Below are 205,021 nucleotides of genomic sequence, written 5' to 3'. Positions count from 1 at the left end.
TGGGTCCCGATGGCCAACCGATCACCGATGCTGTGCGCCTGCAGCAGGCCCAGGCGCTGCGGCAGCTCTGCAGTCGCCATGGGGCCCTGTTCCTGGTGAACGACCGCATCGACATCGCCCTGGCGGTGGATGCCGATGGAGTGCATCTGGGCCAGGGGGATCTGCCGCCGGCCCTGGCGCGGCAGCTGCTGGGGCCGGAGAAGTTGATTGGCCGCAGCACCCATGCCCTGGCGCAGCTGCAGCAGGCCATGCGCGATGGCTGTGATTACGTCGGCGTTGGACCAGTGAACGCCACGCCGACCAAGCCTGGCCGTCAACCGGTGGGATTGGATTACGTCCGCCAGGCCGCTGCGGAGAGCGCCATTCCCTTCTTTGCGATCGGCGGCATTGAGAAGGAGAACCTCCCCTCGGTGCTGGCCACCGGTGCCACCCAGGTGGCCGTCGTGCGGGCGATCACCGAGGCGGCCGATCCTGCCCAGGCCGCCCGCGAGCTGTTGGAGGTCCTGGGGGAATGATTGAGATTCGGGTCAACGGCGAAACCACCAGCTGCCCGGAGGGCTTGAACCTGGTGCAGATGCTGGAACACCTCGGCTACCGCCCCCAACTGGTGGTGGTGGAGTTCAACGGCGAGATCCTGCCTCGCGCCCGCTGGGCTGAGCAGCCGGTTCGGGAAGCCGATGGTCTGGAGGTGGTCACCATCGTCGGCGGGGGTTCTTAGATTCCATCGAGCTAGAGCTCTGCCGTGGCCGCTTCACGTCCCTCCTCGCTCGTGAGACGGCTGCTCAGCGGCTTGATGGTTCCAGCCCTGGTGCTCACACTCCTGCTGGGGATGCCTCAGGCCAGCCAGGCAGCCAGTGGCGGTCGCATCGGCGGCGGCAGCTTCCGTTCCGCCCCCATGCCACGGAGTTATAGCGGAGGCGGTTATCGCGGCGGCGGCTACCAGCGCGGCTATGGCGGCGGCTTCGGCTTCCCCTTCGTGGTGCCCTTCTTCTTTGGTGGCGGCGGCCTGTTTGGCTTCCTGATCCTGATGGCCGTGGTGGGTCTTCTGGTGAACGCAGTGCGCGGCGGCGGTGGCGGCGGCTCCCTGCCGGCGGGCATGCAGGGCGGTGCCATCGACCGCGCGCCAAGCGATGGCCCGGTTTCGATCGCCCAACTGCAGGTGGGTCTGTTGGCTTCGGCGCGGGAGCTGCAGCAGGACCTGAGACAGCTCGCCGGCAGTGCCGACACCAGCACCAGCAGCGGCCTTCAGCGGGTCCTGCAGGACAGCACCTTGGCCTTGCTGCGCCAGCCGGATCTCTGGGTCTATGCCAACGCTGAGGTGGGGCAGGTTCCCTTCCAGGCTGCGGAATCCACCTTCAATCGCCTGTCGATGACCGAGCGCAGCAAGCTGCGCAGCGAGGTCACCAGCAACGTCTCGGGAACGGTGAGCGCCAATAGCGGTGGCCCGGCCGGCGATGCCGATGCCGTCAGCGATTACATCGCCGTCACCCTGCTGGTGGCCAGCCGCAGCCGCCTGACCCTCAAGCCGGTGAATGGCTCCGAGGACTTGCGCGAGACCCTGCGCATCCTGGGTTCGGTTCCGTCCAGTCAACTGCTGGCTTTGGAAGTGATTTGGCAGCCGGAAGGGGCGGGTGATGTGCTGAGTGCTGATGAGTTGATTACGGCCTATCCGCAGCTGAAGCACCTCTGATTGGGCTCTTTGGATTTCCTCAAGAATTGAGGAACTAAAGAATCTCTTCGGCTCTTGATCGCCAAAACCCGTTGTTAAGCAATGGGTTCAATTTGTAGGGTCTGAAGACTTCAGTTTCAGACCGTGTCCACCCCGCGCCACACCGCCGAGACCTCCGCCATGAAGTGGCAGGCCAACGGTGAATTGGCCGGCGTGGATCTGCAGGCCCTGCTCAGCCGCCTGAACAAGGTGGAGAGCGAAGAGCGGGCCCGCGAGCTGGAGTGGCTGAGCCGCCACGAGGCGGTCTGAGGGTTAGCGCGGCGTTGCGCCGGGGCCAATCCTGAAGGCCAGCCGCAGATTCGGCCTGGGCTAGTTGCACCCCCTCGGGGTGCTCAGCACACTGCGGTGCACCGGCGTTGCGTGAATGGCTCGGCGATCGATGCAGTGGGTGAACACCCCCGTGTTGATGGAGGCCTTGGATCGCTACGAACAGGGGCGACTGCCCCGCTCGATGCGTCTCTGGGTGGAGGCGGTGCTGGAGATCGAGCGCCCGCTCAGTGCTCCGCTGCGGCCCCACTGCTGAGCAGGATCCGCAGGGCGGCCATGGCCGCGCCATAGCCGTTGTCGATGTTCACCACGCTCAGGCCCGGAGCGCAGCTGGCCAGCATTCCGTGCAGGGCCGCCTGGCCGCCGGCACTGACGCCGTAGCCAACGCTGACCGGCACTCCGATCACCGGTTGGGGCAGTAGGCCCGCCAAGACTGTGGGTAGGGCGCCTTCCATGCCGGCGCAGGCGATCAACACCCGCGCTTGGCGCAGCCGCTCGAGTTGATCCAGCAGCCGGTGCAGGCCCGCCACGCCCACATCCAGCACCATTGCGCAGCTGATGCCATGCCATCGCAGGGCGAGCTGCGCCTCGGCGGCGACGGGGAGATCGCTGGTGCCGCCGCTGAGGACCAGGACCTCGCCGAGCGCCGGCCGGGCCGCCGCCGCAGCGCCAAGGCTGAGGCAGCGGGCATCGCTGTGGAACTGCAGCTGCGGGTCATGGGCGAGCAGTGCGGCGACGGCCTGGGCTTTGGCGGGATCGACCCGGGTGGCTAGGGCCAGCTCGCCGCTGTCCTGTTGCCGCTGCAGGATCGCGGCAATCTGTTCGGCTGTTTTGTGCTCTCCCCAGATCGCCTCGGCCATGCCCAGGCGTTGGCGGCGTTGCAGATCCAGGCGGGCCTGCTCGCTCATGCCGCGGGGATCAGTTCCCCTTCAAAGACCAAGGGAAAGGGATTGCCCTGGCCTTGGCCCGTGGCTTCGCGAGCGAGTTGCTCAAAGCGCTCCTGCACCGCCTCCACCTCCGTCTCGGGGATGGCCTTCCACTGCTCCCGGCTGGCCCAACGGATCAGCAGGGTGCCTTCTTCCCGCTCGCTGTCCCAGAGCAGGTCACGGCCGAGGTACCCGTCCTGCTGCTTGAGCCAGGGCTCCCAGCTGCCCTGCTCGGCCTGCAGCCAGGCGGCGCGGCCGTCGGCCGGCACCTTGATGCGCAGGTGCTCCACGACGACGACCTCCAGCTGACCGCCCGGCTTCGCGTTGGTGGCGATCGCCACGTCGGGATGGCCGGCCAGCAGCATCGCCAGGCAGAGCACAAGTGCCGCGACCCTAGCGAGCAGCCTCATGACTGTTGCAGCAGCGCCACGGCCTGGCAGGAGATCCCCTCCTCGCGGCCCTCGGCACCGAGCTTTTCATTGGTGGTGGCTTTGACGCCCACCTGATCCGGCTCCAGTCCCATGCGGCTGGCGATGGCGCTGCGCATGGCCTCGATGTGGGGCTTGAGCTTGGGGCGCTCGGCGATCACGACCGAATCCACGTTGACCACTCGCCAACCCCGCTCGGTCACCAGGGCCACGACCTGCTCCAGCAGCACCAGGCTGTCGGCTCCTTTCCACTTGGGGTCGTCGGGGGGGAAGTACTTGCCGATGTCCCCCAGGGAGAGGGCGCCCAGCAGGGCGTCCATGATCGCGTGCACCAGCACGTCGGCGTCGCTGTGGCCATCGAGCCCCAATCCGCCTGGATGTTCCAGCTGCTGCCCGCCCAGGATCAGCGGCCGACCGGGCACCAGGCGGTGGATGTCGTAGCCGTTGCCGATCCGCAGTCGCATGGGTGACGGTTGCTCCTGGGTTTGGAACCTAGGTGCCCGTCGCATCCTCCGGCAGCACCTGCAGGTTGGTGCCGTCGCGCCCCATCACCAGGACCTGGCTGCCTGGCTGGAGTGCTTGACGGGGTACGAGGTTCTCCGCTGCCCAGCTCTGGCCGTGCCAGAGGACCCGTCCCTGGTCACTGCCGGCCTCGAAGCCGCTGATGACCTCCGCGTACTGGGAGGCCTCGCTCTGGCGAATGGCCCGTTCCCGCTTGCGCGCTGACCAGCGCTGCAGCACGAGCAGGAGTGCCACCGAGCCCCCCGCAAACAGCAGCAGCTGCAGTCCCAGGTTCAGGGGCAGCCAGGCGCTGAGCAGGGAGACCAGCAGGGCCGCCAGGGCCGCGGCGAGCAGGCCATCGAACTCCACCCCAAGCCACTCCAGGGCCAGGAGGACCAGGCCCAGCAGAAACCAGAGCAGCGCGGTCACGGGGTTGCGATCAGGCAGCTGCTGCCTAGCTTGAAGCCAACGGATCAAATGGGCCAATGGAAGCGCTGTTTGGCTTGCCGGCCCTGGTGGTGATGGCCTTCCTGGGGCTGAACAGCATCAAGGTCACCAGCGGCGGCCAGTCCCGCCTGGTCGAGCGACTGGGCAAGTACGACCGGCAGCTGCAGCCGGGGCTCTCCCTGGTGCTTCCGGTGGTGGAACGGGTGGTCAGCCATGAGTCGCTGAAGGAGCGGGTGCTGGATATCCCGCCGCAGCAGTGCATCACCCGCGACAACGTCGCCATCGAGGTGGATGCGGTGGTCTATTGGCAACTGCTGGAGCACGAGCGTGCCTACTACTCGGTCGACAACCTGCAGGCGGCGATGGTGAATCTGGTGCTGACCCAGATCCGCGCCGAGATGGGCAAGCTCGATCTCGATCAGACCTTCACCACCCGCCAGGAGGTGAATGAGGCGCTGCTGCAGGAGTTGGATTCCGCCACCGACCCCTGGGGCGTGAAAGTCACGCGGGTGGAGCTTCGGGACATTCAGCCCTCCCGCGGGGTGCAGCAGGCGATGGAGCAGCAGATGACGGCCGAGCGGGAGAAGCGCGCCGCGATCCTGCGCTCAGAAGGCGAGAAGGAGTCCCAGCTCAATGCAGCCCGGGGCCGGGCCGAAGCCCTGGTGCTCGATGCCAGGGCCAAGCAGGAAGCCCTGCTGCTGGAGGCGGAGGCCCAGGCCAAACAGCAGGGACTCTTGGCCCAGGCCCGCGCCGATGCCGCCACCCGCCTAGCCAAGGCGATGCAGGCCGATCCCGAGGCGGCCGAGGCGATGCGCCTGCTGCTCGCGGGTGACTGGATGACCATGGGCGAATCGATGGCCCAGGCCCCCGGGGGCAGCGTGCTGATGGTCGACCCGCAAAGCCCGGCGGCTCTGCTCGGTGCCCTCAAGGGGCTGCAGAAGACCGAGGCCTAACGGCTCACTGCTGTTGCTGCTGCTCTTGCCAGCGGGCGTAGAGATCGGGCCGGCGCTCTTCGGTTCGCTGCTGTTGTTGATCGGCGCGCCAGCGGGCGATGGCGCCGTGGTCGCCGCTGCGCAGCACGTCCGGGACGGTCATGCCGCGGAAGTCGGCCGGGCGGGTGTAGTGGGGGTGCTCCAGCAGCAGGGCGCTGTGGCTTTCCTCCTCCAGGCAGGCCTCGGTGCCGACGGTGCCCGGCAGCAGACGCACGACGCCATTGATGATCGTCATCGCCGGCAGTTCACCTCCGGTCAGCACGAAGTCGCCGATCGAGACCTCCTCATCGGCCAGGGAGCGAATGCGTTCGTCGAATCCTTCGTAGTGGCCGCAGAGGAAGACCAGCTGGTCGTAGTCCGTAGCCCAACGGCGCAGATCCTGCTGGCGTAGGGGCTGCCCCTGGGGTGACATCAACAGGGTGCGCCGGCGTGGCTGGGTTGGGATCGATTCGTAGGCGGCAAAGACCGGCTCGGGTTTGAGCACCATGCCGGCACCGCCGCCATAGGGCTCGTCGTCCACCTTGCGGTAGCGGTCGGTGGCGAAATCCCGGGGGTTGTGAACGTGCAGCTCAGCACGGCCGGCGGCGAAGGCGCGGCCGATGACCCCAAGACCCTGCAGCGGCGCGAAGGCCTCCGGGGTCAGGCTGACCACATCGAGACGCATCGCTCAGGCGGCGGGCCGGCTCACCCGGCGAATCTCAGAGCTGAAGCTGGCGCGGCCGGGGGTGCCATCGGCCGGTTGCTCGATGGTGGAGCGCAGTCGAAGGTTGGGCTTGTTGAACCAGATCCGCTCGCGGATCTCGTTGCCATCGCGCTCGATCACCAGCTCCAGGCTGCTGTCGGGCCAGAGGGTCCAGCGGCCCTGCTGATCTCCGGCGTGGAACTGCCCATCGGCCTGAAACTGCAGCTGCTTGGGCGCCTGCTCCTTGGGCCCGACGCTCAGCCCGCCGGGGTTCCCCTCGAGGTAGCGGACCACCAGTTCGCCGCGTTCGCTGCTGTGCCACTCGTCGCCCTCACCGGCGTCGCTGTCATCGCCCAGCACGAAACGGGACCGAAGGCTCATCCACTCGCCGTCGCAGAAGCGCAGGAAGGCTTCGATCGAGTCGGGGGGGAAGGAGGCGTTGTCGCTCATGGCGGCGATTCTCTCAGCTGTCGCCGCGGTAGCCCAATTCCGCCAGCCGTGAGGAGTTGCGGCGCCAGTTTGGAACGACCTTGACGAAGAGCTCCAGGTAGACCGGACCGGCGATCAGTTTCTGCATCTGCTGCCGGGCGCCCGTGCCGATTTGGCGCAGCATGCTGCCGCCTTTGCCGATCAGGATGCCCTTCTGGCTGTTGCGCTCGACCAAGACGGTGGCCAGCACAGCGGTGCGTTCCTTGTCATCCACGACCCGCTCGATCTGAACGGCGACGGAGTGGGGGATCTCCTCGCGGGTGTGCTGCAGAACCTGCTCACGGATCAACTCCGCCAGCAGCAGCTGCTCCGGCTGGTCGCTGACCGCATCCGGTGGATAAAGGTGAGGTCCTTCAGGAAGCTCCGCGGCGAGGGCACTAACCAGGGCCTCGGTCCCCTCGCCGTTGAGGGCGCTGACGGGGTGCAGGGGCCAACCGGGCACCAGCTCGCGGTAGCTGGCCTCCAGCTCGGCGGCCTGGGCCGGGTCCACCAGGTCGGATTTATTCAGCGCCACCTGGACCGGCACCTTGATGCGCTCCAGTAGTTCCACGATGAAGCCGTCGCCTCGGCCGGCGGCCTGGCTGCCATCCACCAGCAGCAGGACCTGATCGACTTCACCGATGGCACCGCGGGCGGTCTGTACCAGCCGCTCCCCCAGCAGGTGGTGTGGCTTGTGGATTCCAGGGGTGTCCACCAGGACCAGCTGGGCTGTGGGGGTGGTGAGGATCGCCCGCAGCCTGTTGCGTGTGGTCTGGGCGACGGGGGAGGTGATCGCCACCTTCTCCCCCACCAGCTGATTCATCAGGGTGGATTTGCCCACGTTGGGCCGTCCCACCAGGGCGACAAAGCCCGAGCGAAATCCTTCGGGGCTCTGCCCCAGGCTGAAGCCCCCCGCCATGGCCTCGGCCGGCAGATCGCTCAGATCTGGCAATGGCGGCAGCTGGTCGTGTGACTCCATAGCCTCACCTTGGCAGTTCAACCTCCCCCATGACCGAAGCCGCCCCGCTGGAGCCCACGTTTCAACAGGCGATGGAGATCACAGCCCAATGGCTGGGGCTCTGGGAAAACGGTGAACTCAGCGATGAGGTGATCGGCGATCGGGTCTCTGAGCTGGTGGCCAGCCGGGATGGCGCCCGGGGGTTCTTTGTGGTCTCCCTGGCGGGGGATTGCCCGCTGATGGATCGTCTGCCGGATCCGGTGGTCTTGGCCCTGCGCCAGGCCGGCGATGGCGTGGTGGATCTCAGCGCCCGCAACCTGGCGATGAGCACGGCCATGGCGCTGCATCACGGGCGCAATGCCGATGAGGCGCAGCAGGCGGGATCGGAGCGGGTGCAGGCGCGCTGCACCGAACTGCTGCGCTTGCTGGAGCCTGAGGCCGTGAAGGCCCGCCTGGAAGTTCTGCTGGAGGCGACCGAGGGCCGCGGTGAGGACGTGGCCTTCCTCAAACGCTGGGGGTATGACGCGGCTCAGACCGCGGCGATTGCTGAGGCGGTGCTGGCCGTGGCGGAGGGCTGAGGCGCCCCCTCGGCGCATCAAAAAAGCGCCCCGTTTGGGGCGCTTGGATGAACCAGGGAACGGGATCAGTCGCGGCGACCGCCACCGTTGAGGGCGATCACCAGACGCAGGATGAAGATGAAGAGGTTGATGTAGGTCAGGTACATGCTCAGCGCACCGGCCAGGTACTGGTCGTCGCTGTAGGTGCGGGGCATCGTGTAGAAGTCCACGAAGGCGGCGCCCACGAAGATCACGGTGCCGAAACCGGCGATCAGCAGCTCCATCCCGCCCATGCCAAAGCCGGGCACAAAGATGCCGCCAACGATCTGGACGACCATGGCGATCACCAGGCCGAGGATGCCCAGGCCGACGACGCCGCTGAGGGCCTGACCGACGCTGTCGCTCATGCGGCGGCCCATGACCGAGGCGGCCACGAAGGTGACGCCGGTGGCCAGAGCCGCGGTGCCGATGGCTCCGATGCCGGCGGTGCCGATGGCCAGGGCGACGATGCCGCTCAGGGTGAAGCCGGTGATCAGGCTGTAGGCCGCCATCAGCGGCAGCGCGGTGCTGTTGTTCGCCTTCAGGGCCACGTTCTGGGCCACGAAGAAGAGGATGAAGTTGCCAATCAGGGCCACCCAGAACAGGGGCATGAAGCTGGCGGGGTTGCTGGCCAACAGAGCCAGGCCGCCCATCACGCCACCGGCGGTGAGCACCATGCCGCCACCCACGTAGGGCAGCGCCTTATTGACCACGTTGGGCCCCACGAGGGCGCTCGATTGCGCCTCGCGGATGGCCTCCTGGAAATTGCTGCTGGCCGGCATGGCACAGAGGATGACTGGCTTCATCCTGCCAGCGATCTCCAGCTTGTGTGCCCTTTGGGGGTGTGGATCCCCCGACTAACGCCGGGCCTTGGCCGCATCCCGGGCGGCGTAGGCGGTGACCAGGCGCTGCACCAGCGGATGGCGGACCACATCGGCGGCGCTGAGCCGGCAGACAGCAATGCCCTCGACCCCCTCCAGGACTTGAGCGGCTTCGATCAGGCCGCTCAACTGCCCCTGGGGCAGGTCGATCTGGGTGGGGTCTCCGGTGACGACCATCTTTGAGCCCTCCCCCAGGCGGGTCAGCACCATGCGCATCTGGGCGGGGGTGGTGTTCTGCGCCTCGTCGAGGATCACGAAGGCTTCCGCCAGGGTGCGGCCCCGCATGTAGGCCAGCGGCGCCACCTCAATGACGTTCTTCTCGATCAGCGCCGCGGTGCGCTCCTGTCCCAGCAGGCTGTGCAGGGCGTCATAGAGGGGCCGCAGATAGGGGTCCACCTTCTGCTGCAGATCCCCAGGCAGAAAGCCCAGTCGCTCGCCGGCCTCTACGGCCGGGCGGGTCAAGATCAGCCGCTCCACCTTGCGCTCCTGGAGGGCTCGGACCGCCTGAACGGCCGCCAGGAAGGTCTTGCCGGTGCCGGCGGGACCGAGGGCGAAGGTGAGGTCGTGGCGTTCGATCGCCTCGACGTAGGTCTTTTGTTTGAGGGTCCGGGGACGCAGCAGCTTCCCGCTCTGGCTGCGGGCCAGCACCTGTTTCCCCAGCTGCTGGTGCTCCTCTCCGCGGCCCGTATCCAGGGCGGAGAGGGCGGTTTGCACATCCACCTGGGTGATGCCTTGGCCTTCCTGCCAAAGGGGCCGCAGCAGTTCGACCAGGCCGGCGGCCCGCTCCAGCTGGGTCGGCCTGCCGCGCAGTTGCAGCGAAAGACCCCGCAGCACCAACGAAGCACCAGTCAGGGCTTCGAGGCGATGCAGGGTCGATTCAGCTTCACCGGCCAGGGCCATGGCGGCGTCCTGGTCGGGAAGGTCGATGGTGAAGGCCGTGAGGCTTTCAGCCCCGGGCATGGGGGAGGGCCTCAGGCTTCAGTTGCTTCTTCAGCGGGAGCCTCTTCGGCGGCAGCGGCGGCTTCTGCAGCAGCAGCGGCCTCAGCAGCCTTGGCTTCGGCAGCTTCCTTAGCGGCCTGCTTGGCAGCAGCCTCGCGGATGGCGGCTTGCTTCTTCTGGCCGACGACCACGGAGGGACGCACTTTCTTCTCGATCAGACCGCCGCGCTCGAGCAGGGTCTGCACGACCTCGGTGGGCTGGGCGCCTTGGGCGAGACGGGCGCGGATGGCCTCGGTGTCGAGACGGGTCTCCTTGGTGCGGGGGTTGTAGAAGCCCAGCTCCTCAAGGGGACGACCGTCGCGGCGTGAGGTGCTGTTGCAGGCCACCAGGCGGAAGCTCGCTTCCCGCTTCTTACCGAACCGCTTCAGGCGGAGCTTGATCATTGTGGCCTTGCCTTGCTGACTGGATAAACGCGCGTTGATTCCCCAGGGAATCGGGCGCAAACGACAACAATACTCTCTGGGGTGACCACCTAGAGCTCGCCGAAGCCTTTGCGCTTCTTGGCGGGTTTGGGGGCCTTGGGCATCCCGCCGCCACCGCGGCCACCCATTCCCCCCATGCCGGGCATTCCGCCCATTCCAGGCATCCCGGGCATTCCGCCCATGCCGGGCATTCCAGGCATCCCCGGCATGCCGGGCATTCCGCCACCGCGGGTCATCTGCTGCATGAAGCCCCGCATCTGCTGGAAGTTCTGCAGCACCTTGTCCACATCCGCGGGGGTGTGGCCACTGCCGCTGGCGATCCGGCGCCGGCGGGAGGGATTGGCGGCCAGCAGGTCGGGGTCGCAGCGCTCGGCCTCGGTCATGGAGCCAACCATCGCTTCGATCTTCTTGAGCTGCTCTTCGCCCTGCTTGAGCATCCCGTCGTCGATCTTGTTCATCCCCGGAATCATTTTCATGAGACCGCCCAGGGAGCCCATGCGCTTGATCAAGCGCATCTGCTTGATGAAGTCCGAGAAATCGAAGGTGGCTTCCTGGAGCTTCTGCTGCATCTTGGCCACGTCGGCCAGCTCGACCTCCTTCTGGGCCTTCTCCACCAGGGTGAGGACATCGCCCATGCCGAGGATGCGGCTGGCCATCCGCTCGGGGTGGAAGGGCTGAAGCGCCTCCACCTTTTCGCCGGTACCGATGAATTTGATCGGTGCGCCGCTGACCTTGCGGATCGAGAGGGCCGCCCCGCCGCGGGAATCGCCGTCGAGCTTGGTCAGCACCGCACCGGTGATGCCCACCTGATCGTGGAAGGCCCGGGTGAGTTCGGCGGCCTCCTGGCCGATCATCGAATCCACCACCAGCAGCACCTCATCGGGCTGGACGGCTTCGCGGATCCGGACCATCTCCTCCATCATCGAGGTGTCGATCTGGAGGCGGCCGGCGGTGTCCACCAGGACGGTGTCAAAGCCTTCGGCCTTGGCCTTCTCGATGCCGGCGGCGGCGATGGCTTCCGGTTTGGCGTCGGTGCCGAGGCTGAAGACCTCAACGCCGATCTGGCCGCCCAGGGTTTTGAGCTGCTCGATGGCCGCGGGCCGGTAGACGTCGGCCCCCACCAGCAGCGCCCTGCGTCCTTTCTCTTTGAGGTGCAGGCCGAGCTTGGCGGTGGCGGTGGTTTTACCGGCGCCCTGCAGGCCCGCCATCAGCACCACCGCCGGGGCGCCCTCTTTGCCGGCAGGGGCCAGGGGTGCGTTCTCGCCTCCCATGGTCTCCACGAGTTGCTCGTGAACGACCTGAATGAATTTCTGGTCGGGGCTAATGCCCCGCACCACCTCTTCCCCTAGGGCCTTCTTGCGGACCTCTTCGACGAAGTCCTTGACCACCGGAAGGCTGACGTCGGCCTCCAGCAGGGCCCTGCGCACGTCCTTGAGAGCACCGTCGATGTTGCCCTCGTTGATGGCCCCCTGACCGCGCAGGTTCTTGACGGCATCTTCAAACCGTTGGGAGAGCTCGTCGAACATGGGGGCGCCTGTGATCGAGTGATCGTAAAAAGCGACCGTCTCGGCAGCGGGTCGGGCGCGTCAGTTCTTGGCGGTGGGCTTGTAGGCCACGAGCTGCCAGCTGCCGTTCCTGCGGCCAAAGATGTAGGTGTTGCGCAGGGTCATCTCAGGAGTCCTGCTGAGGACCTGACCGGTGCTGCTCTTGCGTTCATCGCTGTAGGTCAGGACCACCTGGGCAGCGATGCGGACGGGGGAGCGGTCGCTGACCTTGAAGCCGGTGATGGTGGTCTTGACGGTTTCAGTGGCCCCGCGCTGGCGGTTGGCCTGGCTTTGGCGCTGCAGACGCTGGATTTGATCGCTGCTGGCTAGATCAGCCAGGGATTCGCTGGGGGCTCCACCGGCGAGCACTGCGGCTTTTTCCGTCAACCAGGCCTCCAGTAGGCCCTGTAGTTGACCGGCACTGGGGTCGGGCGCCTTGAGCGGGAAGGGGGCTTCGAGCGGGGCTGGTGCTGGGGTTTCGGGTTGAACCAGGGGGCTGCTGGCGGCCGTTTCCACCTCGCTGACCCGCGGTTTCAGGGCCATCCAGCCGCCGAAGCCAAGGACGAGGGCAGCGACGGCCGCACCAACCGGCAACCCCCAGCTAGGGAGTGCCTGCAGCCGTTCGTTCAGGCCGCCGAGTTGGGGCCATTGGAGATCGGGGAACCTCCAGTGGGGGCCATCCCAGAGCTCGTCATCGTCGTCCTCGCTCTCCTGCTCCAGTGACTCAAAGCTGCTGGGGCTATCGGAGCTGCCTGAAAGGTCGAGGCTCGGCCAATCGCCAAAGGGGCTGCTGGTCTCGGCGGCGGTTGGTGCCTCGAGGCCGGTCTTGGCACTGAACTGGCGGCCGCGGATGCGGTCCTGTTGATCGATGTAGGCCTGGACATCCCGGTCAGCGAACCAGGCATCGAGGTTGGCGTCGACGTCGATGTCCCGGAATCCCTCGAGCACCTCGCGGGTGAGCCAGTCACGGCAGTAGGCGCAGAGGCGGGCCAGGGGGTCGTCCCCCTGTTCCAGGGCCCACTGCTTCAGGGCGGCATCCGCCCCGAGATCAAAGAGGCGCTCCGCTTCGTCTACCTGACCGAGCAGCAGTTGCTGGCAGGAGAGGAAGACCTCAATGCCCGGCTGGCCGCTGTTCTTCAGGCGCTCGTAGGCCTCGAGAATCCGCTCGGGCTTGCGCTGGGAGAAGCCCGAGGCCGTGAGGGCAAAACTGGCGAGAAAGTCAGCGGTGGCTGAGCCGGCATCGCCCCAGCGGCTGAACAGTTCCACCTGCTCCTGAGCTGTCAGGAACTGACGGATCTGCTTGAAGAACGGCTGGAACTCGCTTTGGGGGAAGGTCAGATCGGCGTGGCCCTCGAGACCGCCCCGTTGCTGCACCAGCTGCTCCAGCAGGGCAATCCCCTGTTGGCGCGAGCCGCTGGCGGAGAGATCGCGGCTGATCAGATCCAGCACCCGGTAGGGGAGGAGTTCCTTGAGGTCCTGCTCGAGCTTTCGGCGCTGTTCGGCCTGTTGGCCCATGCGTTGCAGCAGCTGCAGACCCTGCTGCAGGGTCAGGGCGGCCGCCTCATAGCGGCGTTGGTCGCGGTAATCCCGAGCAGTGCCCTGGCAGGCCAAGCCAGCCAACAGGGTCAGGTCGGCTTCGCGGCTGCTGCCCAGGGCGGGTGCTTGGGGTGGCTGAAGGCCGCGGGCGGCGCTGTCGAAGGCCTCCTGGGCTTGGCCGGCCTCCATTAAGAGGAGAAGACCGCCGACCTCACGGGAGGGCGGAATCTCCAGGGCGGCGATGGAGCCGTTGGCGTTGTCCGCAATGGCCGTCAGTTCCCGCTCATAGGCCTGGCGGCGGGTTTCGTCGCTCAGCAGGTCGGCGCTGGCTTCCAGCAGCTCGGCCCGAGCCTGGAGAGTGTCTTGGGTGAAGCCTTGGTCTGGCGCGCGATCAAGACGCTGCTGCAGGGTTCGCAGCACGCTCTGCCGGTCGGAGCTGGCATTCACGCCGAGTAGGCGGAAGTGGTCGATCGGCAGTTCCAAATTGAGCTCGGATTGGCGGGCGCTAATCGGACGTGACTGTAGGCAGAGTCTTCGGTTTTGGCCGTCCTTCGTGCACCTTTTGGAGATGGACCCCGTACAGTCAGGCCAGCATCAGAGTCCCCGGAGAGCAGGACCTCAGCCATGACACAGGCCGATCTTGGACAGGGCGTCGCCACCAGTGGTGCTCCCTCCTGCTCCGCCGATGTCAATCAGGTCGGCCTGCATGCCGAGCGGCTGATGAATCTCTATCCCTCGACGCCGGCGACGGTGACCCGGGATGAGGGGTTGATGCTCTACCGCGACATGACTCTCGGTCGGCGCTTCGAAGACAAGTGCGCCGAGATGTACTACCGCGGCAAGATGTTCGGCTTCGTTCACCTCTACAACGGCCAGGAAGCCGTGAGCACGGGGGTGATCAAGGCGATGAAGATGCAGCATGACTGGTTCTGCAGCACCTATCGCGATCACGTGCATGCCCTGAGCTGCGGCGTGCCGGCCCGCGAGGTGATGAGCGAGTTGTTCGGCAAGGAGACCGGCTGCAGCAAGGGCCGCGGCGGCTCGATGCACCTGTTCTCCAAGGAGCACCACCTGCTGGGTGGCTATGCCTTCATTGGTGAGGGCATTCCTGTGGCCCTCGGGGCCGCCTTCACCAGCCGCTACAAGCGCGATGCCCTGGGCGATTCCAGCAGCGATGCGGTGACCGCGGCCTTCTTTGGCGATGGCACCTGCAACATCGGCCAGTTCTACGAGTGCTTGAACATGGCGGCGCTCTGGAAGCTGCCGATCCTGTTTGTCGTCGAGAACAACAAGTGGGCCATTGGTATGGACCACAACCGCGCCACCAGTGATCCCGAAATCTGGCGCAAGGCCGCAGCCTTCGGCATGGCCGGTGAAGAGGTGGACGGCATGGATGTCCTGGCCGTTCGCGGTGCTGCCCAGCGTGCGATTGAACGGGCCCGGGCTGGCGAGGGCCCCACGGTGCTGGAGTGCCTGACCTACCGCTTCCGCGGCCACTCTCTGGCGGACCCCGACGAGCTGCGGGCCGAGGCCGAGAAGGAGTTCTGGGCCCAGCGTGACCCGATCAAGCGCTTGGCGGCACACCTGATCGAGCACAACCTGGCGACTGCCGAGGAGCTCAAGGGGATCGAGAAGGAGATCGACGCCGAGGTGGCCGATTGCGTGGAGTTCGCCCTGTCTGCCCCTGAACCCAAGCCCGAGGAACTGACCCGCTACATCTGGGCGGAAGACTGAGGGGCAGCCCTAGAGCCCGTGCAAGCGGGCTTGCTCGCTGGCGGCGCGAAAGACCAGGCCGTGGCGTAGCACCAGCGGTGTGAGCGCGTCGTAGCCGCCGCCGATCACCGTCGCGACTGGGATGTTGCGGCGCAGGCAGCTGTCCAGCACGAGGCGGTCGCGGTTGAGTAGGCCCTGATCCGTGAGGTTCAGCCGACCGAGTCGGTCCTCCCGGTGGGGATCGACGCCGGCGTTGTAGAGCACCAGATCCGGTTGCTCTTGATCCAGGAGGGTTGGGATGAGATCGCCGATTGACTCCAGATAGGCGTCATCCCCCAGACCATCGTCGAGGGCGAGGTCGACGTCGCTCTGTTGTTTGCGCAGGGGGAAGTTGCTGCCGCAGTGGACCGAGAGGGTGAAGACCCGCGGTTCATCGCGGAAGATCGACGCGGTGGCATCCCCTTGATGCACATCCAGATCGATGATCATCAGGCGCTGGAGCTGGCCTTCTGCCAGCAGGACCTGGGCGGCGACGGCGAAGTCGTTAAAGATGCAAAAGCCGCTGCCGTGGTCGGGGTAGGCGTGGTGGGTTCCCCCGGCGAGGTGGCAGGCGACGCCGTGTTGGAGGGCCAGGCGGGCGGTCAGGAGCGACCCTCCCACCGCCAGCCAGGTGCGCTGCACCAAGGGGGTTGTGGCTGGCAGGCCGATCCGGCGCTGCTCCGCGGGCAGTAGTTCCCCGCGGGCGAAGGCCTGGTGGTAGCGGCGGCTGTGGATCAGCTCCAGTGAGCGCCGTGGCACCGGAAGGGGGGTATGGATTTGCTCCTCCCTCGCCAGGCCCTGCTCCTCGAGCAGGGCACGCAGGAGCTTGAACTTCGCCATCGGGAAGCGATGGCTACTGGGCAGAGGGGCCGAGTAGGCCGGGTGGTAGACGAGCGGCAGGCGCACCGGGGGTGATCAGTCCTCGTCGCCGTCGAACTCTTCGTCGAAGAGGGACTCCCGCAGCAGGCGATCCACCAGCAGCCCCATGTCATCGAGCTGCAGTTGCTGCATCAAGAGCTCGAGCTCCTTGATCACCGGCTCCGAGAGCCGCAGGGTGATCGGAAGGCTGTCCTCTCCGCCGAGCATTGCGGGTAAGCGTTGGTGCGCGAAGTCTGGCGGAAACCGGGCTACAAAGGAGTGCAATCAAGGGATCTCGATGGCTCCGGTTTGGCTGGTGATCTTGTTTTGGTCCGGATCCGTCCACGGCGGCACGGCGATGCAATCCCTGCCGATGAAGACCTTCGCGGATTGTCAGAAGTCCCGCGACATGCTGATGGCCCAGCTCAAGACCAGCCCCGTGAGCAAGAGCAAGGCCCTCAATAGCTTCTGTATTTCCGGCTCGGAGCTGCCGGCAGCGCCAGCCCCGGCAGCGACGGAGTCCTAGATGGCGGTGGGCAGTCGCCGGGTGAGGTGACGCAGCTTGCGTAGGGCCTTGAGCTCGACCTGACGCACCCGCTCGCGGGAGACCTCGAGCATGCGGCCGATTTCAGCGAGGGTGTGGCGCTCCTCTCCTTCCAGGCCAAAGCGCAGCTCAAGCACCTGACGCTCCTGGTCGGTGAGGTGGCTGAGCCAGCGTCCCAGTTGCTCTTGATGGATGCCGCGCTCGACCTGGTCGAGGGGCTCGCTATTGCTCTGATCGGCAATGAGATCGCCGAGGAAGCTGCGCCCTTCTTCTCCGTTCACCGGGGCATCCAGGCTGGAGGTGGTGAGGGCCTGTCGCAGCAGGGAATCCAGCTCATCGAGGGGCATGTCCATCTCTTCCGCAATTTCCTTGCGGCTGGGCATGGCACCGAGCTTGTGGGCCAGCTCAAGGCTGACCTTGCGGATGGCGGTGAGGCGCTCGGAGAGGTGCACCGGCAGGCGGATGGTGCGCGACTGACAGGCGATCGCCCGGGTCATGCTCTGGCGAATCCACCAGAAGGCGTAGGTCGAGAACTTGTAGCCGCGGGTGGGGTCGAATTTCTCCACGGCGCGCTCGAGGCCCAGGGAGCCCTCCTGGATCAGATCGAGCAGTTCCAGGCCCTTGCCTTGGTATTTCTTGGCGACGCTGACCACCAGGCGCAGGTTGGCTTTCATCATGCGCTCTTTGGAGCGCTTGCCCACACGCATGATCTTCTTTTCATGCGTTGTATAGGCCTCGCCTTTGTCTTCTTCGGCAAGCCGCATCATTGCTTGCACTTGATTGCCGAGTTCGATTTCTTCCGCGGGCGTCAGCAGGGGCACCCGACCAATGGTTGAGAGGTACCAACTAATCGGATCGCTGCTGCGGCGCCGACTGCTGCTGGTGTTGGAGCTGGTGGCGGCTGCCATGGAGGCTCCTGTTGAAAGGTGGGAAGAATCTCCTATGGCTTTTTTTGAAAGTGCTGGGATTTCAGTAACGCTTCAGCTTTGAGATACGAAAGATCACAACACTTTTGAGACTCAGGTGCACAACTGGCCGCTGCAGATTCTGTTAACAATCCCTGACGTCGTTTTTCTCTCCATCGCGGCCAACATTTCGGCAATCTGATGCGGTGTAGCAGCGCCGATGCCGTGCAGCGTGCTGACTTGCAGCCCGGCGCTGGCGTGGGCCAGGGCTGCCAGGGCGAGCAAGGAACCACTGCAGCCTGCGCCGCTGGCCTGCGCGAGGGCACCCAGTCCTCCGGCGTAGCCCGCCAGTACATCGCCCAGGCCTGCGCGGGCGGCATGGCTGCTGGCGCTCCTGAGCTGCCAGCGCTCTCCGCTGGGATCCGCAATGACGCTGCGGGCCCTCTTGAGCAGCACGGAGCAGCCGCTCTGCTGGGCCGCCGCCGCGCAGGCCTCCAGTGGCGGTAGGCCGGCGAGATCGGGGAAGAGGCGATGAAATTCGCCGGGATGGGGGGTGAGCCAGCTGGGGCCCGAGCGGCCCCGCAGCCAGGGAAGGGCGGCGCGCTGGGCGAGGCGGTTGAGGCCATCGGCATCGAGGACCAGTAGGCCAGGGAAGGCCTGCAGCGTCTCCCAGATCGCTGCATCGTCTGCCGTGTTGCCGATGCCCGGACCGAGGACCAGGGCATCGAGCCGCTCCAGGGCTGAGGGGGCGAGCGCGCTGAGATCCAGGGACCCATCGCCGCGGCTGGGCAGCCGGGCGGAGAGCACCGCATGGGGGAGCTGGCTCCAGAGCTGATCGGCGACGGCCACGGGGACGGCGGCCCGCAGGCTGCCAAGGCCACTGGCGCTGGCCCCCAGCAGAGCGAGCAGGGCGGCACCGCGGTAGGCGTCGCTGCCGGCGACGACCAGGAGGCGCCCCCGCTGGTATTTCGAGGCCGCGGCAGCGGGCGTGGGCCAGGGGGCGCCATCGAGGTCGCTGGGGCTCAGGCCCCGGGGCTGCAGCGCGGGCAGTTGCTCCAGCAGGCCCGCGGGAAGCCCCAGGTCGATGCGCTCGAGTGCTCCGGTCCAGGCCAGGGCGCTGTCTTGGATTAGCCCCTGTTTGATCAGGCCGATGCTCAGGGTCAGCCCGGCGGTGGCGGCGGTCTGACCCAGGGGCAGGCCGCGATCGGCGCAGAGGCCTGTGGGGCCGTCGATGGCGATTAGCCGCTGGGGTTGGTGCCGTTGGCGCTGGGCCAGCAGGGACTCCAGGGCCTCTCCCGGGGGCCGGCTTTGGCCGATGCCAAAGAGCGCATCGATCCAGAGGGCCGGATCACTGGGGTCGGGCGGGCTGCCCAGCTGGGGAATCCCCAGCCAGAGGGCCTGGCGCAGGTGGTTCTCGGTGAGGGGCTTGCGCCGTTCAAAGGGAGACCAGAGCCGTACGGGGATGCCGGCGAGCTGCAGCTCCCGGGCGATGACCAGGCCATCGCCGCCGTTGTGGCCGGGGCCGACCAGCACCAGCGCCCCTCGCGCTTGAAGCTCTGGCCAGAGATCCGGGTCCTGCAGCCGCCGGCTGATGGCCAGGGCGGCCTTCTCCATCAGCGCCTCCACCGGCAGGCCGTTCTCGAAGAGCACCTGCTCGAGTCCGGCCATCTGCTGGCCGCTGACCAGCAGGTGCTCGGCGTCGCGTGGGGGCCAACAGGACGAGGCCAAAACAGCACTGACGGCGTCAGTTCCATGATGGAGAGAACAGCCACCGTTGGCATTGGCGCGCTTCTCCGCTGTTCCCGTTGCATCTGAGGCCTCCGTGGCGGCAACGGAGGCAGGGGCGCTGGCGATTGAGCGGCTGCGCCAGTGGCCGGGGGAGCACCGGGTGGCCGTGGGGCTGTCCGGCGGGGTGGACAGCTCTCTAACGGCGGCCTTGCTGGTGGAGGCCGGCTGGGAGGTGGAGGGGCTGACCCTCTGGTTGATGAGCGGGAAGGGCGCCTGCTGTGCCGAGGGTCTCGTGGATGCCGCTGGGGTCTGCGAGCAGCTGGAGGTGCCCCACCACGTGGTGGATTTCCGCGAGCACTTCAAGGAGCAGATCGTTGATTTCCTGGTGCAGGGCTATGAGGCGGGTGTGACCCCGCTGCCCTGCTCGCGCTGCAATCGGGAGGTGAAGTTCGGGCCGATGTTGCGCTGGGCCAAGGAGGAGCGGAACATCGATCGGATCGCCACGGGGCACTACGCCCGGGTGCGCCACGGCGATCAGAGCGAGAACGGTCGCCATCAGCTGCTGCGCGGCTTGGACGAGCGCAAAGACCAGAGTTATTTCCTCTATGACTTGCCCCAGGAGGCCCTGGGTCGGTTGGTGTTTCCCCTGGGCGAGCTGACCAAGCCCGACACCCGCCTGGAGGCGGATCGTCATGGGCTGCGCACGGCCCAGAAGCCCGAGAGCCAGGACCTCTGCCTGGCGGACCACCACGGTTCGATGAAGGCGTTCTTGGATGCCTACCTGCCGCCACGCCCGGGGCAGATCGTGCTGGCCGATGGCCAGGTGGTGGGCGAGCACGACGGCATCGAGCACTTCACGATTGGCCAGCGCAAGGGTCTGGGCGTGGCCTGGAGTGAGCCGCTGCATGTGGTCCGCCTGGATGGCGCGATGAACCAGGTGGTGGTGGCCCCCCGCCGGGATGCGGCCCGCGGCGAGGCTGTGGTGGGCGCGGTCAACTGGGTCTCCATCGCGCCACCCACTGAGCCGCTCGATGTGGAGGTGCAGGTGCGCTACCGCAGTGGACCCCAGCAGGCCCGATTGATTCCCCTGCCGGAGACCGATTCCGACCGCGCGGCCGACCGACCGCACCGCTGCCGCCTGGAGTTCGCCGAGGAGCAGTTCTCCATTACCCCCGGCCAGGCGGCGGTGTTCTACGCCGGCGAGATGGTGCTGGGGGGTGGCTTAATTCAGCGCGATCACCAGTAGGGATCACTCGCCAGCTCCACGCTCAGCTCACCGCTTTTACTGGCGGGAACGGTGGCGATGCAGGCCCGGATGGTCTTGCCGTTGACATCGATTTCGCAGGCGCCGCAACTGCCGCCGAGGCAGCCCGTGGGGATTGAGAAACCGGCCTCGCGCGCAGCCTGCAGCCAATCCTTCCCCGCATTGCAGCGGGTCTGCTGTCCATTGGGCCACTGGATCAGGACGTCCTTCATGGCTTAAGCAGGGGCTCCAGGTTGACGTGTTGCTCGAAGGCATCGGCGAGGCGATCGAGTAGTGCCTCCCGCTGACGGCTGTGGTGAGGTTGGCGTTCACTAAGCAATGGCAACCCCTTACGTGCCCTGAGCTGGTTGAGCCAGCGCCGGCGCCAGGGGCCGCTCTCGAAGACACCATGGAGATAGGTGCCCGCCGTACTGCCCGCGACCCAGCCGAGGGAGGGATCCTCCGCCAGGGCTTGGCAGGGCTCCAGGGCTGAGGTCGCCCCCCGGTGCAGTTCAAAGCCCTCCAGTAGCGCAGGCTCTGATCCTTGGGGCCATCGCGCCGGACTGCTGCATTGCCTCAGCGCCTTGACCTCTCCAAAGACCGTGCGCAGCGGCAGGAGCCCTAGGCCGCCGTGGCTCGAGCCGGCCCCCCCTTCGAGGCCCTGGGGATCGAGGAGTTCACGCCCCAGCAGTTGCATGCCGCCGCAGATGCCCAGCACGGCTCCCCCCTGGGAGGCATAGGTCGAGAGTTGCTCCCCCAGGCCACTGACCCGTAGTGCCGCCAGATCCCGCAGGGTTTGTTTGCTGCCGGGCACCACCACGGCATCAGGGCGCCCCAGCTCCTGGCCCGGAGCGATCCAGTTGAGCTGCACCGTGGGCTCGGCCTCGAGGGGATCGAGATCGGAGAAGTTGCTCAGGGAGGGCAGCTTGAGCACAGCGATTTCCAGCTCGGCCCCGCGTTTGCGCCCGCGGCGCTCCAGCAGATCGAGGGAGTCCTCCGGTGGGAAGAGTTCATCCAGCCAGGGCATGACGCCGAGTACGGGGATGCCGGTGTTGGCCTCGAGCCAGCGGCGGCCCTCATCAAAGAGTTCGCGGCGCCCGCGGAAGCGGTTGATCAGTAGACCCCGAATCAGCGGACGCTCGACCGGCCGCAGTAGCGCCAGGGTTCCGACCAACTGGGCAAAGACTCCGCCCCGTTCGATGTCGGCCACCAGCAGGCAGTTGGCCCGCAGGTACTGGGCCAGGCGCAGGTTGGTCAGGTCCCGTGGTTGCAGGTTGACCTCGACCGGACTGCCGGCCCCCTCCAGCACCAGTCGCCCGCCGGGGTGGCTCGCCTTGAGGTCGCTGAGACCCTGGCGAATGGCGGCCCAGCCGGGGCGAAACCAATCGCGGTAGTAGTGCTCGGCGCGGCAGCTGCCGACCGACTGACCCAGGTGGATGACCTCACTGGTGCTGTCCCCCTGGGGCTTGAGCAGCACGGGGTTCATGGCACAGGCGGGATCCAGTCCCGCCGCCCAGGACTGCAGGGCCTGGGAGTAGGCCATCTCGCCGCCGGCTTGGTCCACCCAGGCGTTGTTGCTCATGTTCTGCCCCTTGAAGGGCAGGGGCGTCTCCCCCCGGCGCCGCAGCACCCGGCAGAGGGCGGCCGTCATCAGGGACTTGCCGGCACCGCTGCTGGTGCCCAGCACCATCAAGGGGGTGGGGTTGTTCAAAGCCTCGGCCAGTGTTGCTTGATCCAGTGGCGCAGGCGGGAGGGGAGGCTGGCGCTGGGGATCTCCCCGGGCCAGTCCGAGAGCACGACCCGTCCGAGGGGCGTCAGGCGGACCCGTTCGGTTAGGCCCTGGCCATCGACCTCGCGGCGCAGCACCCCGAGTTGGATCAGCCAGATCAGTAGGTCTTCGCAGTGGTTGACTGAGAGACGTCGGCAGCTGAGAGCAGTCCAGTCGGAGCGAGCCGCGAGCTGCGTGCTGCTGAGTGCCTCCCGTTCGAGTTCCTCATAGAAGCGGCGCCGAAAGGGAAGGCAGCGCACGGCCCGCTTGGCCCGGATCAGCGCCCGTTGCTCCTGCTGGCTAAGGCGGGGCTGCATCAACGGGAGCGCTGGGGTCCATTCATTGTGGTCATCGGCTGGCTCCTACCGCCCGAGACCCTTGCCAGAGTGGGCCGAGCTCAAGGACCGGCCGTGCTGCTGTTGGCCTCTGCCTCCCCCGCCCGCCGGCGCTTGCTGGAGCAGGCGGCGATTCCCCATCGGGTGCAGGTCAGCGGGGTGGATGAGGAGGCCATCAGCCACCCCGATCCGGTGCAGTTGGTGCAGCTCCTGGCCCGGGCGAAGGCGGGGGCGGTGCTGCAGAGCGGGCTCGATCGGGAGGTCTCGGCGGTGCTGGGCTGTGATTCGGTCCTGGCGTTTGACGGGGAGGTCTTTGGCAAACCCGCGGATCCCCAGGAGGCCATCAGCCGCTGGCGGCGGATGCGCGGCGCCTGGGGGGAGCTGCACACCGGCCATGCCCTGCTGGATCCTGCGGGGGGCAAGCGGGTGGCCGCGGTGACCACTCGGGTGCTCTTTGCTGATCTGAGCGACGCCGAGATCGAGGCCTATGTGGCGACGGGTGAACCGCTGCAGTGCGCCGGTGGCTTTGCCCTGGAGGGCCGCGGCGGCTGCCTGGTGGAGCGCCTGGATGGCTGCTTCTCCAACGTCATTGGCCTGAGTCTTCCCTTGCTGCGGCAGTGGTTGAGCGCGGCCTGAAGCCTTGCCGAAATCCACTGTTGCCATTTTTCTTTGGCCGTAGCTATTGCGAAGACAAGGCCCTCCTCACACACCTGGCCATGAAGACCTTCGCGCTTGCAGCAGCCTGCAGCCTCCTGGTTGGTAGCGGATTGACGCTGAACGCCAACGCCATGGAGCCGATCCAGCTCTCAACAGCTCTGCCGACTGCCGACCACGGACTGATGGCCGAGCAGGCCTACATGGAGGATGCCTCGGCCCGCCACAGCGTCGAGGTGGCAGACGATGCGCTGTTGCCCCTGGAGTTCAGGAAGCCCTCAGGACCGCAGGGCTACAACGTGCTGAACCTGAGCTTCTGAGGCCGAACGTGATCCAAGCCTGTCGGAGTGCTCCACAGGCTTCCACCAATCTTTTGCTTTCGAGCAATGGCTTGTCGTTATGGCTTGAAGACGTCTTTGATGCTGCTCGCATGGGCATCGACTGCGTTCAGCGGCTTACCTGCCAGGGCTGCCCAATCGACTTGTGCAGAAGCCAAGACAACTGTCGAGATGTCTCTCTGCATTGCCAAGGTTCTGGAGCAGAAAGATCGTGAACTTGCGGTCGCGATCCAGCAGGTCGCGACCGATGCCTCCAATGCTGTTGGCGGTCAGTTCTCGCGAATCTGGAAAGACAGCCTGAACGATCTCTACAAAACCAGCGCTGATCCCGAAGATCAGCTGGCTGCTTTTCAACAGGCTCGCCGCAATGCCTGTGTTTATTTGAACTCCCTGTCGATTCAGGGAACGGGTTTTGGCATCTTCGTGAGCAACTGTGAGATTCGAATGACCGATGCGTTGATGCAGTCTCTTGGGCAGTGATGGGCTGTCAACACCCATAAAAAAAACCCTCGCCGAAGGGCGAGGGCTGAGGGACGATCGCTGAAAGGAATCAGTCGAGGTCAGGCATGGCCAGGGTGGGCTCGGCCTGACGGTCGATGCCCTTCTCGAAGCCAGCAGCAGCAGCGCGGGCGCGGCCGGCGTGCCAGAGGTGACCCACCAGGAAGAAGAAGGCGAGAACGAACTGAGTCGCAGCCAACCACTGACGGAGGTTCACGAAGTTCACCGAGTTGGGCTCGGTGATGATGCCGCCCACAGAGTTCAGAGACGCGTTGGGGGCGTGGGTCATGTACTCAGCCGCGCGGCGCACTTGCCAGGGCTGAATGTCGTTCTGGAGCTTGTCGAGGCTCAGGCCGTTGGGGCCACGCAGGGGCTCCAGCCAAGGACCACGGAAGTCCCAGAAGCGCATGGTCTCACCACCGAAGATGATCTCGCCGGTGGGGGAGCGCATCAGGTACTTACCCAGACCGGTGGGACCCATGGCGGAGCCGATGTTGGCGCCGAGGCGTTGGTCACGCACCAGGAAGGTGAAGCTCTGGGCCTGGGAGGCTTCGGCGTTGGTCGGGCCGTAGAACTCCGAGGGGTAGGCGGTGTTGTTGAACCAGATGTAGGCCGAGGCGATGAAGCTCATGAAGCTCAGGGCGCCAAGGCTGTAGCTCAGGTAGGCCTCACCGTTCCAGATGAAGGCGCGACGCACCCAGCCGAAGGGCTTGGTGACCACGTGCCAGATGCCACCGAAGATCAGGGTCAGACCCAGCCAGATGTGGCCACCGATGATGTCCTCCATGGAGTTCACACCGATGATCCAGCCCTCACCGCCAAAGGGAGCGCGGAAGAGGTAGCCGAAGATCACACCGGGATCCAGGGTGGGGTTGGTGATCAGGCGAACGTCGCCACCACCAGGGGCCCAGGTGTCGTAGACGCCGCCGAAGAACATGGCCTTGAAGACCAGCAGCAGAGCGCCGACGCCCAGAAGGATCAGGTGATAACCAATGATGTTGGTCATCTGGTTCTTATCCCGCCAGTCCTGGGAGAAGAACGCGGAGTAGTTCTCCAGGATTTCGGGACCACGCAGGGCGTGGTACAGGCCGCCGAGGCCGAGCACGGCGGAGCTGATCAGGTGCAGAACACCAACGACGAAGAAGGGATAGACATCCACAACTTCACCGCCAGGCCCAACGCCGTAGCCAAGGGTGGCGACGTGGGGGAACAGGATCAGGCCCTGCTCGTACATGGGCTTGTCGAAGGTGAAGTGGCTCACCTCGAACAGCATCATGGCGCCGGCCCAGAAGACCATCAGGCCTGCGTGGGCGACGTGGGCGCCGAGAAGGCGACCAGAGAGGTTGATCAGACGGGCATTACCCGACCACCAGGCATAGCCGGTGGAGTCGAGGTCCTTCCCGCCGATCCCGGAGAGAGAAGGATTAGAGAGCGTTACCACGGGGCAGAACCTCTTCAGGGAAGACGAAGTTTTCGTGCGGTTGGTCCGCGGGGGCCATCCAGGCGCGCAGGCCTTCGTTCAGAAGAATGTTCTTCGTGTAGAAGGTCTCGAACTCGGGGTCCTCAGCAGCGCGGATTTCCTGCGACACGAAGTCGTAGGCACGCAGGTTGAGGGCCAGGCCAATGATGCCGATGGAGCTGGTCCAGAGGCCCATGACGGGCACGAACAGCATGAAGAAGTGCAGCCAGCGCTTGTTGGAGAACGCGATCCCGAAGATCTGGCTCCAGAAGCGGTTGGCGGTGACCATCGAATAGGTCTCTTCTTCCTGGGTGGGCTCAAACGCCTTGAAGGTGTTGGCCTGCTCGCTGTCCTCAAACAGCGTGTTCTCCACCGTGGCGCCGTGGATGGCGCACAGCAGAGCGCCGCCGAGGATGCCGGCCACGCCCATCATGTGGAAGGGGTTCAGGGTCCAGTTGTGGAAGCCCTGGAGGAACAGCAGGAAGCGGAAGATCGCTGCCACGCCGAAGCTCGGAGCGAAGAACCAGCTGCTCTGGCCGAGGGGGTACATCAGGAAAACACTGACGAACACCGCAATCGGGCCGGAGAAGGCGATGGCGTTGTACGGACGGATGCCGACCAGACGGGCAATCTCGAACTGACGCAGCATGAAGCCGATCAGGGAGAAGGCGCCGTGCAGGGCCACGAAGGTCCACAGGCCGCCGAGCTGGCACCAGCGCACGAAATCGCCCTGGGCTTCTGGGCCCCAGAGCAGAAGGAGAGAGTGGCCCATGGCATCAGCCGGGCTGCTCACCGCAGCGGTGAGGAAGTTGCAGCCCTCCAGATAGGAGCTGGCAATGCCGTGGGTGTACCAGGAGGTGACAAAGGTGGTGCCGGTCAGCCAGCCACCCAGTGCCAGATAGGCAGTGGGGAACAGGAGCAGACCCGACCACCCGACAAAAACGAAGCGGTCGCGCTTGAGCCAGTCATCGAGGACGTCGAACCATCCCCGCTGCGGCGCGCGCCCTACAGCGATCGTCATGGGTGGGAAAACCGCGAGCTGTGGGTTACCGGGCGATGGTAACAACGTTCATTGGCGCTGCGAGACGGGTTTTGACGGCCTGACACGCCACGTCACCATTGCGTTTTTAAGTACTAATGCCTAGTCCTCCCCAGAGGGGCGCGCGGGGGAGCGAAGATGGCAGGCCCTCGGATCCTGCCCTGCATGGCATCGGCCTCCGCCGCCAAGGCTGCACCCTCCTCTGATCTGCTTGAGCAGGCGGTGGTGGGCTCCCGCCGTCTCTCCAATGTGTTGGTGGCCGCTGTGGTCAGCACGGGGGGACTGGGTTTTCTCCTGACCAGCGCCTCGAGCTACCTGGGCAAGGATCTGCTGCCGATCGGCCACCCGGCTGCCCTCTCCTGGGTTCCCCAGGGACTGGTCATGGGCCTCTACGGCATCGCCGCAGCCCTGCTCTCCACCTATCTCTGGGTCGTGATTGCCATCGATGTGGGCGCCGGCAGTAACAGCTTCAATAAGAAGAGTGGTCAGCTGACGGTCACCCGCCGCGGCTTCCGCGAGTTGATCAGTGTCAGCACTCCCCTCAAGGAGATCCAGGCGGTCAAGGTGGACGTGCGCGACGGCCTCAATCCCCGCCGTCGTCTGGCCCTGCGCGTTCAGGGTCGCCGCGATCTGCCCCTGACCACCGTCGGTGAGCCGATGCCGCTGGCGGAGTTGGAGCGCGGCGGGGCTGAGCTGGCCCGCTTCCTTGGGGTTCCCCTGGAGGGCGTCTGAGCGATGGTGCGCTCCCTTCTTCTGGCCCTCTTGCTGGTCCTTAGTCCCTTTGGACTGGTGGCCTGCGCCGCCCCCTCGCCGACGGCGAGCTACGGCTGCGGAACAGCGGGAGTCCCCTGCCTGCAGGGCAAGGCCCTGGTGGAGCTCAAAACCAGCAAGGGTGTTGTTCAGCTGAGCCTGGACGGGGCGGAGGCTCCCCTGACCGCTGGCAACTTTGTCGATCTGGTCCGCCGCGGCGCCTACAACGGCACCGTCTTCCACCGGGTGGTCAAAGAGCCGATTCCCTTTGTCGTCCAGGGCGGCGACCCCCAGAGCTCCAAGCCCGAAACCCCGGTCTCGGCCCTGGGAACCGGCAGCTTCATCGACCCCTCGAGCGGTCAGCCGCGCTTCATCCCGCTGGAACTGCTGTTTGAGGGTGAATCCGGCCCCCGCTACGGGGAGATTGTGACCAGTCCAACCCAGCAGCAGCGTCTGAAGCTGCCCCATGAGCGGGGCTCCCTGGCGATGGCGCGCTCCAGTGATCCCAACTCAGCCAGCGCGCAGTTCTACATCGCCCTGCGGGCCCTGCCTGAGCTTGATGGTCGCTATGCCGTCTTTGGCCGGGTGACCAAGGGGATGGATGTTGTCGATCAGATCAACCAGGGCGACAAGTTGATCAGCGCCAGCGTCCTAGAGGGCGGAACGCTGGTGCGCGACGCCAATTAGGCGGGAACCCGCTTGTCCAGGCTGGTGACCTTCAGGTAGGCCGTATTCACTCCGGAGGCGCGCTCCAGAGCGATGCGGCCCGTCCGGGCAATCTCCAGGATTCCGTAGCTCTCGAGCACGTTCTCGATGGCCACGAGCTTCCCGGGGTCCCCCACGACTTCGATGACCAGAGCGCTGTCGGCCACGTCGACAACCTTGGCGCGGAACACCTGCACCAGATCGAGGATGGCGGCGCGGTTTTCCGGCGGTGCCGAGACCTTGATCAGCATCAGTTCCCGCTCCACCGAAGGGATCGGGGTGAGGTCGGTGACCGCCAGCACGTTCACCAGCTTGTCCAGCTGTTTGGTGAGCTGCTCGAGGGTTTGGGCGTCACCGTCCACGACCATCGTCAGACGGGAGTGGCCGCGCTTCTCGGCCGGGCCGACGGCCAGGCTTTCGATGTTGAAGCCGCGACGGGCGAACAGACCAGCGATGCGGCTGAGGGCACCGGATTCGTCTTCCACCAGCACCGAGAGGGTGTGCTTCATGCCCAGGGCTGTTCGCGTGGCTGACCTCTCCCCAAGTTACGTGCCAGCCAGGTGGTCACCACCCTGTTGAACAGTTCGGGGTGTTCGTCGTGGGGACAGTGCCCCAGCTCCTGAAGCAGCTGGAGCTGGAGATCGCTCTTGTGGGGCTGCAGTTGCCGGCTGATCTGGGCTGGGACCAGGCGGTCCTGGCTGCCCCAGAGCACCAGCAGTGGTTGCTGCATCCGTTGCAGCAGTGGGGCGGCGGTGGCTTCGCGGGGGCGCAGGGCCATGCCGATGCTCATCGCCCGCAGGGCCTGGGCCGCCTGGGGACGCAGGGCCGGCCGGGCGATCAGCCGCCGCAGTTCGCCGTCCACGGCCCCCTGGTCCTGATAGGCGCTGCGCAGCCCGAGATCCAACAGCGGTGTTCGGGCGATCAGGGGGACCAGCAGCTCCAGCGGCAGGATCCGGCAGAGGACGATCACCAGCCGGCGCTTCCAGGCCCGGCGCCAGCGGGGCCGCCGCCGCCGCAGGGGCATCAGCAGCGTGGGATCGGGCAGCGGGGCCGCCACGACTCCCTGCACCCAGGTGGGAAAAAAGACGGCGCAGGTCACGGCCACCAGGCTCCCCAGGGAGTTGCCCACCAGGACCGCCGGTCCCTGGACGACCTGCTCCAGAAAGCCCTGGAGTTGTCGCGCCCAGAGCCTGTTGTCCAGGGGGCGATGGCGACGGTGCCGCGGCTGACTGGAGTCGCCAAAGCCCACGAGGTCGATGGCATAGACGCACCAGCCGGCCTGTGCGAAGGCGGCGGCGTTGTGGCGCCAGTGGCCACTGGCGGCACCAAAGCCATGGATCAAGACCAGCGCAGGTGCGCTCCGCTCGCCGACGACGCGCCAATGGCAGGCGTGGCCTTGCCAGTGCCAGGTCCCGTGCTCACCCCAGTGCACCCCCGCAGAGGCAGGCTGGAGATTCAATCGCGGTGGCGCAGTCACAGTGGCCGACACGGCTAGCCCAGCTCACTATTGCGAAGGGGCCGCGCAACTGTTGCTGGGGCCGGGCTTTTTTCGGCCGCAATCCCGTTCCTCCCGGGATGCGGGAGTCCTGCTGAGCCGGTGGCTGACCCGGGAGAGGCCCGGGCGGGTGCTCGATGCCATGGCCGGCTGCGGCATTCGCGCCCTGCGTTATGGCCTGGAGGGGCGGGCCCAGGAGGTCTGGGCGAACGATGCCGACGGGGATCGCCTGCCCCTGCTGCAGGAGAACCTCCAGCCCCTGGGGGACCGTCTGCTGGAGATCAGTGCCCGCACGGCCCAGCACCTGCTGGCCGATTGCCTGATGCAGCAGCGGCGTTTCGATCTGCTCGACCTGGACGCCTTTGGCTGTCCCACAGCCCTGGTTCCCTTGGCGCTAGAGGCCCTGGAGTTCGGCGGGGTCCTGTACCTGGCCAGCACCGACGGTCGTTCTCCGACAGGCCATGACCGCTCCGCGGCGATCCGCTCCCTGGGGGCTGCAGCGCGGGCCCATCCCTCCAGCTGGGAGCTGGCCCTCCGCCTTCAGTTGGCGGTGGTGGCCAAGGCCGCCTGGGCCCTCGGCCGGGGCATCCGGCCCCTGTTCTCCTTTAGTGAGGGCCGCACCTTCCGGACGGCCGTTCAGTTGTTGCGCCGCCCCCAGCCCCGGGAGGAGGAGCAGTTGGGGCTCTGGGCCTACTGCCATCGCTGCGCGGAGCAGTCCCAACAAAGCCTGCTGCGGCTGCGCCGATGGCCGCCCTGCGCCTGCGGTGATGACTCGGCCGCTCCCCTGGCAATTTCGGGGCCCCTCTGGCTGGGCCCCCTGCAGGACCCGCTGGTTCTGCAGGAGCTGCTTGAGGAGTCCCGGGCCCTGCCCCAGCAGAGCCTGGCTCCGGCAAGCCGTCGTCTGCTGGAGGGGCTGCGTGCCGACGACGGTTTGCCGGTGTCGTGTTGGCCGCTGGATGTGTTGGCAAAACGTCTGGGGGGCGGCCCGCCCCGCTTGGATGCCTTGATCGACGGCCTGCGCTCGGAGGGCTATGAGGCCAAGCGCTCCGGGGTGATGTCTGCTCAGTTCCGCTGCAATGCGCCCTTCAGACGCGTGGTGGAGTTGGCTTCTGCGCTAAATAGGTAGCCGTTACGGCTTGGGTTCATGGCCTCGGAAATCTTCGGCACCGCAGCGCTGTTCTGGGTTCTGATTCCCCTGGGTCTGGTGGGCGGCGCCCTGCTGCTGAAGCTCCAAGGCGACAACTGATCCCTGATCGCGGGCCGGTTCGGCTCGCCTTTAGGCTCGGGCGTCTTTCGAGTCAGCCCGATGCAGGTCCTGGTGATCGGTGGAACCGGAACCCTGGGTCGCCAGATCGCGCGTCAGGCCCTGGATGCCGGCCATCAGGTCCGCTGCATGGTGCGTTCGCCGCGCAAGGCGGCCTTCCTGCAGGAGTGGGGCTGTGAACTGACCCGCGGCGACCTGCTGGAGCCCGACAGCCTCGATTACGCCCTGGAGGGGCAAGAGGCTGTCATTGATGCCGCGACGGCGCGGGCCACGGATGCGGGCAGCGTCTACGACACCGATTGGACCGGGAAGCTCAATCTCCTGAACGCCTGTGAGCGCGCCGGGGTGAAGCGTTTTGTCTTCCTCTCCCTCCTGGGGGCCGAGAAGCATCGCGATGTCCCGTTGATGGACATCAAGCACTGCACCGAGCAGGCCCTGATCGATTCCGACTTCGACTACACGATCCTGCGCGCTGTGGCCTTCATGCAGGGCCTGATCAGTCAGATCGCGATTCCGGTTCTGGAAAGCCAGACCGTCTGGGTGAGCGGCACGCCGACCCCGATTGCCTACATGAACACCCAGGACCTGGCCCGCTTTGCGGTGGCCGCCCTGGCTCGCCCGGAGACCAGTCGCAAGGCCTTCCCGGTGGTGGGAAATCGGGCCTGGAGCACAGGTGAGATCACCCAGATGTGTGAGAAGTACACCGGCAAGAGTGCCCGCGTGATTCGCGTGCAGCCCTTCCTGCTGCGGTTGATGCAGGGCTTCAGCTCCTTCTTTGAGCCCGCCGTGAACGTGGCGGAACGCCTGGCCTTCGACAAGGTGATGGGCGGTGGCGAGCCCCTCTCGGCTCCGATGGAGGAGAGCTATGCCGCCTTCGGCCTGGACCCCGCGGAGACCACCGAGATGGAGGCCTACCTGAAGGAGTACTACGACACGATCCTCAAGCGCCTGCGCGACATGGAGGCCGATCTGGATAAGGACGCCAAGAAGAAGCTCCCCTTCTGACCCCTGGCGCAGCAAGTGGTGCGCTTGTACTATTGATTCAGTGTTGAGGCAGCTCGGTGGCCATTGCTCAGATCAAGAACCTGCAGCGTCGTCTCGGTTTGCTTGAGCAAGAGGCCGTCGAAGAGGTCAGCCGCGCCTGCGGCAGCGATCTCTGGCAGACCGTCGGTTTTGACGTAGTCGACAGCATGGAGGATGCCGATCGCCGTGCCCGCGCTAACTACTACTACGGGCAGCTCCAGGTGGTGCGTGAGCTGAAGGACGCCCTGGGCTAGGCGGTGAGGGAGCGGATCGGGATACCGCAGGAATAGAGGTGTCCCGGAACCAAGGCGACTAGAGCGAGTTCATGGTCTTGATGGCAGGCCTTGCTCTTGGTCACAAAGGCAGCCGCGTCATTCGCTCCCCAGACAAGCTCGCCTTTGGCCTCTTCCCGGTACTCCTCCCAAAGCTCAGCGAATTCCTCGCCATCGGCTCCGTTGAGCAGGGCCTCAATCGCTGGCTCGGGTCCGATCTCTTCATGCAGCACGAAGAGCTGTTGGATTAAGGGGTGATCCACGGTGCGGGAGATGCGCAGCACCGATCCGATCGTTCCAATCGCCGTCGCGTAGACCCGGGTGGGTGGTTTGCGGGCATCGATCACGGCCACAGGCAGCTCAAGGGACCAGCTCGCCTGCGCTTCTGCCTGGCGGGCGATGTCCGCTAGCTCCTCGCGCACGCTCTCCACCAGAGCCTGGATGCCGCTGTCCTTTGCCATGGCAGCAGTGTGTCGCATGGCCTTCGCTAGAAATGGACCACTTTCGCTGAGCTCCTTTGCGCCGCCTGATCGCTGTCGTCGCATCACCTCTGCTTTGGCTGACACCTGCCTTCGCACAGGAGCACCACCACCACCACCACCACGGCATGCCTGCTGCTGAGGGTGCAGCCATGCCCAGCTCAGCGCATGCCCATGCTCATGATTTAGGTCCAGCTGGCGAGACCTACGACCTGCGCTGGCTCGATGCCATGGTCCAGCACCACACCGGAGCTCTGCGCATGAGCGAGGAACTCTTTGATGTTGGGCAGCCCGGTTTGGGCGCCTTGGCGAATGACATCTGGTACGAGCAGGCGCGTGAGATCAAGGCCATGCGCCAATGGCGTAAGCGCTGGTATCGCGAGGCACCGACGTATCCGGTGGCTTGGCGCGAGGGGGCCAATCCCGACGATGTTGCTCAGTTGCCGCGAATGACAGCAGAGCAAATCCAAGGGATGCAGATGATGGGCAGCAAGCCCACAGAGCAGAACCGAGTTGTTTGGTTCCTCGAGGGAATGCTGATGCACCACGGCGGGGCTCTGCAGATGGCCCATGACGCCCTGAGGAAATCAAAAACAACGGCGATTCAGCGGTTGTCTCAGCGGATCATTTTGAGCCAGAGACACGAGATCAACCGATTGCGGCAGATGCTTCGACATCAAGGCTTGAACAAGCCTGAGTACCGTCAGTTCGACCGGTTGTTCACGCTCAAGCCCCAGGGCTGATGGTTCTCCATCGATGCTTGGCTATCGCCGTCTCCCTGCTGATCGCTCCAGCTGTGGTCTGGGCCCACAACAAAGGGCTGTACGCCACGAAGCAAGCCGCATTGGAGCAGGCGTCCAAGCTGGGTTGCCAAGGTGCGCATCAGAACAACGGGGCTTGGATGCCTTGCCTGGATGAGGCAGATCTGCACCGTGCCCAGAGAAGGCAATGAAGGCGCGAAAGATTCATCGGCTGCTGGTCCCCATTGCGGCCTTCCCTCTGTTACTTACGGCCTTGTCTGGTTCGGTCTATAGCGGATTGCTAGAGCAGGGAATCGATGCGTTCTGGCTGCTCAAGATCCATTCAGGGCGCTTTGGCCCGCTTAATCTCCAGCCCTGTTACTCCGTGGTCCTTGGGTTGCTCACGGTGGTCTTAATTCTGTCGGGTGTTTCTTTGCTGCTGCCCCAGCGGAAAGCCAACCGATGAACGCATGGGTTTCCCCTCCGCTTAGCGCCCCCAGTCATCGAGGATCTCCATCCTGGCGAAGCCCAGGGGTGCAGCAGCAGGGTTGGGGCCCGCTGGCAGGGCCTCGACTGCAAAGAGATAGAGGTCGTTGAGGGAGGGGTTGTTGGGTGGCCGCAGGACCACGGTCAGCGTCGAACCCGCGGGCGGTGGCTCGGGAAACTCCACTCGCATGATCCGTTTTTGTTCATGGAACTTGGCGCGGACCGGAATCGCTGTCCCCTCTTGGCGCGGGCGCCCGAAGAACGCCGTGGTTTGTGTGGGGTCAATCCAGAAGGTCTGATCGCTGCCTGAGGTTTGGGTGATCACCAGTCCACCGAGATCTGCCCCGGCGTTCTGCGCCAGTGAGACGGTGAAAAAATATTCAGGCCCCCCCTGGTCGACGAGCCAGTCGTAGTTGGTGAACTCCACCCTCCAGGGGGGCTGGGTGAAATAGCTCTGACCGTTGAGTTCAAGGGATCGGCCAGGCGTCGTAGCTCCCAGGCTCAATGCCCCGAGCAGGAACCAGCGCAGGACCCGTGCCATCCGTTGCTTAGGCCGCGAGATCCTTTTGCTGTTGCAGGCGCAGGCGGTGGGCCACCAGCTTTTCCTGTTGCCGCAGTGCTTCGAGTTGCTCGCTGGAGACCCGAGGGTTGTGCACCTGCCAGTCCCGGTCGGCGGCCGCCTGGTCTGCAGTTGAAGAACCGTGCTGTTCCATGTCTCACCGCTTGCGCCTGGTCCACTCCAGCACTAACAGGCCAGTCCTTGGGCGGGTCTTCATGTTTGCGTAAGGCCCGGTATTTCTGCTCTGGACACCACTCTTTCCCTCGTCGTAGGAAAAGAACCACAGCCAGAGGAGGGGACGATGGCTGATCAACGGCACCCAGAATCCGGAAGCTGCGAACGCCGGACCTGCCTGAAGTGGCAGCCCAGCGGCGAGCTCTCACAGCATGACTTCGCCAGCCTGATGGACCTGTTGCTCGTGGCCGATCAGGAACTCCACGCGGACGATCACTGCGACCTCAAGAGCGCCTGAGGGGGCTGTCAGCTCAGGACCGCAGCCCGTTCTTGCTCTTGAGCGCGGGCTAGGTCTTCGCTGAGGACCAGCAGGGCCATGCCCATGAGGGCGAGGGCAGTACCGCAATCCTGATGGCTGCTGCGCTCGATCAGCCGGGCCGTTTGCAGATGTTGGGCCCAGCTCAGCTGCATCGGATTGCATCTGCAAGACCATCACTCTCAACTGCGCGGACGAGGCGGTGTGGCTTTGCTTACAACCTGAAACACTGACAATCGCGCTGACTCGTAGCTGCTGTTACGTCTTGCTTGGTTCAGCCCGATACGTTTCCATCAGTCATCGACTGAAGGCGCAATGTCCAACGCGATCGAACTCACGGTTGGTCAGCAGTTTGAGATTGAGCGTTTCAATCGCGCTCTGGATGCCACAACGGATCCGGACCAATTGCGCGATCTAGCCAAGCAATTGATGCAGGCTTGGCAGACCCAAAAGGCAGCCACCAAGTGGGCAATCGAGCACCAGCAGGGCCTCTCCTGCTAGGAGAGCCAATCCAGGGGTAGGGAGAAGGTGAGGACCCCGTGGGTATTGCTGGTTGGTCCTGGAGTGATCGCAACGCAGGCCAGTTCGCGGTCTTTCCAGGCCTCCCGTGATTTGGCCACAAAAGCTGCAGAATCGCCGACGGACCAAACCGCATGGCCCTTTTCTTCGCGCTCTTCGCGATAACGCTCATAGACCTCGGTGAAGGCCTCCGCCTCGGAACTATCGAGGAATTCCGTTAGGGCTCGCTCTGGGTCACTCTCCCTGGCTCGCTTGAGAAAGGACTGCAATAAGGGGTGATCGAGGGCACTACTGGCCACCAGCACTGAATTGATCGTGCCGACGTGGGTGGTGACCACCTGCGGAGCGCTGTTTCGGGCATCGATCACAGCGCAGATTGTGGAGAGGGACCATTCCCGTTCCGCCTTGACCAAATTGGCTGGCGCGCGCAGCAGTTGGCGCACATCGCCCACGAGGTTTTTGACGAACTGCTCGGAATCCCCCATCGCCCGATCTCCCCCTTTGGCAGACCGTAGCGATTGCGGAGCCTGGATGAAGCGATTAGGACTACCGGGCGCGGCCTCGATTCAGGCGAATGCTGGTTTTAAAAATCACCAACGCCTCCAAGGTCGTTGCGGCCAAAACCAACCGCTTGTTTGAGGCGCTGACCCCCGACCGCCTGGACCAGAAATTGGTGGAGGAGCAGGTGATGAAGGGCCTGATCGAGCAGCTCAGGGCCGAGGGCATTGAGGCCGAGGTCGCCCTCGTGGATGGACTGGATTTCGGTACCAAAGGGGTCTTGGTGACTGAGCGCCTACGCACCAAGCACCGGGAACGCATCTAGCGCCGTTGGCGCCACTGCCAGAAGGTGCGGATCAGCTTGCGGTGGGGTGGGGTGACATCCACCATCGGCCGTGGGGCCGCTTGGCGGTACAGGTTCTCGAAAAACGGCTCCAGCGGAGTCCCCTGGAAGGGATTGCGTTGTTGCGCGGCGACCGTCTGCTCGGCCTCCTTGCGCAGGCGCCGGAGGGTCGGGATCAGCATCAGGCTGACCACCAGCGCCATCAGCAGCAGATAGGGCAACAGGCTGGCCAGCCAGATCGTGGCCACCACGGCGGCGCAACCCTGCAGCAGGACCGTGATCCAGCGGGGGCGTTGGCGGCCAGGTAGCTGTTTCACCAAATCAGTCCGTGAGCACTGCGTGGAAGTTGCAGACCTTGCTCAGGCTGTCCTGGGCGCAAAAATCAATGCTGTTTTTGGAGCGCTGCAGCCGCAGCTGAGAGGAGAGAACGGCAGTGCTGACCAGCAGGACCCAGAAGCTGAGCACCGTTGCTGTTCGAAGCAGATCCCCAGCGCTCCTCAATGCTTAGCTGCTCCCGGCATGGCCTTTGTGCGCCAGCACAACGGCAACTTCACGGATCAACTCTCGCACTCCATAGAGAGCCAGAGCGCTCACAATGCCTGCAACCAGTAGGGGCACGGCGTAGTCCATGGGGAAGCGCGCGCGTTTCCCCTGTCTTATCTCCGGAATTTGGCTTTGGCGACGCCACCCTTTCCCCAGCCTCCAGCGCGGCCCGACTTTCCGCCCCCCGCGCGGCCGCCCCGGCCTGATTGCAGCAGGGATTGAAGCCGTCGATCTTCGTCGTCATTGACCGATCGCCACTGGCCCGGCGCCAGTCCGTCCAGGCTGAGAGGTGGGCCTCCATCCATCAGGTCCATCGCCACCCGCAGCAGCCGCAGGGTGGGCAGTCCGACGGCCGCGGTCATCCGCCGCACCTGCCGGTTACGCCCCTCCCGCAGCTCCAGCTGCAGCCAGCTGGTGGGGATGCTCTGGCGCACGCGAATGGGTGGATCACGCTCGGGCCAACCCGGGTCCTGCAGGGCCTGCGCTTGGGCGGGCAGGGTGCGTTGGCCCTGAATCACCAGCCCTGAGCGCAGTGCGTTGAGGGCATCCTCGCTGGGAATGCCCTCGACTTGGCTCCAGTAGCGGCGCCAGTGGCCCCAGGAGGGATCGGTCAACCTCTGCTGCAGTCTTCCGTTGCTGGTCAGCAGCAACAGGCCTTCGCTATCGGCATCCAGCCGCCCCGCTGCATAGACACCGGGAACCTCGATGTAATCGGCCAGGCAACCCCAGCGACTGCCCTCTTCGGGGGTGAACTGACTGAGAACGCCGTAGGGCTTGTGGAACAGGAGGGTGGTCAGGGTTCAGGAGGCCTGGCGAGCCTTCCAGAGATTCACAACCCCGATCGAGATCATCAGCAGACCCAGATCCATCGAAACGGGGGGGAGAACCATGCCGGCTGCCAAAACAATCGTGAGACGCGACCCTAGCGACAACTAAGCTGTGGAGAGCACTTGGGTTGGCCACTAGCAGCAGCGCATGATTGAGACCTCCGGCGTCATCGAGAAGGAACAGGGCAACGGGTTCTACCTGGTCACCCTCGAGCAGCCCGCTGGCCACCAATGCCTCTGCCGCGCCGCCGGCAAGCTGACCAAGTTCCGCATCAAATTGCTGGCGGGCGACAAGGTGCTGGTGGAGATCAGCCCCTACGACCTGAGCCGCGGTCGCATCACCTACCGCGAGCGCAACGCCAACGCCGGCCCCCGTCCAGGTGGAAACCGTCCTGGCGGTCCCCGTCGCCGTTGATCACTCTTCAACCCCTGGCCAGAGCGGCCAGGGGTTTTTTGTGGCCCGTACCGCCTAGAGCAGGCTTTCGATCGCCGCCTTGAACTCGCTGCGCTGCTTGACCCCGCGGAACTGTTGCTTGAGTTCCTTGTTCAGGAAGACCTGAACGGTGGGTGTGCCGCTGACACCGGCCTGCTGCGCAATCTCCTGTTCGGCCTCGATGTCGATTTCGATGCCCTGGGCCTGTCCTCCCAGTTCGTCGAGCACGCGCTTGAGCTGCGGTTTGAGCACGTGGCAGGGGCCGCAGGTGGGTGAGGTGTAGACGACCACCAGCGGTTTGGTGCTGTCGTGATACAGCTTCCTCAAGGCAAAACTTCCCTTCTGCCACAGGGCATCGCTGCTGAAGTTGGCCTCATCGCTGACGGCCGTGCGCTTGGTTTCGCCCACCTCGGCTGGATCGACGGGCTCATGGCTGACGGTGACCGCCAGGTCCTTCTCCGTTAGCCAGCGTTCGGCGGCGAGGGCGGCCTGGCAGCCGCTACCGGCGGCCGTGATCCCCTGGCGCCACTCCGCATCGGCCACGTCTCCGGCGGCATAGACCCCCTCAAGGCTGGTCTCGGGGCGCCCCGGCTGGGTGATCAGGTAGCCCTTGCCATCGGTGCTGAGCTGCTCCCGCACCAGGCGGGTGTTGGGGGTGTGGCCGATGGCATAGAACATGCCCCGCACGGGGAGCTCTTCGCTCTGGCCGGTCGCGGGATCCTTGAGCTGGATCGCCTCGAGCCACTCGCCACCGCTGCAGTCCGCCACCTGACGGTTCCAGTGCACCTGCACCTTGGGGTTGGCCAGCACCCGGTCTGCCATGGCCTTGCTGGCGCGGAGCTTGTCGCTGCGCACGATCAGGTGGACACGGCTGGCGTATTTGGTCAGGTAGACCGCTTCTTCGCAGGCGGAGTCGCCTCCGCCGACGACCGCCAGCTCCACATCCCGGAACTGCGGGGTCGCACCATCACAGATGGCGCAGGCGCTGATGCCGGCGTTCCAAAAGCGCTGCTCGCTGGGGAGGCCCAGGCGATTGGCGCTGGCACCCGTGGCCAGGATCACAGCGTGGGCCTGGATGGTCTGCCCGTCCGCCTGGATCCGGAAGGGGCGCTGTGAGAGGTCGATGGCCTCGGCGTCGGCCTCGATTAAGCGGGTGCCCCAGCGGACGGCCTGGGCCTTGACCCTGTCCATCAGCTCGGGGCCGAGGATTCCATCGGGGAAGCCGGGGAAGTTCTCGACGTGGGTGGTGGTCATCAGCTGACCGCCAGGGATTCCGCCGTCCTGAAAACCCGTGATCACCACAGGGCTGAGGTTGGCCCGGGCGGCGTAGATCGCTGCGGTGTAGCCGGCGGGGCCGGAGCCCACGATGACGAGGTTTTCAACCGATCCGGGCGCGCCAGCGGCCATGGCCTAAAGCGGAATGACTTCGCTTTAGTTTAGGGATCTCCCTGGCGGCGATTGGGGAGGGGTGGGACGGTTGTCCGTATCCCCTTCGCCAGAGCAAATAAACGGGAAGGCCTAAAGATTCTCTTTAGATTTCAAGTAAGCCGTCGGATTCGTTGCTGGTTTCGTTCTCTGAGCCCTTCTCGAAGCTGGGCACCATCAAGACCTGGTCCAGGATCAGTTCGGGCTGGTCGTCGGCGCAGAGGATCCATTCCCGGAACTCCTCTGTCAGGGCGTAGCTGTCTTCATAAAGCTCGCGATCATCCAGGTAAGCGATGCGAGTGACGGCCCAGTTGCTTGCGACCGAGATGCGCCGTTGGGTTGAACCGTGCATGGTTCTCCGTGCGGTTGAGACCAGGTTGGCGGCTGGCGTGCCGCTTTCCGGGCTTGATTCGCACAAATTCGCATTCAGTGCTGAATATTCGATGTAGTCATTGCTGCATTAAAAAGTCAGGAAGGCGTGGTCCTCGCACCCGAATCACCCCTCCGGCACCATCCTCGACGGCCTGCAGCGGCAAACTGGCGCCTCGGTTTTGTCCACTTGCTTCTTCCGGAGCGTCGCTGCTTTTCGGCCTCAGGACGTAGGGCTCGCTCAGGGACCAGGTCCGGGCGTACTGCATCAGCAGCGGATCGGCTGGGGCAAAGACGTAGGAGGGGTGCCGCGGCACGCTCTCGGCGCTGGCCCGCTCTCCATTCATGCGAACGGCTCGGGTGATGGCCTGCACGAAGCGAGTGCGGGTGACGACGGTGGTGAGGTAGGCCACCACCCGCAGCCTCGGTGCATCGAAGCCCTCGGCGCACATGTCGATGCTCACCAGCCAGTCGGAATCGCCCGCCTTGAAGCGCTCCATGCGTTCTGCGGCTTCGGGGTCTTGGGAGTGCACCAGTTGAACCCGGTCCCCTTCCTCCTCCAGCAGTCCGCAAATCCGGCGGGCATGGGCAATGTCACGGGCCACCACCAGGCCGCCCGCCTCTGGGTGCTCGCGCCGAACGGATTCCAGCCGTTTGCGGGCATTGAGCAGCAGCCGCAGGGCGATGCTGCTGCTGTCCCCCAGGCGAATGGCGCGCCGCAGGTTCCGCGCCCGCCAGCTCTCGCGCTCTTCCTGGGAGAGGGGCGAGCGCTCGGTGTCTGACAGTTCCCCCTGCCGGCCGTGATCCACCCAGCCGTCCTGGAAGCGGAATTCCAGGGGGCGCACGTCACCGGCCTGGATCAATTCCCTGGGCTCGACACTGAGGTCAGGAGCGATCTGCTCGACCCACTCCTGGCCGTCATGGACCTGGATCCGCCGGGCGGCACAGAAGCCGAGGTTGTCGGCTCGAAACGGCGTGCCGGTGAGCCCCAGGCGCAACTGGGCGCTTTGGCTGAGCCGGCTAAAGGCATGGCCCCAGGCCGTGGCCTCCGGTTCCTCCGGGTCGACCCCGAGGTGGTGCACCTCATCGGCGATGGCCAGCCAGGGACCCCAGCCCCACTGCTTGAGCTGCTGCTCCAGGGACTCCAGGTTGCGGCCCGCCGCCTGATAGGTGAGCAATAGGCCCTGGCTGTCCGCCAGGTCGCTGCCGCAGAGCCCCGGTTGCCAGTCCTGGATCTTCAGATTGAGCCGCTCGGCAGAGGCAATCCACTGGGCGGCGATGGAGCTGCGGTGGCAGAAGACCAGAAAGCGCTCCAGCCGGCCTTCTCGAAGCAACCGTTCAAAGCTCAGCAGGGCCCCCAGGGTTTTGCCGGCCCCGGGCCCGGCGTTGATCAGAACATCGCTGCCCCGGTTGGTTTCCAGCCGGCGCCGCAGCAGTTGGATCAGCTGGGTCTGCCACTGCCGCGGTTGCAGGTTGCTGAGCGGCCGCTGCTCAACAGCCTTGGCGGCAGCCGGAGCGCGCCGGGGAACGCGCAGGTCGAAGGACAGCGATGGCATGCCGCCATTGTGTGGCGATTCGGCCAAAAAAGTTGGGCACTTCTACCTATTCGCATTGGCGCTGGAGGCACTAACTTCCGGCCATCACCCGCTCCCGGGCTTTGCCCCTGTTGCCCATGGATGAGCGTTTTCTGTTTGCACTCACCCCAGACGAGCTTCGGCAGCGCTTTGAGGAGGCGCTGTCTCTGGAATGCGATCTGGACCCAATGATCCTGCGGGCGCGCCAGTTGCGCCGACAGGGCTCCAGTCCCCAGGCCCGCTGCTTAGAACAGGAGCTTCTGCCCCTGTTCTGAGTCCATGCGAGTCGCGGTCACCGGCGCTTCCGGCAAAACCGGCTGGAGAGTGGTCGCCGAGGCCCTGGCCCGCGGTTTCGAGGTTCGGGCGATCGTCCGACCTGGCTCAGTCCTCCCACCTGGGTTGGAGGGAGCCGAGGTGCATCGCCTCCAGCTGAACGACAGCGCGGCCCTGCAACAGGCCCTGCTCGGCTGCGATGCCCTGGTCATCGCCACCGGGGCTCGACCCAGCATTGATTTGTTGGGCCCCCTGAAAGTCGATGCCCTTGGCGTGCGCCAGCAGCTGGAGGCTTGCCGCTCCGTTGGCCTCAAGCGCCTGGTGCTGGTGAGTTCCCTCTGTGCGGGCCGTTGGCTGCACCCGCTGAACCTCTTTGGGCTGATCCTGGTCTGGAAACGCCTCGGCGAGCAGTGGCTCGAACAAAGCGGGCTAGAGGTCACGATCGTTCGCCCCGGCGGCCTCAAGGAAGCCGAGGAGGACATCGCCGCACAGGAGCTGCGCTTCTCCGGTGCTGATCAACAGGAGGACGGCAGCCTTCCGCGCCGCCTGGTGGCACGGGTTTGCCTGGATGCCTTGGAGGTCCCAGCCAGCGCGGGACGCATCATTGAGATCACCAGTACTGTTCCGGACGTTCCGGCCCCTGAACCCCCTGCGCTTGCCAGCTGGTTGGCTTGAGAACGCTTACGGCCGTATGCGAATCTGCCTCCACCCAGGGTCGAGACATTGATTCGTGTTTTAGTGCCAAGGGAGTGCCGTCCTGGTGAAACCAGGGTCGCGGCCACTCCCGAAACCGTGCGCCGTTTGGCGGCACGCGGCTGCACCTTTGTCGTCGAGCGGGGCGCTGGTCAGGCCAGCGGTTACGACGACGCGGCCTATGAAGAGGCCGGTGCTGCGCTGACGGACCCCAGTGCTGAGCAGTGGTCCCAAGCGGACGTCGTTCTGACGGTCCAGGGTTCGGATCTGGCCCAGAAGCATTCCCCGAAAGCCGGAGCCCTGCTTCTGGGTTTGCTGGAGCCCCACGGCAACGACGCCCTCAAGCAGCGTTTCCAGTCCGCTCAGGTGAGCGCACTCGCCCTTGAGCTGCTGCCTCGGATCAGCCGGGCCCAGAGCATGGACGTGCTCTCCTCCCAGGCCAACATCGCTGGTTACAAGGCCGTTCTGCTTGCTTCGGCGGCCCTGGATCGCTACGTACCGATGCTGATGACGGCCGCGGGCACGATTCAGCCGGCCCGAGCCCTGATCTTGGGCGCCGGCGTGGCGGGCCTTCAGGCCCTGGCGACCGCCCGTCGCCTGGGCTCCGTGGCCTACGTCAGCGACGTTCGCCCCGCCGCCAAGGAGCAGGTGGAGTCCCTCGGTGGCCGCTTTATTGATCCCCCTGAGTTGGATCAGAAGCCTGGCGAAGCCGGTGGTTACGCCAAGCAGGCCACAGAAGCCTTCCTCGCTGAGCAGCGCCGTCAACTCACCGAACAGTTGGCCCTGGCCGACATGGTCATCTGCACGGCCCAGGTGCCGGGCAAGAAGGCGCCCCGTCTGATCGATGACGCGATGCTGCAGCACATGCGTCCCGGCAGCGTCGTGGTTGACCTGGCGGTCGCCCAAGGCGGCAACTGCGAAGGCACCGTGCCCGGCCAGACCGTCATCCGCCACGGCGTTCAGCTGATCGGCGGCGATGGCCTGCCCTGCAGCGTCGCCAACCACGCCAGTGCCCTCTATGCACGCAACATCGCTGCGCTGCTTGAGCTGTTGCTCAACACCACCGCCGAGGGTGCCTCCTCGGTGAATCTCGATCTGGACGACGAGATCGTCTCGGGCTGCCTGTTCAGCCACAACGCCCCTGAATCTGCCGGAGGTGCTGCATGAGCAGCCTGAATGAAGCCCTTTGGGTGCTGCTGCTCGGCAGCCTCCTGGGTCTGGAACTGATTGGCAAGGTGCCCCCCACCCTGCACACCCCCCTGATGAGCGGCGCGAACGCCATCAGTGGCATCACCGTGCTGGCCTCCCTGACCCTGATCGCTCAGGCCCAGGGCAACCCCGGGATGTTGATCCTCGGCGCGGTCTCCCTGGGCTTTGCCCTCTTCAACGTGATCGGGGGCTTCCTCGTGACCGACCGCATGCTCGCCATGTTCAGCCGCAAGAAGTCAGGAGCACGCCGATGAGTGGCCTCGCGCTGTTTGGTTATCTGATTGACCTGCTGGCGGTCCTGCTGCTGGCCCTGGGCCTCAAGGGCCTCTCCAAGGTTCGCTCCGCCCGCTCCGCCAACGGCCTGGCTGCCCTGGCCATGGGCCTTGCCGTGGTGGGTCTGTTGATTCAGTTGGCGCCCTCGCCGGTGGCTTGGGTCTGGATTGCAGTTGGTACCGCCGCTGGCGGCCTGCTGGGTCTGATCACGGCTCGCCGGGTGCCGATGACCTCCATGCCGGAGACCGTCGCCCTCTTCAACGGTTGCGGTGGCATGGCCTCCCTGCTGGTGGCCATTGCGGTGGCCCTCTACAACTCCGCTGAGTCGGACATGGTGGCCCTGGTGTCCATCGTGATCTCGGTCTTCGTCGGTGCGATCACCTTCAGCGGCTCCATCGTGGCGATGGGCAAGCTGCAGGGCTGGATCGACACCCCTGGTTGGACCCAGAGCCAGGTGCGCCATGGCGTGAACATCGCCATCGCCGTTGCCGCTCTGGTGGGTGCCTTTGCCCTCCCCGGCGATCCCGCTGGCTCGTCCCTGTGGCTGCTGGTGGTGGCCTCGAGCCTGCTCGGCATTGGCGTGACCCTGCCCATCGGCGGTGCCGACATGCCGGTGGTCATTTCGTTGCTGAACTCCTATTCCGGCGTGGCGGCTGCCGCCGCTGGCTTCGTGGTGGGCAGTCAGCTGCTGATCGTGGCGGGCGCCATGGTCGGTGCCGCTGGCCTGATCCTCACCCAGGTGATGTGCGACGGCATGAACCGCTCCCTGGTGAGCGTTCTCTTCGGTGGTGCCCTGGGCGGCGCTGCTCCGGTTGGTGGTGGCGGCGAAGAAGCCGGCTACACCCGGATCGTCAGCTGCAGCCCCGAGGAGTGCGCCATGGCCCTCGAGAGCGCTGAGCGCGTGGTCTTCGTCCCCGGTTACGGCCTCGCCGTGGCCCAGGCCCAGCACGCCCTGCGCGAGCTGGCCAAGATGCTCGAAGCCAATGGCTCCGAGGTCAGCTACGCCATCCACCCGGTGGCCGGCCGCATGCCGGGTCACATGAACGTGCTGCTGGCGGAAGCCGATGTGCCCTACGAGCAGCTGCTCGAGATGGACACCATCAACCCCGAGTTCCCCCGCACCGATGTGGTCATCGTGCTGGGTGCGAACGACGTGGTGAACCCCGACGCCAAGAACGATCCCAACAGCCCCCTCTACGGCATGCCCGTGCTTGAGGTGGACGGGGCCCGTCAGGTGTTTGTGGTCAAGCGCAGCATGGGCGCCGGTTATGCCGGCATCAAGAACGCCCTGTTTGAGCTGCCTCAAACCGCCATGGTCTTCGGTGATGCCAAGGCTGTGCTGCAGGGCCTCTGCGCTGAACTGCGCAGCCAGGGCGTCGGTAAGGGCGCTTGATTCGCTCCTCGCCAATGAGCAGCATTGGGGGCCCTCGGGGCCCCTTTTCCATGGACGGTGAGCCTCCCTTTGAGCCTCGCTTCCCCTGGCTGAACGGCGATCTGCAGACCCTGCGGGACACCTTCCGCTCGGATGCCCTTCCCCCCGATCAGGGGCAGCCCTTGCCCTTTGATGTGGGCAATGGCGATCAGCTCCTCGCTAAGTGGGATGCCCCCCTCTCAGGGCCGGAGCCCCTTGGCCTTGTGCTGTTGATGCATGGCCTGGGGGGATCAAGCCAGCGCGGCGGACTGCGGCGGATGGGTGACACCCTCCAGCGCGCCGGCTTTGCCGTGCTCCGGCTGAACATGCGCGGCGCAGGCGATGGCCGTGCCCTGGCCCGCGGCACCTATGCGGCCAACAGCAATCGCGATCTGCTGCCGGTCCTGCGCCAGGCCCGCAGCTTGGCCGCAGGCCTCCCCCTGCTTGGGATGGGGATTTCCCTGGGCGGGACCAAGCTGCTCAATGCCCTGACCTCCAGCTCACTGGAGCGCCGGACAGCCGGTCTCGATCCCCAGGTGCCACTGCTGGATGGGCTGGTCACCATCAGCACTCCGGTCGATCTCGAGAGCTGCTCCCGCCAGATCGAGTTGCCCCGCAACCGCCTCTATCAGCATTGGCTCTTGAAGCGGCTGGTGGCCCAGACCCTGGCCGATCCGTTTGGGGTGACGGACGCCGAGCGTCAGGCCCTGGAGGGGCCCCTCGAGAGCATCCGAGCTTTTGATGCGGCGATCACGGCTCCCCGTTGGAGCTATCGCTCGGTGGATGACTACTACCGCCAGGCCAGTCCCCTCTGGCGTCTGCAGGAGCCCCGCATCCGGCGACAGCTGCCCCCCTGCCTGCTCATTCACGCCGAGGATGATCCCTGGGTACCCGTGGAGCCCACAAGAAGCCTGGAAGCCTTCCAGGATGAGCGCTTACAGCTGCTCGTGACCGCCAAGGGCGGCCATAACGGCTTCCATGGCCGCGGCGGTTGCTGGACCGATCAGCTCACCGCCCGCTGGTTTCAGGCCTTGCTCGCCTGAAAGGGCATCCGTTTGACAATCCACTCCTCGATGGGCGCGCCGCCGATGACGTGCTCCTTCAGGATTCGCTCAACGCGCTCAGCGGTGACCCCGCCGTAGACGATTCCCTCGGGCCAGATCAAGAGCACCGGACCCTCGGCGCAGATGCGGAGGCAATCGGCCTTGCTGCGCAACACGATTCCTTCAGGGCGTGCTGGATCCTCCAGTCCCCACTCCCGCACCAGGCGCTTGAGGGCACTCCAGCTCTCAGGGCCAACCGTTGGATCGGGGCTGCAGAGCGCCTTCGCTGGGGTGGCGCAGAGCAGCAGGTGGTGCTGGATCAACGGCTGGCTCAAACAGAGACGGCTGCAGCTTCACGCACCGCCTGACGGGACCAGCTGTCGACCGCCAGCACGTCGTCCAGGGAGGGATGGGCCATGAGGTCGGCCTTGTGGCGATCGCAAACCCTGTCGATCAGCTTCGGGATGTCGAGGAAGTGGATCTTCTCCTCGAGGAAGAGCGCCACGGCCTGCTCGTTGGCGGCATTCATCACCGCGGGCATCGTTCCCCCGGCCCGGCCGGCGGCATAGGCCAGTTCCATGCAGGGGTACTTGGCGGGGTCGGGCTTGCGGAAGGTCAGTTGCCCCACCTCGGTCAGATCCAGGCGGCGCCAGGGGGTCTCCAGGCGCTCCGGCCAGCTCAGGCAGTAGAGGATCGGCAGCTTCATGTCGGGCCAACCCAGCTGGCCCAGCACGGAGGAATCCGCCAGCTCCACCATCGAGTGGATGATCGACTGCGGGTGGATCACGATCTCGATGTGGTCGTAGTCCAGACCGAAGAGGTAGTGGGCCTCGATCACCTCCAGACCCTTGTTCATCAAGGAGGCGGAGTCGACGGTGATCTTGCGACCCATGCTCCAGTTGGGGTGGCTGGTGGCATCGGCCACGGTGGCCTTGTGCAGATCCGCCGCATCCCAGTCACGGAAGGCACCGCCGCTGGCGGTCAGTTGAATCCGCCGTAGACCCGGCGTCGGCATACCGGTGGAGAGCCGGGCGGTGTCAGCCCAGGGGGTGCCCTGCAGGCACTGGAAGATGGCGGAGTGCTCGGAATCGGCCGGCAGTAGGCGCGAGCCGCTCTTGGCGAGCTCCGGCAGCACCACTGGACCAGCGGCGATCAGTGTCTCCTTGTTGGCCAGGGCCAGGTCCTTACCGGCGCGGATCGCCGCCAGGGTGGGCAGCAGGCCGGCGCAGCCCACGATTCCGGTGACCACCAGGTCGGCGCTGGACCAGGCCGCGGCGGTGCAGAGCCCGTCCGTGCCGCCCACCAGCTCCGGCAACTTGGCGGGGCGCTCACTGGCGGAGAGGGCCTGGAGCCGCTCCTGCAGGGCCGGGAGTTTGGCTTCATCCGCCAGGGCCACCACCTCAGGGGCGTGCTTCTGGATCTGGCGGATCAGCAGATCGAGGTTGTTCCCGGCCGTCAGGGCGACGACGCGGAAGCGATCGGGGAACTCCTCGACGATCTCGAGGGTTTGCGTACCGATTGAGCCTGTGGAGCCGAGCACGGAGAGGGCTTTCACGGCGGAGCTCCAGGGATCAGCGGCCAGTTTCCCATTTCCAGGCGCGTAGCGTTGCCGGCACTCCTTTGATCCGCGATGGCCGAGCAGAACCCGGCGGCGCCTCAGCGCTGGCCCTACGTCCTGGGATGTGGCTTCGCCATGGGCGCCGCCGATGTGGTCCCCGGGGTCTCGGGGGGCACGATGGCCTTCATCCTCGGCATCTACGGCACCCTGCTGGAGGCTGTCTCGGGCTTTGACTTCGAGCTCCTCGGCCTCCTGCGACGCGGCGCCTGGGCGGAGGCCGCCGAGCGGGTCCATCTGGGCTTTTTGCTGCCCCTGCTGGCTGGCCTGTTCGGGTCAGTCCTGGTGCTGGTGCGCCCGATCACCTGGCTCTATGTGAACCAGCCGGCCCTGCTCTTCGCCTTTTTCTTTGGTCTGATCGTCGGCTCGATCGTGTTGATCGCCCGCCATGCCCATTGGGGCGCCGCCGGTCTGGTGGCGATGGTGGTTGGTGTGGCGGCGGCGCTGCTGCTGGTGACCCGTACGCCGGTGACCATGCCCCACGACCCCTTCACGATCTTCTGGAGCGGGGCCGTGGCGATCATGGCGATGATTCTTCCGGGCGTCTCGGGCTCCTTTCTGCTGCTGGTGCTCGGCCAGTACCAGTACGTGATGGAGGGGGTGAAGGCCCTGGATCTGGCGACCCTGGTGCCCTTTGCCCTGGGCTGTGCCACGGGGCTGCTGCTGTTTGTGCGTCTGCTGAGCTGGCTGCTGAAGCGCTGGCATGGCCAGACCGTGGCCCTGTTGATGGGTTTCATGGCCGGCTCCCTCTGGAAGATCTGGCCCTTCCGCACCGTGCTGGAGAGCACCACCAACGCCAAGGGCAAGTTGATCGTCCTGCGGGATGCCCTGGCGGCGCCCCCCAGCGGCTCGGCCTTCGCCCTGGCCCTGCTGCTGATGGGCCTAGGCGTGCTCTTGGTCTTGGGCCTCGAGCGGATTCAAGAGCGGATGGGCGCTGCCGAAATGGGCGGCTGAGTCCAATCCGTTGATGCCGCTCCCTTGCCCCGCCGGTGAAACTGGGGGCTGCTTTTTGCTGCACCCATGGCGTCCCACGAGCGTGGTCACCCCCCCGAGCAGTGGGGGTCATCCATGGGCTTCGTGTTGGCCGCCGCAGGCAGCGCGGTCGGTCTGGGCAATCTCTGGGGCTTCGCCTATCGGGCCTCCCAGGGGGGCGGCGCGGCCTTTGTGCTCCTCTATCTGCTGATCGTCTCGCTGGTCTGTCTGCCGGTGCTGGTAGCCGAGATGGTCCTGGGGCGCAGCACGGGCCACGCCCCCCTGCTGGCTCCGATCACCGCCGGCGGTCGCCGCTGGGCCCCGCTGGGTTGGCTGTTCCTGGCCGCCGCGATGGGGATCCTCAGTTACTACGCCGTCCTGATGGGCTGGACGGGCCGCAGCTTGATCCATGCCTTGAGTTCGCCGCTCCCAGCCGACATTCCCGCGGCGGAGCGCTTCTTCGCCGGCATCAGCAGCGGCGGTGATGCGGTGCTGGGGCACCTGATCAGCCTGGCCCTCACCGGGGTGGTGGTCGCCGCCGGCATCAAGGCCGGCATTGAGCGCCTCACCCGCTGGGCCATGCCCCTGCTGTTTCTCCTGCTGCTGGCCCTGGCGATCTGGGCGGCCTTTCTGCCCGGAGCCCATGCGGGCTACAGCGGTTTTTTGCTGCGCTGGGATCCCAGCAAGCTCACGGACCTGGGCACGATCCGCAACGCTTTCACCCAAGCCTTCTTCTCGATCGGCACCGGCATCGGCGCGATCTTGGCCTACGCCACCTACCTCGATCGCAAGAGCGCTCTCCCCGGTGAAGCGGTGGCGGTGGTGGGGATGGACACCGCCGTTGGCCTGATGGCCGGCTGCATCACCTTCCCGCTGGTGGCCAGCTTTGGTCTGGTGGATGTGGTCAGCGGCAGCACCGTGGGCACCCTCTTCATCAGCCTGCCGACGGGCCTGGCCTCCCTGGGGGGCGGTGGCCGGGTGGTGGCGGCTGTCTTCTTCCTATTGGCCTACGTGGCTGCGATCACCTCATCGGTCTCGCTGCTGGAGGTGCCGGTGAGCTCGTTGATGGATCGCCTCGGCTGGAGCCGCTCCCGGGCCGTCTGGCTGATGGTGCTGCTGATTGCCGTGATCGGCCTTCCTTCTGCTTTGGACATTGGGGTGCTGGAGCGGATGGATGCCCTCTTTGGCGGGGTCTGCCTGATCGCCGGTGGTCTGCTGCTGGCCCTGCTGCTGGGCTGGCAGGTGCCCGATCGTTTCCGCAGCGATCTGCTGGAGTCGGGGTCCTCGCCTCAGCTCGTTCGTCTGCTGCGTTGGTCCCTGCGTTGGATTTCGGTGCCGGCCATCAGCCTGGGCCTGCTGATCTCGATCATCGATCTGGCCAAGAGCTGGAGCGGCGCTGGCGCTTAACTGAGCGGAGCTTTCGTCTCCCCATGGCCCTCGGTCCCCAGTGGCTCCAGCGCTTCAACTTCATTGAGCGGGCGAAGCTGGAGCGTCAGCTCTGGGAGGCCTTTGAGCGGGGCGAGCCGATCGAGACCCTGGTCGAGGAGTGTGAGCCCGGGTTTCAGAAGGAGGTCTGGAGCACCACGGCCACCCGCATCCGCAAGATCGAGCAGATGATGAAAAACCAGCAGGCTCCCAAGCCCAAGCCCTAGGCCCTGAGCCACTCCGTCAGGCCGCCGGGCTTGTCGATCAGTTCGATCCCCTGGGCCTTGAGTTCATCACGGATCCGGTCGGCGGCGGCAAAGTCCTTGGCTGCTTTGGCCGCCTTACGGGCTTCGATCTGCGCTTCGATCTCAGCGTCGCTCGGACCGCCGCCGCTCGCGCTGCCCTCGGCTCCCTCGTGCTTCAGCCCGACGACTTCGGCCAGCTCCAGCAGCAGGGCCAGTTGCTGTTGATGGCTGGCTTGCTCCAGTTCACCTGCGGCGCTGGCGTCGCCGCGCTCGATCCGGTTGGCCAGACCCCGCAGGGGCTTGGCCAACTCAAACAACACCGCCAGGGCGGCGGAGGTGTTGAGGTCATCGTCCATGGCCGCGGCGAAGCGTCCGCGCGCATCCGCCAGGGCAGTTGGCAACTCTGAGGCGGCGGGGGTGGTGTCGCCGGCCAGACCGAGGGCGGCGTTCAGTCCTTTCCAGCCAGTGGCGGCGGCCTCGAGGGCTTCCGCGGTGAAGTCGAGGGGTTTGCGGTAGTGGGCCTGCAGGGTGAACAGGCGCAGGGTCATTGGCGAGACCCCGGAATCCAGCAGGGCGCGGATGGTCGTGAAGTTGCCGAGGGATTTCGACATCTTCTGGCCGCCGACATTGACCATGCCGTTGTGGAGCCAGTAATGGGCCAGCTCCTTGCCGGTGGCGGCTTCCGATTGGGCGATCTCGTTCTCGTGGTGCGGGAAGACCAGATCGGCACCGCCCAGGTGGATATCGATGGTGTCGCCGAGTTCCTCGCGCACCATGGCTGAGCACTCGATGTGCCAGCCCGGGCGCCCCTGGCCCCAGGGGGAGGGGAAGCTGGGTTCGCCGGGTTTGGCTCCCTTCCAGAGGGCGAAGTCAAAGGGGTGCTGTTTGCGGGCTTCCTCGGCACTGGCCACCCGACCGGCGGCGTTGTCCTGCTGCTGCTCCAGATCGCGGCCGCTGAGCTTGCCGTAGCCGGCGTGCTTCATCACGGCGAAGTAGACGTCACCATCGGCGGAGTAGGCCGCCCCTTTGGACTCCAGCTCGCTGATCAGGCCGCGGATGGCATCGAGGCTGCGGGTGGCCCGCGGCATCCGATCCGCCGGCAGGATGTTCAGACGCCCCATGTCGGCGACGAAGGCGTCGATGTTGCGCTCGCTGACCTCCTCCATCGAGCTGCCCTCTTCGCTGGCGCGGTTGAGGATCTTGTCGTCGATGTCGGTGTAGTTCTGCACGAAGGTCACGGCGTAGCCGCACCAGCGCAGGTGGCGGCGCAGCACGTCCCAGGCGATGTAGCTGCGGGCGTGGCCCAGGTGGCAGAGGTCGTAGACCGTGACCCCACAGCAATAGATGCAGACCCTGCCCGGCTCGATCGGCTTGAACTCCTCGACGCGGCGGGTGAGGGTGTTGGTGAGCCGCAGGGTCATTTCGCTTCCATCCAGTTGGGGCCAACGCCGGTCTCCACCACCAGGGGCACAGACAGGGTCACCGCGCGCTCCATGGTTTCACGCGTGAGGTTGAGCACCGTCTCCAGGGCCTCGGGGGCGGCTTCGAGCACCAGTTCGTCATGGACCTGCAGCAGCAGCCGTGCGGGCAGGGCGCTCTCGGTGAGCCGTTGCTGCAGCTGCACCATCGCCAGCTTGATGATGTCGGCGCTGGAGCCCTGGATCGGGGCGTTGGCGGCGGCGCGCAGTTGCTGGGCTTCCATGCCGCCGCGGCGGGCGACCTCCAGTTCGATCTCCAGGGGGTCCTTGCCCAGGTGACGTCCCAGGCCGCTGGGGTCAAAGGCAAAGGGTCGCCGGCGCCCCAGGATCGTTTCGACGTAGCCGCGGCTGAGGGCGAGCCGCTCCTGCAGCTCCAGGAAGGCGAAGACCTTCGGGTAGCGCTGCTTGTATTTGCTGAGGAACTCCTTGGCTTCGGCCTGGCTGACCCCCGTTTCCCGGGCGAAGCGCTGCACGCCCATCCCGTAGATCACCCCGAAGTTGATCGTCTTGCCCAGGCGGCGCTCGTCGCTGGTGACCTCGTCTTTTTCAAACAGCAGCCGGGCGGTGAGGGCGTGGACGTCATCACCGCTTTGATAGGCCTTCACCAGCACCTCCTCGCCGGAGAGGTGGGCCAGGATCCGCAGCTCGATCTGGGAGTAGTCGGCGCTGATCAAGGTCCAGCCGGCCTCCGGCAGGAAGGCCTTGCGAATCCGCCGAGAGAACTCCGTGCGTACGGGAATGTTCTGCAGGTTGGGGTTGCTGCTGGAGAGCCGTCCGGTGGCGGTGACGGCTTGGTTGAAGTCCGTGTGAACCCGTCCGGTTTCCGCCTCCATCAGGGCCGGAAGGGCATCGACATAGGTGCTCTTGAGCTTGCTCAAGGTGCGGTGCTCCAGCACCAGGGGCACCACAGGGTGGGCGTCCTCCAGCTTCTCGAGCACCGTCGCGTCGGTGCTCCAGCCGGTCTTGGTCTTGCGGGACTTCTTGCGATCGAGCCCGAGGGTGTCAAAGAGCAGCTCACCGAGCTGCTTCGGTGAGGCCAGGTTGAAGTCCGTGCCGGCGGCCTCCTTGGCGTCGCTCTCCAGTCGCTCGAGGGTGGTCTTGAGTTCCCGGCTGAGTTCGCCCAAGTAGTCGGTGTCGATGCGAATGCCGGTGGCTTCCATCAGGGCCAGGACCGGCTCCAGGGGCAGCTCCACCTGATCGAGCAGCGCCGTGAGGGGCTCACCCAGGGCCTCGAGTTGGCCGCGCAGCAGTGGGGTCAGGCGGTAGGTGACATGGACATCCATGCCGCAGTAGAGGGCGGCCTGGGCCATGGGGACGGCCGAGAAGTTGGCGCCCTTGGGGACCAGCTCGCTGTAGCTGGTGGGCAGGAAGCCGAAATTCCGCTGGGCCAGCAGTTCGAGGCCGTGTTTGGCGTTGGCATCCCGCAGGTAATCCGCCAGGAGGGTGTCCATGACAACGCCCGCCAGGGGCAGACCATGGCGCAGCAGGATCAGCCGGTCGTACTTGGCGTTCTGCAGCGTTTTGGGGTGCGCGGCGCTGCTGAGCCAGGGAGCCAAGGCCCCCAGTACTTGGTCGAGGGGGAGTTGCGCTGGATCGCTTAGTTCCGCCTGATGTCCCAGGGGGATGTAGGCCAGCTGATCGAGTCCTTCTCCCCAGCAGACTCCGAGGCCCACAAGTTCGGCCTGGAAGGGGTTGAGGCTGGTGGTTTCAGTGTCCAGCGCCACCGGGCTCTGGCGGTCGCAGCAGCCCAGGAGCCTCTGCACCAAGGCCTCGAGTGCCTCGCTACTGGTGATCAGTTGGGGCGCAAGGGCCGGCGGTGCAGCGTCGCGGGCGTCTCCGTCATCGGCGGCCGGATCGCTGAGTGCTTCGGCTTTGGCTTGGGGTTCGGCGGCGGCGACGGCCGGCGGTGGTTCGTTGGAGAAGACCGTGGCGAAGCTGTTGACCTGGCGCCGCAGGCTGAAGAGCTCCAGTTCCTCCAGGCTTTCGGCGAGGGAGTCGCTCTTGACTGCACCGAGGGGCAGACGCGGATCCGTCGGCAGGGGAATATCCACCAGGATTTCCGCCAGCATCCGCGAGCGGTAGGCGTTCTCCCGGTCCGTGCTGAGCTTGCCCAGCAGCGCCCCCTTCAGGGCTCCCTTGGGATCTTTGGCCTTGGGGCCCGCGGCTTCGAGTTGCTCCAGCGCCGCGTAGATCCCATCGAGGTCGCCGTAGGCCTGCAGCAGGTTGATGGCGGTCTTGGGACCGACGCCTTTGACGCCCGGAATGTTGTCGCTGCTGTCGCCCGTGAGCGCCTTGAGGTCCACGACCTCTTCAGGCGTGACCCCCAACTTGGCCACGACACCATCGCGGCGAATCTCGAGCGGTCCGCTGCTCTTGGCATAGGGCCCACCCCCCATATAGAGGACAGCGATGTCGCGCTCGTCGTCCACCAGCTGGAAGAGGTCACGGTCACCCGAGAGGATGCGCACCCGCCAGCCATCGTTGGCGGCTCGATTGGCCAGGGTCCCCAGGACATCGTCGGCTTCGTAGCCGGGAGCCATGCAGAGGGGAATGTCGAGGGACTGCTCGAGGATCTGCTGCAGGTTGCCCAGATCCTGGAAGAAGTGTTCTGGCGCTACGTCACGATGGGCTTTGTAGGCCTCGTCAGCTTCATGGCGGAAGGTGGGTTCAGCCGTGTCAAAGGCGATGACCACCCCCTGGGGGGCCAGGCCTTTGCAGTTGTCCAGCAGGGCCTTGAGAAAGCCATAGGTGACCGAGGTGGGAATGCCCTCTTTGGTGCTCAGTCCCCCCTCGCCACCTTTGCTGAAGGCGTAGAAGCTGCGGAAGGCCAGGGAGTGGCCATCCACCAGCAGCAACAGGGGTTTGAGGGTGGTGCCGCCGGTCAAAACGCCCTGGAGATCAAGTGGGCCCAGCCTGGCAGAACGGGCCGGGCTGCTTTGAGTTCCTGCGGCCGTTATCGCTGGTGGCTCGAGCGCCAGTGGCAGCCGCAGGCCCCGCGGTTGCTGTTCGTCGGGCTGAATCCTTCCCGCGCCACGGCCGAGCGTGATGATCCGACCCTGCGGCGCTTGATCGCGTTTGCCCAGGCCTGGGGCTACGGATCGCTAGAGGTGCTGAACCTGTTCGCCCGCATCTCGGCCAGTCCGGCGGTGCTCCGGCGCAGCGCCGATCCGATCGGCCCGCAGACCGACCAGTGGTTGCGGCGGCGTCTGGGCGTCCTGGCGGACGCGCCCGGGGCCGCGGTCTGGCTGGGATGGGGCAACGGCGGCCGCTGGAGGGATCGCGACCAAGCGGTGTTGCGCCTCTTGCGGCAGCAGGGTGTGCCGCTGCTGGCCCTCGGGCTGACCGCCAGCGGCCAGCCCCGGCATCCGCTCTATGCCGCCAAGGCTGCGCAGCCGCTGCGTTTGACCCATTCTGGGGAAGAGCTTCGGCCTGGTTGAGCGCCTCGATGACCCGCACCCCCAGCCGCTATGCGATCCATCTGCTGCTCTCCGGCGGGCATGAGCAGGTGGTGCACTTCCCCAGCCTGGACGCCTTTCAGCAGTGGTACGGCACGGTGCTGAATGCCGGTCCGGCCGATGCCTTCATCAACGTGCCGATCACGGAGTTGCCCGGTGAGTACCTGGTGGTGCGCCCCAGCGCCGTGAAGGGGATCCGAGTGGAGCCGGTCTTCGGTGCCCTCGATGACGATGACTTCTGAGCTGATCTGGGGCTTTTCGTTTTTTGCCGGTGCCCTGGCCCAGCTGATCGCACGCCTGAGTGGCTGGCCCTCGGTGGTGCTGCTGCTGGCGTCGGGGCTGCTGATTGGTGATGCCGGACTGGATTGGGTGCAGCCCGAGCGCCTGGGGGGAGGGCTGGAGTCCTTGGTGGGCTTGCTGGTGAGCTTGGTGCTCTTTGACGGCGGCCTGAATTTGCGTCTGGCCGGTCGCGATCTGCAGCGCACGGTGCTGCAGTTGGTGCTCACCCGTGGTCTGCTCGGGCTGGTGGGCGGAGCCCTGCTGGCCCATGAGCTGGCGGGGTTGTCCTGGCCCTTGGCCTGGGTGTTTGGGGCCATTGCCCTGGGGACAGGGCCCACGGTGATCACGCCCTTGGTGCAGCAGATGCGTCTGGTGCCGCGCCTTTCGGCGGTGCTCGAGGCTGAAGGCCTGATCCTGGAGCCGGTGGGGGCCGTGTTGGCCCTGCTGCTGCTGCAGTTGGCCTTGGGTGATTTGTCCCAGTGGGATCAGGTCCTGCCGCTGTTGCTGCTGCGCCTGGGCGGTGGGGTGTTGATGGGTGGGTGTTGCGGCTGGCTTCTGGTCCTGGTGCTGCAGCGCCTGCCGAGTGAGGCCGAGGGCCTCCGGTTGCAACTGAGCTTGGGGGTGTTGTTCCTGTTGGTGAGTGGCACCCAGGTGCTCTTGCCGGAGGCGGGGCTCCCGGCGGCGGTGTCGGCGGGGATCGTGGTCGGCCTGCGGCTCAAGGACGAAGCGAGCAACCTTGATGCCCTGATTGCCCACCTGGCCCAGCTGGCGATCACGGTGCTATTTCCCCTCTTGGCCGCGGATCTCTCCTGGGCTGAGCTCTCGCCCTTGGGCTGGGGTGGTGTCAGCTGTGTGGCCGCCCTGATGCTGTATCGCTGGCTGGTGGTTCAGGCCGGGTCGGTGGGCCTGCCGGGATTGAGTTGGGGCGACAAGTTGATGCTCAGCTGGGTGGCGCCGCGGGGAATCGTGACGGCGGCCGTGGCCAGCTTGTTTGCCCTGAAATTGAGCGCCGCCGGGGTGAGTGGCGGCGGTGCGCTGAAGGGCCTGGTGTTCCTGATGATCTTGATCACCGTGGCGGTGCAGGGGCTGTCTGCTCCCCTGCTGGCACGGCGCTTGGGGCTCGTGGAGAGCGACCTAGAGGCTGCGCTCGATGCGAGCCCTGGCCTCGCCACTGGGCTGGAGCAGCAACCAGGTGGTGAGCAGGTCGGGACCTTCAAGGCTGCCGAGTAGGGCGGCCCGCAGGGTCTTCATCAGGACGCCTTTCTTGACGCCGGCATCGGCCACGGCCTTGCCCAGCAGTTCTTGGGCGGCCTCGGCTGTCAAAGCGCCCTCGGGCAGATGCTCGAGCAGGGCCTTTAGGGCTGGGCGGGCACCGTCAAGCTCGAGTTGCTTGAGGGCGGCCTCGCTGAGTTCGGGGCGCTCAAAGAAGGGACGGGCCTGCTCGATGCCGTCCTTGAGGGTGACCAGCGAGGGACCGAGCAGGGCGCAGAGTTCCTGGAGCCAGCTGGCGTCGCTATGGCTCCAGCCCAGGGCCTTCCATTGGGGCTCGAGTTCAGCCAGAAGTTGCTCAGGGCTGCGCTCGTGGAGCACCTGGCTATTGAGCCAGTTGAGCTTGTCCCAGTCGAAGCGGGCTCCAGCTTTGTTGACCCGATCAAAGCCAAAGACCTGGGCCGCGTCGCTCAGGCTGAACCGCTCCTCCATGCCCTCCGGCGGCGACCAGCCCAGCAGGGTCATGTAGTTCGCCAGGGCCTCAGCGGTGTAACCCTGCTCGCGGAAGTCATTGACCGAGGTGACGCCGTCGCGCTTGGAGAGCTTCTTGCCTTCCTTGTTCAGGATCAGAGGGGTGTGGGCAAATTCGGGGACGGGTGCACCGAGGGCTGCGTAGAGCAGCAGCTGCTTGGCGGTGTTGGCGATGTGGTCTTCGCCTCGGATGACATGGCTGATGGCCATGGCGGCGTCATCCACGACCACCACCAGGTTGTAGAGGGGGTCGCCGATTTGATCGGCCGGAGCGCGACGGGCAATGACCATGTCGCCGCCCAGGTCGCTACCGGACCAGCGCATGGCGCCGCGGACCAGGTCGTTCCAGGTGATGACGGCCTCGTCATCAATGCGAAAGCGGATGGTGGCCTCGCGTCCCTCGGCGATGTAGGCCTGCTCCTGCTCTGGGCTGAGGTCGCGGTGGCGGTTGTCGTAGCGGGGGGCGCGGTTGGCGGCCGCCTGCTGCTCCCGCATTTCAGTGAGCTCTGCTTCGCTGGCATAGCAGCGATAGGCCTTGCCGGAGTCCAGGAGCTGCTGAATGGCGGCGCGATGGGCCTCGATTCGCTCGCTTTGGATCACGGGCTCCGCGTCCCAGTTGATCCCCAGCCACTTCAGCCCTTCAAGGATGTTGGCGGTGTATTCCGGCTTGCTGCGCTCCTTGTCGGTGTCTTCGATCCGCAGCAGGAACTCCCCACCGAGGTGACGGGCGAAGAGCCAGTTGAAGACCGCCGTGCGAGCGGTACCGATATGAAGCGTTCCAGTCGGGCTGGGGGCGAGACGCACACGGACCGCCGCTCCAGTTCCTGTCACTGGCGTTGACCTCAAGGTGGAAACGGGACTGACGGGATTCGAACCCGCAACTTCCGCCGTGACAGGGCGGTGCTCTAACCGGTTGAACTACAGTCCCTTGAGCGCTCTAAGAGCTCTCTCCGTCTGGAATTTCAAGGCCCCAGCCGTGTCGCGTTTGCGACCTCAAAAGTATCCGTTGTCGCCCTGCCCTCCGTCAACACACTCAGGGCCTGAGCCGGCAAACCTTGTGAACTGGCACTGGTTTTGGGCACAAAAAAACCCGCCAAGGGCGGGCTTGAGATGGTGATGAGCGGAGCTCAGACGATCAGGGGCGGAAGCCGGCGGGTTCGATCAGGCGGACCTGATTGCCACGGGCGGTGAACTCACGGCCTTGGTCGCTCTGGACGACGACACGACCGCCGGATTTGACGCGGATCACCCGGGCACGAACCCAGCCGAGGGCGGCGGATTCCAGAACCTTGACCACATCACCGGGCTGTAGATCCAACTCCATGTCCGGAAACGAGAGACTGCAGGTAGGGGACATCGAACGCGCCGTGGAGGACTTGAACCCCCGACATCAGGTTTTGGAGACCTGCGTTCTACCAACTGAACTAACGGCGCAGGGCCGATGTCCCCTCTTCAAAGACTTCTGCTGAGCAGAGGTCTTCAGTGGCCACTCCTGGGAGAAGTGGCCGATGTGCTGGAGGCGGTGAGCCTCAGCGATCGAAGCGCTGCTTGACGCGAGTGGCTTTGCCCACCCGGTCGCGCAGATAGAAGAGCTTCGCCCGACGCACCTTACCGCGGCGCTCCACCTTGATGGAAGCCACTTGGGGGCTGTGGATCATGAAGACGCGCTCCACGCCGACGCCCTGGAAAATGCGGCGAACGGTGATGGTCTCGTTGAGGCCGCCGTGGCGCTTGGCGATGATCACGCCTTCGAAGGGCTGGATGCGCTCCTTGTTGCCCTCGGTGATGCGGACGCCGATCCGGACGGTGTCGCCGACGTAGATGTCGGGGAGCTCCTTGGGGTTCTTGGCGATCTGCTCGGCCTCAAAGGCCTGCATCAGGGCGTGGGCGCTGAGCTTGCCCACAGTGGCTTTTGCAGCAGCAGGCTTTTCGGCCACAGCTACGGCGGAGTCAGTTGCAGCCTCGGTGCCGGCGGCTTCCTGGGTCTCTTCGTTCTTGATCTCGTCGGTCATGTCCTTGGAATCCGCTGCCATCCCAGCTCCGTTAAAACGCCTGGCCAAACAACCAGTGTACTGGCTCAAGGTGCCCCCGAATTCCGGGGGCGCAGACGCCACAGCCGGCGGATTGCCAGGGTGGTGCCTGTGACCAGCATCCATAGCAGACCGAGCCCGTTGAGCAGCACGTAAATCGGCTCCGCGGTGGTGCCCAGCCATTCCCCTTCGTGCAGGACCATCAGCCAGTGCACCTGGTCCCGGCCGAAGCCGCCCCAATCCTTCAGAAGCCGATAGGCCATTCCGCTGCAGACGGTCAGCAGCAGCGGCAGCACCACCAGCGGAGCGATGGCGGCGTGGAGGCGCCGCATCCAGGCCAGGGTTGCTTGCATGCGGCACAGTCCAGGGCTCAGGTTCTAACTTGCAGAGAGCAGGCCTGCACTGGCGCGATGAACCTCTTTGCTGATTTGCTGGCCGCCACCCAGAAAGAACAAGGTCAGGTGCCCCAGTCGGCGGTGACCCAGACCGGCCCCCGGATTCAGAAAAGTCGCCGCGGTGTCGAGGTCAAGAGCGCGCGTGAGATCGAGACGATGCGCCAGGCCAGCCGGATCGTGGCCACGGTCCTGCGGGAGATCATGGAGTTGGCCCAACCGGGCATGACCACAGGGGATTTGGACGCCCACGCGGAGAAGCGCATTCGCGAGATGGGTGCGACGCCCAGCTTCAAGGGCTACCACGGCTTTCCCGCCAGCATTTGCGCCTCGATCAACAACGAGGTGGTCCACGGCATCCCCAGCAACAAGCGGGTGATTAAGGCCGGGGACTTGGTCAAGGTCGACACCGGCGCCTACTTCGACGGCTACCACGGCGATAGCTGCATCAGCCTGTTGGTCGGTGAGGGTGCTTCCCAGGAGGCCCAGGACCTGGCGCGGGTGGCCCAGGAATCACTGATGAAGGGCCTGGCGACGGTCAAGGCGGGCAGCACCCTGCTGGATCTGGCCGGTGCGGTTCAGGACCACGTCGAGGCCAACGGTTTTGCGGTTGTGGAGGACTACACCGGCCATGGCGTGGGCCGCAACCTGCATGAGGAGCCCTCGGTTTTCAACTACCGCACCCGGGAGCTGCCGAACATGAAGCTGCGCCCGGGCATGACCCTCGCGGTGGAGCCGATCCTGAACGCCGGCAGCAAGGTTTGCCGCACCCTGAAGGACCGCTGGACCGTGGTGACCGTTGACGGCAGCCTCTCGGCCCAGTGGGAGCACACCATCGCGGTGACCAGCGACGGCTGCGAGATCCTGACCGACCGCGACTTCTAGGGCCGGCTGCTGACCAGCCGGAAGTAGGCCCAGCGACTGAGGGTCGCCAGGGGCATCAATAGATAAGTCAAGGGGTTTGGTGTGACGATCACCAACCCCAACCCCCAGTGGGTCTGCCGCAGGATTTCCCGGGCGACAAACGCAGCAGACATCAGCCCGATGGGATTGAGGGCGGAGCGAAATGGGCCGAGGACCAGCCGGCGGATTCGGAAGGTCTCCGTGGCCAGGTCCAGGCTCCTCAGGCTCACCAGTTGGCCCTGCAGCCGTTTGCTGATCTCATAGAGCGGGCTGACCGCCGCTTGGATCTCGGCCTCGGAGGTGTTGATCCAGACCTCCCGTTTTCGCGTGCCGTCTTCCTGCTGGGCGTAGAGCTCGAGCAACCTCCAGCTGCTGAGGGCATTGACCTCGAGCGATCGCACGATCGCTTCGGGGCTGCGCTCGCCATGGCAGTTCACGCCATGGTTGATCACCAAGATGTCGGCCCGCGCCAGCACGTCGCTCAGGGCCTGCTCCTGGCCCACGCTCCAGCGCACCTGTTCGAGGGGGATGGGGTCCCCATTGGCGCGTTCAATGCGTAGCGGTCGATCGCTGCTGGTCAGGGCGATCAGCTGCGCTCCCTCCGCGTCGAGCTGCTGCAACAGGGCTTGGCCCAGGCTGCCGCTGGCTCCAGTGAGGGCAACGGTGCGTCCTTGAAAGCGCGGCAGTCCCATGCAGCGGTGGGCGATGGCCTCAGCTTGCGCCATCCTCGGTGCAGAGGACGGTGCTTGGCATGTCGGCGGGGCTGGTGGCCTTGTTCGCTCCCTATTGCCAGGGGAGCGCGCGCCCGGCGGAATTGGAGCGTGCCCTGGAGACCTTGGCCCGTGGCTCCTGCTCTGGGGTGCGTCAGCTCAAGCCCGCTGGGCAGCGGCCCTTTGAGCTGCGTTGGCGGGCGGGGGTGGCTCCTTCGGAGCCGGCGCAGTTGCAGTTGGTGGTGGAGGCGGATCCGACCCGTCCGACACCGGCACTGCCTGGGGCGAGCTACGCCTGTTCAGTGGCCACCTCTCAGCTGGTGCTCTGGCTGATGGATTGCAGGGAGCAGGACGGTTCGATGGATCTGCCGGAGAGCTTCTGGCAATGGTTGTTGCTTGGACTCGATCCGCCCCCCGGCACCCCTTAGATTCGATTGAACAACTGGGTTGACATGGGCCAGGGCAACGCGGCGAATCACGCTTGTTCCCCCGCCCTGCTGATCGGTTCCTGTGCGCCCTTCAGTGGCAAATCGGCGGTGGTGCTGGGCTTGGCTCGCCAGCTGCTGCAGCGTGGAGTGAGCGTTCGGCTTGGCAAACCCCTGGCCGATAGCGCTGAGGGTTCCGACCCGTTGATCGACGATGACGTGCGCTTTGTCGGCCAGATCCTCGGACTCAAGGATGACCAGCTGGTCCCTTCGGTTCATCTCAAGGACGCCGAAGCAGCTCGGGCGCGTCTGCTGGATGGCAACCTCCAGCCAGGGGCTGGATTCCAGCGGCTGCAGCAGCAACTGCAGTCCTCGAGCGAGGGGCTGACCTTGATGGAGGCCTCAGGCAGCCTCAACGATGGCCGTCTCTATGGACTGAGCCTGGCCCAGGTGGCCCAGGGCTTGCAGGCGCCAGTACTGCTCGTCCATGCCTGGGACGACAGCAGCAGCGTTGAGCCCCTGCTCGCCGCGCGCGATCAATTGGGTGAGCTGCTGGCTGGGGTGGTGCTCAATGGAGTGCCCCCCGCCCAGGTGACGGCCCTGCGCGCTGATGTGGTCCCCGCCCTCGAGCGGCTTGGCCTGCCGGTGCTGGGGGTGATGCCCCGCTCGCCACTGCTGCGCAGCGTCACCGTCGAGGAATTGGCTCGCCGCCTCGATGCCCGGACCCTCTGTTGCCCTGAGCGGCACGATCTTCTGGTCGAGACCCTGTCCATTGGTGCGATGAACGTGAACTCCGCCATGGAGTTCTTCCGTCGCCGCCGCAACATGGCTGTGGTCACGGGTGCGGACCGCACCGATATCCAATTGGCTGCGCTGGAGGCCTCGACCCAGTGCTTGATCCTCACGGGTGCGGGTGAACCGTTGCCCCAGTTGATCTCCAGGGCTGAGGAACTTGAGGTCCCCTTGCTCAAGGTCGACCACGACACCTTGACGACCGTTGGGGTGATCGAAAACGCCTTCGGTCAGGTTCGACTGCATGAATCGGTGAAGGCCACCTATGCCTTCCGCCTTGTGGAAGAGCATTGCGATTTTGAGCGGCTTTTCAGTCGCCTACGGCTGCCAGTCCCTGCGTAATCACTGCTAGTTTCGAAACGTCAGCTGGTGTTATGCGTTGACCCGGTCTCTTGATTTGCCGGCCCTCGACCGGATTGACACCCTGGCTCAAGAGCTGGCGATGCTCCAGGACCGGAGTAAGCGTCGCATTGCCATTCTCGGCAGCCGCCATGTGCCGGTGGTTTCGGTCCACCTGGTGGAGTTGGTGGCCCGCTCCCTGGCCCAGGAGGGGCACAGCTTGATTACTTCGGGCTCCCAGGGCGTGAATGCCGCTGTGATTCGCGGTGTCCTGGAGATCGACCCTTCACGGTTGACGGTGCTGCTGCCCCAAAGCCTCGATAGACAACCCCGGGAATCCCGCGAGCAGCTCGATCGGGTTCTGCACCTGGTCGAGAAACCGGAGAACGACGAACTGCCGTTGCCGATGGCCAGCAGCCTCTGCAACCAGGAGATCATTCGCCGCTGCGATCAGCTGATTTGCTTTGCCTTCCACGACAGCGAGACCCTGCTGGCGAGCTGCCGAACCGCAGAAGACATGGGCAAGGTGGTCAGCCTGATGTTCTTCGACTGACCCTCCTGCTCAGTTGGCCGCGGCAATGACGGCCTGGAGTCCATCCCAATAGAGAAGACCGGCGCAGGTCATGGCACCGGCCCAGCAGAGGGAGCGAACGGGCGGAAGGTTGGCGACGTAGGCGGCGATGTAGCCCAGTCGCAGGGCCGGATAGATCCAAGCGGCGGCGATGGCCACCGGCGAGCTGACGCCGGCCATCAGGCAAATCAGCGCGGCCGGGGCATAGAGGGTGAAGGCTTCAAAGCTGTTGAGGTGTGCCCAGTTGGCCCGCTTGCCCCAGTCCGGCAGCCGCTCGGCCATGGCCCGGGGGGCTGCCAGGTCGCTCAGTTGGAAGTCGGCCTTGGAGCGAGCCGCGCCGAGGGGCACCAGGCTGGAGACCACAACACCGGCGCTGAGGAAGAGCGACCAGGCAAAGGCGGGATGCATCGGGGCCAACGGGCTTGGGTTGCCTCCTTTTCTAGGCTGAGCCCGGTTCACCCCGCGCGACCGCATGGCCTCCAGCTACTCCTTCGACGTCGTCTCCGATTTCGATTGGCAGGAATTGGTGAACACCCTGGACCAGGTGCGCCGCGACGTCTCGACCCGTTACGACCTCAAGGATTCGGGCACCGAAGTGGACCTGGAGGAGACCAGCCTGACGATCACGACCGCAAGCGATATGACGCTGCAGGCGGTTGAGGACGTGCTGCGTCAGAAGGCGACCAAGCGCAACCTCTCACTCAAGATCTTCGACTTCCAAACCCCTGAGCCCGTCGGCGGCAACAAGGTCAAGCAGGTGGTCAAATTGCGCAAAGGGCTCAGTCAGGAGCTGGCGAAAAAGCTCAGCAAAACCATTCGCGACGAGCTCAAGAAAGTCACTGTCGCCATCCAGGGTGATGCCCTGCGGGTGACCGGCAAAAGCAAAGATGACCTTCAGGCGGTGATTCAGCTGCTGAAGGACCAGGACGTCGAAGTACCCCTGCAGTTCCAGAACTACCGCTAGACCACAGCGTTTCTGTCAGCCCATGACCCGCTCAGGCTGGCGTTTTTGGATCGATCGGGGCGGCACCTTCACCGATGTGGTGGCCAGCAGGCCGGATGGGGAGCTGGAGGTGTTCAAGGTGCTCTCGGAGCAACCCGACCATCCGGGGGATCCGGCGGTTCGGGTCATTCGTCAGTGCCTGGGACTGGGGACGGAGCAGCACGTCATTCCTCCGGGGCTCGTGGCCGAGGTGCGGCTGGGGACCACGGTGGCCACGAATGCTTTTTTGGAGCGCGGCGGTGCACGCACCCTGTTGCTGATCAACCGGGGATTCGCTGATCTGCTGACGATTGGAGATCAACACCGGCCTGATCTCTTCGCCTTGGCCATTCGCCGTCCGCAGCCGTTGCAGGGCCGGGTGATTGAGGTTCAGGGCCGCCTGGCGGCCGATGGCCAGGAGCTTGAGCCCCTGCTGTTGGATGAGGAACTGCGGGCTGCCGTTCAGGCGGCGAAGGAGGACGGCTACAGCAGTGTTGCCGTGGCCCTGCTGCACAGCACCACCAATGGGAGCCATGAGCAGCAACTTGGCTCCTGGTTGGAGCCATTCGGCTTTGAGCAGATCGCCCTCTCCCATCAGGTCAGTCCCCTGCCGCGCCTGGTGCCGCGGGGGCAGACCACGGTGCTTGAGGCGTCCGTAGGTCCGGTGCTGCAGGGCTATCTGCAGCAGGTGCAAGAGGCCCTGGGCCGCCATGTGCCGCTGCGGGTAATGCAGTCCAGTGGTGTCTTGGCTGCCCCAGCAGCGCTGCGCGCCAAGGACACGATCCTGTCGGGGCCGGCCGGGGGGCTCGTCGGTGCGGTGCGCACGGCGGCGGAGGCGGGCTTTGGCCGCATCGTCGGTTTTGACATGGGCGGGACGTCGACCGACGTTTGCTACTGCGATGGGCCCTGGCCCCGCTTGGAGCAGGTGGAGCTCGAGGGGCTGCCGATTCAGGCGCCGATGCTGGCGATTCACACCGTGGCCGCCGGCGGTGGATCGCGACTGCAGTTCGATGGTGTGCGCCTGCGGGTCGGTCCCGAGTCGGCGGGGGCGGACCCCGGTCCGGCTTGCTATCGCCGCGGTGGGCCCCTGACCGTCACCGACGCCAACCTGTTGCTCGGGCGGCTGCAGAGTGAGCAGTTCCCCGCGGTCTTTGGTCCCAAGGCTGATCAACCGCTGGATGGGCGTGTTGTGCGGTCGCAGTTCGAAGCCCTTGGCGAGCGCTTGGGCTGCTCCGCCGAGGCGGCGGCCGAAGGGGCTCTGGATTTGGCCTTGGAGCGGATGGCGGAGGCGATTCGCCGCATCTCGATCCAGCAGGGCCATGACGTACGTGAAGCCGTGCTCTGCTGCTTCGGTGGGGCTGGCGGCCAACACGCCTGTGCCCTGGCAGAGCGGCTGGGGATGCAGCAGGTGCTCCTGCATCCCTTCGCTGGGGTGCTGTCGGCCTACGGCATTGGCCTAGCGGATGAGGGGCAGGTGTGGGAAAAGTCCTGGGGGCGTCCGCTCTCAGCAGGAGGCTTGGCTGCACTGGAGGCGATCACCGCTGAACGGATCCGTGCCGTCCCCGCGTCTCCCCAGCTGCAGCGGACCCTGCAGTTGCGCTTACCAGGCCGGGACCAGTGCCTAGCGGTGCCTTGGCCCCAGCCCTGCCCGGGCCCTGAGCGGCTGCGGCAGCAGTTCATCGCCCAGTTCCAGCAGCGCTACGGCTACCTCCCCAGCGGCGATCGGCCCGAGATCGTCGTCGATCGCCTCAGCCTGGAGTTCAGCTGGCCTGGTGCCATGGCTCTCCCCCGCTCCAGCTATGCCGTCGCAGCCGAGCCTCAAGGGCCCGGGAGCATCTCGGTCTTCCTGGAGGGGGCCTGGAGGTCCGCCGCCCTCTGGCAGCGCGCCCAGATCGCCCCGGGTAAGTGCATTGAGGGTCCTGCCTTGATCTGTGAGGCCACAGGCACCAACCTGCTGCCCGCGTCCTGGCGTGCTCGCTGCCTGCCTGGGGGCGAATTGCTCTTGAGCCGCGGTGCAGCGGCTGGTCTTCAGTCCAGCAAGGCCCAGACCACTGATCCTGACCCGGTCAATTTGGAGTTGTTCGGCCATCGCTTCATGGCGATTGCTGAGCAGATGGGCACCCGTCTGCAGCAGACCAGCGTCTCGGTGAACATCAAAGAGCGCCTGGATTTCTCCTGTGCCCTCTTTGACGGGCGGGGACGTCTGGTGGCCAATGCGCCGCACATCCCCGTTCACCTGGGCTCCATGGGGGAGAGCGTGCTGGCCCTGATGCGGGCCGTTGAGCAGGGGGAGCTCGAGCCCCTGCAGCCCGGGGATGCGGTCGTCTCCAACAACCCGTTCAATGGCGGCACTCATCTGCCGGACCTCACGTTGATCACGCCCCTGTTTTCCCCCTCAGGCGGTGATCAGCCCGTGGCCTTCGTCGCCTCCCGCGGCCACCACGCCGATGTGGGAGGGATCACGCCTGGATCCATGCCATCCAGTAGTCGTTCGATTGCGGAGGAGGGACTGTTGTTCGACAACGTCCCGCTGGTGCGGGGCGGTCGGCTGCTGGAGCAGACCTGGCGGGAGCGGCTGGCCCAGGGGCCCTGGCCGGCCCGCAACCCCGATCAACTGCTGGCGGATTTGCAGGCGCAACTGGCGGCCAATGACCTCGGGGTTCAGCGTCTGCTGGCCTTGATGGAGGCGGTGGGTGAGGCGCGGGTGCTGGCCTACATGGGTCACGTCCAGGATCAGGCGGCCGCTGCGGTGCGCCAGGTCCTCAGCCGACTGTCCGATGGCGCGGCGCGGGTTCCGCTGGATGCTGGCCCGGAGATCGTCGTGCGCCTGTCGGTGGATCGTCAGCAGCGCCGCGCTCGGATTGATTTCAGCGGGACCTCCGCTCAGATCGCGGGCAATCTCAACGCCCCCTTGGCGATCACCAAGGCTGTGGTGCTCTATGTCTTCCGCTGCCTAGTGCAGGAGCCGATTCCCCTCAATGCCGGCTGTTTTGATCCTTTGGAACTGGTGGTGCCGGAAGGCTGTCTGTTGAACCCCCGGCCCCCAGCCGCCGTGGTGGCGGGGAACGTTGAGACCTCCCAAGCGGTGGCCAATGCCCTGTTTGCCGCGGTGGGGGCGCTGGCGGCCTCCCAGGGGACGATGAATAACTTGAGCTTTGGCAATTCCCATTGCCAGTACTACGAGACGGTGTGCGGCGGAACCGGAGCTGGCGAGGGGTTTGCGGGTGCCGATGCGGTGCAGAGCCACATGACCAACTCCCGCCTGACGGATCCAGAAATTCTGGAGCAGCGCTTACCGGTGCGGCTTGAGCAGTTTGCGATTCGCGCCGGCAGCGGGGGCATCGGCCGCTGGCCCGGTGGCCATGGCGTGGTGCGGACCCTGACGGCCCTGGAGCCCTTGACGGCCTCCCTGCTCAGCGGCAGTCGCCTGGTGCCCCCCTTCGGTCTGGCCGGTGCCGGCGCTGGGGCCTGCGGTCAAAACAGCCTGCGGCGGGCCGGCTCTGCGCAGCTGGAGCCCTTGCCGGGTTCTGCGCTGGTGGAGCTGCAGCCTGGCGATCAACTCCAGATGGCGACCCCCGGTGGCGGCGGCTATGGAGCAATGGAGCCATGAGACGACACTCTCCCTTCGCCATGGCTGTGGCCTGCCTCGCCCTGGCCTTCCCCAACGCGGCCGGGGCGAACCTCTTGCAGGAGCGCAGTCAACGTTTCCATCCCGTTGAGTCCTCCGCCGGAGTCGTGGCAGCCCAGGAGGCCCAGGCCGCGGCGGTGGGTGCTGAGATCCTGCGCCGGGGCGGTAATGCCGTCGATGCGGCCGTCGCGACGTCCTTTGCCCTGGCGGTGACCCTGCCCCAAGCGGGCAATTTGGGCGGCGGCGGCTTCCTGTTGCTCTGGCTGCCCAAGCGGGGGCCGATTCGCACCTGTGCGGCGGCGGCCCGGGGACCGGAGCTTCCCCAGGCCATCAGCCTGGGCCGAGGTGAGGCCGTGGCCCTGAACTTCCGCGAGAAGGCTCCGCTGGCGGCGCGGGCGGATCTGTTTTTGAACCCCGACGGCACGGTGAATCGCCAGCGGGCCCTGCGCAGCCTCCTGAGCACGGGGGTCCCCGGCACGGTGGCTGGCTTGACCCAGGTGCAACGCCGCTATGGCTGCCTCTCCCTCGCCCAGGTGATGCAGCCGGCGATTGACCTGGCTGAACAGGGTGTTCTGGTGGGCCCCGAGTTGAGTGACTCCCTCCAGGCGGCGGCGCCGTTGCTGAAGGCTGATCCCACGAGCCGTTCCCAGTTCTTCAAGCCCGATGGGGCCCCCTACCTGAGCGGCGAGCGCCTGAAGCAACCGCTGCTGGCGCGCAGTCTGCGCTGCATTGCGAAGCAGGGCGCCCGTTGCTTCTACAGCGGTCCCTTGGCCGAGAACCTGGTCGCTTTGATGCAGGCCCAGGGCGGTTTGATCAGCCTGGAGGATCTCAAGCGCTATCAAGCCCCCTGGATGCGTCCGCTGCAGGGGGAACTCCGGGGCTATCCCGTGCTGACGATGCCCCCTCCCAGCGGGGGCGGGGCCACCCTGCTGCAACTGCTCAAGGTCCTGGAGCCGCTGCAGCTTCAGCGCAGCGGTCTGAACAGCGCCGCGACGATTCATCGGATGGTGGAGGCCATGAACCTGGCCTACCGGGACCGCAACCGACTCCTGGGCGATCCGGACCAGGTGGCGATGCCGCTGGATCGTCTCCTCAGTGATCGCTATGCCGATGCCCAACGGCGACAGATTCGGCTCGATCGTCACCGCCCTGCCGCTGAGCTGGAAGCCGAGGTACTGCCGGCCCAGGGCGGCACCAATACGACCCACCTCTCTGTGGTGGACCGCGATGGCGGGTTGGTGAGTACCACCACCACCTTGAACACGGCCTACGGCAATGGCATCAGCGTTCCTGGCGCCGGGTTCCTACTCAACAACGAGATGGACGACTTCACGGCCAAGCCCGGAGCGCCCAATGCCTACGGCCTGCGCCAGGGCAGCCAGAACGCCATCGCCCCAGAACGCCGTCCCCTCAGCTCGATGACCCCGACCCTGGTGTTCCACGCCGATGGCAGGCCCCTGCTGGCCACGGGCAGCCCAGGCGGAAGCCGGATCATCACCACAGTTCTGCAGGTGCTGCTGAACCGGTTGGTGCATGGCCTCAACCTGGCCTCAGCGGTGGCAGAGACCCGGATCCACAGCCAACTCTGGCCTGATCAAATCAGCACTGAGCAGGGGTTGAGTCCCGACACCTGGCGGCTGCTGGAGCAGCAGGGCCATCAACTCCAGCTGCGTCCAGCGATGGGGTCAGCGAACTCCGTGGAAGTCCGCTACGACGCCGAGAGACTCCTTGGCAGTTGGGGTGTGGCTGACCCGCGTCGACCGGATGCCGCGGCAGTGCCGGAGCATCCCTAGACGCGCAGCATCGACGGCAGCCAGTTCACCAGGGGCGGGAAGCAAACGATCAGCAGCAAGACCGCGAGTTGAACGCCGATGAAGGGCCAGGCACCGCGGTAGATCGACTGGGTGCTGACCTCTTCGGGGGCCACCCCCCGCAGGAAGAACAGGGCAAAGCCGAAGGGGGGCGAGAGGAACGAGGTCTGCAGGTTCGCGCCGATCAGCACCCCAAACCAGAGCAGGGCCTCCGGTCCCAGCAACTGCCGCGCGCTGGGCAGCAGCAAGGGCAAGACGATGAACGCGATCTCAAAGAAGTCGATGAAGAAGCCCAGGGCAAAGATCACGGCCATGCTCACCAGCAAAAAGCCCGCCTTGCCCCCCGGCAGGTTGAGCAGCAGATCGCTGATCAGCTGATCGCCGCCCACGCCGCGGAAGACCAGGCTGAAGGCGGTGGATCCCAGCAGAATCGCCATCACCATCGCGGTGGTGCGCAGGGTGTCGTCGCAGACCTGATTGAGGCCGCGGCGATTCAGTCCCCCCTCCACGGCCGCCAGGGCCATGGCTCCGATCGCCCCAATTGCTCCAGCTTCAGTGGGGGTGGCCAGGCCAAAAAAGATGCTGCCCAGCACCAGCAGGATCAAGCCCAGGGGCGGCAGCAGCACCTTCAACAGTGCCCCGCCGCTCGGCTGGCTGGAGCCGGCCTCGGCGGTAAGGGCTGGCGCTAGCTCGGGCTTCAGGCTGCTGATGACCAGGACGTAGAGCGCGAAGCCCGCGGTCATCAGCACCCCGGGGATCAGCGATCCCAGAAACAGGTCACCAACGGAGATCCCCAGCTGGTCTGCGAGGACCACCAGCACGATGCTTGGCGGAATGATCTGGCCCAGGGTGCCGGACGCCGCAATGACTCCCGTGGCCAGGGAACGGTCGTAGCCCGCCCGCAGCATCACCGGCAGGGAGATCAGTCCCATGGTGGTGACCGTGGCGGCGACGACACCGGTGGTTGCCGCGAGGAGCGCCCCCACCAGCACCACCGCCAGGGCCAGGCCGCCGCGGACTCCCCGCAGCAGTTGGCCCATGGCCACAAGCAATCGTTCGGCGATGCCCGAGCGCTCGAGCATGGCCCCCATGAACACGAAGGCTGGAATCGCCAGCAACGTGAAGTTGCTCATGATCCCGAAGATCCGCTGGGGCAGCGCCGTCAGGAACTGGGGTTCAATCACCCCAACGGCCATCCCCAACAGGGCGAAGAGCACCGAGATGCCGCCCAGGCCGAAGGCCACCGGGTAGCCGCTCAGTAGCGCCAGCACCAGGGCGATGAACATCGCGGGCCCCAGCACCTCGCCGGGGAAAAAGGTGATGACGTAGCCGAAGGCCTCCAGTTCCATCAGCGCTCACGCCCCAGGCGCAGCGCCTGGGCCAGCCCCTGCAGCGCCAACAAGCCAAAGCCCAGGGGGATCAAGCTTTTGATCCAGTAGCGCGGCAGGCCGTTGGGATCCGGCGATTGCTCCCAGATCTGCCAGGACTGCAGGGCGGGCAGTAGCGAGACCAGGAGCACCATGACCGAGAAGGGCAGCAGCAGCAGCAACGTCCCGCCGAGTTCAATCCGCCGTTGTTTGCGGGCTGACCAGCGGCTGTGGAGCACATCCACGCGGACATGGCCATTGCGCTGGAGCGTGTAGCCCAGCCCCAGCAGAAAGGCGATGGAGAACAGGGCCCACTGGGCCTCGATCAGGGCGTTGGAGCTCAGGCTCAGTCCCAGGGCCAGGCCGAGGTAGCGCCCGACCACATTCCAGGCCCCGACCACCAACATCAGCAGGATGGACCAGCGACAAATCCAGGCGGCAGCTTGGTTCAGTCGATCGATCTGATCAGGCCAGTCCAAGCGCGCCATCAGCGGGGTTGGCCGTAGCTGAAGCTGGCGTAGGAGAGCTGATTCACCCGGTTCCAGGCCCAGATCTGCTCACGGAAGGTCTGCCAGCCGGCGTAGAGGGTTTTGAAATCCTGGTTCGTCCGCGCCGTGTCGGCGTAAAGCTGGTCGCTGGCTTCGCGGGCTGCCGTCAGGATCGCTTCGTCGTAGGCACGCAATTGGGTCCCGCCTGTCATCAGGCGCTGCAGGGCCTGACCGTTGAGGCTGTCGTAGCGGCTCAGCATCGAGAGGTTCGCTTCGTAGCAGGCCGTGCTGAACATCGCCTGATAGTCCGCCGGAAGGGCGCGCCAGGCCCGCTGGTTCACCAGGGCCGCGAGGGTCGGACCTGGTTCCCACCAGCCTGGGTAGTAGTAGAAGCGGGCTGCCCGGGGGAGGCCGAGCTTCTCGTCGTCGTAGGGGCCGGTCCACTCCGCCGCATCGATGGCGCCTCGATCGAGGGCCAGGTAGATCTCGCCGCCGGGTAGGACCTGAACGTTCACCCCGAGGGAGGCCATGACCTTGCCCCCCAGGCCGGGGATGCGCATCTTTAGGCCCCGCAGGGACTGGAGTCCCTCCAGTTCCCGTTTGAACCAGCCGCCCATTTGGGCTCCGGTGTTCCCCGCCGGGAAGCTGATCACACCGAAATCGGCGTAGAGGCGATTGATGGCCTCATTGCCGCCACCCTCATAGAGCCAGGCGTTCTGCTGCTGCGCCGTCAGGCCAAAGGGCACGGAGGTGCCGAAGGCCAGCGCGGGGTTCTTGCCGACGTAGTAGTAGCTGGAGGTGTGGCCGCATTCGACGGAGCCGTTTTGCACGGCGTCGAGCACTTCCAGGCCCGGCACCAGTTCCCCGGCGGCATAGGGCTCGATCTGGAAGCTGCCCTCGCTCAGTTCCGCGACCCGGCGGCTGATGGTCTGGGCGCCGCCAAAAATCGTGTCCAGGGAGTGGGGCCAGCTGGTGGCCATGCGCCAGCTCACCTGGGGCCGTGCGACCCCGGAGGTATCACCGACTTTGCGGATGCGGCAGGCACCTAGTAAGGAGGCAGCTCCCGCGGAGCCCGCCGCTGTGGCCGCAGCCCGCAGCAGGCCCCGCCGCTGCATCGTCAGGCCACCGCGGCGAAGCACTCGCGGAAGGCCGCGATGGTGGTGTCGATGTCTTCATCGGAGTGGGCCAAGGAGGTGAAGCCCGCCTCAAAGGCGCTGGGAGCCAGGTAGATGCCGCGCTCGAGCATGGCGCGGTGCACCTTGCCGAAGCGCTCTGCATCGGCGGCTTTGGCCTCTTCGAAGTTGCGCACAGGCCCCTCGCAGAGGAAGAAGCCGAACATGGCGCTCACCGAACCACCGGTGATGGGCAGACCCGCGCTGCGTGCGCCATCCATGATTCCGGCGATCAGGCGGCTGGTCATCGCTTCAAGGCGCTCGTAGCTGCCGGGTTGCTTCAGCAACTCCAGGGTCTTGATGCCAGCGGTCATGGCCAGGGGGTTTCCGCTGAGGGTGCCGGCCTGATACATCGGGCCGGCGGGGGCCACCATGCTCATGATGTCGGCGCGGCCGCCGTAGGCACCCACCGGCAGTCCGCCGCCAATGACCTTGCCCATGGTGGTCAGGTCAGGGGTGACGCCGAACTTGGCCTGGGCACCGCCGTAGCTGATGCGGAAGCCGGTCATCACTTCATCGAAGACCAGCAGGGCGCCGTTCTCCTTGGTCAATTCACGAATGCCCTCGAGGAAGCCGGGCTCTGGGGTGATGAAGCCCGCGTTGCCGACGATCGGCTCGAGGATCACACCGGCGATCTCACCGGGGTTCTCAGCAAAGAGTTGCTTGACCGCTTCCAGGTCGTTGTAAGGAGCGGTGAGGGTGCTGGCGGCGGTGGTGCGCGGCACGCCAGGGGAATCGGGCAGGCCCAGGGTGGCCACACCGGAGCCGGCCTTCACCAGGAACATGTCCGCGTGGCCGTGGTAGCAGCCTTCGAACTTGATGATCTTTTCGCGGCCGGTGAAGGCGCGCATCAGGCGCAGCACCGACATGCAGGCCTCGGTGCCGCTGTTGACGAAGCGCACCATCTCCACGGAGGGGACGGCATCGATCACCATCTCGGCCAGCTGGTTCTCGAGGGCGCAGGGGGCGCCGAAGCTCGTGCCTTTCTCCAGGGCGTCGTGCAGCGCGCTGATCACCTCAGGGTGGGCATGGCCGCAGATGGCAGGACCCCAGCTGCCGATGTAGTCGATGTAGCGGTTGCCATCGACGTCCCAGGCATAGGCCCCTTTGACGCGGTCAAAGACGATCGGCTGGCCGCCCACCGAACGGAACGCGCGCACGGGTGAACTGACGCCGCCGGGCATCAGCTTCTGGGCGGCACTGAAGAGTTCCTGGGAACGGGTGGTGTTGTGCACAGGTGCCGAGACAGGAGCCGAGGTCAAAACGGAATCCGCAGACTGGATTGGGGCTCGAGACCCCAAATGGGCCTTAAGCGTCGCCCATCCTTACGCAATCACCGCCCAAGCGGTCGAGACCGTGCCAGCTCGTTAAGGTCGTTGGGCGTCCCCACAATCGCTGTGAATCCAGACTGGGGCTTGGTTGAGCGCCGATTGAAGGCCCTGCTGCCGGCGCGCTCGGTGGTGGCCAAGCGTCAGGAGTTGCTGGCCTACGACTGCGATGGTTTGACGCTGCATCGCCATCAACCGCCCTTGGTGGTTTTGCCGGAGACCACCGCTGAGGTGGCGGCGGTGGTGCGCCTTTGCAACGAGCTTCAGGTTCCGTTCATCGCCCGAGGCAGCGGCACGGGCCTCTCGGGCGGGGCCTTGGCGGAGCAGCCCGCGCTGGTCATCGCCACCAGCCGCATGCGCCGGGTGATTGCCATTGATCTCCCCAATGAGCGCATCACCGTGGAGCCCGGGGTGATCAACAGCTGGGTGACGCGGGCGGTCGCCGGCGATGGCTTCTATTACGCCCCCGACCCCTCCAGCCAGGTGGCCTGCAGCATCGGCGGGAACGTGGCGGAGAACTCCGGCGGGGTGCACTGCCTGAAGTACGGCGTGACGAGCAACCACGTCCTTTCGATGGAGGTGGTCCTCCCCGATGGCAGCGTGACGACCCTGGGTTCGGGCATGGCGGAGACCCCCGAGCTGGACCTGCGTGGGGTGTTCATCGGTAGTGAGGGAACCCTGGGGATTGCGACGGCCATCACCCTGCGCCTGTTGCGGCAACCGGCCTGCGTGGCGGTGCTGTTGGCGGACTTCGCCTCGATGGAGGCGGCGGGAGAGGCCGTGCGTCTGGTGACCGCCGCTGGGGTCCTGCCGGCGGGCATGGAAATCATGGATCGCCGCTGCATCCATGCGGTCAATGACTTCTTCGGCGTGGATGAGTACCCCCGCGAGGCCGCAGCTGTTCTGTTGGTGGAACTCGACGGGCACCCCCTGGAGGTGCAGGAGTCGGTGCAGATGGCCGCGGAGCTCTGCCGGGAGGCAGGAGCCGGTGGGGTCCGTGAGGCCTGGAGTCAGGAAGAGCGCGATCGCCTTTGGAAGGGCCGCAAGAGTGCGATTTCAGCCCTGGGCCGCCAATTCCCTAACTACTACCTGCAGGACGGGGTGGTGCCGCGGACTGCCCTGCCGCGGGTCTTGGCGGCGATTGAACGATTAAGTGAGGAGCACGGTCTGGCGGTGGCCAACGTCTTCCACGCCGGTGATGGCAACCTCCACCCCTTGATCCTGTATCGCGCCGATGAGCCCGGCGTGAACGAGCGGGTCACGGCCTTGGGGGCAGCCATCTTGAAGCTCTGCCTCGATGCCGGCGGCAGCATCAGTGGTGAACACGGGGTGGGCAGCGACAAGCGCTGCTACATGGACTGGATGTTCAGTCCCGATGACCTCGAGACGATGCAACTGGTGCGGCGGGCCTTTGATCCAGACGGCCTGGCTAACCCCGGCAAGATCTTCCCCACCCCAAAGAGCTGCGGAGAATCGGCCCGTCGCTGGGTGGAGCTAAGGGAGGAAGGCCAGCGCCTACCCGAGGGGGTCGAGCTCTACTAGGGCCAGCTGTCCTCGTCTTCGTCCTCTTCCGGCGGCCAGGCCAGGTTCACCACCACCGGGGCATGGTCACTGGGTTGGACATTGCCGCGGGGCTGTTTGTCGATGACGCAGCCGGTGGCGCAGCCCAGGAGCTCCTCTGAGAGATAGATGTGGTCGATGCGCCAGCCCAGGTCCCGGTCCCAGGCCCCGCTGCGGTAGTCCCACCAGCTCCAGTGCCCACTGCCCGGTTCAAAGACACGAAAGACATCGGTGAGGCGATCAGCGAGGGCGGCGCGCAGGGCTGTGCGCTCTGGATCGCTGGCCATGATCGTGCCGCTGAGGCGTTGCGGGTCCGGTAGATCCCGGTCCTCCAGACCGATGTTGAAGTCCCCCACCATGCAGAGCGGATCCCCTTGCTCCTCCTGCACCGCCAGGTAGCGCTGCAGGCAGGCCAGCCACTCAAGCTTGTAGGGGTATTTCTCGCTCTTCAGGGAGCTGCCATTGGGGACGTAGAGGTTCAGGACCCTCACCCCATCGAGCATTCCGCTGATCACCCGTTTTTGTTCGCTGAGCGGCCCCGCGTCCGGGAGCAGGGCGTCGAAGCCCACCTGGACGTCCTCCAGCGGCTCTCGGCTGATCAAGGCGACGCCGTTGTAGGCCTTCTGTCCGCTGATGGCGCAGTGGTAGCCGATCTGCTCAAAGGCCTGAAGCGGGAACAGGTCGTCGCTGACCTTGGTCTCCTGCAGGCAGAGCACATCCGGTTCATGGGTCTGCAGCCAGGCCAACACTTGATCCAGGCGGGTCCGCACGGAATTGACGTTCCAGCTGGCGATGCGCATCGATGGGAGGTGGCTTGGGGCTGCTCCTAGCATTCCCGCCAAGCTGTTCGATCGAAGTGCCATGTACCGGGGACTCACCGCGGCCTTGATCGCGGCCGCCGCAGTGCTGCCCCTCGCGGCTCGCGCCCAGTCCGGCAACACGAACCTTGCTCCCGAGCCGAGCGTTTTTGATCAGGGCCCCGGTGGCACCAGTCGGAAGGGCGGGTCGCTGCTGGACAGCACCAATCCGATCGACCTGATGAACAAGCTGCGGCGCAGCTCGGCGATGGATGACGCCACCGACCCCGGCGACGCCATTGACGCGGCACTGCGTCAGCTCGACAGCCAGGCGGCTCCCCCTAGCTCTGGGGCTTCTTCTCCGCTGGTGACGGCTCCCTAGCGCTCTTTTTGTTCTCCCTGAGGCTGTCGAGTCCCCAGCTGGCGGCGACGCGATCCAGGCGTGGGTCTTTCTTTTCCGGTTGCCTGGCCTGGGCGTCCGCCAGGGCCTGACCAGCTCCCGCGAGGTCGCCTTGGTCCTGCTTCACCAATGCGATGGCCAAGAGCGGCCTGGGGTCCCGCGGGAAGTCCTTGGCCAGCTGTCCATAGAGGGCCAGGGCGTCGGCGGTTTTCCCTTGGCGCTGGCGCAGGTCACCCAGCAGTAGGCCAAGACCCAGCTTTTGTGGCTGGGGGGTGGGTTTACTGCTGGCCTCCAGCAGGGTCTTGAGCTGGGCCTCGGCTTCGGCGCCGCGCCCCTGCTCCAGTTGGATCAGGGTGAGCAGTTGCAGCGCTTCAATCCGATCGGGCTTGAGATTGAGGATCTGGCGTAACTCCCGCTCAGCCCCGGGGCGGTCGTTGTTGTCTCGGCGGAGCTCCGCCAGCAGCAGACGAAGCTGCCAGTTCTGAGGCTGCTGATCGGCCAGGCGCTCCAGTACGAGGCTGGCCTCCTGGGATTGACCTTGCTGAATCAACAGATCGATGAGCCGCTGCTGATCCGCGTTGCTGGCGGATCCGTCGCCGAGGCGGGCTTGCAGCAGGGCAATTTGGCGCTCATTGCTGCCCTCGGGGCTGCCCTGGGCTTTGAGGGCTTGGTGCTGACCCAGCAGCCAGCCGCCGGTGAGTGACACCGTCACCAGCCCCGATGCCACCAGGGCGATGAGCACGCCATCGCGCTGGTTGGTGCGGCCGCGTGCCGGCATCGAGGAACCTGCAAGTGGGCCTCAGTCTGGGCCCTTTTTGCAAGCTCGGTACATTGTCCAGCGGGCGATGGATTTCACGAGCGCCCAGAGGGTTTCAGCCACGATGCGTCAACACCCCATTTCCCCGGTCACAGAACCGATGCAGTACCGCGCCATCGGCGTGGTGCGGGGGACTTACGTGCCGGCTGATGCAGATCAGCTCACCCGTGGAGTGATCCAGACCGAGGACGGCTCAGAGATTGATGCCGTTGTCCTTGGACGCGTGCTGACGCTGATGCGTCGTCACTTGGACCTGAGCAAGCCCCACCTCTGGGTGGCCTATCCCCGTTTCCGCGATCCTGATCAGCTCCATCTCCAGCTGGTGGGGGTCTGGGAACCCAGCACCCTCTCCCCCGAGGAGAGTGCCGATGAGGGGGATGACCTGCCCGAAGGCGATGGTTATTTCTCGGTGCGCGGCGAGCTGATCTACACCCGTCCAGAGGACGGTGATCTGGTCGTCAAGATTCGTCAGCAGCCCAGGCCTGACGGTCGCCGCCCGACCCCGTTCAAGCTTCAGCTGAAGGGCCAGGTGGATCCCGCCCATCTGCGCCACTTCGTTTCATTGGATCTGCGCCGCGAGGGTCAAACCCTGCAGGTTGAGAACCACGAAGTCATTGCTCCTGTGCCCCAACGGGCCGGCCGCGGTCGCGGCGGTCCCCGCGGTGCTCGCCGCTAGGTGCGTCTGGCCAGCTCCGATCAGGGATCAACGGCGGCGTTGCGGGCCGGTGTTGCTGTGGCGGGGATCAGTGTTGTCTCGGTTGTGGGCCCTGTACTGGGCCTCTCCCCCTGGCTGATTGCCGGAGCGGCCGGTGGGGCACTGACGGCCCTGACGCTGGATGCAGCTCGCTTCGGTGGCCTCGGCGGACATCTGCTGGCGGAGGCCCTGCCCTTTGGTTTGGGTCGCGCCCGGCTGCGGCGCATTGCGGTGCATGAGGCCGGACACCTGCTGCTGGCCGCAGAGAACCAGTTGCCGGTGAAGCAGGTTCTGGTGGGCAGCCGCGCCTGTTTGCGCCATGGTTTGCGCGTGAACGGCAGCACCGAATTGGAACCTCCCGCCCAGGTGAAGATGCCGCTGGAGGATCTGCGGCGTTGGAGCCGGGTGCTTCTGGCGGGGATGGTGGCGGAGGTGGTCGAGTACGGCGGCTCCCGCGGCGGCGCCGATGACCGGGCTCTGCTGGGACGGCTCTGGGGCCTCTCCGGACACGATGTGATGACGGCGCAAAACGAGCAGCGTCGTGCCCGCCGCGAGGTGCAGCAGTGGCTGGAGCAGCACCGCGAGCAGCTTCAGGCCAGCGCGGAGCAGCTTCTGCAGGAGGCCTGATGGGATCCCTGGCGGTGGTGGATTGCCCGACGGGATTGGCCGGGAACATGCTCCTGGCGGCCCTGTTCGACTGCGGACTGCCTGAGGAGGTGGTCCACCAACCCCTGGCGGCCTTGGGTTTGGCTGGGCTCTATCGCCTGCAGCTAGAGGAGCGCCGCAGCGCAGGACTGCGTGGCTTGCATCTGGAGGTGGAGCTGCTGGAGCGGCAGCCCCCCCATCGCCACTGGGCGAGCCTCAAAGAGCAGATTCAGGCAGCCGATTGGCCGCCGGCACTCCGTGAGTCGGTGTTGAGGGCCTTTGGGGTGCTGGCGGAGGCGGAAGGCGCTGTCCATGGCCACCCGCCCGAGCAGGTGCATTTCCATGAGGTGGGGGCCCTGGATGCCCTGGTGGATGTGGTCGGCGTCTGCGCTGGCTTGCAGCACTTCGGGGTTGAGCGCCTGATCTGCAGTCCTCCACCCGCTGGCCATGGCCAGGTCAAGAGTGCCCACGGCCTGCTGCCGGTGCCGGTGCCCGCGGTGCTGGAGCTGGCCACGCGCCATGGGGTTCCGCTCGCCACGAGTGCGGGTTTTCCTGCAGCGGAATTGACGACGCCGACGGGATTGGCCCTGATGGTGGCCTGGGCAGAGTGCTTCGCGCCGGCGCCGTCCCTGCGTCCGAGCCGGCTGGGGATCGGGTTGGGCACGCGCGAGTTGGATCGCCCGAATCAGTTGCGCCTGCTCCTGGCTGAGGCGGATGTCCCCGCTAGCAGCGCGCCCGAGTTGCAGACCGTTGTGCAGCAGCAGGCCCAGATCGACGATGCCACCCCGGAGGATGTGGCCTTCCTCCAGGAGGCCCTGCGGGAGGCCGGGGCGTTGGAGGTCTTTGCCCAGCCGGTCGTGATGAAGAAGGGACGCGCGGGCAGCTTGATCACAGCTTTGGCCTGGCCGGAGCAGGCGGAGGCCCTGCGGGCGATCTGGTGGCGCTATGGCAGCAGCCTGGGGGTGCGTGAGCAGCAGCAGCAGCGCTGGGCCCTGCCTCGGCAGATCGAGCAGCGGCAGACGCCCTGGGGGCCCGTGCGCTTCAAGCGCTCCATCCGCCCCGATGGCAGCGTGCTCTGCAAGCCGGAACTGGAGGACTTGATTCCCTTGGCGCAGCAGCGGCAGCTGCCCCTGGATCAGCTGCGCGCAGAGTTGCTCCGCTGGTTGGAGGAGCAGCCGTGATCCAGCGGCTGAGGGGGCTCTCTCTGCCTGGGGGCGCCCGGCTTTGGGTGAGTGCAGCGAGCTTTGCATTTGTTCTGACGGCCGTGGTCTCCCACGGCAGCCAGCTCTTGCAGCTCAGCCTGGATCGTCAGTCCTGGCTCTGGCTCGCCTTGGGCCTCGGGCTGAGTGCCTTGAGCCTGGTGGTCAATGGCTTGGCGTGGGGAGTGGTGCTGCGCTGGTTCGGTGCGGCACCGCGCTGGACGCCTGTGCTGCTGCTCTTCCTCGAGTCGAATCTGCGCAAGTACCTGCCCGGTGGGGTGTGGCACCTGGTCACGCGAGTTCGGGCCCTGCGCGCTGGTGGACCCTGCCGCCAACCCCTGAGTGGTCGGCAGGCCCTGGGGACCGTCCTGCTGGATCCGCTCTTGATGGCAGCGGCGGCCTTGGCCCTGGTGGCCCTGGGGGGAGGGCTCGGGCTGTTGGGTCTGCTGCCTTTGCTAGCCCTGGTGCCGCGTTGGTTAAACCCTCTGCTGGAGCGTCTGGAGCGCCGCCGCGCCCAAGCCCTTGAGGTTGATCCCGCTGGCCTGACCCCAGGGAGCCTGCGCTTGCCGGGCTATCCCTGGCTGCCCCTGCTGGCGGAGTTGGTCTTTGTTCTCTGCCGCTTCGGAGGCTTCGCCTGCTGCGTTCAAGCCTTTGACCTGAGCGTTCAACTGAGCTGGTGGGGCTGGTTGTCCGGGTTCGCCCTGGCCTGGACGGCTGGACTGGTGGTGCCTGCTGCCCCTGGGGGGCTGGGGGTGTTTGAGGCGGTGTTGGTGCTGCGCCTGGCGGTGTCGGTTCCCGAGGCTCCCCTGCTGGCGGTGGCCCTGAGCTACAGGCTCGTGGTCTCCCTGGCGGATTGTCTGATGGCCGCCGCTGCCCGCCGGGACCTGGCGGCGCTTCGCAACAGTGGGTATTGTTGAGAAGTGCCCTGAGAGAGCGTCTTGCCCGCTGGTCCCGTCTCCCCGGTGCAGGCCGATGCCTTACGCAGCTCGCTGCATGACCGCGGCCAGCGTCTGACGCCCCAGCGGCAACGGGTCTTGGCCCTGTTTGAGCGCCTGGGCGAGGGGAGTCATCTCAGTGCCGAGGAGGTGCATCAGCGCCTGCTGAAGGCGGACGAGCGAGTCTCCCTGGCCACGGTGTATCGCACCTTGCGGCTACTGAGCTCGATGGAGCTGCTCTGCGAATTGGAGCTGCCAGAAGGGGGCCGGCGCTTTGAGCTGGCCAGTGATGAGGCGCACCGGGACCACCACCACTTGGTCTGTGCCCGCTGCGGACACACCGAGGAGTTTGAAAGTGAAGCGGTGCTCCAGGCCGGCGGTGAAGCCGCGGCTCTACACGGCTTTCAGCTGCTCAACTGCGTCCTGAACGTGCGGGCGCTTTGTCCCGCTTGTTCCCAGCAGGAGGACGAGGTTTGATCAGCGGCGGTTGACCCGGACCGGCACGAGCGACGGTTGCATCAAACCGCCGCCGCCGCTGTCATCGTCCGAGTCGGTGGCGAGCCAGAAAATCAGACCGACGAGCCCCAGAACCGTTGTGAGTGCAGTGAACTCGGCCATCCGGGGGATGCGGTTCGACACACCATAACGGCGTTTTTCGCTTCTGCTGTCGCGGATGCTGCAGCTCAGAGGGGTGCAATCGCCAGCAGGCCGCCGGCCAGAACCAGTAGCCCGGCCCCGAGGCTGGCCAGCTTGCGGTCAAACCGCTGGCTCAGCCAGGCGCTGCCGCCCACCACCGCAGCGGAGCTCAGCAGGGCGCCAATCCACCAGAAGGAGCTGCCACTGGACTCCAGGCCATGGAGCATGGCGTGCAGGGCGACGGCCCCGCCAACGGCGAGGGCCAGAATCGAACGACCGCAGTGACCGCGCAGCACCAGAACAAGCACGGCAGCAACAGCCGAGATCGCTAGTGCTGCCAGCACTTCAGCCCCGGGCAGTTGCCCGCCAAAGCTGCCCACGATCGAACCCAGAAGCGCGCCAGCAACGGCAGTGGTCAGCAACGGGCGCCCGGCCTGGGCAACACAGAGACCGACGGTCACCAGCATCAGCAGGTGATCCAGTCCGAGCAGGGGGTGCAGGGCGCCACCCATGACGCCATGGTCTGCGCTGCCATGGGCACCGGCCGGGAGCATGGAGAGCAGGCTCAGTCCCAGTCCAGCTGCCGTGCTGGTCAGCAGCGATCGGGTCAGTTTCGAGTTCATGGCAGATCCGGTCCGCGCCGGTGCTGAGGTTGGGGGGGGTGAGGGCGGCGAGCGTTCTGACTGAGGAGCGGGCGCTCCCATCACAGCTGCGGGACAGTGCCGGAATCACACCGGACTTTCCTCGTTGCCTTCCTGGGCTGGGTCCAGGAAACCGCTGCTCGGATTATCGCTTCAGGAGAAGCCCTTGCCGGCATCTTTGGCGACGCAGGCCTGAAGTTGCTTGCGGATCTTGGCGTGGTCGAGGTTTTTGCCGATCACGACCAATTGGTTTTTGCGGTCGCTGGGCTGGCTCCACTCGCTGTCGTCGATGGAGAAACGCTTGCCGGCCAGGTGGAAGACGTGGCGCTTGCTGCTCTCGTTGAACCAGAGGATTCCCTTGGCCCGGAAGACCCCCGCAGGCAGCTGGTTGTCGAGGAAGTTCTGAAACTTCCGCAGGGAAAAGGGACCCTCGGCATTGAAGGAGAGGGACGTGAATCCCTCGATGGCGAGGTGATCCGCGTGGGAATGGTCGTGGGAGTGCCCGTGGTCGTGGCTGTGATCGTGTGCATGACCGTGGTCGTGCTCGCAGTGCCCGTGGTCGTGATCGCAGTTGCTGTGGTCGTGGTGGTCGTGGGAATGATCGTGGTCGTGCTCATGGATGCAGTGACCGTGGTCGTGGTCGCAGTCGTCGTGGTTTTGCTGCGCAGCCACCTTGTCGCTTTCGAAGAGGCCCACGCTGAGCAGCAGCGGCAGATTGACCTCCCCTTTGACCGAGCGCAGGATCCGCGCATCGGTTTTGATCTCCCGCAGCTTGTCTTCCACCGCAGTGAGGCGCTCCTCGCTCACGAGGTCGCACTTGTTCAGCAGAAGGATGTCCCCGTAGACCACCTGGGCCCGGGCCACCTCCCCATCGAGGATCTCGTCGCTGAAGTTCTCAGCATCGACCAGGGTGATGATCGAGTCGAGCCGGGTCTGATCCCTTAGATCGCTGCCGAGGAAGGTCATGGCCACCGGCAGCGGGTCAGCAAGTCCAGTGGTCTCCACCACCAGATAGTCGACCGGATCTGGGCGATCGAGGATCCGGTAGACGGCGTCCAGCAGCTCCCCATTGATGGAGCAGCAGATGCAGCCATTGCTGAGTTCGACCATGTCCTCGCCGGTGGCGATGATCAGGTCGTTGTCGATGCCGATCTCTCCAAACTCGTTGACCAGCACAGCGGTTTTGACGCCCTGCTGGTTGCTGAGGATGTGGTTGAGCAGCGTGGTTTTTCCTGCGCCAAGGAAGCCCGTGAGGATGGTCACGGGAAGCCCGCTAGGGGCCTGTTCCATCAGGCTGCTGCTCATGGTGAAGGCGCTTGCTGCGGCTGGGATCGGTCCCCTCAGTCTGGGACGTGGCCTGCAGCTTTAGACGCTGCTCAAGCCACAGGCCTTCAGATAGGTCTGGTCGATGGTTTGGCTTTCGGCTGAGCTGGTGAGGTCCTTGTAGGTCTTGGCCGCGGCTTTGGCTCCCGCGCCATCGCCATCGGAGAGGGCATCGAGCATCGCGTTAATCACGCCGAGTTCCTGTTGCTCGAGCTTGAGGTAGGCCGCTTGGGCGCTTTTGCAGGGGCCATCCTTGAGATCGGCCTGAATGCTCTGCAGAGCGTCGGTGTAGCTCGTGGCGGTCGCCCGGGTCTGTTTGATCAGGGCCTCATGGTCGTGGTCATCTTCAGGATCAAAGCGATCGGGAGACAGCTCGATCGCGGCCAGGAGATGGCCTTCCAGGGCGGTGATGGCTCCCTCGTTGTAGGCATAGACCTCTTTTTGTGGGCCGCTCATTGCCGTTGGGTCTGCGCTGGGCGATTGGCAGGCGGCGAGGGCGAGTAGGCCGCTGGCGAGTGCCGCGGCATGGACGGCTGAGCGACGTGGGAAGGACATCGGCTCTCGAGAGGGTTGGGAGTTGGTTTCAGGCTGATCAGGAATGGCCAACACGGCAACGGGCCAACCCTTAACCTGAGATTGAGAACCGTTATCGTTTCCGGAGCTGCGGGGTGGGTTTGGCGCGTTCTTTGGCGCTTGCGGCTGTTGCAAGTGGATTGACGCTCGTTGCTCCGCAGGCCAGTGCTGCACAGGCCTCCCCCTCGGTTGTTGCAGCGAACGGCATTCTTTGCGACCTCGTTGGTGTGCTGGCGGGATCGAGTGCTTCTGTCGCCTGCCTGGTGCCCGCTGGAGCCGATCCACACGACTACCGCCTGAACGCCAGGGACCGAGCAGCGATTCAGTCGGCCTCTCTGGTCTTCTTGAACGGCTATCGGTTAAGTCCTGCCCTCGAGCGTGTCGGGAAGCTCAAGCGCACGGTCAAGGTGGCCGAACGGGCGGTCCCCTTGAGTCCATCGCGTGATCCGCATGTCTGGCACAACCCGCTCCAGGCGGTGGCGATGACGAGGGTGGTCTCCTCTGAATTCAAGACTTTGGTGGCGGCCCCGGCCCGCCCGGAGATTGAGGCACGCGCGGCTCGAGTGGCCTCCGTGCTCCAGCAGTTGGATCGATGGGCTGCCGTGCAATTCGCGACGGTGCCCAAGGGGCATCGTGTGGTGCTGACGGAGCACGATGCGATTGCCGCGTTGGCCCGGCGCTACCAGGTTCGCTATGTGCCCTTGATGCGCTCCTTTGCCTCAGGCGGCCCGCTGCGTCCCAGCAGTTTGGGTGAGATCACACAAGCGGTGAAGGGATCGGGAACGAAGTATCTGTTCTCGGAGTCCAAGGCCAACTCAAAAACCTTGCGCCGCATCAGTAAGACCTCGGGGATTCCGATTTATCGCCAGCACTTGGTGGTTGATGGAGTCGCCAAGGGGCAGACCTACGTCGCCACGTTCGTCTCCAATGTCTGCACCTTGGTTGATGCCCAGGGTGGACGCTGTGACCGCTCCGCCGCTCACGCACTCGTCGTCCGTTGGAAAGCGATTCGCTCGTCTCGCTGACTGTCGAATCCTCGCTTTGATCTCCTTAGATGATTAGCCCCCGTTCGCTGTTCTTGCCCTTGAGGTGCCTCCCCTTTGGTGTTGGCTGTGCTCTGTTGCTCTCGGCCCCCGCTTTCGCCCACGGCGGCGCGACTGGCGAGGAGCTCAAGCCTGGCGAATTCAAGGCCTCCCCTGTGATCACCATCGAGGGACACGGCGGTCTGGAGAACAATTTGCAGGGGCCGCCCAGGCACTACGCCATCGATGGTCTTTATGGAACGGTTTTGGAGTGGGGGCTCAAGAACCAGGGCAGTTTTGCGATCGAGGCGGCGATTGGTCCAGCCTTTGTCTGGGGTGAGGCTGAGCATTTTTATGGCCAGGTTCATGCCCATGGGGGGCATGCTGATGAAGAGCACGAGGGTGAGTCCTTTACCTCTGCCAGTCCATGGCGCAGGACGGACATTAAGGGCTATCTCACCGCTCGCTATCAACCCTGGAGCAACCTTTCCTTCCAGGCAACCTGGAAGCCGTACTACATCACTCGAACTGAAACCCTGGATGGTCTAGAGGATCAGTTGGGTTTGAGGAATGAGATTCAGGCGGGTGTGCTCTACGCCTTTGGTGATGGCGACGTCAATTTCGCCTTGGGTGATGGCCTGGAGAGTGTTGTGGATGGACTGTTTGTGTCTGCAGTCAACAACACGGGCTGGGATAGTGATGGAACCTATTTGGGCAACTACACCGACACCTGGGGTGGGTTTGGTTTTAACTACGACCTGCTGAATGTGACGCTCTCAGCTGGTCCACGGTTCTACACACCCGGCCGCTACGCCAACCTTCCGCAGCGTACGGATTGGGGTGGAGAGATTGAGTTCGAGTATCCCTTCACCACGTCAGTCGTTGGCTTTGCCCACTGGCAGGCCGTGTACAGCACCCAGGCTGGTGAAGGCTGGGGAATTGGATTTCAGCACCACATCGGTACTGGTGTGACTTTCCGCTTCTAGGGGCTTTTCTGGCGATCCGACTAGCTTGAGCTCTAGAGGCTGGATGGCTTTGCTTCGCGTTCAAAACCTCTGCGTTCATCGCGGCCAGCAACTGGTTCTCGATGACGTCTCTTTCACGATCAAGTCCGGCTCGTTAACGGCTTTGGTTGGCCCCAATGGAGCAGGCAAGAGCACGTTGTTGCATGCCCTAGAGGGGCAACTTCCAGCCACCTCCGGCCTCCTGGAGTTGGCTGGTTTGGCCCTCACCCCTGCGTTGGCCCGTCGAGAGATTGCGCTGATGCCGCAACGCGGAGCCATTGATTGGAGTTTCCCAATCACGGTCCAGGAGTTGGTTGCCCTGGGGCGTCTTCTCGGGCGTCGACCGGGCTGCTGCGATGTGGAGGCGGTTTTACAGCGGGTGGGTCTGGCTGGCTTGGGTTCACGACGGTTGGATGAACTCTCCGGCGGTCAGCAGCAGCGGGCGCTGCTCGCCCGCACGTTGTTGCAGCCAGCCCAGCTGTTGCTCCTGGATGAGCCCTGCGCTGCGATTGATCCCCCATCGCGCACCAATTTGTTGCGGGTCATGCGTCAGCTCTGCGATGCGGGATTGACCCTGCTGGTGAGCAGCCATGACTGGGGAACTGATCTGGATGCCTACGACGAAGTGCTGGTCCTGGATCGAGCGCTGCTTGCCCAAGGTCCGCCCGAGGCGGTACGGCGCTCCTTGGGCGACCTCAGGGTTGGGCATCAATGCTGTGGTTAGTCGCTTTGACGGGACTGGCAGCTCTCGCACAGTCCGAAGAACTCCAGGGTGTGAAAGATCAACGAAAACCCTTTGCTGTCCTCGGTTTCGAGGTCAACGTGATGAACAGGACAATGGTTGAGGACCGCGGTGGCGCCGCAGTCCACGCAGGTGATGTGATGCTCGTCCCGCCCCAACGGAGCGAAGAGGGCTTCGCCGCTGGGCAGATGCCGGCAGCGGATCAGTCCCCGTTGCTGGAGTTGGCGCAGGTGCCTGTAAACCGTTGCCAGTCCCATGGGGCTGTGGCTGCTCCGCAGCTGGGCATGCAGCTCCTGTCCAGACAGTTCTTGCTCGGCGTCCTCCAGGTGCTGAATGATCAGCTGCTGCCGCTCCGTGATGCCGGCAACCTGGGGGGGCATGGGCGTCCAGTTTGGATGGGGTCCAGATCCTATGGCTGACGCCTGGTGGCTCTTGCCCTTCAGCATCGCCCTGGTAGTGGGCGTGCTCTGTCCTCTGGCCGGAACGGCTCTGTTGGTGCAGCGCCGGTTGTTCCAGGTCAATTTGATCTCCCATGCGGTGCTGCCAGGACTGGTACTCGCCGTGTTCTGGGGGCTGGAGCCAAGCCTCGGCGGATTAATCAGTGGCGTGGTGTTCGCGCTGCTGGCTGAGCGGCTCACGGGGCTTCTGCCCCAGGGCGATCGCAATCGGGAGGCCGTGCTCAATGCCGTCTTGGCGGGATCGCTGGGGCTGGGGGTCCTGCTGATTCCCTTGCTCGGGGTCCGAGTGGATCTCGAGGCGATCTTGTTTGGGGATCTTCTGGCGGCTGGTCCAAGGGAGCTCTTGCAGAGCCTCATTGCCTTGGTCCTGATTGTCGGCGTGCTCGCCGGCCGCTATCGCCAGTACGTCTATCTCGGGGTGGATCCCGTTGGGGCCCAGGCTGCTGGGCTGCGTGTCTCGGCCCTGCGCCTGCTGTTGACACTGGTCACCGCGCTGGCGGTGGTGAGCGCGATTAGCGCCGTGGGCATTGTCTTGGTGGTGAGCCTGATGGCAGCACCTGCTCTCTTGGCCTTGCCGAAGGCCAGGAGTTTGCGGCAGGCCCTGCTGCGCTCCTCCTTATGGGGACTGCTCCTCTGCGGGGGAGGATTTCTGTTGGCGGTTCAGGATGCGGTCAACCTGCCGCCGGGTCCTGTGATCGGTGTTGTCTGTCTGGCCACCCTGCCGTTGCCGCTCTTGCGTCGCTGATCAACGGGCGGGGGCTTTTAGTCTTGCTTCACCAGGGCGGCCGGTGAACCACCGGTCCCTGTGAGGCTGGCCGCAGGCTTGGCTTGCTCCTGCGCGACCTCGCTGTAGAAGCTGTTGTCCAGATTGCCGAGTAGATAAGGGCGGTTGGTCTCGAAGTGGAGGTGGGGCCCGGTGGTCCAGGCGCCGCTGTTGCCGCAATGGCCAATCAGGTCGCCCCGCTTGTAGCTCCCGGGCGCTTGGGCGCTGTGAAGATGGCTGTAGCTGGTCTCTAGACCGTTGTTGCCCACCAGGACCACCGTGTTGCCGTGGGTGTGGCTGCGGATCACGCTGGCCACTCCGTCATGGGCTGCGCGCACTGGTGTTCCGACCGCACAGGCGATGTCCAGGGCCGGGTGCTCGGCGTGGGCGTCTTGGGTTACAACCCCTGGCATGGGATTCAGCAACTGCAGCGCGGGGACCAGGAGTGCGACGGGCAAGAAAAAGCTTTCGTGAAATCGAAAGCGAATCTTAAGTTACGACCCCTGAGACTTGAATGTCGTCTATGCGACAGGTTCGGGTTTCAGTCCGGATGTGCGCTGCAGGGCATCCAGCCAGAGCCCATCCGATGGGCGCCGCTGCAGCCAAGAGTTTTGGCTTGATCCAGCGCCTGCTGCTGACTGGGATAGAGGGTGAGTTCCTTGGCGGCAGGCCGGTGGGCGTGGGCCTGGCTTGGGTCTGGGCTCCACGTCCAAAGCCCCATGGCGTTCAGCCCAGCAACGGCAACTCCCATGCCCACGATGCAGGCATTGAGTACGCCCATTCCCACCACCCCCAGGCTGACGACGCCCATGGGGACTACGCCAATGCTCACCACGCCCATGGGCACGATGCCGATCGAGACGATTCCCAGCGGGGCAATGCCAATCGCGACGCGTTTGGGCGGGGCCGAGCAGCTCGAAGCGATGAATGTCTGGGTCTCGGCCTGACGTTCAGGACTGCGGACCATCGGCGCTCCTGCGATGGCGCCATCCTGCTGCCGATGAATCAGATGGTCTGGGCTTTGTTGCTAAACCACGTCGGGACGGCGGAGTAGCAGGCGGCGTTCTTCTCGTTCTCCCGGGCCTCGACCTTCCAGCAGCAGCTGCGGCCGCCGTCCCGCTTTTGCAGCAGTTGGTTGGCCCAGTCCCAGGCCAGGGCAGCGGTGGCTTCCATGCCGACGTTCTCCATGACCCGTAGATCCAGGGCCCCCTGCTCATGCAGGGACTGCCATTGCGCCAGCAGCGGGTCATCCGCATTGACCAAAAAGGTGTGGTCAAACTGCTGCCTCAGTTGCTTCTCCAGTTCGCTCAGGCTGGAGAAATCCACCACGAAGCCGTTTTCATCCAGCTCCTCGGCCTGGAACCAAAAACAAAAGCTGCGGCTGTAGCCGTGCACAAAGCGGCAATGGCCGCTGTGCCTCCACTGCCGGTGGCAACAGGGGTAGCCGCTAAAGGTTTTGCTGCAGGTGTAGGCGGCGGTCATCCCCGGTGAATGCTGGATGTAGGTCTTGAGGGAGGATCGGGGTAGATGGATCGGCAGCCCTTGCAGGCATCATTTCAGGCCCCAGATCCGGCCTTCATTCGCTCTCTTCGTTTTAACGAGGCCGGCCTGATCCCGGCGGTCGCGCAGGACTGGCTCGACGGTGCGGTCCTGATGGTCGCCTGGATGAACCACGAGGCGATTGAGCGCACCTTGGCCACGGGCGAAGTGCACTACTGGAGTCGCTCCCGCCAGGAGCTTTGGCACAAAGGTGCCACCAGTGGCCATACCCAGGCCTTGCGCGGCCTGCGCTACGACTGCGATGCCGACGTGCTGCTGCTCACGATTGAGCAGCGCGGCGATGTGGCTTGCCACACCGGAGCGCGCAGTTGCTTCTACGACGATGGACCGAGCCCGACGGCTGGTGGTGCTGGCGCCGCACCCCCGCCCGCCGATGTCTGCACGGAATTGATGCGGGTGATCGAAGGACGCCGTGACCAGCCGGAACCCGGCAGCTACACCAACAAGTTGCTCGAGGGCGGCGACAACCGGATCCTCAAAAAAATCGGTGAGGAGAGCGCCGAGTTCGTGATGGCCTGCAAGGACAACAGTCCTGAGGAGATGGCGGGTGAGGCGGCCGACATCGTCTTTCACCTGCAGGTTGCTTTGGCCCATCACGGCGTGAGCTGGCGCCGGGTGCAGGAGGTCTTGGCCTCCCGCCGGGGTGCTCCGCGCCGCGACTAGGGCTGTTTGAGGCGAACGGGGCTCCCATGGCGGAGTCCGCTGCCGTTGCTCAGGATCACCCGATCGGTGGCCGAGAGGCCTTTGAGGACGGGATAGCGATCCCCCTGCAGGGGACCCAGGCTGACGCTGCGCTGGAGCGCCACCCTGCTGCCCGCCGGTAGGCGCTCAATGGTCGCCAAGGGCGTCTTGCCCGGGTCTTTTTTCCATTGGGCAGGGGTGCCGACGACGAAGACGAAGGTCTGGCCGAATTGGCGCGTGACCGCCTCAAACGGAATGGCGAGGTGACGCTCCGCGCCAATGATCAAACGGGTCCGCAGGCGCTGCCCGTCGCGGAGCATGCCCTGGGGGTTCTCGATCTTGGCCTTGGCCAGCAGGGTCTGACTTTTGGCGTTGATGTTGGGATCGATCATCGTCACCCTCCCCTTGGCCACGGGCCGCTGCCCTTGGCCATCGAGCAGTTGCACCAGCTGTCCGCTGGCGAGCCGGTTCGCCTGGCCTGCCGGCACGTCGATCCGGGCCTGCAGCGCCTCGTTGCGGATGATCCGGCTAAAGGGGCTTCCGGCCTGGAGAACATCCCCTGCTTTGACGCTCAGATCGCTGATCACGCCAGCGATGGGGGCCCGCACGTCCTTGTAGGAAAGATCCGCCAACTTTGCCGTCAGGGCTTGGCGCGAGCCGATCGCTTTGGCTTCGAATTCATCGCGCTGTAGCGCGGTTGCCGCCCCTTCCTGGGCCAAGCCGGCCAGTCGCTCAAAGGCCAGTTGGTCGCTTTTGCTTTGGGCCTGCAGGGCTGCGACGTCCGCCTTGAGCTGGGTTTGATCGAGGACCAGCAGCAGTTGCCCGGCCTCAACGGACTGACCGGATTGGACCAGGACCCGTTGGATTCGTCCGCCGGCCTGGGCCGCCAGCTCGATTTCATCGGTGGCCTCCAGGGTGCTGACGGTGTCGATGCTTTGCACGAACACCTCCCGCTCCAGTGGAGCGGCCGTGACCTTCTGCGGCGGACGACCAGTTGAGCTGCCGCAGCCGCAGAGTGCGAGTAGTCCAAGGGCGGCCAGACCTGGCCAGAGTGCTTTAGCCATGGCTCCTCCGGGCTTTGAGCTCGAGCTCCCAGCCCTTGATCAACCTGTAGCTACTGGGCACGACAAATAGGCTCAAAACGGTGGCCACCAGTAGGCCAAAGAACACCACAGTGCCGATGCTGATGCGGCTGCTGGCGCTACTGCCGCTGGCCAGCAGCAGGGGCAGAAACCCCGCCAGGGAGGAGATGGCCGTCAGCAGGATCGGCCGCAGCCTGGAGCGGGCGGAGTCGCGGATGGCCTGGTCCAGGTTCAGTCCCTCCCGCAAGCGTTGATTGGCAAATTCCACGATCAAGATTCCGTTTTTGGCGGCCAGGGCCACCAGGACCAGCAGTCCCATCTGGCCGTAGACATCCAGGGGCAGACCGCGCAGCACCAGGCCGCCCAGCGCACCAAGCAGGGCCAGGGGAACGGTGATCAAGATGATGAACGGGTCCAGCAGGTTCTCGTAGAGGCCGGCCAGCACCAGCGCCATGACCAAGACCGCCAGGGAAAAGACCCGGACGGTGCTGCCGCCGGAGCGTTTCTCCTCCTCCGCCAGACCGGTCCAGGCCAGGTCCGTGCGCCGTCCCCCCAGTTGCCCCTGCAGCCGCTCGAGCTCAGCCATGGCTTGGCCGGTGCTCACCCCCGAGGCCGGTAAGGCTCGAATGCTGATGGAGCGCACAAGGCGGCTGTGGTTGATCGTGCTGGCGCCGCTGGAGGCCTCCACGCGCACCAACTGGCCAACGGGGATCAGGGTTCCTGATTTGGCGCGCACCTGCAGGGCGAGGACGTCGTCGAGGTTGCGCCGGCCCTCTCCATCCAGCTGAACAATCACCCGGCGGACCTGATCGCCCTCAAAGCTGTCGTTGACATAGCTGCTGCCCAGGCTGGCCTGCAGGGTGCTGACCAGTTGGCTCAGTTCCACGCCGAGGGAGGCCATCTGTAGGCGATCGGGCTCCAGCCGTAGGAGCGGGGAATCGGCGCTGAAGCGGGTGGAGACCCGCTCAAACAATCCGCTGGCATTGGCCGCTTGGATCAGGCGTTGGGCCTCGCCCGCAAATTGCTGCAGCGAGAACTGCCCGTTGCTGGTGTCCAGCAGCTCGAGCTCCAATCCCCCTTCGCTGCTGAAGCCGCGCACGCTGGGGGGCTGGCTGACGATCACCGTGGCCCCGGAGATCGTTTTACGCAGTTGGCGGTTGAGCCGTTTGGCCACCGCCTCGGTGCTGGGGCGTCCAGGCCCCCGCTCGCCGATCGGCTGAAGCCGCAGGAAGAGCAGTCCCTTGTTGGGGGTGCTGTCCCCAAAGGAACGGCCGGCATAGAAGTTGCCGGTTCGAATTGCGGGATCCGCCTCCGCCAGCGCTTGGACCTGCTGCATGACCGCCTCGGTGCGCTGCAGGGAGAGCCCCTCCGGCAGCACAACAACCCCCCGCAGTTGACCGTTGTCCTCCTGGGGAATGAAGGCCGTCGGTCTCCAGCTCAGGCCCAGGGCCGTCACCAACAGGCCCACCAGGACGCTGGCCATGACGCGGCGCCGCAGCTTGAGGGAGCCCTCGAGCCAGCGACCGTAGGGGGCTTCCAAGGATTCCAGCCAGCGCCGGGGCGGATCAATCCAGCGCAGCAGCCAGGCGGGCTCGCGTTGTTCCGCGTGGAGCAGGCGGCTGGCCGCCACCGGCGTGAAGCTGATGGCGTTAAACGTCGAGACCGCAATGGCGGCACTGATGCTGATGGCGATGGGCGCGTAGAGCCGGCCCACGCTTCCCTCCAGCCCGATCACCGGCAGGAAGACCACCACCAGCACCAGGGAGGTCGCCACCACCGCCCCACCGAGCTCCGCCATGGATTCGCGGGCGGCGGCCAAGGGGGAGGCCCCCGCTTCCAGCCGCCGTCCGATGTCCTCACTGACGACGATGGCGTCGTCGACCACCAGGCCCGAGGCCAGCACCATCCCAAACAGGCTGAGGGTGTTGATCGAGCCGCCGGCCAGCTTGATCAGGCTGATCGACCCCAACAGAGAGACCGGAACCGCCAGGGCGCTGATCAGGGCTAGACGGCTGTTGCCAAGCCCCAGCAGCAGGGCAAGAAACACCAGCAGCACCGCATCCCGGAGGCTGCCGGCGGTCTCGCCAATGCTGGTGCGAATCGTCTCGGCTTCGTTGACGATCAGCTGCAGATCAATGCCAGGGGGAATGTCCGGCTGGAGCTCCGCTAGGGCCTGCTCCACCGCCTCACTGACCGCCAGGGCATTGGTGCCATCCCGCTGGTACACGCCAATGGCCACAGCGCTGCTGCCCTGGAGGTTCGTGGCGATGGCGTCATAGCTCTCACTGCCAAGACCCACGCGGCCGATGTCCCTCAGCAGCACGACTCCGCCTTCGGGGCCCTCGCCGACCACCAGTTGCTCGAGTTCTTCGCTGCTGCGCAGCCGGCCCTCCATCTCGAGCGGGAGGGTGGTGGCCTGCCCCGGGGGCATGGGCGCTTCGCCGGTTTGTCCCAGTGCGGCTAGGACGTTCTGGGCCTGCAGGGCCCGCTCGACATCGTTGATCGTCAGTTGACGCTCAAGCAGTGCCGCGGGGTTGAGCCAGAGCCGGAAGGCCAACGGGCTCCCGCCAAACAGACGCACATCGCCAACCCCCTCGACCCGCTGGAGCCGCTGCTGCACCACCTGGCTGACCCAGCCATTGAGGAACTGCGGGGTGTAGCGCTTCGGATCCGCGCTGAAGCTCAGGACCATTAAGAGGTCATCGGAGCTGCGTCTGACCTGTACTCCCAGGCGAGCGACCTGGGCTGGTAGCCGCCGCAGCACCTGGGCGATTTCGTTTTGGGTGTTGACCTGATTGAGTTCGGGGGAGCCGCCGCGGAAGTTCAGCCGGATGCTGCTGCCACTGCTGCTGCTGCTGGAGCGGATGCTCTCGAGCCGCTCGAGTCCGTTGAGCTGCTGCTCGATTAAGGCGGTCACCCCCTGCTCCACCACCTCGGGGCTGCCGCCCGGGTAGGAGCTGCGGACACTGACCCGTCCGGGGGCAATGCTCGGCAGGTTCTCGACCTGCAGGCCGCTCAAGCTCAGGGCTCCCATGAGCAGCAGCAGCAGACTCAGCACCAAGCTGAATACGGGCCGTCTCAAGAACAGGTCTGAGAGGGTCCGCCTGGGCGGAGTCATGGCTGGGTGCTGGGCTGATCAGCCTGGGTCAAACCGGGCTGTTCTTGCAACCACTTCAGGGTGGCTTGATCCCTGGGGCTCAGCTGCAGGACCGGGATCGCTCCGGCCTTGACCGCCAGCGCATCGCCGGCTTGGTCGCTATGGCCCCAGAGACCAAAGGCGTGGCCCAATTCATGCAGGCTGGTGGCCTGAATGGCCGTTTGCGCTTGCCCGGGGCTGATCAGCACGGTCACCAGCGGCTCGAGGGACCAGCGCTGATCCCGGCGGACCTCACGCAACTGAAGCAGGGCCCGTCCATTGCTGGCGCGGTTATTGAGCAGGGGAGGCCGACGCCGCTCCACCAGAACGTGGGCCCGCAGCGGCTCGGTGACCAGGTGAATCGGCAGCTGGTCTTGCCAGGTGCGCAGGGCAGCCTGCACCGCCTGATGCCAGCGCTGCTGCCACATCGCCCCAGGCCCCTGGGTGGTCACGGGCTCCACCCAGACGCACCACTGCTTGCGATGGGGCCAGCCTGCGGGTGTGGTCTTGAGACGACTGCTGTAGCCAGCGCTGCTGGCGGTGGTCTGGACCGGCGCGATCAAGAGCTGCCCCTGGCCGGACCAGGGGCGCACCTCAGAGGCCAGTGGGCAGGCTGGAGGCGGTAGCTCCATTGCTGGGGCTAACCAGGCAGGCCGACGCCCCGGGCCATCAAGGTGGCCAGGAACGGAATCAGGGCAAAACCCACCAGTTCAATGTTGAGGATCCAGGCCAGCCGCTTGGCCAGGCCTTCGCTGACCTGGGGCAGTTCCCCTTTGCGCAGGGGGATGGCCCAGGTGATGTAGGTGATCGTTGGGTAGAGGGAGAGGCCACCCACGGAGAGGTAGAGGCCGACCTTCCACCAGAACAGAGGGTTCTCCGTGTAGAACTCCGAGCCCTGTCCGAAGTACATCACCCGCAGGATCCCGCTCACCAGGAGGGCGAGGGCCGCCATTCCGTAGACCACATCGGTGATCACCATCAAGGTGGCGTCCTTGCGGTTGGGGTTGGGCTGGATCAGGCGACGCTCCAGCACGAGGGCGCCGAAGCAGAGCATGAAGCTCAGGTAGTGGACGTAGGCCACGCCCGCTCGGGTGAGAACGGTCGGTGCGATGTCGGCGATCAGAGCCGGGGCGGGCATGGCCTTGGACTGGATGGGGCCTCAGACCGTAGCGAGCGAGCGACTGAGCTGGTTTTGTTCAGGCTTTGGAAGCCAATCTGCAATTGGGAAATAAGTCTGAATTTGGGAAGCAATTTTGAAAGTTGGAAGCTTTTTAGTGGCTTTCTTTTTTGAGTCAAAAACCCCTTAGGTTCAAATCAGCAGAACGCGCAAACATGGCCAGCTCGCTGAGTGCTTTCTTGGGTGAAATTGGTCGTCACCAGTTGTTGACGCCAGAGCAAGAGCTGATGCTTGGCCGCAAGGTACAAGCCATGGTGCAGCTGCACGAGCGCTGCGCTATGGCTGGTGGTGTTGGTGAAGCCTGCAGCTACAACGACATCGAGAAGCGCACGATGCGTGTGGGCGAGCGGGCTAAAGATCAAATGATCACGGCCAACCTGCGCTTGGTGGTCAACCTGGCAAAGCGCTACCAGGGCAAGGGACTTGACCTGTTGGACCTGATCCAAGAGGGGACCCTGGGTCTGACCCGAGCCGTTGAGAAGTACGACCCCACCCGCGGCCACCGCTTCAGTACTTATGCCTACTGGTGGATTCGCCAGGGACTCAACCGTGCGCTCTCGACCCAAAGTCGCACGATTCGTATTCCTGTCAATGTCAACGAAAAACTGACACGTTTGCGGGCTGCAAAGGCGCGTTTGATGCAGCGCAATGGCATGGCGCCTAATTCACAACAGCTGGCCACAGCGTTGGGTTTGCCGCTCGATGAAATTGAGGATTTGCTCGGTTGTGAGCTCCGCAGCGTCACCGTCAGCCTGCAGGGCATCGTCAAATCCAAATCCGATCCAACGGAACTGGTGGATGTGCTTCCCAGTGAGGATCTGCCTCCCATGGAGCGCTGTGAACTGGCGGAGCGCAATGCCGCGGTTTGGAAGCTTCTGGATCAGTCCAACCTCACGCCGAAAGAGCGCACTGTCGTGATGCTGCGCTTTGGTCTCGATGGCAGTCATGAGTGGCGCACCCTCGCTGAGGTGGCCCGTCTCCTGGGCTGCAGTCGGGAGTACTGCCGTCAGGTGGTCCAGCGGGCCCTGCGGAAGCTGCGCAAAGTGGGCATCCAGAGCGGATTGGTCGACGTCAGTTCTGTCGTTCAGTAGGTCGGCCCTCAGAATGGTGTCACCGCTTGAGGTGACACCAGCCCATGGCTGTCGATCCTGCTGCTCAACCCATTGATGCCCAAGTGCTGGGCAGCACCGAGGTCGATGAGGGCGCGCTGCGACGCCTCCTGCGTCGTGCGGGTCGCGCGATCGCGCGGCCTGCCATCGAATGCCTCGAGTTGTTGCTGGATTCCGGCACCCCGCCACAGGTTCGCCTGACGATGCTGGCGGCCCTGACCTATCTGCTGGTTCCGGTTGATTTGATCCCGGACTTCATCCCGGCGGCGGGCTTCAGCGATGACCTGGTGGCCTTGACCGCCCTGCTCGGTCTCTGCTCGAGTCACATGAGCGAACCCATTCGGATGCGGGCGCAGCGCAAACTAGATCGCTGGTTTCCCCCGACGCGCTGATGGCTGCTCTGACCTCTGAGCAGTTAGACGAACTGCAATCGTTCATCAAGGATTGGCTCCGCCACAGCGGCCGGACCCAGTCGGACCTGCGGCGAGTCCTGCGGGCAAGCTCGATTCGGATGCCGGTCCTGCTGGATGAGTTGGACCGCACCTACCGCCGTGACGGTTTGGTGGGCCTGGCTGAACGTCTCTGTGCCATTGAGGCGGTCTGGCAGAGCGAGGATCAAGGCGGGGTTGGTTCCGCCGATGCCGCTCCAGCCGTTGAGGACTCCCTTGGGCAATTGGATCTGCTCCTGGAAGAAATCCGACTGGAAGTCGGAGACGGCTGACGGAGGCCTGCACTCACGTCACAGTGGGTGCACGTTGCACCGTTGAGATGACCTGCGTGCGTTGGCTGGCTTGGGCGTCCGTTGCGGCCCTGGGTGCTGCAATGCCTTCGGCCGTTCATGCCCAGGCGGAGAGTTTCCTCTGGGGACCCGGCAGCAATGTGGGCCCCTCCACCACCGTGGAACCCAAGAACTGCGTGACGGCGGCCGACGGAAGTATCACCTGCGACACCAAGTTGGTGAACCCTCCGGGGGATACTCCGGCTAAGCCTCAGTACACGCCCTTTCGCAATTGAAGTCTCTGTTTTGTGATCGCGCGTTCCTGCGAGGAATCTCGGGTTTCGAACGCGCTCTGGCCAAGGTCCTCTCGGTCACCCTCACCGTGGTGTTGGTGGTCGCGACCCTTCAGCTCCTGATCTTTTTGGGCAGTGACCTGCTGGATTTGCAGGTCAATTGGACCGGTGAGGGCCTGGTGAGCCTGTTGGATCAGGTGCTGGTGATCCTGATTGCCCTGGAGGTGCTGCAGAACCTCACCGCTTACCTGCGGGAGCACGTGATTCAGATCGAATTAGTGCTGGTCACGGCCCTGACCGCAGTGTCCCGCAAGGTGATCGTTTCTCCCCCGGGGATGCAGAAGGACCCTGCGGTTCTGATTGGCTTGGGGGTGGCGATCCTCTCCCTCGCTGCCGCCTATTGGCTGGTGCGGCAATCCAACCTCAAGCGCCCACCGACCAGAACAGAGCTAGCCAGACCGTCCCAGGATTCGGGTCGGTTGCCGTAACCCGATGGCGGCGATGCGGCGCAATCATCAGCGCATCGCCGACGCAGAGGTCCCGCGGCTGCTCTTCGTCTTCAAAGTGCAGCGACGCACTTCCGCGCAGAACCAGAACCCATTCGCTCTCCTCTTGGTCGTACCAGCCCTCGGCTGGGCTGCTGGCCTGGCAGGAATGAATTCGCTCGAGGCGCCAGTTCTGTCCACTGGCGAGCACGTCGGTTTGTTCCTGGCCTGACTCCGGGCAGTCCCCCCGCAGCAGATTGGGTTGATCAGCGGGCCTGTCTGGCTGGGGGCTGCTGTCCCCCCAGCGCCGGCCGATGTCAAAGCCAAATTGGGCCGCCAGTTGGACCACATCGTGGTGGTTGCTGCAGTCTCTGAGGGCTTGGCGAAGCTCGGGCTGGGCCTCAGTCAAGGCCACGAAAGCATTGAGCTGTTGGATCTTCTGGAGGAACTGTTGGAGCTGGGCTTCGGCCATCAGCTCAGTATCGGGTTCAGCGTTTTTCTGAGGTTGAACCGCTCGAAGTGCACCCCGCGGATCAGGAGTTCTTCTCTCCAGCGGATCCGCCAGCCCAGCTTCAGCAGTAGAGGGGTGGAGATCAGGCTGGCTTCGGTGACGAGGGAGCCGAGCTTGTCCTCAGACGCTTCCGCCTCGATGGCCTCAATCAGGGCGCGTCCATGGCCCCGCTGTTGGTGTTCAGGATGGCAATAGAGCAGGGATAGGCGTTGGCTTGGATCCCGCAGGGCAAAGGCGAGGACGCCTCCATCCGTTGCTTCGCTGGCCAGGGCGCGACCGCGCTCGAGCTGAAGTGCAAGTGCCGGACCTTGACTGGCCCAGGCTTCTTTTTGTGCCTGGGTGTACAGCTTCGGGTCGCAACTCAGGACGGCCTGCTGATAAATCGTGATCGCCTCAGAGTGCTCGTCCCTGCGTAATTCACGGATTCGATGCATCGAGGCCTTTGGTACTCAACTCCTTGCCGAATTCTGGCTTGGTTTGATCTTCATGGAGCTGGTGCCTAGTTAAACCGTGTTGTATGTTGCACGAGTATCTGGCTCAAGCCCTCTACCTCAATGCTCACCGGTTCCGATCTTCTGGCCAAAGTTAAAGAGCTTGGCGATGTAAGTAAGTCCGATATCGTCCGCGCTTGCGGTTATGTCTCCTCCAAGAAGGACGGCGGCGAGCGTCTGAACTTCACCGCTTTCTACGAAGCGCTTCTCGAGGCCAAGGGCGTTGAGCTGGGCGTGAGCAGCAAGGTCGGCAAGGGTGGCCGCAAGCTCAGCTACATCGCCACCGTTCAGGGCAACGGCAACCTGCTGATCGGTAAGGCCTACACCGCCATGCTGGATCTTCAGCCCGGTGACGAGTTCGAAATCAAGCTTGGCCGTAAGCAGATCCGTCTGATTCCCGCCGGCGGCAGCGACGAAGACGAAGAGTGATCGACAGCCCTAACGGCTGAGCGTGACCTCCACGCCATTGGCCCCCTCCAGCGATTGGAGGGGGCTTTTTTGTGCCCAGCCCAGAACGTTTTGATAGTCCTCGGGATGGCAGCTGAGCAGGATGATTTGAATCCCCTGCTCCATCCCCCGCTGCAACATTGCTTGCAATGGATCGAGACGTTCCCGATCGGTATTGGTAAAGGCGTCGTCGAAGACCAAGGGCAGGGAACCGTCATAGGCACCCATTAGGACTTCGGCCATGGCCAGTCGCAGCGCCCCTGCGAATTGTTCGCGCATGCCTCCACTGAGTCGCGCAAAGTCATAGGCCTGGCTGTCCTGCAGCAGTTGCAGTTGCTGGAAGCCATGTTTGGGATTGAAGGCCAACAGGGCCTTCTCCGCTCCTGTTGGCAAGAGCGCCCCGAGGTAGGGGTTGAGGGCTGAACAGAGCGGTTCGCTGTAGCGATTGGCCAGCTCAGCTTGGGCCTGATGGAAGTGCTCCTGCAGCAGTTGCAGAGCGTTGGCTTCCCGTTCTTGCATTTGGCGTTCCTGCTGGACGTTTTCCCAGCGGGCCTGGGCTAGCTCCAGTTGAGCGCTGGGGTTTTGGGCTCCCAGGCTGGTGCAGCGCTGTTCGTTCTGCCCACGCTCATTGAGGAGAAGCTCTTTCTCCTGGTTGAGCTGCTCGAGCAGTTGCAGGGCCCCAACGGATCCCTGGCGGTGTTGCTGCAATGTTTTTCGTTCGCTCTCCATCGCCGCCAGTACTGCTCGCCGCTCCTTGACGTCTTGCTCCAGGTGTTGGAGCTGCTCGACGCTCGCTGGGGTTGACTCTTGTTGCAGTCGTTGCTCGACCATCGCCAAGGAGCCGGCGAGTTGCTCGAGCCGATTGCGGCATTGCTCCAGCTGGCGGCTCTGGGCTAGCTCCTGTTGCCGCTGTTGCTGATGCTGTTGCAGCTGCTGATCGAGGGCGCTGCTTTGTTGCTGGATGGTCTGGCGTAGCTGCGTGTCCAGCTCTTCGAGTGTCGTTGGATCGCTGGGCAGTCCCTCCTGGCGATCGAGACTGATGGCTTGCTCCAGGTCCTGCTGGCGCGGGAGCAAGGCACTGAGACGCTCGCTCAGCCCGGACCAGGGGATGGCCTTGGCTGCGCTGCGCAGGTCGCTGAGATCCCGCTCCAGGCTGCGCCGTTGTTGCTCAATCGCCTCCGCGGCTTCGCTGTTGACGGCCCCGAGCTGCTGGGTCAACCGTTCGCAGTCTTGGCGGCAGCGCTCCAGCTGAGCCTGGGCCTGGGGCAGCGCGTCGCCGCCGCCGGGGCTCACCCGTAGGCGGACGGCAGCTCCAACCTGCAGTTCAGTGATGCTGTTGAGCTGGCGCTTCTCTCCGGCCTGGATCGCTTCACCGGCAAGCGTGATGGCCTGATCGCTTTGGAGCACTTCGATGCTGGTGGCCATGGCCTCCAGCCGCGCCTGGGCCTGGGCGAGGGCCTGCTCGGCGCTCCGCAGTCCGCGCACCTGTTCGGCATCGATCGGCGGCAGTTGGGACAGGGTTTGCTTGAGCCGGTTCGCTTCTGACTGCAGGCGGTTCATCTCCTGCTGGTGGGCTTCAAGCTGTTGGCGCTCCCTACGCAGTTGCAGGAGGTCGAGCCGCTGACGCACTCCCTCTTGCCGCGTCCGCAGGGTTTGCAGCTGTTGCTGAGCGGCTGCGATCTGCTGCTCCTGCTTCTGCTGCTGCTCTGTTTTGAGGGCGTCCTGCTCGAGTGCCTGCTTCAGCTGCTGTTGCAGCCGGAGTTGCTCTTGCTGCTGCTCCTGCTGGGTTCGCTTGAGTTCCTGCTGTTGTTTCTGCTGTTGCTCAAGGGTCTGGCGTTGCAGCAGCACCGGTTCAAGTTCCGCCTGCAGCAACTGCTGTTGCTGCTCCAGTTCCCGCTCTCTCAGTAAGGCGGGCCGCAGGTCCTGGTCGATGCAGTGGAGCCTCTCGGCGATGGCGCCAAGGCGCTCCATGGCTTGTTCGAGCTCGAGCAGTTGTTGTTTGGCCCCGTTCAGCTCCTCCAAGCACTCCTGTTCCCGTTGCAGCACTTGGGCGAGGGCTGATCCGGCCTTCACGCGGCCTGTTGGAGTGAACACCTGTCCCAGGCGCTGCTGGAGTTGCTCGACCACCTGGCGATCCAGGGGGGACTGCAGCGTTCCGAGATCGGTCTTGGATTGCAGCTGCTGGAGCAGTCGCTCGTAGTCGTAGCTCTCCGGCTTCCCCTCCAGGGGGTTGAAGCCTGCGTCCCCCTGCCGCACCCAGAGGTGGGCCCAGCGCTCGGGCAGCTGGGCGATCCTCCTGCCTTCGATGGGACCCTCCAGGCCCAGCAGCCGCGCCAGCTCGTCTTCCGCTGCTGGACCACTGAGGGCCTGCCCTTTCGGGTTGCTCAGCTGACAGGTTCCCCCGGCACCAGCGAAGCGTTTGCGCAGCGTCCAGCGTTCTCCCTGGGCGGCAAAACAGAGCTCGACCTCCGGCAGGCCGCCATGGGTGCGTGAGCGCAGCTCCTCCACACCGCGCCCGGTGGCGGTGGAGCGCAGGAAGAGGGTTTTGTGGAGTGCCTCCACCAGGGTGCTTTTGCCCGATTCGTTGACCCCGCCGACCAGGGTCAGTTGGCGGCCAAAGCTGAGCTGGAGATCGAGGTGTTGACGAACCCGTTGCAGGCGGCAGGAGAGCAGGTGCATGGCTTACTCCCCCGCGCAGCGGTGCAGTTCGGCCAGGGCCAGCTGCAGCAGTTCGCGGCGCTCCTCCAGCAGCGCGCTGTCCGCCAGTTCGCTCTGGAGGCGATGGGCGACGTTGGCAATCAAGGGGTCACTGGGGCGCTGGCTGAGGGCCTTGAGCTCGCTTGGATCGGGAGCCTGGGCGCAGCGCCCGCGGCGCTTGAGCCGCAGCAGTTGGGCCTCCAAGCGCTCGATCAGCGCGTCGTAGCGGCGATGACCCTCGAGGCTCAGGCTGCCGCTCTCCTCCAGCAGCAGGAGATGTTGTCCTGGCTCATCGCCCAGGAGCGTCTGGAGCTGCGCTTCAAAGCGCTCCAGCTCCGCGTCGCTGCTGAGCCGCACCGCCGTTGCGTGCCATTGCAGCATCGCAGTCGCCAGAGGGGTCACCTCGGGAAGACTCCCCCGCTCGGCGCGCACCGCCAGGACGACTCCATCGCGGTAGACGTCATGGCGGGGAAAGCGATCGGGCTCCGGGGTCCCGCTGTACCAGGCCTTGGCATGGACCTGTTTGAGGCCATGCCAATCCCCCAGGGCGACGTAGTCCAGCTCCTCCAGTAGGCCTGCATCGAGGCGCAGTTGGTTCTGGGCGCTGGCGGGGTTCTCCTCATCGGCATCCAGGTCATCGGAGCCAAAACCATGGATGGAGCCATGGGCAAGCAGGAGGCGAGGGCGGTCGCTGGGCAGTGAGGCCCAATCGATCGATCGCACCCAAGCGGTGGGGTCCTGGCTGTCCGTGCGGCGCAACAGCGGGCAGGGCAGCACGATCGCCTGCTCCAGCACGAGCGGTTCGCGGCTCAGGAGAACCTGGAGGTTGGGGGCCCGGCGCTGGCACTCCTCCTGGAAAAAACGTTGGTGCCAGACGCTGCCTGGGGCACCGTGGTCATGGTTGCCAGGAATCACCAGCACCGGGCAGCTCAGGCGGCCGAGGGCCTGGCAGACCGCACTGATGTCACTGCTGCTGGGGGTTGGTGAGTCAAAGAGATCACCGGCGACCAGCAGGAAGGCGGCCTCCTGCTCCTTGGCGCATTGAGCGATTTGATCGATGGCGGCGATGCGCACCTGCCGCAACTTGGCCCGCTTGTCTGGATCCTGGACCCGGGCGTAGGGCTTGCCGATCTGCCAGTCGGCGCTGTGCAGAAAGGACAGCATGGGGTGCGTGGGTGTGGGGCTATTTGAGCGCGGACACACCGGGAGTGGGCCGGTCAGACTGACGCTTGGCGCGCTGCGCCCCCCTTGTCCTTGACCTGATGTCCCTTGCGTTGCTGCGCCGGCTGTTGCTGGCTCTGGTGTTGCTGCTGGGTTTGAGCGTGGCCCAACCTGCCTGGGCCGATGGTGCCCAATTGTTTGAGCTCCACTGCGCGGGCTGTCACCTCAATGGCGGCAACATCATTCGCCGCGGCAAAACCTTGAAGCTGGCGGCCCTAGAGCGCCAGGGCATTGCCTCCCAGGAGGCCATTGCGGCGATCGCTGCCCAGGGCCAGGGACAGATGAGCGGCTACGTCGAGGCCCTGGGTGAGGACGGTGTCCAGCAGGTGGCCGAGTGGGTCTGGCAGCAGAGCCAGGCGGGCTGGCCGAAGGCCTGATCTAGAAGGCCTGGATCCAGGGGTAGACCTCGAGGGCGGTCCAGATTCCCTGGCGCCAATACACATCGTTGTGGAGCAGATCCACCACCTGCTGCTTGGACTCGGCCTCGTAGATCCCGAAGACGTGGCAGCTGGTTTCCGTGGGTCCCAGGGTGATCAGCACGCCGTCATCCTTTTGGCGCTGCAGCCCCGCGAGATGCTCCTCGCGGTAAGGGGTGCGTTTCTCCAGCGCGTTCTCGCAGTAGGTCCCCCAGAGAACAAAGCGCACGGATCAGCAGGCGTGTGCGAGCAAGTTACAGCCAGCCACCGGCAAAGATCGGCTGGCGAATTTTGGCGGGCAGCAGCACCGGCAGGTTGCTGGGTTCGGCGCCGGCTTTGTCGCTCCAGCGCACCTTGCAGCGGAAGTTGCCGTCCTTGACTTTGAGCACGTATTGCTGAGGAACGGCCTGTTCGGGCATCAGGTACTGGGCCTGATTGCAGGCATCCACCTCAGAGATGTTGGAGGTGTACTCACTCCAGCCGGCCTGGGCGGCGCTGGGGGCGACCAGCAGCGCGGCGCCAAGGAGTCCACGGGAGAGGCGGTTGCGCAGCGCCATTGAAAACGGTCCCTCGCAGGGGCGAACTGCGCTGATTCTGCCGTGCGGATCGAGGGCTGGCCGCTTAGTTGTCGAGGGCCTGGCGCAGTTGGCCGCAGAACTGACCCGCAGCAGCAGCAATGTTCCCCTGCTGGCTGTGGCTTTCAGCCATGACCTTGACCAGGGCGCTACCGACGATGGCGCCATCTGCGCCCCAATCACGAACTTGGCGCGCCTGCTCGGGGCCGGAGATGCCAAAGCCAACGGCGACTGGGGTTGGCCCCATTCCTTTGAGTTGATGCACCAGGGTGGCGACCCGGTTTTCCAGGGTGGTGCGGACACCGGTGACCCCGGTGACGCTGACCAGGTAGGTGAAGCCGCGGCTGGCCTGGGCGATGCGGGCCATGCGATCGCTCGGGGTAGTGGGTGCCACCAGCAGCACGAGATCCAGACCTGCCGCTTCGGCAATGGCCGAAAGCTTTTCTGCTTCTTCCAGGGGGAGATCAGGCACCACCAGGCCGGCGGCACCCGCCGCCGCGGCATCGCGGCAGAAGGTCTCCATGCCGCGGTTCAGCAAGGGGTTGCTGTAGGTGAAGAGGATCACCGGGATGGTGAGCTCGCCCTTGAGGCTGCGGAGCATCTCCAGCACCCAACCAGGGGTGGTCCCGCTGCCCAGTGCTCGGCTGGCCGCGGCTTGGATCACCGGACCATCGGCCAGGGGATCGCTGTAGGGAATCCCCAGCTCGATCATGTCGGCCCCGCCGGCCTCCAGGGCCAGGAGGGTCGAGCGGGTGTGCTCCAGATCCGGATCGCCGGCCATCAGGAATGGCATCAAGGCGCAGCGGCCCTCGGTCTTGAGCTTCTGAAAACGCTGCTGGATCGGGGTGCTGGTGGTCACGGCAGCGTGAGATCTGCAGCTGAGCCTATGGCCTCAGCCTTCGCTGTCCTGGGCGAGTTCCCGCATGAGCTTCTCTTGCTCTTCGGGGCTGAGGGCGTCAAAACGCTTCTGGAGCTCTTCGTCGGTGGCAGCGTCGTAACCCGAGCGGTAGCGGCGTCGCTGCTCCATGTAGGTCATGTTTCCGGTCACGACCCGGAACAAGTAAGAGCCCGTCCAGACCAGGACGATGACCACCAGGAGGGCCTGGGCGGCAATGCCCGCACTAAACCCTTCAAAGCCAGCGGCTTGGAAGCCCCAGTAACCGAGACCGCCGATGCCAAAGATGGCCAGGCCGGCCAGAAGCGCCTTGCCGCGTGTGATGCCGGATCCCATTAAGTGTTGCCCTGGCCCTGCAGACGCAGATTCACGAAGGGGGCGAAGACGATCAGTCCGGGGAAGAACAGGAAGACCAGTCCATAGACCGCCGTGCGCTCGATCTTGCCCATCACGGTCCAGCGCTTGGTCATCCAAGCCATCAGAGCCAGGGGGACTGCCACCAGGTAGGCACCGGCGAGTGCCCCGTAGGCGGCCAGCACCAACAGGGTCTCACTGGTGAGGGAACTGAGGAACCCGGGCAGCGGCACGGCGATGGTGCAACGTCCCGGCAAATCTAAGATGGTCTGCGCCGGGACCATGGCGGAATTGGTAGACGCAGCGGACTTAAAATCCGCAGACGGCAACGTTGTGAGGGTTCAAGTCCCTCTGGTCCCACTGACTGCTCTTAGCGAGCTTCGCCGTTCATCCAGCTGATCCAGTCCGCTGAAATCTCTTTCGGGCAGACGGCTTCGCATTCGAGATTGCTGCTGCAACTCCCGAATCCTTCCTGCTCCATCGCGGCCTGCATCGATCGCGCCCGTGAGCGCCGTTCGGGTTGTCCCTGGGGGAGCTGGCCGAGGTGAGCCAACTTGGCGGCGGTGAAGAGGCTCGCCGAGGCATTGCGGCAACTGGCAACGCAGGCGCCACAGCCGATACAGGTGGCTGTGGCAAAGGCGGACAGAGCCTGCTCCTGTCCGATCAACATCGCGTTCCCGTCGGGTGCCTGCCCGGTGTTGATCGAGCAGTAGCCGCCGGCGGCAATGATCCGGTCCAGGGCTGAGCGTTCAACCGCCAGATCTTGAAGGAGAGGGAAGGCCGCAGCGCGCCAGGGTTCCAAGGTCACGGTTTCTCCGTCCTGGAACTCCCTGACGTAGAGCTGGCAAACAGTCGTCGCCCGCTGGGAGCCATGGGCCTGGCCATTGACGAGGAATCCGCAACTGCCGCAGATCCCTTCCCTGCAGTCGTGCTCGAAGTAGATCGGGCGCTCATCGCTGCGAATGAGTTGATCGTTCAACTGATCCAGCACCTCCAGCAAAGAAAGGTCTGGGCTGAGGCCTTGGAGCGTGTAGGTCAAGAAGGTGCCCTTGGTCTGCTGGTGCTCCTGGCGCCAGATCCTCAGCGTGAGAGAGAGGGTGGGCGTCATCGGTAGCTGCGGGTGCTGGGTTGCAGGGCTGTGAACTGCAGAGGTTCGCTTTGACGTAAGGGGGCGGCACCGTCTTGGTACTCCCAGGCGGCGATGTGGGCGAAGTGCTCGTCATCTCTCTGGGCTTCACCCTCTGGGGTTTGGTGCTCCTCGCGGAAGTGGGCCCCGCAGGATTCTTCGCGGGCCAGGGCGTCCCGGAGCATCAACTGGGCTAAGCCAAAGAAGTCGCTTAACCGAAGCCCTTTTTCCAATTCGAGATTGGGTCCCTCGGCGCCGCCTGGAATGCGAACCCGCGCGCGGAAGTCCTGCTCGAGTTCACGGACCTCCTGGAGTCCCTGGCTCAGTCCAGCGGCATTACGGCTGATGCCGCAGCGCTCGATCATCGTCAGGCCCAACTGACGGTGGAATTGATCGACTGGGGTGTCCCCTTTCGTGGCGACCAGGCTGGCAATTCGTGTCTGGGCAGCCGCCAGGGCTTCCCGGCAGGCCGAATGCTCTTGCGTGACCGGCGGTCCGCTGTGACTCGCCAGCCATGCGGTGACGGTGGCTGGTGCGATGAAGTAGCCGTCTGCGAGGCCTTGCATCAGGGCGCTGGCGCCAAGGCGGTTGGCCCCATGTTCAGAGAAGTTGGCTTCCCCGAGCACGAAGAGCCCAGGAATGGAGCTCATCAGGTGGTAGTCAACCCAAAGCCCGCCCATCGTGTAGTGCGGTGCGGGGTAGATCTTGAGCGGCTTGGCGTACGGGTCTTCGCCGCTAATCCGCTCATACATCTCCAGCAGGTTGCCGTAGCGCTTCTCGATGACATCGCGGCCGCTCTCTCGGATGGCATCGCGAAGATCCAGGTAGATCGAGCGACCGGCTGGGCCCACACCTTGGCCTTCATTGCAGAGCTCCCGTGCCCTGCGGGATGCCACATCCCTCGGGACCATGTTCCCGTAGCTGGGGTATTGGCGCTCGAGGAAATAGTCCCGCTCGGTCTCAGGAATGGTCTCTGGATCACGGCTGTCCTGGCGGTGTTGCGGCAGCCAGACGCGGCCGTCGTTCCGCAGGCTCTCGCTCATGAGCGTGAGCTTGCTCTGGTAGGGATCGCCGCTGGGGATGCAGGTGGGGTGGATCTGTGTGAAGCAGGGATTGGCAAAGAGGGCCCCCTGTTCATGGGCCCGCCAGATCGCACTGGCGTTGGATTTCAGGGCATTGGTGGAGAGGAAGTAGACGTTGCTGTAGCCACCGGTGGCAAGCACCACCGCATGACCCGTGTGGGTTTCGAGGGCTCCACTGAGCAGATTGCGGCAGATCACCCCTCGGGCGACCCCGTCGACGCGAATCAGCTCAAGCAGATCCCGCCGGGGTAGCAGTTCCACCCGCCCGAGTTGCACCTGGCGCATCAGGGCCTGGTAGGCGCCGTAGAGCAGCTGCTGACCGGTCTGCCCACGGGCATAAAAAGTGCGGCTCACCAAGGAGCCGCCGAAGTTGCGGGTGGCCAAGGTGCCGCCGTACTCGCGGGCAAAGGGCACCCCCTGGGCCACGCATTGATCAATGATCGCGCTGCTGATTTCAGCGAGGCGGTGACAGCCCGCTTCGCGGGCGCGGAAGTCGCCGCCGCGGACGGTATCCCTGAACAGTCGGCTGATGCTGTCGCCGTCAACGGCAACCGGCCGGGCGGCGTTGATCCCGCCCTGGGCGGCGACCGAGTGGGCACGGCGGGGACTGTCGTGAAAGGTGATCACCTTCACGCGGTAACCCTGCTCCGCCAGGGTCGCTGCGGCCGAGGATCCAGCTAAGCCAGTTCCAACAACCAGGATCGTCAGCTCTCGCTTGCGCAGTGGGCTGATCAGGGGCAGCTCTTCCTTGGTTCTGGTCCAGGCATCACGAACCGGACCAGAGGGAATTCGAGGATTGAGGGCGTTCATCGGCGTCATCCCTGCAAGGCCAACCAGCCGGCGGAACCGGCGAAGCCCAGGCCAAGAATCAGTCCCACTGCGCGGGCCGTCCTGCGGATGAACCCAGCATTCTCTGGACTGAGGACTCCCAAGCTGCGCTGTGCCGACTCACCGCCCTGGACGACATGCAGTCCGAGGGCAAGGCAGGCCAGCCCGTAGAGGGTCAGGGTGATGGGGGGCTGGAGGCTTGCGCTCAAGTGCAGGAGCTCGAGGCCAGGGGCTGGTCGCGGTAGTCGTAGCTGTTTGAGGTGGACAGCGATGAAGAGCAGCAGGGTGAGACCGCCGAGGGGTTGCAATCGGGCGCTCCAGCTGCCAAGACGATCGCTACGTCGACTCTGGAGCTGAGCATGGTTTCCCGCTCTCCAGTTGCTGAGAGTTTTGCCCAGGCTGAGGCTGACGTGCAGGCCGGCCGCGAGTAGCAGCAGTCCCTCAACGACAGGCAGCCACCAGCTGTGATGCAGGGCGCTGGCGTAGTGCTCGAACTGCAGTGGCGCGAGAGGAGCAATGGCGACGCCGATGAGATGAATCACAAGGAACACCATCAGCATCAGGCCGGAGCCTGCCAGGAGCACGCGGCGGACCATGGCCATCGGTTGCTGCCTTGAACGCTAGGCAGGTCGCCTCCGCTTCATGACAAATCGGCTGACAGTTTGAAAAGCCGTGGCCAGGCTGATCACTGTTGAGCCCTGGCCCGTTCTTCATGCTTGAGCTGCTGCCGCCGCTCAACGATCACAACCTCCCTTGGATGGACACGATTCATCCAATCGTGGTTCATTTCGTGATCGCCATGGCCCTGATCGGGTTCGTGTTCGATCTGATCGGGGTGCTCTGGCGCCGCCCGGCGCTGTTTGAAGCCAGTTTCTGGAATTTGTTATTCGCGACGGGCGCAATCTTCGTTGCGATCATTTTTGGTCAGGTGGAGGCAGGTTTGGCCTCGCCCTATGGCGCAGCGCGCAACATCCTTGATATTCACACCACGATTGGCTGGTCCCTGGCCGGTGTGTTGTCCCTGTTGACGGGCTGGCGTTATGTGCTGCGCAGCCGTGATCCTGAGGCCCTGCCGCTCTCCTTTCTCGGCGCTGGGGCCTTGGTCAGTGTCTTGATCATGGTCCAGGTGGTCCTGGGCGACAAGCTGATCTGGACCTATGGCCTGCACACCGTGAAGGTGGTGGCGGCCACGCGGGAGGGGCTGATCTGATGCTCGTTCAGGCGATGGCCTTGGCCTACAGCCCAGAGGCTACTCCCATTGATCAAATCGCCGGGGAGTTAGGGCCGAATGGCTTGCCCTATGCCCTGCCCATTCATCCGAATTTGGTGCACCTCACCATCGGTTTGTTTGTGATTGCGATTGCCTTTGATGTGGTGGGTGCTCTGTACCCCCTGGAAAAACGGGTCTTTCGCTTTTTGGCCCTTCCGATCACCCGCGGGGGCTTTCACGACGTCGGTTGGTACAACCTGCTGGCCTGCTGCCTGGTGACTTTTTTCACCGTCGCCAGTGGCTTCTACGAAATGCTCACCGCCGTCCCGCTGCCGGGTGTTGTGAGCACCTTTGGGCTCGGCAGCATGACCACGATGCTCTGGCATGGCGTGGGCGGCGTGCTGCTGCTCACGGTGATTACGGCCATGACCGTTTGGCGTGGTTTCCAGCGCTATCTCTGGCGGCGCGACATGGGGCGCCAGGTGCAGTGGCTCTACCTGCTAGTCGGCCTCGGCATGTTTGCGCTGCTGGGTTTGCACGGGACCCTCGGCGCCCAGTTGGCAGCTGAATTCGGTGTGCACATCGCGGCTGACCAGTTGCTGCAGGCCGGCGCTGACCTTCACACCGCCCTGCCCTGAGATGAGCAATAGCGCCCCCCGCCCCAGCCTCTCCCGGCCCGCTCTAGTGGCCTGGTTGGTTTGGGTTGTTCTGCTCCTGGCCCTCAGCGTCTGGATGGGTCAGCAGTCCCACCATTGGCTTCCTGTTCAGGCCTCAACGGCGGCGCCGTTGGTGGATGACCTGTTCAGCTTGGAGACCGCCATCGGCACCTTCGTCTTCTTTGGCGTGGTCTCGGTGATGGTCTGGGTGGTGCTCTTCAACCGCGCCGAGAAGTACGACGACAGCGACGCCTTCCCGATTGAAGGCAACACGAAGTTGGAGGTCATCTGGACCGCTATTCCCTTTGTGTTGGTGATGGCGATTGCCTTCTGGACGATTCGCGCCAGCGACAAGTTGGGGATGTTGGGTCCGATGGAGCACATCCATCTGCGCAATTCCACAGAAGAGGTGGGGGGCTATCCCGGTGATCGCTTGCCGGCTGAACAGGTCGAGGTGATTGCCCGCCAATGGTCCTGGGAGTTTCGCTATCCCGGCAGCAACGTCTCCTCCACGGAACTGCACCTGGAGCTGGATCAACCGGTGAGTTTGCGGTTGGTCTCCGAGGACGTGCTCCACAGCTTGTTTATCCCCGCCTTCCGCATCAAACAGGACGTGGTTCCTGGCCGGGCGATTGATCTGAATCTCACGCCAACGCGCGAGGGGATCTACCGCCTGCGGGATGCCCAGTTCAGTGGCACCTGGCATGCCGCGAATCAGGTCGATGTGGTGGTGGAGAACTCCCAGGCCCATCAGCAGTGGCTCGAGCAGGCCGCGCGCCAACCGCTGCAGGCGGGCCTGAGCCTTGCCGTGGATGAGTTCGCCATCCGTCAGACCAAGCCCAACCCGGGCTGGGCGACCGTCCCTCCCGCTCCGCCCCCTCAGGTGAATGTCCCTGGAGACCCCAATCAGCCCCATGACGCCTGAGACCTGAGCCGATGACCATCGCCACCTTTCCCCCTGAACCGCCACCGCAGAGCAGCTGGAAGCGCTACTTCGGCTTTTGCACGGACGCCAAGGTCATTGGCATCCAGTACATCGTTACGGCCTTCTTCTTCTTCTTGATCGGTGGCCTGCTGGCCATGGTCATCCGCGGGGAGCTGATTACACCTGCCGCCGATCTGGTTGATCGCTCGGTCTACAACGGCATCTACACGATGCACGGAACAATCATGTTGTTCCTGTTCATCTTTCCGGTCCTCAACGGTCTCAATAATCTGTTGATTCCAACCATGATCGGTGCGCCCGACATGGCCTTCCCGCGTCTGAATGCGGTGGCCTTCTGGTTGGTTCCGATCTTTGGATCGATTTTGATCGCCAGCTTTTTTGTCCCAGGTGGTCCGGCCTATGCCGGCTGGTGGAGTTATCCGCCCGTCAGTCTTCAGAACCCGGCGGGACAACTCTTCAATGGCGAGGGCCTCTGGATTACGGCCGTGGCCCTATCGGGGGTGTCCTCGATCATGGGTGCGATCAACTTTGTGACGACAATCCTGCGCATGCGGGCCCCGGGGATGACCCTGACCCGGATGCCTGTGTTTTGTTGGACCGCCTTTGCTGCCCAGTCTTTGCAGTTGATTGGCCTGCCCGCGCTCACGGGCGGGGCGATCATGTTGCTGATGGACCTGAACTTCGGCACCAGCTTTTACCGGGCCGAGGGTGGTGGTGATCCGGTGCTCTATCAGCACTTTTTCTGGTTCTATTCCCATCCGGCGGTCTATGTGATCATCCTGCCGGTCTTTGGGGTCTTCTCAGAGCTGTTTCCGGTGTATTCCAGGAAGCCACTCTTTGGTTACCTCTACGTCGCCTTTGCCTCCTTCATCATCGTTGGACTGGGCTTGATTGTTTGGGTTCACCACTTCTTCACCAGTGGTGTTGCGCAGTGGATGCGCAATCTGTTCATGGTCACCACCATGCTGATTGCCGTCCCAACGGGGGTGAAGGTCTTTGCCTGGCTGGGCACCCTTTGGGGCGGGAAGTTGCGCCTGACGACCCCGATGCTGTTTTGCCTGGGGGGGCTCTTTAACTTTGTCTTTGCTGGCATCACCGGCATCATGCTGGCCACGGTGCCGATCGATATTCACGTCTCCAACACCTACTTCGTCGTCGGTCACTTCCATTACGTGATCTACGGGGCCGCGGTGATGGGGATCTTTGCGGCGATCTACCACTGGTTCCCGAAGTTCACCGGGCGCATGCCCTACGAAGGCCTCGGCAAACTGCACTGCCTGCTCACCTTTGTGGGGGCGAATTTGAATTTCCTGCCGATGCATCCCCTGGGGCTGATGGGCATGCCGCGGCGGGTGTCGAGCTACGACCCTGAATTCACCTTCTGGAACGTGATCGCCAGCCTGGGGGCCTTCCTGCTGGGGGTGTCGATCATTCCCTTCCTGCTCAATATGGTGAGCTCCTGGATCCGGGGGCCTAAGGCCACCCATAACCCCTGGAACGCCATCGGACTGGAGTGGTTGTTGCCCTCTCCGCCGCCGGAGGACAACTTTGGGGAGGAGGTCCCCACGGTGATTGCGCGTCCCTACGGCTATGGCAGCGGCGAACCGCTGGTGGAACATCAGGCTGAGCTGGAGCGCGCCTTGGTGCTGCAGGAGGCGGCGCAATGACGACGACGACCCCTCAGTCTGAGTTGGAGCTGCATCCCAAGCACAACCTCACCGGCTTCATCATTTTTCTGTGCTCAGAAAGCGTCATCTTTCTGGCCTTTTTCAGCGGCTATGCCCTGTTGAAGACCTCAGCCCTCGACTGGCTTCCCCCTGGGGTCGAGGGGTTGGAGTGGAAGATGCCGCTGGTGAACACCGTGGTCCTGGTGTCCAGTTCGGGGACGATCGCCCTGGCTGAGCATTTCAAGGCCAAAGAGAACATGGCTCTCTTCCGGGGGTTCTGGCTGCTGAGCATGGCCATGGGGGCCTACTTCCTCTTTGGACAGGCCGTGGAATGGGGTGGCCTGAAGTTTGGCTTCACCTCGGGAACCTTTGGTGGCACGTTCTATCTCTTGACCGGTTTCCACGGCCTCCATGTGGCGACGGGAATTCTGTTGATGGGATTGATGTTGGTGAAGTCATTTATCCCCGGCAATTACAGCGGCGGGGAACAGGGAGTTCAGGCCACGTCCTTGTTCTGGCACTTCGTGGATGTCATCTGGATCATCCTCTTTTTGCTGATCTACGTCTGGCAGTAGCCCAAGAACCATGATCATTGACGACATTCACTACGACGTCATCGTGATCGGCAGCGGTGCTGCTGGCGGCACGATCGCTGGGCAGTTGGCGGCCTCGGGCAAGCGCATCCTGCTCCTGGAGCGCGGTGGGGTGATGCCCCTTGCGGATCAGAACGTCGCGGACGTCGACTTGTTCCGGAAGGACCGCTACCACCCTGGTGAGCAGTGGTTCGGGACTGATGGGGATCCCTTCTCGCCCCAGACGATCTATGCCTTAGGTGGCAACAGCAAGATCTGGGGCGGCGTTCTCGAGCGCATGCGCGAGCGCGAGTTTGGCGGCCTCCCTCTGCAGGAGGGGACGGCCCCGAATTGGGAGCTGAGCTACGAGGATTTCGCCCCTTATTACGACCGGGCCGAAGCGCTGTATCGCGTCCACGGCGAAGCCGGTGTCGACCCGACTGAGCCTGGTCGCACTGGGCCCTATGGCCATCGCCCGAGGTCCTTTGAGCCCTGGGTGGCTGAGCTCAGGGCAGCGCTGGAGCGTCAGGGGACCCACCCCTATGCCCTGCCGCTGAGTTGGTCGGAATCTGCTGAGGACCCCACGGGTGATGCGGAGTTGTTCGGCGTGGATCTGGCGAAACAGGCCAGCAATGTCAGCATCCGTGATCGCGTCAAGGTGCGCCGCCTGCACGTCAACCCCAGCGGCAATGAGGTGCGTGCGGTCGAGGCGGAGGTCGACGGTCACGCCTGGTTGTTCAGTGGCGATCTGGTGGTTCTGGCCGCAGGCGCCATCAACAGTGCTGCGATCCTGCTGCGCTCAGCGACCGAGCACCACAGCCGCGGACTGGCCAACGGCTCTGATCAGGTGGGCCGCAATCTGATGAAGCCCCAGCTGACGTCGATTATTCAGCTGGCGGCGGCGGCCAATTCCGGTCGCTACGGCCGCAGCCTGGGCATCACGGATTACCTCTGGGGCGACAGCAATGTCAGCTTCCCCCTGGGCTCGATTGCCAGTGGCGGCGGTGTTCTGCAGGACGCCCTGTTTGCGGAATCCCCTCCGGTTCTCTCCCTGGTGACCAAGTTGATGCCCAACTTTGGCCTGGAGCAATTGGCTGCCCGATCGGTGACCTGGTGGGCGATGAGCCCGGTTCTGCCCGATGCCCACAACCGGGTGACCCTGCGGGGGAATCATCTCCAGATTCACTACCTCCCGAACAACCGCGAGGCCCATGACCGCTTGGTCTATCGCTGGATCGACACCTTGAAGAAGGTGGAGAACGACCCCCTTTGCCATGTGGTGAAGCCCGCTCCAACGCACCCCCGCGGTGAGGCTCCTCTGACGGTGATGGGTAGTGTCTGCGGCACCTGCCGCATGGGCTCCAATCCGGCGACATCGGTGGTGGATCTCCAGGGGCGGAGCCATGAGCTGGCCAACCTCTATGTCGCTGATGCCAGCGTCTTCCCCAGTTGTCCGGCCGTGGGCATGGGGCTGACGGTGATCGCCAACGCCCTGCGGATTGGCGATCAGGTGTTGGGTGTGCTGTGACCAGCGGCTCGGGCCAGGCGACCTCTGAACTCCGCCGGATGGCGGAACGGGACCAGGACCAGGTGCCTTGGTCGCTTTGGGGCAGTTACTTGCCGGAGCGGCAATGGGGGACGGTTCGAGAGGACTACTCCGCCGATGGCAACGCCTGGACCTCCTTTCCCCATGACCATGCCCGTTCACGGGTCTATCGCTGGGGCGAGGACGGTCTGCTGGGGATCTGCGACTCGGAGTGTCGCCTCTGCTTTTCGCTGGCCCTTTGGAATGGGCAGGATCCAATCCTCAAGGAGCGCCCCTTTGGCTTGGCCAACGGCGAAGGGAACCACGGCGAGGATCTCAAGGACTACTACTTCCACCTCGCCAATACGCCGACCCACAGCTTCATGCGTGGGCTCTACAAGTACCCGCAGCAGCGCTTTCCCTACGAAGACCTGATTGCTGAGAACGGCCGGCGCAGTCGCGATCAACCCGAGTACGAACTGGTCGACACAGGCATCTTTAACGAGAGCCGCTATTTCGATGTGTTTATCGAGTACGCCAAGCGCTCCCCCCGCGACCTGGCGATTCGCCTGAGGGTGATCAACCGCGGTGATCAGGCGGCTCCGTTGACCCTGCTGCCCACCCTCTGGTTACGCAATACCTGGAGCTGGGGCTACCCGGATGAGCAGGAGCAGCCGATGGGTCTCAAGGGTGATGTCCTGCAGGCCCAGGTTGGTGGTGGCTTGGGCGGCTACGAACTCCACTGCCGTAATGAAGGGCGTTGGATTTTTACCGACAACGAAACCAACACCGAACGCCTCTATCAACAGCCCAATACGCGGCCCTATCAAAAAGATGGCTTCCACCGCTATTTGATCGAGTCCGAGCAGGGGGCGATCAACCCCCAGCAGAGCGGGACCAAGGCTGCTCGCCTCCTGCAGCGCACCCTGCAACCTGGCGAGGAATGGCAGGTGGACCTGCGCCTGATGGCACAGGACGAGACCAGCGGGAATGAGGCCTTTGGTCCTGAGACTGATGCCCTGTTTGTGCAAAGGGAGCGGGAATGGCATGAGTTCTTCGCCGAGCGTGTTCCCAACCTCTCCAAGGAGGACCGTTTAATCCACAGCAGCGCCGCGGCGGGTTTGCTCTGGTGCAAGAAGTACTACGGCTGGAGTGTTCTTCGCTGGCTGGACGGCGATCCGACCTCCCCAGTGCCACCCGCCCAGCGCTGGGCGACGGACAACGCGGAATGGCAGCGGCTGCATGCCCACGACGTGATTTCGATGCCCGATGCCTGGGAGTACCCCTACTTCTGCCAATGGGACCTGATGTTCCATGCGGTCGCCTTTGCGGTGATCGATCCGGCGACGGCCAAGCAACAGGCGATGGTTCTGCGGACGCCCCACTACACGGCGCCGAATGCGCAAACCCCTGCCTACGAGTGGACCCTTTCTGATCCCAACCCGCCGATTGGCGCCTGGGCGGCGATGCGCATTTTTCAGATCGAGCGCAAGCAGAACGACGAGGGCGATCTGGGCTTTCTGCATGCGGCCCTGCGGAAGTTGATCCTGGAGTACGGCTGGTGGGCGAACCGTAATGACCGGGGGGGAGACAACCTCTTTGAGGGGGGCTTCCTCGGTCTCGACAACATCGCGGTGTTTGATCGCCGTTACCCCTTGGCCGATGGCAGCCGCATTGAGCAGTGCGACGGGACCGCCTGGATGGCCTCCTTGAGCCTGAACCTGCTCAATATCAGTGTGGAATTGACGCGCACGGAACCCGAGTACGCCGATATCGCTGAGCGGTTTGTCTATGACTTTGTTCAGCTGGCTCTAACGCTGAACCTGCCCGGCAATCGCGGTTACCTGAATTGGGATGAGCAGGACGGCTTCTATTACGACGTCATCAAACGACCGGATGGATCGACGGAATACCTGCGCACCCGCTCGGTCTCTGGCCTGATACCACTGTTGGCTGTGGCCAGCTTTGACGTTGAGACGATCAAACGGCTGCCTGTTCTTGATGTCACCCAGAGCTTGAGCTGGTTTTTGCATGAACGCACCAGCCCTGATTGGTTGTTGGATCACTTCGGGCAATGTCGCCATGACCGCCTGCTGTTTGCCCTGGTGCCGGAGCAGCGGCTCCGCCGCATCTGCGAGAGGCTCTTTGACGAATCAGAGTTTCTCTCGCCCTACGGCATTCGCGCCCTCTCGAAGGTCTACGAAGACCAGCCCTACAGCTTCACCGAGGGGAGTGAGACCCAAACCTTGGCCTACAGCCCAGCCGATAGCCCGGTGGCGATGTTTGGTGGTAACTCCAACTGGCGCGGTCCCGTTTGGATCCCAATCAACTTTCTCTTGATTGAGTCCCTGCAGAAGTTTGGCCACTACTACGGCGATGACTTCAAGGTGGAGTTCCCCACCGGCTCTGGCTGCTGGATGAATCTTTGGGATGTCTCGCTGCAACTGCAGCATCGTTTGGTCAATTTGTTTCGCCGTGATGCCTCCGGTCAGCGGCCCTTCTTGGGCGATGTGGAGCTGTTTCAGAACGATCCCCATTGGCGGGATCTGATGCTGTTCAACGAGTATTTCCACGGCGACAACGGCCGGGGGGTCGGGGCGAGTCACCAAACCGGTTGGACGGCCATGGTCTGCAAGATGATCAATCAGCTCAGCCGCTATCCAGCGCCAGGCGCCCCTTCATCACAATCAGCGGACAGCCATTGAGCCCGTTTCTAGTTTGCGGGTAGTGGCTGGTTGATCCAGTGTTCGAGGCACAACTGCAGAAGCCCGATCGTCAGGACTTCGATCTGGTGATCATTGGCAGTGGTGCTGGTGGCGGCACCTTGGCGCGGGTTCTCGCGCCGACGGGTCTGCGCATCTTGATCCTGGAGCGCGGGGATTGGTTGCCCCAGGAACCGGAGAATTGGGATGCCGAAGCTGTTTTTCAGAAGGGGCGATACGTCTCCAAAGACATCTGGTACGACGGCAAGGGCCAGCCTTTCCAGCCAGGAAGTCATTACTTCGTCGGTGGTGCCACCAAGATGTACGGCGCCCACCATTTCCGTCTGCGGCAGCGGGACTTTGAGGAGCTGGAACACCGCGACGGCGTCTCCCCGGCGTGGCCCCTGCGCTACAGCGATTTCGAGCCTTATTACCAAAAGGCTGAGGAGATGTATCACGTCCATGGACTTCGCGGTGAGGACCCCACCGACCCCCCAAGTTCAGCGCCCTATCCCCATCCGCCGATTTCCCATGAACCGCGGATTCAACAGCTTGCCGATGATCTGCGTTCGGCCGGATTGAACCCGTTTCACGCCCCCAGTGGCGTGATGCTGAATGAAGCCAATATGGAGATCAGCCGCTGCAGGCGCTGCAACAACTGTGATGGCTTCCCCTGTCTGGTGCATGCCAAAGGTGATGCCGAGGTCTGTGGTGTCAGACCGGCGCTCAAGGAAAGCGGCAATGTCTCCCTCTTGACCCGCGCTGAGGTGAAGCGTCTGGTGACCAATCCAGAGGGGAGTGCCGTCACCTCCGTTGAGGTGGAACGCGATGGGGAACAGCTCAGCTACAAGGCCGATGTTGTTGTGGTGAGTTGCGGCGCGGCGAATAGCGCCCGCTTGCTGTTGATGTCGGCCAACGACCGTCATCCCCGCGGATTGGCCAATGGCTCTGATCAGGTGGGCCGGAACTACATGTTCCACAACAGCAAGGCCGCCGTTGCCCTGTCCCACGAGCCCAATCCAACGGTCTTCCAGAAGACCATCTCAATCAATGACTGGTATTTCGGCGATGCCGATTACGACTACCCGATGGGCAATATTCAAATGACGGGCAAGACCCGCGGCGCGATCATGAAGGGCTACGCCCCACTGGAGACCTTCCTGGTTCCGGGCTGGACCATGGACAAAATCGCCGAACACGCCCTCGACTTTTGGGTGTCAACGGAGGATCTTCCGGATCCAAATAACCGGGTGACGATCGATGCGGGGGGGCACATTCACCTGAACTACAAGGTCAATAACCAGACCTCAGCGGATCGGCTCTGGGGTCGCCTTCAGGGAATCCTCGACAAGCTCTACTTGAAGAAACACCTGGTGGAGCGTCAGGTGTACATCAAAAATGCCATGGGCATCGCGGCCGTTGGTCACCAGGCTGGGACCTGCCGGTTTGGCACGGATCCGGCGAGCTCGGTGCTCGATGTCAATTGCAAGGCCCATGAGCTCGACAACCTGTATGTCGTCGATACCAGCTTCTTCCCCAGCATTGGGGCGGTGAATCCATCCCTTACCGCCATCGCCAATGCCATTCGTGTGGGCGAGCACCTGACGGCTCGCCTGAAGACCTAGAGGGTGAGGCCGGTCTGGAGCACCTGCTCGGTAATGGCGTGATCCAGCGAGAAGAAGCCGCCGCCGCAACCGATCAAGACAACACACATCACGACATACATCGCCGCTTTCTCCCAGCTGGGGGGCTCCCCCACCCCCAGGGGGCCGGCGTAGTCCCCTTCTGGAATCAGATAGGGGTCAACGGCAACGAAGGGCAGTCCACCCTTCATCTCCAGGACCATGGCGTAGGCCATCGACACCAGAATTCCAAAGGCCGCAATCGGGGTCAGGATTCCGGCCACCAGCGCGATGCCGCCGGCCCACATCGATCCTGCTGAGAGAAAGCAGAGCCAGGCCGGGGTGCCCAACATTTGCGACCAGGTCTGCAGGTTTTTCAGCTTCGGCCAGCCATGGCGGATGAAGCAGATCCCCGTAAAGACCCGCAGCACCAGCAAGGAGGCTTCCGCAATAGGCGAAGGGGCCAGACCTGCGGGTGCATCGGGCACCAGCAAATTCACAAGAGTGACGTCCACAGCACTTCCGTGACTTCCCGAAAACTAGACATCACAACCGAAACCGGCCGCGCTTAATCCACGCTGATTAACTGCAGCTGGTGGCCGTCTGGATCGCGCACCTGCAATCCTCGCTGGAAACCCATGAGCGCAGCCTGCTCGCTGTTCAGCTTCTGCACTCCGTCGGACACGTGCGAGCCGCCAAAGGACTCGAGACGTTGGCTGATGGCATCGAGCTCAGCGACCTCAAGGCGGATCTGCCAGTGGGCCAGGTCTGCCGCGGATTGATCGACCGGCAGGGGCCTCCCCCCGGTGGGCTCGATGTAGTTCAGGCATTCCACCCCCGCTCCCTCGGGGCAGCGGTGAGCACTGATGTGGACCCGCGTTCCCTCCAGGCCATCCAGCCGGTCCTGCTCCAGGCCATGGTTCACCCCATCACCGCCAAAGCGCAGGCCGAGGAGGTCTCCATAGAACGCGGTGCTGCGTTCGGTGTTGGCGTTGGCAATGGCGCTGTGGTCGATGCCAAGGAAGGTGCCCCTAGGCGTGCTGGGATGCCAGCGGGCATCGCCTTTGCCCTCTGGGAACTGCAGCAGCTCAAGGCAGTGCCCCTCGGGGTCGTGGAATTTGTAGGCCTGAATTCCAGCCGCCCCTTGGTTCCACTCCGGTAACGTTTGCGGCCCAGTGGAGATGGTCTGAAGCGCACCGGCCTGCACCTGGGTCGTGATCGGCTCTGCCGCCTTCGCCATGTCGGAGACCACGATGCAGATGTGCTGAAACCAGAGATCGCAACTTCTGGAATCCTGCTGAATCGGACGCCCTGGGCGCAGTCCTGGCCCCAGTGCCAGCACCTCAGTCAGCTCCAATCGCTCCTGGCCGAGTTGGAGTTGGTGCAGGCGCAAGCGGCTTCCAGGCAGGCCGATGAGCTCCGCGTAGGGACCGGCGTCGATGTCGAATGCGGCCACCGGGCTGAAGCCCAGGTGGGTTGCGTAGAACGCGCAGAGGCGGTTGGTATTTGAGCAGCTAAAGCCGATGCTTTTGATCTGTGGAGTCATCGGGCACCTCGGGTGTTGGTGAAGAGGGAATAGAGCTGGTTCGAGGCACAGATGAAGAGGCGACTGCCGTAGCGATCGCCAAAGCAGAGGTTCGAGACCCGTTGGGGAACACGAATCTTTCCGAGGAGCGCTCCATCCGCGGCAATCACATGCACGCCATCACCGGCGCTGCACCAGAGGTTCCCCTGCTCATCGATTTGAAATCCGTCGGCCCAGCCGGCATTGACTTTGTGAAAGAACTGACCGGGACCCAGGCTGCGTCCATCGGCTGCGACTGGATAGCGAATGATGTGTTGCCGCGGTTCATCGGCGTCAGGGGCTCCTGTCTCAGCGACATACAGCCACTGCTCATCGGGTGAGAAGGCCAGACCATTCGGTCCGTCGAGGTCGCGGATCACCGCATCAAGCTCGCCTGTTTCAGGGTCCAGGCGATAGAGCGCAGCTGGCTGCTCAGAGGCTTGCCGGCCTCCTTCGTAGTCATTGAGCAGGCCATAGAGGGGATCGCTAAACCAGATCGATCCATCCCGCTTCACCACGACATCGTTCGGTGCATTCAGGCGTTTTCCTTCGGCCGCATCCACCAGGGTCGTCACCTGTCCGTCGTGTTCCAGCCGGGTGAGACAGCGACTGCTGTGGTGGCATTGGATCAGGCGTCCAGCGGCATCACGGGCTTGTCCGTTGGCGAAGTCAGAGGGTTCCCGAAAGACACTGACCCCATCGCGTTCGCTCCAGCGCAGCGTGCGGTTGTTGGGGATGTCGTTAAACAGAAGGCAGTGGTGGTCTCCAAACCAGAGCGGACCCTCCAGCCAGCGAAATCCCTCCGCAAGTAGATCGAGCTCCGCGTTGAAGAGCACCAGCTGCTTGAAGCGCGGGTCGAGGCAGTCGCAGTGAGGAGCAAGCGGGCTCATGGCTGGGCAAAACAACCCGGTTGCAGATTCAGCCAGCGCTCATCCCGCGGTTGGATCGCCATCTGGATGCAGGGCTCATCCCCCAGTTGTTCGGAGAGGTGACCGCAGCGTCCCTCTGCATCGGTGATGCAGTTCTGATCGCCGCCGAAGGAGAACTCGCCAGGCCCCACTTCAATGCGCTGGCCATCCATGCTCGTGATGGCCCAGCGCCCCTTGAGCACATAGATCAATTTGGGTGCTGGGTTTTCATGCCAGCTCGCTTTCCAACCCACGGGTAGGACCACGGCCGTGGCCATTAACTCGTTCTCAATCACCCGGTTGAACAGAGGGGTATTGCGCGGTCCCAGTTGGATCAACTCAAAACCGCTGAGCTCGCAGTAGGTCTGTCGACTGATGCCATCGGCATCACGCCAAAGGTGCCAGTAGCCAAGAGCAATGCCTTGGTCGCTGTTGTTCACGGTCTCTTGTTGCGGTGGGCCCCAGCTCAGCTTGTCCTTGGTCCTGGTGGTTGTCAGCTGTGGTCTGTTACCGCCGCCATGCATACCCTGCGGATGAGTGATCAAACGGCATGTCGACGAATCCCTACGCCATGGAGACCCTCTCCAATTTCCTCAAGGGAAAGGTGATCATCGTGACGGGCGGCAACAGCGGAATCGGTAAGTCGATTGTTGAAACGGTGGCCCGCCTTGGCGCCAAGGTGGTGATCGACTACCGCTCCCATCCCGAGGCAACGGAAGAGCTCGAGCAAGAGATTGGCGAGCTGGGGGGCTGCTCCTTTGGGGTGCAGGCCGATGTGGGCAAGTTGGATGATTTGCAGCGTTTGGTTGAGGCCGCGGTTAGTCGTTATGGCCGCCTCGATGTCATGGTGAATAACGCTGGTATCGAAACCAGGACGTCGATTCTGGACACCACGCCAGAGGATTTCGACAAGGTCCTGAATGTCAACCTGCGCGGCGTTTTCTTCGCGACCCAGTACGCCGCCAAGCAGATGATCGCCCAGGGCAGTGGCGGCCGGGTGATCAATATCTCCTCGGTGCATGAGGACTGGCCGATGCCCAATAACACCCCCTATTGCGTGGCCAAGGGTGGTGTGCGGATGTTGACCCGAACCGCTGGCGTGGAGCTGGCCTCCAAGGGCGTCACGATCGTGAATGTGGGTCCGGGCGCTGTGGCCACGCCGATCAACGACTCGACGATGAACAACCCGGAGTTGCTGGCCAAGCTCAACGCCGCGATCCCGATGGGGCGGATGGCTCAGCCCGATGAGATCGCCAAGGTGGTGGCTTTCCTGGCGAGCGATGCCGCCAGCTACATCACGGCCACCAGCATCTTTGCCGATGGAGGAATCATGCAGAGCAGTCCTGGGCTTTAAGGGCACGCCTTGACCGTGCGGTCATGAAGATCACCCCCGAGCAACTGCTGCAGATGCGACGCCGCCATCGCGGTTATCGCATCACCTTGGGGGCGCAACTCCTGTTGCTCTTGCTGTTGCCGGTGGCACAGCGGGTGCCCTGGTTGCTGTCCTTGATGCTGTGCCTGCTGGCCATCGAGTTGATGGTGTTTTTGGCGCGCTATTCACCGCTGGGACGTAAACGCCTGACCTACAGCCTGGGCACGCTCGCGGTGGTGCTGGAGATCACCTGGCATCTGGCCCTGCGTTGGTGGCCAATCCTGGGAAAAATTCTGACCCTGCCCCATGTCATGGTCTGGGTTTTGTTTCTTTTGGTGGTGGCGATTCGCAAGGTCAAGGCTCTGGTGCGGGAGCCCTATGTGACCTTCTCGGTTGTGCTTGGGGCCGCCTCGGGTTACCTCAGTGTCGGTCTGGCTGGTGGTGTGCTGTTGACAGCCCTTTGGGTGCTGCACCCAGCGGCCTTTCTGCAGTCATCCCTTCCTCAGCTCTCGGCCCTGGGAGACCTCACCGTGGCCGTGGCTCCAGCCCTGATGGCGGCCTCGTTTTCATTGCTCACCACGGTGGGAACGGAGGTGCTGCGTTCGAGTGATGTCACGGTTCAGGTGTTAGCGAACCTGATCACGATTAGTGGGCAGCTCTACGTCGCCATCTTGATTGGTTTGATTTTGGGGCGTGTGCATCACCGGGCCGTGATCTGACGCGATTTCGGCGGCATCATGTGCTCGGTTTGAGAGCACCGCCGTGGTTCTGCGCACCCGCGAGCTGATCCGCAACTTGTTGCAGTTGTCGCTGCTTGGTGTGCTCGTCGGGGTGGCCTGTTGGCCCTTCAACATGCTCGATCGTTGGCAGGACCAACTGCTTGGTCTGCTGCCGGCCTTCAGTGGTGAGGGTTGGACCCCAACCTCCCTTGCCTTGGCCTGTTCGCCGCTGGTGGTGGTGCCGATCCTGCTGTTGTTGCAACGGGGAATCTGGGCCCGGGGCGCCGGCTCGGGTATCCCCCAGACCATGACCAGCATTGAGCATCCAGCCCAAGCCTCGGCGCTGCTGGGCTGGGCACCCAGCCTGCAGCGCTTGGCCCTTTGGGGAATCGCCAGCCTTGCCCTGATCCCGATCGGCCGTGAGGGGCCCGTGGTGCAGGTCGGTGCGTCGGCCGCCCATTTTTTGCGGCGCCGTTTCCCGAATTGGTTCTATGGCTTAGGGCAAGCCGAGCTCTTGGCGGTGGCCGGTGGTGCTGGTTTGGCCGGGGGTTTCGATACGCCGCTGTTGGGTGTGGTGTTTGTGGTGGAGGAGTTCATCAGTGCCTTCTCCTCCACCCTGATCTGGCCTGCCCTGGTCGTCAGTGGGATGGCGGCCTCCTTCAGCAACCTGGCTGGACAGCCGATGTTTGCCTTGGGCACCGTCGGCGTCGAGCCGATGGAATTGCTGCAGGTTCTTTGGGCGCTTCCCGTTGGCCTGCTCGGTGGTTTGGTGGGGGCGGCTTTCGCCCGCCTGTTGCTGGCGGGCACCCGTCGGGGTGTCGCGTTGGCGCGCCGTTTTCCGATTCGTTTAGGCCTGGGTGTTGGCGCGTTCCTGTCGCTGTTTCTGCTGGTTAGCGGCGGCACCGGTGGCGGTGACGGCGAGTTGCTGATGGGGCGGCTCCTCTTTGGCTCAGCCGATGGGGTGGAGCTTCCCCATGGGTTATGGACGGATCTGCTCACGCTTCTGCTGCGGATCATTGGTCCGGTTTTGGCCCTCTCCACCGGTATCCCCGGCGGATTGATTGATCCCTCCTTCACCTTTGGCGCGGCCATGGGACAGGTGATCGGCGATCTTGCGGGCTCGCCTCAACTCTTTTTGGCCTTGGGCATGGTGGCTGGACTGTCCGGCGCCACCCAGCTCCCGGTGATGTCAATTCTCTTTGGGATTCGACTGGCGGGAGATCAGCAGTTGCTACCGGGACTGCTGGTGGCTTGCGTGCTGGCCGCCTACGTCAGCAGGCAGTTCGTCGCCAAGCCGATTTACCACGCGCTCCATGCCCTGAATGGCGAAGCTACGAAGACGTCTCCGTAATCACCAGGGCTGAGCGCTCGCGGGTGGCAATCATCCAGAGCCATTTGGTCAACAACGTCAACCGACTTTCATTGGCGGGCATGAAGGCCAAGTGCGCGAGGCCCCAGAGGACCCAGCCCAGGGGACCGCTGAGTTTGAGGCCCCGCAGGTTGGCGACCGCAAAGAGTGGGCCGACCACCGCCATGCTGCCGAAGTCGGTGAACGCAAAGGCGGGATTGGGCTGGCTTTGGCACTGGGCCAGGATGTCCTTGGCCACCCAGCCCCCCATCTGCACCGCCGGGCCGGCCATCCCAGGCAGGGGTTTGCCATCGCGGGTATGGCTGTAGCTGCAGAGATCTCCGATCACGCGGATCTCGCCATGCCCTTTGATCGAAAAGTCCGGCTCCACCACGACTCGGCCGCCACGGTCGAGTTCGCAGCCGGTGCGCTCAGCCAGCAGCCTCCCGAGGGGGGAGGCGGCGACACCGGCCGTCCAGCAGATGGTGTTGGCCTCCAGGTTGACTTCGCCATCTTTGGTGGTGATGACGACCTTGCCCTCGCTGATGTCCTTGACACGCCCCCCCAGCAGGAGCTCGACCCCCTTGGCTTTGAGGTGATCGCCAGCCGAGGCTGAGAGCTGAGGATCCATGGCCCGCAGGACTCGATCGCCTGGGTCCACCAGCGTGACCTTGCAGTGGGTGGGATCGATCTGCATGAAATCCCGCTCCAGGGTGTGCCGCATCAGATCGTTGAGGGATGCGGCCAGTTCGCAGCCGGTTGGACCTCCTCCGATCACCACCACGGATTGCAGCCACTTGCGGCGTTCTGGGTCGGGGGTTTGCTCGGCCTCCTCGAGGGAGTTCAAGACTTTGCGGCGGATGGCGTAAGCATCCTCCAGGGTCTTCATCGGAATGGCCTCGCTGCGCCATTCGTCATGGCCGAAGTAGCTGCTGGTCGCTCCTGCGGCCAGAACGAGATGGTCGTAGCGGTAGCGGCGGTTGTTGAAGACCACCTCCTTGTCCTTGGTATTGATGTCATCCACTTCCCCCATCAGGATCTGGATGTTTTCGGATTCCCCCAACATCACCCGCAGGGGGGAGGCCACATCGGTTTGGGAGACCAAGCCAGAAGCCACCTGATAAAGCAGGGGCTGGAACAGGTTGAAGTTGCGCCTGTCGATCAGGGTGACGCGAACGGTCTTCCCCGCCAGGACATGGGCCGCCCGCAGCCCGGCAAACCCACCGCCCACGATCACCACATGGGGCGCGGATCTGAGCAATTCAGACGGAGGGGTCAGCTCGAGAAAAAAGCGTTCGGGAGCCATCGGCCAGCGGGTGCTGACTTCAAACTATCCACGGTTTTCAAAGCTGGCTTTAGCGCCTAGAGACCCAGCCGGACTTTCACAGACCCTTCGGGTTGAACTTGAACCTCCATCGGTTTCTCTTCTCCCACGCGGACCTGCATCGGTTTTTTCTCGCTGATCTCGACGTTGATCGGTTTGGGATGACTCATCCTGAGCTGAATCGGCACAGCCTCCCTCATGCGGACCAGCACCGGCTTCTCCATGACGAGGTCATGTTGCAAGGTCCCCCCGACGGTCACCGGCTTGCTGAAGCTCACCTCCAAGCGGAGTTGAATCGGGTGCCGGCTGCTTCGTGCCAGCAGCACAAAACCCATGGCCCCAAGCAGGAGCACGGTGACCGGCCAACGGAGATCGAGCCAACGCTTATCCATGGCTTGAGTTAAGCCTGATTGGACGATTGGCGCTCAACGTTGTCCCAATAAGTCATCCCAGCTCGGAGGGCAGTTTGGTCTGGGGCTGGCCTGTGGCCGCTGCTGATGACGGCTGGTGTCGACGCTTTTGTTTGGCTGCTTTGTCTGGCTTGCGGTTGTGTTCTCTGGCCGCAGCTTGGAATGTGTGTGTGGCATGAACTGAATCTGGAATGGGATATGAACGCACGCAGCTTTTGCTGTGACCTCAAGATAGTCCTGATGACTTGGAGTAACCACTGGCTGATGGCAATCCAGCCCGTTCTCATCCTTGCGGGTGGTTAGTCCTTCAATACATCGACTGCAGTCTCAATCTCCACACAGTTGCCATCAATGCGAATGCTTCTCCAGGTATTCGAAAACTGCTTGGTAGTGGGCTGTCGTCCAGGACTTGCGACCTTGCATCGCTTCTGCAAATTCGGTCGCCTCGATCTGCCGCTCACGCTCGCGTCTTGATCGTTCGTCCAGTTTTCGCCAGGTTGACTCTCTCATCAGATCTTGGCCGCGGCGGGTTGGATTGGATCCACCGACGATGTCCTCCGCTTCAGCAAACTCCCCTTCCTTGAGCGCAGCGGCCATGCCCAGCACCACTGCATCAGCCCTCAGCGCAACCGTTGCAGCGAAACCCTGCGCTCACTGATCACTGGGAGCTTGCGTTTCCAAGGGCAGACTCTTCTCTCTGCAACGGTTTTTTCTTGGTTGCTAAGGGGCCCCCCCAAGTCGTCTTGGAGCGCTGCTGGAAGGGTTGATCCAGCTGGATTAGCTCATAGGACCAGTGACAACTCAGGGCGGCCAAGAGGCTTTGGCGATCTCCAAAGATCCGGAGCATGTTGTTTGTGTCGCTCCGCCAAGGCTGGCCCCAGCTGAGGACGGTGCTGCGGCAAAGGATGCGACGGGGTGCGCCAAAAAGCACAGCCGGCGGTAGCGGCCGGCGGCCTGATTGCGTCAACCTGGGGAGACCTTGCTCGATCCCAGCCATGCACCGTCGCGCGCTGCTGCTGCTCATGGCTGGAGCGGCCACGGCCACCGTTGCTGCTGGACACAGTTGGGCCCAGGTAGCGAGTCCACCCCCCCTGAGCACCACCCGCTTTTTAGCGGTGGGCGATGTCGGCAGCGGCAATGTCCACCAGCGGGCCGTTGGGACCCAAATGGCAGCGGTGCATCGCCGCAAGCCCGTGGACTTGGTGCTGCTGGCTGGGGACAACATCTACCCCTCTGGAGACATTCGCAAGGTTCAGTCGACGTTCCTGACTCCCTACGCCGAGCTGCTGGCCGCCAAGGTCCCCTTCCACGCAGTCCTGGGCAACCACGACATCCGCACGGCCAATGGCGATCCCCAGGTGGCCTACAAGCCCTACGGCATGAAGGGTCGCTTCTACAGCCTGCGTCGCGGCGACGTTGAATTTTTCATGCTGGACACCAATGGCAATGCGCCCTGGACATCCCAGTTGTCCTGGCTGCGGTCCGCCTTGGCCAAGAGCCAGGCCCCCTGGAAAGTCGTGGTCGGCCATCACCCGATCTACTCCTCCGGTCTCTACGGCAACAACCCTGGTCTGCGGGGCAAGTTGAGCTCCTTGATGCAGCGCCATGGGGTGCAGCTCTACATCAATGGCCATGAACACCACTACGAGCGCAGCAAGCCGATCGACGGCATCACTTACCTGATCGTTGGAGGCGGAGGGGCCTATCTCCGCCCCGTGATCGCCAAGCCGCAATCGGCGAAGGCCGTGAGCGCTTACAGCTTTGCGGAACTGGAGGCTGGGCCCAACAGCCTGACCGTGCGGGCTTGGGATCGTGACGGAAAACTGATTGATCAGGGCGTCGTCGCTCGCCGCTAGCGCTGCTCCAGTCGATCCAGGCTCGGGATCAAGGCGGCGGCGGCGATCAGGCCCATGCTCAAGATCAGCAGGGCTGGGATCAGGGCCGCCCCGACTCGCTCATCGCTGGCGTACTGATAGACGCGAACGGCCAGGGTGTCGAAGTCAAAGGGCCTGAGCGCAAAGGTCAGCGGCAGTTCCTTCACTGTGTCGACAAAAACCAGCAGGCTCCCCATCAGCAGCGGTCCCCGCAGCAGGGGGAGATGGATGCGCTGCAGCACGCCCCCCCAGCTCTGGCCCAGGGAGGTCGCTGCCTCATCGATGCTCGGGGGAATGCGCTCCAGGGCCGCGTCGAGGCCGCCTTTGGAGACCGCTAGGAAGCGATCGACGTAGCCCCAGACCAGCAGCAGCAGAGGGGCCAGGGCCAAGGGGCCACCAATCAGCATCAGGGCGAGGGCCAGAACGGTGCCCGGAATGGCGTAGCCCAGGCCAGCGGCAAAGCTCAGGCGCCGAATGCCGGCATTGGGAATCCAGCGTTTGGCAATGGAGAGCACCAGGCTGACGAGCACCGTTAGGACAGCGGCCACCAGGGCAAGACCAAAGGAACGCAGACCCAGCTCCAGCAATTCCGCGCTGTCTTCGCTCTGGAGTTGGTCCCAACTCAGCAGGGCCCAAACCAAGGGCAGGCCGAGGCTCAGCAGGGGAGGGGCCAGGCAAAACAATTGACTGAGCCAGCGCTGATGCCCCTGAAGCCGCCAGCGCTGTTCGGGCTCGCCGCCGCCGCTGATGGTCCAGCAGCGGCTACGGCGCCGCAGGGTGCGCTCCGCTCCGACCAGGAGGCCCACGATCACCAGGGCCATCAGGGCCAGAGCGACAGCGGCTTGGGGATCCCCCTCTTGCTGCCAGCGCATCAGGATCCCGGAGGAGAGGGTCGGGACCCCGAGCAGTTGCACCGCTCCCAGCTCGTTCACCACCTCCATGCCGGTGAGCGCCACCCCGGCTCCAATCGAGGGCAGGGCCATGGGCAGGGCCACGCGCCAAAAGCTGCCCCAGGGGCCGACTCCGAGGCTGCGGCAGGCCTCTAGCTGCCGCTTGCCACTCACCGAGAAGCTCTCGGTCGAGAGCAGGAAGACATAGCTGTAGGTGCTCAGCACCATCACCGCCAGGGTGGGGTTGAAGCCATAGATGCGCTGGCCAAAGCGACTGCCCAGGTCGATCAAGGTGGCCGCCAGTAGATAGCTCGGCGTGGCCAGGGGCAGAAGCTGCGCCACCCGCAGCCAGCGGCGTCCGGGGAACTCACAGCGGGCCGTCAGCCAGCCCGTTCCGGTGCCCAGTGCGGCGGCCAGCGCCCCGACCAGGAGCACCAGGGCCAGGGTGTTGCGCACCTGAAGCGGACCTTCATCGCCAAGGCCCCAACTCTCGATGCCGCCGCCGCTGAGGGCAAACCAGGTCAGACCCAGCACCGGGGCGAGGGCTGCTGCACAAACCAGCAGGACCCCGGCGCCCAGCAGGCTTCGCTGTGGCAGTTGTCCCCGTGCCAATGCTTTGCCTGAGGCTGCGGCGCAAAGCCTACGGGGCAGGGATGTAATGAATGTCACAGACGCGGGTGGCCAATGATCAACCCCTCTCCAGAAGGGATCGGGCCTGGGCATAGTTCCGCCAGTGCTATTTGATCCGGTCTTGGCGTTTCAGCGTCTTCGTTCCTGCATCGCACCTGAGCGCTTGGCAGCGGCTGCCCTGCTCGGCGTCACGGCTGGGGCGGCTGTTCTGACTTCCCTGGCGAAGGCCAACAGTCAGGAGATTGGCGTCTATTCGGGCCGCCACTACAACACCGACAAGGCGCTCTACAAGCAATTCACCCAGAAGACGGGGATCAAGGTTCGCCTGCTCGAGGCCAAGGATGACGCCTTGATCGAGCGCATCAAACGCGAAGGGGCCAACAGCCCAGCCGATGTTCTGGTGCTGGCCGATGCGGCGCGTCTGGACAAGGCTGCGGATGCGGGGCTGTTTCGCCCCAGTCGCTCGGCCTCGCTCAGCCGCGATGTCCCCGCGAACCTGCGGGACTCCAAGGGCCTTTGGTTTGGCCTGACCCGGCGGGTTCGCGTTGTGGTGGTGAACCCCAAGGCGGTGAACCCGGGCAGCATTCGCACCTATGCCGATCTGGCGAATCCGGCCTTGAAAGGTCAGCTGTGCCTGCGCAACCGCAAGAGCGTCTACAACCAATCGCTGGTCGCTGACCAGATGATCCTGCGCGGCGATCAACAGGCCGCGGCATGGGTGAAGGCCATGACCACCAACGTGACGCAGCCCTACTTCAGTTCCGACACCCCCCTGATTCGCGCCGTCGCCAATGGCCAGTGCGGCGTTGGTCTGGTCAACTCTTATTACGTCGCCCGGATGCTGGCTGGCGGTAACGGCTCGTCCGACCAGCAGTTGGCCAACCGGGTCAAGGTCCTTTTCCCCAATCCCGCCCATGTGAACATCACCGGTGCCGGGGTGGTCAAGACCGCGAAGAACCCTGAGGCGGCGCTCAAGCTGATCGAGTTCTTGGCGTCACCCAGTGGAGGTCGCGGTTACGCCGAAGCCAACAACGAATATCCGCTGCGGGGCTTTGGCAATAACGCGGTGCTCAAGCGCCTGGGAACCTTCAAGGCCGATGGGGTCTCGGCCCAGCAGATGGGTGCCAAGAACAAGGCGGCGGTGGCCTTGATGCAGTCCAGCGGTTGGCGCTGACGCCCTGGCGCAAGAGCGCAAGGCCTCGGCCAGCCGCCCTGCGCGGCTGGCTTTTTTGTTGGGCCGCACCACGCTCCATTTGCAGCTAGAAACTGCTATTGAGAATCGCTTGCAAAAGGAGGGGTTTCTTGTTTATCTTGCGACGCATTCGCAACTAGCCCGTTTTCGGGGGTCATGTCCTTCCGCTTTCTCCCTGATGCCCCTGCCAGTGCCGTGCGGATGCCGGTCGGGCAAACCGTCTTGCTCGATCCTGCTTTGCATACCGGTGGCAGCTGCATCGAGGTGCTCGAGGGCATGGCTCGCGTCTATTGCCCCTGTGAGGAGACCGAGGGGATGACCCTGGCCTTCCTCCAGCCCGGCGATCAGCTCCGCACCGATCGGCTCTGCAGTGAGGGTGTGTGCGTGGAGGCCTTGACTCCGTTGGTCTTCAGCAGCGATGCCGAGGCTGTGGGGGCTGGCGGCTTTGACCCGGTCAATGAGTGGACCCTGCAGCTGCTGCGCATTCGCCACCTGGGCACGGCTGAGCAGCGGTTGCATGCTCTCTTGAGCCTCTTGGTCCATCGCCTGGGTCGCCGCTGCGGCGATTGGTGCGATCTCCCTTTTCGCCTCACCCATGACCGGATCGGTGAGTTGATCGGTGCGACCCGGGTGACCACCACCCGGATGATCTCGAAGTTCCGTCAGGCCGAGCTGCTGGAGGCGCCATTGGGTGAGGCTGGCTTCCGCCTGGCTCCAGCCCTGGTGGATTCCGCTCCTCTGGCTGGGGGGTTCTGATCGATGCAGTGCCCTTGTGAGGCGGGCGTCTCGGTGGATGCCCTGGGCTGTCTCTGCCGGGAGGCGGAAGGGTTGCGGTCGCGTTTGGTTCGCATCGATGCAGACCAGGCACGCTGCCAAAACCCGGCCCTCTGCCGGCGCTTGCAGCGGGAATCGGAGCAGCTGTTTTTGCGCCTGGCTGAGCTCAGGCGACTGGGCCAGTGGCTGCAGTCCGCGCCCGTGGCCGTTGATCGCCTGACACTGTCGCTGTTTCAGGAGCTCTGCAGGCGGCCCCTGCCCAGTTCTTAGGCGACGGAGGCCGGTGCGCTTTGGCCGGCGGTCAGTTCTCCGTCGATCACCAGCAGGGCGGCTGGGTCGGAATGGGAGAAGCTGATGCGATCCAGCAGATGTGCGGCTTGGTTTTCTGAGTCGATCTGGCTCTGCACGAGGGGATCGAGGAAGACGGTCGTGCGCACATCGCCGCTGCGCTCGGCCATGGCATAGAGCTGATGCAGGGAGGTGGTGACCTCGGCCTCCATCTGGAAGATGCCTTGAAAGACCTCTTCGACGCTGTTCCAGCTCTGGCGGGGTGCTGTGAGGGGTTCCAGCGTGACCGCCTGGCCCCGGGCAATCAGGTAATCCGCGAACTGGCCGGCGTGGTGCTGCTCCTCGCTGGACTCCTGTTTCAAGAAGCTGCTGAAGCCCCGCAGCCCGCGTTCGGCGAACCAGATGGCCAGGGCCCAGTAGGCAGCGCTGGCCTGGCGCTCCATGGTCAGGTGCTCCTGAAGGGCCCCGAGTAGATCGGGGGCCATTGGTTGGGCCACGGCCCGCCCGGCGGGGCCGCGGGCGATCGATTGAGTCATGGCCTGCTGTGGGGAGTTGGCCGCAAGCTACGGGCTCCGCTGGGCCGGCGCAAATCAATGCTGACAATCAACTCGCTTGCGCAAAAGAGAATCGATTGCAATAAGATGGCTGCATTGCGATCCTGCCCGGTTCGACCCTGATGGCCCCATCCACTGGCCCCTCCTCGGATCTGCCTGTCCAGCCTGAGGGCAGGCTCCAGGCCTGCGCCAAAAAGAAGGGCTGCAAGCAGAAGAAGTGCTCGAAGTGGAAGGGCGGTAAGTGTCGCTGCGGCCGGGACTAGGTCCCTGGACGGATCAGGTCGGCCCGCGGGGATACAGATACAGCGGGTGCCTGACGTTTCCAGGCCTCTGCGCCGGTCAGGACGGCTGAGGCAATCAGTAATAAGGAGAAGCCCCGCCGTAGATGGCGATCGCTGAGGTGAGGAGCCAGCCATTGGCCGGCTACCGCGCCCGCGGCTCCGCCAGCTAGCAGCGGAAGAAGAAGAGGAAGGCTGGCCTGCGGCCAGTGGCCCAGGGCAGCCAAGGCCACCAACGCATTGACGGCGATCAGCAGCAGGCTGGTGCCGCTGGCGAGGGCCATCGGTAGACCGGCCAACAGCACCAGGGCCGGAACGATGGCGAACCCTCCGCCGACGCCGGCGATGCCCGTCAGCAGGCCCACCAACAGACCCTGCGGCAGCAGCAGAGCTTCGGACGCCGCGCGGCCGCCTCCCGGGGCTGGACGTAGGAGCAGCCAGGAGGCCAGGACGGCGGCGGCGGCAAAGACGCTGAGTTGAACCGCCTCAGGGATCAGTCCGGCCTTGACCCAGCTCCCGCCGATCCAGCTGCCGGCGAGGGCCGGGAGTCCCAGCAGTAGGGCGGGCCTGGGGGCGAATTGGCCGCGGCGGAGGTAGGGCCCCAGGTTGGCCAGGGCCAGGATCATCACGACGATCAAGGAGAGCGGCACGGCCTCCTTGGTCGGCAGGGCGGCGCCGCTGACCAAGAGAGGCAGCAGCAGGATGGAGCCCCCTGCCCCCAAGACGGAGAGCAGAAAGCCGATCAGGCCGCCCCCCAGTCCCAGCAGGATCAGGCTGATCACAGGGAGACCCGGTTCCAGGGCATGACGGCCAGCAGGCGGGCCATGCCACAGAAGCCGCTGACGCCGGCAAAGGTCAGGCCAGCGCCAACGAACCAGGTCAGCGCAATCCAGCCGGGGGCGACGGTGTTGCTGAGGATCAGGCCCAGCAGCACCAGTGAACCGGCGGCAATTTGCACCTGACGCATCAGGGGCAGGGGTGCGTTTTTGAGTTTGCGCACGGGGAAGCCGGCCCCCTGCCAGGTGGGGAGTCCCCCCTGCAGCTCACTGAGCGGGTGGGGGTGCCCCTGGGCCATGAGTTGCCCGAGGGCGCGGTTGCTGCGGTTGCCGCTTTGGCAGACCAGCACCAGGGGGCCCTGGGGAAGATCCGCCTGCAGCAGGCGGTTGAGCGGCACGTTCAGGCTGCCGGCGATGTGACCGCTGGCGAACTCCATCGGTTCACGCACATCAATCACGCTGATGCTCTTGGCGGCGAGTTGATCGGCCAGGTCGTGGGCGCTGATCGGTTGGGTGTGGGTCATGGGAGTGGGTGGGGTGATTAGTGGTGGATGGAGCCCACGAGTGGGTAGCCCTCATCGCTCCAGCGCAGGAGCCCGCCGCGCAGATTCGCGACGCGATCGAAGCCGGCCTTCAGGAGCTGTTGGGTGGCCAAGGCCGATCGGCTCCCCGCATGGCAGACCACAACGAGGGGACGGTCGCTGGGTAGCTCTGCTTGGCGCTGCTCCAGGTCCTGCAGAGGAATGTGCAGGCTGGTTTCGATCCGGCCATCGGGGCCCTCGACTTCGTCCTCCGAGCGGACATCCAGCACGGTCACCGCGTTGCGATGTTCCGCCAACCAGCTGGGGGGCAGCTCGGGGAGCCCTGCGAAGCTGCGCTGAACCGGTGCCCAGTGCTGAGCGGGTTGCTCCTCGCGGGGCTGACCCGAGCGCATGTTCCCGGGCAGGGCGATGGCGATCTTGCCCGGGTGGGGCAGCTTCATGTTGGTCATGTGACCCACGAAGTCCCGTTCATCGGCACCACCGCCGAGGCGCGCGTTGAAGGCTTTCTCCTCGGCCACTGAGGTGAGGGTTCGGCCGGTGTAGTCGTGGCCTGGGTAGAGCAGGCAGCTGTTGGGCAGGCTGAAGATCTGCTCGGTGATGGAGCGCCAGAGGGTGTGGGGGTCACCCTGCTGGAAGTCGCAGCGCCCGCAGCCGCGAACCAAGAGGGCGTCGCCGGTGAAGGCGGCGGATTGGTCGTCCAGGACGTAGGTGACACACCCATCGGTATGCCCCGGGGTGCTGCGCACCTGCAGGTGGCGGCTGCCAAAGGCCACGTGGTCCCCGTGCTCGAGGGGCAGGGTGACGTTTTGGGCGCGGGCGGACTGGGCGAGGCCAATGGCGCAGCCGGTGGCTTGCCGCATCAGCCAGCTGCCGGTGACGTGGTCCGCGTGGGCGTGGGTATCGAGGCTGGCGACCAGCTGGATTCCCAGCTCGCGAATGAAGGAGAGATCTCGGTCGTGTTGTTCAAACACCGGATCGATGATCACGCCCTCGCCGGAGGTGACATCGGCCAGCAGATAGGTGTAGGTCCCCGTTGTCGCGTCGAAGAGTTGGCGATGCAGCAGGGGTTGCCCACCGGCTGCATCAGAGAGCGCGACCGGGGAGGGCGCGATGGAGGCCATGGACTCCGCTTCAGGCTTGTATGACTATACACGCATAAAGCCTTTGTGATCACGCGCCCCGTTTTTGGCCAAAGGCCTGAACCACGGCGCTCTGCCCCTGGTGGAGCGGGCCTTCCTCGATCCAGCGTTCGGTTTCCTGGAGCTCGAGCCAGGTCAGTCCTTGGAGTTCCGCTTCCAGCTGCGCCGCTGTGATCAGCAGCTCCGGGTTGGGCGGCCCGCCGGTTCCTCGGTTGAGTTGCGCCGGGTTGTAGGCCTCAAGGATCAGGTGCCCTCCAGGTTTGAGCGCTGCAACGGCGCGCCGGTGCACCAGGGCCCGGAGTTCGGGTTCGAGGTGCATCCAGATGGCGACGATCAGGTCGACGCTCTCGGGCTCGGGGCTGAAGTCGCGCAGGTCCCCGCAGCGGCAGTGCAGCGTCACTCCCTGGGTCTCGGCGAGCTGTTGGGCCATTTCCAGGCCGACGGGGCTGAGGTCTTGGGCGGTGACGCGGTGCCCCTGTTTGGCCAGGTGGACGGCGTTTCGCCCTCCCCCTTCCGCCAGGCAGAGGGCGTCTCCAGGGGAGAGGGAGGCCGCCTTGGCTCTCAGGAAGTCGTTGGGCTCGGTGCCGTAGGCGTAGTGGCTCTCGCGGAAGCGCTGATCCCAGAACTCCTGATTCATTGGCGAGGCCAGGCATAATGCGTTTATCGTCATACAGCATTGCAATGGGCGCCGCAGGTGCAATGCCCTCCCAGGAGTTGCTGGAGGAGTACAGCCAGTTCTTTCGGCTGCTGAGTGAGCCGGCGCGGCTGCAGCTGCTCTGCCATCTCAAGCAGGGGCCCATTGATGTCGCGGCCTTGATTGAGGCCACCGGTTTTTCCCAGTCCCACATCAGCCGGCAGCTCGGTCAGTTGCAGCGCGCGGGCCTGGTCCGCTGTGAGCGTGAGGGGACTCGAACGATCTGGCAGGCGGAGGGCGATTTGGTCGATGACCTGTGCGCTTTGGTTCAAAACCGTCTCAAGCAACGACTTCAGGCCCAGCTGGATCAGCTCCAGTCGGCCTGAGAGTTGCGTTTTCTGTTCTCAATGCTTAAGCGCCCCTTGATTTCTGTTTGATCAGCGGTAATCGGCGTAGGTTGGTTTTCTTCGGTTAAAGGGGCGATGCAGGTCACGCACCGGTCTGAGGACAACGTCCAGATCACGATGAGCCGCGAAGAAGTGGCGATGCTTGTCGATCTCTGCCACGCGGCAGCCTTCTCAGACTTGCTGCCGCAGCGGCGTGAGTCCCAGGTTCGGGTTCAGCGTTTCGTCTGGGATGTGCAGAACACCCTGTTTGATGCCGCCCAGTCGGTCTGGCAGGCCAAGCGTCACCTGACCATGCCGGTGAGCTCCGCGCGCCGCCGCTCGTCCGTCGCGGCCTAAGCCCTAGAGCTGCTTCATCAGTTGTGTGGCCAGGTCTTCGGCACTCAATAGAGCGCCCTCGATCCGGCCAAAGCCGTCCCCAGCGAGGCTGTCCCCGCAGAAGCCGATGGCACTTTCAGGGCAGCAGCTGTGGCCGGGGTCCAGTCCTGGAGCCAGCGGGAAGGCGGCTCCCCAACGCATCAGTTGCCTTGGTGCGTCACCCAGGGTTTGTCCGCTGAGATCCGTCAGGGCCTGGGTCAGGGCATCCAGCACCCGCTTCTCATCCGAGGGATCCGGCTTGGCGCCGAGCAGTTGAGCGGCCGATGAGCGCGATCCGTAGACATGGAGATGGGCCGCGGCGAAGGCGGGACTGGATTCAGCGACCACGGCACAGCGCCCGCCGGCCAGGGGTTGGATGCTGATGCGTCGCAGTCCCCAACGCTCCTGGGCCGAGGGGGTGCATTGCAGAACTTGCCAGGGCAGTGCCAACCAGGCGCTGGCCTGCTCTGGCGGAAGGGTTAGCAACAGATTGCAGCTGGCCTGGCCCTCGATCGAAGCCAGCTGGGCCTGCGCAGCGTTGAGCTGGGGATCAGCCAGGCTTTCGGCTGCTTGCTCTAGCGGAATACCGTCCCAGCCAAAGACCTGCTGACAGCGGGGATGGGCCAGCAGTGTTCCGCTGAGGACCAGCCAGCGGGCCTCGACCAAGGCTTCCCCGCTGCTCTTTTCCAAAGTCCAGCGCAGACCGGTTTTGGAGCGTTCGGGCCTCAGGTGGCGCACAAGGGTTCCAAAGCGCCTGCTCAGGACTCCGCCCTCTGCCTCGGCCAGCTCCAGCAGTCCAGCGGCGAGGGCATCCATTCCTCCGCGGCCCTGCCAGAGCTGCCCGTCGCTGAAGCCATCGTCAATGGCAGGGCCCAGTGACCGTTGCCCATCGAGGCTCTGTATGGATCCGCGGAAGGGGCTGATGACCTCCCGTTGCTCGAGTGCCTGAAGCAGCTCTGGCGGCGTCTGGGCTCGGATGTTGAAGAGCGGGGCCCCATGGTTGATCCGTAGGTCCGGGTCTTGGCGCGAGTAGCGGGTGGCCGCTCGGCCCCCGGGACCGCGCCCGATTTCCAGGAGTTCGATGGATCCGCGCCAGCCGCGCCGGCGCAGCGAGGCCGCCAGCGCACAGCCCGAGACTCCTGCGCCGACGATGGCGAGATCAGTGCGCGGGAGCGAGGAGGGCAACGGAATCGACCAGAGCCTGACCATGCTGGGTCTTTGCTTGGGCTGTCGTGGCGGAAGGGATTGATCAATCCATCACGGCCGAGGCGTTGCTTGCCCTCGAGGGGCGAGCCCGATCGGAGGGAACGGGCCTTCAGGCCGCTGATCTGGTCGGTTGCTGGCAGTTGGAGCAGGTCTGGCCGAAGGGGCGACTCCAGGCGTCCCAGTTCTCAGGGGTGCTGTTGCGGGGACTGGCGGCTCAGCTGGAGATCCGCGAGGAGGCCGGCGCGTTGCAGCTGCGCAACTGCGTGCGGCTGGGCGCCGTTGAACTGTTTTTTGAAGGTCCTGGAGCCCTCAAGGGGCGGCGTCCTCTGCTGCAGTTCCAATTTCTGCGGATGGGTTTGAGGGTCGCTGGGCGGCAGTGGTGGGAGCGTGCCTTGCCGGCTCCGGCTCCCCAGCGGACGCCGTTCTTTGCCTTGATTGGCCGCGATGCCTCCGGTTGGCTGGCGGCTCGAGGGCGTGGGGGTGGCCTGGCCCAGTGGCGGCTTCCTGGTCAACATGGGCTGAGTTGAACGGTCCTTGGCTCGATGGGGTGCCCCCGCTGCGGCAGTTGGTCGGTGAAATCCGACCGAAGCTTGGGAGGCCGGATGGTCTGCGGGAGGTGTGGCACGCCCCTCGATGGCGTCGCCCAGCGGGGACGGGGTCCGATGCCCAGGCTCTCGGGCATGTCCCGTCAACCCTGGCGCGTTGGCTTGATCGCCCTGGTTGCCTTGGCGGCGTTCTTCGCCGCCTGGAATCCCCGCGCTCCGATCCAGCAGCAACGCACTCCGGCTTCCCAGGGGTTCCTCTGACCGGGCAGGGTGGAGGCGCTGTCGCTTCTGCGTCTCATGGCTGATGCCCCCTATTTGATCGTTCTGGCTTTGCTGGAGCAGGGCGGGCAGAGAGCGATGCCTCTGCAGGGCAAGTCGCTGCGCGAGGCCCTGCCCGCTGGGGCTGATCCCGGCGAGGTCGGACGTGAGCAGGCGCTGGATCTCTTGGTTCGGGTCTGGCAGCGCAGTGACCAGGGCGAGTTGCGTCGCGCCGCGGGAGAACAGAGTTTGCTGTTGGTCACGGTTCCGATTGAGTCCCTGCAGGATCAGCTCCCGGCGTTGAAGGCTCAATGGCTCAACGACGGAGACACGGCGGCCCTGCTAGCCGCACTGCAGGATCTCGGCAGTGGTCTTTGGTCGCTGACCATGGAGCACCGTCAGCCTTTGGCCTACCAGGCGCTGGCGTAGTCGCTCAGTTGTATTCGCCGGGCATGTCGTTCTTATGGACCGTGACCCGATCGAATTTCTTGCCGGAGACCCGCAGCAGTTCATCCCCGGAGAACTCAAAGCCGAGCTTCAGGCCGATCTGCGCCACGTCATCGGCGGTGGCGGCGGCCAGGACCTGCTGCTTCAGGGCCTCATCGGCCTGAAGGCGAGCCAGGAAGGCCTTGAGTTGATCGAGCGACATGGCAGCGCCGTCGGGCGCAACAGTCTCCCAGAGGCTCAGAGCCAGTGATGCGGATAGTGCTCCGCACCGGGCTGCAGCCGGCTATAGGCCACGGCGATCAGCATCATCACCAGCGAACCGCTGAGCACGGGCATCCAGATGAATCCAGGCTGGGCCTTGAGCAGGACCCCCAGAAGCGCCACCGCCCCGGCCGGTGGATGCAGGCAACGCAGCACTTGTCCGAGGGCAATGGTCACGGCCACGGCCAGGCCCATCACCCAGGGGGCATCGCCGAAGGCCATGACGCAGGCGACGCTGACGATGGCGGCCACGGTGTTCCCCAGGACCACATTCCGTGGTTGCGCCAGGGGGCTGGACGGGTGGCCAAAGAGCAGAACGGTCGAGGCTCCGAAGGGTGCCACGACCAGGGGGTAGTGGCTCCAGAGACTGATCAGGCCCAGGGCCGTAATCGCCAGCAGAGCACCCAGCCACGCTCCGATCACCTGCCGCTGTTGGAAGCGCGGTTGGTAGTCCCTGCCCCGTTGGCGCTCCGACTGGATCCTGTCCCAGACCATCGGTCTTTCAGTTCAGATAGGGATCCAAGAAGGACAGCGGGCGACTCATTGTTGCCGAGAAGCCCAGCATTCCTTGGTCCCGATGCTCATAGAGCAGGGAGTCGTCGCTCTCCAAGAGGAAGGTGGCTCCGCGTTGGGTGATGAAGTCATCACGGGGGACATAGGTCCGCCAATTCCCCAGCACCTCGGTCATGTTGCGCAGGCGCACGGTGGCGAGTTCAAAGGGACGCTGGAATCCCTCGCCGCCCGCCAGGCGAAAGAGGGGACTCTCGAACCGCTGCGGCGCGGAGCGATCTCCGGTGTAGCCGCGCAGGACCTCGCTCAAGGTCCCCGGTGAGCCGATGCCGGCACACATCAACAGCAGCCCCGGCCAAGGTCCGCCGGGCGTCTGCAGGCCGGAGTAGAGCTCAAGCGCGCGGTGCAACCTCGGTTCGCTCTCCACCCTGAGGTTGCCCCGGGGGAAGCCGGTGAACTGGCAGAACCGCTCGGCTCCGGCCTCGTCACCAATGCCGATCGCCAGGGTCTTGATTCCGGCCTGCTCCAGCCTGGGCAAAACGGGTGCGAGTGCCTGGGCGTATTCCAGCGAATCGAAATCCCCGAGCTGGCTCATCAGGATCACCAGCCGTCTGGACCCTGGCTCCATTCCTGGGATAGAGCGGAGGGCGTCCAGCAGAAGGTCGGGCGTCGTCATGGGTCTGAGGTCATCGGCGTTGAGGACGGCTCTGGTCTCAACGTCTCCTCAGCCTCGCTGAACGGGTGGGGTGGGGCGAGATGCACCTCGCCCCGGTTGAGGCGCGTCTGACGAAGAGAGCAACCTCAATCCATTGATGCCATCGCCCCGGGATGTTGTCCACGGAGGGTTGGGAGTGCCGAAAAAGCCAAAAAAAACTCCGCTGGTCAATCGCCCGCGGAGGTGCGTCTCTTCGTCAAAAGCGCAGATCCTTCCTAGGAAGTCGACCAGCCCTGGCGCCATAGGCATTTGTTCCTGGTCGTATCCAGCACAATGGCGAGAGGGGAGGCCTGCCCATGCGCCGTCATCGTTGGCTCTTGTTGATCGCAGCCCTGGCTTGCATCGGCAGCTTGCTGCTCTGGATTGCTGAGATCGATGTGGGGATTGAAGAGTCCCTCCCTACCCCGGCTCCTGTTGCTGCTCCCTCCAATCCATGACGGCTCTGTTCTCCCACTTCCTGCTGGTTTTCACCCTGGGGCTCTTTCATCTGGTGGGTCCCGTGCCGGAGGACCTGGGTGTGCAGAACGGCGCCCTCTCCCCCTGCCCCAGTCCGGCCCATTGCGCCCGCGTGGATTGGGCCGTGGCCAATCCCGAGGCGGCCCTTCAATCTCTGCTCCCGGTGATCCGGGCCACCCCGCGCACCGAGATCGTCGAAGAGGGGAACGGCTACCTGCACGCGACGGCCACGAGTGCCCTGTTTGGCTTCGTCGACGATCTCGAGCTCTACGCCGATCCCACTGCTGGGGTGCTTCAGGCCCGCTCGGTCTCGCGTCTGGGCGATTCGGACCTGGGTGTGAATGCGAAGCGCCTGCAGGATCTGGCGGATCAACTCAAGGATTGAGGCACTCTTCCGCCCAGTCCTGATCCAGCCGCCAGCGGCGACGCCGGTGGGGGTGGCCCACCAGCTCCAGCAACTCCACCTGCTGGATCTCAATCCGCACCAATTCAAAGGTCTCCGGCAGCGGGACCGCATCACCGAGGGCCTCGGGAAAGTCCCCCAGGGGATCGAAAGGGGCTCCGGGTTGAGGCCAGCCCCAGAGACTCCGCGCTCCGGGATGGAGTTGTTGCCAGTGTTGGCTGCGGGCGGACTGATCGTCAGCTGCGTTCAGGACGAGGCGATGCCCCCTAATCCGAAATTGTGATTTCGCCTTAGGCAGAAGCCAACAGAGCTCCAGCCTGGGTTCGGCGCTGAGTTCAGCGCTCTTCTCGCTGCGTCGATCCGTCAGCAGATCCAGTTGGCAGGCCCCGGCCCAGCCGCGGAAGACCAGCGTGCGCACCCGAGGCGCCCCATCGCTTCCAAGGGTGGCCAATTGGAGCCATCGGGCCTGGGGAGACCTCCCTTCCCGCTGCCGCGCTCCGCGCAGGAGCGGCCTCCAGGGCGGCAGAGCATCACTCATGCCGCGGACTCGCAGCGGTAATGGGCGATCTCGCCGCCGCCGCGCCGGCGCTCAGCAAAGTCAGGGCTGGCTGGATCGGCGGCCTGCCACCACCAGTGCCCATCGGTGTAACTCGGGGCTCCGGCGTTGTTGGTGCGGGGCAGTTGCAGGCTCACGCCTCGCCACTCGATCACGACAAAGGCACCAGGAACGGTCCCGCCCGCGCTGTTGGGAATTCCGCTGGCATCCACGGCGCCCTGGTGCACTTCGGCCCTCAACGGATCGCCCTCACAGAGGTATTGCGTGGCGCTGGCCTGCAGCGGCCAGAGCAACAGCAGCAAGGCCATTGCCAGATGGAGTAACGCGGTCACGGCAGCTGCACAGCGGTGATCAGGATGGCGCAATGACCTTGGTGCTCGTGTACGACGGCGGCTGCCCTTTTTGCAGTCATTTCGCCCTGCGCTCTGAGCTGGTGGGCGGGCTGCCGGGACTGGAGATTCGCGATGGGCGCGCCGATCACGCCCTGCGCGCCGAGCTCAAGCGCCGTGGCCTGGACCTGGCCCGCGGCGCGGTAGTGCTGGAGGGGGACCAGGCCTGGCATGGGGCCGAGGCGATCGCCCAACTCTGCGGCCGGCTGCGCCCGAGTGATCCCCTGCTGGCCTTGCTGCGTCAGCTCTTTGCCGCTCCGCCCCAGGCCCGCCGCCTCTATCCCCTTCTGCTCTGGGCCCGCCGGCGGGCCTTGCAATGGAAAGGCCTGCCTGAGGACCCCGATCAAGGGGTGCCTCGGCAGGCCGGCAAGAGCTGATCTCAGCGGAGATCAGGCAACAGCAGCAGCAGCGCGATCGAAGTAGGTGCCGATCTCGCTCATCAGAGCGGAGCAGTCGCCGGGGGTGATGCCGTTGCGATCGTTAGCGATCGAGATGGCAGCGTCCTTCATCTTGCGGATGCCTTCAGCCACGGAAGCGCCAGGAACGCCCAGGGCCAGGTAGGTCTCACGCAGGCCGTTCAGGCAGCGGTCTTCCAGCACGGAAGCGTCGCCGGTGAACACGGCGTAGGTGACGTAGCGCAGAACGATCTCCATGTCGCGCAGGCAAGCAGCCATGCGACGGTGGGTGTAAGCGTTACCGCCGGGGGCGATCAGAGCGGGCTGCTCGTCGAACAGCGCGCGGGCTGCGTTGGTGACGATGGCAGAAGCGTTGGAGGTGATGCGGTTCACAGCATCCATGCGCTTGTTGCTCTCGCTCACCATGGCGGCGAGGGCATCAATCTGACCAGCGTTCAGGAATTCGCCGCGGGCGTCAGCCTGGGCAACAACCTTGGTGAAAGCGTCGAACATGAACAATTGTGTTCTTGTGCTCAGAATGTAGGGAGGCCCTGGGCGCGAGCGTGAGCACTACGGTCAGGACGCGCCCAACGCTCAGGCATGCAAGACGTCGTTCAGGCCTATTACGGCAAGGAACTGCAGAGCACCGCTGATCTCAAGACCAGTGCCTGCTGCGATGCCGACGCGGTCCCCAACTGGCTCAAGCCCCTCTTAAGTCGGGTCCACCCTGAGGTGAGCAGCCGCTACTACGGCTGCGGTTTGGTCTGCCCGCCCCTGTTGGAGGGCTGCCGCGTGCTGGATCTCGGCAGTGGCAGTGGCCGCGATGTCTATCTGCTCTCCCAGTTGGTGGGTGCCTCGGGTGAGGTCGTCGGGGTGGACATGACCCCGGAACAGCTGGCGGTGGCTCGGGAGTACCTGCCGTTCCATGCGGAGCAATTTGGCTATGCCAACGTCCGCTTTCTCGAGGGGCAGATCGAGCGGCTGGAGGAGCTGGATCTGCAGCCCGCCAGCTTTGACGTCATCGTCAGCAACTGCGTCTTGAATCTCTCCACCGACAAGCCTGCGGTCTTGAGGGGTATTCAGCGGCTCCTGAAGCCCGGTGGGGAGTTCTATTTCTCGGACGTCTACGTGGACCGGCGCCTACCGGCGGCCGTTCAGCGTCATCCGGTGCTCTACGGCGAATGCCTGGGGGGAGCGCTCTATTGGAATGACTTCCTGCGGATGGCCCGCGGGGCGGCCTTCACGGATCCGCGCCTGGTGAGCGACCGTCCCCTGGAGATCACCGAGCCCCAGCTGGCGGCTCTGGTGGGTGAGGCCCGCTTCTACTCCGCCACCTACCGGCTCTTCAACATCCCTGAACTGGAGGATGCCTGCGAGGACCACGGTCAGGCCGTCATCTACCGCGGCTCCATCGACCAGGCGCCCACGCGACTGGAGTTCGACAAGCACCACAGCATCGAGGCCGGCAAGGTCTTCCCGGTCTGCGGGAACACCTATCGGATGCTGCACCAGACCCGTTTCGCTCCCCACTTCCAGTTCATCGGGGACTTTGATCGTCACTACGGGCTGTTTGAGGGTTGCGGTTCGGCCATTCCCTTTGACCAGGGCGCCGCTGTCAGTGCGGCGGCGAGCTGCTGCTGATGGCCAGGGCTCAAGCCTTGGCGTTTAACCGAAAAAGCCCTTGCTGTTGAGCCAGAGCCCTAAGCCCAGCATCGGTACGAACACGGCGCCAGCGATCTGGAGCTTGATGCGCATGGCCGAGGGTTCGGCTTTGACCGGCTGTGCTGGCTTGGTCGAGGTCTTCTTGGAGCGGGATTTCGCCATGGGGTGGGGCCGGGGTTAGCGGTGCTCAATCAGGTCGGAGGCGGAGTAGCGGACCTTGGCGAGGCCGGCGTACTTGTCCTCGGCGCTGCGGTAGCCGCAGGCGCAGACCACGCAGCTTTGGTAATCGCTGCTCTCGAGTCCCAGGATCTTGTCGTAGTCGCTGGGACTGAAGCCCTCGATGGCGCAGGTGTCCACCTCCAACAGGGCGGCGCTGGTGAGCAGGTTGCCCAGGGCGATATAGACCTGGTTGGCGCTCCACTGGCCAATGGCCTGGCTGCGGGGTCCGTCGATCAGATCCACCTGAATCATCTGGCGGTACCCCTCGAGCAGGCTGGCGTCGATGCCCCGGGTTGTGGCGGTGGCCTCGATCAGCCGATCGGCATCGGCGGCCAGGATCTCCCGCTTCTTCAACAGCACCACCAGGTGGGAGCAGTCGGTGATTTGAGATTGGTTCCAGGAGTGGGGGCGTAGCTGGGCCCGCAGCTCGGGGTCGGTGATGACCAAGAACTTCCAGGGCTGGAGCCCATAGGACGAGGCCGTTAGAACCAAGGCGGACTCAAGCGCCTCCCAGGTTTCAGTCGGGATGCGCTGGCTGGGATCGAAGGTCTTCGTGGCGTAGCGCCACTGCAGGGCCTGCAGTAGTTGCGGGGAGGCCGTCGCCATCAAGGTTTAGTCGTTGGCCACAGCTTCCCATTCAGCCCGCAGCACCTGAGGGCCCGATCTGACCGCTGACCCAGTAGCGGACCCGTTCCGGATGCTGATCGAGGTACGCGTCCACGGCGGACTGGGCCGTGTCTTGATGGGCCTTCAACAACACCTCGGCCAGATCGGCATCGGGGATCCGAAAGCGCGTCAAGAAATCGGTGACCTCAGGGGCGAGAGCACTGAGGTCTGGCTGGCCGATGGCGTGGATCCATTCAGTTCCTCCGAAGGCGCGTTTGGGGTCGCTGAGGAACCGCAGTTTGTAGCGAGCAAACATCCAGTGGGGTGTCCAGCTGGTGACCACGACCCAGCGCCGCTCGCGGATGGCCTGGTCCAGCACGGCACTCATCGCTGCACTGCTCGAGGCCACCAACTTGATCGCGCTGAGGTCGTAGTCCTTCAGGGCGACCTGTGAGAGCTGATTCAGGCCCGATCCCGGGTCGATCCCTTGAACCTGATGGTCAAAGCGCGCAGCAATAGAGGCTTGGCGGAGATCGCCAATGGAGGTGACCAGATCCGGATCGACGTAGTCAGGGACGACCCAGCCCAGTCGTCCGGAGTACATCGGACCGAGGTCTAAGACCCGATCGCGGACGCGCTTCCAGTAGTCCCGATGGGTCAGGGGAAGCCAGGCCATCAACATCAAATCCAGATCCCCTCGGGCAACGGAGGCGTATTGGATGCCGATGTCGGCCAGGACGCGCTCGACGGGCCAGCCCAGTTCCTTCTCGATCAGTTGCTTGGCCATCAGGCTGATCACCTCCGCATCGGCCCAGGGGGACCAGCCCAGTCGTAAGGGTCTCCGCTCAGTCCGGCTCTGCCCTTCAGTTGTGCTTTGAGCCAGGGATTCGCTGCTGTTGCGTTGGCCCCCCTGTTGTTGGCGACCCAACTGGACCAAGCTCGCCAGCGAGAGTCCCGCCAGGCCCATGCCGCCCACCAGGGCGCTGCGCCGTGACCAGCGTGGAGCGTCGCTCATCGTTGTCTCCGGGCGTTGCTGGGTGAGAGGCCCTGGCTCAGGCGATCGAGAATCACCGCCAGGATCACCACCGCGATTCCCCCCTCGAAGCCCAGGCCAACATTGAGCTGTTGAATGCCTCTGAGCACGACATCGCCGAGGCCGCCTCCGCCGATCATTGAGGTGATGACCACCATGGAGAGCGCCAACATGATGGTCTGGTTGACCCCGCTCATCACCGTCGGTAGAGCGCTGGGGAGTTGCACCATCCACAGCAGTTGCAGGTCGCTGCAACCAAAGGACCGTCCGGCCTCCACCAGATCTGTGGGCACCTGAGTGATCCCCAGGTAGGTGAGCCGCACGATCGGAGGCATGGCGAAGATCAAGGTGGCGATGATCGCGGGAACGGCTCCTGTGCTGAACAACATCACCGCCGGGATGAGGTAGACGAAGGCCGGCATCGTCTGCATCAGATCCAGTCCGGGGCGCAGCAGTCTCCAGAGCCAGGGCTGACGGGTCCCAAGCACCGCCAGGGGAAAGCCCAGAAGCAAGGCCAACAGCGAGGAGGTGATCACGAGGGCCAAGGTGGCGAGCATCGGCTCCCAAAGACCCAGGGCCAGGACCAGGTTCAAGCCCAGCAGGCTGAAGAGTGCAAAGCTGCCTCCCACCAAACGCCACCCCACCACGGCAACGACCAGGGCAAACAGCCATGGCGCGGGTTGAGCCAGGACGAACTCAAGCGTTGCGGTCAATCGCTCAATGGCGACCTGGACCACGTCGAAGAGGCCCTGGCCGTTGTTTAAGAGCCACTCCACAGCGGCATCTACCCCTAGCCCCAGCGGCCCGGCCTGCTCGAGACTCGCCAGCGTGAGCACCATCAGCCCTGCTCCTTGAGGGCCTGCAGCAGCCCCCTTGGTGTCACCACTCCCAAGGGGCGTCGTTCAGGGTCCAGAACGGGGGTGGGCCAGGGGTTGCTCGAGACCGCACTGATGGCCTCATTCAGCAGGAGTTCCGAGGGGAGAGCTCCGGCGGCTGAAGCCTCGATCCAACTGTTCTCTGGGTTGCGTAGGCCTTGGAAGCGTCCCTCGGAATCCAGGCTGAGAGTGATCCCCAGGTCTTCGGGGATGGGTTCGACGATCTGCCGCAGGGTGAGCACCGAACCCCGATCGACCGTTTGAAAGAAGGCCCGGACCGCGGGGTTCGCCGGTGCTTCAAGGAACTCCTGGGGTGTTCCGCACTGCAGCACCTCCCCCGATTGCATCAGGGCGATGCGATCGCCAATGCGGATGGCCTCATCGAGGTCATGGGAGATGAACACCACCGTGCGTCGCTGTTCGGCCTGCAGGTCCAGCAGGAGGTCCTGCATGTCTCGGCGGATGAGCGGATCGAGGGCGGAGAAGGCCTCATCCATCAACAGGATCGGGGGATCCAGCGCCAGGGCCCGGGCCAGTCCCACACGCTGCTGCATCCCTCCGGACAGTTGGGCTGGCTTATGCTTCAACTGGCTGCCGAGCCCCACCCGCTCCAGGGCGCGTCTGGCTTGCTTCTGACGCTCCGCCCTGGGAACGCCGGCCACCTCCAGGCCAAACGCAGCGTTGTCGAGAACGCTGCGTTGCGGGAACAGGGCAAAGGACTGGAAGACCATGGCCATGGCGTTCCGGCGCAGTTGGTTGAGCGCCTTTGGAGAGAGTGTCGCCAGGGCCTGGCCGCGCACTTGCACGGATCCCGAGCTGGGCTGGATCAGTCCGTTGATCATGCGCAACAAGGTGGACTTCCCCGAGCCCGAGAGGCCCATCACTACAAAGATCTCGCCGGGTTGGATCGTGAGGGAGACCTGCTGGACAGCCGCTTTGGGCTGCCCCAAGAACTGCTTTGAAACGGCTTGAAGTGTGATCTCTGCAGACACCTCAAAGCCGAAGCACTGCGGCGACCCTAGCGATCAAAAGCTCAATCAACAGGCTGAAGGGTGATCGTCAGGTCTTTAGCAAGTTCAAACATTTGCTCGAATGGCCTTCGCTCACTTTGATGTCGGCGACTGAGCGGCAATCAGATCACTTTGCAGCTTGAAGCAACCACTGACAGCCCTAGGCCTCATCGATAGGTTGCGGCCATGGCTTAGTTCACGACTTCGTGGACTGTGTCCGGAGGCCTCTTCAGAGGTGATCCCCCAGCCCTATTGCTGAGCCCTGAAGGTTTGCGTCTATCGGTGGCTCCCGAGGATTGAATGACGACATCCCACCGCACACAAGCATCCTCGGCCCATCGGCCGAAGACTGCTGGAGCAATGGATGAGCAGCGGTTTGGTGCCGCTCCTGAATCTGTTCGTGAGACCGATCACTATCAGCAGGAGTACATCGAGCAGTTCGCTGATCGATGGGATCGCCTGATCGATTGGGAGGCCCGCGCGCAGGCGGAGGGTGATTTCTATATCCGGATCCTGCGCGAGCACGGCGTGAAGTCCGTGCTGGACGTCGCTACGGGGACGGGGTTCCACTCCATTCGCCTCCTCCAAGAAGGTTTTGATGTGGTGAGTGCCGATGGCAGTCCCAACATGCTGGCCCGCGCCTTCCGCAATGCCCGAGATCGTGATCAGCTCCTGCGGACTGCCCAGGCGGACTGGCGCTTTCTGAACCGGGATATCCACGGCACGTTTGATGCTGTGATTTGTTTGGGTAATTCTTTTACGCACCTGTTTCGCGAGCGTGATCGGCGTAAATCTCTGGCGGAGTATTACGCCGTCTTGAAGCACAACGGCCTGCTGATTCTCGACCATCGCAACTACGACCGCCTGCTTGAAGGTGGTGCCGCCGTGAAGCAGGGGAAGGGGACGGTCTATTGCGGAGAGGATGTCTCAGTGAGCCCCGATTGTGTGGATGAGGGTCTTGCTCGCTTCCGCTATGCCTTCAGTGATGGCAGTACGTTCCACCTCAACATGTTCCCGCTTCGCTATGGCTATGTGCGTCGCTTAATGCGCGAGGTGGGTTTCCAGAAAATCACCAGTTACGGCGATTATCAGCGCGGCAAGGATGATCCTGACTTTTATGCCCATGTGGCCCATAAGGCCTATGAGGTTGATGGCGATACAACGGTGATCTAGTCATGACTCAGACCCAGTTCTCAGTCGCTGAGCGCACGGCCTCGGACTACTACGACAGCGTCGATGCTGATCGCTTCTATGAAGAGGTCTGGGGCGGCGAAGACATTCACATCGGTCTCTATGACTCTGATGCCGAGGCCATCGCACCTGCCAGTCAGCGCACGGTCAATGCCTTAATTGAACTGATCGGAACGCTCCCACCTGGGGCGACGGTTGTTGATTTGGGTTCGGGCTACGGCGGCGCCGCCCGCCGCCTCGCCAAAGAGTTCGGGGCCCGCGTTGAGGCGATCAATATTTCTGCCGTTGAGAACGCTCGCCATTGCCAGCTCAATGAACGCGCTGGATTGCAAGGGCAAATCCAGGTGCATGACGCCTCCTTTGAGGACGTTCCGCTTCCGGCCGGTTGTGCCGATGTGGTCTGGAGTCAGGACGCCATCCTTCACTCAGGTGACCGGCAGAAAGTCCTTCAAGAGGCTGCGCGCCTGCTGAAGCCGGGGGGGGTCATGGTCTTGACCGATCCGATGGCCGCCGATGGGGTGGAGGCCGCGTCCCTCACGGCCATCCTCGATCGCATTCATCTCCCGGACCTCGGGTCACCGGATCGCTATCAGCAGTGGGCGGGCCAGGCCGGACTCGTGCGGGAGGTCTGGCAGGACCAGACGGCGATGCTGGTTCGCCATTACAGCCGTGTTCGCGAGGAGCTCACGCGACGGGAGCAGGAGCTGCAGGCCAAGATCAGCCCGGAATACCTCCAGCGCATGGCCGCGGGCCTGGGGCACTGGATTGAAGGAGGGCAGCAGGGGCGCCTGAGTTGGGGGCTAATGCGCTTCCGCAAGCCAGCTGCAGAGGTCTGATGGATTCGTTCGCGGGCGCTGTCTTGATCTTTGTGGTGGGCGGTGTCGTCACCTTGGCGACCACCGTGATGGTGATTCAGGGCCATCTGCACTGGCGTGGTCGGGATCCCTGGGGGGAGGGCTAAGTCATGGCGTTTGTTCCCCTGCTGGCTGTTCAACCCTTCTTGGCCCCCGGGATCGCCTGGGCCCTGGTGGTGATTTTTTCGGTCCTTTGGATCGCCCTTGGGGTCTCCTGGGGACGCCGGGGTTCTGGCGATGCCGATGACTACATGCTGGCCGGCCGCAACATCGGTTTGGCCCTGAGCACGGCCACCTTGATGGCGTCCTGGGTGACCGGAAACACCACCTTGCTGGCGCCTGAGTTCGGCTATCGCAACGGTCTCTGGGGGATGTTCAGCTATGCCCTGGCCGGCCTGGGCCTGGTCCTGTTTGCACCCTTGGCTCTGCGGATCAAAACGCTGATGCCCAAGGGGCGCACCAGCGGCGACTTCATCCGCCTGCGCTATGGCCGAGCCGCCTGGTGGGTCTTCATGGTGATCACGGCGATCTACACCCTGGGCTTCCTGGTGACCCAGGCGATGGGGGCCGGGATCCTGCTGGAGGCCCTCTCCGGCTTCGACTATCGGCTCGGGATGGTTGTCGTCATCGGTGTCTCCACGATCTACACCCTCTATGGCGGCATGCGCGCCGTGGTGGGAACGGACTTCATTCAGTCCCTGCTGATCATGGGCTTGCTGGTGTTGGTCGCTGTTCTTGCCCTGCAGCAGTTCCCCGTGCAGGAGCTCCACCGGGAACTGGCGGCGCAGCATCCAGAGCGCCTGAATTTGCTGTTGCCCGCTGGCTTGTTGATTGCTTGGAACTCCGCCCTCTTCTCCATGGGAGAGGTGTTTCACAACAACATCTGGTGGTCACGGGTCTTCTCCAGCCGCGCCTCCGTGGTGTTTGCCTCGTTTGTGCTGGGCGGTTTGGCCTGGATGACGGTGCCGCTGGTGACCGGTTCGATCGGCCTGGTGGCGCTCGCGCAGGCGGTGGATCTGCCCCAGGTGAACATGCTCTTCCCGGTGGTGGCCTCCCAGCTCTTGGGCGCCGGTGGTGCAGCGCTGGTGTTTGTGGTGGTCTTTGCCTCCTTGACCTCCACCCTGGATTCCCTCTTGGCGTCGACGGCGGATTTGGTGGCGGAGGACGTGGTCTTCAAGTTGCTGAACCCCAACTTGAGTGATGCCCAGTTGCGGCAGGCCACCCGCTTGGTGGTGCTGGGTTTGGGGCTGTTGACCCTGCTGCTCTCCTGGCCGCGGCTCGACTCTCTGGCCTCTGTGCTGTTCTTCACCGGTGCCCTGGTGGCGTCCACGATTTGGCCGGTGGCCTACGGGCTCTACTGGCCTAGCGCCAACCGCTGGGCGGCGATTGCGGCGATGGTCTCCGGCAGCGCCGTGGGCTTAGGCGCCTATTTCCTGATCGCTCCCTACTGCGCAGCTCTGCTGTCTGCGGCGGTGTCCGCAGTGGTCATGGCCGTCGGTACCCAGCTCCAGCCGGAGCGTTTCAACTGGTTGACCCTGAAGGAGGGATAGGGATGAAACGTTGGTCGCTCAAAACCCGTGTTGCCCTTGCTGCGGCAGCCCTGGCTCTGGCCTTGCCCTCCGCCCGAGCGGCGCAGTCGACGGACTCCCCGCGCTGGCTGGTGGATCTACCGCTGTTGCGCCTGGTGGTTTATGGAAGTGTGGCGGGGTTGGCGCTTTCTGTGCTGGTTCTTCTGCTGATTTGGTGGAACGAATGGAGGCGCGGCGATGTCTGGTAACGCCTTTGTTTGCATGCCCCATGACAACAAGAGTGGCATTTGTGTAGCCGTTGCTACGCAAATCTGCCCCGTTTTAAGCAGCTTGAACTTGGAGAAAGTGATGTGGCAGGGTGGATTTTGGTTTGAGACTCAGTGCGACCAATTCCGCCGCAGCGTTCTGCAGCAGTGGGCCTGGGTCCCCTAATCGCTATGACTGCACTCCACTCCGTCACGACGAGTACCGGCGCTGACGCACCCGTGCGTTTTGATCCACTGGGGCCGGATGTCTTTGGCGCAGCCTCTCCCCAGGCCCTGTTGGGGGCGATTCAAGAGGACGGCGAGGCGCTCCAGGAGCTGGTGGGGCAGCACGTGATCTCGATTCAGCCCTTCCGGCCCGAGACCCTGCTGCAGTTGTTTCGTCTGGCAGCCAAGTTTGAGAGCAATCCCGATCGTTATACGGCCCACAACACGCCGTTGAAGGGAAAGATTTTGATCAACGCCTTCTACGAGCCCAGCACCCGCACGCGGCTGTCCTTTGACAGCGCCTGGCACCGTCTGGGCGGTGATTCGATCAACATCACCGACCGCGCCACGACGGGCCTGGCGAAGGGGGAGTCGCTGGAAGACGTCGCCCACATGTTCAACAACTACGGCGACTGCATCGTTCTGCGCGATACCGACTCCCAGGCCATCTATGCGATGACCGACACCCTGCGGATTCCGATCATCAACGCCGGCAATGGCATTGATGAACACCCCACCCAGGCGATGGCCGACCTCTACACGATGCTCAAGTGGCGCCCCGCCTTGGCGTCCCCTGAGGTCCCCGAGGATCAGCGGGCGCGCATCGGCATCGTTGGCATCCCCAGCCGCATGCGCACGGTTCGCTCACTGCTGCGGATCCTGGCGAAATTCCCGCAGATGGTGGAGGAGTTGGTCCTCATCCATGACCCGGCCAACGACGCCAGAGAGGACCTCTTTGATCGCGGCCAGCTGGAGGAGTTGCAGCAGGCGGGTCTGAAGGTGCGCTGCACCGGAGACCTGCAGGGCGAGATCCCCGGTCTGGATGTCATCTACATCAACGCCATTGCTTGGGTGGGCGATAGCTATGAGGTCCACGGCAACAGCTTTCGGCTGACGCGGGATCTGCCCTACAAGCCGGACGCCATCGTGTTGCATCCCCTGGCCCGTGGGCCGGAACTGAGCACTTGCCTCGATGACACCCCCCACAACTGGTACTTCAGTCAGGCCCGGGGGGCGGTCTTCCTGCGCATGGCTCTGTTGACCTGCATGGTGGACCGCACCAACCGGGTCATGGATGTGATCTGAGGAGGACGAAGGGATGTGTGGCATTGGTGGGGTCTTCAGCACCAGGGCGGATCAGCCCGTTGACCCGCAGCTGTTGGTCAACATGGCTGCGATCCAGGAGCATCGCGGTCCCGATGGTTTTGGCTACCGCACGCTGGATGAAGCCGGCGTGGGCTTCTGTCATGCCCGCCTCTCGATCATTGATCTGAATGAGACCCGGGCCCGTCAACCCTTCCTGAGCGCAGAGGCGGGGGCCGGCGCCCGGGTCCTGATGGCCCACAACGGCGAGTTCTATGACTTTCAGCGGATCCGCGCTGATCTGACGGCCCGCGGTGTTCGCTTCAGCAGCAAGAGCGATTCGGAGATCCTGCTGCGTCTCTATCAACAGCAGGGTTTAGGGGCGACGCTGCCGCAATTGCGCGGTGAGTTCGCCTTCGCGATCTACGACGAGACCGGCGATGTGTTGCACCTGGTCCGGGATCGCTTCGGGATCAAACCCCAGTACTGGACGATCACACCCCAGGGCTTGGTCTTTGGTTCGGAACTCAAGGTCCTGTTTGCCCATCCGGCGGTCGAGCGGCGTTTCACCTCCGAAGGGCTCTTCCACCAGTTGATGCAAACCATGGTCCCCGGGACCACGGCCTTCGCGGGCATCCATCAGGTGCCGCCTGGCCATGGCATCAGTGTTCGCCGGCGCAACGGCAACCTTGAGGTGGAGACCTGGAAGTACTGGGACATGGACTTCCCGCGTCAGGGCGAGCGGGACAGCAGCAAGAGTGAAGCCGACCACATCGAGGCGATCCGTGCCGCCCTGCTGGAAGCGGTGGAGTTGCGGATGGTCGCTGATGTCCCGGTGGGTTGCTACCTCTCCGGAGGCATTGATAGCTGCTCAATCCTGGGGCTGGCCGCTGCCGTCAGCCAGAGCCCGGTGAAGGCCTTCACCATTGGCTTTGACGACGCGCGCTACGACGAGTCGCCCATCGCCCAGGAGATGGCCGAGGCCACAGCCGCTGAGCAGGACGTCATGCGTCTCTCGGGCAAGGAGCTCTATGGCTGGATGGAACGCACCCTCTGGCACACGGAGCGCACGATCTACAACACCCTGGCGGTGGCCAAGTTCTTGATGAGCCGCCACGTCAACAGCGTCAACTACAAGGTGGTGATGACCGGAGAGGGCTCCGATGAGCTCTTCGGTGGCTATCCCGCCTTCCGCCGCGACATGTTCCTCCACGGTCTGCAGGATCTGCCGGAGCCGGAGCGCAAAGCCTGGGAAGACCTGCTGCAGCAATCGAATGCCTTGGTGCAGGGGGCGATGTTGGCGGCGGATCAAGTGGATGACCCTGACCTCGATGCGGTCGTGGGCTTCACCCCCAGCTGCCTCCAGCCTTGGTTGGCCTGTGCGCCGTTGGTGCCGGACCTGCTCGCGGAGGCCCATCGCTCGGTCCTTTCGGACTATTCGCCGGGCCAGGCCATCGCCAAGACCCTGGATCCCGATCAGCTGGAGGGGCGCCACGCCCTCGATAAGGCCCAGTACGTCTGGATCAAGACGATGCTGGAGGGCCAGATCCTCACCTGGGGTGGTGACCGGGTGGACATGGCCAACTCCATGGAGGCGCGTCCGGCCTTCTTGGATCACCACCTGGCGGCAGCGGCGGTTCAGGTCCCACCTGAGCTGCGGATCAAGGGCAAGACCGAGAAGTACGTCCTGCGCGAGGCCATGGCGGGCCTTTTGCCGGAGGTGCTCTACAAGCGCGAAAAATTTGCCTTCATGGCTCCGCCGGCCCACACCGAGCCCGAGAAGTGGGAGCAGATGAAGCAGCTGGCCGATGACTACCTGAGTGATCAGGCGATCGAGGCGGCGGGACTCCTGAGCGTCGCGGGTGTTCGGGCCCTCTTCGCCCGCCATGACGACCCGGCCACGACCGATGCGGACCGCGTTCAGATGGACGCCATGATCAACCACCTGCTTGGCGTGCAGATGTTGCACCGGATGTTCATTGCCGCGGATGTGCCGGCCCAGGCCCGCGCCAAGGCCGATGCCCTCGGTTGGCACCCGGCCGCTGCGGCTTAAACGGTCGCAACGGTTACGCAGTACTTCGCCCTCCTGGCGGATGGTGGGGGGGCTTTTTTGAACGTGCAGGTCTGCGGTTGGTTCTCTCTGCCCCGGGCTCCCAAACCCTTGCGCCCACCGCTCAACTGAAGAGACCCTCGGTCAACGCCATGCGCCTCCTGGCCTCCTTGGAGGCCATGGCCGAAGTCGGTCTTCAGCCAGATGGTTCCATTTGCCGGCGCGGCTTCAGCGCCGAGGACCGTCAGGGCCGTGAACTGCTGAGTGAATGGCTGATCGACGCGGGGATGAGCCTGCGCATCGATGCTGCCGGCAATCTGATTGGTCGCCTGGAGGGCTCAGAGCCCAACCTCCCCGCGCTGGTGAGCGGTTCACATCTGGACACCGTTCCAACCGGTGGTCGCTACGACGGCACCCTCGGCGTCTTGGCTGGACTGGAACTGGTCCGCTGCCTGAAGGATGCCTCGCTTCAGCTGCGGCACCCCTTTGAGCTGATCGTCTTTGCCGATGAGGAGTCCACGATGGTGGGCTGCAAAGGGATGGCCGGAACGGCCAGCGGCGACCCCAGCGATTACACCACCAGTAACGGTGATCCGATTGAGCGGAACCTGGCTCGCCTCGGTGGGGACTGGGAGCGCCTGACCACTGCGGCCCGCAGCGATGACGCCATTGCTGCTTTTCTCGAGCTCCACGTGGAGCAGGGTGCTGTCCTGGAGCAACGCGGCGACAGCATTGGTGTCGTTCAAGGGGTGGTCGGCCAGCGCCGTTTCACGATCCGCGTTTGCGGGCAGGCCAACCACGCCGGTACGACGCCGATGGATCAGCGGCAGGATGCCCTGGTGGCCGCCGCGCAGGTCGTCTTGGCGGTTCAGACCATGGCCCTCGAGCACCCCGGTGATCCGGTGGCCACGGTCGGCAGATTTGAGGTCTGGCCGAATGCCGCCAACGTCGTTCCCGGGGAGGTTCAGTGCAGCGTGGATCTGCGCGATCTGGACCCCGAGGTCTTGTCCTCCCTGAGTGCGCAGCTCGAGGAACGCCTGGCGTCTATTGCTGAGGCCAGTGGTTGCAGCGTGACGATGGAGCCCCAGTTCTCTGTGGATCCGACCCCGGCTGCACCGCTGCTGATGGAGGCGATCGCCGCCTCGGCCTCAGCCTTGGGCTTCTCCCACAGCGCCCTTCCCAGTCGCGCCAGCCATGACGCCCAGGAATTGGGCCGCCGTTGGCCGATGGGCATGGTTTTTGTCCCAAGCCATCGGGGCCTGAGCCATTCCGCGGCCGAGTACACGAGCCTTGAGCAGTGTGTTGCCGGAACGTCGGTCTTGCTGGAGGCGTTTCTGCGCCTGGATGCCCAGCTCTCGGGATGACCTTTTCAATCCTGGCGCGGGATCCATCCAACGGGCGCTTTGGCGTGGCCGTTGCCACCTGTCACCTCGCCGTCGGATCAACGGTTCCCCATATCCGCTCTGGGGTTGGGGCCGTCGCGACCCAGGCCCACACGAACCCCTATCTGGGGATTTGTGGTCTCGAGCGCATGGAGCAAAACCGGGATGCGGAAACCGTCCTGGCCAGCCTGTTGCGGGATGACCCGCAGATGGAGCACCGTCAGCTGCACCTGATTGATGCCTGCGGCCGTACGGCGGGCTGGACGGGCTCTGAATGCGGTCCCTATGCCAGCCATCGCTGCCATCCGGATCTGGCGGTTGCGGGCAACTTTCTCGCTGGCGAGGCTGTCCTGCTGGCGATGGAGGAGGCCTTTCTGTTGAGTGATCCCTCCTGGAAATTGGGGCGTCGCCTGCTGAGCGCCCTTCGCGCCGGTGAGGAGGCCGGCGGTGATCTGCGCTCCCCCCATGCGACATCGGCTGCCCTGCAGGTCAGCGGCGAGGCGGCTTTCCCGCTGTTGGATCTGCGGGTGGATTTTGAAGAGTGCGCTGTCGACTCCCTGATGGCGCTGTACGAGCGCAGTCAGCAACTCTGGGTGCAGCAATGGCGTGATTCCTTTGCTGAACTGCCCAATCCCGCAGGCACGGCCCTCAACCGAACGGTCACACCGCTTGTCGGGGACGATCCCTCGGCGGCTTAACCGATGAGTTCGCGGATGACCCGTGCCCATCCCTCGGCATGGGCGGCGGGGGCCAACAGGTAGCGCTTCTGCTCAAGGGCGCGGTGGAAGGCGGGGTGCGGGCCATCCGGACCTGGAACAACGACGGCCACATCGGCCGCTTCCAGTAGGGGAATGTCATTGGGTGAGTCCCCCAGCCCCAGCACCCTGGGTTGTTGGCCTCCCAGCCGTTGTTTGAGACGAGTCAGGGCTTCACCTTTGCTCACCTCTGGCCCCAAGAGGTGGCCCATGCGGTTGCCCTGGACGACGCTGAGACCAAGGGAGGCGGCCAGGGCTGGTAGGCGTTGACGCCCTTCATCCGAGGGGGGAACAAAGGGCACACTCCAACAGCGTCTCTGGGCTTGGGCTAAGGCCTCACCACCAAGGCCCAGTAGACGCAAGCCTTCACTTTCGCTGAGCTCCTCCAAGGGGAGTAGGGATTCACCCAGTAAGGCCTCCAACTCACTCAGCCGAGGCCGAAGGAGCTTGTGGTGGATGCCGAGGGCCTCTTCCCATTCCTCACCGCTCGGTGCTTCTCCATGGATCGCTCCTCCGTTTTCGACGATGAATGGATCACGGAGCCCAGCGGCTTGCCGAAAGTCTCGGACTTCTTCGGCGGTTTTGCTCGTGCAGGGGATGACCGGAATCTGTTCGCGCTGCAGCCATCGCAGGGTCTCGGCAGCTGGTTCCCAGCTGTAGTTGTGGTCCAACAGCGTCCCGTCCAGGTCCGTGACGATCCACCAGGTCTTGGGTTGACTCATCGGCTGCTGATCCAATAAACGCCAAAGGGTTCCAGCTCCAGTTGGCGCTCGGTTCTGACCGTTCCAGCCGGATTGAGGTGATCGATCCATCCCCGAGGAGAGGACGCACCCCAGAGCGATGCCAACACGAGTGATTGGCGCGTGGCGGTGAAGTTGTGGATAGCCCACAGACGCGCGTTCTCTTGGCCCCGCTCCAGGATCACCACATCGGAGCGGCCTGCGCTGATGACTCGCATCGGTGCATCAGGATCCAGGGCGGGCAGGTTGGCCCGCTGCTCCATCGCGTACTGCAGCTGGGCGACATTGAGGCTGGCGTCTTGGCCAGGGTCCTGGAGTTGCAGCTGCAGTGCCTGAGCATGGAACTGCGGCCGGTTCAAGTCCCTGCGATGGCCACTGGCATGAAAGCGAGCGGTGTCGTTTGGGGCCGCCAGCAGGGCTGGTAAATAAAACGCAGGCACCCCAGGTAGGGCCAGCTTGAAGCGCTGGGTCAGCAGAAAGCGTTCCCGCTGCCAGCGCCGTGAGTCCCGACCGGGATCGGCCATGGCACTCCACCAGCTGATGTTGATTTCGTAAGGAACTTCAGTGCCATCACTGAGGCGCCGGTGGCTGATCAGCCCACCCCGTTGTTCGCACCCAGCCAGAAGTTGGAGTAACCGGGGCTGATCCATCAGGCCTTCGAGTGGTCGAAGCCCAACCCCGTCATGGCTGGCGCTGAAGTTCAGCAGGTTGGTGCCCTCGGGTAGTTCTGGCCAACCCGCTAGCCAGCGGTTGAGTAGATCGCAACGCTCGCTCTGGCTCGCCTCCAGCAACAGCGGAGGCAGGGGGAAGTTGTAGGCCAGGTGCGCTTCCCGCCCGGACCGCAGATAGGAGAGGTTCTCTGCCTCCGGCACGTTCGTCTCGGTCACCACGGCCCCCCCAGGGGCGTGGGCTTCCTGCAGGAGGCGGAGCACTTGGACGATGACGTGGGCTTGGGGTCGGTGGATGCAACTGGTGAAGCGTTCCTTCCAGACGTACCCCACCGCGTCCAGCCGCAACCAGCCGACGCCGTGGCGGAAGAGGCGTTGCATCAGACGGTTGAAGTGCCGCAGCACCTCTGGCTCCTGCCAGTTCAGGTCCACCTGGTCCGGACCGAAGGTGGTCCAGACCTGCTTGCTGCCGCTGCGGCCGGCCAGGCTGCTGATCAAGGGCGAACTGCGGGGCCTCACGACCTCTGACCAGCAGACATCAGGACTGGCCTGCAGGATGCAGGAGCTGCCGGGTGCGCTGTCTTGGAGGCATTGGTGGACCCAAGGGTGGGAGGCCGAGACATGGTTCAGCACAAGGTCCGCCATCAGGAGACGTCCGTGGCTCAAGGCCTCTAGGTCTTTCCACTCACCGAAGCGCGGCTCGAGCTCCTCGTGGCTGGAGATTGCGAAGCCCCCGTCACTGGTGGAGCGCCAAAAGGGCAGCACATGGACGATGGAGGAGAGGGCGAGTAGCGGGCCATTCAGCAGCTCTCGCAGCAGAGGAAGGCTGGTGCGATCGGTTTCGATCACCGAATCGGCGTAGCAGATCAGCACGCAGGTTGCGCTGCTCCAGGGGCGCTGCGTTTGGGTGTGCGTCTGCGCACCGAGACACTCGGACTGCAGCAAATGCGACGACAAGCTTTTGATCTCGTTTGAAGACTGCCCCGGGTAAAGACCTCCCAGTAACAGTTCCAGCTGTCTCTGCCGGTCCAACCCAACCACCAGCGCTCCCTCCACTCCACCAGATATCGAGCAGCTGGCTCCTGGGTGTTGTTGCATCGATTACTGCATGGACTTCCAGCAAGGACTGATCACCACTGTTCATGACTACGGCTTCTCAGGGGCAGCCCCTGAGTTGTTCCATCAGCAATTACGTGATCGTCCGACGGCTCTGCTGCTCCCCTGCTTGATGGAGGAGTTCCGCCGCCCGGCCTTGCGCCTGATCCGTGAGGTGTTGTCGGGTCTCGAAGGTCTGCAGTCGCTCGTCATCGCCCTTGCGGCTGACTCCGTTGAGGAGGTGGATGAGGCCGAGGCGTTCTGGGCGGCGATGCCCTTCCCCGTGCACGTGCACTGGACCAATGGCCCGGCGGTCATCGAGCTGCTGCAGTCAGTCAAATCCTTAGGTCTGGACGTGCTTGGTCCCCCTGGCAAGGGATGGGCCGTCTGGCAGGGCTTGGGGGTGGCCTGCCGCGAGGCTGAAGTTGTCGGGCTGTTCGACGCCGACATCCGGACGTTTTCGTCGGCCTATCCCCAGCGCATGCTCCAGCCCCTGTTGGATCGCTCCACGGGGGTCGCCTATGTCAAAGCCTTCTACAGCAGGCTTTCCCTAGAAACCCATGCTCTGCAGGGAAGGGCGACCCGTTTGTTCGTGGGTCCCTTACTGAGCAGCTTGGAGCAGATCGTCGGCCCTCTTCCCTATCTCCGTTATCTCCAGTCCTTTCGCTATCCCTTGGCCGGTGAGTTTGCATTCACGACCGATTTGGCGATGAATTTGCGAATTCCTTGCGATTGGGGCTTGGAGATCGGATTGCTCTCCGAGGTTTATCGCCACGTCGCCATGAGTCGGATTGCCCAGGTGGACCTGGGGGTGTTTGACCACAAGCACAAGGATCTCGGGGCGACCCCTGAGCAGGGACTCAAGCGGATGGCCAGCGAAATCCTGCGCACGGTCCTGCGGGGCTTGATGGAGCACGAGGGCTGCAATTTGCTCAACGAGCAACTCCCCACCCTGGAAGCGCTCTATCGCAGGGTCGGCCAAGATCGGGTCCGGCAGTTCGGGCTCGATTCAGCCATCAATGGCCTCCCCCATGACCGCCATGGCGAAGAACTGGCCGTTCAGGACTTTGCGCAGCTGCTGCGGCCGGCCATCAAGGATCTGATGGAGACACCCTCGGTTCAGCAACTGCCGAGCTGGTCCCGGGTGCTCAGCTGTAGCCAGGATCTTCAGCAGGCCTTGGCCGCGGCGGGTCAATGTCGATCAGCAGGACGTAACGCTGACTACGTCACCCCCCCATCGGATACGGCTCAATTGGAGGAGCCATTCGTCGCCGCATGACGGGTTCGATCGAGATCCCCACGTCATCCACCACGCCTCAGGTGAAGCTCCACTATTGGACCAATGGCGGGGCCCAGAGCGTTGTTGTCCCCCTCGATGAGGAGGTCCAGCGCCACCGCCTGTTGCTCTCCAACGGAGCAGTCCTGCTCAAGCGGGAACTGATTGCCGCCTAGGCAAAAAAAAGCCCCGCCAAAGGCAGGGCTTTTCGGGATTCGCTTCAAGGGTGTGACCTTGTTTCCACCGTTGAGGCGAATCCACTCCTCACACGCACCAACCGTCGCCAGAGGACTGGCACAGTGCCAGTTCTTTGTAACCAGTTGTTCAACCGCACAGGCTCTGGGACATTCGCTTCCCTAGAACGGCGCTTGGAAACATTCCATTCCAACCTCACACCACGGCAAGCCCCCTCGTCATGAGGGGGCTTTTTTGTGACTGGAGCTTGCCCACAAAAAACCCCGCCGAGGGCGGGGTCGGGGGGTGTGAGGAATGGTGCAACCCATGCAGGTAGACCATGCCGCCGGCATGAACCAGTGGAGCGCTGATGGCCGCTGTTCCACCTCGGCGGTACTTCTGCTTTAGCCAGGACCTGGGCGGTTGGCAGCGGGTGCTTCTGCTTAGTTGCTGACGATCAGGGTCTGGGCTGCACTGCGGTGGACCAGCTCGGCCAGGCTCAACATCTCGTCCCTGTGGATCAGGCCGATACAACCGCCGGTTCCGCTGTTCCAGTTGCGGCCGGCACTGGGGTCCAGGTGGATTCCTAAAACGCGGCGGCCCGTGCTGAAGAGGGGCTCGAGGCCGATCCAGACGGGGCCGAGCTCCCGCGGATACTCATGGCCCAATGGTTCGACTGCGCCGATCGAATAGGTCCCTGGCGGGAGGGGCGCCTGGCTACCCAGTTGGTGCCGGTTGGCGCCTTGGTATTCCGCCCGTCCGCTGACGGCTTCGAAATGCCGCACCGGTTGTCCAGGGATCTCGAGTTTCAGGTCCCAGATCGGATCCCCTGTGCGGGGGAGGCGGCGGTTGGTGCGCTCAAGCGTCAGCCTTGGGGCTGGCGCTTCCGGCTCGGCAATGGCCAGCTCTTGGGCCGCGGCGGATGGTGCCAGGGTTGCGGCGAGAACGCAGCCACCCAGCAGCTGACCAAGCTTGCGACCCATGGGACTCCCGCGTGAGATCGAGGTGTCCTAGGGGGATTTCTTTTTCTCTCTTCAGAGAAAAACCAGTTGTGCAGTCGGCTCAGTGGCTGTCAGGGCTGACATTGCCTCCTGTGGTGGTCAGGGTGACTTCAGGCGATTGCGGTTCTGAGGCTGCCGATGGAGAGGGAACTGAGCCAGGTGCTCACGCAGTGCCATCACCTCACCAGGCCCTATCGAATCGAGAGCGGGGATGGATTCCGGCTGAATCAGATCGATCCTGGCGACACCCTGGATCTGCCCTCCGACAAGAAGGCGGCCCGAGAGGCACTCGAGCAGGGCGTTCAGATGCTCTCGGAGCTGCAGCAGCGTCTTTATGCCCAGAACAAGTGGGCGGTGCTGCTGATCTTTCAAGCGATGGACGCCGCGGGCAAGGACGGAACGATCAAGCATGTGATGAGTGGGGTGAATCCCCAGGGCTGCCAGGTGACCTCCTTTAAGGCCCCCTCTGCGCTGGACCTCGATCACGATTACCTCTGGCGCGCCAATCAAGCCCTGCCGGAGCGCGGGCGCATCGGGATTTTTAACCGCAGTTACTACGAGGAGACCCTGGTGGTGCGGGTCCATCCGGAGCTGTTGGCCAAGCAGTCCTTGCCGCCTGATTTGGTCGGGCCAAAGCTCTGGCAACAGCGTTTCGAGGACATTCGCCACTACGAGCGCTATCTGAGCCGCAACGGGGTGGTGGTCCTGAAGTTCTTCTTGCACCTTTCCAAAGAGGAGCAAAAACGCCGTTTTCTGCAGCGTTTGGAGCGTCCCGAGAAGAACTGGAAGTTTTCAGCGGCCGATATCCGCGAGAGGGGGTTCTGGGAGGACTACAGCCAGGCCTATGAGGAGATGATTCGCGAGACCGCCACAGCCCATGCGCCGTGGTTTGTTGTCCCGGCCGATCACAAGTGGTTCACCCGCTTGGTGGTCGCGGCGGCGGTGATTGAGCGTTTGGATGGCCTGGATCTGCGCTATCCCGAGGTCAGCCAAGAGGCCAAACAGGCCCTGGCCCAAGCGCGCGAGCAGTTGCTGGCTGAGTGATGCGGTCGCCTGTCGTAGCGATCCGCTGACAGAGCCGCTGCTGCGTGAGGGAAGTCGGTGACGATGGATCCCATCGCCATCCAGGGCTGAACCGTGACGCAAAGCAACTCCAACCCCAAGAGCAGCAACCAGCGTCCTTTCGGCTGGATCCGCGACCTGATTCCCTCCGGGATCAAAGAAAAGATTAAGGAGACGGTTCCTGGCATCTCCCCGCCTTCGGGTGACTCCATCGAGGTTGTCGAGGGTGTCCAGGACGCTTCCACCCACGTGGTGTTTCTACCCCGTGATCCCCAGTGGGCCTATTGCTTCTGGTCCATCAGCGCGGCGGATCGCAAGAGCGCCCAGAAGGCCGGTGCGACCCAGCTCTGCATTCGTCTAGCGGACGTGACGGGCCTAGGCGGCGAGCAGTCCCATCCCCACACCCTGCAGGAGCTGGTGGTGGATGGCAACGCCAGTGAATGGTTCTTGCCCGTGCCCCTCGATGGCCGCGACTACCGCGTTGAGCTGGGCTATCGCCTGCGCTCCGGTAGTTGGTATTCCCTGGCCTTCTCGGCCGTGGCTCATGTCCCAGGCATGGAGCCCTCCCAGCGCATTGCCGATGCCTTTGTTCCCTTCTCCCTGGAGGTTGGCCCGAGCGCTGCTCCTCAAGCGCTGACCACCCCCAGCTTTGGTGCGGGCGTGCAGCACGAGCAGCACTACCAGCGGGCGACCCTTCCCACCCGTAGCCGCCGAGTCGGCTCCGAGGTGCTGCACGAATACGACCTGGCGGGCCCTGGTCCCCTGAATGATTCCGGGGTGGGTGTCTGGGCCAGTGGCCGCACCGAGTCCGGTGCTGGCGCAGCCCGTCAGCGCTCCTTCTGGTTGGTGGCTGATGCCGAGCTGATCGTCTACGGCGCCACGGATCCAGCCGCCAGCCTGTTCATCGGTGACGAGCAGATTCAGCTGGAGCGCGATGGCAGCTTCCGCATTCACGTCCCCTTCCGTGATGGTGAGCAGCTCTACCCGGTCCGCGCGATTGCCGCTGATGGTGAGCAGGAGCGCTCCATTGCGATGGAGTTTGAGCGCCGCACCCCCCACGCTCGGGTCAACACCGCCGAAGAGGCCCAGACCGAGTGGTTCTAACGGCTGGTTTTCGACAGGTCTCGGAAACCCCCGCTTTCCGTTGCGGCGGTGCTAAAAAAATCCAGTTCTGATCGTTCCGGAATGGACTACCTCGTGCTTGCCTCCGCTGTCGCTCCCCGAGGCGTTCCCGTGATCCTGCCGGCCCTCGGCGGTGCAGGTTTGATTGCCCTGCTGGTCTTCTTCCTGTCTCAGGCTTCCGCCAAGAGCTGAGACCGTTCATCGAAGCCGCCGCGCCTAGTCCTGGGCGGCGGCTTTTTTGTGTTCGGCTTCGGCTGGATCGGGCTGCGTGAAGGTCAAGACGCAGTAGTAGCGCGTATTGCCGTAGCCGATCTCCACGTCGTTGCAGTTGCTGCTGGTCACCCTGGCCCCCTTGGGCAGTTGTGACATGGCCTCCTGCCAGGCCTGTTGGCGGCTAAGGGGTGATTGCGAGGAGACGGATCCTTCCGCAGCCAGGCCCTGCATTGAGAATCCAAGCAGTGCGGCGGTGCCGATGGCCAAGCTGCTCTGGCGCCAACCGTTCATTGGGGTTCAGCGGCTCTCTCCAGACATAGCTACGGACGGCTCCAGTCCGTTGATCCAGCGCCGACCGGCGGGGACCAAGGAGCGCTCGACTTCCCGCCAGGGAAATCCCCCCTGCTTGCAGTCGAGGTCCTCCCCCATGCCGTAGCCCAGGCCGTCATGGACCTCCTCGAGGGCCTGCGGGAAGCTCAGCTGCTTGATCGAGGCGTAGACCCGCGCAATCGCGTTGACCTCTCCGGGGGTGCTGCTGCCGTTGGCATAACGCTCACGTAGCGCTTGTGCAGAGTGCATGGGCTGGGCCTTCCCCTCTGCCCTCAAGGCTGGCAGCGGATTGCTGGGCTAGCTCGGATTGAGGGCCTGACATTCGAAAAACGTTTCCTTCAGGCTGCTGTGATCGCGATCCAGAGATCCCGTCCCTTGCATGGCCATGCTTAGCCGCGATTCCAGTCCGAGCAGCGCGGTGTAGCAGCGCAGTTGGTTGGCATCATCGGCGCGGTTTTTCAGTTGATGGGAGGTTCCCATCGCCGCGCTGCAGTCCGCCCGCGAACCACCGTTGAAGCAGCGCATGGCCGCCTGTTGCAGGCTGAGCAGGGACTGGGCCTGGGCCGCTGGAGCGGCCAGCAGCGCGAACAGCAGAAGCCAGCGGCGGTTCAACGGGGCATCGGCCGATGAGCCCAACACTAAGAAGCCGGCCCCGATTGGAGCCGGCTTCGGACGTCTTGCCTTGTGATCGCGCTAGTGCGTGTGCGGAGCCTCCTCGCTGTGGTCGTGCTGCCAGCGGGTCAGGGTCGCTGGGGAGAACTTGTGTCCATGCTTGCGGGCAACAGAAACGACGCAGCTGTTGTTCTCGCCGCACTTGTCGAGCTCGCGCTGCATGCTTGTGTTGCCCTTGGCTTTACGCATGAACAGTTCAAGTTGATGTCTTGACATGGCGTATTCCATGGAAAGATCCACCTACCGCTAGCGGTAGATCTGCTGCGATTGGCCTGAGTTCAGCTTCTCTCCCTGTTGAAGATTGTCTGTGTTTGTTCTCTCTATTCAGAGAAAAAGATCGGGTCTTGGCTCGCTCGGTAGGGTCATCGGCATGAACGTTGCATCCCCTCTGGCCCGTCTTCTGGGCGCTTCTGCGGCTGCCGTTGCCGTCTTGGCTGCTCCAGTCTTCGCGGCGGAGCCTGATCCCTATGCCCAGTTCATGGGGCACTACGAACGGGTCTTGAAGGCTCAGAATTCGGGCGATCTCTATCGCCTCTGCCGCTCCATGCAGGCGATGGATGGCCTGTTGATTGAGCACTTCGCCGTGTTTGAGCAGCGCGATCCCGCTACGGACTGGATGGAGGTGCGGGCTTCCTACAAGCCTGTCCTCGACGACCAGTGCGGCCAGGTCAGTGTTCCCCAGAAGAGCCCGCCGAAGGGGGATGCTCCTGCTGCTAAGCCCCAGAGCTAAGGCTCAGTCGTCGCTCTGCAGGAAGCGCGGAGCGAAGCGCCAGGCCAACACAAGGCTCGCGAGGCCGTAGGCCACAAAGGTGGTCGCTTGGCCGAAGCTGCCCGTGCCATACAGCTCACGCTCCAGCAGGACGTAATCCATCACGGACGCCACTGTCCCCCAGAGGATCACCCAAACCGAGACATAGGCAATGCCCTTGAGCGTGCGTTCCATGCTCACCACATCCACTCGTCAGGGGAGGGGATGCCGCTTTCGCGGCGCACCCGAGCGATGCGTTCGCTGGCGCGCTGCTGTTCTTCGCTGCGGCTGAGCCAGGGCCGAATCCGATTGGCCGCCTTGCTGGCATCCAGGGCGGAGGGCAGTCGGGTCAGCTTGTAGTTCGCCCCGTTATGGGTGGTGGTCTCCGTCATCGCGCTATCGGTTCAGCCAAAGCTTGATCGCAACCGTGGCGGCGGCCGCCGCCAAGATCCAATAGAGCCAGGTCAGGTTCAGCACCGTCGCCAGCACCAGGCCGATCACAAAGAAGACCAGAAATCGGCCGAGGGTCATTTCTGCTTCGCTTTATAAATCGACCCTAACGCACTGCGGCGATTGCTCTTTCAGTGAAAGAAGCCGCCAAAAAAGAAGTGGAACTCTCCATACCCAACGCGTGTTGTTGTGCAGCCTTGGCGGAGAGTTGACGTTGGTCTGATGTCCCAACCGGTGTTGGTGGTTGGAGCGGGGCCGGTGGGTCTCACCCTGGCGCTGGCCCTGCGTCAGCAGGACATCGCCGTTCGGGTGGTGGAACGGGAGCCGAAACCCTCCGAGCGCTCCAAGGCCCTAGTGATCTGGCCGCGGACCCTGGAGTTGTTGGATCTCCAGGGCTGCGTTGAGCCTTTCTTGAAGGCTGGGATTCCGGGCCATGGAGCTCGGATCCAGGCCGGTCAACGCCTGCTGGCGGCGCTCTCCTTTTCCAAGGTGCAGAGCGCCTTCCCCTACGCCTTGATGATTCCCCAGAACCGCACGGAGGCGGTCCTGACCCAGTTGCTGGCGGAGCGGGGCGTGTCAGTCGAGCGCCAGCTGGAACTCAGCCGGTTCACCGCCTCCGATGGCGGTGTGACGGCCGAACTCAGCCGAGCTGATGGCAGCAAGGAAACGATGGAGTGCAGTTATCTGCTGGGCTGCGATGGTGCCCACAGCCTTGTGCGCCATCAGCTGGGTCTGGCCTACAGCGGCGAAACCCTGGAATCCAATTGGGTTCTGGCCGACGTCAAGCTCGACGGCCCCGCAGCTTCCGATCAGGTGGCCGTGGTCTGGAATCCCGAGGGGATCCTGGCCCTGTTCCCGATCGTCGGAGATCGCTTCCGCATCATTGGCGATGTCTCGGGGACGGAGGCGGCCGATCCGAGCCTGGAGCAGGTTCAGAGCCTGGTGGAGCAGCGCTTGGGATCAGACTTCCGCGCCCATGATCCGATCTGGCTCAGTCATTTCCGGATCAACGAGCGCAAGGTCGATCGCTACAGCGTCGGTCGGGTCTTCTTGGCGGGGGATGCGGCCCATATCCACAGCCCAGCTGGGGGGCAGGGCATGAACACGGGCATGCAGGATGCCTTCAACCTGGCTTGGAAACTGGCCCTAGTGCTGCAGGGCAAGGCGGGGCCACAGCTGCTGGAGACCTATTCCCCGGAACGCAGCGGGATTGGCGATCGGGTGCTGCGCAATGCCGGTGTGTTGACGCGGGTGGCTCTGCTGCGGCAGCCCCTGCTGCGTCGGCTGCGGAATCTGGCGTTCATGAATTTGGGCCGCAGTCGTCGCGTTCAAGGTCGCCTGGTGGCGCAGCTCTGCGAGACCGATCTGCACTACCGCGGCAGCGCCCTGGCTCCGGTTCTGGCTCGCTCAGGAGGCGGACTGCGCCCCGGTGAGCGCACGCCGGATCTGCCCTGCCAGGGCCCCAGTTGCCAGACGCGACTGCACGCCCTGCTGCGCTCCGGTCGCTTTGTGTTGCTGTCTGTTGGTGCGCCGCTGCCGCCGGCCGGCTCTGCCCTGGCGAGCGATTGGTTGGTTCCGGCCAGCGCAGAACCCCAGGAGGGCTACGTGGCTGGCCAGACCTATCTGATTAGGCCGGATGCCTACCTCTGCAGCAGTAGTCCCAGTGCCGATCAGGAGCGCCTTGTGGCCCTGTGGGATCAGTGGCGCTGAGCTGGTTTTCGACGAGTTGCATCGAAGAGTGGAAGATTTGATTAAGTCCGAAGAACGGATATTCAGGTTTGATCAGTTTTGGGTTGATCAGCAAAAAACACCATGTTCTGGCCTTTCCGGACTAGCTCCTCCATCGGTGTCGATCTGGGGACGGCGAACACCCTGATGTACGTATCAGGCAAAGGTATCGTCCTCGACGAGCCCTCAGTTGTCGCTCTTGATTTAGAACGCGGCATCCCACTGGAGGTGGGAGAAGGCGCGAAACGCATGATCGGTAAAACACCTAAAGCGATCCAGGCGATTCGTCCCCTGCGCGATGGCGTGATTGCTGATTACGCCGCCGCCGAGCTCATGATCCAAACCTTCATGCGCCGCGGCAATGCCGGTAAGTCCACCGCCCCTCGCATGGTGGTTGGCATCCCCAGCAGCATCACCGACGTGGAGCGCCGGGCTGTCCGTGAAGCTGGCATCACCGGCTCCAAAGAGGTCTATCTGATCGATGAGACCGTGGCCGCCGCCATCGGCGCTGGCCTGCCGATCACCGAGCCTGTCGGCAGCATGATCGTTGACATCGGTGGTGGCACAACCGACGTGGCTGTTCTGAGCCTCGGCTCACCCGTGTCGAGCGAGTCCATTCGGATTGCCGGTGATGAAATCACCGAGAGCATTGCGGACTACCTCAAAAAGACCTATGGCCTGGTGATCGGTGAATCCACCGCTGAGAAGGTCAAGATCAGCATCGGCTCGGCCCATTCCAATGCCCGCAACGATGAGCGGCATATGGAGGTGAGCGGCTTCAACAACCGCACCGGACTTCCCGAGAGCATCACCGTCACCGCCGGTGAAATTCGTGAGGCGATCCAACAACCTCTTGGTGCCATCGTCGACTCGATTAAGCGCGTCCTGGAGAGCACTCCCCCTGAGCTCGCCGCTGACGTTCACGCCCGCGGAATCGTGCTCGCCGGTGGTGGTGCCTTGATCCCGGGGATCAGTGACTTGATTACTGAATCCACGGGCATCTTCACCATCGTTGCCGATGATCCGCTCCACTGTGTCGTCAATGGCTGCGGTCATGTTCTTGAGGATTGGCAGAACCTCAAGCGCTGCACCAGCGCTGACGCCTAGGTCCGCTCTCCGGCCTTAAAACACTGGCCCCCGGATCACCCGGGGGCTTTTTTGTGTCCTAGCTGGCCTGGGTGAGGGCCAGGAGTGCCAGCACCTTGTCTTCCAGTTGGTTGATTCGTCTCCACTGCGCGGTGCCCATCGTGCTGGGGGCCAGTTCAGCGCGCAGGTCCTCCAATAGGCCCAGGGTCTCTCGGGCGGTGCTCTGGAGTGACGCCGTCTTGATCTTCATCAAGGATCCGCAGTCGAGCCCATCAAACAAGCCCCTTCGTTGGCGTCAAGGGCTGTTCTCTTCATGCCAATAGAGCAGGGAGTTGGCTCGGTGCAAACCAGTGACGGTCTGGCAGAGGCCTGAGGCCCAGCAGACCCGGTAGTCGCCATCACGCAGGGCTTCGATGCTGGAGCCCTTGGGGGTGATCACCAGCACCCGGTCTGGATTGATTGCGCAATGCTCCATCGCCTCCTCGTCTGCCGATCAGTCATGGCTCAGCTGCCTGGGGATTGGCAAGCCTGGGCCTGGCCTGAATTTTCCGCCTGCGCGAGGTATTTAGACAGTGTTAGGGCTGGTTCATGGACCAGATCCAACGACCAGAATTCGAGACTGTCCTCACGACGCTGCACCAGAGTTTCTCCGGTGATCGGGGTGTGGGACGGGCCTTTTGGGAGAAGGGGCTGATCGAGCGCGTGGAGTCCCATGCGCTCACGCCCCATCGCCTCAAGGAGGCCTGCGGATTGGTGCGCTCCTACGAATGGGCCGAGCACTACGTCCTGGAGGCCCCTGATCTCCATGAGGCCTGGAGCCGTTCTTTGGAGGTGCTGACCGCCACCAACAACCTGCTGGCCTGGGCCTCGGAGTTGGGGTTGATCTATTCGCGCTCCACCAGCGCGGATTGACACTCCTCGGGGCTAGAGCGTCGAGCGCCACTCGTTGAGCAGCTGGTAGCGCCACTCCGGCCTGATCAGCTCGCTGCGGAAGACCGCGAACTGGTGTTGGGGGTAGTCCGCTTCGGCGAGCGACTTTGCCTGCTGCCGGTTCTCTGCGACCACGTGGAAGCGGCCATAGTCAGCCGGCCCGGAGTGAAAGACCTCAAAAATGTGATTCATCGCGTCCATGGCCTCTGCCTCCGGCCTAGCAACGCGATGCCCTTGTCGTCAGCGCCTCAGCTCAGATACCAGCGCACCAGCGCCAAGACCTGGCCGGCTGGCCCAAAGCCCGTGAGCCATTCGCCAACCAGGGCCGCGGCAAAGCCGACCATGGCGACCCGGCCGTTGAGTTGCTCGACGGCCTTCAGAGCGGAGACGTCCCAGGGTCTCTGGGAGGTCATGCTCTTGCCGAAGGACTCGACCGGTTCGTAGCGGAACTCCTGTTTGTTCATCGCGAGCACCTGGGCCGGATCAGAAACAGAAGGGAAGGTACTGGGTGTGGCAGGCGGCGTAGCCGTCAATCAGGGGACCCAGGCCGATCTGGTGGGCGATGCCCTGGCCGGTGAGGCCCTCGGTGATGATCCCGATCACGATGCCGAGCATCGCCATCCGACCGTTGAAGCGCTCGACCTGCTTGAGCTGCTGCGCATGAATCAGCTCTTCAGCGCGGTTCTGGCACCACTGGTCTGTGACTTGGTTGTTGTTCATGACTGTTGGGGTTCGGATTTGAGTAGGGATGCGGCGATCCAGCCGGCGAAGAGAAGAACTGCGGTCAGGGCCATCGTTTATTTGCGGGTGGGGCCCAGGTCGCTGGGGCGAGAGAGCACATACACCACCCCTGCGGTCAGGAGCGCACCCACGACAACCATCGCTGTGATGGCCATCCCGTAATCGGCTTCCATGGTGGTGTTGCGAAACGTAAAGCAAATGTAACTCTCTGTAACGTGCTTTGGCAAGTCCTCCGCGCCGGCTCGACAGTCCCGTTAACGCGACCCGCGGCTTCCTTGTTCCGTTTCCTGTTCAACCTGCTCTGGTTTGTCCTTGGCGGACTGGTCATGGGCCTGGGCTGGTGGTTTGCAGGCCTGCTCTGTGCCATCAGCGTGGTGGGCCTGCCCTGGGCTCGCTCCTGCTTCGTGATCGGCAACTTCTCCTTTTGGCCTTTCGGTCAGGAGGCCATTTCGCGCAAGACCCTCACGGGCCGCCGCGATTGGGGTACGGGTCCCCTGGGGACCCTGGGGAACGTGATTTGGTTTCTCGTGGCCGGTTGGTGGCTGGCGATCGGTCACCTGGCCTCAGCCCTGGCCTGCTTCCTCACGGTTGTGGGAATTCCCTTTGGCCTGCAGCACATCAAGTTGGCGCTGATCGCCTTGGCTCCCGTCGGCATGACGGTCGTTCCGAAGCGTTGAGCTGGGCTCATCCAGAAGCGAGGCCTTGAGCAGTCCGGCGATGCCCCAGATCAGTTCCAGCGGATCGGTGAGCAGCAGCACAACGGCAGGGCCTGGTCTCCTTCCCTAGCGACGCGGCTGGATCAGCGGATCGAGACGCAGGGTTCTGTTTAGCTTTTGCGCAGGTGTGTGTTGCGAGCCGTCGCTCTGGCTAGGACGAGGGTCCACCTCCCACTTGCCATGCTTCGGCGCTACCAGGTCTGGAGTTGCAGTTCCTCCACTCCGGGTGCGCGCTCAGTGCAGGCGGAGAACCGTGAGCAGGCCATTGCCCTGGCGCGGCGCTTCAATCCAACGGGCCCCCTGGTGGCCATCGACGCGGAGTTGATGGAGCTAGCGCACCCGATCGCTGGTGAAGGCGGCCACCATCCACGCCAGCAGGCTGAGCACCGCGGCACCAAAGGCGAGGAAGGCCAATAGGACGTGTTCCATCGCTCCCTTTTAGGACGCTTGCCTGTGAATCGCTGCTCATGGCTAACGCCTCTGGCCCTCATTTGTCTCTGCGGCGTAGTGGTGCCAGAGGCCTGGGCCCATGACGACCACGGAGCCGCTGGCCTCGGTGTCGAGGTCAGGGAACTCGCGAACTCCAGCAAGGAGTGGGATGGCCGGATCCTTCCGCCCTATCCATCCGGTCAGCCCCAGGTCAAGGTCCTGCGGATCACGATCCCTGCGGGGGTTCGTCTTCCCTTGCATTGGCATCCGGTGATTAATGCCGCGGTGATTCTCAAGGGCGCCCTCTCCCTGGAGTTGGCGGATGGCTCCAGGCGGACCTTTGGCGAGGGCGAGGCCTTGGTGGAGGTGGTCAATACCGTCCACACCGGACAGGCCCTGGGCGATGACCCCGTGGAGCTGGTCGTCTTCTATGCGGGAGTGCAGGGTTCCCCTACGACGGTCCTGACCACAACGGCCCAGCCCCCGCGTTAGCGCCGGAGCGGCTGGCGGCCTGATGCCACATCAGCAAGGTCGCGAATTCGCGGTTCGCCCGTTCGCTATCGCTGGCGCACTGCTGGCGTAGCCAGGCGCAGCGAGCCAGGTGCGCGAGGTCGGAGGCCGGGAGGCTGATGGGGATGCCCTGCGAACCTGCTCAGCCTGCCAGGTCTGACGGGGCGAGGCGTCGTCGTCTGGCGTTTTGACCAGGCAGGATGCAGCAGTTGCGCTGAAGCCGGTGAAAGAGATCAGTTTTTGGGAATGGCTCCTGCGCCTCTCCGGCAAGGTCGCGGCTGTCTCCGGTGTGATCGGCCTGTTGGTCTGGCTCACCTGGGTGATGCTCGACGTGAAGAACATGCAGTCGGGCTTCACCCTTCCCACCTAAGAGGGTGCTGACGGCGCAGGGTGTCTTCCTCCGCGTGCGCCGTGGCGCTCCGCCAGCTCCTTGATCGTGGCCTTGCTCGTCAGAAGGGCAGCGTGTTGATTGCTACAGCGGACCTTTAAAAAAGCTGAGGTTTGCCCTAGGACCAGCGGCTGGGGTCCCGGTTGATGGGTAGCCGCCCCAAGGGAGAGGTCGGCAGGAGGTCGGCGCTGATGGTGCTGCAGATCGCATCCATCGGCACGCAAAAGCTGCTGCCGTCTTGATCAAAGGGCCCCTCGACGTAGGCGCCGATTCGCTCAGCGGTGATGAAGCCCAGAAAGAGCACCGCGCCGGTCCAGGCGGAGTCGCGGCTGGCAAAGCTGGCGAAGAGGGCGTAGCCATAGAGCCAGCAGATCAGGCGGATGAAGACGTCGTAGGTCGGCGGTAGCGGAGTGTTCCGAATGCGCTGCAGTCCGCCCAGGGAATTGATGAAGGCGGTGCTGCAGCGCAGCAGGGCATCGCGTCCCCAGTCGTTGATGGCGCCTTGGCTGTAGAGCGATCCGATGAGCTGCGCCCTGTGCTGCAGGCTGCGCTGCAGGCTGGTGTCCGCGGGGAGTCCCAGGCTGCGGCTGAGGGCATCCACCAGGGTGCGGGCATCGCTGCGCCAGATCCCACGCAGCTCAAAATTCAGCACCCAGCACTGCAGCACCTGCAGCGCCACCAGTTGCTGCTGTTGCTGGCGGAAGGCTTCCTGGCTGCCGATCAGGGTCTGCAGGGTGTCGCGCCATTGCCGCGCTTCGTTGGTGATCGATCCCCAGAGCACCCGGGCCTCCCACCAACGGTTGATCGCCTGGGTATTGCGAAAGCCCACGAAGATCGAGACCGCGATCCCCAGCATGGAGAGGCCCGAGCCATCAATGATCGAGAGGTCCCGGACCTGGGGATCGGCCTTGATGGCCAGGGCTAGCCCGCAGAGCACCAGCATCAGCAGCAGGTCCAGGCGCATCCGCAGCAGCAGTTCCCACAGCACCCAGGGGATGTTGCGGCGAGCCATCTTGGGCGGCTGACTCACGGGGACTCGGAGGGCTGCTTCGATCATCATTCCCCTCCCCTCCACCGTCGACCATGGCCGATTGGACGCCCACCCCTGAGCAGCGCGATGGCGTGATCGCACGCACGTTGGAGTTCTTCCGCGATGAATGCGATGAGCTGCAGCAGGAGCTGGGTTGTCCGGAGGCTTTCATCGCTGAGTTGCTCACGGCCTTGGCCCAGACCTACGTCCGCTGAACTGCCCCCATCTGGGGGTAGGCCGACCGGTGGATGCTCCCTGAGAGTGATTCCATCAGGAAGCGGGAGGTCGCGATGGCAGCCCTTAAGAACGGTGGAGCGGCCCGTGATTGTCTGGGGTCCACCTGCATGAAGTGGACCGCCAGCGGCGAGCTCTCCGAGTTGGACCTCCATCGGGTGATGGAGCGCTTGGCCCGCGTGGACCACAACCTGGCCGAGGTCGACACCAAAGCCCAAGCGGGCTAGAACGCCTGTACTAGTTCGCTTGGGGTGGCTGATGCCCGCTTTTCTCTCGGTGCGTCTTGGTGATGTGGTGCTGGTGGAGCCCCCTGAGCAGGACTGGTGGGTCGGTCAGGTGATTCACCGCGAAGGCGGGGCCAGGGACAATGGCAATAGCTTTTTTCAGATCGCCTGCGTGGACACGGGGGTGATCCGAACGGTGAATCCCAACAGCGTCACTGGCGTTGTGAAGCCTTCTTCCCCCAGCGCATGCTCAGCGGCTTGATCCTGGTCCCGGTCCTGTTTGCCTTTTTTGGCTTGTCGGAGGACGACACCGAACAGTTGTTTGGCAAGTCAGGTGAGGCGCCGCCGCCAGCCCATGAACGCTGTCTCAAGGCCCGTGATTACAAGGGCTGCATGGAGTACCAGCGGCGCCAGGTCGAGGACTAGCTGTCCCCTCAGCTGGCTAGATGGGTGGCGAAATCGATCGCGATCCAGGCGGCGCTCAGGGCAATCAGCAGCGGCAGAACACCTTTGACGGTCTCAAGGACCTCCTGGCGCAGCTGGTCTTGTTGCTCGGGGGAGCGGGTCATTGCGGCCTGGGCGAGTGAACTTCTCCAGGGCTAAAAGTTCAAGGCTGCAATGGCATGAGCGCATTCACCTAGGCGAAGGCAAACCAGTCCAGGCGTTGGCCTTGGCCATCGGCCTGGATCTCGAGGAGCTCAAGGCCTTTGACGGTTCCGTCCTGCCGGTACCAGGGGTCTTGGCAGAGGCTGCTAAAGGCCTGACGGGCGGCATCGAGGGATGGGAAGTCGCCAACCGGGGTGCTGCCCCAGGCGTCGTGGGTCTTGATCCGGTAGGGCATGGATGGCGGCCATCGCTGCGCACCAGTGTCCGGCACGCGCTTCAACAACAAACCCCCCAGCGTTCGGCGGGAGCGCTGGAGGGTTGTTGTTGGGGGCCTCAAGGGGGGCGGCCCCCGTTCGGATAGCGGGTTGGTACTCGACCGCTTCCACAACCGTTATGGCTTCGTGCCTGAGCCTTGGTCCATAGGCACATTCACGGGTTCTAGAAGATGCCGAGGGTCTTCTTCTTGCAGTAGCCCGCTCCGATGTTCATCCAGCCGGAGCGGCAGGGTTGTCCGTTGGTGGGAGCGACCTCGTAGTAGATGGGCGAGACGCAATGGCTCCCCAGGTCGTTGACATACCCGAGCGGGCACTGGTCCTGACCTGCGGCCTTGGGGATTCGCTTCTGGGCCCAGCTGGGGCTTGCGGCGGCGAGGGTCAGAAGCAGCAGACTGCCGCTGCTCAGGCTGAGGATGGTGCGCGTCAAGGGCCCAGGTCCACTGAAGTCAAGCTAGGGAGCCTGTCCCGATTCGGCTGCAAGCTGATGGGCGCGGGCGTTGAGCAGGGCCTCCTGGCGGTTGAGGCAGAGCTCGACGCCGATGAAACGGGTGATGGCGAGCCGCCTGAGCCGTTCTCGGTAGCGCTCCTGGGGAACGGCGATGATCACCCGTCGTCCCTGGCGCGTGGCGTCGCGGCAGACCGCATCAATGGCCAGGGAGGCCGTGACCCCCAGGTGGGAAACCGCTGTTAGATCCAGGATCAAGGTGGCGTAGGCGGAGCTCTCCTGGAGGAGTTGGGTTAGATAGCGGCTCGCGCCAAAACTCAGTGGTCCGGCAAGGCTTAACAGCGCCACCTCACTCCCGGCCTCCCTCAGCAGGACTTGCTCCTCGGCGTTGAGCCTGACGGGGGACGGGTCGTCAGGGTCTCCATCGCCGCCGGTGATGCGCCGGCTGGCTTTTTGGAGGGCATCGGCCTGGTCCTTGATGGTGATCACATTGGCGAGGGAGACCCCAATGACGACGGCGGTGACCAGGTCCCAAAAGACCGTGAGTAACAGAACGAGCCACATCAGGCCCGTGGCTTTCCAGGACAGGCGAGGGGCGCGCTTGAGGAAGCTCCAGTCGACGATCTCCAGGCCGACATGCAGCAGGATCCCCCCGAGGACGGCCAGGGGAATCTCAGAGGCGAAGGAGCCTGCCCCCAGGGTGACGATCAGTAGGGCGAGTGAGTGCACCATCCCTGAGAGGGGAGTGCGTCCGCCCGCTTGCACGTTGGTGACGGTGCGCATCGTGGCGCCCGCTCCAGGCAGACCCCCGACCAGGGCGGCAGCCATGTTGCCGATCCCCTGGCCAATGAGTTCACGGTCCGAGCGGTGCTGGGTGCGGGTGATGTTGTCGGCCACCAAGGAGGTCAGCAGCGAGTCGATCGAGCCCAGGACGGCGAGGGTGATGGCATAACCGCCCAACAGGCGGAGGTCGTCGAAGCGCAGCTGCGGCCAGCGCAGGGTAGGAAGCCCTTGGGGGATGGCACCCAAGCGGGGGATGGAGTCCTCGGGCAACAGGGTGCTGAGCGCTGAGATCAGCACCAAGGCCACCAGCGGGGCGGGAAGCCAGCGGTTCCAGCGCCGGGGGTAGGAGCGGATCAGGGCAAAGGTCAGGGCTCCGATCAGCAGGGCCAAGCCGTTGAGATTCGGCAGCTGAGCGGGTAAGGCCGCCAGGATCTGGGGGATGGTGCCTTTGAGGCTGAGGCCCAGCAGGATCGGCAGCTGCAGCACCACGACAATCACGCCGATCCCCGACATAAAGCCGGAGATCACCGAGTAGGGCATCTGAACGATGTACTGCCCCAGGCGGAAGACCCCGAAGAGCACCTGCAGGGCGCCCGCCAACAGGGCCACGGTGAAGGCCACGGCCAGCCCCGCCTCTGCTCCATAGCGACCGATCAGCGCCGTGATCACCGCCGCCATGATCACGGTCATCGGACCGGTGGGCCCGGAGACCTGGGAGGGCGTGCCCCCAAGGGGCGCGGCGATGAAGCCCAGAGCGATGGCGCCCCAGAGGCCGGCGATGGCTCCGGCTCCGGAGGTCAGGCCAAAGGCCATGGCCAGTGGCAGGGCCACCACGGCGGTTGTGATGCCGCCGGTGAGGTCCCCGCGCCAGTTCTTCAGCCAGGGTTGGCTCCAGGTGCGACTGAGCCGCCAGATCTTCGCCTCGGGGGGCTCGCGGAATGGAGAGCGCATGCTGCCGCCGTCAGCTCTCCCCAGGATGCCGGCGATGGCAAGGCTGGGGGGTGGGGGCCAGGATCAGCAAAGAGAGGCCCCCGAGTTGGAGCGCGGTCGCGGGGCGATCGTCTCCTGCACTGTTATGACGCCCTGGCATCGACTCCCGTCATGAGTGCAAATGCTCAGTCATGACGAAATTCAGTCGCCAGTGCTGGAGGGCCGCGGCGGCATGGGACGTTTGCGAATCGTCAGCGGACGATTGCCGAATTGCCGTCTGGCCAAGTTGAAGGCATGACCTTCGCTAAAGGCAATGAGGTGGAGTTCTGAATCCCCATCGGGGAAATGAACCGTGAGATCAAAACAGGGCAAAACAGGCGCCGATCAGCCACATCTCCATGTCGTAGCCATGCTGCGCTCTGTCGTCAGCTACAGCGCTTCACTCAGGCACTTCGCTGTCCTTGTGATGGCGGGGTTGATAGCCCTGGGCTTCTGCTAAAAATCGCAGCCAGACCTGGCTTTTGCGATCAGGCATCCCTGCTGCACCGATCAGGCCCAGGGGGCCAAAGAGCAGGCCTGCCCAAAACCAACGGGCCCATCGACGCGCCTTGGCGCGCGCGATCGAAGCCGAGATGAAGCCACAGGGGAGGCAGACCATCAACAGGCCAATGACGTAGCCCATCGCCGCATGCAGGTACTGCTCTTCTCTTAGCAAGCTTGAACGCCCAGGGCGAGTCTCTGCGGTTGGATGGTCAAAGCACTCGGGGCGTCATGCCGGCACTGCAGAGCGGATGGATTGAGCTCGCTGTGTTGGCCCTGCTGTTTCTGGGTCTGCAGGTCTGGTGGCTCACGGCACTCGCCCGTCGGCGAGCCCTGGCCAAGCCCCTGAGCGAGGCGGAGTTCCGTCAGGTTCTCGAGCGCATCTGGATCTCGAGATCCCGCTCCTGAGCTCAGGACTGAGTGGGTTGGATGGCACAGGTCAGGGCGCAGGCGTGCTGCTCCTCGACCATGCGCCTGAGTTCGTGATCCCGCAGCAGCAGCATCAGCCGCGTTCCGCCCATCCCTCCTATCGCCGTGCCTGTTTGCTCGCTCACCCACTGCCCAGCCGATTGCAGGTCCGGGAAGAGTGCGGGACAGAGGCGCACCAGGCGGCCAGCGAGTCCGGTGCTCACCCAGCGTTCATGGGCTGAGCGTTTGACCTGCTCCTGGATGTTCTCGGTCATGGTCATCAGGAGCCGGAGGAGACAAGGATTGGACACTCACCTCTTCCTTCTGGACTAATCGAGTTCAGCCCCTTGCGGCGTAGGGATTAATACCCGTTCCTTCCGTTTTTCTTCCAAATTGCGCGGATTTGGGCTTTGCTCAGGGCTTTGGTGGTCTGGAGCCTGCGTGATTGGGGAAGGGGTGGGTGCTGCTGTGGTCGCCGCCCTCTCCGTAATGCTCGAGGTAGGAAAGTCCCATCGTGCGCAGCATCATTCCGCAGGCGTGATGGTCGGCGCCGTATTGCTGCCGCCAGCGTTCGACCAGCTCGATGACGTCTTGATAGCCGCTGTTGAGGAAGTCCTCGGTTGGTTCCCAGGGCACGGTTGAGGGGCTTTGGTACGCGAGCTGTCCGCAGCTTCTCAGTATTTGGCTGAGGCGTCCTGTCTTGTTATGAGCTGTGGTCAGGCTGCCTCGGGGCACCAGCCCACCTGAAGCTCTCGCCGGGTGAGCCAATGGCGGCAGTTCTTCGTGAGGTGTTCGCCTTGGCCGAGCTGCTTGGACTGGAGCTTGCAGCCCAGCAGGGTGCGGCAGTGGGCGTCGGTCCCGTAGGTGAAGTGCTGGCAGGTGATGCAGACGCGGCCTGAGCGTGAGGCCCGCAGCAGCCTGGCTTTCATGAACTCCCACTCATCCATGCGTTCTGCTCAGGTACGCCTGTACTACTACTGACTTGGTGTCATTGCAAGGGGCAGGGCTTGTTCGTGCCGAATGCGCTGCTGACAATGGAGGCCTTCGCGGCTTTCCGATGACGGCAGATGGCTTGGCTCAGGCCATTGACGCGATTTTTGAACGTCACATGCAGGCCGAGTTAGCGGGAGATCTGGATGGCACCTTGGCGACGATGAGCGCCAATCCCCATCTGGTGAACATCCCCACGATGGTGGGTGGTTCGGGGCCGCAAGGGGTCCGCCGTTTTTATGCCAATCGCCTGGTCGGTCAGTTTTTCCCGCCCGATGTGACCTTTGCGCCCATTTCGCGCACCCATTCGGCGGAGCGGCTGGTGGATGAATTGGTGATCCGCTTCACCCATACCCATCCCATGGATTGGATGCTGCCGGGGGTCGAGCCCACAGGGCGGCGTGTGGAAGTGGCCTTTGTGGTGATTGTTGGGATCGAGGGAGATCGGGTGAGCTATGAGCACATCTACTGGGATCAGGCCACGGTGCTGGTGCAGTTGGGCTTGCTGAACCCTGAGGGGCTGCCTGTTGTGGGACAAGGCGGCGTCGCCAAGCTCCTGGATCCATCGCTCCCGGATCCTTTCTTCCAGGAAGGCTGAGCCCAGAGATGTGGGATTGCTGATCTCAGCAGTGACGGCAACAGTTGTTGGTTGGGGTTGGTGTGACAGTCGTCTCAGTTGGTGTTGTCACCATGCTCCGAATGTTGACGTTGGTCGCCACCCTCTTGGTGCTGAAAACTGCGACGGAGATCTGGCTGGCTGAATCTCTGCTCAGCTCACGTCCTTCGCAGCGTTCCTTGGCTTAGTTCGGGGCCAGGGCCTGAAATAACTCCCTGATGGAGTCAAGGTCGAGGTCGGTGTTGATCAGGACCGAGCTCTCAAAGTCTTCCTGAAAATCACTGAGGCTCTGCAGGATGTCCTGGCTGGTTCCTTGTCCAGGCATCGGAGCGGTGGACTGACCTTGCTCATCCCGCGAGAAAATGCGCCAGAACGCCAGCACACACTGCTGACCGGGAGAGAGAGGCGTCTCGCCCAGGGACCAGGGGTGGTCTGAGGCCACGCGTTTGATCTGCTCCCAGCTGCTGTGGCTGCTGAGTTGTGCGTCAACGCCGGAGAGCGCCTCGAGAAACTCCTCTTCCGACATGGCTCCAGCCAGGGTGTGGGGCGCGTTGCACCGCACCCCTGATGAGGACGGTCCGTGACGTCGAGCCGTCTCCAAGGCAGTCATGGCCCAGCCGCTGGCTCGATTGCAAGGGCCGATTGGATCGAGCGCCAAACTCTTGGGGACGCAAACGAGATCTGCAGTTGGCGCCTTACTCGGGGACCCGTGTTCAGGAAACGCCTGAGGGCTTGAGTTATCGCATCGTCTACCAGCGACGCGGTGGTCTACCGATTGATTGGTTGGATACCGATGGCGACCCCCTGGAAGGCACCGATCGCCTTCGGGCCCAAGAGGACTCGGCCCGGTTCTTGGCTCAGAAACGCAATCCCTTCAGCCGTTTTCTGCGGGGCTTCATTGCGGTCCTTGTGGTGGTGTTCAGCTTCAGCCCAGGCGCATCGCCTTGGATGCTGAGCATTGGACTGTTGATCTACCTCGAGATTGCGATCCGATCCAAGCAGCGGGTTGGCCTCTACCAAGGCATCGCTCGACAGATCGAACAGAGACTCTTCGCGATCGATCAGGCTAGTCAGTCGGAGCCCTGAGGGAGCCCCCGTAGCCTCTCCGCAGCGCGATCGGGATCCATGGGTTTGCAGCTGCACTCCGAAGCCTTCCTGCACGAGGACGGGGTGACCTACTGCATTAAGCGTGCGTCGCTGGACCAGGACTTCACCATCTATGAGCAGCGCGATGGTGAGTGGGTCGACAGCGGCCTGGACCGGGCGGTGAAGGAGCTGAACTTTGCCGAGTTCAAGCGCCTGGGGTTGCTGATCAAACGAATCATGGATCAGGACCGCTGGATCACCTGATCTCCCATAGGAGGAGGCCGCCCCTCCCAGATGGAAGAGACGGCCTAGTTCGCTCGTTCATGCATGGAATGACCCGTTTCGTGGATGACGAAAGAGTGGGTCGGAGCTGCTGAGGGAGGTCACCTGGGGCCAGGTGTCCAGGTGTGGAGCAGTTGTGACTCCTTGGGGCACCTGTGGCGGTGCAGATGGAGTGCCGACAGCTCAAACGCACACGTTTGTTTGATCTGACGGCCCGCTCACGGTTTGAGAAGACTGTTGGAGCAGGCGCCTTCAGTCAGCTCGCTCCTGACGTCTGGTTGGGTGGAGTGTCGACCATTTGAGGCGTCTCCGATCTCGATGGGCCTAGCTTCAGTCGGATTCGAGGGGAAGACAATCGGACTTAATGCCCATTGCCCTGCAGGCCTAATCGCCCGAAAGTGATGGGTTGCTTGCCGAAGCGATCGCGCCAGCGGCGTCAGTTGCCTCGGCTCTCCCTGCTGGCTTGGCTTGGTCACTGGTGTTTGCGCCTGCTCAAGATCGCTCTGGTGGGCCTGACCACCTGCTGTTTGGGTTGGGTTTGGCTAGCGATGTTTGTCTATTACGAGCGGTTCAAGCGGCGTCGGTTGGCGGGTTCAGGCCCCATCACCGCTAGGCCATTGGTTTGAGATGTCCTGTTGTGTTCAACACGCCCTAGTCCTGACAACCGTGATTGACTCGACGAAACACACCTGAGCATGCTCGAAACTCACGTTCTCACCTTCTCGATCAGCAAGTCCTTCGAGGAGTGGGTTGAGACCTATGACTCTTCCACCGCGATGCAGGAGGCGGCTGGAATCAAGAGCTTGTTTCGCGGCTTGAGTAAGGACGACCCGACGAAGGTCTGCGCCGTCATGCAGGCGCAAAGCGGTGTCATGGAGCAATTCATCGCAGGCAATGCCGAGATGATTGCTTCCTCCGGGCACATTCTTGAGAGCACCGTCAGTCAGGTCTTCCTCTAGATCCCCGCTTCGTTGTCTCATCGCAGCTTGGGCTGCTGCGTTGCGGGTTGAGCCTTAGTGGTGCCAGGCGACGGGGTTGCGGCACTCCTGATCTTTCAGCGTTTCGTAGGCCGTCCAGAGTCCTTCGACTTCGGCACACTTCAGGTTGCGATCGCAGACGCGATAGCGACCGTTGCCGACCGCATCAATCGTGGAGCCGCGGGAGGTGCGGCATATCCGCTTGGGTTCTGCCATGGATGGAAGGCATGAAGGAGTTGTCCTACGGGTCTCTATTTCCGTGCGGTCAGCAGTATTTCGGCAGGTGACAGGACCCGTGGCTAGAGACGAGATAGCGGCCTGGCTCATGGGTGACGACGTTCAATAAAAGCTGCAGTCGTTGGCTGCTGGCGGGCAGCTTCGCGCTGGCTTTTGCTTCTCCTGTCCAGGCTGTTCCGCGGCGCATCATCCTGCTGCGCCACGGGGAGAAGGCGAACGACTACGCCCTATGCAGCCTCGGGCAAGAGCGTTCCCTGGCGATTCGCGACACCTACCTGGGCCGAGGGGCTAGCGATCCGTCTGTGTTTGCTGGTCAGCCACCGGCGGCGTTCTTGGCAATCACCCTCCATACCTTGGAATTGGCGGCTCCCTCTGCTGCGAGTTGGGGGCTACCGATCACCGCTTATGCCGTCGTGCCGATAGAAGGCCGCGATGTGGATCTGCAAGATGAGATGAATGCCGCGACCAAACTTGCGGCGGCTGATGTCTTGAACAACCCGGCCTGGCACGACCGCACCCTGGTCATGACCTGGGAGCACCTCAACATCGCTAGCAGGCGCCTGGAAAACCAAAGCGATGGCGTGGCGGTGACATTGCGTCAACTGCTCAATCTTCAGCAGCTCTCCGGTGTTCCTGCCAAATGGGAAGGCAGCAACTACGACTACTTCTGGGTGGTCGACTTCGACCCTGGGACCTCGACTAGCCCGATTGGGTTTCAGATGCTCAAACAGACCTATAGGTCTCCCTTCGGCGGGCTTCCGCAGAACAACTGGGGCGCGCCCCTGCCCCAGGGTTATCCACCGGGCTGTCTGCGCTGAGGTCAGTGGGCGTGGATCGAATAAAGGGTGATCCCCATGGCCCGCAGGATGAAGTAGCCCGTGAATCCGACGAGATTGAGGCCGATGACAAAGGCCCAGACTCCCCAAGGCTGTTGTTTATCGAGCTTCATTCCCCTGCGGACGCTCGCTTCAGTGTGACGCGTAGCCAACAGCTCCTGCATCGCTTGGCGGGTGGGGAGTGTTGGTTGGGGGGCGGAATAGGCCCCCCGGATCGGACAACGGGGGAATGCACTCGCCCGTCTCCTCAGCGGTTATGGCCCTGGTCTTGAGCGGCTGTCAACGGGTTGTGTTGTTGATCTCGATTGCGAGTGGGTCCGGTTCCCCTTCGGTGATGGCCACCGAGCGGAAATAGATCGCGCTGGAGCGGTCACCGGCTGATTCCATCGCTCGGCGCATGGACCACCAGTACTGGAGGGTCTCCTCCTCGGTCCATTCGAGGGTTTGTTCGCTCGACATGGGGCTAACCCAGGCGGCAGCCAAGGTTGACCGTGCCTTGATCCAGCAGGCGCCCAAGCCGTAGGGCCACTGCCGCTTCACGCCGGTTGAAGGAGCCCTGGTGGGAAGCGATCCAGGACACCTCGGCTTCGGTGACCACCCCTGTGGCGATTGAGCTCAGAAAGACAGCCCCGAGAGACATGAGAGATCTGTTACGAAGTCTTTACATTCTGTCTCGCTCTGGCCGGGGCTGTGGATCGGTCTTTGCTCTCGGGGTGACTCAGTAGCTGTTTTGCTTCAGGGCGGAGAAGCGTGAGCCGGTCTCCCAGATTCCGACTGCGCTCTTGGCGCGGGCCTTGCCGGTGTTTTGAAGTTGCACAGCTGCCGCACCTGCGGCGTAGCAAGCGGCAAAGACGGCGATGAACCCCATGGCTCTCCTGCAATCGCAAGACCTTTGCTGAAGTGGATCGGTCGACTGGTTCAAGTTGAACCGTTTCCCCTGGTTGAGTATTTCTGCTTAGGGCTGGTCCGATTAGGCGCCGCCTTTGCGTGCTGTGCGCCTGCGCACGACCGCAAAGGCAGCCCAGAGGAAGAGCGCGATTAAGACGACGTCTGCAATGGGACTCATCAATTGGCCCTCGGGCTTGGTCACTTCATAGGTATCGAGATGTTGGTTGGGTTCTTGGCCGCGGAGCGGAAGTGTTGCTCATCTGGGGCTGGCTCCCCGTTCCCCGGCAGGGTGATTGCCGCTGGCTTGATCTCGAAGCTTTTCTGTCGATTGCCCCTAAATGGCTTGGAGCGACCGAGCTTGTGCTCCACCACATGCAGGGTTTCATGTTCAGGATTGAACGACTCACACCCCAGGGCTGGAGTCAGTCAGAGGAGCACGAGCAGCGGGAACTCGCCGAATTGCAGGCCATGCTCAAGAGTCAGGCCGATGGCCGCACGTATCGCGTCACCAGTCCGGAGCTGAGCACCCTCTGCGTCTTCACGCCGCAGGGCTCCCGCTGCTGGCAGTTGGATCAGCCGGCGGTTGCTTGAGCCAATGGCAATCGGCCTGAATACCCATTGCCTGAGCTGCGAAAGCATTCGACAGTGATCAGCTGATCCTTTCTTTGAGTCGTTGTTTCGACAGAGGTGAGATGGCTGCCTATTGCAAAGACAAGTTCCGCTCCTTCTGGAGGCGCTTTCAGAGCAACCTCAAGACCAACCGCTTTCCGGTTGAGTTGGGCGAGGCGGGATCGGCGCGTCGAGCAGCAGAGGTGGAGCGGATCACCAGCAAGCAGACCCCGCCGATTGACATCCGATGACGCAAGCGGCGTGCGCCTTTTGAATCGCCAGGGGTTGGCTGGCTTGATGCTTTTCTTTCGCGCGAAATATTTTCCTGGACGCGTTTGTTCTTCTCGCTACATCTTGCGGTCTTTCTGTAGCCAATTTGTCTGTTATCTGCGCCCCTTGGAGTTCAAAAATAAAGACAAAGAGTTGATCTGAGCTGCCTGGTTCTTGGGGTTTCCATATCGGGAAGGGTTCATTTGCAGAGTCCTTCTCGAGTTGCCTTCCATGTTGAAACTGATTGTTCCTCTTGCCGGTGCAAGTTGTTTGTTCTTGGGCCTCTCAGCCCAGGCCAATCCCCAGGCCCCCTTGCCTCTCTCCTCGGATGAGTCTGGAGTTGCCTATGGGGAAGCCGTTTTTATTCCTCCCCATGGCGGGCCACGGATGACGGCTCGTGCTGTCGGCTATGGCTTTGTTCGCTCCAACACCCTGCTGCCCCTGGGCGGTGCCGAGGTGATCGATAACCCCGTTCCTGAGAACCTCTCGGATCTGTCCGGCTGGTCCAGGCAACAGCTTCAGGCTGGTCTCCAGCAGGAATACAGCGTGGATGTGGCCGCTGTGGCTCGCTTCCTGTATTCCCCCAAGGGCGAGCAGTTCCTGAAGGAGAGCATTCAGGAGAACAACTACACCCCCTACTACAGCCAGCAGAACAGCCTGCAGGCCGTGCGTAGCGCCATCATTCTCGACTCAGCCGACGGCAAGCTCTCGAGCTACGGAATGATGAAGATGTTGCCCACTGACCAGCGCCTCCAGGGCTCAATGAAGGTCTGTGATGTCAACGCTCTTGAGAACAGCCAGCAGGCCACATCGCTGCTCAGCTGGTACATGAACACCCCGGCTTGCATCGCGGCTTACACCGCCGAAGCTCCCGAGCCGGTCAAGCAACCCGTGCGCGGTCTCTGGTGATCCGGGGGTGATTCTCTTCTGATCTGGGCGCCCTCTCGGGGGCGCTTTTTTCTGTGCTTGCTTCCAGGTCTGGCTTGCACCAGAGTTCGCTCATTCTTCGTTCTGTTCTGGAAGGGAAAGAGATGAAACGCTTTCTCTTGAAAGCCTTGTTGCTCCTGTCTGTTGTGCCCTGGATGCCCATCCAGGCCAGTGCACAGGGCGTTCAGCAGACCTTTGATCAGATCGAGCGCTTGCAGAAGGAGGGGCCAGCGTTTCAGCGTGCAATGAATCTGGCGCGGACAAAAGCAGTGGCACTCAACGGTGGGTTGGGTCAGTACGTGCCGGCGGCCTGCATGTTTTCGACAACGCTTGCGCGTCAGCGTTGTTTGATGCGAGCCGATGCCCTGGGTTTCGTCTTTCGGTTTTCCGGCGGCCCTCCTGGCTGGGAGATGGAAGGACGGTCTCCTGCAGTGATCACCGAGGTCTCCGTCAGTTCAGATGGCAAGGCACTTCTGAACATTCAGAACAGCGCGCAATGAGCCGCGCGCTATTGAGCATCTGCAATCCTTAATGCAGGGCTGAGTACACCAGGGCACACTTTTGAGCAGTAGCAGTCGCTACAGTTTGAAGACGTTCGTCCCCTTTGGGGATGCATGATTTGACAGCAGGGAACGGGGCTGTCATCTCGAGGCTCATGCCATGAACACTCTCGCCCTTATCCGCGCCCAGATCCTCAAGGCCAAGCGTCTTGAACAGGCTCAGTTGGCCGGTTTAAGCCGGGTTGTGGTGCCGATTTTCTGATCGTTGCCGCAAGTGCTGGATGCGCCCCTTCGGGGGCGCTTTTTTCTGGCAAGGCGTCAGTTGGCGACTCAGTCCTCGATGGGGATTGAATCCCGCTGCCGGCGGGTTGGCCCGGTGCAGGTGCGAATGCTTAGGGGATGGTCGCCAAAGGCCCGTTTGGCCAGGCTCAGGGCCACGGATTCGTTGATCGCGACCAGGTGCACCCGTTTCTCACCGTGGGGAGTTTGGGCGGTCACATCAAAACCGAGCATTGCCTGAGGCAACAGAAACCACACTCTTGATAGGCCGTTCTGGTCCTGGGTTCCAAAAGCTTTAGAAGAATTTCCGTTGTCCTTCGATCTGGCGTGGCCGGCTGACATCCATGCTGATGCCCCTTGTGCAGAGTCGGGTTGTTGTCGGTGCGGTGTTAGGTTGACCTCTGACATCACAGGCGTGCTGCTTCGGCCCTTCACTGCATGGTCGCCGCTCACATCGACTGAAATACACGGAGTAAGGCTCAGATATCGGCTTGTTGTCGCCCACAGCGACCACAGCCCGTTCATTCCAATCCCCATTGCGGGCGCGTGACGGCAGTGTTCAAGCGTCTTTTCTCCGCATTCGGGTTGTCTGGATCAAGGACAGGCTTTTTACGGCTTCATTGTTCCGAGCGGTTCCCCGCTGACTTCGGATAGAGCTTCTCGGGCCTGTTCTTGGCTGATCAACAAGGGAAGAGCGTTCTTTCTTTCTGATATCTCCGCTGTTTTCCAAGGCACCATTCGTTTTCTCGTTTCCTCCTGCGTGCCGATTGTCGTCAAAAAGTCTTTTTGCTATTGAGTTCTTCACGTGTTTGATCAGTTCATTCTGCTTCCTGTTGCCGGAGATCGGTCACTTGTATTGGATAGCAGCCATGATGACCTTTGGTCCGCGCAGGCCAAGCGTTATCAGCGGCTTGTTTTGGATCCTGAGCTCCTTCCGGCGCTCACGTCAGGGCCAGCTTTTCATGGTCCTTTAGAGGCCATCAGTTCGATAGGCAGCGATCTCTAGAGCTTTGAGCAAAGGCTCCTCTGGAGCCGTGCATCGTTTGGTGGCGTTCTGCATCCGTTCAAATGCTCATAGCCCTTTTCCTCCTTGCAGGCCATAACTGAGGTGTGCCACCTCAAGGCATAGGGAGAATCCTTCGCTTCCATGGTTCTCTTCGGGGATCATCCTGTGCAGAGGCCCCTCTTCATCCATCGCACTGGGGGGAACTGTGCTTGATTACAACGTTGATCCTTTAGATGATCAGATTATCGTCGCGATTTCTCTTGCGCAGCTGAACAGTGTCCAGCATGAGGCGTCATCTGAACTCGGCTTGCCTTGGGGATATGGCCATGAAAACTGGTGTGTTGACAGGCACCATGCTCTCTTTCAATGTACAGCTCAAGAAGCGAATCTGATGCACCGCGGTGTCAACTATCGCTCGACGAAGGGGGTATAAGCCGCACCTTGAAAAGTGATTCCATCCTCCTGCCTCCGGCCCGAGGATGGTCTTAAGGCTTAGTAGTCGTCTCCGTACTTCACTGAAGAGGTGGCATCCATCAGTTCAACCGTCGTCTGGTAACCGTTTTGAACGGTGAATTCATGTTGTGCTGCGACATCTTGCAGCGCCGCAACATCCAATTTGGGAGCGGTGATCCAGCTGAACCCTTTCCCGAAGGTGTTGTCCGGATTGACGACATACCAGTGGCATGCGGTGTCGGGGACGGACACAGAGCATTTTGTCCAGTCGTTGTCCCACTGAGGCACTTGAACGAAGGAGAGGGCCGCGAGTAATACGCCAAAGAGTCCAGTCAGCATTGCCGCCCATCCGTGTGAGCTGGACGCTATCAGGGAGTGCCGCGGGCAGAGGGTGTTGCTTGCTGCTGTCCTCGCGCTCCTGCGATGGCGGCACCAGCATGGGTGGAGTGCTCGGTCCGTCATGCTGCTCAACCCCTTTTGCCCCATTGCTGGAGCCAAGATCCTCAGTCTGAAGGCCACGGTGATTCTGTTGCTGACGCTTTTGATCAAGTCCAAGATTCGGATTGCGACCTTCTCAGGTCTGGGCGCCCTCTTGCTGCTTCTTCAGACCCTGGTCTTCTTTGCGGTCAGCGGTGGCTTGGCCGTTGCAGCCGCAGGCGCTGCCGTTTACGCCGTCCAACGACGCAAGACCTCTACGGCTGCTGCTGTGTAATTACCCCCAAATGGGGCTATCGCGATTGTGACGATCAATCCGATGATTCACTCAACCCCGAAACGGGGGGACGGAATAGCTCACCCCTGACACTTTCCGGTGGGCAGGGGGATTTTTTTTGACTTCACTGCAGCAGCCATTGAATGGACAGCGCCCTTCCGGCCTGGATGGCGCGAAACAGGAGGCTCGTCCAGAGGACAGCGCGCAGCGTCGTCGCTACCTGAAGGCGTTGACGGATCCGGCCCCTGTGTTGATGGCCCAGTCCCCTCTGTCTGACGCCGTCATCCAATCGATAAGTTGATCGCCTGCGCGCGCCTGGGCCCATGCCTGTCAAGCCCCTGCCCAACACCGGTGCGGTGAGCGGCCTGAAGGAAACCCTTGATTTCTTCGGCGATCCGAGCTTTGTCCAGCGGCGTTTTGAGACCTATGGCGATGTCTTTGCCACCAAGCTGCTGACCCAGCCCATCGTCTTCATCCGAGGCGAACGGGCGATCAACGATCTCTTTCGCCAAGGCGAGTTACTTGAGGGCTGGTGGCCTGAGAGTGTCAAACAGCTGCTAGGCAGTCGTTCCCTCGCCAACCGCAGTGGAGCGGGTCATAAGGCCCGCCGGCGTGTGGTCGGTCAGCTGTTCTCCAGTGCAGCCCTAGCCCGCTACACCCCATCGATCTCTGGCCTGGTGGATGAGCTCGCAGAGGAGCTGACCTCGGCTGGTGGCCCAGTTCCCCTGGCCGGGAGGATGCGCCGCTTCGCCTTTGCCGTGATCGCCTCCACGGTGTTGGGGCTCGATCCGGATCGCCGTGACGCCCTGTTCGCTGACTTTGAGATCTGGACCAAGGCTCTGTTCTCGATTCCCTTGGCGATACCGGGTACACCCTTTGCCAAAGCCCTGGCAGCTCGCCAGCGGTTGCTGAAGCGCATCAAAGATGTCTTGAAGGAGGGCCGCAATCAAGGTGGCCTCGATCTCCTCAGTGGTGGCCTGGATGAGGCGGGGATTCCTCTGGAGGACGACGATCTGGCGGAGCAACTACTGCTGCTGCTCTTCGCTGGTTACGAAACCACCGCGTCATCGCTGAGCTGCTTGTTTCGCGCCTTGCTGCTGCATCCGGAGGTGATGGATTGGCTGCAGAGCGATGTCATGGCCACTGGGTGGCCTGCGACCACAGCAGTGCAGTCACAAAGGCTGGATGCCACCGTGCTCGAGGTGATGCGGCAAACCCCGCCGGTGGGTGGGTTCTTTCGCCGCAGCCTGCAGGCGATTGAGCTGGCTGATGTGGCCGTGCCAGCGAACAGTGTGATCCAGGTGGCGCTCACGCCAACGGCGACCAGCAGCGGCACAGACCTGACGGAGTTCCGTCCGCAGCGCCATCTCGATGGTTCGTTTGGGCAAACACTGCTGCCCTTTGGCGGTGGCGAGAGGGTCTGCCTCGGTAAAGCCCTGGCCGAATTGGAAATTCGTTTGATGGTCGTTGGCTTGTTGCAGCAGGTTCAGCTGGAACTGGAGCCGGATCAAGATCTTTCGCTGCAGCTGGTGCCCAGTCCCATCCCACGGGGAGGCCTGATGGTGAGCGCAACAGCACGCTGACCCTCAGGTTCGAGTTGTTGGGGGCCATGTGGTGGGCCCCCGCTCGGACAGCGCTGTCTTCACCGCGCCTCCAACTCGGTTATGGCCTAGGTGGGGTTGCTGGTGCAATCCTCAGCGCCTGATCCGAGCAACTCCATAGCCAACGGCAAGGCCAACAGCACCGCTTGTGTCTGCTTCACTCATTCGTCCAACGCTCATGACAGCGGCTGCTCGGGCAATCCAGCAGCCGATGGGTTCATGAAAAGAACCAAGTCATCGCCACTTTTCCTGGCATCGGAACAGGCAGGCTGCAGATGCGAAGTTTTGGTCTCTTCTGCTATTGGATTTGTCGTTGACGTCGTGTCGAAGGTTCGAAGATTGGATTGATCTCTAGGGGGAGCAACTCCTGCATTCTGAGCTGGACTATGTCTCCACTGGTTATTCTCTCGGGTTCATATGGACGCGGCTTTTGATCATAGTGTCGAGAAACTAGCGCTACATTTAGCAGCAATGCTGCAACCAGTGTGATCAGGAATGCTGACAGGCTCTTCACCATTTCTCGGTCTCGCTTTTGGTGCCAGCGTAGTGATTGGCGAGAGATAAAGGTGAAGTAGGTCTACGCCGCATTGCATCTGCTGGTGTCTGATGCATTTGTGCTGAAGAGGCTCCCTGTACCCCCTCAAGCGCTGTTTACTGATAACTGAGGATAGCGGTGGTTCAGGTCAGGAACGCCACCTTTAGGGTCTGATGAACGAGTGCATGCTGCGAACTATCGATGCTGCATCGCACCGTGAGAGACAGCGGCAAATCGATGCTGTTGAATTTGCGATTGCGATGCACGGGCGCGAGTCTTGGACGACGGCTCATGACCAAACGGTTTTTGCCTACCTGAAGAAGCACCCACGTTGATCGCGAGGTCACTGCTCAGGCGACTCAGCAGCGGAGAGGCGGATCCCAAAAAGACGGGTGCCACCGGTCCGCCATTCTTTGCTCAGAAAAGAGGACGCCAGCTTTTGCATTCACTTCTGGTTAGCCGCTTAGTGGCTCAGGGATGTAGTTGGCTCTTTGTAGGTCTCAAGTCTTTCAGTCGACAGCAGTTCCCGTACTCGTCTACCGGGAACTCATGCAGCACATCACGGCTGTGTCCAGACACGATTCTGTAACTCCTTCCTGAAACCCAGCACCTGGCTTTTGTGGTGGTGTACGCATTCCACCAAGCATGCCGCACCACCTCGTCGATCCATATTTGCCCTGCCGCGTCAAAACGCTGAACAATGATCATTGCTCTAGCTCGCGATGAATATTGACCAGGCTTCTACAGTTTTTGCACTTCCTCAAGCATTTTAAAGACCGGCTTCGGGATCGCTACACGTTTTGCAGGGCTGGGTGCTCGTGAGCGCAATGAATGAATTGACTTTCAAGATACTCCTGTCAGTTATGTAGGTCACATTTGCTTGATTCTCATTGCCTTGCTGGGCTTTGAGTCCGCTGAACCCAGCCAGTCCAATCGCTTCTGCTGCCTCGTCCATTTGCTCTTCTGATCTCCATTTCGATCAGCAGAGACTGCATCTCTCTTCGGCTTGAAAGTGGAAGACATCTAGCGATCGAGGAGCAATGGCTACCAAAAACAGTGTGATCCCCAGGACATGGGCGGTTTGCACGACTGCGCCCCTCTGTGATTCACGAGAGCGTTCACTCGACCTTCGTCACCTCAATGTGACCAAGTTCCACAACGACGAAGCCGCATTAACTGGCTACACGCTGGACCGCTGGGATCTCCATGGAGTTCCTTGCGAGTGCTTGGAGTGCGTTGCCGACTATCAAGACCTGCTGCTGATGCAGCCAGATCAGAACAGACGACGACTGAGAGAGTCGTCCTGACCATGGACAGGGAGGAGGCCTACACCCGATTACGTGCTGGCTGGGAGGTTGACCCACATCTCCTGGAGCTAATCGAAGGTGACTACGACAGCCCTCAGCGCAAGCGATTCATTCGTGGTCAGCAGAAGCTGGTTGACTGCTCAGGACTCAAGGCGCTCCCTGACCCAAGCGCTAGTTCTTGATCCAGATCCTGGAGAGGAGCCAGGCAAAGAGGCCGCAAGGAAGGGCGAACCCAATCATTGGGACAGCCGTGGCGACTGGAGCGGACAACGCGCTCGGGAGCCAGGCGCCCAGGCTTGACTGCCAGTTACCGGTCGCTTCTGTGCAGAAGCTGGGTGCCAGGAACATCACCGGCACGAACATCGTCGAGAGCACGGAGGTGAGAACGATCTTCTGGGCATCGGTCATCGCCAGTCGTCCGCTCCCTGATGCAGCCATCCTCGCTCTGATCACCAACAGCTACTCCGATTTCAAAGGAAAATGGAGGGGCTAGAGCAACTGCGTCAGGCAACAGCTCCCGACCCACATCTCATGACCATGGGTGGAGCGATGGCATTCCCAGCTCGGACGCAGTGGGTCTGTGGTGCGCCTCCAGCTCGGTTATGGCCTAGGTGGGGCTGGGGGCGGAATCGTCAGCGCCTGATCCGACCAACTCCGTAGCCAACGGCCAGGCCAATCGCTCCGCTTGTCAGGCCGATTGCAAGGGCGCGTCGGTCTACTTCACTCATTCGCCCAACCGAGACCACTGCTACGGCACTGAGGACCAGGCCAATAACGGCAACGGCTATCGCGTCAAAGCTGCCTGCCTTCTGGTTCTTGTTGCTGGCCGTTTTGACAATCGCTTTGCGCTCCTGACCTTGTTCCTTGTCCAGTTCCCGCTGGAGATCGCGGATGTCTTTTTGAGGGTTCGTGCTCACGGGCTGCGTGGCCTGTGTGTGCTCCCAGCCTTGCGGTTCTCTGCTGAGATAGCAAGAGACTTGGAGAGTTGGCGGCTCGCGCGTGCGCCGCGTGGAACCACTCAAAGCGATCAACCTGCTAGAGCAGCAGTTGCTGACGCTCTGCACCCGTACAAGCAGCGTCGAGTTGTGACTCACCTACAAGACGTCCAAGGGTGAGCCCACCTCTGCGGAGTGGATGCTCCTGGAGGCTGAGGTTCGCAAAGCCAGACACAAGTCTTGGGAATGCATCGCATTTTCTCAGCATCCTGCGGGGCAATCGTCTCAGTGTGGCGACAGTGTTCAGTCTTTTGGTGCAGATCTGCTTTGGCTGCGGTAACCGGCGCTCAGCGTCAATTCTCACCAGTAGAACAAAAAAGGTCCTTGCAGCCTTTGCATGAACTTTCTGAAAACAGCCTTGGCCATCTCCTTGATGGCCCCGACTCCTTTGCTTGCCTCTACCTCGGCTGAGATTAAAGCCACAGGAACGATTGCGACATTCTGCAATATCAGCAACCAAGGTGGTCCAATCGCTATGCAACCGTCGGCAGCCGGTGACAGTCTGAGCGGTACTGGTTCTTATCGCTATGTAGCGAATGGCAATTCCAAGATCGTGTTGAGTGCCTTGCAGTTAAGTGCGCCTTCAGGTGCTGCTGAAGCGACTCCAAGTATTCAGCTTGCTTCGCTGGTCTCGAATAACTCTAGTAGTGCCTCAGCTTCTAGTCAGGAGTCTGGAGGTGTCATTCGTTCTGATGGCGCTATCGATACTTCCATTGTCGAGAACAACGGTGCAGGGCTTTTGACTGCTGGTGACTATGAGATCCAGGCCACGGCAACCTGTACCTCTCTCTGATTAATGATTCGAGCGATTCTTCTTCTGATCGCAGTGCTGTGGTCTGGGCATGCCAATGCCCAGACCGCTTTTCTGGATAAGCGAGAGTTCAGCGCGAAGAGTGGACGGGTCAGAGTCAAGCTTGGTGTGTCCCACGACTACAAAAAATCTGTGCGACTGACTGTGCGGCTCAAAGGTGCTGGAGTCGACGATGAGACGCCTGGATCGATTCTCACCGACTCTGTAAGGATAGTGCCAGCAAAGTTCAAAATCCCGCGGAATAAGTTTAGGAATGTCTTGCTTACCTTTGAACCCGCTATCTCGACGCGAACTCCTTACTTTGTATGTGTCATATACCAGCCAGTTGTCGAGCGCATCGATCGAAATGGTCGTGCTGGTGGTTCCATGCTCTTGGCTACGGAATCCTGCTCGCGCTTTTGGGTGGTCCCGTAAGAAGTGGTGAGCGGCTTGAGCTGGAGGATTTTTCTGTGTACGCCCCCCAGCCCAAGATTGAACTGGATCTCGACGATGGCAGTACGTGCTCTGTAACCGACCGATCCCCGGCGACTTTGGTCTTCTATGGCCGGCAACTCAACAGCTTGGCGCTCTCCAATAACACCAATAGCCTTGTTCTCTCCAATGGCAGCAATATTGGAACCCAGAGCGATCTCGGTGGCGGTGTGGCGCTAATGATCCCGCTTGGAGGAACAGGCTTTAAAAAAACGTGTTCGGGTCTGTTGAGGCTTCAGGAGGCCAGGGCCAAGATCGCCCTCGCTGAGCAATTACTTGAGTCGGGGCAGATCACTGAAGCCGAGATGAGCAAGGTTGTCTCCGGCCTGCGTGGACTATTGGGAATCTGATCTCGCCTTGGTGCGCCGGCCCAAGCCGGTCAACGCGTTCCAAGTTTTGTTCAGAACCGAGACATGGCCGAAATCTTGGCCAGCTTGTCGGCTGTGAGTCCTTCGAGCTCTTGAAGTTGCAGAAGCTCGTCTTTCACGAGGCTTGCAAAGACAAACAAGATCCCCTCCAGGCGGAAATCAAACCGGCCTTCGATGGTGTGGCGCTCGATGCTCAGAAAGTCGTGCAGCGCCCAGACCGAGCTGACATCACCCAGGTTGGAGGCCTTTGATTGCACAGAGGCCACCAATTGCATGACGGCACGGTTGTAGGCCGTCTCAAAGGCAGCTCGAGCAATGGCCTGCTCGCTATCTGTCCAGCTGTCAGTCGCCGCTTCATTCATCTGGCCTGACCACGCTGTTTCAGACGCTACCGGAGCGGTTCTGCCACTGCGAGCGACCGGTGCAGCGACCGGGCGGCCGGCAGTTCAAACCAGCTCAAGCCTGGATTGTTGTGGTGTTCACGGTGATAGCCGAAGTGGAAGCAGGTCAGCAGAGACAGCCACGGCGGTAGGTCCAGGCTGATCGGCTGGGCTCGCCGTTCTGGCTGTCGTTGACACCGATGGGGCAGGAACGTGCCGAAGACGAACAGCTGTAGGGAGCTCAACAGCAATGGGAACGTTATGAAGAGCAGAACGCGCTCGATCGCGACCGCCAGAGGCACCTCGGCTGCCGTTACGGTCAGACCCAGGGTCAGTCCCCAACCAGCCAGTAACAGCAGCATCTGCCTGGGGCTCAGATAGCGCGCCAGGAACTGGCCATACCAACTGATGGCACTGCTCTCCAGGTCGTTTGGGAAATCGGGATCCTGGAGACTCCCCGGTGCACGGTGATGGCGCTGGTGTTGCCGTAAACACCCAGCAAACGGCAAGCCCGCATAAAGCAGCAGCGCAAAAGCACCCATGGCGTTGTTCCAGCGGCGGCGTCCTGGGACAAGCAGACCATGCATGGCGTCATGGGCCACGATGAACAGCCCGGTTTGCAGCTGGGTGCGCAGAAGGACCAACACCACCAAAAGCCACAGAGGGGCTTGGGTTGTGTTGGTCTCCAGTGCCAGGGCCAGGGAGAGTCCCCAGCCCAAGATCAAGCCTCCGTTGAGCAGCAGGCTCAACGGGCGAACTTGAGCAGATCGGCCGGTGATGCGAGCAGGTCAATCGCCACGAAGTAGATCTTTCCTTCGGGGTTGAGCAGGAAGCGCCAGGCCACGTTCATACCGATGCCGGCACCGAACCAGGGGGTCTGCACTTTGCCGGTCACCTTGATCTGGGTGAACCCGTCGTTAGTGGGTTCGGCGTAGCCACGCTCAGGCAGAAGCCTGAGGTTCTGGCAGTCCTCGCGGAAGAAACGCAGGATCGCATCGGTGCCCACGATCGGCTTTTGGAACGGAGCCTGAAGAGCGCCGTCGGGCAGGAACAGCTGGATCAGGTTGTCAAAGTCGTTGGCGTTGAGCAAATCCATGTAGCTGTTCACCGTGGGGTTGATCACCCCCTCGATGAACACCTTCTTGCGCTGTTCTTCCGGAGTGGGAGGAGTAACGGGCTCCATGACCCGCTGACCTTCGCCCTTGGCTGGATCGAAGCCCATGTCCACCACGAAATTGCGCAGCAAGGTGATTTGCTGGCCCTGTTCAACACCCTTGAGGGAGTTGAGGACGGCGGCGGCGTTGGCTGAGAGCTGATAGTCCTCCGGGATCGGAGCCACCTGACCGGCAGCCATCCACTCACCGAGCTGATACCAGAAGCCCAGCTTGATATTGACCGACCAGGTCGCATAAGTCCGGCCGATCTCCGTATCGCTGCGGTTTGCCAGATCACACATCACCTGGCTCTGCTCCAGGAAGCCCATCGCCTTGATGTCGTTGAGGATGCGTTCCGCAAACTGCATCCGGGCGGCAGCGGGGGCAGCCACCGTGATCGTTGTGCCCATCTGGAGATAGGCGTACCAAATCAGGGCGAGCTGATCTTCTGCGCTCAGTAGCGCAAAGCGTGCTGTGATCGCAGGTACAACATCAGCCGAACGCGTCTCCGGGAAGATCTGGGCAGCTTTTTCAAGCGTGAACATGCCGAGCAATCCCGTTGTAAAGGAATATTTCGAACTGTAGGGAGCTGTTCGCGCTTGCTGGCTGAAGCGTTGTAACAGCTGTGCTTGTGGCGCTGTTTTGCCGCTTCCTGATCCGATGCCCCTTCCGTTTCTTGGTTGGTCAAGAAACCAGAGGTGGGACGTTCAGGATCAAGGCAGCGATCAAGCGCTCCCCAGGCATCCGCGCCCCCAACTGGACACTCGATGGCTGCGCAGAGGACTACCGCTTTTTGCTGGCCTCTGTTGGCGGTGACGAAATGCGGGAAGACAGGCGTGAGCTTCGTCAGAAGATCCTTGATCACCTCACACGGGACGACGATTGGTAGATGCCTCTGGCTCTTGCAAGTGCAGTCGGTTCGACTGACGAGGTTGTCCGTCGGCACGGCAATGTGCTGTTCGGGGAGAGCTTGATCGCTCGGCAGCGGGGGCAGCTTGAGGGAAGAGGAGCGTCCATGGCTTTGTGCACGGAACCCCTCGCGCTGTGTTTTGTCCTGCTCAAGGGGTGCGGGCTTTCCCTCTGCACCCTGATCCCCTTAGGTCGGGAAAATCCAACGGGCACATAGGTAGCCGTACCCATGGCAACGTCTACTGGCGCCGCTTCTCTTGACCCGTAACACTGCGGACAACTAGGTAAGGGAAGACATGGCCGGGGGTGGGACTCCGGCTTTTTACTGCGTGGACTATTAGCTCTTGGTGACGTGATCCCAAAGTCTTCCTGTCAATTTCCCCCAACGCCGAACGGTTGATCGAATTTGTGCGCCCACCACACCACATCAGGGTTCCGTGTACCGCATCGAAGTCCTCACACACCAGGGCTGGAGTCAGACAGAGGAGCACGAACAGCGCGAGCTTGCCGAATTGCAGGCCATGCTCAAAAGCAAGGCAGATGGACAGACCTACCGAGTCACAAGCTCGGGGTTGAGCACTCTGTGCCTCTTCACTAGGAGCGGTTCGAGCTTCTGGGACCTGGATTCAACAGCGGCAGCGTGATGGCGCGTTCGACAGATGCGCAGGCCAGTTCACCGGCGACGGTGAGTCTTGGGCCCAGCTGGGTCTGGGTTTTGGGGTCTCACTTACGGCCAAATGGTCGTAGCTGCAGCGATACGACTTCGGATCGAGGGTCTGGACAAACCTGGCTGGACAGGGTCTCTGGCGTCTCAAAACGACTGGCACAGGGCTCGGGGAGATGGTGTTGCGGCTTGTGGGCAGGTAGCCGGCAGCGCACTGAGTTCAAGCACACTGCGACTCAGAAACCTGCCAGGATCTAATGATCCGATCCTTCTTGCCTTCAGCAGATTGCACTGAACGATCAGAGTTGTAGACCAAAGACCTTACAGTTGATTCGATGTTGATAAACCTGGAAATAAATTCCATGTAGTTGTCAAAGTTTCTCCTGTTACCAGCATTTACGTATGAGCATGCCTGCGCCCCATTGGCCATAACCATAACCTCGTCTTCGAACTCAAGATGAAAGTAGTCAACTTGGAATGGGTGGTTGCTGTCAGCATCCTTGTAAATATTGATTTGATTAACCAAGAAACTTGCGTTCACAATCTTGCCGTCAACGCATATTCCATGGCAGTCCGAAACCAGCAGATCTTTCCTCGGAATATTCGCCCCCAGCGAACCAGCCTCAATGCGCACTGGGATAAAGTTTTTGTATTGATTTAAAGTGCTTAGACGGCGATGCAAAGTCCGCCTGCCGATCCATTTAATTGGCAGGTCTCCGCTGGACGTGGCGACGATATCTCCAACAGCTAATGCCTCAATGGGAAGCTCTGAGCCGTCTGACCGAGAAATTAAAGTTCCTTTTGCAAAGCAAATTGGTTCTGACGACACACCTGTTAGCGCAAAAACCCATGGATTTGCACCACCGCCTGATGTGTATTGCTGGCTATTAGGTGTACCTCCACTGCCGCCTATATATGAGGCAGGCCCAGAAGAGAAGGTGCCAAGACCCGACGATTCAATCCATGAACTCGCCAGCAAATTTGGGCTATAAGGGCTCTGAATAGTCAGTGATCCACTAGAATAACCGAACTGCGCAAATGGCTCGAAGTAAATATTATCAATGAAGATATTCCCTTGTGGCCTATAATCATCGATAAGCAAAATATTGCTGCTGTTGTCGTATACATCAAATGTGCCGTTCCAGCCTTGGCCTCCAATGATATTAAAGCTACTCTGAAAAGAGCCCTCAGGCGATGCTGGTATGCCGATAACGTTTATTTGGGAGTTCGATGAAGCACCATTATTAATCTCACTAAAGTCGGTAAGCCGAATAGACGCCCCATCGGCGAAAGAGATAACGAATGAATCCGAAGCCGATGAGAGACCGCTATAGTTTAAGTAGTATCTGTTGGCGGAATCTTTATGGAACCCAGCTGCGTCAGAGCTGATCTGAACAGTAGAGGATCCCTGGCTAACAGAAAAGCTCGACATCTACTTAGTGCGCCCAGCAGGCTTTTGACTGGCGAGGATACACGCTTTATCTTTTGGTAGCCTGAAAAGTCGCGATTCTGCATTAAGGCTGTAGCGACTGATACCGTTCAAGGATAGATTTCCTTTGTCAGCTAAGACCGGATCCATTTCAAGCATTGGATGCTGATCATGACCGAGGCAACCACTAGCAGTAGAACTAATCGGCAGTATTGCTGCCGGCTTCAAGCCCAAACATTGCATCCATCTCTCTTATGGCGCCGACGCCAGCCCGGGGGTTCGTCTGACTGAAGGCCAGCCCGGTCGCTATTTCTGATGGCTGAGCCCGACAAGCCTGTCGAGCTGGGCGACCGCGCCTACAACCGCACCCGCGTTGTTGCTGGCCAGACCTTGCCGGGCCGACTCAAGCAATAGATGCACGCACTGGCTGACCAACTCCTGTCGATGCAGGCCCGTTTCCTCGAGATCAGCACGGATTGAGGCGTAAGCCTTGGCCACCGCACGCCGGACCGTTCTTGGCGACACCCCCTCCACCTGGGTCAGTGTGGTCACGACAGCCGATGGCGATGCGCCCTGGAGGAGGAGGCTTCTGGCCGCTTCAACTCGATCCTGAACGACGGTGGGGGATGCCATCAGTCACCTCCTGCCGTTCTGCAATTCGGCATCAAGGGCGAGCAAAAGCAGTTCCCGGCCGGCAAAAAGCAAGCCGACAAAGGCCAGTGGGGTCATTGCAGCGAGGGCTTGAGGCAGTGATCCGCGAGCTTCGGCCGCTTCTGCGGTGGTGGTTAGGGCGTGGCCCAGGGCGGCGAGATCATTCATCACAGGCCACCAAAAGCTCTGCCAGTCGGGCCGCTTCCTCGTCCAGGAGAGCCTGTTCTTCCAGCTGAGAGCCGACCCGGGCCCTGATTTCGAGGCTGATGGCGGTACTGCGCTCCTCGAGTTCAGCCAGCCGGGCTGCCGCTTGGGCTCTGTACTGGGAGTGCTGGAGCAGGTTTGGCAACTCTGTCCCCCAAAAATGCTCCTGGTCAGTTGCACCCAGTTCGATGTTGCGCTCAAGAGCAGCTCGATAGATCTGGTCCGGCACCCGCAACCAGTTGGCAGTGGGGTGCATCTTGGCGATCAGTGCCATCAGATCAACCTCAAGCCGGTGGTGGGGTTGATGCCTGCATTAGAGGCGCGTTCACGATGAAGCTGGGCAGCTTGATTTGCCTGCCTGGTTTGCTCAGTGAGTGCCTGCATGCGCTCGATTACGGCTTGGCGTTCAGCACGCTCTGCAGCCTCACGGGCGTAGCTACCTGACTGAATACCTAAGTACGAAGCCAGAGCAGGATCACGCTTATTCAGCAGCCCAACCAGGGTCAGGCTCTGGCGAATGGCTTCGCTATTGACAGGTTTTCCGTATTGCCGCCGAGGAGGGATACCACCGGCTTTGACGATTCTGGCTTCGATCTGAAGGGCATCAGCTTCGATGCGCTCTGCCTCGCTGTGGGCAGCATCAACTTGCTGGTCTATTGAAAGATTCATTGTTTAGAAATCCGTTGCGGTGCGACGGTACTGAGGGTTCAGTGTTCCCTCGTAGCGGTCGGGCTCGTCATCACTCCGAGCTTGCAACTGCTCCAGACGCGCTTCTGCACGAAGTTGGTCAAGAACAGCACTACTCGCCGCAAAGGTTGGGTGGTGTGTAGTCGTCACGATCTAAATCGTCGATTACAACAACTCTAGCGAATCCGTTATTGTTTGCTTGTCGCCAGACCTGGGTTGGGAGTCGCCTCAGAGCCGGCTTAAATAGATAACTGGTCTATTCGTGGGCACCACGTTGTCTCTACAGCTAGAGCTGTGGGATCAGTGGTGACAGATTGCCAGCCCTTCGCGAAGTTGCCGGGTACAGAAGCATCTCCAACGCGGTTAAAGGTCCTGTCCTTGCAGTCGAGTTGGTAATCAAAGAATTTGCGAATTGATCTTTCGGGTTCACCGCTCACAAAGGAAGGCTCCACATAGCCATCCCGCCAGCAGCTATTCCGGTCGCACCGAACAGTTCCCGGCTTTCCCGCATTAAACCGCGCCGGCTTCGCTGGAAGAACGATTGTCGTATGACCAGTGAAACCTATGTATCGCATTGTTTTGCCACCGAGTGGCAGTCGCTTCAGGCTGGTGGACTCGTAGCTAAAAGGGCTAGGGACCGGAACCACGACTGTTTCAGCTCGAGCCGATATAGCGACTAGAACAAGCAGTGCGCCGAAAAGAAGTCTCATCCAAATGTTCCTCAAGCCGAGTAGACCCTGTCGGGCAAGGTCATGAACAGCGATAGCCTTGGCGAAGAACAGAAGATTCCGTCAGAGGATTCGCCAGCAATAAAAACCATACCGGGTCCCGCTGGAGTAGTCCGACAGGAGAGAGTAAAAGTTGCGTCTAAATGTTAATGACAGCCCGAAGCATTACTCAAATCCCGACAATCAGGGCTGAATCAATCAGTCCTTCGCAAGAAAGAAGGTCAGGGCGAAAGGGGGGATGGCTTTTGTCGGCGAAATCTCGGGGGCGGACGTCGGCGGATGTGCCTAGGAGCGCACGCACACAAAAAAGCGCCCCGCCCCCGGAGCGCTCAGATGGTGTAAGGAGGAACTGACCAAGTTCCTGCACTGTTATGGCTCCGGTTGCCTCCGCAGTGCAAGACCGGCCGGCTCATGCAGGACGGCCATCACCTTGCAGCCTGGAAAGAGATCCCGTCCAAAGGCTCTGGCCTGCTCAGCACTCTCTGCGTGGATCAACGTCCCGACGATCTCGTCCTTAGAGACCTCAACGGCCAGGTCGAACAGCTTGCCCACGGACTTCTCTCGTACACCCCGGCTTAGCCACGGACAGAGCAAACGGGAGGGTGGCTCTTGTCGGCGAAATGTCGGCGTCGGCCGTCGGCGAACGTGCCTAGGTCGAGGTGCTCATGCCTGAGACCCCTTGCGAGGCAACGCTCTTTCTCAATCGGGGCGACAGGATTCGAACCTGCGACCTAG

Annotated in this window: 270 protein-coding genes, 3 tRNA genes and 1 riboswitch (1 of these 274 cut by a window edge); of the genes, 130 read left to right on the top strand and 143 right to left on the bottom strand. The window is 63.5% G+C overall.

Annotation, left to right across the window (positions count from 1 at the left end):
• From ACXIQ9_RS03985 to ACXIQ9_RS03965, 5 genes are all read left to right on the top strand, one after another.
• Positions 1-515 carry the 3' end of a thiamine phosphate synthase gene (locus ACXIQ9_RS03985; protein WP_296420766.1) on the top strand. It extends 553 nt beyond the left edge of the window, so only the last 515 of its 1,068 coding nucleotides appear in the window; the start codon falls outside the window, past its left edge; its stop codon occupies positions 513-515.
• Positions 512-718, top strand: coding sequence for a sulfur carrier protein ThiS (gene thiS / locus ACXIQ9_RS03980; protein WP_247477254.1), 207 nt, complete (start codon positions 512-514; stop codon positions 716-718). The genes ACXIQ9_RS03985 and thiS overlap by 4 nt, the downstream gene beginning before the upstream one ends.
• A 75-nt stretch (positions 719-793) precedes the next feature.
• A complete protein-coding gene (locus tag ACXIQ9_RS03975; RefSeq protein ID WP_459015810.1) occupies positions 794-1,690 on the top strand; it encodes a DUF1517 domain-containing protein in 897 nt (298 codons plus the stop codon).
• 123 nt (positions 1,691-1,813) lie between these two features.
• Positions 1,814-1,978, top strand: a complete 165-nt coding sequence (locus tag ACXIQ9_RS03970; protein WP_010315575.1) for a hypothetical protein — start codon at positions 1,814-1,816, stop codon at positions 1,976-1,978.
• Between the two features lie 115 nt (positions 1,979-2,093).
• Positions 2,094-2,252: a hypothetical protein gene (locus ACXIQ9_RS03965; protein WP_198001908.1), complete on the top strand. Its 159-nt coding sequence runs from the start codon at positions 2,094-2,096 to the stop codon at positions 2,250-2,252.
• On the opposite strand, the gene larB is transcribed toward ACXIQ9_RS03965, so the two are convergent.
• From larB to ACXIQ9_RS03945, 4 genes are read right to left on the bottom strand one after another with little or no spacing between them, the layout of a single operon-like run.
• The gene (larB, locus tag ACXIQ9_RS03960) at positions 2,224-2,904 is read right to left on the bottom strand and encodes a nickel pincer cofactor biosynthesis protein LarB (protein ID WP_296416629.1); all 681 of its coding nucleotides are present in this window, start codon (positions 2,902-2,904) and stop codon (positions 2,224-2,226) included. The genes ACXIQ9_RS03965 and larB overlap by 29 nt on opposite strands.
• Entirely contained in the window at positions 2,901-3,332 is a 432-nt protein-coding gene (locus ACXIQ9_RS03955; RefSeq protein ID WP_296420762.1) for a TIGR03792 family protein, read from the bottom strand. The genes larB and ACXIQ9_RS03955 overlap by 4 nt, the downstream gene beginning before the upstream one ends.
• Positions 3,329-3,814 carry a 2-C-methyl-D-erythritol 2,4-cyclodiphosphate synthase gene (gene ispF, locus ACXIQ9_RS03950; RefSeq protein ID WP_459015727.1) on the bottom strand — a complete coding sequence of 162 codons (486 nt, stop codon included), beginning with the start codon at positions 3,812-3,814 and terminating at the stop codon, positions 3,329-3,331. The genes ACXIQ9_RS03955 and ispF overlap by 4 nt, the downstream gene beginning before the upstream one ends.
• Before the next feature lie 28 nt (positions 3,815-3,842).
• Positions 3,843-4,280: an NfeD family protein gene (locus tag ACXIQ9_RS03945; protein WP_459015725.1), complete on the bottom strand. Its 438-nt coding sequence runs from the start codon at positions 4,278-4,280 to the stop codon at positions 3,843-3,845.
• A 56-nt stretch (positions 4,281-4,336) separates the two neighbouring features.
• Here ACXIQ9_RS03945 and ACXIQ9_RS03940 point away from each other — a divergent pair, with 56 nt between their 5' ends.
• Positions 4,337-5,251: an SPFH domain-containing protein gene (locus ACXIQ9_RS03940; protein ID WP_459015723.1), complete on the top strand. Its 915-nt coding sequence runs from the start codon at positions 4,337-4,339 to the stop codon at positions 5,249-5,251.
• Between the two features lie 4 nt (positions 5,252-5,255).
• Here the strand turns inward: ACXIQ9_RS03940 and trmD are convergent, their stop codons facing one another.
• The 3 genes from trmD to era are packed head-to-tail and all read right to left on the bottom strand — an operon-like array spanning position 5,256 to position 7,359.
• On the bottom strand, positions 5,256-5,954 hold the full coding sequence (gene trmD, locus ACXIQ9_RS03935; protein ID WP_296416577.1) for a tRNA (guanosine(37)-N1)-methyltransferase TrmD: 699 nt from the start codon (positions 5,952-5,954) through the stop codon (positions 5,256-5,258).
• 3 nt (positions 5,955-5,957) lie between these two features.
• A complete protein-coding gene (locus ACXIQ9_RS03930; protein WP_247477265.1) occupies positions 5,958-6,422 on the bottom strand; it encodes a phycobiliprotein lyase in 465 nt (154 codons plus the stop codon).
• A gap of 13 nt (positions 6,423-6,435) precedes the next feature.
• A complete protein-coding gene (gene era / locus ACXIQ9_RS03925; protein WP_050778441.1) occupies positions 6,436-7,359 on the bottom strand; it encodes a GTPase Era in 924 nt (307 codons plus the stop codon).
• Positions 7,360-7,448: 89 nt separating this feature from the next.
• On the opposite strand from era, the gene ACXIQ9_RS03920 reads away from it, so the two are divergent.
• Entirely contained in the window at positions 7,449-7,976 is a 528-nt protein-coding gene (locus tag ACXIQ9_RS03920; RefSeq protein ID WP_010315603.1) for a hypothetical protein, read from the top strand.
• Positions 7,977-8,041: 65 nt separating this feature from the next.
• On the opposite strand, the gene ACXIQ9_RS03915 is transcribed toward ACXIQ9_RS03920, so the two are convergent.
• The 5 genes from ACXIQ9_RS03915 to ACXIQ9_RS03895 form a co-directional block, all read right to left on the bottom strand.
• Positions 8,042-8,776, bottom strand: coding sequence for a Bax inhibitor-1/YccA family protein (locus ACXIQ9_RS03915; RefSeq protein WP_247477266.1), 735 nt, complete (start codon positions 8,774-8,776; stop codon positions 8,042-8,044).
• Between the two features lie 75 nt (positions 8,777-8,851).
• Positions 8,852-9,835 (bottom strand): PhoH family protein, encoded by a 984-nt coding sequence (locus ACXIQ9_RS03910; protein ID WP_010315606.1) that lies wholly within the window; start codon positions 9,833-9,835, stop codon positions 8,852-8,854.
• Between the two features lie 11 nt (positions 9,836-9,846).
• The gene (rpsP, locus tag ACXIQ9_RS03905; protein ID WP_010315608.1) at positions 9,847-10,257 is read right to left on the bottom strand and encodes a 30S ribosomal protein S16; all 411 of its coding nucleotides are present in this window, start codon (positions 10,255-10,257) and stop codon (positions 9,847-9,849) included.
• 89 nt (positions 10,258-10,346) lie between these two features.
• A complete protein-coding gene (gene ffh, locus ACXIQ9_RS03900; RefSeq protein WP_296418450.1) occupies positions 10,347-11,822 on the bottom strand; it encodes a signal recognition particle protein in 1,476 nt (491 codons plus the stop codon).
• Between the two features lie 60 nt (positions 11,823-11,882).
• Positions 11,883-13,859 carry an IMS domain-containing protein gene (locus tag ACXIQ9_RS03895; protein WP_459015718.1) on the bottom strand — a complete coding sequence of 659 codons (1,977 nt, stop codon included), beginning with the start codon at positions 13,857-13,859 and terminating at the stop codon, positions 11,883-11,885.
• A 141-nt stretch (positions 13,860-14,000) separates the two neighbouring features.
• Between ACXIQ9_RS03895 and pdhA the strand changes: the two genes are divergently transcribed.
• Positions 14,001-15,110, top strand: coding sequence for a pyruvate dehydrogenase (acetyl-transferring) E1 component subunit alpha (gene pdhA, locus ACXIQ9_RS03890; RefSeq protein ID WP_296416581.1), 1,110 nt, complete (start codon positions 14,001-14,003; stop codon positions 15,108-15,110).
• A gap of 9 nt (positions 15,111-15,119) precedes the next feature.
• Here the strand turns inward: pdhA and ACXIQ9_RS03885 are convergent, their stop codons facing one another.
• Complete coding sequence (locus tag ACXIQ9_RS03885; RefSeq protein ID WP_459015716.1) at positions 15,120-16,034, bottom strand: histone deacetylase family protein; 915 nt, start codon at positions 16,032-16,034, stop codon at positions 15,120-15,122.
• A gap of 9 nt (positions 16,035-16,043) precedes the next feature.
• Positions 16,044-16,214, bottom strand: coding sequence for a hypothetical protein (locus ACXIQ9_RS03880; RefSeq protein WP_247477273.1), 171 nt, complete (start codon positions 16,212-16,214; stop codon positions 16,044-16,046).
• A 70-nt stretch (positions 16,215-16,284) separates the two neighbouring features.
• On the opposite strand from ACXIQ9_RS03880, the gene ACXIQ9_RS03875 reads away from it, so the two are divergent.
• Entirely contained in the window at positions 16,285-16,512 is a 228-nt protein-coding gene (locus tag ACXIQ9_RS03875) for a hypothetical protein (protein WP_010315619.1), read from the top strand.
• Here ACXIQ9_RS03875 and ACXIQ9_RS03870 read toward each other — a convergent pair.
• Positions 16,509-17,438, bottom strand: a complete 930-nt coding sequence (locus tag ACXIQ9_RS03870; RefSeq protein WP_247477277.1) for an RNA polymerase sigma factor, RpoD/SigA family — start codon at positions 17,436-17,438, stop codon at positions 16,509-16,511. The two genes, ACXIQ9_RS03875 and ACXIQ9_RS03870, sit on opposite strands and share 4 nt — an antisense overlap.
• 111 nt (positions 17,439-17,549) lie before the next feature.
• Entirely contained in the window at positions 17,550-19,163 is a 1,614-nt protein-coding gene (locus tag ACXIQ9_RS03865; protein WP_459015713.1) for an NAD(P)H-hydrate dehydratase, read from the bottom strand.
• 94 nt (positions 19,164-19,257) lie between these two features.
• Between ACXIQ9_RS03865 and mnmA the strand changes: the two genes are divergently transcribed.
• On the top strand, positions 19,258-20,409 hold the full coding sequence (mnmA, locus tag ACXIQ9_RS03860; RefSeq protein WP_247479897.1) for a tRNA 2-thiouridine(34) synthase MnmA: 1,152 nt from the start codon (positions 19,258-19,260) through the stop codon (positions 20,407-20,409).
• Here the strand turns inward: mnmA and ACXIQ9_RS03855 are convergent.
• Genes ACXIQ9_RS03855 through ACXIQ9_RS03845 form a run of 3 tightly spaced genes read right to left on the bottom strand, consistent with a single transcriptional unit; the run spans position 20,400 to position 22,491 of the window.
• The gene (locus tag ACXIQ9_RS03855) at positions 20,400-20,639 is read right to left on the bottom strand and encodes a 2Fe-2S iron-sulfur cluster binding domain-containing protein (protein WP_459015711.1); all 240 of its coding nucleotides are present in this window, start codon (positions 20,637-20,639) and stop codon (positions 20,400-20,402) included. The two genes, mnmA and ACXIQ9_RS03855, sit on opposite strands and share 10 nt — an antisense overlap.
• A complete protein-coding gene (locus ACXIQ9_RS03850) occupies positions 20,636-22,096 on the bottom strand; it encodes a cobyric acid synthase (protein ID WP_459015807.1) in 1,461 nt (486 codons plus the stop codon). The genes ACXIQ9_RS03855 and ACXIQ9_RS03850 overlap by 4 nt, the downstream gene beginning before the upstream one ends.
• 17 nt (positions 22,097-22,113) lie before the next feature.
• Positions 22,114-22,491, bottom strand: a complete 378-nt coding sequence (locus ACXIQ9_RS03845; protein ID WP_459015709.1) for an Npun_F0494 family protein — start codon at positions 22,489-22,491, stop codon at positions 22,114-22,116.
• A gap of 93 nt (positions 22,492-22,584) precedes the next feature.
• Between ACXIQ9_RS03845 and ACXIQ9_RS03840 the strand changes: the two genes are divergently transcribed.
• The 3 genes from ACXIQ9_RS03840 (at position 22,585) to ACXIQ9_RS03830 (ending at position 23,981) form a co-directional block, all read left to right on the top strand.
• Positions 22,585-23,145: a Maf family protein gene (locus tag ACXIQ9_RS03840; RefSeq protein WP_459015707.1), complete on the top strand. Its 561-nt coding sequence runs from the start codon at positions 22,585-22,587 to the stop codon at positions 23,143-23,145.
• A 131-nt stretch (positions 23,146-23,276) separates the two neighbouring features.
• A complete protein-coding gene (locus tag ACXIQ9_RS03835) occupies positions 23,277-23,483 on the top strand; it encodes a hypothetical protein (protein WP_459015705.1) in 207 nt (68 codons plus the stop codon).
• Between the two features lie 99 nt (positions 23,484-23,582).
• Positions 23,583-23,981, top strand: coding sequence for a lysozyme inhibitor LprI family protein (locus tag ACXIQ9_RS03830; protein ID WP_459015703.1), 399 nt, complete (start codon positions 23,583-23,585; stop codon positions 23,979-23,981).
• A 70-nt stretch (positions 23,982-24,051) separates the two neighbouring features.
• On the opposite strand, the gene psbC is transcribed toward ACXIQ9_RS03830, so the two are convergent.
• Positions 24,052-25,440, bottom strand: a complete 1,389-nt coding sequence (gene psbC / locus ACXIQ9_RS03825; RefSeq protein ID WP_029626170.1) for a photosystem II reaction center protein CP43 — start codon at positions 25,438-25,440, stop codon at positions 24,052-24,054.
• Positions 25,424-26,479 (bottom strand): photosystem II D2 protein (photosystem q(a) protein), encoded by a 1,056-nt coding sequence (psbD, locus tag ACXIQ9_RS03820; RefSeq protein WP_185186856.1) that lies wholly within the window; start codon positions 26,477-26,479, stop codon positions 25,424-25,426. Before psbD ends, psbC begins: the two co-directional genes overlap by 17 nt.
• 183 nt (positions 26,480-26,662) lie before the next feature.
• On the opposite strand from psbD, the gene ACXIQ9_RS03815 reads away from it, so the two are divergent.
• Positions 26,663-27,229, top strand: a complete 567-nt coding sequence (locus tag ACXIQ9_RS03815; protein ID WP_459015700.1) for a photosystem I assembly protein Ycf4 — start codon at positions 26,663-26,665, stop codon at positions 27,227-27,229.
• 3 nt (positions 27,230-27,232) lie between these two features.
• Complete coding sequence (locus tag ACXIQ9_RS03810; RefSeq protein ID WP_247477331.1) at positions 27,233-27,934, top strand: peptidylprolyl isomerase; 702 nt, start codon at positions 27,233-27,235, stop codon at positions 27,932-27,934.
• On the opposite strand, the gene ilvN is transcribed toward ACXIQ9_RS03810, so the two are convergent.
• Positions 27,931-28,461: an acetolactate synthase small subunit gene (ilvN, locus tag ACXIQ9_RS03805; protein ID WP_010315670.1), complete on the bottom strand. Its 531-nt coding sequence runs from the start codon at positions 28,459-28,461 to the stop codon at positions 27,931-27,933. The two genes, ACXIQ9_RS03810 and ilvN, sit on opposite strands and share 4 nt — an antisense overlap.
• Entirely contained in the window at positions 28,458-29,411 is a 954-nt protein-coding gene (locus ACXIQ9_RS03800; RefSeq protein WP_459015697.1) for an alpha/beta fold hydrolase, read from the bottom strand. The genes ilvN and ACXIQ9_RS03800 overlap by 4 nt, the downstream gene beginning before the upstream one ends.
• 19 nt (positions 29,412-29,430) lie before the next feature.
• Between ACXIQ9_RS03800 and ACXIQ9_RS03795 the strand changes: the two genes are divergently transcribed.
• The 4 genes from ACXIQ9_RS03795 to ACXIQ9_RS03780 are packed head-to-tail and all read left to right on the top strand — an operon-like array spanning position 29,431 to position 31,988.
• Positions 29,431-30,573, top strand: coding sequence for a N2,N2-dimethylguanosine tRNA methyltransferase (locus ACXIQ9_RS03795; RefSeq protein ID WP_459015695.1), 1,143 nt, complete (start codon positions 29,431-29,433; stop codon positions 30,571-30,573).
• A gap of 18 nt (positions 30,574-30,591) precedes the next feature.
• Positions 30,592-30,693, top strand: a complete 102-nt coding sequence (gene petM, locus ACXIQ9_RS03790) for a cytochrome b6-f complex subunit PetM (RefSeq protein ID WP_010315676.1) — start codon at positions 30,592-30,594, stop codon at positions 30,691-30,693.
• 60 nt (positions 30,694-30,753) lie between these two features.
• Positions 30,754-31,716 (top strand): NAD(P)H-binding protein, encoded by a 963-nt coding sequence (locus tag ACXIQ9_RS03785; RefSeq protein WP_010315679.1) that lies wholly within the window; start codon positions 30,754-30,756, stop codon positions 31,714-31,716.
• Positions 31,717-31,772: 56 nt separating this feature from the next.
• Positions 31,773-31,988 (top strand): hypothetical protein, encoded by a 216-nt coding sequence (locus ACXIQ9_RS03780; RefSeq protein ID WP_010315681.1) that lies wholly within the window; start codon positions 31,773-31,775, stop codon positions 31,986-31,988.
• Here the strand turns inward: ACXIQ9_RS03780 and ACXIQ9_RS03775 are convergent.
• Positions 31,985-32,467 (bottom strand): hypothetical protein, encoded by a 483-nt coding sequence (locus ACXIQ9_RS03775; protein WP_459015692.1) that lies wholly within the window; start codon positions 32,465-32,467, stop codon positions 31,985-31,987. The two genes, ACXIQ9_RS03780 and ACXIQ9_RS03775, sit on opposite strands and share 4 nt — an antisense overlap.
• A gap of 170 nt (positions 32,468-32,637) precedes the next feature.
• On the opposite strand from ACXIQ9_RS03775, the gene ACXIQ9_RS03770 reads away from it, so the two are divergent.
• From ACXIQ9_RS03770 to ACXIQ9_RS03760, 3 genes are read left to right on the top strand one after another with little or no spacing between them, the layout of a single operon-like run.
• Positions 32,638-33,228 (top strand): DUF305 domain-containing protein, encoded by a 591-nt coding sequence (locus tag ACXIQ9_RS03770; RefSeq protein ID WP_459015690.1) that lies wholly within the window; start codon positions 32,638-32,640, stop codon positions 33,226-33,228.
• Positions 33,228-33,437, top strand: coding sequence for a DUF3721 domain-containing protein (locus ACXIQ9_RS03765; protein ID WP_424174167.1), 210 nt, complete (start codon positions 33,228-33,230; stop codon positions 33,435-33,437). The genes ACXIQ9_RS03770 and ACXIQ9_RS03765 overlap by 1 nt, the downstream gene beginning before the upstream one ends.
• The gene (locus ACXIQ9_RS03760) at positions 33,434-33,691 is read left to right on the top strand and encodes a hypothetical protein (RefSeq protein ID WP_459015688.1); all 258 of its coding nucleotides are present in this window, start codon (positions 33,434-33,436) and stop codon (positions 33,689-33,691) included. The genes ACXIQ9_RS03765 and ACXIQ9_RS03760 overlap by 4 nt, the downstream gene beginning before the upstream one ends.
• 21 nt (positions 33,692-33,712) lie before the next feature.
• Here the strand turns inward: ACXIQ9_RS03760 and ACXIQ9_RS03755 are convergent, their stop codons facing one another.
• Together ACXIQ9_RS03755 and ACXIQ9_RS03750 are read right to left on the bottom strand one after the other, a co-directional pair.
• The gene (locus ACXIQ9_RS03755) at positions 33,713-34,252 is read right to left on the bottom strand and encodes a DUF2808 domain-containing protein (RefSeq protein WP_459015686.1); all 540 of its coding nucleotides are present in this window, start codon (positions 34,250-34,252) and stop codon (positions 33,713-33,715) included.
• A gap of 7 nt (positions 34,253-34,259) precedes the next feature.
• Positions 34,260-34,424: a hypothetical protein gene (locus tag ACXIQ9_RS03750; RefSeq protein WP_424174171.1), complete on the bottom strand. Its 165-nt coding sequence runs from the start codon at positions 34,422-34,424 to the stop codon at positions 34,260-34,262.
• Positions 34,425-34,571: 147 nt separating this feature from the next.
• On the opposite strand from ACXIQ9_RS03750, the gene ACXIQ9_RS03745 reads away from it, so the two are divergent.
• Positions 34,572-34,742, top strand: a complete 171-nt coding sequence (locus tag ACXIQ9_RS03745; protein ID WP_459015684.1) for a hypothetical protein — start codon at positions 34,572-34,574, stop codon at positions 34,740-34,742.
• Between the two features lie 8 nt (positions 34,743-34,750).
• On the opposite strand, the gene ACXIQ9_RS03740 is transcribed toward ACXIQ9_RS03745, so the two are convergent.
• Positions 34,751-34,915, bottom strand: coding sequence for a hypothetical protein (locus ACXIQ9_RS03740; RefSeq protein ID WP_010315691.1), 165 nt, complete (start codon positions 34,913-34,915; stop codon positions 34,751-34,753).
• A 160-nt stretch (positions 34,916-35,075) separates the two neighbouring features.
• Between ACXIQ9_RS03740 and ACXIQ9_RS03735 the strand changes: the two genes are divergently transcribed.
• Positions 35,076-35,261 (top strand): hypothetical protein, encoded by a 186-nt coding sequence (locus ACXIQ9_RS03735; protein WP_010315693.1) that lies wholly within the window; start codon positions 35,076-35,078, stop codon positions 35,259-35,261.
• Here ACXIQ9_RS03735 and ACXIQ9_RS03730 read toward each other — a convergent pair.
• A complete protein-coding gene (locus ACXIQ9_RS03730; protein WP_010315695.1) occupies positions 35,258-35,764 on the bottom strand; it encodes a hypothetical protein in 507 nt (168 codons plus the stop codon). The genes ACXIQ9_RS03735 and ACXIQ9_RS03730 overlap by 4 nt on opposite strands.
• Before the next feature lie 89 nt (positions 35,765-35,853).
• On the opposite strand from ACXIQ9_RS03730, the gene ACXIQ9_RS03725 reads away from it, so the two are divergent.
• A complete protein-coding gene (locus ACXIQ9_RS03725) occupies positions 35,854-36,102 on the top strand; it encodes a hypothetical protein (protein WP_010315697.1) in 249 nt (82 codons plus the stop codon).
• Here ACXIQ9_RS03725 and ACXIQ9_RS03720 read toward each other — a convergent pair.
• From ACXIQ9_RS03720 to ACXIQ9_RS03710, 3 genes are all read right to left on the bottom strand, one after another.
• On the bottom strand, positions 36,099-36,437 hold the full coding sequence (locus tag ACXIQ9_RS03720) for a hypothetical protein (RefSeq protein ID WP_010315700.1): 339 nt from the start codon (positions 36,435-36,437) through the stop codon (positions 36,099-36,101). The two genes, ACXIQ9_RS03725 and ACXIQ9_RS03720, sit on opposite strands and share 4 nt — an antisense overlap.
• Positions 36,438-36,441: 4 nt before the next feature.
• Entirely contained in the window at positions 36,442-36,585 is a 144-nt protein-coding gene (locus ACXIQ9_RS03715) for a hypothetical protein (RefSeq protein ID WP_010315702.1), read from the bottom strand.
• Positions 36,586-36,776: 191 nt separating this feature from the next.
• Positions 36,777-37,460, bottom strand: a complete 684-nt coding sequence (locus ACXIQ9_RS03710; RefSeq protein ID WP_296415687.1) for a pseudouridine synthase — start codon at positions 37,458-37,460, stop codon at positions 36,777-36,779.
• 178 nt (positions 37,461-37,638) lie between these two features.
• Here ACXIQ9_RS03710 and infA point away from each other — a divergent pair, with 178 nt between their 5' ends.
• Positions 37,639-37,905, top strand: a complete 267-nt coding sequence (gene infA, locus ACXIQ9_RS03705) for a translation initiation factor IF-1 (RefSeq protein ID WP_010310444.1) — start codon at positions 37,639-37,641, stop codon at positions 37,903-37,905.
• Between the two features lie 54 nt (positions 37,906-37,959).
• Here infA and trxB read toward each other — a convergent pair whose 3' ends face one another.
• From trxB to ACXIQ9_RS03690, 3 genes are all read right to left on the bottom strand, one after another.
• Positions 37,960-39,330 carry a thioredoxin-disulfide reductase gene (gene trxB, locus ACXIQ9_RS03700; RefSeq protein WP_247477342.1) on the bottom strand — a complete coding sequence of 457 codons (1,371 nt, stop codon included), beginning with the start codon at positions 39,328-39,330 and terminating at the stop codon, positions 37,960-37,962.
• Between the two features lie 124 nt (positions 39,331-39,454).
• Positions 39,455-39,700, bottom strand: a complete 246-nt coding sequence (locus ACXIQ9_RS03695; protein ID WP_010315719.1) for a hypothetical protein — start codon at positions 39,698-39,700, stop codon at positions 39,455-39,457.
• Between the two features lie 97 nt (positions 39,701-39,797).
• Positions 39,798-41,273, bottom strand: a complete 1,476-nt coding sequence (locus ACXIQ9_RS03690; protein WP_010315721.1) for a DEAD/DEAH box helicase — start codon at positions 41,271-41,273, stop codon at positions 39,798-39,800.
• Between the two features lie 116 nt (positions 41,274-41,389).
• On the opposite strand from ACXIQ9_RS03690, the gene ACXIQ9_RS03685 reads away from it, so the two are divergent.
• The 6 genes from ACXIQ9_RS03685 (at position 41,390) to ACXIQ9_RS03660 (ending at position 46,193) form a co-directional block, all read left to right on the top strand.
• A complete protein-coding gene (locus ACXIQ9_RS03685) occupies positions 41,390-41,566 on the top strand; it encodes a hypothetical protein (RefSeq protein WP_198001912.1) in 177 nt (58 codons plus the stop codon).
• Positions 41,567-41,570: 4 nt separating this feature from the next.
• Entirely contained in the window at positions 41,571-42,239 is a 669-nt protein-coding gene (locus ACXIQ9_RS03680; protein WP_459015678.1) for an SDR family oxidoreductase, read from the top strand.
• Positions 42,240-42,302: 63 nt separating this feature from the next.
• The gene (locus ACXIQ9_RS03675) at positions 42,303-43,424 is read left to right on the top strand and encodes an NAD(P) transhydrogenase subunit alpha (RefSeq protein ID WP_247477348.1); all 1,122 of its coding nucleotides are present in this window, start codon (positions 42,303-42,305) and stop codon (positions 43,422-43,424) included.
• Complete coding sequence (locus ACXIQ9_RS03670; protein WP_010315729.1) at positions 43,421-43,720, top strand: NAD(P) transhydrogenase subunit alpha part 2; 300 nt, start codon at positions 43,421-43,423, stop codon at positions 43,718-43,720. The genes ACXIQ9_RS03675 and ACXIQ9_RS03670 overlap by 4 nt, the downstream gene beginning before the upstream one ends.
• Positions 43,717-45,132, top strand: coding sequence for an NAD(P)(+) transhydrogenase (Re/Si-specific) subunit beta (locus tag ACXIQ9_RS03665; protein ID WP_010315731.1), 1,416 nt, complete (start codon positions 43,717-43,719; stop codon positions 45,130-45,132). The genes ACXIQ9_RS03670 and ACXIQ9_RS03665 overlap by 4 nt, the downstream gene beginning before the upstream one ends.
• A gap of 50 nt (positions 45,133-45,182) precedes the next feature.
• A complete protein-coding gene (locus tag ACXIQ9_RS03660; protein WP_459015675.1) occupies positions 45,183-46,193 on the top strand; it encodes a YheT family hydrolase in 1,011 nt (336 codons plus the stop codon).
• On the opposite strand, the gene ACXIQ9_RS03655 is transcribed toward ACXIQ9_RS03660, so the two are convergent.
• Both ACXIQ9_RS03655 and ACXIQ9_RS03650 read right to left on the bottom strand, forming a co-directional pair.
• A complete protein-coding gene (locus tag ACXIQ9_RS03655) occupies positions 46,175-46,528 on the bottom strand; it encodes a (2Fe-2S) ferredoxin domain-containing protein (RefSeq protein ID WP_459015673.1) in 354 nt (117 codons plus the stop codon). The two genes, ACXIQ9_RS03660 and ACXIQ9_RS03655, sit on opposite strands and share 19 nt — an antisense overlap.
• Positions 46,525-47,748 (bottom strand): 1-deoxy-D-xylulose-5-phosphate reductoisomerase, encoded by a 1,224-nt coding sequence (locus ACXIQ9_RS03650; RefSeq protein ID WP_459015671.1) that lies wholly within the window; start codon positions 47,746-47,748, stop codon positions 46,525-46,527. The genes ACXIQ9_RS03655 and ACXIQ9_RS03650 overlap by 4 nt, the downstream gene beginning before the upstream one ends.
• A gap of 75 nt (positions 47,749-47,823) precedes the next feature.
• On the opposite strand from ACXIQ9_RS03650, the gene ACXIQ9_RS03645 reads away from it, so the two are divergent.
• The 3 genes from ACXIQ9_RS03645 to ACXIQ9_RS03635 all read left to right on the top strand — a co-directional run bounded on the left by ACXIQ9_RS03645 (position 47,824) and on the right by ACXIQ9_RS03635 (position 50,432).
• The gene (locus ACXIQ9_RS03645) at positions 47,824-48,762 is read left to right on the top strand and encodes a DUF368 domain-containing protein (RefSeq protein ID WP_247477359.1); all 939 of its coding nucleotides are present in this window, start codon (positions 47,824-47,826) and stop codon (positions 48,760-48,762) included.
• 66 nt (positions 48,763-48,828) lie between these two features.
• Positions 48,829-50,187, top strand: coding sequence for a sodium-dependent transporter (locus tag ACXIQ9_RS03640; RefSeq protein WP_459015669.1), 1,359 nt, complete (start codon positions 48,829-48,831; stop codon positions 50,185-50,187).
• A gap of 23 nt (positions 50,188-50,210) precedes the next feature.
• Positions 50,211-50,432, top strand: a complete 222-nt coding sequence (locus ACXIQ9_RS03635; protein WP_459015667.1) for a hypothetical protein — start codon at positions 50,211-50,213, stop codon at positions 50,430-50,432.
• Here ACXIQ9_RS03635 and cysS read toward each other — a convergent pair.
• Positions 50,429-51,871 carry a cysteine--tRNA ligase gene (cysS, locus tag ACXIQ9_RS03630; protein ID WP_459015665.1) on the bottom strand — a complete coding sequence of 481 codons (1,443 nt, stop codon included), beginning with the start codon at positions 51,869-51,871 and terminating at the stop codon, positions 50,429-50,431. The two genes, ACXIQ9_RS03635 and cysS, sit on opposite strands and share 4 nt — an antisense overlap.
• Positions 51,868-54,813: a DNA polymerase I gene (gene polA, locus ACXIQ9_RS03625; RefSeq protein WP_459015663.1), complete on the bottom strand. Its 2,946-nt coding sequence runs from the start codon at positions 54,811-54,813 to the stop codon at positions 51,868-51,870. Before polA ends, cysS begins: the two co-directional genes overlap by 4 nt.
• Here polA and ACXIQ9_RS03620 point away from each other — a divergent pair.
• From ACXIQ9_RS03620 to ACXIQ9_RS03610, 3 genes are read left to right on the top strand one after another with little or no spacing between them, the layout of a single operon-like run.
• The gene (locus ACXIQ9_RS03620; protein ID WP_247477394.1) at positions 54,763-55,365 is read left to right on the top strand and encodes a DUF1643 domain-containing protein; all 603 of its coding nucleotides are present in this window, start codon (positions 54,763-54,765) and stop codon (positions 55,363-55,365) included. The two genes, polA and ACXIQ9_RS03620, sit on opposite strands and share 51 nt — an antisense overlap.
• Positions 55,366-55,373: 8 nt before the next feature.
• Positions 55,374-55,625, top strand: a complete 252-nt coding sequence (locus ACXIQ9_RS03615) for a hypothetical protein (protein WP_296415649.1) — start codon at positions 55,374-55,376, stop codon at positions 55,623-55,625.
• Positions 55,615-56,892 (top strand): cation:proton antiporter domain-containing protein, encoded by a 1,278-nt coding sequence (locus tag ACXIQ9_RS03610; RefSeq protein ID WP_459015805.1) that lies wholly within the window; start codon positions 55,615-55,617, stop codon positions 56,890-56,892. Before ACXIQ9_RS03615 ends, ACXIQ9_RS03610 begins: the two co-directional genes overlap by 11 nt.
• On the opposite strand, the gene gltX is transcribed toward ACXIQ9_RS03610, so the two are convergent.
• The 6 genes from gltX to ACXIQ9_RS03580 all read right to left on the bottom strand — a co-directional run bounded on the left by gltX (position 56,797) and on the right by ACXIQ9_RS03580 (position 59,785).
• Positions 56,797-58,233, bottom strand: coding sequence for a glutamate--tRNA ligase (gene gltX, locus ACXIQ9_RS03605; RefSeq protein WP_459015660.1), 1,437 nt, complete (start codon positions 58,231-58,233; stop codon positions 56,797-56,799). The genes ACXIQ9_RS03610 and gltX overlap by 96 nt on opposite strands.
• Positions 58,234-58,256: 23 nt before the next feature.
• Positions 58,257-58,330: transfer RNA gene (locus ACXIQ9_RS03600), tRNA-Asp, on the bottom strand.
• Positions 58,331-58,537: 207 nt separating this feature from the next.
• Positions 58,538-58,726 (bottom strand): SH3 domain-containing protein, encoded by a 189-nt coding sequence (locus tag ACXIQ9_RS03595; RefSeq protein ID WP_006043540.1) that lies wholly within the window; start codon positions 58,724-58,726, stop codon positions 58,538-58,540.
• A 37-nt stretch (positions 58,727-58,763) separates the two neighbouring features.
• Positions 58,764-58,836 (bottom strand) — tRNA-Trp (locus tag ACXIQ9_RS03590).
• Positions 58,837-58,931: 95 nt separating this feature from the next.
• Positions 58,932-59,435 (bottom strand): 50S ribosomal protein L19, encoded by a 504-nt coding sequence (rplS, locus tag ACXIQ9_RS03585; protein ID WP_010315765.1) that lies wholly within the window; start codon positions 59,433-59,435, stop codon positions 58,932-58,934.
• Between the two features lie 44 nt (positions 59,436-59,479).
• Positions 59,480-59,785 carry a hypothetical protein gene (locus tag ACXIQ9_RS03580; protein ID WP_010315768.1) on the bottom strand — a complete coding sequence of 102 codons (306 nt, stop codon included), beginning with the start codon at positions 59,783-59,785 and terminating at the stop codon, positions 59,480-59,482.
• Positions 59,786-59,842: 57 nt separating this feature from the next.
• On the opposite strand from ACXIQ9_RS03580, the gene map reads away from it, so the two are divergent.
• The gene (gene map / locus ACXIQ9_RS03575) at positions 59,843-60,709 is read left to right on the top strand and encodes a type I methionyl aminopeptidase (protein WP_010315770.1); all 867 of its coding nucleotides are present in this window, start codon (positions 59,843-59,845) and stop codon (positions 60,707-60,709) included.
• On the opposite strand, the gene ACXIQ9_RS03570 is transcribed toward map, so the two are convergent.
• On the bottom strand, positions 60,706-61,452 hold the full coding sequence (locus ACXIQ9_RS03570) for an SDR family NAD(P)-dependent oxidoreductase (RefSeq protein WP_459015657.1): 747 nt from the start codon (positions 61,450-61,452) through the stop codon (positions 60,706-60,708). The two genes, map and ACXIQ9_RS03570, sit on opposite strands and share 4 nt — an antisense overlap.
• A 26-nt stretch (positions 61,453-61,478) precedes the next feature.
• Here ACXIQ9_RS03570 and ebsA point away from each other — a divergent pair, with 26 nt between their 5' ends.
• The 3 genes from ebsA to ACXIQ9_RS03555 are packed head-to-tail and all read left to right on the top strand — an operon-like array spanning position 61,479 to position 63,546.
• Positions 61,479-61,865 carry a type IV pilus biogenesis protein EbsA gene (ebsA, locus tag ACXIQ9_RS03565; RefSeq protein WP_459015655.1) on the top strand — a complete coding sequence of 129 codons (387 nt, stop codon included), beginning with the start codon at positions 61,479-61,481 and terminating at the stop codon, positions 61,863-61,865.
• Between the two features lie 24 nt (positions 61,866-61,889).
• Complete coding sequence (locus ACXIQ9_RS03560; protein WP_459015653.1) at positions 61,890-62,996, top strand: phosphotransacetylase family protein; 1,107 nt, start codon at positions 61,890-61,892, stop codon at positions 62,994-62,996.
• Between the two features lie 37 nt (positions 62,997-63,033).
• On the top strand, positions 63,034-63,546 hold the full coding sequence (locus ACXIQ9_RS03555; RefSeq protein WP_010315776.1) for an LOG family protein: 513 nt from the start codon (positions 63,034-63,036) through the stop codon (positions 63,544-63,546).
• Between the two features lie 9 nt (positions 63,547-63,555).
• On the opposite strand, the gene ACXIQ9_RS03550 is transcribed toward ACXIQ9_RS03555, so the two are convergent.
• Positions 63,556-63,972 carry an MAPEG family protein gene (locus ACXIQ9_RS03550; protein ID WP_459015651.1) on the bottom strand — a complete coding sequence of 139 codons (417 nt, stop codon included), beginning with the start codon at positions 63,970-63,972 and terminating at the stop codon, positions 63,556-63,558.
• Between the two features lie 64 nt (positions 63,973-64,036).
• Here ACXIQ9_RS03550 and ACXIQ9_RS03545 point away from each other — a divergent pair, with 64 nt between their 5' ends.
• Genes ACXIQ9_RS03545 through ggt form a run of 3 tightly spaced genes read left to right on the top strand, consistent with a single transcriptional unit; the run spans position 64,037 to position 69,967 of the window.
• Positions 64,037-64,528 carry a YajQ family cyclic di-GMP-binding protein gene (locus ACXIQ9_RS03545; protein ID WP_010315780.1) on the top strand — a complete coding sequence of 164 codons (492 nt, stop codon included), beginning with the start codon at positions 64,037-64,039 and terminating at the stop codon, positions 64,526-64,528.
• Between the two features lie 22 nt (positions 64,529-64,550).
• Positions 64,551-68,156, top strand: coding sequence for a hydantoinase B/oxoprolinase family protein (locus ACXIQ9_RS03540; RefSeq protein WP_459015648.1), 3,606 nt, complete (start codon positions 64,551-64,553; stop codon positions 68,154-68,156).
• On the top strand, positions 68,153-69,967 hold the full coding sequence (gene ggt / locus ACXIQ9_RS03535) for a gamma-glutamyltransferase (protein ID WP_459015646.1): 1,815 nt from the start codon (positions 68,153-68,155) through the stop codon (positions 69,965-69,967). The genes ACXIQ9_RS03540 and ggt overlap by 4 nt, the downstream gene beginning before the upstream one ends.
• On the opposite strand, the gene ACXIQ9_RS03530 is transcribed toward ggt, so the two are convergent.
• Genes ACXIQ9_RS03530 through hemL form a run of 4 tightly spaced genes read right to left on the bottom strand, consistent with a single transcriptional unit; the run spans position 69,964 to position 74,196 of the window.
• Entirely contained in the window at positions 69,964-71,334 is a 1,371-nt protein-coding gene (locus tag ACXIQ9_RS03530; RefSeq protein ID WP_459015644.1) for a TRAP transporter large permease, read from the bottom strand. The genes ggt and ACXIQ9_RS03530 overlap by 4 nt on opposite strands.
• A complete protein-coding gene (locus ACXIQ9_RS03525; protein ID WP_459015642.1) occupies positions 71,334-71,840 on the bottom strand; it encodes a TRAP transporter small permease subunit in 507 nt (168 codons plus the stop codon). The genes ACXIQ9_RS03530 and ACXIQ9_RS03525 overlap by 1 nt, the downstream gene beginning before the upstream one ends.
• On the bottom strand, positions 71,840-72,955 hold the full coding sequence (locus ACXIQ9_RS03520) for a TRAP transporter substrate-binding protein (protein ID WP_459015640.1): 1,116 nt from the start codon (positions 72,953-72,955) through the stop codon (positions 71,840-71,842). The genes ACXIQ9_RS03525 and ACXIQ9_RS03520 overlap by 1 nt, the downstream gene beginning before the upstream one ends.
• A 2-nt stretch (positions 72,956-72,957) precedes the next feature.
• The gene (gene hemL / locus ACXIQ9_RS03515) at positions 72,958-74,196 is read right to left on the bottom strand and encodes a glutamate-1-semialdehyde 2,1-aminomutase (RefSeq protein WP_232197257.1); all 1,239 of its coding nucleotides are present in this window, start codon (positions 74,194-74,196) and stop codon (positions 72,958-72,960) included.
• Between the two features lie 231 nt (positions 74,197-74,427).
• Between hemL and ACXIQ9_RS03510 the strand changes: the two genes are divergently transcribed.
• Positions 74,428-75,882, top strand: coding sequence for an FAD-linked oxidase C-terminal domain-containing protein (locus ACXIQ9_RS03510; protein ID WP_459015638.1), 1,455 nt, complete (start codon positions 74,428-74,430; stop codon positions 75,880-75,882).
• Here ACXIQ9_RS03510 and xth read toward each other — a convergent pair.
• Positions 75,879-76,700 (bottom strand): exodeoxyribonuclease III, encoded by an 822-nt coding sequence (gene xth / locus ACXIQ9_RS03505; protein WP_459015636.1) that lies wholly within the window; start codon positions 76,698-76,700, stop codon positions 75,879-75,881. The two genes, ACXIQ9_RS03510 and xth, sit on opposite strands and share 4 nt — an antisense overlap.
• Before the next feature lie 61 nt (positions 76,701-76,761).
• On the opposite strand from xth, the gene ACXIQ9_RS03500 reads away from it, so the two are divergent.
• The gene (locus ACXIQ9_RS03500) at positions 76,762-77,079 is read left to right on the top strand and encodes a hypothetical protein (protein ID WP_010315798.1); all 318 of its coding nucleotides are present in this window, start codon (positions 76,762-76,764) and stop codon (positions 77,077-77,079) included.
• Here ACXIQ9_RS03500 and ACXIQ9_RS03495 read toward each other — a convergent pair.
• Positions 77,039-77,875: a tetratricopeptide repeat protein gene (locus tag ACXIQ9_RS03495; RefSeq protein ID WP_459015633.1), complete on the bottom strand. Its 837-nt coding sequence runs from the start codon at positions 77,873-77,875 to the stop codon at positions 77,039-77,041. The genes ACXIQ9_RS03500 and ACXIQ9_RS03495 overlap by 41 nt on opposite strands.
• Positions 77,876-77,942: 67 nt before the next feature.
• Between ACXIQ9_RS03495 and ACXIQ9_RS03490 the strand changes: the two genes are divergently transcribed.
• Genes ACXIQ9_RS03490 through ACXIQ9_RS03470 form a run of 5 tightly spaced genes read left to right on the top strand, consistent with a single transcriptional unit; the run spans position 77,943 to position 81,864 of the window.
• Positions 77,943-78,590 carry a hypothetical protein gene (locus ACXIQ9_RS03490; RefSeq protein WP_010315801.1) on the top strand — a complete coding sequence of 216 codons (648 nt, stop codon included), beginning with the start codon at positions 77,943-77,945 and terminating at the stop codon, positions 78,588-78,590.
• Between the two features lie 6 nt (positions 78,591-78,596).
• Entirely contained in the window at positions 78,597-79,235 is a 639-nt protein-coding gene (locus ACXIQ9_RS03485) for a hypothetical protein (RefSeq protein WP_247479915.1), read from the top strand.
• Positions 79,235-80,434 (top strand): nickel pincer cofactor biosynthesis protein LarC, encoded by a 1,200-nt coding sequence (larC, locus tag ACXIQ9_RS03480; protein ID WP_424163313.1) that lies wholly within the window; start codon positions 79,235-79,237, stop codon positions 80,432-80,434. Before ACXIQ9_RS03485 ends, larC begins: the two co-directional genes overlap by 1 nt.
• Entirely contained in the window at positions 80,431-81,369 is a 939-nt protein-coding gene (locus tag ACXIQ9_RS03475; protein ID WP_296418310.1) for a lysylphosphatidylglycerol synthase domain-containing protein, read from the top strand. Before larC ends, ACXIQ9_RS03475 begins: the two co-directional genes overlap by 4 nt.
• A 21-nt stretch (positions 81,370-81,390) precedes the next feature.
• Entirely contained in the window at positions 81,391-81,864 is a 474-nt protein-coding gene (locus ACXIQ9_RS03470; protein ID WP_459015629.1) for a Fur family transcriptional regulator, read from the top strand.
• On the opposite strand, the gene ACXIQ9_RS03465 is transcribed toward ACXIQ9_RS03470, so the two are convergent.
• From ACXIQ9_RS03465 to ACXIQ9_RS03450, 4 genes are all read right to left on the bottom strand, one after another.
• Entirely contained in the window at positions 81,865-82,005 is a 141-nt protein-coding gene (locus tag ACXIQ9_RS03465) for a hypothetical protein (RefSeq protein WP_459015627.1), read from the bottom strand. It lies immediately after the preceding gene.
• 65 nt (positions 82,006-82,070) lie between these two features.
• Positions 82,071-82,646 carry a HupE/UreJ family protein gene (locus ACXIQ9_RS03460; RefSeq protein ID WP_296420691.1) on the bottom strand — a complete coding sequence of 192 codons (576 nt, stop codon included), beginning with the start codon at positions 82,644-82,646 and terminating at the stop codon, positions 82,071-82,073.
• A gap of 29 nt (positions 82,647-82,675) precedes the next feature.
• A riboswitch (cobalamin riboswitch) is annotated at positions 82,676-82,814 on the bottom strand.
• A 3-nt stretch (positions 82,815-82,817) separates the two neighbouring features.
• Positions 82,818-83,969: a CobW family GTP-binding protein gene (locus ACXIQ9_RS03455; RefSeq protein ID WP_459015625.1), complete on the bottom strand. Its 1,152-nt coding sequence runs from the start codon at positions 83,967-83,969 to the stop codon at positions 82,818-82,820.
• 60 nt (positions 83,970-84,029) lie between these two features.
• Entirely contained in the window at positions 84,030-84,542 is a 513-nt protein-coding gene (locus ACXIQ9_RS03450) for a hypothetical protein (protein WP_459015623.1), read from the bottom strand.
• A gap of 158 nt (positions 84,543-84,700) precedes the next feature.
• Here ACXIQ9_RS03450 and ACXIQ9_RS03445 point away from each other — a divergent pair, with 158 nt between their 5' ends.
• The 3 genes from ACXIQ9_RS03445 to ACXIQ9_RS03435 are packed head-to-tail and all read left to right on the top strand — an operon-like array spanning position 84,701 to position 87,310.
• The gene (locus ACXIQ9_RS03445; RefSeq protein WP_459015621.1) at positions 84,701-85,585 is read left to right on the top strand and encodes a metal ABC transporter substrate-binding protein; all 885 of its coding nucleotides are present in this window, start codon (positions 84,701-84,703) and stop codon (positions 85,583-85,585) included.
• A gap of 29 nt (positions 85,586-85,614) precedes the next feature.
• A complete protein-coding gene (locus tag ACXIQ9_RS03440; RefSeq protein ID WP_459015619.1) occupies positions 85,615-86,568 on the top strand; it encodes a hypothetical protein in 954 nt (317 codons plus the stop codon).
• Positions 86,569-86,611: 43 nt separating this feature from the next.
• Entirely contained in the window at positions 86,612-87,310 is a 699-nt protein-coding gene (locus ACXIQ9_RS03435; RefSeq protein WP_247477442.1) for a metal ABC transporter ATP-binding protein, read from the top strand.
• Here the strand turns inward: ACXIQ9_RS03435 and ACXIQ9_RS03430 are convergent.
• Positions 87,307-87,708 (bottom strand): Fur family transcriptional regulator, encoded by a 402-nt coding sequence (locus tag ACXIQ9_RS03430; protein ID WP_247477445.1) that lies wholly within the window; start codon positions 87,706-87,708, stop codon positions 87,307-87,309. The two genes, ACXIQ9_RS03435 and ACXIQ9_RS03430, sit on opposite strands and share 4 nt — an antisense overlap.
• A 31-nt stretch (positions 87,709-87,739) precedes the next feature.
• Here ACXIQ9_RS03430 and ACXIQ9_RS03425 point away from each other — a divergent pair, with 31 nt between their 5' ends.
• A complete protein-coding gene (locus tag ACXIQ9_RS03425; RefSeq protein ID WP_247477448.1) occupies positions 87,740-88,531 on the top strand; it encodes a metal ABC transporter permease in 792 nt (263 codons plus the stop codon).
• Between the two features lie 17 nt (positions 88,532-88,548).
• On the opposite strand, the gene ACXIQ9_RS03420 is transcribed toward ACXIQ9_RS03425, so the two are convergent.
• The 3 genes from ACXIQ9_RS03420 to ACXIQ9_RS03410 form a co-directional block, all read right to left on the bottom strand.
• On the bottom strand, positions 88,549-89,007 hold the full coding sequence (locus ACXIQ9_RS03420) for a M23 family metallopeptidase (protein ID WP_459015616.1): 459 nt from the start codon (positions 89,005-89,007) through the stop codon (positions 88,549-88,551).
• A gap of 83 nt (positions 89,008-89,090) precedes the next feature.
• Positions 89,091-89,516, bottom strand: coding sequence for a hypothetical protein (locus tag ACXIQ9_RS03415; RefSeq protein ID WP_424163722.1), 426 nt, complete (start codon positions 89,514-89,516; stop codon positions 89,091-89,093).
• 38 nt (positions 89,517-89,554) lie between these two features.
• Entirely contained in the window at positions 89,555-90,031 is a 477-nt protein-coding gene (locus tag ACXIQ9_RS03410; protein ID WP_459015614.1) for a 6-carboxytetrahydropterin synthase, read from the bottom strand.
• A 45-nt stretch (positions 90,032-90,076) separates the two neighbouring features.
• On the opposite strand from ACXIQ9_RS03410, the gene hisIE reads away from it, so the two are divergent.
• On the top strand, positions 90,077-90,772 hold the full coding sequence (gene hisIE / locus ACXIQ9_RS03405; protein ID WP_296415618.1) for a bifunctional phosphoribosyl-AMP cyclohydrolase/phosphoribosyl-ATP diphosphatase HisIE: 696 nt from the start codon (positions 90,077-90,079) through the stop codon (positions 90,770-90,772).
• On the opposite strand, the gene ACXIQ9_RS03400 is transcribed toward hisIE, so the two are convergent.
• From ACXIQ9_RS03400 to ACXIQ9_RS03385, 4 genes are read right to left on the bottom strand one after another with little or no spacing between them, the layout of a single operon-like run.
• Positions 90,769-91,854, bottom strand: coding sequence for an efflux RND transporter periplasmic adaptor subunit (locus tag ACXIQ9_RS03400; RefSeq protein ID WP_459015612.1), 1,086 nt, complete (start codon positions 91,852-91,854; stop codon positions 90,769-90,771). The two genes, hisIE and ACXIQ9_RS03400, sit on opposite strands and share 4 nt — an antisense overlap.
• The gene (locus ACXIQ9_RS03395; RefSeq protein WP_296421491.1) at positions 91,847-94,990 is read right to left on the bottom strand and encodes an efflux RND transporter permease subunit; all 3,144 of its coding nucleotides are present in this window, start codon (positions 94,988-94,990) and stop codon (positions 91,847-91,849) included. The genes ACXIQ9_RS03400 and ACXIQ9_RS03395 overlap by 8 nt, the downstream gene beginning before the upstream one ends.
• Positions 94,987-95,601: a peptidase gene (locus tag ACXIQ9_RS03390; RefSeq protein ID WP_459015609.1), complete on the bottom strand. Its 615-nt coding sequence runs from the start codon at positions 95,599-95,601 to the stop codon at positions 94,987-94,989. Before ACXIQ9_RS03390 ends, ACXIQ9_RS03395 begins: the two co-directional genes overlap by 4 nt.
• A gap of 47 nt (positions 95,602-95,648) precedes the next feature.
• Positions 95,649-96,146: a DUF2214 family protein gene (locus ACXIQ9_RS03385; protein ID WP_010315862.1), complete on the bottom strand. Its 498-nt coding sequence runs from the start codon at positions 96,144-96,146 to the stop codon at positions 95,649-95,651.
• A 194-nt stretch (positions 96,147-96,340) separates the two neighbouring features.
• Here ACXIQ9_RS03385 and ACXIQ9_RS03380 point away from each other — a divergent pair, with 194 nt between their 5' ends.
• The 5 genes from ACXIQ9_RS03380 to ACXIQ9_RS03360 are packed head-to-tail and all read left to right on the top strand — an operon-like array spanning position 96,341 to position 98,793.
• Positions 96,341-97,276, top strand: a complete 936-nt coding sequence (locus tag ACXIQ9_RS03380; RefSeq protein ID WP_010315864.1) for a sigma-70 family RNA polymerase sigma factor — start codon at positions 96,341-96,343, stop codon at positions 97,274-97,276.
• Between the two features lie 44 nt (positions 97,277-97,320).
• On the top strand, positions 97,321-97,686 hold the full coding sequence (locus ACXIQ9_RS03375; protein WP_010315866.1) for a YkvA family protein: 366 nt from the start codon (positions 97,321-97,323) through the stop codon (positions 97,684-97,686).
• Positions 97,686-98,015, top strand: coding sequence for a hypothetical protein (locus ACXIQ9_RS03370; protein WP_459015607.1), 330 nt, complete (start codon positions 97,686-97,688; stop codon positions 98,013-98,015). The genes ACXIQ9_RS03375 and ACXIQ9_RS03370 overlap by 1 nt, the downstream gene beginning before the upstream one ends.
• A 47-nt stretch (positions 98,016-98,062) precedes the next feature.
• Positions 98,063-98,308 (top strand): hypothetical protein, encoded by a 246-nt coding sequence (locus ACXIQ9_RS03365; RefSeq protein WP_459015605.1) that lies wholly within the window; start codon positions 98,063-98,065, stop codon positions 98,306-98,308.
• Complete coding sequence (locus tag ACXIQ9_RS03360; RefSeq protein WP_010315872.1) at positions 98,305-98,793, top strand: phosphate-starvation-inducible PsiE family protein; 489 nt, start codon at positions 98,305-98,307, stop codon at positions 98,791-98,793. The genes ACXIQ9_RS03365 and ACXIQ9_RS03360 overlap by 4 nt, the downstream gene beginning before the upstream one ends.
• On the opposite strand, the gene ACXIQ9_RS03355 is transcribed toward ACXIQ9_RS03360, so the two are convergent.
• The gene (locus ACXIQ9_RS03355; protein WP_247477467.1) at positions 98,729-99,262 is read right to left on the bottom strand and encodes a Nif11 domain/cupin domain-containing protein; all 534 of its coding nucleotides are present in this window, start codon (positions 99,260-99,262) and stop codon (positions 98,729-98,731) included. The two genes, ACXIQ9_RS03360 and ACXIQ9_RS03355, sit on opposite strands and share 65 nt — an antisense overlap.
• A complete protein-coding gene (locus ACXIQ9_RS03350) occupies positions 99,262-99,735 on the bottom strand; it encodes a GNAT family N-acetyltransferase (RefSeq protein WP_459015602.1) in 474 nt (157 codons plus the stop codon). Before ACXIQ9_RS03350 ends, ACXIQ9_RS03355 begins: the two co-directional genes overlap by 1 nt.
• A 120-nt stretch (positions 99,736-99,855) precedes the next feature.
• Between ACXIQ9_RS03350 and ACXIQ9_RS03345 the strand changes: the two genes are divergently transcribed.
• Positions 99,856-100,221, top strand: coding sequence for an AbrB family transcriptional regulator (locus tag ACXIQ9_RS03345; RefSeq protein WP_010315879.1), 366 nt, complete (start codon positions 99,856-99,858; stop codon positions 100,219-100,221).
• 9 nt (positions 100,222-100,230) lie between these two features.
• Here the strand turns inward: ACXIQ9_RS03345 and ACXIQ9_RS03340 are convergent, their stop codons facing one another.
• Positions 100,231-102,918, bottom strand: coding sequence for a hypothetical protein (locus tag ACXIQ9_RS03340; protein ID WP_459015600.1), 2,688 nt, complete (start codon positions 102,916-102,918; stop codon positions 100,231-100,233).
• Between the two features lie 3 nt (positions 102,919-102,921).
• Positions 102,922-104,100 carry a metallophosphoesterase family protein gene (locus ACXIQ9_RS03335; protein WP_459015598.1) on the bottom strand — a complete coding sequence of 393 codons (1,179 nt, stop codon included), beginning with the start codon at positions 104,098-104,100 and terminating at the stop codon, positions 102,922-102,924.
• A gap of 98 nt (positions 104,101-104,198) precedes the next feature.
• Between ACXIQ9_RS03335 and ACXIQ9_RS03330 the strand changes: the two genes are divergently transcribed.
• Entirely contained in the window at positions 104,199-104,534 is a 336-nt protein-coding gene (locus ACXIQ9_RS03330) for a c-type cytochrome (protein ID WP_010315885.1), read from the top strand.
• Between the two features lies 1 nt (position 104,535).
• Here the strand turns inward: ACXIQ9_RS03330 and ACXIQ9_RS03325 are convergent, their stop codons facing one another.
• The 5 genes from ACXIQ9_RS03325 to ACXIQ9_RS03305 all read right to left on the bottom strand — a co-directional run bounded on the left by ACXIQ9_RS03325 (position 104,536) and on the right by ACXIQ9_RS03305 (position 106,630).
• Complete coding sequence (locus tag ACXIQ9_RS03325) at positions 104,536-104,802, bottom strand: YciI family protein (RefSeq protein WP_459015595.1); 267 nt, start codon at positions 104,800-104,802, stop codon at positions 104,536-104,538.
• Between the two features lie 25 nt (positions 104,803-104,827).
• Positions 104,828-105,130 (bottom strand): hypothetical protein, encoded by a 303-nt coding sequence (locus ACXIQ9_RS03320; protein WP_296415598.1) that lies wholly within the window; start codon positions 105,128-105,130, stop codon positions 104,828-104,830.
• A gap of 64 nt (positions 105,131-105,194) precedes the next feature.
• The gene (gene trpA, locus ACXIQ9_RS03315) at positions 105,195-106,007 is read right to left on the bottom strand and encodes a tryptophan synthase subunit alpha (protein ID WP_459015593.1); all 813 of its coding nucleotides are present in this window, start codon (positions 106,005-106,007) and stop codon (positions 105,195-105,197) included.
• Positions 106,008-106,040: 33 nt separating this feature from the next.
• On the bottom strand, positions 106,041-106,379 hold the full coding sequence (locus ACXIQ9_RS03310) for a DUF3007 family protein (RefSeq protein WP_459015591.1): 339 nt from the start codon (positions 106,377-106,379) through the stop codon (positions 106,041-106,043).
• Positions 106,379-106,630 (bottom strand): NAD(P)H-quinone oxidoreductase subunit L, encoded by a 252-nt coding sequence (locus tag ACXIQ9_RS03305; RefSeq protein WP_010315895.1) that lies wholly within the window; start codon positions 106,628-106,630, stop codon positions 106,379-106,381. The genes ACXIQ9_RS03310 and ACXIQ9_RS03305 overlap by 1 nt, the downstream gene beginning before the upstream one ends.
• 43 nt (positions 106,631-106,673) lie before the next feature.
• On the opposite strand from ACXIQ9_RS03305, the gene ACXIQ9_RS03300 reads away from it, so the two are divergent.
• Positions 106,674-106,757 (top strand) — tRNA-Leu (locus tag ACXIQ9_RS03300).
• 10 nt (positions 106,758-106,767) lie between these two features.
• Here the strand turns inward: ACXIQ9_RS03300 and ACXIQ9_RS03295 are convergent.
• Genes ACXIQ9_RS03295 through ACXIQ9_RS03285 form a run of 3 tightly spaced genes read right to left on the bottom strand, consistent with a single transcriptional unit; the run spans position 106,768 to position 110,029 of the window.
• Positions 106,768-107,505, bottom strand: a complete 738-nt coding sequence (locus ACXIQ9_RS03295) for a succinate dehydrogenase/fumarate reductase iron-sulfur subunit (RefSeq protein WP_459015588.1) — start codon at positions 107,503-107,505, stop codon at positions 106,768-106,770.
• On the bottom strand, positions 107,502-109,415 hold the full coding sequence (locus tag ACXIQ9_RS03290; RefSeq protein ID WP_459015799.1) for a fumarate reductase/succinate dehydrogenase flavoprotein subunit: 1,914 nt from the start codon (positions 109,413-109,415) through the stop codon (positions 107,502-107,504). The genes ACXIQ9_RS03295 and ACXIQ9_RS03290 overlap by 4 nt, the downstream gene beginning before the upstream one ends.
• Positions 109,416-109,420: 5 nt before the next feature.
• Positions 109,421-110,029: a succinate dehydrogenase/fumarate reductase transmembrane subunit gene (locus ACXIQ9_RS03285; protein ID WP_459015586.1), complete on the bottom strand. Its 609-nt coding sequence runs from the start codon at positions 110,027-110,029 to the stop codon at positions 109,421-109,423.
• Between the two features lie 116 nt (positions 110,030-110,145).
• Here ACXIQ9_RS03285 and ACXIQ9_RS03280 point away from each other — a divergent pair, with 116 nt between their 5' ends.
• The 8 genes from ACXIQ9_RS03280 to ACXIQ9_RS03245 are packed head-to-tail and all read left to right on the top strand — an operon-like array spanning position 110,146 to position 120,336.
• Positions 110,146-110,643: a DUF2231 domain-containing protein gene (locus ACXIQ9_RS03280; protein WP_459015584.1), complete on the top strand. Its 498-nt coding sequence runs from the start codon at positions 110,146-110,148 to the stop codon at positions 110,641-110,643.
• On the top strand, positions 110,643-111,281 hold the full coding sequence (locus tag ACXIQ9_RS03275) for a DUF2231 domain-containing protein (RefSeq protein WP_010315899.1): 639 nt from the start codon (positions 110,643-110,645) through the stop codon (positions 111,279-111,281). Before ACXIQ9_RS03280 ends, ACXIQ9_RS03275 begins: the two co-directional genes overlap by 1 nt.
• A 1-nt stretch (position 111,282) precedes the next feature.
• The gene (locus ACXIQ9_RS03270; protein ID WP_459015582.1) at positions 111,283-112,224 is read left to right on the top strand and encodes a cytochrome c oxidase subunit II; all 942 of its coding nucleotides are present in this window, start codon (positions 111,283-111,285) and stop codon (positions 112,222-112,224) included.
• An 11-nt stretch (positions 112,225-112,235) separates the two neighbouring features.
• The gene (locus ACXIQ9_RS03265; protein WP_459015580.1) at positions 112,236-113,912 is read left to right on the top strand and encodes a cytochrome c oxidase subunit I; all 1,677 of its coding nucleotides are present in this window, start codon (positions 112,236-112,238) and stop codon (positions 113,910-113,912) included.
• Positions 113,909-114,487: a cytochrome c oxidase subunit 3 gene (locus ACXIQ9_RS03260; RefSeq protein ID WP_459015578.1), complete on the top strand. Its 579-nt coding sequence runs from the start codon at positions 113,909-113,911 to the stop codon at positions 114,485-114,487. Before ACXIQ9_RS03265 ends, ACXIQ9_RS03260 begins: the two co-directional genes overlap by 4 nt.
• Before the next feature lie 10 nt (positions 114,488-114,497).
• Positions 114,498-116,012: a GMC oxidoreductase gene (locus ACXIQ9_RS03255; RefSeq protein WP_296415580.1), complete on the top strand. Its 1,515-nt coding sequence runs from the start codon at positions 114,498-114,500 to the stop codon at positions 116,010-116,012.
• A 38-nt stretch (positions 116,013-116,050) separates the two neighbouring features.
• Positions 116,051-118,714: an MGH1-like glycoside hydrolase domain-containing protein gene (locus ACXIQ9_RS03250; RefSeq protein WP_459015797.1), complete on the top strand. Its 2,664-nt coding sequence runs from the start codon at positions 116,051-116,053 to the stop codon at positions 118,712-118,714.
• A gap of 38 nt (positions 118,715-118,752) precedes the next feature.
• Positions 118,753-120,336 (top strand): GMC family oxidoreductase, encoded by a 1,584-nt coding sequence (locus tag ACXIQ9_RS03245; protein ID WP_296415578.1) that lies wholly within the window; start codon positions 118,753-118,755, stop codon positions 120,334-120,336.
• On the opposite strand, the gene ACXIQ9_RS03240 is transcribed toward ACXIQ9_RS03245, so the two are convergent.
• The 4 genes from ACXIQ9_RS03240 to ACXIQ9_RS03225 all read right to left on the bottom strand — a co-directional run bounded on the left by ACXIQ9_RS03240 (position 120,333) and on the right by ACXIQ9_RS03225 (position 123,245).
• Positions 120,333-120,848, bottom strand: a complete 516-nt coding sequence (locus ACXIQ9_RS03240) for a DoxX family protein (RefSeq protein ID WP_247477509.1) — start codon at positions 120,846-120,848, stop codon at positions 120,333-120,335. The genes ACXIQ9_RS03245 and ACXIQ9_RS03240 overlap by 4 nt on opposite strands.
• Positions 120,849-120,901: 53 nt before the next feature.
• Entirely contained in the window at positions 120,902-121,789 is an 888-nt protein-coding gene (locus ACXIQ9_RS03235; RefSeq protein WP_459015575.1) for a VOC family protein, read from the bottom strand.
• Positions 121,790-121,875: 86 nt separating this feature from the next.
• Positions 121,876-122,787, bottom strand: coding sequence for an SMP-30/gluconolactonase/LRE family protein (locus tag ACXIQ9_RS03230; protein WP_459015573.1), 912 nt, complete (start codon positions 122,785-122,787; stop codon positions 121,876-121,878).
• On the bottom strand, positions 122,784-123,245 hold the full coding sequence (locus ACXIQ9_RS03225; protein WP_247477524.1) for a cupin domain-containing protein: 462 nt from the start codon (positions 123,243-123,245) through the stop codon (positions 122,784-122,786). Before ACXIQ9_RS03225 ends, ACXIQ9_RS03230 begins: the two co-directional genes overlap by 4 nt.
• Positions 123,246-123,355: 110 nt before the next feature.
• On the opposite strand from ACXIQ9_RS03225, the gene ACXIQ9_RS03220 reads away from it, so the two are divergent.
• From ACXIQ9_RS03220 to ACXIQ9_RS03210, 3 genes are read left to right on the top strand one after another with little or no spacing between them, the layout of a single operon-like run.
• Positions 123,356-124,159, top strand: a complete 804-nt coding sequence (locus ACXIQ9_RS03220) for an SDR family NAD(P)-dependent oxidoreductase (protein WP_296415568.1) — start codon at positions 123,356-123,358, stop codon at positions 124,157-124,159.
• Between the two features lie 23 nt (positions 124,160-124,182).
• Positions 124,183-124,896, top strand: a complete 714-nt coding sequence (locus tag ACXIQ9_RS03215) for a hypothetical protein (protein ID WP_247477527.1) — start codon at positions 124,183-124,185, stop codon at positions 124,894-124,896.
• A gap of 43 nt (positions 124,897-124,939) precedes the next feature.
• A complete protein-coding gene (locus ACXIQ9_RS03210) occupies positions 124,940-126,247 on the top strand; it encodes a chloride channel protein (protein ID WP_459015570.1) in 1,308 nt (435 codons plus the stop codon).
• Here the strand turns inward: ACXIQ9_RS03210 and ACXIQ9_RS03205 are convergent.
• From ACXIQ9_RS03205 to ACXIQ9_RS03195, 3 genes are all read right to left on the bottom strand, one after another.
• A complete protein-coding gene (locus ACXIQ9_RS03205) occupies positions 126,228-127,550 on the bottom strand; it encodes an NAD(P)/FAD-dependent oxidoreductase (protein WP_459015568.1) in 1,323 nt (440 codons plus the stop codon). The two genes, ACXIQ9_RS03210 and ACXIQ9_RS03205, sit on opposite strands and share 20 nt — an antisense overlap.
• 56 nt (positions 127,551-127,606) lie before the next feature.
• Positions 127,607-127,960: a hypothetical protein gene (locus tag ACXIQ9_RS03200; protein ID WP_247477531.1), complete on the bottom strand. Its 354-nt coding sequence runs from the start codon at positions 127,958-127,960 to the stop codon at positions 127,607-127,609.
• A 366-nt stretch (positions 127,961-128,326) separates the two neighbouring features.
• Positions 128,327-128,575 carry a hypothetical protein gene (locus ACXIQ9_RS03195; RefSeq protein WP_156797844.1) on the bottom strand — a complete coding sequence of 83 codons (249 nt, stop codon included), beginning with the start codon at positions 128,573-128,575 and terminating at the stop codon, positions 128,327-128,329.
• 398 nt (positions 128,576-128,973) lie between these two features.
• Between ACXIQ9_RS03195 and ACXIQ9_RS03190 the strand changes: the two genes are divergently transcribed.
• Positions 128,974-129,834 (top strand): metallophosphoesterase, encoded by an 861-nt coding sequence (locus ACXIQ9_RS03190; RefSeq protein ID WP_459015565.1) that lies wholly within the window; start codon positions 128,974-128,976, stop codon positions 129,832-129,834.
• On the opposite strand, the gene ACXIQ9_RS03185 is transcribed toward ACXIQ9_RS03190, so the two are convergent.
• Positions 129,831-131,354, bottom strand: coding sequence for an ABC transporter permease (locus ACXIQ9_RS03185; RefSeq protein WP_424175411.1), 1,524 nt, complete (start codon positions 131,352-131,354; stop codon positions 129,831-129,833). The genes ACXIQ9_RS03190 and ACXIQ9_RS03185 overlap by 4 nt on opposite strands.
• Before the next feature lie 181 nt (positions 131,355-131,535).
• On the opposite strand from ACXIQ9_RS03185, the gene ACXIQ9_RS03180 reads away from it, so the two are divergent.
• The 3 genes from ACXIQ9_RS03180 to ACXIQ9_RS03170 all read left to right on the top strand — a co-directional run bounded on the left by ACXIQ9_RS03180 (position 131,536) and on the right by ACXIQ9_RS03170 (position 133,608).
• The gene (locus ACXIQ9_RS03180; protein WP_459015563.1) at positions 131,536-132,546 is read left to right on the top strand and encodes an extracellular solute-binding protein; all 1,011 of its coding nucleotides are present in this window, start codon (positions 131,536-131,538) and stop codon (positions 132,544-132,546) included.
• 174 nt (positions 132,547-132,720) lie between these two features.
• Positions 132,721-133,320 (top strand): Crp/Fnr family transcriptional regulator, encoded by a 600-nt coding sequence (locus ACXIQ9_RS03175; RefSeq protein WP_424163792.1) that lies wholly within the window; start codon positions 132,721-132,723, stop codon positions 133,318-133,320.
• Positions 133,321-133,323: 3 nt separating this feature from the next.
• Positions 133,324-133,608 carry a hypothetical protein gene (locus tag ACXIQ9_RS03170; protein ID WP_247477544.1) on the top strand — a complete coding sequence of 95 codons (285 nt, stop codon included), beginning with the start codon at positions 133,324-133,326 and terminating at the stop codon, positions 133,606-133,608.
• Here ACXIQ9_RS03170 and ACXIQ9_RS03165 read toward each other — a convergent pair.
• From ACXIQ9_RS03165 to ACXIQ9_RS03145, 5 genes are all read right to left on the bottom strand, one after another.
• The gene (locus ACXIQ9_RS03165) at positions 133,605-134,162 is read right to left on the bottom strand and encodes a ferritin (RefSeq protein ID WP_459015560.1); all 558 of its coding nucleotides are present in this window, start codon (positions 134,160-134,162) and stop codon (positions 133,605-133,607) included. The two genes, ACXIQ9_RS03170 and ACXIQ9_RS03165, sit on opposite strands and share 4 nt — an antisense overlap.
• A gap of 277 nt (positions 134,163-134,439) precedes the next feature.
• Positions 134,440-135,240 carry a sulfite exporter TauE/SafE family protein gene (locus ACXIQ9_RS03160; RefSeq protein WP_459015558.1) on the bottom strand — a complete coding sequence of 267 codons (801 nt, stop codon included), beginning with the start codon at positions 135,238-135,240 and terminating at the stop codon, positions 134,440-134,442.
• Positions 135,237-135,758 carry a rhodanese-like domain-containing protein gene (locus tag ACXIQ9_RS03155; RefSeq protein WP_459015556.1) on the bottom strand — a complete coding sequence of 174 codons (522 nt, stop codon included), beginning with the start codon at positions 135,756-135,758 and terminating at the stop codon, positions 135,237-135,239. Before ACXIQ9_RS03155 ends, ACXIQ9_RS03160 begins: the two co-directional genes overlap by 4 nt.
• A gap of 17 nt (positions 135,759-135,775) precedes the next feature.
• Positions 135,776-136,897: a rhodanese-like domain-containing protein gene (locus ACXIQ9_RS03150; protein ID WP_459015554.1), complete on the bottom strand. Its 1,122-nt coding sequence runs from the start codon at positions 136,895-136,897 to the stop codon at positions 135,776-135,778.
• A 49-nt stretch (positions 136,898-136,946) separates the two neighbouring features.
• Positions 136,947-137,552: a class I SAM-dependent methyltransferase gene (locus ACXIQ9_RS03145; protein WP_010315964.1), complete on the bottom strand. Its 606-nt coding sequence runs from the start codon at positions 137,550-137,552 to the stop codon at positions 136,947-136,949.
• Between the two features lie 44 nt (positions 137,553-137,596).
• On the opposite strand from ACXIQ9_RS03145, the gene ACXIQ9_RS03140 reads away from it, so the two are divergent.
• Positions 137,597-137,935 carry an ArsR/SmtB family transcription factor gene (locus ACXIQ9_RS03140; protein ID WP_371820470.1) on the top strand — a complete coding sequence of 113 codons (339 nt, stop codon included), beginning with the start codon at positions 137,597-137,599 and terminating at the stop codon, positions 137,933-137,935.
• A 96-nt stretch (positions 137,936-138,031) separates the two neighbouring features.
• The gene (locus ACXIQ9_RS03135; RefSeq protein WP_010315968.1) at positions 138,032-138,292 is read left to right on the top strand and encodes a hypothetical protein; all 261 of its coding nucleotides are present in this window, start codon (positions 138,032-138,034) and stop codon (positions 138,290-138,292) included.
• 3 nt (positions 138,293-138,295) lie between these two features.
• On the opposite strand, the gene ACXIQ9_RS03130 is transcribed toward ACXIQ9_RS03135, so the two are convergent.
• Complete coding sequence (locus ACXIQ9_RS03130; protein WP_459015551.1) at positions 138,296-139,495, bottom strand: NAD(P)-binding protein; 1,200 nt, start codon at positions 139,493-139,495, stop codon at positions 138,296-138,298.
• 47 nt (positions 139,496-139,542) lie between these two features.
• On the opposite strand from ACXIQ9_RS03130, the gene ACXIQ9_RS03125 reads away from it, so the two are divergent.
• The 3 genes from ACXIQ9_RS03125 to ACXIQ9_RS03115 are packed head-to-tail and all read left to right on the top strand — an operon-like array spanning position 139,543 to position 140,748.
• Positions 139,543-140,043 carry a hypothetical protein gene (locus ACXIQ9_RS03125; RefSeq protein ID WP_459015549.1) on the top strand — a complete coding sequence of 167 codons (501 nt, stop codon included), beginning with the start codon at positions 139,543-139,545 and terminating at the stop codon, positions 140,041-140,043.
• A gap of 45 nt (positions 140,044-140,088) precedes the next feature.
• The gene (locus ACXIQ9_RS03120) at positions 140,089-140,322 is read left to right on the top strand and encodes a hypothetical protein (RefSeq protein WP_459015547.1); all 234 of its coding nucleotides are present in this window, start codon (positions 140,089-140,091) and stop codon (positions 140,320-140,322) included.
• 36 nt (positions 140,323-140,358) lie between these two features.
• Positions 140,359-140,748, top strand: coding sequence for a hypothetical protein (locus tag ACXIQ9_RS03115; RefSeq protein WP_296416624.1), 390 nt, complete (start codon positions 140,359-140,361; stop codon positions 140,746-140,748).
• A gap of 4 nt (positions 140,749-140,752) precedes the next feature.
• Here ACXIQ9_RS03115 and ACXIQ9_RS03110 read toward each other — a convergent pair whose 3' ends face one another.
• From ACXIQ9_RS03110 to ACXIQ9_RS03100, 3 genes are read right to left on the bottom strand one after another with little or no spacing between them, the layout of a single operon-like run.
• Positions 140,753-140,968, bottom strand: a complete 216-nt coding sequence (locus tag ACXIQ9_RS03110) for a Nif11-like leader peptide family natural product precursor (protein ID WP_247477560.1) — start codon at positions 140,966-140,968, stop codon at positions 140,753-140,755.
• Between the two features lie 35 nt (positions 140,969-141,003).
• On the bottom strand, positions 141,004-141,522 hold the full coding sequence (locus tag ACXIQ9_RS03105; RefSeq protein ID WP_010315995.1) for an HPP family protein: 519 nt from the start codon (positions 141,520-141,522) through the stop codon (positions 141,004-141,006).
• Between the two features lie 7 nt (positions 141,523-141,529).
• Positions 141,530-142,213 (bottom strand): peroxiredoxin-like family protein, encoded by a 684-nt coding sequence (locus ACXIQ9_RS03100; RefSeq protein ID WP_424175555.1) that lies wholly within the window; start codon positions 142,211-142,213, stop codon positions 141,530-141,532.
• A gap of 335 nt (positions 142,214-142,548) precedes the next feature.
• On the opposite strand from ACXIQ9_RS03100, the gene ACXIQ9_RS03095 reads away from it, so the two are divergent.
• Both ACXIQ9_RS03095 and ACXIQ9_RS03090 read left to right on the top strand, forming a co-directional pair.
• Positions 142,549-142,689: a hypothetical protein gene (locus ACXIQ9_RS03095; RefSeq protein WP_010315999.1), complete on the top strand. Its 141-nt coding sequence runs from the start codon at positions 142,549-142,551 to the stop codon at positions 142,687-142,689.
• A complete protein-coding gene (locus ACXIQ9_RS03090; protein WP_296417006.1) occupies positions 142,686-143,093 on the top strand; it encodes a DUF1499 domain-containing protein in 408 nt (135 codons plus the stop codon). Before ACXIQ9_RS03095 ends, ACXIQ9_RS03090 begins: the two co-directional genes overlap by 4 nt.
• On the opposite strand, the gene ACXIQ9_RS03085 is transcribed toward ACXIQ9_RS03090, so the two are convergent.
• Positions 143,083-143,649: a pyridoxamine 5'-phosphate oxidase gene (locus ACXIQ9_RS03085; RefSeq protein ID WP_459015543.1), complete on the bottom strand. Its 567-nt coding sequence runs from the start codon at positions 143,647-143,649 to the stop codon at positions 143,083-143,085. The genes ACXIQ9_RS03090 and ACXIQ9_RS03085 overlap by 11 nt on opposite strands.
• Positions 143,646-143,999 (bottom strand): hypothetical protein, encoded by a 354-nt coding sequence (locus ACXIQ9_RS03080; RefSeq protein ID WP_459015541.1) that lies wholly within the window; start codon positions 143,997-143,999, stop codon positions 143,646-143,648. The genes ACXIQ9_RS03085 and ACXIQ9_RS03080 overlap by 4 nt, the downstream gene beginning before the upstream one ends.
• A gap of 32 nt (positions 144,000-144,031) precedes the next feature.
• On the opposite strand from ACXIQ9_RS03080, the gene ACXIQ9_RS03075 reads away from it, so the two are divergent.
• The gene (locus ACXIQ9_RS03075) at positions 144,032-144,433 is read left to right on the top strand and encodes a DCC1-like thiol-disulfide oxidoreductase family protein (protein WP_459015539.1); all 402 of its coding nucleotides are present in this window, start codon (positions 144,032-144,034) and stop codon (positions 144,431-144,433) included.
• 12 nt (positions 144,434-144,445) lie between these two features.
• Here ACXIQ9_RS03075 and ACXIQ9_RS03070 read toward each other — a convergent pair whose 3' ends face one another.
• On the bottom strand, positions 144,446-144,964 hold the full coding sequence (locus ACXIQ9_RS03070) for a phycocyanin subunit beta (protein WP_010316008.1): 519 nt from the start codon (positions 144,962-144,964) through the stop codon (positions 144,446-144,448).
• A gap of 87 nt (positions 144,965-145,051) precedes the next feature.
• Between ACXIQ9_RS03070 and ACXIQ9_RS03065 the strand changes: the two genes are divergently transcribed.
• Positions 145,052-146,092 carry a methyltransferase domain-containing protein gene (locus tag ACXIQ9_RS03065; protein ID WP_296419428.1) on the top strand — a complete coding sequence of 347 codons (1,041 nt, stop codon included), beginning with the start codon at positions 145,052-145,054 and terminating at the stop codon, positions 146,090-146,092.
• Between the two features lie 24 nt (positions 146,093-146,116).
• On the opposite strand, the gene ACXIQ9_RS03060 is transcribed toward ACXIQ9_RS03065, so the two are convergent.
• Genes ACXIQ9_RS03060 through ACXIQ9_RS03040 form a run of 5 tightly spaced genes read right to left on the bottom strand, consistent with a single transcriptional unit; the run spans position 146,117 to position 149,838 of the window.
• On the bottom strand, positions 146,117-146,275 hold the full coding sequence (locus ACXIQ9_RS03060) for a hypothetical protein (protein ID WP_247477577.1): 159 nt from the start codon (positions 146,273-146,275) through the stop codon (positions 146,117-146,119).
• Positions 146,276-146,290: 15 nt separating this feature from the next.
• Positions 146,291-146,938 (bottom strand): NAD(P)H-dependent oxidoreductase, encoded by a 648-nt coding sequence (locus tag ACXIQ9_RS03055; protein ID WP_296416821.1) that lies wholly within the window; start codon positions 146,936-146,938, stop codon positions 146,291-146,293.
• A 31-nt stretch (positions 146,939-146,969) separates the two neighbouring features.
• A complete protein-coding gene (locus tag ACXIQ9_RS03050) occupies positions 146,970-147,953 on the bottom strand; it encodes a glycine betaine ABC transporter substrate-binding protein (protein WP_459015536.1) in 984 nt (327 codons plus the stop codon).
• Complete coding sequence (locus ACXIQ9_RS03045; RefSeq protein ID WP_247477583.1) at positions 147,950-148,810, bottom strand: ABC transporter permease; 861 nt, start codon at positions 148,808-148,810, stop codon at positions 147,950-147,952. Before ACXIQ9_RS03045 ends, ACXIQ9_RS03050 begins: the two co-directional genes overlap by 4 nt.
• Positions 148,810-149,838, bottom strand: coding sequence for a quaternary amine ABC transporter ATP-binding protein (locus ACXIQ9_RS03040; RefSeq protein ID WP_459015534.1), 1,029 nt, complete (start codon positions 149,836-149,838; stop codon positions 148,810-148,812). The genes ACXIQ9_RS03045 and ACXIQ9_RS03040 overlap by 1 nt, the downstream gene beginning before the upstream one ends.
• A gap of 378 nt (positions 149,839-150,216) precedes the next feature.
• Here ACXIQ9_RS03040 and bsmA point away from each other — a divergent pair, with 378 nt between their 5' ends.
• The 9 genes from bsmA to ACXIQ9_RS02995 all read left to right on the top strand — a co-directional run bounded on the left by bsmA (position 150,217) and on the right by ACXIQ9_RS02995 (position 159,113).
• Positions 150,217-151,029, top strand: a complete 813-nt coding sequence (bsmA, locus tag ACXIQ9_RS03035) for a glycine/sarcosine N-methyltransferase (RefSeq protein ID WP_247477584.1) — start codon at positions 150,217-150,219, stop codon at positions 151,027-151,029.
• 2 nt (positions 151,030-151,031) lie between these two features.
• A complete protein-coding gene (locus tag ACXIQ9_RS03030) occupies positions 151,032-151,883 on the top strand; it encodes an SAM-dependent methyltransferase (protein ID WP_247477595.1) in 852 nt (283 codons plus the stop codon).
• Positions 151,883-152,008 carry a hypothetical protein gene (locus ACXIQ9_RS03025; RefSeq protein ID WP_256463393.1) on the top strand — a complete coding sequence of 42 codons (126 nt, stop codon included), beginning with the start codon at positions 151,883-151,885 and terminating at the stop codon, positions 152,006-152,008. Before ACXIQ9_RS03030 ends, ACXIQ9_RS03025 begins: the two co-directional genes overlap by 1 nt.
• Before the next feature lie 3 nt (positions 152,009-152,011).
• Positions 152,012-153,451, top strand: a complete 1,440-nt coding sequence (locus ACXIQ9_RS03020; RefSeq protein ID WP_247477598.1) for a sodium:solute symporter family transporter — start codon at positions 152,012-152,014, stop codon at positions 153,449-153,451.
• A gap of 2 nt (positions 153,452-153,453) precedes the next feature.
• Complete coding sequence (locus ACXIQ9_RS03015) at positions 153,454-153,678, top strand: hypothetical protein (RefSeq protein ID WP_459015530.1); 225 nt, start codon at positions 153,454-153,456, stop codon at positions 153,676-153,678.
• Between the two features lie 189 nt (positions 153,679-153,867).
• On the top strand, positions 153,868-154,986 hold the full coding sequence (locus ACXIQ9_RS03010; RefSeq protein WP_459015528.1) for an aspartate/ornithine carbamoyltransferase family protein: 1,119 nt from the start codon (positions 153,868-153,870) through the stop codon (positions 154,984-154,986).
• 13 nt (positions 154,987-154,999) lie between these two features.
• On the top strand, positions 155,000-157,036 hold the full coding sequence (gene asnB, locus ACXIQ9_RS03005; RefSeq protein WP_296421516.1) for an asparagine synthase (glutamine-hydrolyzing): 2,037 nt from the start codon (positions 155,000-155,002) through the stop codon (positions 157,034-157,036).
• 149 nt (positions 157,037-157,185) lie between these two features.
• Positions 157,186-158,397: an allantoate amidohydrolase gene (locus ACXIQ9_RS03000; RefSeq protein ID WP_459015526.1), complete on the top strand. Its 1,212-nt coding sequence runs from the start codon at positions 157,186-157,188 to the stop codon at positions 158,395-158,397.
• Positions 158,394-159,113 carry a DUF1028 domain-containing protein gene (locus ACXIQ9_RS02995; protein WP_459015524.1) on the top strand — a complete coding sequence of 240 codons (720 nt, stop codon included), beginning with the start codon at positions 158,394-158,396 and terminating at the stop codon, positions 159,111-159,113. The genes ACXIQ9_RS03000 and ACXIQ9_RS02995 overlap by 4 nt, the downstream gene beginning before the upstream one ends.
• Here ACXIQ9_RS02995 and ACXIQ9_RS02990 read toward each other — a convergent pair.
• Positions 159,110-159,892, bottom strand: a complete 783-nt coding sequence (locus tag ACXIQ9_RS02990; protein ID WP_029626207.1) for an HAD-IIB family hydrolase — start codon at positions 159,890-159,892, stop codon at positions 159,110-159,112. The two genes, ACXIQ9_RS02995 and ACXIQ9_RS02990, sit on opposite strands and share 4 nt — an antisense overlap.
• The gene (locus ACXIQ9_RS02985; RefSeq protein ID WP_459015522.1) at positions 159,889-161,676 is read right to left on the bottom strand and encodes an alpha-amylase family glycosyl hydrolase; all 1,788 of its coding nucleotides are present in this window, start codon (positions 161,674-161,676) and stop codon (positions 159,889-159,891) included. Before ACXIQ9_RS02985 ends, ACXIQ9_RS02990 begins: the two co-directional genes overlap by 4 nt.
• A 10-nt stretch (positions 161,677-161,686) precedes the next feature.
• On the opposite strand from ACXIQ9_RS02985, the gene ACXIQ9_RS02980 reads away from it, so the two are divergent.
• A complete protein-coding gene (locus ACXIQ9_RS02980) occupies positions 161,687-162,952 on the top strand; it encodes a glycosyltransferase family protein (RefSeq protein ID WP_010316034.1) in 1,266 nt (421 codons plus the stop codon).
• Complete coding sequence (locus ACXIQ9_RS02975; protein ID WP_424174261.1) at positions 162,949-163,125, top strand: hypothetical protein; 177 nt, start codon at positions 162,949-162,951, stop codon at positions 163,123-163,125. Before ACXIQ9_RS02980 ends, ACXIQ9_RS02975 begins: the two co-directional genes overlap by 4 nt.
• Before the next feature lie 441 nt (positions 163,126-163,566).
• Here the strand turns inward: ACXIQ9_RS02975 and ACXIQ9_RS02970 are convergent, their stop codons facing one another.
• Positions 163,567-164,106 carry a L,D-transpeptidase gene (locus tag ACXIQ9_RS02970; RefSeq protein WP_459015519.1) on the bottom strand — a complete coding sequence of 180 codons (540 nt, stop codon included), beginning with the start codon at positions 164,104-164,106 and terminating at the stop codon, positions 163,567-163,569.
• Between the two features lie 156 nt (positions 164,107-164,262).
• Between ACXIQ9_RS02970 and ACXIQ9_RS02965 the strand changes: the two genes are divergently transcribed.
• The 3 genes from ACXIQ9_RS02965 to ACXIQ9_RS02955 all read left to right on the top strand — a co-directional run bounded on the left by ACXIQ9_RS02965 (position 164,263) and on the right by ACXIQ9_RS02955 (position 166,500).
• Complete coding sequence (locus ACXIQ9_RS02965; protein WP_459015517.1) at positions 164,263-165,168, top strand: polyphosphate kinase 2 family protein; 906 nt, start codon at positions 164,263-164,265, stop codon at positions 165,166-165,168.
• A 93-nt stretch (positions 165,169-165,261) separates the two neighbouring features.
• On the top strand, positions 165,262-166,290 hold the full coding sequence (locus ACXIQ9_RS02960; RefSeq protein ID WP_459015515.1) for a DUF4912 domain-containing protein: 1,029 nt from the start codon (positions 165,262-165,264) through the stop codon (positions 166,288-166,290).
• Between the two features lie 81 nt (positions 166,291-166,371).
• Positions 166,372-166,500, top strand: coding sequence for a hypothetical protein (locus ACXIQ9_RS02955; RefSeq protein WP_010316044.1), 129 nt, complete (start codon positions 166,372-166,374; stop codon positions 166,498-166,500).
• A gap of 24 nt (positions 166,501-166,524) precedes the next feature.
• Here ACXIQ9_RS02955 and ACXIQ9_RS02950 read toward each other — a convergent pair whose 3' ends face one another.
• The 4 genes from ACXIQ9_RS02950 to ACXIQ9_RS02935 all read right to left on the bottom strand — a co-directional run bounded on the left by ACXIQ9_RS02950 (position 166,525) and on the right by ACXIQ9_RS02935 (position 167,739).
• Positions 166,525-166,812: a hypothetical protein gene (locus tag ACXIQ9_RS02950; protein ID WP_247477610.1), complete on the bottom strand. Its 288-nt coding sequence runs from the start codon at positions 166,810-166,812 to the stop codon at positions 166,525-166,527.
• 6 nt (positions 166,813-166,818) lie between these two features.
• Positions 166,819-167,100, bottom strand: a complete 282-nt coding sequence (locus ACXIQ9_RS02945) for a hypothetical protein (RefSeq protein ID WP_247477611.1) — start codon at positions 167,098-167,100, stop codon at positions 166,819-166,821.
• Between the two features lie 48 nt (positions 167,101-167,148).
• Entirely contained in the window at positions 167,149-167,463 is a 315-nt protein-coding gene (locus ACXIQ9_RS02940; RefSeq protein ID WP_459015512.1) for a hypothetical protein, read from the bottom strand.
• A gap of 81 nt (positions 167,464-167,544) precedes the next feature.
• On the bottom strand, positions 167,545-167,739 hold the full coding sequence (locus tag ACXIQ9_RS02935) for a Nif11 family protein (RefSeq protein WP_247479923.1): 195 nt from the start codon (positions 167,737-167,739) through the stop codon (positions 167,545-167,547).
• Positions 167,740-167,893: 154 nt separating this feature from the next.
• Here ACXIQ9_RS02935 and ACXIQ9_RS02930 point away from each other — a divergent pair, with 154 nt between their 5' ends.
• Positions 167,894-168,253 (top strand): hypothetical protein, encoded by a 360-nt coding sequence (locus ACXIQ9_RS02930; protein WP_424163172.1) that lies wholly within the window; start codon positions 167,894-167,896, stop codon positions 168,251-168,253.
• Between the two features lie 3 nt (positions 168,254-168,256).
• Here ACXIQ9_RS02930 and ACXIQ9_RS02925 read toward each other — a convergent pair whose 3' ends face one another.
• From ACXIQ9_RS02925 to ACXIQ9_RS02915, 3 genes are read right to left on the bottom strand one after another with little or no spacing between them, the layout of a single operon-like run.
• Positions 168,257-168,466: a hypothetical protein gene (locus tag ACXIQ9_RS02925; RefSeq protein ID WP_029626211.1), complete on the bottom strand. Its 210-nt coding sequence runs from the start codon at positions 168,464-168,466 to the stop codon at positions 168,257-168,259.
• Between the two features lie 2 nt (positions 168,467-168,468).
• Positions 168,469-168,663: a hypothetical protein gene (locus tag ACXIQ9_RS02920; protein WP_010316058.1), complete on the bottom strand. Its 195-nt coding sequence runs from the start codon at positions 168,661-168,663 to the stop codon at positions 168,469-168,471.
• A 4-nt stretch (positions 168,664-168,667) separates the two neighbouring features.
• A complete protein-coding gene (locus tag ACXIQ9_RS02915) occupies positions 168,668-168,802 on the bottom strand; it encodes a hypothetical protein (RefSeq protein ID WP_010316060.1) in 135 nt (44 codons plus the stop codon).
• 141 nt (positions 168,803-168,943) lie between these two features.
• On the opposite strand from ACXIQ9_RS02915, the gene ACXIQ9_RS02910 reads away from it, so the two are divergent.
• Together ACXIQ9_RS02910 and mreB are read left to right on the top strand one after the other, a co-directional pair.
• A complete protein-coding gene (locus ACXIQ9_RS02910; protein WP_459015509.1) occupies positions 168,944-170,431 on the top strand; it encodes an FAD-dependent monooxygenase in 1,488 nt (495 codons plus the stop codon).
• A gap of 102 nt (positions 170,432-170,533) precedes the next feature.
• A complete protein-coding gene (gene mreB, locus ACXIQ9_RS02905) occupies positions 170,534-171,556 on the top strand; it encodes a rod shape-determining protein (RefSeq protein WP_296421545.1) in 1,023 nt (340 codons plus the stop codon).
• A gap of 58 nt (positions 171,557-171,614) precedes the next feature.
• Here the strand turns inward: mreB and ACXIQ9_RS02900 are convergent, their stop codons facing one another.
• Positions 171,615-171,785, bottom strand: a complete 171-nt coding sequence (locus ACXIQ9_RS02900) for a hypothetical protein (RefSeq protein ID WP_156797859.1) — start codon at positions 171,783-171,785, stop codon at positions 171,615-171,617.
• 45 nt (positions 171,786-171,830) lie between these two features.
• Complete coding sequence (locus tag ACXIQ9_RS02895; RefSeq protein ID WP_010316068.1) at positions 171,831-172,010, bottom strand: hypothetical protein; 180 nt, start codon at positions 172,008-172,010, stop codon at positions 171,831-171,833.
• A 113-nt stretch (positions 172,011-172,123) separates the two neighbouring features.
• Between ACXIQ9_RS02895 and ACXIQ9_RS02890 the strand changes: the two genes are divergently transcribed.
• Entirely contained in the window at positions 172,124-172,447 is a 324-nt protein-coding gene (locus tag ACXIQ9_RS02890) for a hypothetical protein (RefSeq protein WP_010316070.1), read from the top strand.
• A 12-nt stretch (positions 172,448-172,459) separates the two neighbouring features.
• On the opposite strand, the gene ACXIQ9_RS02885 is transcribed toward ACXIQ9_RS02890, so the two are convergent.
• The 3 genes from ACXIQ9_RS02885 to ACXIQ9_RS02875 are packed head-to-tail and all read right to left on the bottom strand — an operon-like array spanning position 172,460 to position 173,185.
• Positions 172,460-172,657: a hypothetical protein gene (locus tag ACXIQ9_RS02885; protein ID WP_156797860.1), complete on the bottom strand. Its 198-nt coding sequence runs from the start codon at positions 172,655-172,657 to the stop codon at positions 172,460-172,462.
• 56 nt (positions 172,658-172,713) lie between these two features.
• Positions 172,714-172,929 carry a chlorophyll a/b-binding protein gene (locus ACXIQ9_RS02880; RefSeq protein WP_010316074.1) on the bottom strand — a complete coding sequence of 72 codons (216 nt, stop codon included), beginning with the start codon at positions 172,927-172,929 and terminating at the stop codon, positions 172,714-172,716.
• Between the two features lie 19 nt (positions 172,930-172,948).
• Entirely contained in the window at positions 172,949-173,185 is a 237-nt protein-coding gene (locus tag ACXIQ9_RS02875; protein WP_010316075.1) for a chlorophyll a/b-binding protein, read from the bottom strand.
• A gap of 296 nt (positions 173,186-173,481) precedes the next feature.
• Here ACXIQ9_RS02875 and ACXIQ9_RS02870 point away from each other — a divergent pair, with 296 nt between their 5' ends.
• From ACXIQ9_RS02870 to ACXIQ9_RS02855, 4 genes are all read left to right on the top strand, one after another.
• Complete coding sequence (locus ACXIQ9_RS02870; RefSeq protein ID WP_459015506.1) at positions 173,482-173,883, top strand: YccF domain-containing protein; 402 nt, start codon at positions 173,482-173,484, stop codon at positions 173,881-173,883.
• Positions 173,884-174,102: 219 nt separating this feature from the next.
• The gene (locus ACXIQ9_RS02865) at positions 174,103-174,339 is read left to right on the top strand and encodes a hypothetical protein (RefSeq protein WP_459015504.1); all 237 of its coding nucleotides are present in this window, start codon (positions 174,103-174,105) and stop codon (positions 174,337-174,339) included.
• Positions 174,340-174,432: 93 nt separating this feature from the next.
• Positions 174,433-174,843, top strand: a complete 411-nt coding sequence (locus ACXIQ9_RS02860) for a cupin domain-containing protein (protein ID WP_459015502.1) — start codon at positions 174,433-174,435, stop codon at positions 174,841-174,843.
• Positions 174,844-175,084: 241 nt separating this feature from the next.
• Positions 175,085-175,231: a hypothetical protein gene (locus tag ACXIQ9_RS02855; protein WP_198001916.1), complete on the top strand. Its 147-nt coding sequence runs from the start codon at positions 175,085-175,087 to the stop codon at positions 175,229-175,231.
• A gap of 136 nt (positions 175,232-175,367) precedes the next feature.
• Here ACXIQ9_RS02855 and ACXIQ9_RS02850 read toward each other — a convergent pair whose 3' ends face one another.
• Entirely contained in the window at positions 175,368-176,279 is a 912-nt protein-coding gene (locus ACXIQ9_RS02850) for a bestrophin family protein (RefSeq protein WP_459015499.1), read from the bottom strand.
• Between the two features lie 53 nt (positions 176,280-176,332).
• On the opposite strand from ACXIQ9_RS02850, the gene ACXIQ9_RS02845 reads away from it, so the two are divergent.
• The 4 genes from ACXIQ9_RS02845 (at position 176,333) to ACXIQ9_RS02830 (ending at position 177,163) form a co-directional block, all read left to right on the top strand.
• On the top strand, positions 176,333-176,494 hold the full coding sequence (locus tag ACXIQ9_RS02845; protein WP_010316090.1) for a hypothetical protein: 162 nt from the start codon (positions 176,333-176,335) through the stop codon (positions 176,492-176,494).
• Between the two features lie 75 nt (positions 176,495-176,569).
• On the top strand, positions 176,570-176,740 hold the full coding sequence (locus ACXIQ9_RS02840) for a hypothetical protein (protein WP_424163180.1): 171 nt from the start codon (positions 176,570-176,572) through the stop codon (positions 176,738-176,740).
• 31 nt (positions 176,741-176,771) lie between these two features.
• Positions 176,772-176,999 carry a DUF3104 domain-containing protein gene (locus ACXIQ9_RS02835; protein ID WP_043705725.1) on the top strand — a complete coding sequence of 76 codons (228 nt, stop codon included), beginning with the start codon at positions 176,772-176,774 and terminating at the stop codon, positions 176,997-176,999.
• Positions 176,984-177,163 (top strand): hypothetical protein, encoded by a 180-nt coding sequence (locus ACXIQ9_RS02830; protein ID WP_296416514.1) that lies wholly within the window; start codon positions 176,984-176,986, stop codon positions 177,161-177,163. The genes ACXIQ9_RS02835 and ACXIQ9_RS02830 overlap by 16 nt, the downstream gene beginning before the upstream one ends.
• An 8-nt stretch (positions 177,164-177,171) precedes the next feature.
• Here ACXIQ9_RS02830 and ACXIQ9_RS02825 read toward each other — a convergent pair whose 3' ends face one another.
• The 5 genes from ACXIQ9_RS02825 to ACXIQ9_RS02805 all read right to left on the bottom strand — a co-directional run bounded on the left by ACXIQ9_RS02825 (position 177,172) and on the right by ACXIQ9_RS02805 (position 180,491).
• Positions 177,172-177,306 carry a hypothetical protein gene (locus ACXIQ9_RS02825; protein ID WP_010316098.1) on the bottom strand — a complete coding sequence of 45 codons (135 nt, stop codon included), beginning with the start codon at positions 177,304-177,306 and terminating at the stop codon, positions 177,172-177,174.
• A gap of 68 nt (positions 177,307-177,374) precedes the next feature.
• A complete protein-coding gene (locus ACXIQ9_RS02820) occupies positions 177,375-177,578 on the bottom strand; it encodes a hypothetical protein (RefSeq protein ID WP_424163181.1) in 204 nt (67 codons plus the stop codon).
• A 203-nt stretch (positions 177,579-177,781) separates the two neighbouring features.
• Positions 177,782-178,024, bottom strand: coding sequence for a hypothetical protein (locus ACXIQ9_RS02815; protein ID WP_424163207.1), 243 nt, complete (start codon positions 178,022-178,024; stop codon positions 177,782-177,784).
• Positions 178,025-178,069: 45 nt separating this feature from the next.
• On the bottom strand, positions 178,070-179,797 hold the full coding sequence (locus ACXIQ9_RS02810) for a SulP family inorganic anion transporter (protein ID WP_459015495.1): 1,728 nt from the start codon (positions 179,795-179,797) through the stop codon (positions 178,070-178,072).
• A 418-nt stretch (positions 179,798-180,215) separates the two neighbouring features.
• Positions 180,216-180,491 (bottom strand): hypothetical protein, encoded by a 276-nt coding sequence (locus tag ACXIQ9_RS02805; protein WP_424163185.1) that lies wholly within the window; start codon positions 180,489-180,491, stop codon positions 180,216-180,218.
• 56 nt (positions 180,492-180,547) lie between these two features.
• Here ACXIQ9_RS02805 and ACXIQ9_RS02800 point away from each other — a divergent pair, with 56 nt between their 5' ends.
• Positions 180,548-180,724, top strand: coding sequence for a hypothetical protein (locus tag ACXIQ9_RS02800; protein ID WP_296419264.1), 177 nt, complete (start codon positions 180,548-180,550; stop codon positions 180,722-180,724).
• A gap of 2 nt (positions 180,725-180,726) precedes the next feature.
• Here ACXIQ9_RS02800 and ACXIQ9_RS02795 read toward each other — a convergent pair whose 3' ends face one another.
• The 3 genes from ACXIQ9_RS02795 to ACXIQ9_RS02785 all read right to left on the bottom strand — a co-directional run bounded on the left by ACXIQ9_RS02795 (position 180,727) and on the right by ACXIQ9_RS02785 (position 181,671).
• Positions 180,727-180,999, bottom strand: coding sequence for a hypothetical protein (locus ACXIQ9_RS02795; RefSeq protein WP_010316110.1), 273 nt, complete (start codon positions 180,997-180,999; stop codon positions 180,727-180,729).
• A gap of 139 nt (positions 181,000-181,138) precedes the next feature.
• Complete coding sequence (locus ACXIQ9_RS02790) at positions 181,139-181,360, bottom strand: hypothetical protein (protein WP_247477635.1); 222 nt, start codon at positions 181,358-181,360, stop codon at positions 181,139-181,141.
• Positions 181,361-181,440: 80 nt separating this feature from the next.
• Positions 181,441-181,671 (bottom strand): galactose oxidase, encoded by a 231-nt coding sequence (locus ACXIQ9_RS02785; protein WP_459015492.1) that lies wholly within the window; start codon positions 181,669-181,671, stop codon positions 181,441-181,443.
• Between the two features lie 110 nt (positions 181,672-181,781).
• Between ACXIQ9_RS02785 and ACXIQ9_RS02780 the strand changes: the two genes are divergently transcribed.
• The gene (locus ACXIQ9_RS02780; protein WP_424163192.1) at positions 181,782-182,312 is read left to right on the top strand and encodes an ester cyclase; all 531 of its coding nucleotides are present in this window, start codon (positions 181,782-181,784) and stop codon (positions 182,310-182,312) included.
• 202 nt (positions 182,313-182,514) lie between these two features.
• On the opposite strand, the gene ACXIQ9_RS02775 is transcribed toward ACXIQ9_RS02780, so the two are convergent.
• On the bottom strand, positions 182,515-182,856 hold the full coding sequence (locus tag ACXIQ9_RS02775; RefSeq protein WP_296416501.1) for a hypothetical protein: 342 nt from the start codon (positions 182,854-182,856) through the stop codon (positions 182,515-182,517).
• Positions 182,857-183,017: 161 nt separating this feature from the next.
• On the opposite strand from ACXIQ9_RS02775, the gene ACXIQ9_RS02770 reads away from it, so the two are divergent.
• From ACXIQ9_RS02770 to ACXIQ9_RS02755, 4 genes are all read left to right on the top strand, one after another.
• The gene (locus tag ACXIQ9_RS02770) at positions 183,018-183,416 is read left to right on the top strand and encodes an NRDE family protein (RefSeq protein WP_247477641.1); all 399 of its coding nucleotides are present in this window, start codon (positions 183,018-183,020) and stop codon (positions 183,414-183,416) included.
• A gap of 39 nt (positions 183,417-183,455) precedes the next feature.
• Positions 183,456-183,680, top strand: a complete 225-nt coding sequence (locus tag ACXIQ9_RS02765; protein ID WP_459015489.1) for a hypothetical protein — start codon at positions 183,456-183,458, stop codon at positions 183,678-183,680.
• A gap of 428 nt (positions 183,681-184,108) precedes the next feature.
• Positions 184,109-184,324 (top strand): hypothetical protein, encoded by a 216-nt coding sequence (locus ACXIQ9_RS02760; RefSeq protein WP_459015487.1) that lies wholly within the window; start codon positions 184,109-184,111, stop codon positions 184,322-184,324.
• Positions 184,325-184,393: 69 nt separating this feature from the next.
• Positions 184,394-184,657 carry a DUF3764 family protein gene (locus ACXIQ9_RS02755; protein WP_459015485.1) on the top strand — a complete coding sequence of 88 codons (264 nt, stop codon included), beginning with the start codon at positions 184,394-184,396 and terminating at the stop codon, positions 184,655-184,657.
• A gap of 54 nt (positions 184,658-184,711) precedes the next feature.
• Here the strand turns inward: ACXIQ9_RS02755 and ACXIQ9_RS02750 are convergent, their stop codons facing one another.
• Positions 184,712-184,891 carry a hypothetical protein gene (locus ACXIQ9_RS02750; RefSeq protein ID WP_459015483.1) on the bottom strand — a complete coding sequence of 60 codons (180 nt, stop codon included), beginning with the start codon at positions 184,889-184,891 and terminating at the stop codon, positions 184,712-184,714.
• A 113-nt stretch (positions 184,892-185,004) separates the two neighbouring features.
• On the opposite strand from ACXIQ9_RS02750, the gene ACXIQ9_RS02745 reads away from it, so the two are divergent.
• Positions 185,005-185,730 carry a hypothetical protein gene (locus ACXIQ9_RS02745; protein WP_459015481.1) on the top strand — a complete coding sequence of 242 codons (726 nt, stop codon included), beginning with the start codon at positions 185,005-185,007 and terminating at the stop codon, positions 185,728-185,730.
• A 2-nt stretch (positions 185,731-185,732) separates the two neighbouring features.
• Here ACXIQ9_RS02745 and ACXIQ9_RS02740 read toward each other — a convergent pair whose 3' ends face one another.
• The 4 genes from ACXIQ9_RS02740 to ACXIQ9_RS02725 all read right to left on the bottom strand — a co-directional run bounded on the left by ACXIQ9_RS02740 (position 185,733) and on the right by ACXIQ9_RS02725 (position 186,616).
• Entirely contained in the window at positions 185,733-185,861 is a 129-nt protein-coding gene (locus tag ACXIQ9_RS02740) for a hypothetical protein (RefSeq protein WP_010316132.1), read from the bottom strand.
• Positions 185,862-186,027: 166 nt separating this feature from the next.
• Positions 186,028-186,207, bottom strand: a complete 180-nt coding sequence (locus ACXIQ9_RS02735; RefSeq protein WP_459015478.1) for a hypothetical protein — start codon at positions 186,205-186,207, stop codon at positions 186,028-186,030.
• Positions 186,208-186,211: 4 nt separating this feature from the next.
• Entirely contained in the window at positions 186,212-186,388 is a 177-nt protein-coding gene (locus ACXIQ9_RS02730) for a hypothetical protein (RefSeq protein WP_010316135.1), read from the bottom strand.
• Between the two features lie 78 nt (positions 186,389-186,466).
• Positions 186,467-186,616, bottom strand: coding sequence for a hypothetical protein (locus ACXIQ9_RS02725; RefSeq protein ID WP_247477668.1), 150 nt, complete (start codon positions 186,614-186,616; stop codon positions 186,467-186,469).
• Positions 186,617-187,020: 404 nt separating this feature from the next.
• Between ACXIQ9_RS02725 and ACXIQ9_RS02720 the strand changes: the two genes are divergently transcribed.
• The 4 genes from ACXIQ9_RS02720 (at position 187,021) to ACXIQ9_RS02705 (ending at position 188,942) form a co-directional block, all read left to right on the top strand.
• Entirely contained in the window at positions 187,021-187,227 is a 207-nt protein-coding gene (locus ACXIQ9_RS02720) for a hypothetical protein (protein ID WP_459015476.1), read from the top strand.
• A gap of 101 nt (positions 187,228-187,328) precedes the next feature.
• Positions 187,329-187,496 (top strand): hypothetical protein, encoded by a 168-nt coding sequence (locus tag ACXIQ9_RS02715; protein ID WP_459015474.1) that lies wholly within the window; start codon positions 187,329-187,331, stop codon positions 187,494-187,496.
• Positions 187,497-187,746: 250 nt separating this feature from the next.
• Positions 187,747-188,424, top strand: coding sequence for an alpha/beta hydrolase (locus ACXIQ9_RS02710; RefSeq protein ID WP_459015472.1), 678 nt, complete (start codon positions 187,747-187,749; stop codon positions 188,422-188,424).
• Positions 188,425-188,546: 122 nt separating this feature from the next.
• Positions 188,547-188,942 carry a hypothetical protein gene (locus tag ACXIQ9_RS02705; RefSeq protein ID WP_296421761.1) on the top strand — a complete coding sequence of 132 codons (396 nt, stop codon included), beginning with the start codon at positions 188,547-188,549 and terminating at the stop codon, positions 188,940-188,942.
• 330 nt (positions 188,943-189,272) lie between these two features.
• Here the strand turns inward: ACXIQ9_RS02705 and ACXIQ9_RS02700 are convergent, their stop codons facing one another.
• A complete protein-coding gene (locus ACXIQ9_RS02700; protein ID WP_010316152.1) occupies positions 189,273-189,455 on the bottom strand; it encodes a hypothetical protein in 183 nt (60 codons plus the stop codon).
• 1,264 nt (positions 189,456-190,719) lie between these two features.
• The gene (locus ACXIQ9_RS02695; RefSeq protein ID WP_296421760.1) at positions 190,720-191,019 is read right to left on the bottom strand and encodes a hypothetical protein; all 300 of its coding nucleotides are present in this window, start codon (positions 191,017-191,019) and stop codon (positions 190,720-190,722) included.
• Between the two features lie 121 nt (positions 191,020-191,140).
• Here ACXIQ9_RS02695 and ACXIQ9_RS02690 point away from each other — a divergent pair, with 121 nt between their 5' ends.
• Both ACXIQ9_RS02690 and ACXIQ9_RS02685 read left to right on the top strand, forming a co-directional pair.
• Positions 191,141-191,392 carry a hypothetical protein gene (locus tag ACXIQ9_RS02690; RefSeq protein ID WP_459015469.1) on the top strand — a complete coding sequence of 84 codons (252 nt, stop codon included), beginning with the start codon at positions 191,141-191,143 and terminating at the stop codon, positions 191,390-191,392.
• Between the two features lie 323 nt (positions 191,393-191,715).
• The gene (locus ACXIQ9_RS02685) at positions 191,716-192,975 is read left to right on the top strand and encodes a cytochrome P450 (protein ID WP_459015467.1); all 1,260 of its coding nucleotides are present in this window, start codon (positions 191,716-191,718) and stop codon (positions 192,973-192,975) included.
• 2,031 nt (positions 192,976-195,006) lie between these two features.
• Here the strand turns inward: ACXIQ9_RS02685 and ACXIQ9_RS02680 are convergent.
• Together ACXIQ9_RS02680 and ACXIQ9_RS02675 are read right to left on the bottom strand one after the other, a co-directional pair.
• The gene (locus ACXIQ9_RS02680; RefSeq protein ID WP_459015465.1) at positions 195,007-195,273 is read right to left on the bottom strand and encodes a hypothetical protein; all 267 of its coding nucleotides are present in this window, start codon (positions 195,271-195,273) and stop codon (positions 195,007-195,009) included.
• 194 nt (positions 195,274-195,467) lie between these two features.
• Positions 195,468-195,752, bottom strand: coding sequence for a hypothetical protein (locus ACXIQ9_RS02675; RefSeq protein WP_424163198.1), 285 nt, complete (start codon positions 195,750-195,752; stop codon positions 195,468-195,470).
• A gap of 415 nt (positions 195,753-196,167) precedes the next feature.
• On the opposite strand from ACXIQ9_RS02675, the gene ACXIQ9_RS02670 reads away from it, so the two are divergent.
• Together ACXIQ9_RS02670 and ACXIQ9_RS02665 are read left to right on the top strand one after the other, a co-directional pair.
• The gene (locus ACXIQ9_RS02670) at positions 196,168-196,623 is read left to right on the top strand and encodes a hypothetical protein (protein ID WP_424163200.1); all 456 of its coding nucleotides are present in this window, start codon (positions 196,168-196,170) and stop codon (positions 196,621-196,623) included.
• A gap of 467 nt (positions 196,624-197,090) precedes the next feature.
• Positions 197,091-197,462, top strand: coding sequence for a hypothetical protein (locus tag ACXIQ9_RS02665; RefSeq protein WP_459015462.1), 372 nt, complete (start codon positions 197,091-197,093; stop codon positions 197,460-197,462).
• Positions 197,463-197,512: 50 nt separating this feature from the next.
• Here ACXIQ9_RS02665 and ACXIQ9_RS02660 read toward each other — a convergent pair whose 3' ends face one another.
• The 8 genes from ACXIQ9_RS02660 to ACXIQ9_RS02625 form a co-directional block, all read right to left on the bottom strand.
• The gene (locus ACXIQ9_RS02660; RefSeq protein ID WP_296420861.1) at positions 197,513-197,842 is read right to left on the bottom strand and encodes a hypothetical protein; all 330 of its coding nucleotides are present in this window, start codon (positions 197,840-197,842) and stop codon (positions 197,513-197,515) included.
• Between the two features lie 26 nt (positions 197,843-197,868).
• Complete coding sequence (locus ACXIQ9_RS02655) at positions 197,869-198,609, bottom strand: fatty acid desaturase (RefSeq protein ID WP_459015460.1); 741 nt, start codon at positions 198,607-198,609, stop codon at positions 197,869-197,871.
• Complete coding sequence (locus tag ACXIQ9_RS02650; protein ID WP_459015458.1) at positions 198,606-199,559, bottom strand: orange carotenoid-binding protein; 954 nt, start codon at positions 199,557-199,559, stop codon at positions 198,606-198,608. The genes ACXIQ9_RS02655 and ACXIQ9_RS02650 overlap by 4 nt, the downstream gene beginning before the upstream one ends.
• A 1,248-nt stretch (positions 199,560-200,807) precedes the next feature.
• Positions 200,808-202,019, bottom strand: a complete 1,212-nt coding sequence (locus ACXIQ9_RS02645) for a Hint domain-containing protein (protein ID WP_459015456.1) — start codon at positions 202,017-202,019, stop codon at positions 200,808-200,810.
• Positions 202,020-202,652: 633 nt separating this feature from the next.
• The gene (locus ACXIQ9_RS02640) at positions 202,653-202,835 is read right to left on the bottom strand and encodes a hypothetical protein (RefSeq protein ID WP_459015454.1); all 183 of its coding nucleotides are present in this window, start codon (positions 202,833-202,835) and stop codon (positions 202,653-202,655) included.
• Complete coding sequence (locus tag ACXIQ9_RS02635; protein WP_459015452.1) at positions 202,828-203,145, bottom strand: hypothetical protein; 318 nt, start codon at positions 203,143-203,145, stop codon at positions 202,828-202,830. Before ACXIQ9_RS02635 ends, ACXIQ9_RS02640 begins: the two co-directional genes overlap by 8 nt.
• On the bottom strand, positions 203,145-203,540 hold the full coding sequence (locus ACXIQ9_RS02630; RefSeq protein ID WP_459015450.1) for a hypothetical protein: 396 nt from the start codon (positions 203,538-203,540) through the stop codon (positions 203,145-203,147). The genes ACXIQ9_RS02635 and ACXIQ9_RS02630 overlap by 1 nt, the downstream gene beginning before the upstream one ends.
• Before the next feature lie 1,115 nt (positions 203,541-204,655).
• Positions 204,656-204,838: a hypothetical protein gene (locus ACXIQ9_RS02625; protein ID WP_459015448.1), complete on the bottom strand. Its 183-nt coding sequence runs from the start codon at positions 204,836-204,838 to the stop codon at positions 204,656-204,658.
• Between the last annotated feature and the right edge of the window lie 183 nt (positions 204,839-205,021).

It is taken from the genome of Synechococcus sp. LTW-G (genome assembly GCF_054459035.1).
This window is presented reverse-complemented; position numbering and strand designations above follow the sequence as displayed.

Excerpts from the sequence above, each read along its gene's own strand:
- xth (WP_459015636.1), bottom strand. The coding sequence starts at position 76,700 with ATGCGCATCGCCAGCTGGAACGTCAATTCCGTGCGGACCCGCCTGGAT.
- ACXIQ9_RS03415 (WP_424163722.1), bottom strand. The coding sequence starts at position 89,516 with ATGGTCCGCAGTCCTGAACGTCAGGCCGAGACCCAGACATTCATCGCT.
- ACXIQ9_RS02900 (WP_156797859.1), bottom strand. The coding sequence starts at position 171,785 with ATGAAGATCAAGACGGCGTCACTCCAGAGCACCGCCCGAGAGACCCTG.
- ACXIQ9_RS03270 (WP_459015582.1), top strand. The coding sequence starts at position 111,283 with ATGAGCAATAGCGCCCCCCGCCCCAGCCTCTCCCGGCCCGCTCTAGTG.
- ACXIQ9_RS02720 (WP_459015476.1), top strand. The coding sequence starts at position 187,021 with ATGTTCAGGATTGAACGACTCACACCCCAGGGCTGGAGTCAGTCAGAG.
- thiS (WP_247477254.1), top strand. The coding sequence starts at position 512 with ATGATTGAGATTCGGGTCAACGGCGAAACCACCAGCTGCCCGGAGGGC.
- ACXIQ9_RS03750 (WP_424174171.1), bottom strand. The coding sequence starts at position 34,424 with ATGGAACAGCACGGTTCTTCAACTGCAGACCAGGCGGCCGCCGACCGG.
- ACXIQ9_RS03175 (WP_424163792.1), top strand. The coding sequence starts at position 132,721 with ATGTCCTTCCGCTTTCTCCCTGATGCCCCTGCCAGTGCCGTGCGGATG.
- ispF (WP_459015727.1), bottom strand. The coding sequence starts at position 3,814 with ATGCGACTGCGGATCGGCAACGGCTACGACATCCACCGCCTGGTGCCC.
- ACXIQ9_RS03975 (WP_459015810.1), top strand. The coding sequence starts at position 794 with ATGGTTCCAGCCCTGGTGCTCACACTCCTGCTGGGGATGCCTCAGGCC.
- ACXIQ9_RS03290 (WP_459015799.1), bottom strand. The coding sequence starts at position 109,415 with ATGAACGCCCTCAATCCTCGAATTCCCTCTGGTCCGGTTCGTGATGCC.
- ACXIQ9_RS03200 (WP_247477531.1), bottom strand. The coding sequence starts at position 127,960 with ATGGATAAGCGTTGGCTCGATCTCCGTTGGCCGGTCACCGTGCTCCTG.
- petM (WP_010315676.1), top strand. The coding sequence starts at position 30,592 with ATGGCCTCGGAAATCTTCGGCACCGCAGCGCTGTTCTGGGTTCTGATT.
- ACXIQ9_RS02985 (WP_459015522.1), bottom strand. The coding sequence starts at position 161,676 with ATGCAACAACACCCAGGAGCCAGCTGCTCGATATCTGGTGGAGTGGAG.
- ACXIQ9_RS02945 (WP_247477611.1), bottom strand. The coding sequence starts at position 167,100 with ATGCACTCTGCACAAGCGCTACGTGAGCGTTATGCCAACGGCAGCAGC.
- ACXIQ9_RS03880 (WP_247477273.1), bottom strand. The coding sequence starts at position 16,214 with ATGCTCGGCGGAGAGGACAGCCTTCCGATCACCCTGCGGCTCTCGGAG.
- ACXIQ9_RS03850 (WP_459015807.1), bottom strand. The coding sequence starts at position 22,096 with ATGGTGCTGGGCACCAGCAGCGGTGCCGGCAAGTCCCTGATGACGGCC.
- ACXIQ9_RS02725 (WP_247477668.1), bottom strand. The coding sequence starts at position 186,616 with ATGGGGTTCATCGCCGTCTTTGCCGCTTGCTACGCCGCAGGTGCGGCA.
- ACXIQ9_RS02730 (WP_010316135.1), bottom strand. The coding sequence starts at position 186,388 with ATGTCTCTCGGGGCTGTCTTTCTGAGCTCAATCGCCACAGGGGTGGTC.
- ACXIQ9_RS03190 (WP_459015565.1), top strand. The coding sequence starts at position 128,974 with ATGCACCGTCGCGCGCTGCTGCTGCTCATGGCTGGAGCGGCCACGGCC.
- ACXIQ9_RS03495 (WP_459015633.1), bottom strand. The coding sequence starts at position 77,875 with ATGCCGGCACGCGGCCGCACCAACCAGCGCGATGGCGTGCTCATCGCC.
- ACXIQ9_RS02935 (WP_247479923.1), bottom strand. The coding sequence starts at position 167,739 with ATGTCAAGACATCAACTTGAACTGTTCATGCGTAAAGCCAAGGGCAAC.
- ACXIQ9_RS03070 (WP_010316008.1), bottom strand. The coding sequence starts at position 144,964 with ATGTTCGACGCTTTCACCAAGGTTGTTGCCCAGGCTGACGCCCGCGGC.
- ebsA (WP_459015655.1), top strand. The coding sequence starts at position 61,479 with ATGTCGGCGGGGCTGGTGGCCTTGTTCGCTCCCTATTGCCAGGGGAGC.
- ACXIQ9_RS02910 (WP_459015509.1), top strand. The coding sequence starts at position 168,944 with ATGTCCCAACCGGTGTTGGTGGTTGGAGCGGGGCCGGTGGGTCTCACC.
- ACXIQ9_RS02810 (WP_459015495.1), bottom strand. The coding sequence starts at position 179,797 with ATGCGCTCTCCATTCCGCGAGCCCCCCGAGGCGAAGATCTGGCGGCTC.
- ACXIQ9_RS03280 (WP_459015584.1), top strand. The coding sequence starts at position 110,146 with ATGCTTGAGCTGCTGCCGCCGCTCAACGATCACAACCTCCCTTGGATG.
- ACXIQ9_RS03550 (WP_459015651.1), bottom strand. The coding sequence starts at position 63,972 with ATGCATCCCGCCTTTGCCTGGTCGCTCTTCCTCAGCGCCGGTGTTGTG.
- ACXIQ9_RS03930 (WP_247477265.1), bottom strand. The coding sequence starts at position 6,422 with ATGAGCGACAACGCCTCCTTCCCCCCCGACTCGATCGAAGCCTTCCTG.
- ACXIQ9_RS03920 (WP_010315603.1), top strand. The coding sequence starts at position 7,449 with ATGACCGAAGCCGCCCCGCTGGAGCCCACGTTTCAACAGGCGATGGAG.
- ACXIQ9_RS02635 (WP_459015452.1), bottom strand. The coding sequence starts at position 203,145 with ATGGCACTGATCGCCAAGATGCACCCCACTGCCAACTGGTTGCGGGTG.
- cysS (WP_459015665.1), bottom strand. The coding sequence starts at position 51,871 with ATGACCCTGCGGCTCACCAACACCCTCACCCGCCGCGTCGAGGAGTTC.
- ACXIQ9_RS02825 (WP_010316098.1), bottom strand. The coding sequence starts at position 177,306 with ATGACCCGCTCCCCCGAGCAACAAGACCAGCTGCGCCAGGAGGTCCTT.
- ACXIQ9_RS03150 (WP_459015554.1), bottom strand. The coding sequence starts at position 136,897 with ATGGCCTCCATCGCGCCCTCCCCGGTCGCGCTCTCTGATGCAGCCGGT.
- ACXIQ9_RS03530 (WP_459015644.1), bottom strand. The coding sequence starts at position 71,334 with ATGGAACTGGAGGCCTTCGGCTACGTCATCACCTTTTTCCCCGGCGAG.
- ACXIQ9_RS02865 (WP_459015504.1), top strand. The coding sequence starts at position 174,103 with ATGCTTCGGCGCTACCAGGTCTGGAGTTGCAGTTCCTCCACTCCGGGT.
- rpsP (WP_010315608.1), bottom strand. The coding sequence starts at position 10,257 with ATGATCAAGCTCCGCCTGAAGCGGTTCGGTAAGAAGCGGGAAGCGAGC.
- ACXIQ9_RS03310 (WP_459015591.1), bottom strand. The coding sequence starts at position 106,379 with ATGGGATCCGGCATCACACGCGGCAAGGCGCTTCTGGCCGGCCTGGCC.
- ACXIQ9_RS03540 (WP_459015648.1), top strand. The coding sequence starts at position 64,551 with ATGACCCGCTCAGGCTGGCGTTTTTGGATCGATCGGGGCGGCACCTTC.
- era (WP_050778441.1), bottom strand. The coding sequence starts at position 7,359 with ATGGCGGGGGGCTTCAGCCTGGGGCAGAGCCCCGAAGGATTTCGCTCG.
- ACXIQ9_RS03215 (WP_247477527.1), top strand. The coding sequence starts at position 124,183 with ATGAAGATCACCCCCGAGCAACTGCTGCAGATGCGACGCCGCCATCGC.
- ACXIQ9_RS03500 (WP_010315798.1), top strand. The coding sequence starts at position 76,762 with ATGTACCGGGGACTCACCGCGGCCTTGATCGCGGCCGCCGCAGTGCTG.
- larC (WP_424163313.1), top strand. The coding sequence starts at position 79,235 with ATGGGATCCCTGGCGGTGGTGGATTGCCCGACGGGATTGGCCGGGAAC.
- ACXIQ9_RS03450 (WP_459015623.1), bottom strand. The coding sequence starts at position 84,542 with ATGTCCTTCCCACGTCGCTCAGCCGTCCATGCCGCGGCACTCGCCAGC.
- ACXIQ9_RS02895 (WP_010316068.1), bottom strand. The coding sequence starts at position 172,010 with ATGGAGCATTGCGCAATCAATCCAGACCGGGTGCTGGTGATCACCCCC.
- ACXIQ9_RS03320 (WP_296415598.1), bottom strand. The coding sequence starts at position 105,130 with ATGGCGCTGCGCAACCGCCTCTCCCGTGGACTCCTTGGCGCCGCGCTG.
- ACXIQ9_RS02845 (WP_010316090.1), top strand. The coding sequence starts at position 176,333 with ATGGCCGATTGGACGCCCACCCCTGAGCAGCGCGATGGCGTGATCGCA.
- ACXIQ9_RS03105 (WP_010315995.1), bottom strand. The coding sequence starts at position 141,522 with ATGGTCTGGGACAGGATCCAGTCGGAGCGCCAACGGGGCAGGGACTAC.
- ACXIQ9_RS02680 (WP_459015465.1), bottom strand. The coding sequence starts at position 195,273 with ATGGCTGCATCAGGGAGCGGACGACTGGCGATGACCGATGCCCAGAAG.
- ggt (WP_459015646.1), top strand. The coding sequence starts at position 68,153 with ATGAGACGACACTCTCCCTTCGCCATGGCTGTGGCCTGCCTCGCCCTG.
- ACXIQ9_RS03785 (WP_010315679.1), top strand. The coding sequence starts at position 30,754 with ATGCAGGTCCTGGTGATCGGTGGAACCGGAACCCTGGGTCGCCAGATC.
- ACXIQ9_RS03340 (WP_459015600.1), bottom strand. The coding sequence starts at position 102,918 with ATGCACCTGCTCTCCTGCCGCCTGCAACGGGTTCGTCAACACCTCGAT.
- ACXIQ9_RS03610 (WP_459015805.1), top strand. The coding sequence starts at position 55,615 with ATGACTTCTGAGCTGATCTGGGGCTTTTCGTTTTTTGCCGGTGCCCTG.
- ACXIQ9_RS03265 (WP_459015580.1), top strand. The coding sequence starts at position 112,236 with ATGACCATCGCCACCTTTCCCCCTGAACCGCCACCGCAGAGCAGCTGG.
- ACXIQ9_RS03455 (WP_459015625.1), bottom strand. The coding sequence starts at position 83,969 with ATGAGCAGCAGCCTGATGGAACAGGCCCCTAGCGGGCTTCCCGTGACC.
- ACXIQ9_RS03545 (WP_010315780.1), top strand. The coding sequence starts at position 64,037 with ATGGCCTCCAGCTACTCCTTCGACGTCGTCTCCGATTTCGATTGGCAG.
- ACXIQ9_RS03730 (WP_010315695.1), bottom strand. The coding sequence starts at position 35,764 with ATGGGGGATTCCGAGCAGTTCGTCAAAAACCTCGTGGGCGATGTGCGC.
- ACXIQ9_RS02830 (WP_296416514.1), top strand. The coding sequence starts at position 176,984 with ATGCTCAGCGGCTTGATCCTGGTCCCGGTCCTGTTTGCCTTTTTTGGC.
- ACXIQ9_RS02710 (WP_459015472.1), top strand. The coding sequence starts at position 187,747 with ATGTTGAAACTGATTGTTCCTCTTGCCGGTGCAAGTTGTTTGTTCTTG.
- ACXIQ9_RS03060 (WP_247477577.1), bottom strand. The coding sequence starts at position 146,275 with ATGGCGAAATCCCGCTCCAAGAAGACCTCGACCAAGCCAGCACAGCCG.
- ACXIQ9_RS03810 (WP_247477331.1), top strand. The coding sequence starts at position 27,233 with ATGGTGCGCTCCCTTCTTCTGGCCCTCTTGCTGGTCCTTAGTCCCTTT.
- ACXIQ9_RS02715 (WP_459015474.1), top strand. The coding sequence starts at position 187,329 with ATGGCTGCCTATTGCAAAGACAAGTTCCGCTCCTTCTGGAGGCGCTTT.
- infA (WP_010310444.1), top strand. The coding sequence starts at position 37,639 with ATGATTGAGACCTCCGGCGTCATCGAGAAGGAACAGGGCAACGGGTTC.
- ACXIQ9_RS03025 (WP_256463393.1), top strand. The coding sequence starts at position 151,883 with ATGGATTCGTTCGCGGGCGCTGTCTTGATCTTTGTGGTGGGCGGTGTC.
- ACXIQ9_RS03435 (WP_247477442.1), top strand. The coding sequence starts at position 86,612 with ATGGCTTTGCTTCGCGTTCAAAACCTCTGCGTTCATCGCGGCCAGCAA.
- ACXIQ9_RS03735 (WP_010315693.1), top strand. The coding sequence starts at position 35,076 with ATGTCCAACGCGATCGAACTCACGGTTGGTCAGCAGTTTGAGATTGAG.
- ACXIQ9_RS02700 (WP_010316152.1), bottom strand. The coding sequence starts at position 189,455 with ATGCTCGGTTTTGATGTGACCGCCCAAACTCCCCACGGTGAGAAACGG.
- ACXIQ9_RS02785 (WP_459015492.1), bottom strand. The coding sequence starts at position 181,671 with ATGGATGAGTGGGAGTTCATGAAAGCCAGGCTGCTGCGGGCCTCACGC.
- ACXIQ9_RS02670 (WP_424163200.1), top strand. The coding sequence starts at position 196,168 with ATGAACTTTCTGAAAACAGCCTTGGCCATCTCCTTGATGGCCCCGACT.
- ACXIQ9_RS03725 (WP_010315697.1), top strand. The coding sequence starts at position 35,854 with ATGCTGGTTTTAAAAATCACCAACGCCTCCAAGGTCGTTGCGGCCAAA.
- ACXIQ9_RS03255 (WP_296415580.1), top strand. The coding sequence starts at position 114,498 with ATGATCATTGACGACATTCACTACGACGTCATCGTGATCGGCAGCGGT.
- ACXIQ9_RS03135 (WP_010315968.1), top strand. The coding sequence starts at position 138,032 with ATGCAGGTCACGCACCGGTCTGAGGACAACGTCCAGATCACGATGAGC.
- ACXIQ9_RS03350 (WP_459015602.1), bottom strand. The coding sequence starts at position 99,735 with ATGCATCGAATCCGTGAATTACGCAGGGACGAGCACTCTGAGGCGATC.
- ACXIQ9_RS03580 (WP_010315768.1), bottom strand. The coding sequence starts at position 59,785 with ATGCAAGCAACCCTGGCCTGGATGCGGCGCCTCCACGCCGCCATCGCT.
- ACXIQ9_RS03330 (WP_010315885.1), top strand. The coding sequence starts at position 104,199 with ATGTCCCTTGCGTTGCTGCGCCGGCTGTTGCTGGCTCTGGTGTTGCTG.
- ffh (WP_296418450.1), bottom strand. The coding sequence starts at position 11,822 with ATGTTCGACGAGCTCTCCCAACGGTTTGAAGATGCCGTCAAGAACCTG.
- ACXIQ9_RS02890 (WP_010316070.1), top strand. The coding sequence starts at position 172,124 with ATGGACCAGATCCAACGACCAGAATTCGAGACTGTCCTCACGACGCTG.
- ACXIQ9_RS03220 (WP_296415568.1), top strand. The coding sequence starts at position 123,356 with ATGTCGACGAATCCCTACGCCATGGAGACCCTCTCCAATTTCCTCAAG.
- ACXIQ9_RS03635 (WP_459015667.1), top strand. The coding sequence starts at position 50,211 with ATGGCCCTCGGTCCCCAGTGGCTCCAGCGCTTCAACTTCATTGAGCGG.
- ACXIQ9_RS03030 (WP_247477595.1), top strand. The coding sequence starts at position 151,032 with ATGACTCAGACCCAGTTCTCAGTCGCTGAGCGCACGGCCTCGGACTAC.
- ACXIQ9_RS02685 (WP_459015467.1), top strand. The coding sequence starts at position 191,716 with ATGCCTGTCAAGCCCCTGCCCAACACCGGTGCGGTGAGCGGCCTGAAG.
- ACXIQ9_RS03695 (WP_010315719.1), bottom strand. The coding sequence starts at position 39,700 with ATGCACGGTTCAACCCAACGGCGCATCTCGGTCGCAAGCAACTGGGCC.
- ACXIQ9_RS02795 (WP_010316110.1), bottom strand. The coding sequence starts at position 180,999 with ATGACCGAGAACATCCAGGAGCAGGTCAAACGCTCAGCCCATGAACGC.
- ACXIQ9_RS02630 (WP_459015450.1), bottom strand. The coding sequence starts at position 203,540 with ATGAATCTTTCAATAGACCAGCAAGTTGATGCTGCCCACAGCGAGGCA.
- ACXIQ9_RS02640 (WP_459015454.1), bottom strand. The coding sequence starts at position 202,835 with ATGAATGATCTCGCCGCCCTGGGCCACGCCCTAACCACCACCGCAGAA.
- ACXIQ9_RS03355 (WP_247477467.1), bottom strand. The coding sequence starts at position 99,262 with ATGGCCGAAGCCCAGCTCCAACAGTTCCTCCAGAAGATCCAACAGCTC.
- ACXIQ9_RS02690 (WP_459015469.1), top strand. The coding sequence starts at position 191,141 with ATGCTGCTCAACCCCTTTTGCCCCATTGCTGGAGCCAAGATCCTCAGT.
- ACXIQ9_RS03670 (WP_010315729.1), top strand. The coding sequence starts at position 43,421 with ATGAGCAGCCTGAATGAAGCCCTTTGGGTGCTGCTGCTCGGCAGCCTC.
- ACXIQ9_RS03560 (WP_459015653.1), top strand. The coding sequence starts at position 61,890 with ATGGGCCAGGGCAACGCGGCGAATCACGCTTGTTCCCCCGCCCTGCTG.
- ACXIQ9_RS03380 (WP_010315864.1), top strand. The coding sequence starts at position 96,341 with ATGGCCAGCTCGCTGAGTGCTTTCTTGGGTGAAATTGGTCGTCACCAG.
- ACXIQ9_RS03100 (WP_424175555.1), bottom strand. The coding sequence starts at position 142,213 with ATGACGACGCCCGACCTTCTGCTGGACGCCCTCCGCTCTATCCCAGGA.
- ACXIQ9_RS02820 (WP_424163181.1), bottom strand. The coding sequence starts at position 177,578 with ATGCCCTACCGGATCAAGACCCACGACGCCTGGGGCAGCACCCCGGTT.
- ACXIQ9_RS02915 (WP_010316060.1), bottom strand. The coding sequence starts at position 168,802 with ATGACCCTCGGCCGATTTCTGGTCTTCTTTGTGATCGGCCTGGTGCTG.
- ACXIQ9_RS03140 (WP_371820470.1), top strand. The coding sequence starts at position 137,597 with ATGGGCGCCGCAGGTGCAATGCCCTCCCAGGAGTTGCTGGAGGAGTAC.
- ACXIQ9_RS02735 (WP_459015478.1), bottom strand. The coding sequence starts at position 186,207 with ATGTCGAGCGAACAAACCCTCGAATGGACCGAGGAGGAGACCCTCCAG.
- ACXIQ9_RS02975 (WP_424174261.1), top strand. The coding sequence starts at position 162,949 with ATGACGGGTTCGATCGAGATCCCCACGTCATCCACCACGCCTCAGGTG.
- ACXIQ9_RS03365 (WP_459015605.1), top strand. The coding sequence starts at position 98,063 with ATGACCTGCGTGCGTTGGCTGGCTTGGGCGTCCGTTGCGGCCCTGGGT.
- ACXIQ9_RS02925 (WP_029626211.1), bottom strand. The coding sequence starts at position 168,466 with ATGGAACGCACGCTCAAGGGCATTGCCTATGTCTCGGTTTGGGTGATC.
- ACXIQ9_RS03165 (WP_459015560.1), bottom strand. The coding sequence starts at position 134,162 with ATGACTCAATCGATCGCCCGCGGCCCCGCCGGGCGGGCCGTGGCCCAA.
- ACXIQ9_RS02920 (WP_010316058.1), bottom strand. The coding sequence starts at position 168,663 with ATGACGGAGACCACCACCCATAACGGGGCGAACTACAAGCTGACCCGA.
- ACXIQ9_RS03690 (WP_010315721.1), bottom strand. The coding sequence starts at position 41,273 with ATGCCATCGCTGTCCTTCGACCTGCGCGTTCCCCGGCGCGCTCCGGCT.
- ACXIQ9_RS03010 (WP_459015528.1), top strand. The coding sequence starts at position 153,868 with ATGACTGCACTCCACTCCGTCACGACGAGTACCGGCGCTGACGCACCC.
- ACXIQ9_RS02775 (WP_296416501.1), bottom strand. The coding sequence starts at position 182,856 with ATGTCGGAAGAGGAGTTTCTCGAGGCGCTCTCCGGCGTTGACGCACAA.
- ACXIQ9_RS02750 (WP_459015483.1), bottom strand. The coding sequence starts at position 184,891 with ATGGCAGAACCCAAGCGGATATGCCGCACCTCCCGCGGCTCCACGATT.
- ACXIQ9_RS02660 (WP_296420861.1), bottom strand. The coding sequence starts at position 197,842 with ATGAATGAAGCGGCGACTGACAGCTGGACAGATAGCGAGCAGGCCATT.
- ACXIQ9_RS03085 (WP_459015543.1), bottom strand. The coding sequence starts at position 143,649 with ATGAGTGATGCTCTGCCGCCCTGGAGGCCGCTCCTGCGCGGAGCGCGG.
- ACXIQ9_RS02980 (WP_010316034.1), top strand. The coding sequence starts at position 161,687 with ATGGACTTCCAGCAAGGACTGATCACCACTGTTCATGACTACGGCTTC.
- ACXIQ9_RS02645 (WP_459015456.1), bottom strand. The coding sequence starts at position 202,019 with ATGTCGAGCTTTTCTGTTAGCCAGGGATCCTCTACTGTTCAGATCAGC.
- ACXIQ9_RS02835 (WP_043705725.1), top strand. The coding sequence starts at position 176,772 with ATGCCCGCTTTTCTCTCGGTGCGTCTTGGTGATGTGGTGCTGGTGGAG.
- ACXIQ9_RS02990 (WP_029626207.1), bottom strand. The coding sequence starts at position 159,892 with ATGAGTCAACCCAAGACCTGGTGGATCGTCACGGACCTGGACGGGACG.
- ACXIQ9_RS03045 (WP_247477583.1), bottom strand. The coding sequence starts at position 148,810 with ATGGTGCTCACGCTGGCGAGTCTCGAGCAGGCCGGGCCGCTGGGGCTA.
- ACXIQ9_RS03425 (WP_247477448.1), top strand. The coding sequence starts at position 87,740 with ATGGCTGACGCCTGGTGGCTCTTGCCCTTCAGCATCGCCCTGGTAGTG.
- ACXIQ9_RS03745 (WP_459015684.1), top strand. The coding sequence starts at position 34,572 with ATGGCTGATCAACGGCACCCAGAATCCGGAAGCTGCGAACGCCGGACC.
- ACXIQ9_RS03680 (WP_459015678.1), top strand. The coding sequence starts at position 41,571 with ATGCGAGTCGCGGTCACCGGCGCTTCCGGCAAAACCGGCTGGAGAGTG.
- ACXIQ9_RS03615 (WP_296415649.1), top strand. The coding sequence starts at position 55,374 with ATGACCCGCACCCCCAGCCGCTATGCGATCCATCTGCTGCTCTCCGGC.
- ACXIQ9_RS03095 (WP_010315999.1), top strand. The coding sequence starts at position 142,549 with ATGCGCCGTCATCGTTGGCTCTTGTTGATCGCAGCCCTGGCTTGCATC.
- ACXIQ9_RS03740 (WP_010315691.1), bottom strand. The coding sequence starts at position 34,915 with ATGCAGCTGAGCTGGGCCCAACATCTGCAAACGGCCCGGCTGATCGAG.
- larB (WP_296416629.1), bottom strand. The coding sequence starts at position 2,904 with ATGAGCGAGCAGGCCCGCCTGGATCTGCAACGCCGCCAACGCCTGGGC.
- ACXIQ9_RS03765 (WP_424174167.1), top strand. The coding sequence starts at position 33,228 with ATGGTTCTCCATCGATGCTTGGCTATCGCCGTCTCCCTGCTGATCGCT.
- ACXIQ9_RS03285 (WP_459015586.1), bottom strand. The coding sequence starts at position 110,029 with ATGGTCCGCCGCGTGCTCCTGGCAGGCTCCGGCCTGATGCTGATGGTG.
- ACXIQ9_RS03335 (WP_459015598.1), bottom strand. The coding sequence starts at position 104,100 with ATGCTGTCCTTTCTGCACAGCGCCGACTGGCAGATCGGCAAGCCCTAC.
- ACXIQ9_RS03050 (WP_459015536.1), bottom strand. The coding sequence starts at position 147,953 with ATGAGCGACGCTCCACGCTGGTCACGGCGCAGCGCCCTGGTGGGCGGC.
- ACXIQ9_RS03570 (WP_459015657.1), bottom strand. The coding sequence starts at position 61,452 with ATGGCGCAAGCTGAGGCCATCGCCCACCGCTGCATGGGACTGCCGCGC.
- ACXIQ9_RS02880 (WP_010316074.1), bottom strand. The coding sequence starts at position 172,929 with ATGAACAAACAGGAGTTCCGCTACGAACCGGTCGAGTCCTTCGGCAAG.
- ACXIQ9_RS02875 (WP_010316075.1), bottom strand. The coding sequence starts at position 173,185 with ATGAACAACAACCAAGTCACAGACCAGTGGTGCCAGAACCGCGCTGAA.
- psbD (WP_185186856.1), bottom strand. The coding sequence starts at position 26,479 with ATGACGATCGCTGTAGGGCGCGCGCCGCAGCGGGGATGGTTCGACGTC.
- trmD (WP_296416577.1), bottom strand. The coding sequence starts at position 5,954 with ATGCGTCTCGATGTGGTCAGCCTGACCCCGGAGGCCTTCGCGCCGCTG.
- ACXIQ9_RS03525 (WP_459015642.1), bottom strand. The coding sequence starts at position 71,840 with ATGGCGCGCTTGGACTGGCCTGATCAGATCGATCGACTGAACCAAGCT.
- ACXIQ9_RS03015 (WP_459015530.1), top strand. The coding sequence starts at position 153,454 with ATGAAACGTTGGTCGCTCAAAACCCGTGTTGCCCTTGCTGCGGCAGCC.
- ACXIQ9_RS03205 (WP_459015568.1), bottom strand. The coding sequence starts at position 127,550 with ATGGCTCCCGAACGCTTTTTTCTCGAGCTGACCCCTCCGTCTGAATTG.
- ACXIQ9_RS03155 (WP_459015556.1), bottom strand. The coding sequence starts at position 135,758 with ATGACCCACACCCAACCGATCAGCGCCCACGACCTGGCCGATCAACTC.
- ACXIQ9_RS03755 (WP_459015686.1), bottom strand. The coding sequence starts at position 34,252 with ATGGCACGGGTCCTGCGCTGGTTCCTGCTCGGGGCATTGAGCCTGGGA.
- pdhA (WP_296416581.1), top strand. The coding sequence starts at position 14,001 with ATGACACAGGCCGATCTTGGACAGGGCGTCGCCACCAGTGGTGCTCCC.
- ACXIQ9_RS03775 (WP_459015692.1), bottom strand. The coding sequence starts at position 32,467 with ATGGCAAAGGACAGCGGCATCCAGGCTCTGGTGGAGAGCGTGCGCGAG.
- ACXIQ9_RS02755 (WP_459015485.1), top strand. The coding sequence starts at position 184,394 with ATGCTCGAAACTCACGTTCTCACCTTCTCGATCAGCAAGTCCTTCGAG.
- ACXIQ9_RS03660 (WP_459015675.1), top strand. The coding sequence starts at position 45,183 with ATGGACGGTGAGCCTCCCTTTGAGCCTCGCTTCCCCTGGCTGAACGGC.
- ACXIQ9_RS02955 (WP_010316044.1), top strand. The coding sequence starts at position 166,372 with ATGGACTACCTCGTGCTTGCCTCCGCTGTCGCTCCCCGAGGCGTTCCC.
- ACXIQ9_RS02885 (WP_156797860.1), bottom strand. The coding sequence starts at position 172,657 with ATGAATCACATTTTTGAGGTCTTTCACTCCGGGCCGGCTGACTATGGC.
- ACXIQ9_RS03465 (WP_459015627.1), bottom strand. The coding sequence starts at position 82,005 with ATGGCCGAGTTCACTGCACTCACAACGGTTCTGGGGCTCGTCGGTCTG.
- ACXIQ9_RS02695 (WP_296421760.1), bottom strand. The coding sequence starts at position 191,019 with ATGCTGACTGGACTCTTTGGCGTATTACTCGCGGCCCTCTCCTTCGTT.
- ACXIQ9_RS03490 (WP_010315801.1), top strand. The coding sequence starts at position 77,943 with ATGGATTTCACGAGCGCCCAGAGGGTTTCAGCCACGATGCGTCAACAC.
- ACXIQ9_RS03595 (WP_006043540.1), bottom strand. The coding sequence starts at position 58,726 with ATGGAGTTGGATCTACAGCCCGGTGATGTGGTCAAGGTTCTGGAATCC.
- trxB (WP_247477342.1), bottom strand. The coding sequence starts at position 39,330 with ATGGCCGCTGGCGCGCCCGGATCGGTTGAAAACCTCGTCATCGTGGGC.
- ACXIQ9_RS03020 (WP_247477598.1), top strand. The coding sequence starts at position 152,012 with ATGGCGTTTGTTCCCCTGCTGGCTGTTCAACCCTTCTTGGCCCCCGGG.
- ACXIQ9_RS02740 (WP_010316132.1), bottom strand. The coding sequence starts at position 185,861 with ATGAAGCTCGATAAACAACAGCCTTGGGGAGTCTGGGCCTTTGTCATC.
- ACXIQ9_RS03090 (WP_296417006.1), top strand. The coding sequence starts at position 142,686 with ATGACGGCTCTGTTCTCCCACTTCCTGCTGGTTTTCACCCTGGGGCTC.
- ACXIQ9_RS02950 (WP_247477610.1), bottom strand. The coding sequence starts at position 166,812 with ATGAACGGTTGGCGCCAGAGCAGCTTGGCCATCGGCACCGCCGCACTG.
- ACXIQ9_RS03955 (WP_296420762.1), bottom strand. The coding sequence starts at position 3,332 with ATGAGGCTGCTCGCTAGGGTCGCGGCACTTGTGCTCTGCCTGGCGATG.
- ACXIQ9_RS03915 (WP_247477266.1), bottom strand. The coding sequence starts at position 8,776 with ATGCCGGCCAGCAGCAATTTCCAGGAGGCCATCCGCGAGGCGCAATCG.
- hemL (WP_232197257.1), bottom strand. The coding sequence starts at position 74,196 with ATGCCCGGCGGCGTCAGTTCACCCGTGCGCGCGTTCCGTTCGGTGGGC.
- ACXIQ9_RS02650 (WP_459015458.1), bottom strand. The coding sequence starts at position 199,559 with ATGTTCACGCTTGAAAAAGCTGCCCAGATCTTCCCGGAGACGCGTTCG.
- ACXIQ9_RS03260 (WP_459015578.1), top strand. The coding sequence starts at position 113,909 with ATGACGACGACGACCCCTCAGTCTGAGTTGGAGCTGCATCCCAAGCAC.
- ACXIQ9_RS03870 (WP_247477277.1), bottom strand. The coding sequence starts at position 17,438 with ATGGCAGCCGCCACCAGCTCCAACACCAGCAGCAGTCGGCGCCGCAGC.
- ACXIQ9_RS03440 (WP_459015619.1), top strand. The coding sequence starts at position 85,615 with ATGATTAGCCCCCGTTCGCTGTTCTTGCCCTTGAGGTGCCTCCCCTTT.
- ACXIQ9_RS03815 (WP_459015700.1), top strand. The coding sequence starts at position 26,663 with ATGGCATCGGCCTCCGCCGCCAAGGCTGCACCCTCCTCTGATCTGCTT.
- ACXIQ9_RS03055 (WP_296416821.1), bottom strand. The coding sequence starts at position 146,938 with ATGGCGACGGCCTCCCCGCAACTACTGCAGGCCCTGCAGTGGCGCTAC.
- ACXIQ9_RS03965 (WP_198001908.1), top strand. The coding sequence starts at position 2,094 with ATGGCTCGGCGATCGATGCAGTGGGTGAACACCCCCGTGTTGATGGAG.
- ilvN (WP_010315670.1), bottom strand. The coding sequence starts at position 28,461 with ATGAAGCACACCCTCTCGGTGCTGGTGGAAGACGAATCCGGTGCCCTC.
- ACXIQ9_RS03430 (WP_247477445.1), bottom strand. The coding sequence starts at position 87,708 with ATGCCCCCCCAGGTTGCCGGCATCACGGAGCGGCAGCAGCTGATCATT.
- ACXIQ9_RS02800 (WP_296419264.1), top strand. The coding sequence starts at position 180,548 with ATGCCGGCACTGCAGAGCGGATGGATTGAGCTCGCTGTGTTGGCCCTG.
- ACXIQ9_RS02995 (WP_459015524.1), top strand. The coding sequence starts at position 158,394 with ATGACCTTTTCAATCCTGGCGCGGGATCCATCCAACGGGCGCTTTGGC.
- ACXIQ9_RS03115 (WP_296416624.1), top strand. The coding sequence starts at position 140,359 with ATGGCTGATGCCCCCTATTTGATCGTTCTGGCTTTGCTGGAGCAGGGC.
- ACXIQ9_RS03295 (WP_459015588.1), bottom strand. The coding sequence starts at position 107,505 with ATGACGCCCACCCTCTCTCTCACGCTGAGGATCTGGCGCCAGGAGCAC.
- ACXIQ9_RS03855 (WP_459015711.1), bottom strand. The coding sequence starts at position 20,639 with ATGAAGGACGTCCTGATCCAGTGGCCCAATGGACAGCAGACCCGCTGC.
- ACXIQ9_RS03170 (WP_247477544.1), top strand. The coding sequence starts at position 133,324 with ATGCAGTGCCCTTGTGAGGCGGGCGTCTCGGTGGATGCCCTGGGCTGT.
- ACXIQ9_RS03000 (WP_459015526.1), top strand. The coding sequence starts at position 157,186 with ATGCGCCTCCTGGCCTCCTTGGAGGCCATGGCCGAAGTCGGTCTTCAG.
- ACXIQ9_RS03395 (WP_296421491.1), bottom strand. The coding sequence starts at position 94,990 with ATGACTCCGCCCAGGCGGACCCTCTCAGACCTGTTCTTGAGACGGCCC.
- ACXIQ9_RS03645 (WP_247477359.1), top strand. The coding sequence starts at position 47,824 with ATGGCCGAGCAGAACCCGGCGGCGCCTCAGCGCTGGCCCTACGTCCTG.
- ACXIQ9_RS03410 (WP_459015614.1), bottom strand. The coding sequence starts at position 90,031 with ATGACCGCCGCCTACACCTGCAGCAAAACCTTTAGCGGCTACCCCTGT.
- ACXIQ9_RS03685 (WP_198001912.1), top strand. The coding sequence starts at position 41,390 with ATGGATGAGCGTTTTCTGTTTGCACTCACCCCAGACGAGCTTCGGCAG.
- ACXIQ9_RS03065 (WP_296419428.1), top strand. The coding sequence starts at position 145,052 with ATGCAAGACGTCGTTCAGGCCTATTACGGCAAGGAACTGCAGAGCACC.
- ACXIQ9_RS02840 (WP_424163180.1), top strand. The coding sequence starts at position 176,570 with ATGGCAGCCCTTAAGAACGGTGGAGCGGCCCGTGATTGTCTGGGGTCC.
- ACXIQ9_RS03460 (WP_296420691.1), bottom strand. The coding sequence starts at position 82,646 with ATGAACTCGAAACTGACCCGATCGCTGCTGACCAGCACGGCAGCTGGA.
- ACXIQ9_RS02930 (WP_424163172.1), top strand. The coding sequence starts at position 167,894 with ATGAACGTTGCATCCCCTCTGGCCCGTCTTCTGGGCGCTTCTGCGGCT.
- ACXIQ9_RS03075 (WP_459015539.1), top strand. The coding sequence starts at position 144,032 with ATGACCTTGGTGCTCGTGTACGACGGCGGCTGCCCTTTTTGCAGTCAT.
- ACXIQ9_RS02765 (WP_459015489.1), top strand. The coding sequence starts at position 183,456 with ATGGGTTTGCAGCTGCACTCCGAAGCCTTCCTGCACGAGGACGGGGTG.
- ACXIQ9_RS02780 (WP_424163192.1), top strand. The coding sequence starts at position 181,782 with ATGACGGCAGATGGCTTGGCTCAGGCCATTGACGCGATTTTTGAACGT.
- ACXIQ9_RS03195 (WP_156797844.1), bottom strand. The coding sequence starts at position 128,575 with ATGGCCGCTGCGCTCAAGGAAGGGGAGTTTGCTGAAGCGGAGGACATC.
- ACXIQ9_RS02965 (WP_459015517.1), top strand. The coding sequence starts at position 164,263 with ATGGAGAGGGAACTGAGCCAGGTGCTCACGCAGTGCCATCACCTCACC.
- ACXIQ9_RS03370 (WP_459015607.1), top strand. The coding sequence starts at position 97,686 with ATGGCTGCTCTGACCTCTGAGCAGTTAGACGAACTGCAATCGTTCATC.
- ACXIQ9_RS03230 (WP_459015573.1), bottom strand. The coding sequence starts at position 122,787 with ATGAGCCCGCTTGCTCCTCACTGCGACTGCCTCGACCCGCGCTTCAAG.
- ACXIQ9_RS03770 (WP_459015690.1), top strand. The coding sequence starts at position 32,638 with ATGCCCAGCTCAGCGCATGCCCATGCTCATGATTTAGGTCCAGCTGGC.
- ACXIQ9_RS03145 (WP_010315964.1), bottom strand. The coding sequence starts at position 137,552 with ATGAATCAGGAGTTCTGGGATCAGCGCTTCCGCGAGAGCCACTACGCC.
- rplS (WP_010315765.1), bottom strand. The coding sequence starts at position 59,435 with ATGGCAGCGGATTCCAAGGACATGACCGACGAGATCAAGAACGAAGAG.
- bsmA (WP_247477584.1), top strand. The coding sequence starts at position 150,217 with ATGGATGAGCAGCGGTTTGGTGCCGCTCCTGAATCTGTTCGTGAGACC.
- ACXIQ9_RS03385 (WP_010315862.1), bottom strand. The coding sequence starts at position 96,146 with ATGCCCGCCCCGGCTCTGATCGCCGACATCGCACCGACCGTTCTCACC.
- asnB (WP_296421516.1), top strand. The coding sequence starts at position 155,000 with ATGTGTGGCATTGGTGGGGTCTTCAGCACCAGGGCGGATCAGCCCGTT.
- ACXIQ9_RS03940 (WP_459015723.1), top strand. The coding sequence starts at position 4,337 with ATGGAAGCGCTGTTTGGCTTGCCGGCCCTGGTGGTGATGGCCTTCCTG.
- ACXIQ9_RS03665 (WP_010315731.1), top strand. The coding sequence starts at position 43,717 with ATGAGTGGCCTCGCGCTGTTTGGTTATCTGATTGACCTGCTGGCGGTC.
- ACXIQ9_RS02970 (WP_459015519.1), bottom strand. The coding sequence starts at position 164,106 with ATGGGTCGCAAGCTTGGTCAGCTGCTGGGTGGCTGCGTTCTCGCCGCA.
- ACXIQ9_RS03400 (WP_459015612.1), bottom strand. The coding sequence starts at position 91,854 with ATGGCTAAAGCACTCTGGCCAGGTCTGGCCGCCCTTGGACTACTCGCA.
- ACXIQ9_RS03845 (WP_459015709.1), bottom strand. The coding sequence starts at position 22,491 with ATGCAGCCCCGCCTTAGCCAGCAGGAGCAACGGGCGCTGATCCGGGCC.
- ACXIQ9_RS02705 (WP_296421761.1), top strand. The coding sequence starts at position 188,547 with ATGAAACGCTTTCTCTTGAAAGCCTTGTTGCTCCTGTCTGTTGTGCCC.
- ACXIQ9_RS03830 (WP_459015703.1), top strand. The coding sequence starts at position 23,583 with ATGCTGCTCGCATGGGCATCGACTGCGTTCAGCGGCTTACCTGCCAGG.
- ACXIQ9_RS03875 (WP_010315619.1), top strand. The coding sequence starts at position 16,285 with ATGGCTCCGGTTTGGCTGGTGATCTTGTTTTGGTCCGGATCCGTCCAC.
- map (WP_010315770.1), top strand. The coding sequence starts at position 59,843 with ATGAACCTCTTTGCTGATTTGCTGGCCGCCACCCAGAAAGAACAAGGT.
- ACXIQ9_RS03345 (WP_010315879.1), top strand. The coding sequence starts at position 99,856 with ATGCTCACCGGTTCCGATCTTCTGGCCAAAGTTAAAGAGCTTGGCGAT.
- hisIE (WP_296415618.1), top strand. The coding sequence starts at position 90,077 with ATGGATCGGCAGCCCTTGCAGGCATCATTTCAGGCCCCAGATCCGGCC.
- ACXIQ9_RS03275 (WP_010315899.1), top strand. The coding sequence starts at position 110,643 with ATGCTCGTTCAGGCGATGGCCTTGGCCTACAGCCCAGAGGCTACTCCC.
- ACXIQ9_RS03250 (WP_459015797.1), top strand. The coding sequence starts at position 116,051 with ATGGCGGAACGGGACCAGGACCAGGTGCCTTGGTCGCTTTGGGGCAGT.
- mreB (WP_296421545.1), top strand. The coding sequence starts at position 170,534 with ATGTTCTGGCCTTTCCGGACTAGCTCCTCCATCGGTGTCGATCTGGGG.
- ACXIQ9_RS03910 (WP_010315606.1), bottom strand. The coding sequence starts at position 9,835 with ATGCCCGGGGCTGAAAGCCTCACGGCCTTCACCATCGACCTTCCCGAC.
- ACXIQ9_RS03520 (WP_459015640.1), bottom strand. The coding sequence starts at position 72,955 with ATGCAGCGGCGGGGCCTGCTGCGGGCTGCGGCCACAGCGGCGGGCTCC.
- ACXIQ9_RS03375 (WP_010315866.1), top strand. The coding sequence starts at position 97,321 with ATGGCTGTCGATCCTGCTGCTCAACCCATTGATGCCCAAGTGCTGGGC.
- ACXIQ9_RS03640 (WP_459015669.1), top strand. The coding sequence starts at position 48,829 with ATGGCGTCCCACGAGCGTGGTCACCCCCCCGAGCAGTGGGGGTCATCC.
- ACXIQ9_RS03760 (WP_459015688.1), top strand. The coding sequence starts at position 33,434 with ATGAAGGCGCGAAAGATTCATCGGCTGCTGGTCCCCATTGCGGCCTTC.
- ACXIQ9_RS03110 (WP_247477560.1), bottom strand. The coding sequence starts at position 140,968 with ATGTCGCTCGATCAACTCAAGGCCTTCCTGGCTCGCCTTCAGGCCGAT.